This is a genomic window from Paraburkholderia sp. BL17N1, assembly GCF_003634175.1.
Classification (GTDB): domain Bacteria; phylum Pseudomonadota; class Gammaproteobacteria; order Burkholderiales; family Burkholderiaceae; genus Paraburkholderia.
This window is the reverse complement of the sequence record NZ_RBIW01000001.1, coordinates 285219-515904: the sequence shown is the minus strand read 5'-3', so window position 1 is coordinate 515904 and position 230686 is coordinate 285219. Positions and strand designations below refer to the sequence as shown.

At 62.1% G+C, this 230686-nt stretch carries 185 protein-coding genes, 1 tRNA gene, 1 other RNA gene, 2 pseudogenes and 1 riboswitch (2 of these 190 only partly in view); of the genes and pseudogenes, 90 read left to right on the top strand and 99 right to left on the bottom strand.

Annotation, left to right across the window (positions count from 1 at the left end; genetic code table 11):
* The 3 genes in view from B0G82_RS02265 to B0G82_RS02255 are tightly spaced (at most 7 nt apart) and all read left to right on the top strand, a layout consistent with a single transcriptional unit that may run on beyond the window.
* Positions 1 to 414, top strand: partial view of an SDR family oxidoreductase gene (locus B0G82_RS02265; protein WP_116142699.1) — the end only. 543 nt of this gene lie to the left of the window's left edge; only the last 414 of its 957 coding nucleotides appear in the window; its start codon lies beyond the left edge, outside the window; the stop codon is at positions 412 to 414.
* A 7-nt stretch (positions 415 to 421) separates the two neighbouring features.
* Positions 422 to 1453, top strand: a complete 1032-nt coding sequence (locus tag B0G82_RS02260; RefSeq protein ID WP_116142698.1) for a glycosyltransferase family 4 protein — start codon at positions 422 to 424, stop codon at positions 1451 to 1453.
* Between the two features lie 5 nt (positions 1454 to 1458).
* Positions 1459 to 3336, top strand: a complete 1878-nt coding sequence (locus B0G82_RS02255; protein WP_106286169.1) for a nucleoside-diphosphate sugar epimerase/dehydratase — start codon at positions 1459 to 1461, stop codon at positions 3334 to 3336.
* A gap of 102 nt (positions 3337 to 3438) precedes the next feature.
* Here B0G82_RS02255 and B0G82_RS02250 read toward each other — a convergent pair whose 3' ends face one another.
* A complete protein-coding gene (locus tag B0G82_RS02250) occupies positions 3439 to 4539 on the bottom strand; it encodes a glycosyltransferase (RefSeq protein ID WP_116142697.1) in 1101 nt (366 codons plus the stop codon).
* 270 nt (positions 4540 to 4809) lie between these two features.
* Between B0G82_RS02250 and B0G82_RS02245 the strand changes: the two genes are divergently transcribed.
* From B0G82_RS02245 to B0G82_RS02200, 10 genes are all read left to right on the top strand, one after another.
* Positions 4810 to 6357, top strand: a complete 1548-nt coding sequence (locus B0G82_RS02245) for a methyl-accepting chemotaxis protein (protein ID WP_121306525.1) — start codon at positions 4810 to 4812, stop codon at positions 6355 to 6357.
* Between the two features lie 477 nt (positions 6358 to 6834).
* The gene (locus tag B0G82_RS02240) at positions 6835 to 8232 is read left to right on the top strand and encodes a malate:quinone oxidoreductase (protein ID WP_241974445.1); all 1398 of its coding nucleotides are present in this window, start codon (positions 6835 to 6837) and stop codon (positions 8230 to 8232) included.
* A gap of 473 nt (positions 8233 to 8705) precedes the next feature.
* Positions 8706 to 9440: a Crp/Fnr family transcriptional regulator gene (locus tag B0G82_RS02235; RefSeq protein WP_121308590.1), complete on the top strand. Its 735-nt coding sequence runs from the start codon at positions 8706 to 8708 to the stop codon at positions 9438 to 9440.
* Positions 9441 to 10833: 1393 nt separating this feature from the next.
* The gene (rfbB, locus tag B0G82_RS02230) at positions 10834 to 11895 is read left to right on the top strand and encodes a dTDP-glucose 4,6-dehydratase (RefSeq protein ID WP_121308589.1); all 1062 of its coding nucleotides are present in this window, start codon (positions 10834 to 10836) and stop codon (positions 11893 to 11895) included.
* A gap of 10 nt (positions 11896 to 11905) precedes the next feature.
* Positions 11906 to 12799, top strand: coding sequence for a glucose-1-phosphate thymidylyltransferase RfbA (gene rfbA / locus B0G82_RS02225; protein WP_116142694.1), 894 nt, complete (start codon positions 11906 to 11908; stop codon positions 12797 to 12799).
* 491 nt (positions 12800 to 13290) lie between these two features.
* Positions 13291 to 14781 (top strand): oligosaccharide flippase family protein, encoded by a 1491-nt coding sequence (locus B0G82_RS02220; RefSeq protein ID WP_121306524.1) that lies wholly within the window; start codon positions 13291 to 13293, stop codon positions 14779 to 14781.
* Positions 14782 to 14790: 9 nt separating this feature from the next.
* The gene (locus tag B0G82_RS02215; RefSeq protein WP_121306523.1) at positions 14791 to 15792 is read left to right on the top strand and encodes a glycosyltransferase family 2 protein; all 1002 of its coding nucleotides are present in this window, start codon (positions 14791 to 14793) and stop codon (positions 15790 to 15792) included.
* Positions 15789 to 16439 carry an acyltransferase gene (locus B0G82_RS02210; RefSeq protein WP_121306522.1) on the top strand — a complete coding sequence of 217 codons (651 nt, stop codon included), beginning with the start codon at positions 15789 to 15791 and terminating at the stop codon, positions 16437 to 16439. Before B0G82_RS02215 ends, B0G82_RS02210 begins: the two co-directional genes overlap by 4 nt.
* The gene (locus B0G82_RS02205; protein ID WP_121306521.1) at positions 16436 to 17590 is read left to right on the top strand and encodes an NAD-dependent epimerase/dehydratase family protein; all 1155 of its coding nucleotides are present in this window, start codon (positions 16436 to 16438) and stop codon (positions 17588 to 17590) included. Before B0G82_RS02210 ends, B0G82_RS02205 begins: the two co-directional genes overlap by 4 nt.
* A gap of 75 nt (positions 17591 to 17665) precedes the next feature.
* A complete protein-coding gene (locus B0G82_RS02200) occupies positions 17666 to 18574 on the top strand; it encodes a glycosyltransferase family 2 protein (RefSeq protein ID WP_116142689.1) in 909 nt (302 codons plus the stop codon).
* 242 nt (positions 18575 to 18816) lie between these two features.
* Here the strand turns inward: B0G82_RS02200 and rffA are convergent, their stop codons facing one another.
* The gene (gene rffA, locus B0G82_RS02195) at positions 18817 to 19989 is read right to left on the bottom strand and encodes a dTDP-4-amino-4,6-dideoxygalactose transaminase (RefSeq protein WP_121306520.1); all 1173 of its coding nucleotides are present in this window, start codon (positions 19987 to 19989) and stop codon (positions 18817 to 18819) included.
* A gap of 1599 nt (positions 19990 to 21588) precedes the next feature.
* Here rffA and B0G82_RS02190 point away from each other — a divergent pair.
* Positions 21589 to 22737 carry a glycosyltransferase family 9 protein gene (locus B0G82_RS02190; RefSeq protein ID WP_121306519.1) on the top strand — a complete coding sequence of 383 codons (1149 nt, stop codon included), beginning with the start codon at positions 21589 to 21591 and terminating at the stop codon, positions 22735 to 22737.
* Positions 22700 to 23761, top strand: coding sequence for a D-glycero-beta-D-manno-heptose-7-phosphate kinase (gene rfaE1, locus B0G82_RS02185; protein ID WP_121306518.1), 1062 nt, complete (start codon positions 22700 to 22702; stop codon positions 23759 to 23761). Before B0G82_RS02190 ends, rfaE1 begins: the two co-directional genes overlap by 38 nt.
* A gap of 163 nt (positions 23762 to 23924) precedes the next feature.
* Here the strand turns inward: rfaE1 and B0G82_RS02180 are convergent, their stop codons facing one another.
* The 11 genes from B0G82_RS02180 to B0G82_RS02130 form a co-directional block, all read right to left on the bottom strand.
* Positions 23925 to 25061: an AGE family epimerase/isomerase gene (locus B0G82_RS02180; RefSeq protein ID WP_116142684.1), complete on the bottom strand. Its 1137-nt coding sequence runs from the start codon at positions 25059 to 25061 to the stop codon at positions 23925 to 23927.
* A 110-nt stretch (positions 25062 to 25171) separates the two neighbouring features.
* Positions 25172 to 26407, bottom strand: a complete 1236-nt coding sequence (locus B0G82_RS02175; RefSeq protein ID WP_121308588.1) for a glycosyltransferase family 1 protein — start codon at positions 26405 to 26407, stop codon at positions 25172 to 25174.
* Positions 26408 to 26716: 309 nt separating this feature from the next.
* Positions 26717 to 27580: a sugar transferase gene (locus tag B0G82_RS02170; protein WP_116148635.1), complete on the bottom strand. Its 864-nt coding sequence runs from the start codon at positions 27578 to 27580 to the stop codon at positions 26717 to 26719.
* Positions 27581 to 28542: 962 nt separating this feature from the next.
* Positions 28543 to 29277 (bottom strand): ABC transporter ATP-binding protein, encoded by a 735-nt coding sequence (locus tag B0G82_RS02165; RefSeq protein ID WP_116142683.1) that lies wholly within the window; start codon positions 29275 to 29277, stop codon positions 28543 to 28545.
* 29 nt (positions 29278 to 29306) lie between these two features.
* Positions 29307 to 31247 carry a branched-chain amino acid ABC transporter ATP-binding protein/permease gene (locus B0G82_RS02160; protein WP_121306517.1) on the bottom strand — a complete coding sequence of 647 codons (1941 nt, stop codon included), beginning with the start codon at positions 31245 to 31247 and terminating at the stop codon, positions 29307 to 29309.
* 8 nt (positions 31248 to 31255) lie between these two features.
* Entirely contained in the window at positions 31256 to 32131 is an 876-nt protein-coding gene (locus B0G82_RS02155) for a branched-chain amino acid ABC transporter permease (protein ID WP_121306516.1), read from the bottom strand.
* 96 nt (positions 32132 to 32227) lie between these two features.
* The gene (locus B0G82_RS02150; protein ID WP_121306515.1) at positions 32228 to 33445 is read right to left on the bottom strand and encodes an ABC transporter substrate-binding protein; all 1218 of its coding nucleotides are present in this window, start codon (positions 33443 to 33445) and stop codon (positions 32228 to 32230) included.
* Positions 33446 to 33669: 224 nt separating this feature from the next.
* Complete coding sequence (gene galE / locus B0G82_RS02145; RefSeq protein ID WP_121306514.1) at positions 33670 to 34692, bottom strand: UDP-glucose 4-epimerase GalE; 1023 nt, start codon at positions 34690 to 34692, stop codon at positions 33670 to 33672.
* A 12-nt stretch (positions 34693 to 34704) separates the two neighbouring features.
* Positions 34705 to 35853: a glycosyltransferase family 4 protein gene (locus tag B0G82_RS02140; protein WP_121306513.1), complete on the bottom strand. Its 1149-nt coding sequence runs from the start codon at positions 35851 to 35853 to the stop codon at positions 34705 to 34707.
* 39 nt (positions 35854 to 35892) lie between these two features.
* Positions 35893 to 36723 (bottom strand): glycosyltransferase, encoded by an 831-nt coding sequence (locus tag B0G82_RS02135; protein WP_121306512.1) that lies wholly within the window; start codon positions 36721 to 36723, stop codon positions 35893 to 35895.
* A complete protein-coding gene (locus B0G82_RS02130) occupies positions 36720 to 37982 on the bottom strand; it encodes an oligosaccharide flippase family protein (RefSeq protein WP_121308587.1) in 1263 nt (420 codons plus the stop codon). The genes B0G82_RS02135 and B0G82_RS02130 overlap by 4 nt, the downstream gene beginning before the upstream one ends.
* A gap of 301 nt (positions 37983 to 38283) precedes the next feature.
* Between B0G82_RS02130 and B0G82_RS02125 the strand changes: the two genes are divergently transcribed.
* The 5 genes from B0G82_RS02125 (at position 38284) to B0G82_RS02105 (ending at position 44076) form a co-directional block, all read left to right on the top strand.
* Positions 38284 to 39678: a phosphomannomutase/phosphoglucomutase gene (locus tag B0G82_RS02125; RefSeq protein WP_106285874.1), complete on the top strand. Its 1395-nt coding sequence runs from the start codon at positions 38284 to 38286 to the stop codon at positions 39676 to 39678.
* A 212-nt stretch (positions 39679 to 39890) separates the two neighbouring features.
* Positions 39891 to 40892, top strand: coding sequence for a lipopolysaccharide heptosyltransferase I (waaC, locus tag B0G82_RS02120; RefSeq protein ID WP_116142679.1), 1002 nt, complete (start codon positions 39891 to 39893; stop codon positions 40890 to 40892).
* A 49-nt stretch (positions 40893 to 40941) separates the two neighbouring features.
* Positions 40942 to 41826 carry a Kdo hydroxylase family protein gene (locus B0G82_RS02115; protein WP_116142678.1) on the top strand — a complete coding sequence of 295 codons (885 nt, stop codon included), beginning with the start codon at positions 40942 to 40944 and terminating at the stop codon, positions 41824 to 41826.
* A gap of 67 nt (positions 41827 to 41893) precedes the next feature.
* Positions 41894 to 43207, top strand: a complete 1314-nt coding sequence (gene waaA / locus B0G82_RS02110) for a lipid IV(A) 3-deoxy-D-manno-octulosonic acid transferase (protein WP_121306511.1) — start codon at positions 41894 to 41896, stop codon at positions 43205 to 43207.
* A gap of 119 nt (positions 43208 to 43326) precedes the next feature.
* Complete coding sequence (locus tag B0G82_RS02105; RefSeq protein ID WP_121306510.1) at positions 43327 to 44076, top strand: cell filamentation protein Fic; 750 nt, start codon at positions 43327 to 43329, stop codon at positions 44074 to 44076.
* A 4-nt stretch (positions 44077 to 44080) separates the two neighbouring features.
* Here B0G82_RS02105 and ureG read toward each other — a convergent pair whose 3' ends face one another.
* The 15 genes and pseudogenes from ureG to tssH all read right to left on the bottom strand — a co-directional run bounded on the left by ureG (position 44081) and on the right by tssH (position 58258).
* A complete protein-coding gene (gene ureG / locus B0G82_RS02100) occupies positions 44081 to 44734 on the bottom strand; it encodes an urease accessory protein UreG (RefSeq protein ID WP_121306509.1) in 654 nt (217 codons plus the stop codon).
* 11 nt (positions 44735 to 44745) lie between these two features.
* Positions 44746 to 45426 (bottom strand): urease accessory UreF family protein, encoded by a 681-nt coding sequence (locus B0G82_RS02095; RefSeq protein WP_116119791.1) that lies wholly within the window; start codon positions 45424 to 45426, stop codon positions 44746 to 44748.
* Complete coding sequence (ureE, locus tag B0G82_RS02090; RefSeq protein WP_121306508.1) at positions 45413 to 46102, bottom strand: urease accessory protein UreE; 690 nt, start codon at positions 46100 to 46102, stop codon at positions 45413 to 45415. Before ureE ends, B0G82_RS02095 begins: the two co-directional genes overlap by 14 nt.
* A gap of 3 nt (positions 46103 to 46105) precedes the next feature.
* On the bottom strand, positions 46106 to 47812 hold the full coding sequence (gene ureC / locus B0G82_RS02085) for an urease subunit alpha (RefSeq protein ID WP_106285880.1): 1707 nt from the start codon (positions 47810 to 47812) through the stop codon (positions 46106 to 46108).
* Positions 47813 to 47870: 58 nt separating this feature from the next.
* Positions 47871 to 48176: an urease subunit beta gene (locus B0G82_RS02080; RefSeq protein ID WP_116142675.1), complete on the bottom strand. Its 306-nt coding sequence runs from the start codon at positions 48174 to 48176 to the stop codon at positions 47871 to 47873.
* A gap of 27 nt (positions 48177 to 48203) precedes the next feature.
* A complete protein-coding gene (gene ureA, locus B0G82_RS02075; RefSeq protein WP_011487082.1) occupies positions 48204 to 48506 on the bottom strand; it encodes an urease subunit gamma in 303 nt (100 codons plus the stop codon).
* A 175-nt stretch (positions 48507 to 48681) separates the two neighbouring features.
* Positions 48682 to 49485 (bottom strand): transporter substrate-binding domain-containing protein, encoded by an 804-nt coding sequence (locus tag B0G82_RS02070; RefSeq protein ID WP_116119167.1) that lies wholly within the window; start codon positions 49483 to 49485, stop codon positions 48682 to 48684.
* Between the two features lie 378 nt (positions 49486 to 49863).
* A pseudogene (locus B0G82_RS02065) lies at positions 49864 to 51234 on the bottom strand (type VI secretion IcmF C-terminal domain-containing protein); the annotation flags it as partial.
* 48 nt (positions 51235 to 51282) lie between these two features.
* A pseudogene (gene tssJ / locus B0G82_RS39955) lies at positions 51283 to 51591 on the bottom strand (type VI secretion system lipoprotein TssJ); the annotation flags it as partial.
* A gap of 71 nt (positions 51592 to 51662) precedes the next feature.
* Positions 51663 to 52145, bottom strand: coding sequence for a type VI secretion system tube protein Hcp (locus B0G82_RS02060; RefSeq protein ID WP_012431989.1), 483 nt, complete (start codon positions 52143 to 52145; stop codon positions 51663 to 51665).
* Between the two features lie 221 nt (positions 52146 to 52366).
* Positions 52367 to 52840, bottom strand: coding sequence for a hypothetical protein (locus B0G82_RS02055; RefSeq protein WP_241974443.1), 474 nt, complete (start codon positions 52838 to 52840; stop codon positions 52367 to 52369).
* Positions 52821 to 53333, bottom strand: coding sequence for a L,D-transpeptidase (locus B0G82_RS39290; protein ID WP_206751606.1), 513 nt, complete (start codon positions 53331 to 53333; stop codon positions 52821 to 52823). Before B0G82_RS39290 ends, B0G82_RS02055 begins: the two co-directional genes overlap by 20 nt.
* A 52-nt stretch (positions 53334 to 53385) precedes the next feature.
* Positions 53386 to 54885: a type VI secretion system contractile sheath large subunit gene (gene tssC / locus B0G82_RS02050; protein WP_121306505.1), complete on the bottom strand. Its 1500-nt coding sequence runs from the start codon at positions 54883 to 54885 to the stop codon at positions 53386 to 53388.
* Between the two features lie 70 nt (positions 54886 to 54955).
* Positions 54956 to 55501 (bottom strand): type VI secretion system contractile sheath small subunit, encoded by a 546-nt coding sequence (tssB, locus tag B0G82_RS02045; protein WP_116142669.1) that lies wholly within the window; start codon positions 55499 to 55501, stop codon positions 54956 to 54958.
* Positions 55502 to 55537: 36 nt separating this feature from the next.
* Positions 55538 to 58258 carry a type VI secretion system ATPase TssH gene (gene tssH, locus B0G82_RS02040; protein ID WP_121306504.1) on the bottom strand — a complete coding sequence of 907 codons (2721 nt, stop codon included), beginning with the start codon at positions 58256 to 58258 and terminating at the stop codon, positions 55538 to 55540.
* Between the two features lie 595 nt (positions 58259 to 58853).
* On the opposite strand from tssH, the gene B0G82_RS02035 reads away from it, so the two are divergent.
* The 6 genes from B0G82_RS02035 to B0G82_RS02010 are packed head-to-tail and all read left to right on the top strand — an operon-like array spanning position 58854 to position 65076.
* Entirely contained in the window at positions 58854 to 59558 is a 705-nt protein-coding gene (locus B0G82_RS02035; protein WP_121306503.1) for a TagK domain-containing protein, read from the top strand.
* Positions 59555 to 60427, top strand: a complete 873-nt coding sequence (locus B0G82_RS02030) for a type VI secretion system accessory protein TagJ (RefSeq protein ID WP_116142666.1) — start codon at positions 59555 to 59557, stop codon at positions 60425 to 60427. Before B0G82_RS02035 ends, B0G82_RS02030 begins: the two co-directional genes overlap by 4 nt.
* Positions 60424 to 60960, top strand: a complete 537-nt coding sequence (tssE, locus tag B0G82_RS02025; protein WP_116142665.1) for a type VI secretion system baseplate subunit TssE — start codon at positions 60424 to 60426, stop codon at positions 60958 to 60960. The genes B0G82_RS02030 and tssE overlap by 4 nt, the downstream gene beginning before the upstream one ends.
* Positions 60961 to 60975: 15 nt before the next feature.
* Positions 60976 to 62865, top strand: a complete 1890-nt coding sequence (gene tssF, locus B0G82_RS02020; protein ID WP_121306502.1) for a type VI secretion system baseplate subunit TssF — start codon at positions 60976 to 60978, stop codon at positions 62863 to 62865.
* Positions 62865 to 63977, top strand: coding sequence for a type VI secretion system baseplate subunit TssG (gene tssG / locus B0G82_RS02015; RefSeq protein WP_121306501.1), 1113 nt, complete (start codon positions 62865 to 62867; stop codon positions 63975 to 63977). The genes tssF (B0G82_RS02020) and tssG overlap by 1 nt, the downstream gene beginning before the upstream one ends.
* Positions 63970 to 65076, top strand: coding sequence for a type VI secretion system ImpA family N-terminal domain-containing protein (locus tag B0G82_RS02010; RefSeq protein ID WP_121306500.1), 1107 nt, complete (start codon positions 63970 to 63972; stop codon positions 65074 to 65076). The genes tssG and B0G82_RS02010 overlap by 8 nt, the downstream gene beginning before the upstream one ends.
* Positions 65077 to 65353: 277 nt before the next feature.
* On the opposite strand, the gene B0G82_RS02005 is transcribed toward B0G82_RS02010, so the two are convergent.
* The 10 genes from B0G82_RS02005 to B0G82_RS01960 form a co-directional block, all read right to left on the bottom strand.
* Positions 65354 to 66235 (bottom strand): urease accessory protein UreD, encoded by an 882-nt coding sequence (locus B0G82_RS02005; protein ID WP_121308586.1) that lies wholly within the window; start codon positions 66233 to 66235, stop codon positions 65354 to 65356.
* A 116-nt stretch (positions 66236 to 66351) separates the two neighbouring features.
* On the bottom strand, positions 66352 to 67044 hold the full coding sequence (gene urtE / locus B0G82_RS02000; RefSeq protein ID WP_116119192.1) for an urea ABC transporter ATP-binding subunit UrtE: 693 nt from the start codon (positions 67042 to 67044) through the stop codon (positions 66352 to 66354).
* 32 nt (positions 67045 to 67076) lie between these two features.
* Complete coding sequence (gene urtD / locus B0G82_RS01995) at positions 67077 to 67940, bottom strand: urea ABC transporter ATP-binding protein UrtD (RefSeq protein ID WP_106285901.1); 864 nt, start codon at positions 67938 to 67940, stop codon at positions 67077 to 67079.
* Positions 67937 to 69121 carry an urea ABC transporter permease subunit UrtC gene (urtC, locus tag B0G82_RS01990; RefSeq protein WP_116119193.1) on the bottom strand — a complete coding sequence of 395 codons (1185 nt, stop codon included), beginning with the start codon at positions 69119 to 69121 and terminating at the stop codon, positions 67937 to 67939. The genes urtD and urtC overlap by 4 nt, the downstream gene beginning before the upstream one ends.
* A 1-nt stretch (position 69122) precedes the next feature.
* The gene (gene urtB / locus B0G82_RS01985; RefSeq protein WP_121306499.1) at positions 69123 to 70784 is read right to left on the bottom strand and encodes an urea ABC transporter permease subunit UrtB; all 1662 of its coding nucleotides are present in this window, start codon (positions 70782 to 70784) and stop codon (positions 69123 to 69125) included.
* 210 nt (positions 70785 to 70994) lie between these two features.
* Positions 70995 to 72290: an urea ABC transporter substrate-binding protein gene (gene urtA / locus B0G82_RS01980; protein ID WP_121306498.1), complete on the bottom strand. Its 1296-nt coding sequence runs from the start codon at positions 72288 to 72290 to the stop codon at positions 70995 to 70997.
* A gap of 455 nt (positions 72291 to 72745) precedes the next feature.
* Entirely contained in the window at positions 72746 to 74077 is a 1332-nt protein-coding gene (locus B0G82_RS01975) for a DUF3443 domain-containing protein (RefSeq protein ID WP_241974441.1), read from the bottom strand.
* A gap of 30 nt (positions 74078 to 74107) precedes the next feature.
* Positions 74108 to 74569 carry a DUF2844 domain-containing protein gene (locus B0G82_RS01970; RefSeq protein ID WP_116142659.1) on the bottom strand — a complete coding sequence of 154 codons (462 nt, stop codon included), beginning with the start codon at positions 74567 to 74569 and terminating at the stop codon, positions 74108 to 74110.
* 196 nt (positions 74570 to 74765) lie between these two features.
* The gene (locus B0G82_RS01965; RefSeq protein ID WP_091796474.1) at positions 74766 to 75089 is read right to left on the bottom strand and encodes a rhodanese-like domain-containing protein; all 324 of its coding nucleotides are present in this window, start codon (positions 75087 to 75089) and stop codon (positions 74766 to 74768) included.
* 58 nt (positions 75090 to 75147) lie between these two features.
* Entirely contained in the window at positions 75148 to 75801 is a 654-nt protein-coding gene (locus B0G82_RS01960; protein WP_106279814.1) for a protein-L-isoaspartate O-methyltransferase, read from the bottom strand.
* A 301-nt stretch (positions 75802 to 76102) separates the two neighbouring features.
* On the opposite strand from B0G82_RS01960, the gene B0G82_RS01955 reads away from it, so the two are divergent.
* The 6 genes from B0G82_RS01955 (at position 76103) to B0G82_RS01930 (ending at position 83035) form a co-directional block, all read left to right on the top strand.
* Positions 76103 to 77182, top strand: a complete 1080-nt coding sequence (locus tag B0G82_RS01955) for a LacI family DNA-binding transcriptional regulator (RefSeq protein ID WP_121306496.1) — start codon at positions 76103 to 76105, stop codon at positions 77180 to 77182.
* 3 nt (positions 77183 to 77185) lie between these two features.
* The gene (locus B0G82_RS01950; protein ID WP_121306495.1) at positions 77186 to 78673 is read left to right on the top strand and encodes a sugar ABC transporter ATP-binding protein; all 1488 of its coding nucleotides are present in this window, start codon (positions 77186 to 77188) and stop codon (positions 78671 to 78673) included.
* Positions 78654 to 79667 carry an ABC transporter permease gene (locus B0G82_RS01945; RefSeq protein ID WP_121306494.1) on the top strand — a complete coding sequence of 338 codons (1014 nt, stop codon included), beginning with the start codon at positions 78654 to 78656 and terminating at the stop codon, positions 79665 to 79667. The genes B0G82_RS01950 and B0G82_RS01945 overlap by 20 nt, the downstream gene beginning before the upstream one ends.
* A gap of 90 nt (positions 79668 to 79757) precedes the next feature.
* Entirely contained in the window at positions 79758 to 80720 is a 963-nt protein-coding gene (locus B0G82_RS01940; protein ID WP_116119201.1) for a substrate-binding domain-containing protein, read from the top strand.
* Between the two features lie 82 nt (positions 80721 to 80802).
* On the top strand, positions 80803 to 81852 hold the full coding sequence (locus tag B0G82_RS01935; protein WP_116142655.1) for a sugar phosphate isomerase/epimerase: 1050 nt from the start codon (positions 80803 to 80805) through the stop codon (positions 81850 to 81852).
* A gap of 31 nt (positions 81853 to 81883) precedes the next feature.
* A complete protein-coding gene (locus B0G82_RS01930; protein ID WP_121306493.1) occupies positions 81884 to 83035 on the top strand; it encodes a Gfo/Idh/MocA family oxidoreductase in 1152 nt (383 codons plus the stop codon).
* A 38-nt stretch (positions 83036 to 83073) separates the two neighbouring features.
* Here the strand turns inward: B0G82_RS01930 and B0G82_RS01925 are convergent, their stop codons facing one another.
* Complete coding sequence (locus B0G82_RS01925) at positions 83074 to 83334, bottom strand: hypothetical protein (RefSeq protein WP_106279827.1); 261 nt, start codon at positions 83332 to 83334, stop codon at positions 83074 to 83076.
* A gap of 174 nt (positions 83335 to 83508) precedes the next feature.
* Between B0G82_RS01925 and B0G82_RS01920 the strand changes: the two genes are divergently transcribed.
* Both B0G82_RS01920 and B0G82_RS01915 read left to right on the top strand, forming a co-directional pair.
* Entirely contained in the window at positions 83509 to 84573 is a 1065-nt protein-coding gene (locus tag B0G82_RS01920) for a type IV toxin-antitoxin system AbiEi family antitoxin (protein ID WP_121306492.1), read from the top strand.
* Positions 84548 to 85444, top strand: a complete 897-nt coding sequence (locus B0G82_RS01915; protein ID WP_121306491.1) for a nucleotidyl transferase AbiEii/AbiGii toxin family protein — start codon at positions 84548 to 84550, stop codon at positions 85442 to 85444. The genes B0G82_RS01920 and B0G82_RS01915 overlap by 26 nt, the downstream gene beginning before the upstream one ends.
* A 28-nt stretch (positions 85445 to 85472) precedes the next feature.
* On the opposite strand, the gene B0G82_RS01910 is transcribed toward B0G82_RS01915, so the two are convergent.
* Together B0G82_RS01910 and B0G82_RS01905 are read right to left on the bottom strand one after the other, a co-directional pair.
* Positions 85473 to 86642 (bottom strand): ABC transporter substrate-binding protein, encoded by a 1170-nt coding sequence (locus B0G82_RS01910; protein ID WP_121306490.1) that lies wholly within the window; start codon positions 86640 to 86642, stop codon positions 85473 to 85475.
* Positions 86643 to 86676: 34 nt separating this feature from the next.
* Positions 86677 to 87618, bottom strand: coding sequence for a CysB family HTH-type transcriptional regulator (locus B0G82_RS01905; protein WP_121306489.1), 942 nt, complete (start codon positions 87616 to 87618; stop codon positions 86677 to 86679).
* A 220-nt stretch (positions 87619 to 87838) separates the two neighbouring features.
* Between B0G82_RS01905 and B0G82_RS01900 the strand changes: the two genes are divergently transcribed.
* The 6 genes from B0G82_RS01900 (at position 87839) to cobA (ending at position 94059) form a co-directional block, all read left to right on the top strand.
* Positions 87839 to 89518 (top strand): nitrite/sulfite reductase, encoded by a 1680-nt coding sequence (locus B0G82_RS01900; RefSeq protein ID WP_106279836.1) that lies wholly within the window; start codon positions 87839 to 87841, stop codon positions 89516 to 89518.
* Between the two features lie 22 nt (positions 89519 to 89540).
* Complete coding sequence (locus tag B0G82_RS01895; protein WP_121306488.1) at positions 89541 to 90080, top strand: DUF934 domain-containing protein; 540 nt, start codon at positions 89541 to 89543, stop codon at positions 90078 to 90080.
* Entirely contained in the window at positions 90077 to 90823 is a 747-nt protein-coding gene (locus B0G82_RS01890; protein ID WP_121306487.1) for a phosphoadenylyl-sulfate reductase, read from the top strand. Before B0G82_RS01895 ends, B0G82_RS01890 begins: the two co-directional genes overlap by 4 nt.
* 110 nt (positions 90824 to 90933) lie before the next feature.
* Complete coding sequence (gene cysD, locus B0G82_RS01885; RefSeq protein WP_106279842.1) at positions 90934 to 91896, top strand: sulfate adenylyltransferase subunit CysD; 963 nt, start codon at positions 90934 to 90936, stop codon at positions 91894 to 91896.
* Positions 91897 to 91921: 25 nt separating this feature from the next.
* Entirely contained in the window at positions 91922 to 93238 is a 1317-nt protein-coding gene (locus B0G82_RS01880; protein ID WP_121306486.1) for a GTP-binding protein, read from the top strand.
* Between the two features lie 65 nt (positions 93239 to 93303).
* Positions 93304 to 94059 (top strand): uroporphyrinogen-III C-methyltransferase, encoded by a 756-nt coding sequence (cobA, locus tag B0G82_RS01875; protein WP_121306485.1) that lies wholly within the window; start codon positions 93304 to 93306, stop codon positions 94057 to 94059.
* Positions 94060 to 94216: 157 nt separating this feature from the next.
* Here cobA and B0G82_RS01870 read toward each other — a convergent pair whose 3' ends face one another.
* The 11 genes from B0G82_RS01870 to lptF form a co-directional block, all read right to left on the bottom strand.
* Positions 94217 to 94477 (bottom strand): PAAR domain-containing protein, encoded by a 261-nt coding sequence (locus B0G82_RS01870; protein ID WP_121306484.1) that lies wholly within the window; start codon positions 94475 to 94477, stop codon positions 94217 to 94219.
* Between the two features lie 16 nt (positions 94478 to 94493).
* Entirely contained in the window at positions 94494 to 96158 is a 1665-nt protein-coding gene (locus B0G82_RS01865; protein ID WP_121306483.1) for a tetratricopeptide repeat protein, read from the bottom strand.
* A 122-nt stretch (positions 96159 to 96280) separates the two neighbouring features.
* The gene (locus B0G82_RS01860; RefSeq protein WP_241974440.1) at positions 96281 to 97933 is read right to left on the bottom strand and encodes a DUF6396 domain-containing protein; all 1653 of its coding nucleotides are present in this window, start codon (positions 97931 to 97933) and stop codon (positions 96281 to 96283) included.
* Positions 97934 to 97944: 11 nt separating this feature from the next.
* A complete protein-coding gene (locus B0G82_RS01855; protein ID WP_121306482.1) occupies positions 97945 to 99942 on the bottom strand; it encodes a phospholipase D-like domain-containing protein in 1998 nt (665 codons plus the stop codon).
* Between the two features lie 101 nt (positions 99943 to 100043).
* Positions 100044 to 101705 (bottom strand): tetratricopeptide repeat protein, encoded by a 1662-nt coding sequence (locus B0G82_RS01850; protein WP_241974438.1) that lies wholly within the window; start codon positions 101703 to 101705, stop codon positions 100044 to 100046.
* An 11-nt stretch (positions 101706 to 101716) separates the two neighbouring features.
* Positions 101717 to 103642: a phospholipase D-like domain-containing protein gene (locus tag B0G82_RS01845; protein ID WP_121306481.1), complete on the bottom strand. Its 1926-nt coding sequence runs from the start codon at positions 103640 to 103642 to the stop codon at positions 101717 to 101719.
* 48 nt (positions 103643 to 103690) lie between these two features.
* Positions 103691 to 106459: a type VI secretion system tip protein TssI/VgrG gene (gene tssI, locus B0G82_RS01840; protein WP_121306480.1), complete on the bottom strand. Its 2769-nt coding sequence runs from the start codon at positions 106457 to 106459 to the stop codon at positions 103691 to 103693.
* A gap of 40 nt (positions 106460 to 106499) precedes the next feature.
* Positions 106500 to 108386, bottom strand: a complete 1887-nt coding sequence (gene tssF / locus B0G82_RS01835; RefSeq protein WP_121306479.1) for a type VI secretion system baseplate subunit TssF — start codon at positions 108384 to 108386, stop codon at positions 106500 to 106502.
* Positions 108387 to 109138: 752 nt separating this feature from the next.
* Complete coding sequence (locus B0G82_RS01825) at positions 109139 to 109510, bottom strand: CbiX/SirB N-terminal domain-containing protein (protein ID WP_116142639.1); 372 nt, start codon at positions 109508 to 109510, stop codon at positions 109139 to 109141.
* An 11-nt stretch (positions 109511 to 109521) separates the two neighbouring features.
* Positions 109522 to 110670, bottom strand: a complete 1149-nt coding sequence (gene lptG, locus B0G82_RS01820; protein ID WP_116142638.1) for an LPS export ABC transporter permease LptG — start codon at positions 110668 to 110670, stop codon at positions 109522 to 109524.
* Positions 110671 to 110673: 3 nt separating this feature from the next.
* Positions 110674 to 111771, bottom strand: coding sequence for an LPS export ABC transporter permease LptF (gene lptF, locus B0G82_RS01815; RefSeq protein WP_106279860.1), 1098 nt, complete (start codon positions 111769 to 111771; stop codon positions 110674 to 110676).
* A 137-nt stretch (positions 111772 to 111908) separates the two neighbouring features.
* Here lptF and B0G82_RS01810 point away from each other — a divergent pair, with 137 nt between their 5' ends.
* The 3 genes from B0G82_RS01810 to B0G82_RS01800 all read left to right on the top strand — a co-directional run bounded on the left by B0G82_RS01810 (position 111909) and on the right by B0G82_RS01800 (position 114713).
* Positions 111909 to 113435, top strand: coding sequence for a leucyl aminopeptidase (locus B0G82_RS01810; RefSeq protein WP_121306477.1), 1527 nt, complete (start codon positions 111909 to 111911; stop codon positions 113433 to 113435).
* Between the two features lie 58 nt (positions 113436 to 113493).
* Positions 113494 to 113910 carry a DNA polymerase III subunit chi gene (locus tag B0G82_RS01805; protein ID WP_121306476.1) on the top strand — a complete coding sequence of 139 codons (417 nt, stop codon included), beginning with the start codon at positions 113494 to 113496 and terminating at the stop codon, positions 113908 to 113910.
* A gap of 92 nt (positions 113911 to 114002) precedes the next feature.
* A complete protein-coding gene (locus tag B0G82_RS01800) occupies positions 114003 to 114713 on the top strand; it encodes a DUF2486 family protein (RefSeq protein ID WP_116142635.1) in 711 nt (236 codons plus the stop codon).
* Between the two features lie 65 nt (positions 114714 to 114778).
* Here B0G82_RS01800 and B0G82_RS01795 read toward each other — a convergent pair whose 3' ends face one another.
* Together B0G82_RS01795 and ilvD are read right to left on the bottom strand one after the other, a co-directional pair.
* Entirely contained in the window at positions 114779 to 115117 is a 339-nt protein-coding gene (locus tag B0G82_RS01795) for a c-type cytochrome (RefSeq protein WP_116142634.1), read from the bottom strand.
* A 184-nt stretch (positions 115118 to 115301) separates the two neighbouring features.
* On the bottom strand, positions 115302 to 116975 hold the full coding sequence (ilvD, locus tag B0G82_RS01790) for a dihydroxy-acid dehydratase (RefSeq protein WP_121306475.1): 1674 nt from the start codon (positions 116973 to 116975) through the stop codon (positions 115302 to 115304).
* 178 nt (positions 116976 to 117153) lie between these two features.
* Between ilvD and B0G82_RS01785 the strand changes: the two genes are divergently transcribed.
* Both B0G82_RS01785 and lgt read left to right on the top strand, forming a co-directional pair.
* Positions 117154 to 118140, top strand: coding sequence for a LysR family transcriptional regulator (locus tag B0G82_RS01785; protein ID WP_121306474.1), 987 nt, complete (start codon positions 117154 to 117156; stop codon positions 118138 to 118140).
* A 119-nt stretch (positions 118141 to 118259) separates the two neighbouring features.
* Positions 118260 to 119165 carry a prolipoprotein diacylglyceryl transferase gene (gene lgt, locus B0G82_RS01780; RefSeq protein ID WP_121306473.1) on the top strand — a complete coding sequence of 302 codons (906 nt, stop codon included), beginning with the start codon at positions 118260 to 118262 and terminating at the stop codon, positions 119163 to 119165.
* 97 nt (positions 119166 to 119262) lie between these two features.
* On the opposite strand, the gene B0G82_RS01775 is transcribed toward lgt, so the two are convergent.
* From B0G82_RS01775 to B0G82_RS01755, 5 genes are all read right to left on the bottom strand, one after another.
* Positions 119263 to 119994, bottom strand: a complete 732-nt coding sequence (locus tag B0G82_RS01775; protein ID WP_116142630.1) for an SIMPL domain-containing protein — start codon at positions 119992 to 119994, stop codon at positions 119263 to 119265.
* A gap of 174 nt (positions 119995 to 120168) precedes the next feature.
* A complete protein-coding gene (locus B0G82_RS01770; protein ID WP_116142629.1) occupies positions 120169 to 120627 on the bottom strand; it encodes an EVE domain-containing protein in 459 nt (152 codons plus the stop codon).
* Positions 120628 to 120734: 107 nt separating this feature from the next.
* A non-coding RNA gene (gene ssrS, locus B0G82_RS01765) (6S RNA) lies at positions 120735 to 120916 on the bottom strand.
* Between the two features lie 133 nt (positions 120917 to 121049).
* A complete protein-coding gene (locus B0G82_RS01760; protein ID WP_121306472.1) occupies positions 121050 to 121364 on the bottom strand; it encodes a cell division protein ZapA in 315 nt (104 codons plus the stop codon).
* The gene (locus B0G82_RS01755) at positions 121361 to 121717 is read right to left on the bottom strand and encodes an ATPase (protein ID WP_106279879.1); all 357 of its coding nucleotides are present in this window, start codon (positions 121715 to 121717) and stop codon (positions 121361 to 121363) included. Before B0G82_RS01755 ends, B0G82_RS01760 begins: the two co-directional genes overlap by 4 nt.
* 208 nt (positions 121718 to 121925) lie before the next feature.
* A riboswitch (cobalamin riboswitch) is annotated at positions 121926 to 122197 on the top strand.
* 90 nt (positions 122198 to 122287) lie between these two features.
* Between B0G82_RS01755 and B0G82_RS01750 the strand changes: the two genes are divergently transcribed.
* From B0G82_RS01750 to cobC, 6 genes are read left to right on the top strand one after another with little or no spacing between them, the layout of a single operon-like run.
* Positions 122288 to 124189, top strand: coding sequence for a TonB-dependent receptor (locus tag B0G82_RS01750; RefSeq protein ID WP_121306471.1), 1902 nt, complete (start codon positions 122288 to 122290; stop codon positions 124187 to 124189).
* Positions 124190 to 124219: 30 nt separating this feature from the next.
* Positions 124220 to 125272, top strand: coding sequence for an iron ABC transporter permease (locus B0G82_RS01745; protein ID WP_121306470.1), 1053 nt, complete (start codon positions 124220 to 124222; stop codon positions 125270 to 125272).
* Positions 125272 to 126114 carry an ABC transporter ATP-binding protein gene (locus tag B0G82_RS01740; protein ID WP_121306469.1) on the top strand — a complete coding sequence of 281 codons (843 nt, stop codon included), beginning with the start codon at positions 125272 to 125274 and terminating at the stop codon, positions 126112 to 126114. The genes B0G82_RS01745 and B0G82_RS01740 overlap by 1 nt, the downstream gene beginning before the upstream one ends.
* Positions 126115 to 126149: 35 nt before the next feature.
* The gene (cobT, locus tag B0G82_RS01735) at positions 126150 to 127211 is read left to right on the top strand and encodes a nicotinate-nucleotide--dimethylbenzimidazole phosphoribosyltransferase (RefSeq protein WP_121308583.1); all 1062 of its coding nucleotides are present in this window, start codon (positions 126150 to 126152) and stop codon (positions 127209 to 127211) included.
* A 42-nt stretch (positions 127212 to 127253) separates the two neighbouring features.
* Positions 127254 to 128030 carry an adenosylcobinamide-GDP ribazoletransferase gene (locus B0G82_RS01730; protein ID WP_121306468.1) on the top strand — a complete coding sequence of 259 codons (777 nt, stop codon included), beginning with the start codon at positions 127254 to 127256 and terminating at the stop codon, positions 128028 to 128030.
* Entirely contained in the window at positions 128015 to 128605 is a 591-nt protein-coding gene (gene cobC / locus B0G82_RS01725; protein ID WP_106279891.1) for an alpha-ribazole phosphatase, read from the top strand. The genes B0G82_RS01730 and cobC overlap by 16 nt, the downstream gene beginning before the upstream one ends.
* A 27-nt stretch (positions 128606 to 128632) precedes the next feature.
* Here cobC and B0G82_RS01720 read toward each other — a convergent pair whose 3' ends face one another.
* From B0G82_RS01720 to cobU, 4 genes are read right to left on the bottom strand one after another with little or no spacing between them, the layout of a single operon-like run.
* Positions 128633 to 129535 carry a cobalamin-binding protein gene (locus B0G82_RS01720; RefSeq protein WP_121306467.1) on the bottom strand — a complete coding sequence of 301 codons (903 nt, stop codon included), beginning with the start codon at positions 129533 to 129535 and terminating at the stop codon, positions 128633 to 128635.
* A 55-nt stretch (positions 129536 to 129590) separates the two neighbouring features.
* Positions 129591 to 130655, bottom strand: a complete 1065-nt coding sequence (gene cobD, locus B0G82_RS01715; protein WP_121306466.1) for a threonine-phosphate decarboxylase CobD — start codon at positions 130653 to 130655, stop codon at positions 129591 to 129593.
* Entirely contained in the window at positions 130648 to 131583 is a 936-nt protein-coding gene (gene cbiB, locus B0G82_RS01710; RefSeq protein WP_121306465.1) for an adenosylcobinamide-phosphate synthase CbiB, read from the bottom strand. Before cbiB ends, cobD begins: the two co-directional genes overlap by 8 nt.
* A complete protein-coding gene (cobU, locus tag B0G82_RS01705) occupies positions 131583 to 132137 on the bottom strand; it encodes a bifunctional adenosylcobinamide kinase/adenosylcobinamide-phosphate guanylyltransferase (protein WP_121308582.1) in 555 nt (184 codons plus the stop codon). Before cobU ends, cbiB begins: the two co-directional genes overlap by 1 nt.
* Before the next feature lie 264 nt (positions 132138 to 132401).
* Between cobU and B0G82_RS01700 the strand changes: the two genes are divergently transcribed.
* A complete protein-coding gene (locus B0G82_RS01700) occupies positions 132402 to 133862 on the top strand; it encodes a cobyric acid synthase (protein WP_199730113.1) in 1461 nt (486 codons plus the stop codon).
* Between the two features lie 152 nt (positions 133863 to 134014).
* A complete protein-coding gene (locus tag B0G82_RS01695; protein WP_121306463.1) occupies positions 134015 to 134431 on the top strand; it encodes a DoxX family protein in 417 nt (138 codons plus the stop codon).
* Positions 134432 to 134535: 104 nt separating this feature from the next.
* Here B0G82_RS01695 and B0G82_RS01690 read toward each other — a convergent pair whose 3' ends face one another.
* Entirely contained in the window at positions 134536 to 134955 is a 420-nt protein-coding gene (locus B0G82_RS01690; protein WP_106279901.1) for a PaaI family thioesterase, read from the bottom strand.
* 209 nt (positions 134956 to 135164) lie between these two features.
* Between B0G82_RS01690 and B0G82_RS01685 the strand changes: the two genes are divergently transcribed.
* Positions 135165 to 135803, top strand: a complete 639-nt coding sequence (locus tag B0G82_RS01685) for a ParA family protein (RefSeq protein WP_116119237.1) — start codon at positions 135165 to 135167, stop codon at positions 135801 to 135803.
* Positions 135804 to 136004: 201 nt separating this feature from the next.
* Here the strand turns inward: B0G82_RS01685 and panD are convergent, their stop codons facing one another.
* The 4 genes from panD to B0G82_RS01665 all read right to left on the bottom strand — a co-directional run bounded on the left by panD (position 136005) and on the right by B0G82_RS01665 (position 138542).
* A complete protein-coding gene (gene panD, locus B0G82_RS01680; protein WP_012432059.1) occupies positions 136005 to 136391 on the bottom strand; it encodes an aspartate 1-decarboxylase in 387 nt (128 codons plus the stop codon).
* Between the two features lie 49 nt (positions 136392 to 136440).
* On the bottom strand, positions 136441 to 137274 hold the full coding sequence (gene panC, locus B0G82_RS01675) for a pantoate--beta-alanine ligase (RefSeq protein WP_116119238.1): 834 nt from the start codon (positions 137272 to 137274) through the stop codon (positions 136441 to 136443).
* Between the two features lie 202 nt (positions 137275 to 137476).
* Entirely contained in the window at positions 137477 to 138352 is an 876-nt protein-coding gene (locus B0G82_RS01670; RefSeq protein WP_116119239.1) for a ScpA family protein, read from the bottom strand.
* 4 nt (positions 138353 to 138356) lie between these two features.
* Entirely contained in the window at positions 138357 to 138542 is a 186-nt protein-coding gene (locus B0G82_RS01665; protein ID WP_007175923.1) for a DUF3460 family protein, read from the bottom strand.
* Positions 138543 to 138884: 342 nt separating this feature from the next.
* Between B0G82_RS01665 and B0G82_RS01660 the strand changes: the two genes are divergently transcribed.
* Together B0G82_RS01660 and B0G82_RS01655 are read left to right on the top strand one after the other, a co-directional pair.
* On the top strand, positions 138885 to 140720 hold the full coding sequence (locus B0G82_RS01660; RefSeq protein ID WP_121306462.1) for an autotransporter assembly complex family protein: 1836 nt from the start codon (positions 138885 to 138887) through the stop codon (positions 140718 to 140720).
* A gap of 28 nt (positions 140721 to 140748) precedes the next feature.
* A complete protein-coding gene (locus tag B0G82_RS01655) occupies positions 140749 to 145254 on the top strand; it encodes a translocation/assembly module TamB domain-containing protein (RefSeq protein WP_121306461.1) in 4506 nt (1501 codons plus the stop codon).
* Between the two features lie 114 nt (positions 145255 to 145368).
* Here the strand turns inward: B0G82_RS01655 and metG are convergent, their stop codons facing one another.
* Both metG and B0G82_RS01640 read right to left on the bottom strand, forming a co-directional pair.
* Complete coding sequence (gene metG / locus B0G82_RS01650) at positions 145369 to 147504, bottom strand: methionine--tRNA ligase (RefSeq protein ID WP_121306460.1); 2136 nt, start codon at positions 147502 to 147504, stop codon at positions 145369 to 145371.
* Between the two features lie 362 nt (positions 147505 to 147866).
* Positions 147867 to 148520: an OmpA family protein gene (locus B0G82_RS01640; protein WP_106279916.1), complete on the bottom strand. Its 654-nt coding sequence runs from the start codon at positions 148518 to 148520 to the stop codon at positions 147867 to 147869.
* Positions 148521 to 148866: 346 nt separating this feature from the next.
* On the opposite strand from B0G82_RS01640, the gene apbC reads away from it, so the two are divergent.
* The 5 genes from apbC to B0G82_RS01615 all read left to right on the top strand — a co-directional run bounded on the left by apbC (position 148867) and on the right by B0G82_RS01615 (position 154743).
* Positions 148867 to 149955, top strand: a complete 1089-nt coding sequence (gene apbC / locus B0G82_RS01635; RefSeq protein WP_121306459.1) for an iron-sulfur cluster carrier protein ApbC — start codon at positions 148867 to 148869, stop codon at positions 149953 to 149955.
* Between the two features lie 222 nt (positions 149956 to 150177).
* On the top strand, positions 150178 to 150711 hold the full coding sequence (locus tag B0G82_RS01630) for a superoxide dismutase family protein (protein ID WP_106279920.1): 534 nt from the start codon (positions 150178 to 150180) through the stop codon (positions 150709 to 150711).
* A 343-nt stretch (positions 150712 to 151054) separates the two neighbouring features.
* Positions 151055 to 151624, top strand: coding sequence for a dCTP deaminase (dcd, locus tag B0G82_RS01625; protein WP_012432068.1), 570 nt, complete (start codon positions 151055 to 151057; stop codon positions 151622 to 151624).
* An 87-nt stretch (positions 151625 to 151711) separates the two neighbouring features.
* On the top strand, positions 151712 to 153997 hold the full coding sequence (locus B0G82_RS01620; RefSeq protein ID WP_106279922.1) for an arginine/lysine/ornithine decarboxylase: 2286 nt from the start codon (positions 151712 to 151714) through the stop codon (positions 153995 to 153997).
* A 2-nt stretch (positions 153998 to 153999) separates the two neighbouring features.
* Positions 154000 to 154743 carry a lysozyme inhibitor LprI family protein gene (locus B0G82_RS01615; protein ID WP_241974648.1) on the top strand — a complete coding sequence of 248 codons (744 nt, stop codon included), beginning with the start codon at positions 154000 to 154002 and terminating at the stop codon, positions 154741 to 154743.
* 40 nt (positions 154744 to 154783) lie between these two features.
* Here the strand turns inward: B0G82_RS01615 and B0G82_RS01610 are convergent, their stop codons facing one another.
* Positions 154784 to 155710 (bottom strand): bestrophin family ion channel, encoded by a 927-nt coding sequence (locus B0G82_RS01610; RefSeq protein WP_121306458.1) that lies wholly within the window; start codon positions 155708 to 155710, stop codon positions 154784 to 154786.
* Positions 155711 to 156207: 497 nt separating this feature from the next.
* Here B0G82_RS01610 and B0G82_RS01600 point away from each other — a divergent pair, with 497 nt between their 5' ends.
* Complete coding sequence (locus tag B0G82_RS01600; protein WP_241974436.1) at positions 156208 to 157476, top strand: IS256 family transposase; 1269 nt, start codon at positions 156208 to 156210, stop codon at positions 157474 to 157476.
* 5 nt (positions 157477 to 157481) lie between these two features.
* Here the strand turns inward: B0G82_RS01600 and B0G82_RS01595 are convergent, their stop codons facing one another.
* A complete protein-coding gene (locus B0G82_RS01595; RefSeq protein ID WP_277872788.1) occupies positions 157482 to 158435 on the bottom strand; it encodes an IS4 family transposase in 954 nt (317 codons plus the stop codon).
* Between the two features lie 257 nt (positions 158436 to 158692).
* On the opposite strand from B0G82_RS01595, the gene B0G82_RS01590 reads away from it, so the two are divergent.
* Positions 158693 to 159832 carry an IS481 family transposase gene (locus B0G82_RS01590; RefSeq protein WP_121306457.1) on the top strand — a complete coding sequence of 380 codons (1140 nt, stop codon included), beginning with the start codon at positions 158693 to 158695 and terminating at the stop codon, positions 159830 to 159832.
* A gap of 627 nt (positions 159833 to 160459) precedes the next feature.
* On the top strand, positions 160460 to 160912 hold the full coding sequence (locus tag B0G82_RS01585; RefSeq protein ID WP_121306456.1) for a hypothetical protein: 453 nt from the start codon (positions 160460 to 160462) through the stop codon (positions 160910 to 160912).
* A gap of 780 nt (positions 160913 to 161692) precedes the next feature.
* On the opposite strand, the gene B0G82_RS01580 is transcribed toward B0G82_RS01585, so the two are convergent.
* The 3 genes from B0G82_RS01580 to zwf all read right to left on the bottom strand — a co-directional run bounded on the left by B0G82_RS01580 (position 161693) and on the right by zwf (position 165938).
* Complete coding sequence (locus B0G82_RS01580; RefSeq protein ID WP_121306455.1) at positions 161693 to 163609, bottom strand: bifunctional transcriptional regulator/glucokinase; 1917 nt, start codon at positions 163607 to 163609, stop codon at positions 161693 to 161695.
* Complete coding sequence (pgl, locus tag B0G82_RS01575; protein ID WP_116119252.1) at positions 163587 to 164294, bottom strand: 6-phosphogluconolactonase; 708 nt, start codon at positions 164292 to 164294, stop codon at positions 163587 to 163589. The genes B0G82_RS01580 and pgl overlap by 23 nt, the downstream gene beginning before the upstream one ends.
* Positions 164295 to 164474: 180 nt before the next feature.
* Positions 164475 to 165938, bottom strand: a complete 1464-nt coding sequence (gene zwf, locus B0G82_RS01570) for a glucose-6-phosphate dehydrogenase (protein ID WP_106279932.1) — start codon at positions 165936 to 165938, stop codon at positions 164475 to 164477.
* Positions 165939 to 166482: 544 nt separating this feature from the next.
* Here zwf and B0G82_RS01565 point away from each other — a divergent pair.
* The 4 genes from B0G82_RS01565 to ugpC all read left to right on the top strand — a co-directional run bounded on the left by B0G82_RS01565 (position 166483) and on the right by ugpC (position 170931).
* Entirely contained in the window at positions 166483 to 167730 is a 1248-nt protein-coding gene (locus B0G82_RS01565) for an ABC transporter substrate-binding protein (RefSeq protein WP_116142609.1), read from the top strand.
* Between the two features lie 196 nt (positions 167731 to 167926).
* Positions 167927 to 168865, top strand: a complete 939-nt coding sequence (locus tag B0G82_RS01560) for a sugar ABC transporter permease (protein WP_116142608.1) — start codon at positions 167927 to 167929, stop codon at positions 168863 to 168865.
* Entirely contained in the window at positions 168855 to 169712 is an 858-nt protein-coding gene (locus tag B0G82_RS01555) for a carbohydrate ABC transporter permease (RefSeq protein ID WP_106279938.1), read from the top strand. The genes B0G82_RS01560 and B0G82_RS01555 overlap by 11 nt, the downstream gene beginning before the upstream one ends.
* 103 nt (positions 169713 to 169815) lie before the next feature.
* Positions 169816 to 170931, top strand: coding sequence for a sn-glycerol-3-phosphate ABC transporter ATP-binding protein UgpC (ugpC, locus tag B0G82_RS01550; protein ID WP_116142607.1), 1116 nt, complete (start codon positions 169816 to 169818; stop codon positions 170929 to 170931).
* 89 nt (positions 170932 to 171020) lie between these two features.
* Here the strand turns inward: ugpC and B0G82_RS01545 are convergent, their stop codons facing one another.
* Entirely contained in the window at positions 171021 to 171938 is a 918-nt protein-coding gene (locus tag B0G82_RS01545) for a LysR family transcriptional regulator (RefSeq protein ID WP_121306454.1), read from the bottom strand.
* A 136-nt stretch (positions 171939 to 172074) separates the two neighbouring features.
* Positions 172075 to 172734, bottom strand: a complete 660-nt coding sequence (locus B0G82_RS01540; RefSeq protein ID WP_121306453.1) for a glutathione S-transferase family protein — start codon at positions 172732 to 172734, stop codon at positions 172075 to 172077.
* A gap of 280 nt (positions 172735 to 173014) precedes the next feature.
* Here B0G82_RS01540 and fliD point away from each other — a divergent pair, with 280 nt between their 5' ends.
* Positions 173015 to 174523 (top strand): flagellar filament capping protein FliD, encoded by a 1509-nt coding sequence (gene fliD, locus B0G82_RS01535; protein WP_121306452.1) that lies wholly within the window; start codon positions 173015 to 173017, stop codon positions 174521 to 174523.
* Positions 174524 to 174591: 68 nt separating this feature from the next.
* Here fliD and B0G82_RS01530 read toward each other — a convergent pair whose 3' ends face one another.
* The 3 genes from B0G82_RS01530 to trxB all read right to left on the bottom strand — a co-directional run bounded on the left by B0G82_RS01530 (position 174592) and on the right by trxB (position 177185).
* Positions 174592 to 175212: a trimeric intracellular cation channel family protein gene (locus B0G82_RS01530; RefSeq protein WP_106280433.1), complete on the bottom strand. Its 621-nt coding sequence runs from the start codon at positions 175210 to 175212 to the stop codon at positions 174592 to 174594.
* Between the two features lie 13 nt (positions 175213 to 175225).
* Positions 175226 to 175984 (bottom strand): Smr/MutS family protein, encoded by a 759-nt coding sequence (locus tag B0G82_RS01525; RefSeq protein ID WP_121306451.1) that lies wholly within the window; start codon positions 175982 to 175984, stop codon positions 175226 to 175228.
* Positions 175985 to 176183: 199 nt separating this feature from the next.
* Entirely contained in the window at positions 176184 to 177185 is a 1002-nt protein-coding gene (gene trxB, locus B0G82_RS01520) for a thioredoxin-disulfide reductase (protein WP_121306450.1), read from the bottom strand.
* Positions 177186 to 177540: 355 nt separating this feature from the next.
* On the opposite strand from trxB, the gene B0G82_RS01515 reads away from it, so the two are divergent.
* The gene (locus tag B0G82_RS01515; protein ID WP_116142601.1) at positions 177541 to 179853 is read left to right on the top strand and encodes a DNA translocase FtsK; all 2313 of its coding nucleotides are present in this window, start codon (positions 177541 to 177543) and stop codon (positions 179851 to 179853) included.
* Positions 179854 to 180202: 349 nt separating this feature from the next.
* Entirely contained in the window at positions 180203 to 180937 is a 735-nt protein-coding gene (gene lolA, locus B0G82_RS01510; protein WP_121306449.1) for an outer membrane lipoprotein chaperone LolA, read from the top strand.
* Between the two features lie 80 nt (positions 180938 to 181017).
* Here lolA and B0G82_RS01505 read toward each other — a convergent pair whose 3' ends face one another.
* Positions 181018 to 181938, bottom strand: coding sequence for a LysR family transcriptional regulator (locus B0G82_RS01505; protein WP_121306448.1), 921 nt, complete (start codon positions 181936 to 181938; stop codon positions 181018 to 181020).
* A gap of 171 nt (positions 181939 to 182109) precedes the next feature.
* Here B0G82_RS01505 and speB point away from each other — a divergent pair, with 171 nt between their 5' ends.
* On the top strand, positions 182110 to 183099 hold the full coding sequence (speB, locus tag B0G82_RS01500) for an agmatinase (RefSeq protein WP_012432090.1): 990 nt from the start codon (positions 182110 to 182112) through the stop codon (positions 183097 to 183099).
* An 82-nt stretch (positions 183100 to 183181) separates the two neighbouring features.
* On the opposite strand, the gene cytX is transcribed toward speB, so the two are convergent.
* Positions 183182 to 184498, bottom strand: coding sequence for a putative hydroxymethylpyrimidine transporter CytX (gene cytX, locus B0G82_RS01495; protein WP_121306447.1), 1317 nt, complete (start codon positions 184496 to 184498; stop codon positions 183182 to 183184).
* A 381-nt stretch (positions 184499 to 184879) separates the two neighbouring features.
* Here cytX and B0G82_RS01490 point away from each other — a divergent pair, with 381 nt between their 5' ends.
* The 3 genes from B0G82_RS01490 to B0G82_RS01480 all read left to right on the top strand — a co-directional run bounded on the left by B0G82_RS01490 (position 184880) and on the right by B0G82_RS01480 (position 188020).
* Positions 184880 to 186193 (top strand): replication-associated recombination protein A, encoded by a 1314-nt coding sequence (locus tag B0G82_RS01490; RefSeq protein ID WP_116142596.1) that lies wholly within the window; start codon positions 184880 to 184882, stop codon positions 186191 to 186193.
* A gap of 234 nt (positions 186194 to 186427) precedes the next feature.
* Complete coding sequence (gene serS / locus B0G82_RS01485; protein WP_121306446.1) at positions 186428 to 187723, top strand: serine--tRNA ligase; 1296 nt, start codon at positions 186428 to 186430, stop codon at positions 187721 to 187723.
* A gap of 206 nt (positions 187724 to 187929) precedes the next feature.
* Positions 187930 to 188020: transfer RNA gene (locus tag B0G82_RS01480), tRNA-Ser, on the top strand.
* A 279-nt stretch (positions 188021 to 188299) separates the two neighbouring features.
* Here the strand turns inward: B0G82_RS01480 and B0G82_RS01475 are convergent.
* The 7 genes from B0G82_RS01475 to B0G82_RS41040 form a co-directional block, all read right to left on the bottom strand.
* Positions 188300 to 190054 carry a ShlB/FhaC/HecB family hemolysin secretion/activation protein gene (locus tag B0G82_RS01475; protein ID WP_116142593.1) on the bottom strand — a complete coding sequence of 585 codons (1755 nt, stop codon included), beginning with the start codon at positions 190052 to 190054 and terminating at the stop codon, positions 188300 to 188302.
* Between the two features lie 48 nt (positions 190055 to 190102).
* A complete protein-coding gene (locus B0G82_RS01470; protein WP_116142592.1) occupies positions 190103 to 190732 on the bottom strand; it encodes a hypothetical protein in 630 nt (209 codons plus the stop codon).
* Positions 190729 to 191010, bottom strand: a complete 282-nt coding sequence (locus tag B0G82_RS01465; protein ID WP_121306445.1) for a hypothetical protein — start codon at positions 191008 to 191010, stop codon at positions 190729 to 190731. The genes B0G82_RS01470 and B0G82_RS01465 overlap by 4 nt, the downstream gene beginning before the upstream one ends.
* An 80-nt stretch (positions 191011 to 191090) precedes the next feature.
* The gene (locus tag B0G82_RS01460) at positions 191091 to 191978 is read right to left on the bottom strand and encodes a hypothetical protein (RefSeq protein WP_121306444.1); all 888 of its coding nucleotides are present in this window, start codon (positions 191976 to 191978) and stop codon (positions 191091 to 191093) included.
* A gap of 431 nt (positions 191979 to 192409) precedes the next feature.
* Positions 192410 to 195199, bottom strand: a complete 2790-nt coding sequence (locus tag B0G82_RS41185) for a hemagglutinin repeat-containing protein (protein WP_347237467.1) — start codon at positions 195197 to 195199, stop codon at positions 192410 to 192412.
* 529 nt (positions 195200 to 195728) lie between these two features.
* On the bottom strand, positions 195729 to 201251 hold the full coding sequence (locus B0G82_RS01445) for a filamentous hemagglutinin N-terminal domain-containing protein (protein WP_347236567.1): 5523 nt from the start codon (positions 201249 to 201251) through the stop codon (positions 195729 to 195731).
* 301 nt (positions 201252 to 201552) lie between these two features.
* Positions 201553 to 201675, bottom strand: a complete 123-nt coding sequence (locus tag B0G82_RS41040) for a hypothetical protein (protein ID WP_258875607.1) — start codon at positions 201673 to 201675, stop codon at positions 201553 to 201555.
* Positions 201676 to 201776: 101 nt separating this feature from the next.
* Here B0G82_RS41040 and B0G82_RS01440 point away from each other — a divergent pair, with 101 nt between their 5' ends.
* From B0G82_RS01440 to B0G82_RS01425, 4 genes are read left to right on the top strand one after another with little or no spacing between them, the layout of a single operon-like run.
* Positions 201777 to 203078 (top strand): FAD-dependent oxidoreductase, encoded by a 1302-nt coding sequence (locus B0G82_RS01440; RefSeq protein WP_121306443.1) that lies wholly within the window; start codon positions 201777 to 201779, stop codon positions 203076 to 203078.
* On the top strand, positions 203075 to 203926 hold the full coding sequence (locus B0G82_RS01435; RefSeq protein WP_121308579.1) for a DUF1365 domain-containing protein: 852 nt from the start codon (positions 203075 to 203077) through the stop codon (positions 203924 to 203926). The genes B0G82_RS01440 and B0G82_RS01435 overlap by 4 nt, the downstream gene beginning before the upstream one ends.
* Before the next feature lie 12 nt (positions 203927 to 203938).
* Positions 203939 to 205150, top strand: a complete 1212-nt coding sequence (locus B0G82_RS01430) for a cyclopropane-fatty-acyl-phospholipid synthase family protein (protein ID WP_121306442.1) — start codon at positions 203939 to 203941, stop codon at positions 205148 to 205150.
* 1 nt (position 205151) lies between these two features.
* On the top strand, positions 205152 to 205664 hold the full coding sequence (locus B0G82_RS01425) for a chalcone isomerase family protein (protein ID WP_121306441.1): 513 nt from the start codon (positions 205152 to 205154) through the stop codon (positions 205662 to 205664).
* Positions 205665 to 205779: 115 nt separating this feature from the next.
* On the opposite strand, the gene B0G82_RS01420 is transcribed toward B0G82_RS01425, so the two are convergent.
* From B0G82_RS01420 to B0G82_RS01410, 3 genes are all read right to left on the bottom strand, one after another.
* Positions 205780 to 206862: an alpha/beta hydrolase gene (locus B0G82_RS01420; protein WP_121306440.1), complete on the bottom strand. Its 1083-nt coding sequence runs from the start codon at positions 206860 to 206862 to the stop codon at positions 205780 to 205782.
* A gap of 91 nt (positions 206863 to 206953) precedes the next feature.
* The gene (locus tag B0G82_RS01415; RefSeq protein WP_121306439.1) at positions 206954 to 208279 is read right to left on the bottom strand and encodes an Nramp family divalent metal transporter; all 1326 of its coding nucleotides are present in this window, start codon (positions 208277 to 208279) and stop codon (positions 206954 to 206956) included.
* Between the two features lie 125 nt (positions 208280 to 208404).
* Positions 208405 to 209385 carry a ferritin-like domain-containing protein gene (locus B0G82_RS01410; protein ID WP_121306438.1) on the bottom strand — a complete coding sequence of 327 codons (981 nt, stop codon included), beginning with the start codon at positions 209383 to 209385 and terminating at the stop codon, positions 208405 to 208407.
* A gap of 402 nt (positions 209386 to 209787) precedes the next feature.
* On the opposite strand from B0G82_RS01410, the gene map reads away from it, so the two are divergent.
* The 6 genes from map (at position 209788) to B0G82_RS01380 (ending at position 214178) form a co-directional block, all read left to right on the top strand.
* Positions 209788 to 210573: a type I methionyl aminopeptidase gene (gene map, locus B0G82_RS01405; protein WP_106279976.1), complete on the top strand. Its 786-nt coding sequence runs from the start codon at positions 209788 to 209790 to the stop codon at positions 210571 to 210573.
* A gap of 199 nt (positions 210574 to 210772) precedes the next feature.
* Complete coding sequence (locus B0G82_RS01400; protein ID WP_121306437.1) at positions 210773 to 211306, top strand: GNAT family N-acetyltransferase; 534 nt, start codon at positions 210773 to 210775, stop codon at positions 211304 to 211306.
* A 222-nt stretch (positions 211307 to 211528) separates the two neighbouring features.
* Positions 211529 to 212377, top strand: coding sequence for a septum site-determining protein MinC (gene minC / locus B0G82_RS01395; protein WP_121306436.1), 849 nt, complete (start codon positions 211529 to 211531; stop codon positions 212375 to 212377).
* 104 nt (positions 212378 to 212481) lie between these two features.
* Complete coding sequence (gene minD, locus B0G82_RS01390; RefSeq protein WP_006048490.1) at positions 212482 to 213297, top strand: septum site-determining protein MinD; 816 nt, start codon at positions 212482 to 212484, stop codon at positions 213295 to 213297.
* 14 nt (positions 213298 to 213311) lie between these two features.
* Positions 213312 to 213566, top strand: coding sequence for a cell division topological specificity factor MinE (minE, locus tag B0G82_RS01385; RefSeq protein WP_012432104.1), 255 nt, complete (start codon positions 213312 to 213314; stop codon positions 213564 to 213566).
* 300 nt (positions 213567 to 213866) lie between these two features.
* Positions 213867 to 214178, top strand: a complete 312-nt coding sequence (locus tag B0G82_RS01380) for a YXWGXW repeat-containing protein (RefSeq protein WP_121308578.1) — start codon at positions 213867 to 213869, stop codon at positions 214176 to 214178.
* A gap of 243 nt (positions 214179 to 214421) precedes the next feature.
* Here B0G82_RS01380 and B0G82_RS01375 read toward each other — a convergent pair whose 3' ends face one another.
* The gene (locus tag B0G82_RS01375) at positions 214422 to 215843 is read right to left on the bottom strand and encodes a chloride channel protein (protein WP_121306435.1); all 1422 of its coding nucleotides are present in this window, start codon (positions 215841 to 215843) and stop codon (positions 214422 to 214424) included.
* Positions 215844 to 216054: 211 nt separating this feature from the next.
* Here B0G82_RS01375 and waaC (B0G82_RS01370) point away from each other — a divergent pair, with 211 nt between their 5' ends.
* Entirely contained in the window at positions 216055 to 217059 is a 1005-nt protein-coding gene (waaC, locus tag B0G82_RS01370) for a lipopolysaccharide heptosyltransferase I (protein ID WP_121306434.1), read from the top strand.
* A gap of 709 nt (positions 217060 to 217768) precedes the next feature.
* Positions 217769 to 217903: a hypothetical protein gene (locus tag B0G82_RS41035; RefSeq protein WP_012432108.1), complete on the top strand. Its 135-nt coding sequence runs from the start codon at positions 217769 to 217771 to the stop codon at positions 217901 to 217903.
* Between the two features lie 53 nt (positions 217904 to 217956).
* On the opposite strand, the gene B0G82_RS01365 is transcribed toward B0G82_RS41035, so the two are convergent.
* From B0G82_RS01365 to B0G82_RS01345, 5 genes are all read right to left on the bottom strand, one after another.
* Positions 217957 to 218136, bottom strand: a complete 180-nt coding sequence (locus B0G82_RS01365) for a hypothetical protein (RefSeq protein WP_121306433.1) — start codon at positions 218134 to 218136, stop codon at positions 217957 to 217959.
* Positions 218137 to 218252: 116 nt separating this feature from the next.
* Entirely contained in the window at positions 218253 to 219560 is a 1308-nt protein-coding gene (locus B0G82_RS01360; protein ID WP_121306432.1) for an MFS transporter, read from the bottom strand.
* A 499-nt stretch (positions 219561 to 220059) separates the two neighbouring features.
* Positions 220060 to 220512 (bottom strand): TonB family protein, encoded by a 453-nt coding sequence (locus B0G82_RS01355; protein ID WP_241974646.1) that lies wholly within the window; start codon positions 220510 to 220512, stop codon positions 220060 to 220062.
* Between the two features lie 483 nt (positions 220513 to 220995).
* On the bottom strand, positions 220996 to 222402 hold the full coding sequence (gene argH, locus B0G82_RS01350; RefSeq protein WP_121306430.1) for an argininosuccinate lyase: 1407 nt from the start codon (positions 222400 to 222402) through the stop codon (positions 220996 to 220998).
* 159 nt (positions 222403 to 222561) lie between these two features.
* Entirely contained in the window at positions 222562 to 223374 is an 813-nt protein-coding gene (locus B0G82_RS01345) for a helix-turn-helix transcriptional regulator (protein WP_116142575.1), read from the bottom strand.
* A 154-nt stretch (positions 223375 to 223528) separates the two neighbouring features.
* Here B0G82_RS01345 and B0G82_RS01340 point away from each other — a divergent pair, with 154 nt between their 5' ends.
* Complete coding sequence (locus B0G82_RS01340) at positions 223529 to 224281, top strand: class I SAM-dependent methyltransferase (RefSeq protein WP_121306429.1); 753 nt, start codon at positions 223529 to 223531, stop codon at positions 224279 to 224281.
* Positions 224282 to 224353: 72 nt separating this feature from the next.
* Here B0G82_RS01340 and ppc read toward each other — a convergent pair whose 3' ends face one another.
* Positions 224354 to 227569, bottom strand: a complete 3216-nt coding sequence (ppc, locus tag B0G82_RS01335; RefSeq protein WP_121306428.1) for a phosphoenolpyruvate carboxylase — start codon at positions 227567 to 227569, stop codon at positions 224354 to 224356.
* 413 nt (positions 227570 to 227982) lie between these two features.
* Between ppc and hemC the strand changes: the two genes are divergently transcribed.
* Both hemC and hemDX read left to right on the top strand, forming a co-directional pair.
* Positions 227983 to 229011 (top strand): hydroxymethylbilane synthase, encoded by a 1029-nt coding sequence (gene hemC / locus B0G82_RS01330; RefSeq protein ID WP_121306427.1) that lies wholly within the window; start codon positions 227983 to 227985, stop codon positions 229009 to 229011.
* On the top strand, positions 229011 to 230686 hold the 5' portion of the coding sequence (gene hemDX / locus B0G82_RS01325) for a fused uroporphyrinogen-III synthase HemD/membrane protein HemX (protein WP_121306426.1). The gene runs 343 nt beyond the window's last position; 1676 of the gene's 2019 nt are visible here — the first part of the coding sequence; its start codon is at positions 229011 to 229013; its stop codon lies beyond the right edge, outside the window. The genes hemC and hemDX overlap by 1 nt, the downstream gene beginning before the upstream one ends.

Genomic DNA, 230686 nt, shown 5'->3' with positions numbered 1-230686 from the left:
CTGAGCCTGATGAGCGCCGTATGGAAGGGCGTACCGCTGCCGCTCGGCGCGCTTCGCGCAAGACGCAGCCTCATCTATGTCGACAATCTCGCGGACGCTTTAGTGCATTGCGCGACCGACGCGCGCGCGGCCCAGCAGTGCTTCCACGTTGCGGACAACGACGCGTTGGCGATCGCCGAACTGGCGCGCGCGCTTGGCCGCCACCTTGGCCGGCCCGCGCGTTTACTGCCCGTGCCTGAGAGCTGGCTACGTCTCGCCGGCCGCCTGACGGGGCGCACGGCGCAAGTAGACCGGCTGGTCGGCTCATTGCAGCTCGACACCAGCCGGATTAGCACGGTGCTGGGCTGGCAGGCGCCGCATTCCACCGAAGAAGGGCTGGCCGCGACAGCCCACTGGTACCGATCCACGCATTGAGGCACGCATGCTGATGTCCCATTCCACGATGCCGGGCTGGACGACCGTGATCCTGATCGCGCTCGGCTCCGCTTGTGCCTGCGCGGCGATCCTGTGGACGCTGCTCAGGACCGGCCTCGCGTGGCGCCTGGCCACCGACATTCCCAATGACCGCTCGTTGCACACACGGCCCACGCCGCGGGTGGGCGGTTGGGGCATCGTTCCGGTGGCGGTCGTGGCGACGCTTGTCGTCGCGCCACACCTCTGGCTTGCCGCGCTGTGCGCCGCGGTGCTGGCGGCGGTCTCGCAGATCGACGACCGGCGCGGACTGCCCGCGCGGGTCAGGTTTGCGGCGCACCTGGCCGCAGTGGCGATTTTCGTCTGGGCGCACCCCGCGCCGGCGCCGCTCTGGCTGCTGGCGGCCTTGTCGTTTTTACTGCTCTGGCTGATCAATCTTTACAATTTTATGGACGGTGCGGACGGCCTGGCCGGCGGCATGACGCTGTTCGGCTTCGCGGGCTACGCTGCCGGGGCCGCGCTCACCGCGCATCCGTCGCCGGAACTCATGTGGGCCTCGGCCGCCGTGGCGGGCGCGGCCGCGGGCTTTCTGATCTTCAACTTCCACCCGGCAAAAATCTTCCTCGGCGACGCCGGGTCGATTCCGCTCGGCTTCCTGGCGGGCGCTTTCGGCTATTGGGGCTGGAGCGACGGCGTCTGGCCGATCTGGTTTCCGGCGCTGGTGTTTTCGCCGTTCATCGGCGACGCGTCGGTCACGCTGCTGCGGCGGCTCCTGCGCGGCGAGAAAATCTGGCAGGCGCACCGCGAGCACTACTACCAACGCATGGTTCAGTACGGGCTCGGGCATTCGAAGACGGCCATCCTATGGTATGCAGTAATGGCGGCTGGTATAGTACTTGCTGTCGTGTCGCTTGGCTGGCCTTCAGCGCTTCAATGGTGTAGCGTGGGTGCATGGGTGATCGTACTGGTATTGATGGGTATCGGAGTCGATTCACGCTGGCGTCGATTCCGGATAGCAGTTTCCGAACAACCTGAGGTGTGACGCCGATGCTTCGACACAAAGCCTCATGGCTATCATTTAGCGCTTTCGCCTTCGACCTTTGCGCAGTCGCGGGCACCTGGCTCGCGGCATATCTGATCCGCTTCAATGGCTACGTTCCGGTCGAGTTCTGGTCCGGCGCCGTCCGAACCCTCATTTGGGTGCTCCCCGTCTACGGTGTGATGTTCCGCATCTTCGGCCTCTATCGGGGCATGTGGGTGTTTGCGAGCCTGCCGGACCTGATGCGCATCGCCAAGGCCGTGCTGGCCGGCGCATTCGTAATGATGATGGTGGCCGTCATGGCCCAACCGCATCCCATCATTCCGCGCTCCGTACTCGCTGTTTCCCCGCTTCTGTTGTTCCTCGCCATGGGCGGCTCGCGCGCGCTCTATCGCGCTTCCAAGGAGTTCTATCTGTACGGCGGCCTCGTTGGACAGGGCAAGCCGGTAGTGGTGCTCGGCGCGGGCAACGCGGGCGCGAGCCTGGCGCGCGAACTGTCGCGTTCGAGCGAATGGCGGCTGGTGGGCCTGCTCGACGACGACCCCGCCAAGCAGGGCCGCGAAATCTACGGCTACAAGGTGTGGGGGCCGATCAGCGATCTGCAGCACTGGGCTTCGGACATGAAGGTCGAGCACGCGATCATCGCGATTCCGTCGGCGTCGGTGGATGCGCAACGCCGCGTGGCAACGCTGTGCGTGCGCGCCGGCGTGCGGGCCATGGTGCTGCCCGCGTTGACCACGCTCACGCAAGGCGAAGCGTTCCTGTCGCGCGTGCGTCAGATCGATCTCGAAGACCTGCTCGGGCGCGAACCGGTACGTATCGACATGCCGCACGTCGAAGCGCTGTTGAGCGGCCGCGTGGTGATGGTGACGGGCGCGGGCGGCTCGATCGGCTCGGAGCTGTGCCGCCAGATTCTGCGCTTCGAACCCGCGCAATTGATCGCGTTCGATCTGTCCGAATACGCGATGTACCGTCTCGCGGAAGAACTGCATGAGCGCTTTCCGAAGCTCTCCGTGGTGCCGGTGATCGGCGACGCCAAAGATTCCTTGCTGCTCGATCAGGTGCTCTCGCGCTACACGCCGCACATTCTCTTTCACGCCGCGGCCTACAAGCACGTGCCGTTGATGGAGGAGCTGAATGCATGGCAGGCGGTGCGCAACAACGTGCTGGGCACATATCGTGTCGCACGCGCGGCGATTCGTCACGACGTGAAGCATTTCGTGCTGATCTCCACCGACAAGGCCGTGAACCCAACCAACGTGATGGGCGCGAGCAAGCGCCTCGCGGAGATGGCCTGCCAGGCACTGCAGCAGACCAGCACGCGCACGCAGTTCGAAACGGTGCGGTTCGGCAATGTGCTCGGCAGCGCGGGCAGTGTGATTCCCAAATTTCAGCAACAGATCGCGAAGGGCGGGCCGGTCACGGTCACGCATCCGGAGATCACGCGCTTTTTCATGACGATCCCCGAGGCGTCGCAACTCGTGCTGCAAGCGTCGAGCATGGGGCACGGCGGCGAGATCTTCATTCTCGATATGGGCGAGCCGGTGAAGATCGTCGATCTGGCGCGCGACCTGATCCGCCTGTACGGCTTCAGCGAGGAGCACATCCGTATTGTCTTCACGGGCCTGCGTCCCGGCGAGAAGCTCTACGAGGAACTGCTGGCCGACGACGAAGCGACCACGCGCACGCCGCATCCCAAGCTGCGCATCGCGCAGGCGCGTGAGGCGCCCGACAATCTCCTCGACGAACTGCTGCCCTGGCTGATGCAGCATCGTGTGCCAAGCGACCAGGAGGTGCGCCGCGATCTGCGGCGCTGGGTGCCGGAGTATCAGCCGGCTGCCGCGCCGGCGTTGCATAGCGTAGCCTCGGCGACGCGCGCTTCGTGACCATGAACCGGTGAAGGCTGCCTTTCACTGCGACCTTGAATCGCAAGCCCGCCGTGAAGAAACGCACAGTGCAAAAGGCGCTTATTCGAGCGCCTTTTTTCGTTACCGCCGGGTCTTTCGCACCACCATCCACCGCGGCGACTTGAAGCGCACGATACTCACGTAGAGCCAGACATACGTCCCGGCGAACACCACCACGAAGCAGAACAGATGCAGCGTGTGCCGCCAGAACAACGTGGCCGGCACGACCGCGATCAGACACAGCAGCCACAAGTACGGCGACGTCAGCGAGTTACGCCGCGTCAATTCGCGCGCGGTACGCGTGCCGACCGCCCAGCGCATGAGCCGCTTATACACCAGCATATGCAGATGCACGCCGTCGGGAATTCCCGGCGACATGCCGCGAATGAATTTCTTCCGGTAGATCGAGAAGCAGGTTTCGAAGATCGGATACATGAACAGCAGCACCGGATACCACGCCGATACGTCGCGGTTGCGCATCACCAGCATGATCGACAGCTCGGCAAGCATGAAGCCGATGAAATACGCGCCGCCGTCGCCGAGAAAGATCAGCCCCGCTGGAAAATTCCAGATGAAGAAGCCGAGCACCGCGCCCATCATCATGAACGAGGCGGACAACACGATCGGATCGGACACCTGGAACGCCACGTAGGCGAGCGAGGCGAACATCATGAACGCGACCATCGACGCCAGTCCGTTGAAGCCGTCGATGATATTGATCGCGTTGGCGAGCGCGGCCACCGCCAGCACCGTGACCGCGCAGGAGATCACCGCGTACGAGAGCAAGAAGTCGAGCGGCGGCACGCTGATGCGCGTCACGGCGATGTTCAGCAGGAAATAGGCGAGCGCGGCCGCCGCCATTGTGCAGACGAGCCTTGCAAGCGGCGACACGCGCTTGGTCAGGTCCTCGACCAGTCCTGAGCCGAAGGCCGGCATGCCGCATGCAATCAGCCCGAGAATGCCGCCCGACACGGCGGGATACTGGTGATGCAACTGCACGGCGGAGACGATCAGCCCAAGCAGAATGCCGGTCCCGCCGATGCGCGGCACCGGGCGCACATGGAATTTCTGCACGCCGGCCAGATCGGTGTCGGTGGAGAATTTTTCATGCAGATGCGCGTAGCGCACGATCAACAGCGTGATCAGCAGTGAAACGAGAAAGCCGAGCGCAAAACTAAGCATGAAAGTGGGCCTGAGCGAAGACGCCGAATTATACAAACGAAACGCGCCACGCCCGGAAAAGCAGCGGCGTCGCGTGGTTGCCCGCGGATCCCAGATAGTGAGGTCAAAGCCGCTCGCAAACGCCCGCCAGTCATGGATTCCACCTATTTAGCAGTGGCCGTGCGAGGTCGTTAACCTGGATGCGGCGAAGAGTAAGTCGCGCGCAAAAAGATGGCGCGCGCGCCTGCCAACCTGTTTCGCCGCCGATCGGCAAGACGTTCCGGAGACCCAATGCTAAATAACATCACAATTCGTGGCGGCCTGACGCTGGTGATCAGCGTATTCGTCGCTTTCCTGCTGACAGTGATCGGTGTCGGCTATGGCGCGCTCAAGCTCGCCAACAGCAGTCTCGACGACACGCAACGCAGCGCCGCCGCGTTGTCGCATCTGAAGGCGAGCTCCGAGAAGCTGCTGCAAGTGCAACTCGCACTGGGTTCGTATCAGACGCTTTTTAGCGTCGGCAAGCAGACCGACGACCTGTTGCCTGCCGCGCACAAGGTGCTGGTCGAATCGAACAAAGACTTCCGCAATTACATGGCCGGCCCTTTTGCGGACGATAACGAGCAGAAGCTCGCGCAGTCCGTGGAACAGGCGCGCAGCGCGCTGGTCGATAAGGCGATCGAGCCGGAATTCAAGGCGCTTGCGGATTTTGACTTCAATACCTTCCGCAATATTCAGGGCGAGACGGCGAACAGTTTTTACGCCACGTATTCGAAAGCGATCGACGCGCTGGAACGCTCGCGTATCGACAGCCAGCATCAGCAAGCGCAAACGGCCGCGCAGCGCTTCCAGATCGCGACGCTGCTGTTCGCCGCGATCGGCGCCATCGCGCTCGTGATCGGGGTGGCTGCGCGGATCGGTTTGTCAGTCGCGTTGATCAAGCCGGTCAACGCAACCGTCAAGCATTTCGAGCGCATCGCCGCGGGTGATTTGACGGTCGCTATCAAAGTCAAGTCGCGCAACGAGATGGGCCAGTTGCTGGGCGCCTTGACGAAGATGCGCGACGGCCTCGTCGAGACCGTGTCGAAAGTACGCGGCAGCACGACGGCGATCACTCAGGGGGCCAACGAGATTGCATCGGGCAATGCGGATCTGTCCTCGCGCACCGAGCAGCAGGCTGCGGCGCTTCAGCAGACCGCGGCGAGCATGGAACAGTTGTCGGCCACGGTGAAACAGAACGCTGACAACGCGAAGCAGGCGAACCGGCTCGCCCATGGCGCGCTCGACACAGTCACGCGTGGCGGCAAAGTGGTGTCGCGTGTCACTGAAACGATGGATGGGATCAGCGAGTCGTCGCGCAAGGTGACGGAAATCATCGGCATGATCGAAGGGATTGCGTTTCAGACCAACATTCTGGCGCTGAACGCGGCGGTGGAGGCAGCGCGCGCGGGCGAGCAGGGGCGGGGGTTCGCGGTGGTGGCGTCGGAAGTGCGCAGCCTCGCTCAGCGCTCAGGCGCGGCGGCGAAAGAGATCAAGGAGTTGATCGGTGAGTCGGCCGCCAAGGTCCAGGAGGGCGCGTCCCTCGTGTCCGACGCGCAGAAGACGATTCATGAAGCGATGAGCGCCGTCGAGCGCGTGACCGGCGTGATGAATGAGATCGAGGCGTCCGCACTCGAGCAGAGCGACGGTATCGAACAGGTCAACAAGGCCGTCTCGCAGATCGACGAAGTCACGCAACACAACGCGGCGCTCGTGGAAGAAGCCGCTGCGGCGGCGAAATCGCTGGAAGAGCAGGCGACCATATTGCGCGACGCCGTGTCGGTATTCCAGATGGCGTAATGGCAGAGGGGCCGCGCTCGCGTTGTTCGCGAGTGCCGGTTTTAACAGGGCACTAACAGCAATTTAATTAAGAAATCCTAATTGTTATATTTTGTAAAATGTGCTCACATGTGTGGCATTTTATGTTTTGGTGGGACGTCGATTGCTTACTCAAAGAACAATTTCCCGACGCAACGCATGGCAGGAAATTTATTCCGTACAGCAAAATGTTGGGCTATAGATACCTTGCAGTAAGGTTTCGAAATTTTGTCCGTGCGCGAGCGCACAGAGCGATCTGTCTCGTTAAGGGATATTGTGTGTTGAATCCGATCCGAGGAATGTCCTCGACTCCGGCGACGCGCATGGGGCGCATCAATTCACAGCGGACAACTATCGAACCCAAAAGTCATGCAGAGGTCCTCAGCAGCAGATCTGGATAGTTCCGGGAGCGTACCGAGCGATTACTCGTGTGTGTTGTGCGGCGCCGGCCCAGCAGGAATGGGCTTCCTGTTCTACACGTTCAAGAGCGGCAAGCTGGCAGAGGTGGCCAGAAACGGGCTGCTGATCATCGACAAACGCGCGAGCCTCGGAGCAGGCAAGCTCGGCGACTATGTAAACGTTACAGGCAACTCGGTCGCAAAATCCTTCCTCGCGTGCCTCGAGCACGAACGCTTCGACGAGGTGTTCGGCGACATCCGCGAGTACAACGAGTTGCATAGGAAACTGGCCGCGGATCCCGACGGCGCACCGCTGCTCTCCGAGGTCGGCGAACTCCTCACGCTGGCTGCCGAACGACTCATCGCGCACCTCGTCGAACATTTCGGCGTCGATGTACTGCGCGGACACGAAATCGATGCGATTCGTCACAACCGGGACGGCCGCTTCGAAATCGCTTATCACGACACGCGCAGACCCGCGGCACGCCGCATGGTGATTAGCGACACCGTCGTGATGAATCTCGGCGGAACGCAGCGCGTCGAAGAGGTCGATGATCTGTGCCGCACGCTGGACATACCATCGCCGGGCAACGGCGTCATCACCTGCACGTCGGATGAACTGCTTCGCTTCACGACCACGCAACTGGTCGACACCTTCGCGCCCGTGTTCGCCCCTGCCGCGGCCCGGCGTACGAACCGGATCACGATCCTCGGCGGCTCGCATAGTGCGTTCACGATGACCGAGCGTCTTGCGACTGATCTCGGCGGCGCCGGACTCGATGAAATCGCCATCATTCATCGCTCGCCGATCCGGCTGTTTTTCGAAACCGAGGAGGAAGCGCGCGCATGGGGTTATACGGTCGATCCAGTCAACGATATTTGCCCGATCACGCGGCGCGTTAATCGCTCGAGCGGTCTGCGCTACCGCGCGTTCGAGATTGCATGTTCGGTGATGTCGCAAGGTCGCGTCGCGGGAACGAAGCCGCGTGTCGAATTGATCGATGCCGCCTCCGGGGAAGGCGAGCGCGCCCGTGCCGCCACCTGTCTCACGCAGTCATGTGGCGTGGTTCATAGCGCCGGCTATGGGCCCAACATGTCCGTACTGGTCGACCATCGAGGGGCGGAGATTCCTCTGCTGTTCCGCCAGGGCGGCATCGAGGTCGACAAATTCGGCCGTCCGCTCGACATGGACGGCAAAGTGGTACGCGGACTCTTCACGTTTGGGCTGGGTTCCGGCTTTCGGCCCGACCCGGAGATCGGGAGCGAGGCCGCATTCACCGGACGAATCCATGGTGTCTGGATCTTTCATCATGAAATCGGCAGGCGGATTCTGACCGGCGTTCTGAAAGCGCTGGCCGAGAAGACTGTTGCACAGGAAGCGGAAATGATCGCGACGGCGGATGACGACACACATGCCGGGGGCCGGCCCCGTCGCGGTCGAGCGGACCAACGCCGCTGACTGACGGGTGAGCATGACCGCCCAACACCACTCAGGCTCACCGACTCGAGTCGCTGAGATAGGGCGAGTTCGGCTGCTTTATGTCGTCCCATAGACCTCCTTAATAAACTGGACATGTTGTGAATCCACACTACGACCTATTGACACTTCAGCTAGCATCGGGGTCCTTTCGGTCGGCAGCAAAGTGACATTGGCGTCCAGCGTTTCAACGAACGTTCAACGCAAATAAGTCCTCTTATATCCGCCGATCGTGCGGGCTATTCCGCCAGTATTATTGGCGCGACCTTCTTTGACGGCTATGCTGCACTGCGACATCGAATGCAACGCGATGACCAATGCGAAGCTTTGATCGTCTCCATTACCGCTTCTGTTTGCCGACCGCGCGAATGAGGGCAATGCATCGTCATTGGTTCCTCGATTCGAGCGAGGCCTGCCGTACCAAGGCAGGCTGCGATACTTACGTGAGGGAAATGATGACGACATTCCAGTCATACCGCCGTGGCAACCGTCTGTTCGAGGCGCTCCCAACGCATGAATGGGATGCAATACTTCCTCATCTTGAACTCGTCGAATTGAGTCCGGGGCAACTGCTGTCGAAATCCGGTGAACTCATACGAACCGTCTATTTTCCGGCCACAGCGATCGTGTCTCTGCTGCAAACCATGGAAAACGGCAGTTCGGTGGAAATTGCCGCGATCGGCAGGGATGGCACGACAGGCGTGCCGATCCTGACGGGCGGAGACACCATGCCAGCCAGCGTTCAGGCTCAATGCCGGGGTTTCGCTTATCGAATCAGCGCTACAGCACTGCGCGAAGCGTTGCGCAATTGCGCTTCGCTGCGCTCACTGATGCTGCTATACATGCAGGCCCTGCTCACGCAGGTCGCACAGACTGCGGCGTGCAACAGGCTGCATCGACTGGACGAGCAACTGTGCCGGTGGCTGCTGGTCGATATCGATCGTTCGGGCACAAGCGATTTGCAAGTCACGCAGCAACTCATTGCCGACATGCTCGGCGTGCGTCGTGAAGGCGTAACGGAGGCCTCCGGCAAGCTTTGCGAAGCCGATCTCATCCATCACAGCCGTGGCCGTGTGCGGATCCTCGATCGGACCGGACTTGAGGCGCGCTCATGCGAATGTTATGAGATCGTGAAACGCGAATTCGATCGGCTATTGCCGCGTATCAACGCGATGGAAGTCACGCGCTGAGGGTTTTGCCGTATTCACAAATCGAATTGAAGTCTGGGACGGCCAGCAATATGTTGTGTGTTCGCACAGATTGCTGGCCTTGCGGAACTATAAAATGTGGCGAGCACCTGGCTTCAGGGAGCCTGATGCCGGTATCGGAAAGAGTAGGCTTGCCGGTCACGTGTAGTGATATCGGTAAGCTCGCGATTGATCGGCCGCGGTGCTTGTAGCGCAAGAAGAAAGAAGGCCTGGAGACAAATGGTCAGGCACTGGCCAACGAAATGCCGTGCCGTGGTCCGTGTGCTCGGGATCGTGCGCGGCAGTTTCCCGCTCCTGCGGAGAGCTATTCGCGCGTGTCAGCAATCACTCTCGCGCGGAGCGCTCGCCCACGACTCGTCGGCCTACTGCCCTTGCATAGGCCGCGCGATCTGATCGGAAGTTGCCGTTCGTCGTCTGCTTTGTCTGTCAAACTGTCATTACGCGGCGGCCTGCAGTTCTTGCCTCGGGTCGCACTACATCCGCGCTTTCGCCGACTTTGCCATGCTCGTATGCGCGGCTGGCTTCACGCTGTGTCCTCCAATGGGCGCGATCATCCGCATCCGGCTGGTGCCTGATGTCGCATCCACTGCCACGCCATACGCGTACTGCTTCAGTTGTGCCGTTTTCCGACCCGGTCGCGATTCTAGTAAAGTATGATGATTGGCGCGCTAACCGCCGCGTCATACCATTGCTGCTGCCTGTGTGTCTTTGACGTTCTACCGGCTGCGCGCGGTGACTTCCGGTGATTCGCGAAGGAGGTGAATCGTTATAAATTCAATCTCGCCTCAATTGAAAGGACCAGGTAAATGTCGAGCGTTTTGACACATTTCTTATGCTTCATATTCGGCGTGGTGATTGGCGTTTTCGTATGCGCATTATGTGTCGCACGTTCCAGAACGTCACGAGACGATAACTAACTCTTTCTTTGAGACGCGCAGGCAGCCTGCGTCCCGATGCGCATCGGCAGGGGCATCTGCCGCAAACCATGAAGGCCGCGCCGATCATCGCGACGACGCAGACGCGGCTCTCAGCAAAAGAAATGGCCGGCAATCGGCGATAAGGCCGAACCCGGGCAACGCCATGTGGTGGAGACACGGGCAACGCGAACACTGCAAGCGTTGCCCGACCGCCGAAGCTCTCCTCCTTACCCCCGTTAGTGCGGGAGAAAGCGTGTATGTTGCTTTCCGCACTGAAACAAGATTTCTAGAACCCTACACTAAGCTGGTTGCATCTGTTCGCGGCGCTGGAAGTCGCGATGGAAAGCTATATCAAAGCTGCTTACCGACGTCCCGTGGACGCATCGTTCAACGGATGTCAGCCAGACTCCAATCGACCTTCCGCGCAACTGCATGAAGGCGGCTTCCAAAGGGCTTCCATGATCTTGGTGACAGGCAGCGCCGGTTTTATCGGCGCCAACTTCGTGCTCGACTGGCTGCAAATCTTCGATGAACCCGTCGTGAATGTCGACAAGCTCACCTATGCAGGCAATCTACGCACGCTGAAATCTCTGCAGCACAATCCATTGCATATTTTCGTATGCGCCGACATATGCGATCGCGCTGCAATGGACGAGTTGCTCGCCGAATACAAGCCGCGCGCGATCATCCATCTGGCGGCCGAGACTCACGTCGACCGGTCCATTCACGGGCCGGAGAACTTCCTGCTGACCAATGTCGTAGGTACCTTTACGCTACTGGAAGCGGCTCGCTCGTATTGGAGCAGGTTGAACGACGCCGGCAAAGCGGAATTCCGCTTCCTGCACGTGTCGACCGACGAAGTGTTCGGCTCGCTCTCCGCTACGAGTGCGCAATTCTCCGAAACTACGCCGTACGCGCCGAATAGCCCTTACTCGGCCACCAAGGCGGGTTCCGACCATCTGGTGCGCGCCTACCATCATACGTATGGCCTGCCGGTGCTCACCACGAACTGCTCGAACAACTACGGCCCGTACCAGTTCCCCGAGAAGCTGATTCCGCTGATGATCGCCAACGCGCTCGGCGGCAAGCCGCTGCCGGTGTATGGCGACGGTCAGAACGTGCGCGACTGGCTATACGTCGGCGACCATTGCAGCGCGATCCGTGAAGTACTCGCGCGCGGCACGCCCGGCGAGACGTACAACATCGGCGGCTGGAACGAGAAGAAGAACCTCGACGTGGTCCACACGCTGTGCGACCTGCTCGATCAGTTGCGTCCGAAGGCAGGCGCGTCGTACCGGGACCAGATCACGTATGTGAAGGATCGTCCGGGCCACGACCGCCGTTATGCAATCGACGCGCGCAAGCTCGAACGCGAACTCGGCTGGAAGCCGGCGGAGACGTTCGAAACGGGTCTCGCGAAAACGGTCCAGTGGTATCTGGACAATCAGGAATGGTCGGACGAGGTTGCCTCCGGCGACTATCGCAAGTGGGTTGAGACCAACTACGCGCAGCGCGCGTAAGGGCACGGCAATGGCGCGCAAAGGCATTATTCTCGCGGGCGGTTCGGGCACCCGCCTGTATCCGATCACGCACGTGGTTTCCAAGCAGTTGCTGCCCGTGTACGACAAGCCGATGATCTACTACCCGCTGTCCACGCTGATGGTGGCGGGCATTCGCGACGTGCTGATCATCTCCACGCCGCAGGACACGCCGCGCTTCGAAGCGATGCTGGGTGACGGCAGCCAGTGGGGCATGAATATCCAGTACGCGGTTCAGCCTTCGCCGGATGGGCTCGCGCAGGCGTTCATCATCGGGCGGGATTTTGTGGGTAACGATCCGTCGGCGCTGATTCTTGGCGACAACATTTTCTATGGTCACGATCTCGCCGCGCAGCTCGAGCGCGCAAATGCGCGTGACAGCGGCGCGACCGTGTTCGCGTATCACGTGCATGACCCGGAACGTTACGGCGTAGTCGAGTTCGATAAGAGTTTTCACGCGCTCTCCATCGAGGAGAAGCCCGAAAAGCCGCGTTCGAACTATGCGGTCACAGGCCTCTATTTCTACGACAACCAGGTCTGCCACATCGCTGCGGACATCAGACCGTCGCCACGTGGCGAACTCGAGATCACGGACGTCAACTCGTGCTATCTGCGGCGCAATGCGCTCGAAGTGGAAATCATGGGCCGTGGCTACGCGTGGCTCGACACAGGTACGCATGATTCACTGATCCAGGCGGCTACGTTTATCGAAACGCTGCAAAAGCGTCAGGGTTTGGTAGTGGCGTGTCCGGAAGAGATTGCATTCCGCCGACATTGGATCGACGAGGAGAAATTGCTCCAACTCGCCAAACCGCTCGCCAAGAATGCGTATGGCCAGTATCTGCTCAATCTTCCGAAGGATCAGGTGGCGTGGCCAAGCCGCTGACCCCGTCATGTTCGAATGGAGCGAAGCTGCTTCCGACTTCCATGGGATAGCTCATACGCACCTTGCTGAACGTGCGCCGCCGCACATTTAAATTGAAGCTACACAGGTACGCTTCAAGGCGTAGACCGCAGTGATGATGCGCATCGTAAGTTGGCTTGCGCATAAGTGTTCATATGCGCGTCTGTTCACGCAGTCGAGGGGCGTTTGCCGATAGTCAAAATACGCCGTGAGACCGCATCAAATACTTTCGTAATACATCAAGTTTCACAAGTAGTCATTTTTCCCTATTGTCGAAACGCGTTGTGGTCAGCGCGAATTGTCATTCCGGCATCGACCGGCCGGAATGGAGGTGGCATCTTTCGGTCGTTTGGCAGATCAAGCGCTCGCCCAAAGACACGTTCGCGATGAGTTGATATTAACGATGTCGATTCAGAATTCGCGGCGACTCTGGCGGTACCTTCAGCCCTTACCTAATTTACTGGCAGACCGCGATGTTGAGACGAACCCTGCTCGCAAATTTCGTTGGACAGATGGTGACCGCGTTGCTCGGCATCGTCATGGTCCCGATATACGTGCGTCATCTCGGGGTCGAAGCTTATGGATTGATTGCGATCAACGCGGTGGTTCTCGCATGGGTACTCGTTCTCGACTTCGGGCTTTCGCCCACGTTGTGCCGGGAGCTCGGCAGCCTGCGGGCCGGTACCGGTTCGAAAGCTGAAGTCGGGTTGTTGCTGGAATCACTGGAAAAGCTGATTCTCGGCACCAGCGCCATCCTGTTCGTCTTGTCGATCTTCATCGCGCCTTATTTCGCCGAACGATGGTTGAACGCGTCCACACTGCCTCCGAGTGTGATTCGTACGGCATTTGTGCTGATGATGCTGACTGCCATCGGGAGGTGGCTCGGTGCGCTATACCGTGGGGGTGTGGTCGGCATCGATCGACAGGTTGCACTGAACGGAATTGTCATCACCTTTGCCGTGATACGCACGGTGCTCGTTGTGCCGATCATCATGATCTGGCCGCGTATCGAGTTCTTCTTTGTTTGGCAACTTTTGGCGATTGTCGTAGAAGCGGCCGCGATGCGGACACTGCTCGGCCGTACGATCGACATACCGTTTCTGTCGACGCGTTTTTCATGGAAGGTACTGTTGTCGCGCGCGAAGCTGTCGCTGTCGATTGCATTGGCGACGGTGATCTGGGCCTGCACCACACAGATCGACAAGATCGCCCTTTCGAAAATTTTGCCGCTCGCGGATTTTGCGGTGTTCAGCCTGGCGACTCTGTTGGCGAGCGGTATCTTGTTGCTGGCCAACCCGATTCAACAGGCGTTCATTCCACGGCTGACTACCGAAAGCTTCGGCGGCGGGGAACGAATTCGCCAGATGTATGCACTGGCCACTGAACTGACGTCATTGGCGGTGATCCCGGTTGCGGCAGTGTTCATCTGTGCGCCCGAGGCCGTGCTTCGATTCTGGTCCGCAAGCGCACCGTTGAGTCCCGACGCCTTGCGAACGATGCAATGCTATGCGGCAGGAAACGCATTTTCAGCGATCGCTTCGCTGGCGTTTATCGTGCAGTACGCGAAAGGGGACCTGTCTCTGCATCTGAAAGGCAATATTGGCTTTCTTGTCCTCTATGCGCCCGCGGTCCTATTTGGCGGCATTCATCTCGGTGCGGTCGGCGCTGCCTATGCGTGGGCGGGAATGAACTCTCTGCTCCTGTTCGGCTGGGTTGCGATCGTACATCGAAAGTTTATCCCCGGTATCAACGCCAGTTGGTATCGCGGCCTCGCTGCGCGTATCGCTGCGCTCACCCCCGTCGGACTGTTGTTGAGTTTCGCGGATCTCACAAGCTGTTCGCGTATTGGTCTGTTCTTTGTTCTATCAGGAGCGTGGCTCGCTATGGCCGCATTGACCATCGCGGTCTCGCCGATTATTCAACGAAAGGCTCGCCACCTGGCCGGGCGGCTGGTCCTCAACTGAGACAACAGCATGGATACTAACCTTTACCCTCCGGTCCAGGAGCAAGCCACGCCCGTACTATCGGTCATCGTGCTCTGCTACCGGCAAGGCGAGTATGTCGGTCCGTGCCTCCAAAGCGTACTCGACCAGAAGCTCGATGTGCCATTCGAGGTGATCATAGGCGATGATAATTCGCCAGACAACTCCCTCGACGTCATCGAGTCGTTTCGATCGCGCTATCCGGATGTGATCAAGGTCATTTCGCACGACGTCAACGTCGGCTTCGCGGCGAACTTCGCCGATACCGTCGCGATGGCGAAGGGCGAATACATCGCGAACATCGACGGCGACGATGTCATGCTTCCTGGCAAGCTGCAGCGCCAACTCGATTTCTTAAGAGTGCATCCTGAATGCGGTCTCGTGGTCCATAGGATGCGCACGGTGGATCAGGATACGTTGGAGTCTGTGCCGTATCCACTACCCCAAAATAAGCCCGCAACGTTCGATGCCGAATTCCTCATCAAGAATGGACCGTACTTTTTTCATAGCTCGGAGATGTATCGGGCCCATCTGCGTCATCGCAGCCCCGTTGACGTAGGTCTGAAATCAGTCTGTGATGTGGCCCACCTGCTCCAGGTGGTGTTCGGCTGGCAAGGCTGCTACCTGGACGAAGAGTGGGGCCTTTACCGTGTCAACCGGACGGGCATGACCTCGACACGAATCAACAATCCCGAGCGTCATAGGGAATACATGGCCGACATGATCCAGACCTGCCAGATCGCGGCCGATCTCGGCATGGCGAGCGACACAGTCAACCGGGGGCGCGCAAAGTTCTATCTGACCTCGGCCATCTTCTATCTGGAGCATGGACACGAGGATAACTTCGAGGACTGCATCGAGTCGAGCTGGCGCGCGGCAAGAATCAGCACGAAACAGCTGGTTTTGTACTCGACGCGCCGGTGGCCACGTCTGTCACGCGCTGTCTATACGCGGCTCAAGCAAGTGACCGGACGACAGCGGGCCAACGCATGAGTACCACCGTACAGGAGAACGAGCGTCCTGCCACTAAAAGATTGAGGCTTCTCGATCTGTGTAACCGCGCGCTTCTCGCTTGGTACCGACTCAAGACACGCCTGTGGTACGCGCATGTGTTCAAGTCGGTCGGCGCGAAAACGACGATCTTTCGTCCCATGCTACTCGTCAACGTGCATTACGCGTCGATTGGGAAGCGTGTACTGATTCGGCCTGGTGCGCGCATCGAACTTGTCGTGACGGATTCGGCTGCGCCGCCGCGGCTCACGATCGGAAGCCGGGTCAATATCGAGCAGAACGTTCACATCGTATGCGGCTCTTCAATCGAGATCGGCGACGGCGCGACCATTACCGGCAACGTTGCCATTGTCGATGTCGAGCATCCGTATGAGAACGTCAACGACACCACTCGCATTGGCGAGCGTATTCGCACGCGAGGTAATTATGTGGTGATCGGGCAGGGCGCTTTTATTGGATTTAGCGCAGTCATTCTGCCCAACGTGAAAATTGGCCGCCACGTCGTGGTCGGCGCGCATTCGGTAGTGACCCGCGACGTTCCCGACTATTGCGTGGTCGCAGGTAATCCGGCGCAAATCATCAAGCGCTACAACTTCGAAACCAGACGTTGGGAGAGGGAGAAACAATGAAAGTCCTGATTACGGGTGGCGCCGGCTTTATCGGCTCGAGTCTGGCGCGCAAGCTCTGCGCCAACAATGCGGAAGTCACGGTCCTCGATAACCTCTCCCCGCAGATTCACGGAGAGAATCCCAGCGTCACGTCTGCGATCTTCGCATCGTTGCCGGAAAGCGTGCACTTCGTGAAGGGGTCGGTGACTGATCGAGCCATGCTCGAACGTGTCATGCAGGGGCAGGACGCGATCGTTCATCTTGCGGCCGAGACGGGTACGGGCCAATCGATGTACGAGGTCGATCGCTATGTCGACGTGAACGTGCATGGCACAGCGCTGATTCTCGACATACTGGTGAAAAATAGCCGCAATTCCGTGCGCAAATTGGTCGTTGCTTCGTCTCGCGCGATTTACGGCGAAGGCAAGTATCGTTCCCCGGCCGCCGGCATTCTGTATCCTGGTCCGCGGAAGGAAAAAGACATGCTTGAGGGCCAGTTCGAGCATCTCTGTCCGGTAAGCGGCGAAGCGATGGAATGCGTGCCCACCGGCGAGGAATCGAAAATCCATCCGACCTCGCTTTATGGCATTACCAAGCAGACTCAGGAACAGATGGTGATGACGACTTGCCGTTCTATCGGCATCGATGCATCGGCGTTGCGTTATCAGAATGTCTACGGACCAGGGCAGTCGTTATCGAACCCTTACACGGGCATTCTCTCGATCTTTTCGACGCGCATCAAAAACGGCAATCCGATCAATATTTTCGAAGATGGTCTGGAAAGCCGTGACTTCGTCTACATCGATGACGTGGTGGATGCGACCTACGCAGCGCTCACGAACGCGAACGCGGCGGACAACGTGTTCGGCATCGGTTCGGGCGTGCGCACTTCGGTCATGGACGTCGCCAAGACTTTGTGCGAGGTGTACGCCAGCGATGTCAGCGTCACCGTGACGGGCGCATTCCGCCTGGGCGATGTACGCCATGTCTACGCCGATTTGACCAAGGCAAGGGACATGCTCGGATTCGAGCCCAAGGTGTCGTTCAGCGAAGGCATCGCACGGTTTGCCCGGTGGGTCGACCAGCAGGAGGTGATGGCCGATACCTACGAGAAGAGCATCGCCGAGATGCGGGAGAAGGGTCTATACAAGGGCTGTGAACGCGCCGCATGACACATCGGTGACGCCCTCACGCTACGACGGAGGCGCAGCGACGGCCGCCTCCGCAACTCATTTGAAGGACGCGATATGTCAACGAGATATGGTTCGCCGCTGATCGGGATTGTCACCGTGCTGTATCGCTCCGATTCCGTGCTTCCTGATTTTTTCAAGAGTCTCGCGGCCCAGCGCGATGCGAACTTCAAACTGTACGTGATCGACAACAGCGAGAAGGATACGGGGTGTGCGATATCGCGCGAGCTTGCGGCTCTCAACAATATTCACGCGGATATCGTGTTCAATAACGACAATGTCGGCGTCGCTCGCGGCAACAATCAGGGTATAGAGATGGCGCTTGCAGACGGATGCGAATACGTTCTGCTGGCCAATAACGACACCGACTTCCCGGATCCCGACGTGATCGCGGGACTTGTGCGGCACACCGAGGAGGCGGGTGCGTTGGCCTCGGTGCCCAAGATCACCTATCACGGCACCAATCGGATATGGTGTGCGGGCGGAAGATTCTCGCCGCTTACCGCCACCACGCCGCACGTGGGCGATCGGAAGGAAGATCGCGGCCAGTTCGACGAAGAAATGTTTACAGAATACGCGCCGACCTGCTTTATGTTGCTGCACAAAAGCGTCTTTCAGACAGTCGGAATGATGGACGAAAAGTACTTCGTCTATTACGACGACAGCGACTTCGTCTGGCGCATGAAGAGTGCCAATATCCGCCTGCTATACGTGCCGACATCGAGCGTCGGTCACAAGGTAGCGGTGTCTACCGGCGGCAATGAAAGTCCCTTCAGCCTGTTCTATACGGCGCGCAATCGCGTTTATTTCAGCCGCAAGCACCTCGCACCTGCACACCGTGCAATTGCGATTGCCTATGCGGTCGTCACGTTGACGGTCAAATGTGTGAAGTTTTCGCCGGCGGCCAGGTCGAGCGTGTTCAAAGGACTTAGAGCCGGCTTCTCATTGTCAGTCGCCGATCATTGACTGAGAGACTGCGTGGCAGCGCTTCGTTACTCCAGCGTGCTGCCAATTTCCCGGCGTGCACCCCGGCATAAGCGATGGCGACGAAAGTCTACCGCGCGAGATAAGAGAACTCCGGGACGGAAGTCGACAACATCATCACCCCCCCGCACCTTCCGGTGCGTGAGCACATCCGGACCGCTGCCGACGACCATTCGTCAACGCCCGGATGCGATTCGCACAAGCACGTCCAGCGTGGGTCAGCCCTATTTCACTAGCGCGCTGAAAATGTCGACCACGCGCATTTGTTGCGTTTCGGTCAAGCCGGCCCAGAGGGGAAGGCGAATCAGGCGTTTTGACTGGTCGATGGTAACGTCCAATGGGCCGCCAGCTTTGCCGTACCGTTGCCCGCCAGGCGATGAATGAAGCGGAACATAGTGAAATACCGAACCTATTTCCTGCCTTCTATATTCATCGAGTAGACGCTGGCGCACGTGTTCGTCTTCAACCAGAACGTAATACATATGCCCATTGTGCTGGCACTCTTTCGGCACGATCGGACGACGGAGCGCGCCTCGGCGCTCGAACGGCTCGAGAAGCGCATGATATCGCTCCCAGTGCGCGAGGCGCGCCTGAGTAATCTTTTCAGCACTTTCCAGTTGAGCCCATAGATAGGCAGCGATCAACTCACTTGGCAAGAATGAAGAGCCGACTTCCTGCCAGGTGTATTTGTCGACTTCTCCGCGGAGATAGCGGCTTCGATCAGTGCCCTTCTCACGGATTATTTCCGCGCGCTTCGTGAGGGCGGGATCGTTCACGAGCAACGCGCCACCTTCGCCCGAGATGATATTTTTCGTTTCGTGAAAACTGTAAGCTCCGAGGTGGCCAATGGAGCCGAGGCCACGGCCCTTATAGGTTGCCATGACGGCCTGCGCCGCGTCTTCGACGACTTTGAGTCCGTGGCGTTGAGCGATGGATACGATCGTGTCCATTTCGCAAGCCACGCCGGCGTAATGCACCGGGACGATCGCTCGAGTTCGTGGCGTGATCGCCGCTTCGATCAATCGCTCGTCGAGATTCATAGTGTCTTCGCGGACATCCACGAAGACAGGCACGCCACCGCGCAGGACGAATGCGTTCGCCGTCGAGACGAACGTGTACGACGGCATGATGATTTCGTCGCCGGGTTGGATGTCCAGCAACAGAACCGCCATCTCAAGCGCGGCTGTGCAGGAGTGAGTCAGCAATGCCCTGCCGGCACCGCTTCTTTCCTGCAGCCACTCGTTGCAACGTCCTGTGAAGGAGCCGTCGCCAGCGAGCTTTTTACTGAAGTGAGCTTCTGCGACGTACTTCAGTTCATTACCCGTCATAGCGGGCGTATTGAAGGGAATACGATTCTCGTTTACCTCGATTCCAATTTGCGGCGTAGATCGGCTCATGAATAGTTCACCCCAACATGATCGAGAATCAATAGTTCTCGCTGCGACACATATTTGGATCTCGAAGCTGCCCGGCTTCAAGGCCCCGCGTTCCGGCGAACTCGCCAGGTGTTTCAATGAGCAAGTTGCGTGAAGTCCCTTGCTGTGGATCTCAACTGGAGATTGTTCTGTAGCGTGACACTTCGTCTGTCTAACAGATGGTGCGTGTGGACTGCGCGGCCTGCTTGTAGATCAGGCAAGGCGGAGCGTCGACTGGTACGAGATCGAACTGCTCGGTCAGTTGAGCAGCGACTTTCCCGAGGTCGTGCATGACCAAAAGCTCTGACGGCCGGATAGGCGCCGTAAGAAAATAGGAGAAGCTGCGAACGTCGCAACGGCGATAAATGCCAGCAGTGTCCAGACAGGGTCTCGCAATAGATGAAGCATGTCGCGCAACGAAAAGTTACCCGCTTCGTTGTCTGCGCGAGACGATCCAAAATTGAGAATATGCGTGTTCAAAGGCGCCATCTCCAAGATTCGGGTAGCAAGCTTCTCGATGGAGCGACAAGCTTCGCCGCGTCCATCGCGACTTTGCGCAAATGTGATAGGAATACCTCCTTTGCCACGTCGGAGTCTGTGGTTTAGCGCACGTTGCGCGGCGCCGATTCAGTTTAGGTAGGTGGATAGCCGACAGGCGGGAAAAACTATTTGTTTCGCAAATAGTGGTGTGGCAGGATTGATTACAGTTGCATTAATAGATGGTATGAAGTTTCGCCCGATATGAACCACGAAAGCCTGCATAAATTACTGAAGTGGCAGTTTCCCGACCAGGCGGCGCCGCTGCACGATGCCGGGTTCAAGTCGCGTCGCCATGCCTGAATCCTCATGAGGCGGTGTCGTTGTGATTCGCATAAGCGCGGAGAAACAGATAGGAGGCTTCGCGCAGACCGAGTGTCCGTGGCGGAACAATTCTACGGACTGGATATAGAAGTAGTACTTAGTATATCGATCGACCTTCCTGTGCCGGTCGTTCTGCGGCAAAAGCTTTCCGCAATGGGTGCCCCACATGCACTCGGGCATTCGAACGTTCGGCGCCGCACAGACAGCGCGCGTTCCAGCACGGATCATGCAGTTGCATCATCGGCCATTGCAGACTTTCGGCGCTCGATGCCGCCGACTGCTGTGAACTTCTGCTTCGGAGTGTGAGCCCTCAAAGGTATCGTCGGACCCGGTGATGGCCTGACGCGGGGCGGTCGAATGGCAGCGGCGGTAAGCCGAGCACGGTGCCTGTCGAGAGTCACGATCAGCTAACAGGAATCCACCGTCAAGGCACAAATTGACGGGATCAGCGAACAACGGTACAGCGGCGACGTTGGGTAGCCTGGATGACCTGACCCAGCGCGTTGCCTGTCAGATCATCCCCCCAGACGACCGAGGCGGAATTGGCGACATTGCTCGAACAGTACGACAACGTGAAGACCTGTGGTGACAAGCGCACGGGGGCATGCCAAGACCATTCGCCCGGGCGCACGGTCGTCACGCCTATCGCACCCGGCCGGCGAAGGTATGCAGCCGCTCGGGTTCTAGCTCGACGTTCAACTCGATGTTGCTGGACCTGAAATGAAAAATGAGCGCGGACAGAACCTTCTCAAGCGCGTCGACCTTATTGTCGGCGGCGCTTTCTTGTACATATTAGGGGCGCTTCGCAAAAAACGACGCCTGCCGGCTGAGTGCACGACAGCAGGGATTTTTGCCTTCGCTGCGATTGGCGACTCGATCTTGTCGTCGATAATTATTTCTGAGTTGAGGAAAGTCAAAAAGATTTCCAGAATAGTGGTATTTGCATCACGAAGCAACGCGCGTATCTATGATCTGTTCGACGGGCTCGACGAAGTTGTCATAGTCCCTTTGACCAGCCCGTTGAACGCGCTCAAGGAAATAAAGAAATACGAGGTCGATGTCTTAATCGACACTTCGCAATGGCCAAGGATTTCGGCCATATTGGCAGCTTTCACGAAGACGAAGTTTACGATTGGTTTTAAGACCAGGAATCAATTCCGCCATTATGCTTATGATGCCAGCGTCGAGCATTGCGAAGGCCTTCATGAGCTCGATAATTTCAGAAGGCTATTGCGCCCCCTAGGCATCGAGTCGACGGAACATCCGAAAATCACCAAGGCTATTCGTCCTTCCAATTTGCCGTTCGTCATTGACGATAAATATGTTGTTTTTCACCCGTGGGCCTCTGGAACAAATTTCGCCATGCGCGAATGGCCCATGGAGTGCTGGCGGGATCTTGCGCATGTATTGATTGATAACGGGCACGCTATTGTCATCACGGGCGGTCCTGAAGATGCCACACGGGCTCAACAATTGGTTGAGCTGATCGGCAGCCAGAAGGTCGTAAGCGTGGCAGCCAAGGTGAGCCTGACTGAAGTGGTCGGAATAGTAAGGCGGGCGGAATGCATAGTTTGTGTGAACACCGGAATCATGCATTTGTCCGCAATGCTGGATACGCCGATGATTAGTCTGCATGGTCCTACCAATCCGTTTCGATGGGGCCCTGTCGGCAAAGAACGTGGAGTCCTTGCTGTGTCTAAGCGAGAAGGCGGAATGTTCCTGAGCCTCGGATTTGAATATCCGAGAAATGCGAAGTACGTGATGGAAAAAATAAGCGTCGCTTCTGTCGCCGACGTTCTGAGTGAAGTTTATTCGATCAATTTAGGCCGCCATGACAAGAAACCCGCCGGTGAAGCTTTCGCCTCCTGATTTCGACTGCGCTCAATTAATGGTTGTAGGCGACGTCATGCTCGATTGGTATTGGCACGGTTCGACCTCGCGGATCTCGCCGGAGGCGCCCGTTCCCGTCGTCCATGTGCAAGCTGAAGAGACGCGTGTCGGTGGGGCGGGAAACGTCGCGCTGAACGCGGCAGCACTTGGAGCTCGTGTTCGCCTTCTCGGCTTGGCCGGGCAGGATGCGCACGCCGATCGGATCGAAGAGTTGCTGCGCGAAGGCGGGGTTGATTGCGTTCTCCAACGCGTCGCGGGCAGCAAGACGATCACCAAGCTTCGGATTCTTTCCCGCCATCAGCAGATGATCAGGGCGGACTTTGAGGACCATTTTCCCGAACGCAATGGAGATGAGCTGATTTTCAGCTTTGAGCGGCAGTTGCACGAAGTCGATGCGGTGGTCTTATCCGACTACGCGAAAGGGTCACTGCACGATTCGAAGAACCTCATCTCCGCCGCTCGCCGTGTAGGAAAACCCGTCATCGTCGATCCTAAAGGAACGGATTTCGAGCGTTATCGCGGCGCCACCGTCATTACGCCCAACCTGTCCGAATTCGAGGCTGTCGTTGGGCGGTGCGAGAGTGATGCCACGATCGAGCAGAAGGGTGCCGCCCTTTGCGATGCGTTTGAATTCGAAGCGGCGCTCGTCACACGCAGCGAGAAAGGCATGACGTTAATTTCTCGCGGCCACGCCCCTTTGCATTTGCCAACGCGCGCGCGCGAGGTGTTCGATGTGACGGGGGCCGGGGACACTGTCGTTGCCACGCTTAGTGCCGCGCTCGGCGCGGGCATGCCGCTGGACGAAGCAGTCGTGCTTTCCAATGTCGCGGCAGGCATCGTCGTGGCTAAATTGGGAACCGCGACGGTCCGTCGCCCCGAACTCCAGCAGGCACTGCAGCTTGACTTGCATTCCGCACGTCGAGGCAATATTCTCGCGCGAATTTCCCTACTACCTTGGCGAGCGAAACCCCGCTCTGAAAAGCCGAGTAACGTGAGCACCTGAAGCGCAGACGTGAGCGGGACGTCGACAGCCGACACGGTGTGGACTCGTTGTGTCGGCTGATGACCCGCTCCTTCGATGCCCACATCGATTGGCATGCCGAAATGAACGAGTTCAGTCCCGCGAACCGAACGATCGCGCGGACCTTATCCTTCTCAGGCTGCAATCACGCCGCAGCAATGCTGCGAGGAGCGTCGCGAACTTCAGCCGGTAGCGCCGCGTAAGCGGTGGCGAGATGATAGGGCGTAGTCGACGGCATGTCGGCGCGCGACACGTCGCCCGCGGCCGTCTTGCATTCGAACCAGCCTTGCGCGTGCAGAAACCGCTCGCGGAAGCGCTCGATCTGCCCGGGCAACACCGCACGGGCCGCGTCATCGTTGCGGGTGGCGAGTGCGCGCAGATATTCGCTTTGCGCCCAGATCCGCTGCGTGGCGTCCTTTACTCGACCGGCTTCATCGAGCGACGCGCACACGCCGCCCGTGACCGGGTCCACGCCATGTTGCTGCGCAAACTCAAACGCGCGCGAGAGCGAGTCGTCGAGTCCCGATCCGCCCAATAGCGTGCCCGCTTGCCTGATCAGCCAGAACCATTCGAACTGATGGCCGGGCTCCAGACGGTTGTCGTCGACACCCAACGGCAGTTCCGCGATGCAACCGGTCGGCGCATGCACGAAGGTGCGTTCGATGGCGTCGGCCAGCTTGCGCAACGCGGAATCGAACGCACTGTCCTGGGTCACCTCGCGCGCGGTGAGCCAGGCTTCGGTGAGATGCATCAACGGATTTTGCGCCGGCGTGCCGGTCACCGTCGAAAAATCTGCGTCGAGCGCTGCATTGAACAACCCATGTTGCGCGGCGAAACGCGTTTCGATTAGCGCCGAGGTGCTATGGACGAGGTCAAGTGCATAGCGATTGTCGAAGCTTGCGGCATATTCAGCGCACGCGAAGACCAGAAACGCGTGCGTATAGAGATCTTTCGTCGTATCTAGCGGCGCACCTTGTGCATCAACGCTGTAGAACCAGCCGCCGCGGTGCTTGTCCTGAAAGTAGTGCAGCAGGGCTTCGAACAGCACATGGGCATGGGCTGCTTCGCCGGCTTGCGAGAAGACGAACAACTGCCGCGCGCACGCCATCGCGCGATAGCGTTCAACCGGCATCGGAACGTGGCCCGCGTCGGCGCTGATGGCCTCGTAAGGCAGATGCATCGCGGTATTGAAGCCGGGCCCGCGCCAGATCGGCAGGACGACGCGTGCGAAGTGATCTCGTAGCGTGGCGGCAAGATCGATCGTGGAGGCGGGCGTATTCATGCTGCGAAGCTCCTTCGATTAGGTCGTAAAAAAGGTCTTGCCGCAGTGACGCGCGACGAGCTTGCAGGTCTTTGGACCGGCGCATCGCGATAGGTGTTGCGCGATCCGCGCTAAACGCGAGAAGGCGCGGATCGCGCGTGAACCGGGCGAGTCACTCCGCCCGCGAGCTCACGCTCGAGAACGTCGAGCAATTGATGTGCAGACCGCTCCCACCGGAAGCCACGGGCATGCTTCCTTCCGCGTTCGCGCCAGGTTTCGCGCACCGCGGCGTCCTCCATCATCTGCGTCACTTTGTCGACGATGTCGTCGACCGAATGCGCGTCACAATACATCGCAGCATTGCCGCATACCTCAGGAAGCGAAGCTTCACGTGACACGATGACAGGACATCCACAAGACATCGCTTCAAGCGGCGGCAATCCGAAGCCCTCATATAAGGACGGAAACAGAAAGCAGCCTGCGTTTTCGTACAGCGCTCTCAATTCGCCGTCCGATACGAATCCTGCGGGGATGATGTTTTTCGACAAGTCGTACCCTACCTTCGCCTGTGAACTGAAGACCCGCAAATCGCATCCGCCAACGACAACAAACTTCAAGTCATGGCGATCACTCAGGCGCTCCATCGCGGCAACTATGCGTGGAAGGTTCTTTCCTACCGAGAGATTTCCGACAGCGAGCACGTAACCATCGTTCTGCAGGTTCAACCGCGACAGAATCGCCGTGTCCGGTGCGATCTTTTCAAAGTGGTCCACGCCATTCAGGACCACCGAAATGCGTGACGCGTCGATGCCAAGGCGCTCCATGATTCGTGTCTTCGAGAATTCCGACACCGTCACGATGTGACTAGCGTTGCGCTTCAGCAGAGAAAACGCAACGCGATACCAGAGCCTGTACTTCCACGAGTAATTTTCCGGTAGATCGTAGATCGCAACGTCGTGCATCATCACGACCTGCCGGCGAGCGAATAAGGGGCCCATATTGCAAAGGCTGAGAAGCGTTCGGCCGCCAATCGCGAATGGCAGTGCCAGTTGCTCCCATAGAGAACCCTTCAGCCACCGCCCGATCGTTTTTGCTTTCGGCAAGGCAACGTCAGTTCGTGCGTTCGAGGGAATCAACAAAGGCAGGTCGGCTTCCTCAGGAAACAGACGCTGGAACGCCATCGCCAGTTCATAACCGACACGTTGCACTCCTGTTATGCGTTGAGACGCAAACTTGCCATTGATTGCAAACCCAGCAGACGGACCCCGCCAATGAGAGTCTCGCGCCGAGCTAGCGTCGGCTGGCAACGCAGTCTGAACGGGGGCCTCTTCCCGGTGCACGTTGGACCGCTCCGCTAACTGTTTCATCATATATCGCTCCGGTATGCCAGTCGATAGGAGCATCGAGAAGGCGCTGTCAGCCAGCACAAACGTTCACCGCTCGGCCTTCATATGAAATTGCCGCGACAGAACGTTCGAGGGGGGAGAGAAGGTAAGTTGTCGGGTGTTTCGCTACGCCGTGCTAATTCAACGTAGTCTTCGTGACTTTCACTGGCGAGACGATTCGAGATCATGCACGCCACGGAGAGCGTGCCTGTAGAAGCCGATTCGACGACGTGAACAATTTGCATGGGCACTCCATACGGATTACTTTGCTGTGCCGGGCGTACACGATGTTCAATATGCCCCGCTTCCGTCGAAGACCACTTTGAATGTTCTCAGCAGAATGCTGATGTCGAGCAGGGTCGATCGTTCCTTCACGTACGAGACGTCCAGTGCGACTCTCGTTGCGTAGTCAACGTTATTTCGTCCGCTGACTTGCCACAATCCTGTCACGCCGGGCCTGACCGACAGGTAATAGTGGGCGTCGGAACCATAGCGTTCCAGTTCCTTGGTGATGATGGGGCGAGGACCGACGAGACTCATGTCGCCCCGAAGAACATTCCAAAGTTGTGGCAGTTCATCCAGGCTTGTCTTGCGCAGAAACCGGCCGACGGTAGTGATGCGTACATCGTTCTTCAGTTTGAAATCGCGATTCCATTCCTCGCGCGCATTGGCGTCGGTGGCAAGGAGCTCGGCAAGAACGACGTCGGCCCTCGGCACCATGGAGCGGAATTTCAGACAGCGAAACGATCGTCCGCCTCTTCCAACGCGCGGATGGCCAAAGAAAGCCGACCCGCCGTCGCTCAGCACGACGCAAGCTATGACGAGAAAAATCGGCAGTAGCACAAGGAGCAAGGCGGATGCGCCGAGAATGTCGAAAGTGCGTTTCGTGAAGTCACCTTTTCTCGACGGGATGTCAGAGTCATTAGCCGCCGACAACGTACGGCGAGCCACGGGGCCTGCGGCGGCATCCGCGGACACGTCCGCAGAAAAGGACTCGTCGGCGCGGTTCAATTCCGAGGTGCTATCCACATGTGAAGCTGAAAAGCCGCGGCCGCCCAATTCAGGATGATCGGCGTGTGCACGACTTTCGTAGCGGGCATCGAAAGGATTGACGCCCTTTGACACTGATTCCGATACCTTGCCGACTAAAGCCATTGCTGCCCCCGGTGCGAAGTTCGTTGACGAGTACATCAGTGTTTCGGCATTGCAAGTCGTGCCGGTTATTTCAACCGTTGAGGCAAAGCGTTTGCAGCAGCAGACAAAAACGGGCCATCGGACAATTGCGGCGGACAACGCAAGATGGGAAATTATGGGTATAGCAATATTTTATTGCTATAAAAACTACTTAAGATATTGAGAAGAAAAGCTCAAGAAAAATTAATAAGAAACTTCTCCTACGAAGCAGGGGAGCACGCTAGAAGCATGCGAAGCATCGCATTCCCCGGCAACATAAATCCTAATTATTTCAGTAGAAAGCATAGCTTGGCAATTCGGCGTCCGTTTGCGGACAAGTCGTAAAATGCCGATGTCTTGGCCGACTCAGAAAGATATGCCAATGAGTGTCGCGATACATTTGACGGCCACCGTTGGCACTACGAAAATGTTGATCGTTATCAAAATTCCATTTGTCACGATCGAAGCCGGATGCGATAGGTAAACCGGTTTCTCTTGGCAGGCCGCGTCTGGCCATTCCCGCATTGACCCACGATGGCGATCAATTCAATAAATACGCGCCCGCTCCGTGTTTGGTCGAGCATGTGTAGACGTAGAGTATCTGTACGAATGTCGCTACTCCGTTCGGTACAGCACACAAAGCTCAGTTAGGGCATGCGTCAATCGCCGCGTCCATGTGTATGATGAAAGCGGCTCGCCGCGCAGATGCCGGGCTCCGACGAGATGAGTGTGGATGGCCGTCGCAACGTATTGCGCGTTCGTGTTCCGGATTCCAGCCACGCCTATGGCGAGAATTCCGTTGGCTTAAGTGTGCTGGCTAGGCCGCCAGAAGAGTGTTCGATCTCGCACGGAATATGCTAAATCTTTCATCTGGCGTGTCGAGTTTAAAGATAAGGTTGCGCGCGCAACCTGCACGGTTCGTGCCACGCACTAGCCGATGTACCTCAGTGAGTGGCCCCCAGGTACGCCGCCTTCACCGAGGGATCGTTGCGCAACTCCGCCGCGGGCCCATGCGCCGCAATTCTGCCGTTCTCCAGTACATAGCCATAATCGGCCACATTGAGTGCCGCGGCGGCGAACTGTTCGACCAGCAACATGGTGACGCCCTGACTCTTCAGATTACCGATGATTCGAAACACCTCTTCGACCAGAATGGGCGCGAGTCCCATCGACGGTTCATCGAGCAAGACCAGCTCCGGATTCATCATGATTGCGCGCGCCATCGCCAGCATCTGTTGCTCGCCGCCGGAGAGCGTGCCGGCCAGTTGATGGCGTCGTTCCTTGAGCCGCGGAAACATCTCGATAGCGCGCTCCAGATCGGCCTTTACATCTCCGCGCGGCCGCGCCGAAGTCAGGCGCGGGAACGCGCCGAGTATCAGGTTGTCGGTCACGCTCATGGTCGCGAACACGCGCCGGCCTTCCGGCGAATGCGCGAGCCCGAGCCGCGCGATGCGATGTGAGTCCAGCGCGTCAATGCGCTTTGCGTCGGTGCCGACGCCCATCGTAATCTCACCGGCACTCGGCCGGATCATGCCGGAGATCGCGCGCATGGTCGTTGTTTTGCCCGCGCCGTTGGAGCCGATCAGCGTGACCACAGACGCCTTCGGCACATCGATTGAAATGCCGTGCAGCACTTTCACTTTGCCGTAGCCCGCATGCAGATTTCTGATCGATAACATGTCTGTTCCTGTAAGCGCGCTGGCTCGCTTCACGCCGCTTGACCGGCAGGCTGGCCGCCGAGATAGGCTTCGATGACTTTTTCGTTAGACTGAATATCGGCAGGCTTGCCCTCAGCGATCTTCTGCCCGAAGTCCAGCACCGAAACGCGGTCGCACACGCTCATCACCACGTCCATGTGATGCTCGATGAGCACGACGGTAATGCCGTGATCGCGCACTTTGCGAATGATCGCGACCAGTTCCTTGATATCCGGTGCGGTGAGCCCCGCGGCGGGTTCGTCGAGCAACAGCAATTGCGGATCGAGCGCGAGTGCCCGCGCGATTTCGAGCAGACGCTGTTTGCCGTACGGCAGGTTGCGTGCTTCCTCGGCGGCGACATTGTCGAGGCCGACGAACCGCAGCATGCCGAACGCGCGCTCACGCGCGGCGCGTTCCTCGCGCCGATAGCGCGACGACATCAGACCGACATCCGCGAGATTCGCGTTGAATGTGTGATGCAGGCCGACCAGTACATTCTCGAGCGCGGTCATCTCGCCGAACAGCTGCACGTTCTGGAAAGTGCGCGCGATTCCAGACAGCGCGATCTGTGCGGAGGTCTTGCCCGCGAGCGACGCGCCCCGATACTCGAGCGTGCCCGCGGTCGGCACATAGATGCCGGTGAGCACATTCATCATCGTGCTTTTTCCGGATCCGTTCGGGCCGATCAGTCCGTGAATCGTGCCGCGCTGCACGGTCAGATCGACGTCGTTGAGCGCCTTCAGTCCGCTGAACTGCATCAGGATGCCGCGCAACTGCAGGATGTCTTCCGTGCCGCCCGCGTGCACCGCCTGAACCGCATCGCCACCGATCGTGGCCGGTTGCGTGGCGTCGACGGTAACCGTGCGGACCCGCCCATGCATCACGATCTTGCGCACAAAGCCGACCACGCCGTCCTGCAGGTAATACACCACCAGCAGAATCATCAGCCCGAAGATCGTCAAACGCCAGTCGGCGAGCGTGTCGATCCGGTAGGAAAACGCGGCGAGACCTGCCGTGCCCAAAACCGGAATCGCGACCTTGCGCGGCGTGGACACCTTGCGCGCCAGCGCGACGCCCGCGCCGATCACGACGACCGCTGCCAGCACCGAGGCGACGGTGCGGAACATGTCGATATCGTCGAGCAGTTTGGGCAGCAGCACGATGATCGCCGAGCCGAGCAATGCGCCAGTGCGGGTCTTGCGGCCGCCCATGATGATCGCGAGCAGGAACAGGATGGTGAGTTCGAAGTTATAGGTATTCGGCGAGATGTACTGCTCCGAATACGAATAGAGGCAGCCGGCCAGGCCGGCAAACCCGGCGCTGATCACGAACGCATAGACCTTGTAGCGGTACACCGAGACACCCATGCAGTCCGATGCGATCGGACTGTCGCGCAGCGCCTCGAATGCGCGGCCCAGATGCGATCGGAGCACGCGGTGCACGACGATCAGCGAGGCGACCAGCAGCGCCGCGACGAGCCAGTAGTACTCGACTTCGTTCATCGGCCGGCCGGCGATCGAAGGTTTCGGGATCTTCACGCCCATCGGTCCGTTGGTCAGAAAATCCATCTCGTTGATGAGAATCTGCAGGATCGTGCCGAACGCCAGCGTCACCATCGCGAGGTAAGGACCGGACACGCGCAACGCAGGCAGCGCGAGAATCGCGCCGAAGGCGGCGGTGATGAGAATCGCCAGCGGCGCCGTGACGACGAACGGCATGCCGAGCTTGAAGAACAACACGCCGGCCGTATAAGCGCCGACGCCGAACAGCCCGGCGTGCCCGAGCGACACCTGCCCGGTATAACCGACCACGATGTCGAGACCGAAAAGCAGGATCGCGTAGATCATGATCGTTTCGAGCAGGTGGATGTAGTACGGGTTGCCCGACAACACGGGAAACACCGCGAGCGCGATCAGCGCCAGTGCGGACGCAACGAGCTTCTTCGGATTCACGGCGGCCCTCACACTTTCTTGATCGACGTCTTGCCGAACAGGCCGGCAGGTTTCAATGCGAGCACGATCAGCAGCAGTACGAGCCCGGGCACGTCCTTATAGCCGGTGGAAATGTAGAAGCCGGTCGTGGTCTCGGCGATGCCGAGAATCACGCCGCCCACCACGATGCCCAGCCCGCTCGACAGCCCGCCGATGATCGCCACCGCGAACGCCTTGAGTCCGAGCACGGCGCCCATCGTGGCGCCGGTGAGCGTGAGCGGCGCGATCAGCACGCCGGCGAAAGCCGCGGTCAGAGACGACAATGCGTAAGAAAACGTGATGACGAGACCGGTATTGATGCCCATCAACGCCGCGGCGTCGCGGTCGTTCGCGGTGGCGACCACGGCCTTGCCGAAGATCGTCTTGCGATTGAAGAACTCGACCGCCAGCATCATCACCAATGCGCCGCCGACCACCAGCAATTCCATCGGCAGCACATTGGCGCCGAATACTTTTAGCGGAGCTTCCGGAAGCGGGGAGGGGAAGCGCAGATCGTCGCGGCCCCAGAGGTTCTCCGCGACGTTCTTGAAGATGATGCCGAGCGCGATCGTCGACATGATCCAGCCGAATTCGGATTTGATCCTGATCGCGGGCCGCACGCCGATCCGTTCGACAAACGCGCCTTGCAGCAGACCGAATGCGCAGACGAGCGGAATCATCAGCCAGTAGTTGACGCCGAGCGTGACGAGCGTGAGGCCGACCAGCGCGCCGAGCATCAGCGCATCGCCCTGACCGAAGTTGAGCGTGCCCGACGTGGCGAACGTGAGCTGATAGCCGAATGCGATCACGGCGTAGATCATGCCGAGCGCAATGCCGCTATAGATGAGCTGCAGAAGAATGGCCATCGTCGACCGCCTTGGAGTTCACCGGATATGAAGCAAAGCCGCGCCCGCCGCGAGGCGGGTACGGCTTCGTAGCATGCTGCCGCGCTTACTTCACGCTCAGTTCGCCGAGCTCGCCTGCTTGCTGCGCAACTGGCTGCCGCCTTTCTTGTCGGTTTCGTACGCGTAGACCACGCGGCCGCCCTTGACCTCGCCGACCACCGGCACGTTCGGGCTGATGGCTTCGTGGTCGTCGTGCGTGAAAGGTTTGTCGTAGACCATCACGACGCCTTCCACCTTGGTGTTGAGGTTTTCGAGCGCGGCGCGCACTTTCGGGCCGTCGGTCGAGCCGGCCTGGGTGATCGCGGCGGCCAGCAGATAGACCGAGTCGTAACCTTGCGCGGCGGACACCGGCGAGTCGATGCGGTTGTTCTTCGGCTTGAATTCCTTCAGGTACGCGTCGATAAAGGCTTTGCGTTTGGGCGTGTTGGCTTCCTGAATGAAGGTCTGCGGCATGCGCGCGCCTTCGCCGTTGGTGCTGGCGTTGTCGATATAGTTCGCCATCGACAGGGTCCAACTGCCGATCAGCGGTACTTTCCAGCCGAGCTTGGCCATGCCGTTGGCGATCTGCGCGAGTTCCGGTCCGATCCCATACGTCAGCACCGCTTCCGCGCCGGCCTCTTTGGCCTTGAGCAACTGCGCGGTCATGTCGACGTCCTTGATATTGAATTTCTCGACGGCGACGGGTTTCACACCTTTGGTTGCGAGCGCTTTCTCGAGGTCTTCGCGGCCGAGCTGACCGTAGTTGGTCGAGTCGGCGAGAATCGCAACCTTCTTGAAGCCACGTTTGGTCACGGCTTCTTCGACTATCATCGGCGCCTGGATGCGATCCGCGGCGGCATTGCGGAACACGTAGTTATCCGGCTGATCGGTGAACTGCTTCGTCACGATGCTGCCTGTGGCCACGTTGTTAAATACGGGAATCTTCGCTTCCTGGAAGAAGCGTTGCGAAGCGAGTGCGACGCCAGTGTTGATGTAGCCGACCACCGCGACGACCTTTTCCTTGTTGATCAGCTCTTGCGCGATCTGCACGCCGCGTTCGTTTTTCGCTTCGTCGTCGCGTTCCACCAGCACGATCTGGCGGCCCAGCACGCCGCCGGCTTTATTGATCTCGGCGGTCGCGAGGCGCACGCCATCGCGCATGCTGACGCCCATCGAAGATGAGCCACCGGTGAACGGTCCGTCGACGCCGATCTTGATCGGATCCGCCGCGTAGCTGACATTGGCGAGGGCACAAAGGGCGAGCGCACCCACAACGCTTTTCAAGCGAATTCCCATAGCTGTCTCCGTAGCATATCTTTTCTTGCATGAAGCCGCGATGCGGGCTCATGCGCGCCGATTCACACGTTCTTAGGAAGCCTGACCGTCAATCGGTAAGTCAGTATAGAAATCGTAAAGTATTAGTAATATGCGGAATTACCCGTGTGGTGCAATCCCGCAGTCGACGGCGGCGGAACCCCTGCCTGGCGGCTCCTTCGCGCCGCCGTCGACTTTCAGTCAGCTCACGCGAACCCTTGCGGATTCGTCGATTGCCAGCGCCAGTGATCCGCGCACATGCGCTCGATGCCGAACTGCGCGCGCCAGCCAATGATCTTCTCAGCCGCCGCCGGATCGGCGAAACACGAGGCGACGTCGCCGGGGCGGCGCGCCACGATTTCATATGGCACCGGCCGGCCGGTGGCCTTCTCGAACGCCTTGACCACGTCGATCACGCTATAGCCCTGGCCTGTGCCGAGGTTCACGACGAAACTCGCATCGCGCTTGACTAGCGCATCGAGCGCGGCCAGATGTCCGCGCGCCAGATCGACGACGTGGATATAGTCGCGCACGCCGGTGCCGTCAGGCGTCTCGTAGTCGCCGCCGAACACGCGCAGCTTCTCGAGCTTGCCGACCGCCACCTGCGCGACATACGGCATCAGGTTGTTCGGAATGCCGGCGGGATCTTCGCCGATCAGACCGCTCTCGTGCGCGCCGACCGGATTGAAGTAACGCAGCGTGGCAATGCGCCACGATGGATCGGCCAGTTCCAGGTCGCGCAGCACCTGCTCGGCGATCAGCTTCGACTGGCCGTAGGGATTGGTCGCCGACAGCGGGAACGACTCGACGATCGGCGAGCTCTTCGGCACGCCGTACACCGTCGCCGACGAACTGAAAACGAACTGCTTGACGTTACGGTCACGCATCACGCCGAGCAAGGTCAGCAGGCTGCCGACGTTATTGCTGTAGTACTCGATTGGCTTGGCCACGGACTCGCCCACGGCCTTCAGCGCGGCAAAGTGAATTGCGCCCGTGATCGGATGCGCGTCGAAAATACGGTTGAGCGCCGCTTCGTCGCGTGCATCGGCTTCGTAGAAGGTCACCGGCTTGCCGGCGATTTTTTCCACGCGCCGCAGCGATTCGCGGTTGCTGTTCACGAGATTGTCGATTACCACGACGTCGTAACCGCCATTCAACAGTTCGACACAGGTGTGCGAGCCGATAAAACCCGCGCCGCCCGTTACCAGAATCGTGCCCTTCGTGGTCATGCTGTTGCTCCGTTAAAGTAAAACGCCCGTCATTTTCTGCACCAGGTCCTTATACGTTTCGACGACCACCCGTTCGTCGAATTCTTCCGCGACTTTCTTCCGGCCGCGTTCCGCCATGGCCCGCCGCTCCGCGCTGCTCATGTCGAGCATGCGTGCCAGCGCGGCCGCAAGGCTTTCTGCATTGCGCACTTCGCACAGCAATCCGTTGACGCCGTCCGCCACCACCTCGCGGCAGCCGGGCACGTCGGTGGCGACGATCGGCCGGCCTATCGCCGAGGCTTCCATTAGCGTGCGCGGCACGCCTTCGCGATACGACGGCAGGACCACGCAATCCGCCTCGGCGATCAAAGGCCGCACGTCGTGCGCCTCGCCGAGATACTCGATGATGCCTTCCCGCTCCCACGCCGCCACTTCCTCGCGCGTGATCGCGCTGGGATTGTCGACGCCGACCGGGCCGAGCAACTGGAACCGCGCGTGCGGGTAACGTTCATGCAAGCGCCGCGCGGCTTCGACATATTCGCCTACGCCCTTGTCCCACAGCAGCCGCCCGATCAGCACGAAGCGGTAATCGGTGCGCTCGGGCAGCGGCGTGAAGGCGAACTGCACGAGGTCGACGCCTTCGCCATGCAACAGCCGCGCACGCTCAGGATGCACCAACAAATTCTGTTCGACAAACGCCGCTTGATCGTCGCGATTCAAAAACCATATTTCGCGCGGGAAACGGAACGCAAAACGATACAGCTTTTTGGCCACCTGAGCGGCGCGGCTATGCTGGATGAACACGTAGCCCAGTCCCGTTGTGACTGCAACCGACTGCACGCCCGCCAGCTTCGCGGCGATCGAACCGTAGATATTCGGCTTGATCGTGTAGTGGAACACCACGTGCGGACGGATCGACCGGTAGTGCCGGTAGAGCGCGTACAGCGTGCGCAGGTCGTCGCGTGGACTGGTGCTTTTCGAGGCGACCGGCAAGTCGATGCAGCGGCAGCCCATGGCGGTGAGCAGTTCGAACGTGCGGTCGCGCGGCGCGACGATCGTCACGTCGACGCCGCGTCCGACCAGCATACGGATCAGCCCTTGCCGATAGGTATAGATTGCCCAGGCGGTGTTACAGACGAGTGTAATGCGCAACGCGGGCGTCGACTTCAAGGCAGGCTTCATGCGGGAACGAGCTCGGCGGTGAATGGGATGGTGAATGATTTAATGGCTCGCGCGCGGCGTGAGCAGGCTGCGCTTGATCCGCTGCAGTGCGCTGTAGGGCGTCACCAGATGCAGCAGATTTTTGGCGAGGCCCAGCCAGTCGTACAGATTGGCGGCGTTGAAGTAGCGCAATTGCAGGCGCAGCGTCGAACTCACCTGGCGGCGCCGCCGGGTCGCGCTGATGCCGCCTTCGTTCAGTTCGTAGTAGAGCCCGAGTTCCGGCAGGTTCGCGCAGTCGTAGCGCTCCATCAGACGTACGAACAGATCGAGATCTTCGGCGGAACGGTACTCGGCGCGGTAGTTGCCGACCGCGCGCACGGCGTCGAGGCGCAGCATCATCGAAGGATGCGCAAGGCATGAGCGGAAGAAGCGCAGGCGGCGGATCGCGTTCGGTTCGGCGGGCGGCGTCAGCATGAAGAGCGGCTTGCCTTCGCGCGTGACGACTTGCGTCCACATGCCGAGCCCTGCCACGCGCGGATGCGATTCCATGAACCTGCGTTGTTTGGCGAGCCGCTGCGGCACGCTGCGGTCGCCCGCGTCAATGCGCGCCGCGTAGCGAAAGCCGCGTTGCGCAAGCGCGTCGATGCCGGTTTGCAACGCCCGTTCGATCCCGCCGTTCTGCGCCATGCGCAACACTTCGATCGTCATATTGGCGATGGCCGGCGCGACGATCGGCGGCGTGCTGCCGTCGTCGACGATCAGCACGTGCACCGGCGCGCTTTCACTGAACGACGCCAGCGTGAGGTCGACATCGGCCTGGCCGTTATAGGCGGGAATCAGCACCGCGACATCGTCGAGGGTCATTTGCGCGTTGGCGGGTGAGTTCGTCATGGGCGCAATTTGAAACGAATGTAATAAAGATTAACCGAGGCGGCAGCCAGGTATCCGGCGGCGAGGCCCATGAGCGCGCCATAGGCGCCAAAGCGCGGAATCGCCAGCAGATTGACCACGAACGCAACGGCCAGCGCCAGCAGCCACTTGGCGAGCAGGACGAACTTGGCCTGATATTTCAACACAATGAGATTGCCGATCGCCTCGATGCCGGCGGGTACCGACAGCCACACGGCCCAGCGGAAGATATCGATCGCGCCTTCGAACTGCGGCCCGAACACGCGGCGGATGATCAGCCCAGCCAGCAGATCCAGTACGATCGCGCCACTCACCATCAGCACGGCGGTCATGGCCGTGAGCCGCCACATATTGCGGCGCAATTGGGCGGCATCCTGCACGCGGTAGACGAAGGCGGGCGCAATGGTCTGCGCGAGCATCAGCGCGAGTGTGATCCAGTTTTCGTTCAACTGCTGGGCGGCGGAATAGCGTCCGAGGTCGGCGAAGGAAATCGTCCGTTCGAGCATCAGCCGGTCCAGTTTCAGGAACAGGTACATACCGATCAGGCCGAGCCAGAACACCGTGCCGGCACTCGCGAAGTGCCTGAAGAGCGAACGGTCGAGATGCCAGCCGAGCTTGCCGCCGTGCCGGCGCACGTAATAGACCAGCAGGGCCGCGCCGATGGCGGCCGATTCGAGCGCCCACAGCCAGCCGAAGCGCGCGGGCGCGGCTGCAGCGCGCACCAGCAGATAGACCAGCGCGGCCTTTAGCACCGCGGTGCTCATGCTGGTGAGCAATTGCGGCTTGCTATAGGTCATGCTCTGCAGCCACGCGTTCACCACGCCGACGAACGGTTCGCGAAACAGCATGGTGACGGCAAGGCCGGCGAGCATGGCGCCGACCAGCGGCTCGAAGAAATGCAAGGCGATGCCGAGCCAGGTCAGCAGCAAAGCGGCCACCGACACGGAAATGCGCAGCGCGAAAGCGCTGCCGAGCACCGTGCCGAGTTGCGCCGGCGGGCGGTTGACGATGGTAGGCACCAGAATCTCCGCGCCGCACACCCAGGTAATGGGCGAGAGCACCAGCAGCAGCGTGTTCGCGTATTGCCATTTGCCGAACGTGTCCGGCCCGAAGTAGCGCGCCAGCATGCCGCTGATCACGATCGCCACGCCGATCTGCGTGAGCCGCTCCAGCCCGAGCCAGACGATATTCGTGAAGGCGCGCGTGACGTCCGGATTGGCGAAGCGCTTGAGCGTCAGCATCCGCTGGCCGCTCGCCAGTCCACTTGCGCTGGGCGTGCCGACCATGCCCGCGGCACCGCAAGCATGAGCGGCACGCATGACCCGTGCGGCACAGTGCGCGCGTTTGCCCAACCCGCCGACGGTCGCGGCAACTTTACATTTGGAGGGCGTCTAAGCATTAGAATGGTGCTATAAGGCTGGTCCGAAAGGCGCAATTATAAGTTGGAACCGGATCGCTTCCGGCAAGGGCGCATCGCTGCGTTTTACCGATTCATCGGCGGTGCGCCGGTCAAATTTCTCCATTGCACGCAAGTGAGCCAACATGATCTCCAAATCTATTTTCAAGGCGTATGACATTCGCGGTGTAATCGGCAAGACGCTCGACGCCGATGCAGCGCGTTCGATCGGCCGCGCGTTCGGCAGCGAAGTGCGGGCCCAGGGCGGCGACGCCGTCGTGGTTGCGCGTGACGGGCGCCTGTCGGGTCCCGAGTTGGTCCAGGCTTTGTCGGACGGCCTGCGTGAAGCCGGCGTCGACGTGGTCAACGTGGGCATGGTGCCCACGCCGGTCGGCTACTTCGCGGCCAGCGTGCCGTTGCAGCTCGACGGCGGCGAGCGCCGCGTCGATTCGTGCATCGTCGTGACAGGTAGCCATAATCCGCCGGACTACAACGGCTTCAAGATGGTCCTGCGCGGCGCGGCGATTTACGGCGAGCAGATTCTCGCGCTGCATCAGCGCATTGTCGACGAGAACTTCTCCGCAGGCAGCGGCACGTACACCGAGTACGACATCGCCGACGCCTATCTGGATCGCATCACGAGCGACATCAAGCTCGCGCGTCCCATGAAGATCGTGGTCGATACCGGCAACGGCGTGGCCGGCGGCCTTGCGCCCAAGTTGTTCAAGAAGCTCGGCTGTGAACTGGTCGAACTGTTCACCGAGATCGACGGCAACTTCCCGAACCATCATCCGGACCCGGCTCACCCGGAAAACCTGCAGGACGTGATCCGCGCGCTGAAGGAAACGGACGCCGAAATCGGCTTCGCGTTCGACGGCGACGGCGACCGCCTCGGCGTGGTCACCAAAGACGGCCAGATCATCTATCCGGACCGTCAGCTCATGCTGTTCGCCGAAGAAGTGCTGTCGCGCAACAAGGGCGCGCAAATCATTTACGACGTGAAGTGCACGCGCAATCTCGCCAAGTGGGTGAAGGACAAGGGCGGCGAGCCGCTCATGTGGAAGACCGGCCACTCGCTGGTCAAAGCGAAGCTGCGCGAAACCGGCGCCCCGCTGGCCGGCGAAATGAGCGGCCACGTGTTCTTCAAGGACCGCTGGTACGGTTTCGACGACGGCCTGTACACGGGAGCGCGTCTGCTCGAAATCCTCACGCGGGTGGAAGACCCGAGCAAGCTGCTGAACTCGCTGCCGAACTCGAACTCCACGCCGGAACTGCAACTGAAGCTCGAAGAAGGCGAAAACTTCGAACTCATTGCGCGTCTGCAGAAAAACGCACAATTCACCGGCGCGGACGACGTCGTGAAGATCGACGGCCTGCGCGTCGAGTATCCGGACGGTTTCGGTCTCGCGCGCTCGTCGAATACCACGCCGGTCGTGGTGATGCGCTTCGAAGCCGATAACGACGCGGCGCTCAGGCGCATCCAGGAAGACTTCCGCCGGGTGATCATGGCGGAGAAGCCGGACGCGAAGCTGCCGTTCTAAACGCATGAGCGGCACCGCGGTTCGGTTCGAACCGCGGTGGCCGTCGAACGCGGCGCGGGTTTCTCTTACCGCGCCGCGTTTTTTCATGCGGTGCGCATGCAACGCGCTAGAATTGCCGTCCTCATGAGAAACGGCGGTGTGTTTCAGGTTTTCTCATGCCCCTTGGGGCTCTCTCAACGCATCTTCGGGCCGGACAGCCGGTTTTCCCACTCTTGAGCGTGCAAAAGATACTGATCGTGAGGGTGTCGTCGCTGGGCGACGTCGTTCACAACATGCCGGTGATCGCCGATATCCGACGCCGCCATCCCGAGGCCCAGATCGACTGGCTCGTCGAAGAAAGCTTCGTCGGGCTCGTGCAACTCGTGAGCGGCGTACACCGGGCGATTCCCGTGTCGCTGCGGCGCTGGCGCAAGCGCATTCTGTCGGTCGACAACTGGCGCGAGATCGGCGCATTTCGCCGCGCGCTCGCCGCCGAACACTACGACCTCGTGATCGACTGCCAGGGGCTCATCAAGACCGCGTGGGTTGCGAGCATGGCGCGCGGCACGCTGGTCGGTCTTGCGAACCGCACGGACGGCGCGGGCTTCGAATGGCCGGTGCGCTTCTTCTACGACAAGCGCGTGCCGATCGAGCCGCGCACCCATGTGGTCGAGCGCACGCGCCAACTGGTGGCCGCGGCGCTGAACGACCCGCCGCCGCAGCCCTCCGACGACATCGACTTCGGCATCGACACCGGGCGCGCTGCGCTGGCTTTGTCGGAGGCGAATCTGAACTTGCCAGTGCCGTACGTCGTGTTCGTGCACGCTACCTCGCGCGCCGACAAGCAGTGGCCCGACACGGCATGGATCGAGTTGGGGCAGTCTCTCGTGCGGCGCGGTGCGTCGATCGTGCTGCCGTGGGGCAGCGAAGAGGAGCGCGCGACCAGCGAGCGTCTGGCGAAAGAGTTCGGCGCCGCGGCCATCGTGCCGCCCCGGCTCTCGTTGCCTGCGGTGGTCGGCCTGATCGAAGGCGCGGCCGCCACCGTCGGTGTTGACACAGGTCTGGTTCACATCGCCGCGGCGCTGAAGCGACCGACGGTCGAGTTGTACAATTTCGCCACTGCGTGGCGCACTGGCGGCTACTGGTCGCCGAACGTCGTCAATCTCGGCACGGCCGGACAGCCACCCACGCTGCAACAGGTGAAGTCGGCACTCGCGGGCTTCGGCCTGCTATGACACGTCCGGGGCGCTCCGCCTTGCGCTCCAACCGTTTTCAAGGGCGACCATGAACGAAACCCAGATCATCGAAGTAGCGAACGCCGACTGGCACGGGCGCAACCTGTCCGTGCCGCGCGAGATGCTGCTTGCCGGCGTCGAACGCGGCAAAGTGCTGTATTTCCCGAATCTGCGCTTCGCGATCGAAGGCGGCGAACAGGCGCTGCTCGACCCCGCGCTCGCCGATCCGAACCGCAAGAACATCAGCCTCGAACCGAATGGCGGCGCGCTGCACGGTGTGGCCGGCGACGCCGTCACGCAATCCGCCGTGCGTGCGTTGATCGCGCGTTATCAGACCAATGCGCGCACGCTGGTCGACGGACTCTTTCCAGAATACAACGGCAGGTTGCGCGTAGCGCCGACCAGCCTGCGGCTGCATCAGGTGGAAACGCGCGAGACGTCATGGCGCAAAGACGATAGCCGTCTGCATGTGGACGCTTTTCCTTCCCGGCCGAACTACGGCGAACGTATTCTGCGCGTGTTCACCAACGTCAATCCGCACGGCGCGCCGCGCGTATGGCGCGTCGGCGAACCGTTCGAGGACATGGCCAAACGTTTCCTGCCGCGCATCAAGCCGCAAATGCCGGGCGCCGCATGGCTGCTGAACCTGCTGCACGTGACCAAATCGCCGCGCAGCGAGTACGACCATTTGATGCTGCATCTGCACGACGGCATGAAGGCCGACCTCGATTATCAGAAGTCGAGCCCGCAGGAGACCATGCCGTTTCCGCCCGGCAGCGTCTGGGTGTGTTTTTCGGATCAGACTTCGCACGCGGTGATGTCCGGCCAGTTCATGCTGGAGCAGACCTTCTTCCTGCCGGTCAAGGCGATGGCGCAGCCGGAATGCGCGCCACTCGGAATTCTCGAGCGCCTGAAGGGCAGGGCGCTGGTTTGAGCGCCGCGTTCCATTTGCCGGTTTCACTCGATGGATTGGCTCGTCGCTTCAGGCAGGCGGAGTGCCGATGCTGAGGGCGATCTATCGCGCGCTCTGGTGGATCATCGCGCCGCTGGCTGTGTTGCGCCTGTTGATCCGCTCGCGCAAGGAACGCGGCTATCGCGAGCATATCGGTGAGCGCTTCGGTTATTCGCGCGGCCGGTTGCCCGAAGACAATGCGCCGCTAATCTGGGTGCACGCGGTGTCGGTGGGCGAGACGCGCGCCGCGCAACCGCTGATCGATGCGCTGATCAAGGCGCGTCCCGACGCGCGCATTCTGTTGACGCACATGACGCCCAGCGGGCGCGCCACCGGCGAGGAGATTTTCGGCGACCGGGTCTTGCGCAGCTATCTGCCGTACGATATGCCGCACGCCGTGCAGCGGTTTTTGCGGGCATGGCGGCCTTCGCTCGGTCTGGTGATGGAAACCGAAGTGTGGCCCACGCTGATCGACGAGTGCCGTCGCGCGGACGTGCCGCTGGTGTTGACTAATGCGCGGATGTCGGCGCGCTCGTATAAGCGCGCGGCGAAGTTCGGCAGCGCGACCAAGGACGTGTTCGGCGGCTTTGCGCGTGTGCTGGCCCAGAGTCCATCGGATGCCGAGCGGCTGACCGCGCTCGGCGCGCGCAACGTGGCCGTGCTCGGCAATCTGAAATTCGACATGAGCACGCCGCCGGAACTGGCGGCGCGCGGGCATGCGTGGCGCGCGGCGATCGGCGCGCGTCCGGTGTGGGTCGCGGCGAGCACCCGCGAGGGTGAAGAGGAGCTGGTGCTGCAGGCGTTCGCGGCGCTAGGCATTGATAACGCACTGCTGATTCTGGTGCCGCGTCATCCGCAACGTTTCAACGAAGTGGCCGGGCTGGTCGAGAAGGCTGGGCTGCGGATCGCCCGACGGTCGGTGTGGGCGCCGGATGCCAAGGTGGCGTCGGCGGCAACGAGTGGTGCAGTGCCGCCGTTGCCTGCGGGCGTGAACGTGCTGCTGGGCGATTCGATGGGTGAGTTGGGTGCTTATTATGCCGCGTCGGATCTGGCGTTCATCGGCGGTAGTTTGTTGCCGTTGGGTGGGCAGAATCTGATCGAGGCGTGCGCGGTCGGTGTGCCGGTGCTGATCGGACCGCATGTGTTCAACTTCACGCAGGCCACCGCGGATGCGGTCGCGGCGGGCGCCGCGGTGCAGGTTAAGGATCCTGCGGATCTGGGACGGGCGTTGCGCGAGTTGTTTGGCGATAAGGCCAGAAGGCTGGCCATGGGCGGCGCCGCGTCGGCATTCGCCGCGCGCCATCGCGGCGCGACGGCGCGTACCGTGGATGTGTTGATGGCGTTGTTGCCGGAGGGAGAATGAGGGAGCAGCGAGATGCGGCTTTTCGCTCATCGCTTTGTGCGCCGATAATTAATATATCCTGCGAAGATCGGCCTTGTTCATGTACGGCCCTGTGACTTAAACCGCTCTCACCACTTGCGATGACGCTTTTCACCGACCTCGGCTTTCAATGGGACCGCGCTGCGATTCCGCAAGACATCCCGACTCATTCGATCAAACGGGTGTGCTTCCGTTTTCATCGAATGTTGCCGGAATTCGTGTGGGACGCGAGTGTGCTCGAAGGGAATCCGTTTACGTTCCCTGAGGTCAAAACCTTGCTTGACGGCGTCACGGTTGGGGGCCGGAAAATTTCCGACCAGGAGCAGGTCCTGAATCTGGCGGACAGTTCGAAGCGTTTGCTGGCGATCGTGCAGAACGGACGATTTGCACTCGACAAGACAACGTTTTGCGACTTGCATCGGCTTGTTGCCCGGAACGAGGCTCTGGAGTGGGGTGTGTTTCGAGGCGAGGGCGAAGAGACGCGATATACCCCCGACGTCGCATTGGGTGAAGCAGGCCGCCACACGCCGCTACCAACCCTGCCGGGCGCCCCGGAACTCAACCGCGTCTTTGCCGCAGGCACTCGTGCGCTGACTGATCAGGTCTCCAACGCCTTCGAACGCGGTTGTGCTTTTTTCCTCTTCGGCGCACTGCAGCAGTTCTTCTTCGACGGCAACAAACGCACGTCACGTTTCATGATGAATGGCGTGCTGATGGCGAACGGTATCGACGCGATCAGCGTCCCCGCTCAGCGTGCGGCCGACTTCAACGAAAAGATGGTGCGCTTTTACCTTTCGAAAGACGGCACCGAAATGATGGCATTCCTGCTGGAATGCCATCCGGGCGAGTGAAGCCTCAAACCTTCAACAACCCCTTCTCCTCAATAAACCTCACCACCACCTCCAACCCGTCGAGCGCCTTCAGATTGCACATCACGAAGGGCCGCTCGCCGCGCATCTTCTTGGCGTCCGACGCCATTACATCGAGGTTCGCGCCGACCATCGGCGCGAGGTCCGTCTTGTTGATCACCAGCAGATCGGACTTCGTAATGCCGGGGCCGCCCTTACGCGGAATCTTTTCGCCGCCCGCCACATCGATCACGTAGATCGTCAAATCCGACAGTTCCGGACTGAACGTCGCGGCGAGGTTGTCGCCGCCCGATTCGATGAACACGATATCCGCATCGGGAAAACGCGTCAGCATGCGGTCGACCGCTTCCAGATTGATCGAGGCATCCTCGCGAATCGCCGTATGCGGACAGCCGCCCGTTTCGACGCCCATGATCCGTTCGGCCGGCAACGCGCCCGCCACGGTCAATAGACGCTGATCTTCTTTCGTATAGATGTCGTTGGTGATGGCGACGAGGTCATACTGTTCGCGCATCGCCTTGCAGAGCATTTCGAGCAGCGTCGTTTTGCCCGAGCCGACCGGGCCACCGACGCCCACGCGCAGCGGCGGCAGTTTTTTCGTGCGGACGGACGAGTGGGCAGGCTGATGAAGTGCGTTCATGATGGATCGTTTTATGAGCGAAAGAGCCGCGAATACTGCGACTCGTGACGCGCCGAAAGAATGCCGAGTTGCGGCGCGAAAGTGTTGATGTTCTCGGGCGACGTGGCCATGGCGCGCGTGACGGCCGCATCGATCGGCTCGCGCAGGGCGACGATGATGCGTTGACCGGCGAGCTGTCCCAACGGCACGGCCTTCAACGCGGCGGCGGCCTGGTTTTCCACCCAGCTGAAGGCGTAGGCGGCGAGCGCGGCGTCGACGGCTGCGTCGTGCGCGTAGGCGGCGAAGGCGAACGCGGTGGGTTGAGCGAGCGGCGTCAGCGAGGCGAGGGTCGTGCGCCGCTCGGCGTCGCCCCATTCGAGCGATACGCACAACTGCCGCAACGACCAGCCCATCTGCTCAGTTTCGCGGCGCAGTTCCGCGGATTCGCGGCTCGCCAGGAATTCGCTGTTGGCCTGCGCGAGGGCCGAGGCGTCATGCGTGCGCCAGCGTTCCATCTGATGCGCGAGGAACGGCAGTTCGCCGTGCGCGAGCACGTCGGTCAAACCGCTGGCGATCCAGTCGCGGGCGGAGTCGGCGTCGGTGATCAATTGCGCTTCGATGGCGGCTTCCAGACCCTGCGAGTAGCTGAATGCGCCGATCGGCAGCGCCGGCGACGCAAGATGCAGCAGCGCCGTCAGTTCAGCGATGCGCATGATGGTGGTGATGCCCGTGGCCGCACGATTCGTCGTGGACGTGATCGCCGTGATCGTGATCGTGGTCATGCGCATGCTCGTGGCCGTGATCATGATCGTGCGAATGCGAATGACCATGCGCCGCGTGGCTATGTTCATGGTCGTGACCATGCTCATGTCCATGATGCTCGCCGAACACCTGTTGCGCGAGCGCATAGTCTTCGGCGAAGGTTTCGTCATGACCGTGCTTATGGCCGCCGCCATACGCGCCGGACTCCGGCTGGAACGGCATCGAAACCTGATCGACGCTCGCGCCGATGCGCTTGAGCATGTCGGCCAGCACCGGATCGTATTCGAGCTTCAGGTAATCGGCGCCGACCTCCACTGGCGTATGGCGGTTGCCGAGGTGATAAGCGGCGCGAGTCAAAGTCAACGCGTCTTTCGCGCGCACGTAGAGCACTGTTTCCGGTGCGGCGACGACGCGTACGAGGCCGCCGTCGTCGGCGACCAGGACGTCGCCGTCGCGCAGCACGGTGCCGCGCGGCAACAGCAGCGCGACTTCTTCGCCGCTATCGAGCGTGGCCGCGAGCCGGCTCTTGCGGCGATCGTCGAACGCCAGTGTCAGCGTCGGCGCGCGCTTGACCAGCACGGGCGCGAGCTTCAGATGCGGCGCGATGAGTTTGTCGATGGTGCGCATGGGCTAGAACAGGAAGTAGCGTTGCGCCATTGGCAGCACGGTGGCCGGTTCGCAGGTCAGCAACTGACCGTCGGCAATCACCTGATAGGTTTCCGGATCGACACTGATCGCCGGACGCCACGCATTGTGGATCATGTCTGCCTTCGAAATGTTGCGGCAGTTCCTGACCGCAACGATACGCTTGTTCAGGCCGTAGCGTTCGCCGACGCCCGCATCGGCGGCCATCTGCGAGACGAAGGTCAGCGACGTGCGTCCCAGGGCGCCGCCGCGTGTCGCGAACATCTCGCGATAGTGCACCGGCTGCGGCGTCGGAATCGACGCGTTCGGGTCGCCCATTTGCGCCATGGCGATCATGCCGCCCTTGAGGATCAGCGACGGCTTGATGCCGAAAAACGCCGGCTCCCAGAACACCAGGTCGGCCCACTTGCCCGGCTCGATCGAGCCGACTTCGTGCGCGATGCCGTGCGTGATCGCCGGGTTGATCGTGTACTTGGCGACGTAGCGCTTCGCACGGAAGTTGTCGTGGCGCGCGTTGTCCTCAGGCAGCGCGCCGCGTTGCACCTTCATCTTGTGCGCGGTCTGCCAGGTGCGGATGATCACTTCGCCCACACGCCCCATCGCCTGCGAATCCGACGACAGCATCGACAGCGCGCCGAGGTCGTGCAGGATGTCTTCGGCGGCAATGGTCTCGCGGCGAATGCGCGATTCGGCGAACGCGATGTCTTCCGCAATCGACGGGTCCAGGTGGTGGCACACCATCAGCATGTCGAGATGCTCTTCGAGCGTGTTGACGGTGTACGGGCGCGTCGGATTTGTCGAGGAGGGCAGCACGTTCGCTTCGCCGCAAACCTTGATGATGTCCGGTGCGTGGCCGCCGCCCGCGCCTTCCGTGTGATACGTGTGAATCGTGCGGCCCTTGAACGCGGCCACGGTCGCTTCGACGAAACCGGCTTCGTTCAGCGTGTCCGTGTGAATCGCGACCTGCGTGTCGGTATCGTCGGCGACTGAGAGGCAGTTGTCGATCGCGGCCGGCGTCGTGCCCCAGTCCTCGTGCAGCTTCAAACCGATCGCACCCGCGGCGATCTGCTCCAGTGCCGGCTGCGGCAGACTCACATTGCCCTTGCCGAGAAAGCCGAGATTCATCGGATAACCGTCCGCCGCTTGCAGCATGCGTTCGAGATGCCACGGACCCGGCGTGCAAGTAGTCGCGTTGGTGCCCGTGGCCGGACCGGTGCCGCCACCGAGCATCGTGGTCACGCCGCTCGCGAGCGCCTCTTCGATCTGCTGCGGGCTGATGAAGTGAATATGCGTGTCGATGCCGCCGGCCGTCACGATCAGGCCTTCGCCCGCGATCACTTCGGTGGACGCGCCGATCGCGATCGTCACGTTCGGCTGGATGTCGGGATTGCCCGCTTTGCCGATTGCGGCGATGCGGCCGTCCTTGATGCCGATGTCGGCTTTGACGATGCCCCAGTGATCGAGAATCACGGCATTCGTCACGACGGTATCGACCACCTCGGCATGCACGCGCTGCGACTGGCCCATGCCGTCGCGAATCACCTTGCCGCCGCCGAATTTCACTTCTTCGCCGTAGGTGGTGAAGTCGCGCTCGACTTCGATCAGCAATTCGGTGTCGGCAAGGCGCACGCGGTCGCCGGCGGTGGGGCCGAACATTTCCGCGTATGCGCGGCGGCCAATGCGTAAGGTCATGGTGTGGGTCCGGAAATGAACAGGGCGATCTGGGCGTGTGCAAAGAGGCAGAGGGGCCTCACAGCTTGCCCATCACCTTGCCGTTGAAGCCGTAGACGACGCGATCGCCCGCCAGTTCGACCAGCTCGACGGTGCGCTCCTGGCCGGGCTCGAAGCGCACGGCGGTGCCCGCCGCGATGTTCAGCCGGAAGCCGCGCGCGACGTCGCGATCGAACGAGAGCGCCTCGTTCACTTCATAGAAGTGATAGTGCGAGCCGATCTGCACCGGACGGTCGCCGGTATTCGACACGACCACCGTGACGGTGGCGCGGCCCGCGTTCAGTTCGTGTTCGCCGTCGTCGATGAAGAGTTCGCCGGGAATCATCTAGCCTGCCTTATGTGATTGTAATGATCAGGGGATCGGGTGATGAACGGTGACGAGCTTGGTGCCGTCGGGGAACGTGGCTTCGACCTGAATGTCGGGGATCATTTCCGGCACGCCTTCCATGACGTCGTCGCGGGTGAGCAGCGTGGTGCCGTAGTGCATCACTTCGGCGACGGTCTTGCCATCGCGGGCTGCTTCCATCAGTGCGGCGGTGATGAAGGCGATCGCTTCCGGATAGTTCAGTTTGAGGCCGCGCGCGCGGCGGCGTTCGGCAAGCAGCGCGGCGGTGAAGATCAGCAGCTTGTCCTTCTCGCGAGGTGTCAGCTTCATCGAATGAGTGCGTAGGGTTGTGACGTTCGTTGCGACGGTCCGGGGCGGGACCGGCCACGACAATGATTGGCGCTGCGTGTCATGGCCGGGATCGCGTGCGCCGCACGGGATGCGTCCATGACGAGTGCAATGCCGGATAAGCCGGTCACGGTATCAAGTTCGGCTAACGGCGCGCTTACAGATCGGCCGGCAGCGGCGCGCTGAACCACTTCTTCGACATCGTGTTGAGCGTGCCGTCCTGCTTCGCCTGCGCGATGGCGGCGTTCACTTTCTGCTGCAGGCGTGGCTCGTTCTTGTTCATACCGACGAAGCACGGCGAATTCTTGATGACGAACTTCGGCTCCGGGCGGCGGGGCGGGTTCTTCGCGAGGATCGCGGCCGCGACGATGTTGCCCGCGGCGATCAACTGCACCTGGCCCGACAGAAACGCGGCGATAGTCGCGTTGTTGTCCTCGAAGCGCTTGATGGTCGCGTTCGGCGCCATTTGCGTAAGACCGATTTCCTCGAGCGCGCCGCGGGTTGCGCCGACCGTCTTGCCGGTCAGATCGGCGGGGCCGCTGACCTTGATGTCGGCGGGACCGAACACGCCCTGGTAGTACGGCGCGTAGGCGGTCGAGAAATCGATCACCTTCTCGCGATCCGGCGTCTTGCCGAGCGACGAGATCACCAGGTCGACTTTGCCCGTTTGCAGATACGGAATGCGGTTGGCGCTGTTGACCGGCACGAGTTCGAGCTTCACGTTCATCGACTTCGCGAGCAGGGCGGCAGTGTCGATGTCGTAGCCCTGCGGCTTCATGTCCGCGCCGACCGAGCCAAACGGCGGATAGTCTTCCGGCACGGCGACTTTGAGCACACCGGCCTTGGCGATGTTATCGAGCGTATCCGCGTGAGCGGCGGGCGCGGTGACGGCGAGGACGGGCGAGAGCAACAGTGCGGCGAGCCAGGCGCGACGCGCGGGGCGAAGAGTCGATCGGGTCATGTTGTGTGAGCGGTGGTGGCGACGAGCGGTCGGCTGCCGTCGGGACGCGGCAGTATCGTGGAGAAGATCAGAGCAAGGTGCATGCCAAAGCGTTCGGGCTTGGGCTGGCAAGGCGTGCGCAATCGCGACGCACAGACTTGATGCATTGCAATGCGCCGAATTGGTGCGTTGCTGGTTTTGCGCGGGTGACTGACTCCGCCGCGAGACACATGAAACGCACCAGATCGTTCTTCTCGTTCAGCTGCGCCGGGCGACTGGATGAATGACGTGAATGCGTTGCATGCGACCTGCGCGTTTTGAGTGGCGTTCGACTTTGCTTTGCGAATATGCATGACTGGCCGGGCGTATTCCTGGGTGTGCCGACGGCTCGCGTAGATATCAACGAGGAATGCGACCGCCCTCCGCCGCAGCGGAAACCGGCGTCGCCGAGGGCAAGCCAGGCGGCGGACCGCTGTCGGGCAGGTTGAACATCGACATTGAATTGGGGCAACGGAAAGCGGTGAGCACATCGCTGGTCAGCGGGTTGGCGACGCTGCCCGTACCGGTGATATCTAGCACCGCCTTGCGTCCGTCGAAATCGAATTCGACGCGCGTGCGCCCGGGCGTAGCCGTCTGGACGATCTGCCCCTTGCGCAACAGACGCATGAGTGCCCAGGGGCCGTCCGCCGCGACCGCCGAGGTTTCAGGGCGAATGCGCGGACTCGCGGTCATTTCGGCGTGCACCCCGCCGCGCGGCCCGGGCCAGCTCACCGCAAATGGTGCGACGGGTCCATGTTGATACAACATACTTTGACCATCTATGTCGATCGCCAGTGTCGTCACAGTCGGATCGAGTTCGGGCACGCGGATTTCGGTTTTCCAAAGAAGTTGCTTGCCCTGGTCGCCGAAGAACACGTCGCGGATTTGCCTCGCATGCCGGAATGGTTCGAGGTCGGGGCCCTGTACGGGCTCCGTGGCGCCCGGCAGCGTTCTGTAGCGCCACGGCTTCGCCGAGGTATCGACGAACGGTGCGAGGTTCTTCGTGAAGAAGTCGTCGATCACGCCGCCTTGTGCAAATACGCGTGTGAAGTCGTCGACACTCACGTCGCGCGGACTGTCTGGCGCAAAAGGATAGTTGCCCTCCACGGTCAGTCGGCAGGTATCGCTGACCACGGCCTGCATCTGCCGCGAAAGCAGTTGGCCGATGCCCTGATTGACTTCGCGCGAGCCCTGCACCGAGAGGCCGAGCAACACCTCGCGAAATGGCGCCGGCATGGTGTTGGCCGCCATTTTCAGTTTCGCCGCGGCATCGCTGGCGGGTGGCATGCTGTTGTTTGCGATCGCGTTATCCGCGACCGTCAGTGTGGTGTAGTAATCGTTGAGCAGGCTCGTCACGCCGTCGAGCCCCGTCTTGCCGGCCTGGGTATTGGCCGGCGCGTCGGCGGCCGAGGTGTCGGCGCTGCCTGTGACCATCTCGCGCAGCGCGGCGAAATGACCGTCCACCAGTTCGCGCTCGACGCGTTCTTCCGCCCGGATGCCCAGCGCCTTATCCGCTTTCTGACTGAACTGGTCGGTCGTTTTCTGCAGCAGAGAACCATTGGTGGCCGCGATCGACTGGGTAAGCGTCGTTTCATGCACGGACGCGCGAGCAAGGCGCGCCAGCGGCGAATCGGGTGCCGCGAACTGGCGCAGCACCTGCAGATTGAAGGCGAGGCTCGTACCGGCGACCGTGCGGATATCGCCGAGGAAAGCGTCCCACTGCTGCGCGTAGGCCGCGACGACACCTAGTGCGGTCGTGGCCTGATCGGCGTTGCGTTGGATAGTCCTGTTTTCTCCCGGGCGAAGCTGAAACTGCTCGCGCACGACGAGGTCGTCGGCGAGCACGGTCTTGTCCTTGTCCTGCAGCGAGAAAAAGTCGGCGGCAGTGAACGCGTCGGCGTTTTTCAATTCGTAAATGCGCACCACGATCGGCGCGGCGCGTTTCTGGTCATCGGGATTGACGCTCGATGAGGCGGTTATCGACAGCTCGAGCTTCACGGGTTCATGAACGGCTTTGGGATCGTTGCTCGCGCATGCGGTGAGTCCGAGCGCGCAGATAAGTGCGACGACGTGAGTGGACGGGCGCATCGGCAGTGAACAGGGGAAGTGGGGCGTTATAAGGTCCGGCGCGCACGCCGGACCTCGCAAGACAGGAGCGCTTACGCTTCCTTGTTGAGTTTGATGTCGTAGCCTGCCGTCACGGCGCCACCACTGCCGCCCTGGGCGTTCTGCACGACGTATTCCTGCTTGACCTTCGCGAACGACAGGCGCACCTGTTCACGGATGCCGTTGTCAGCATTGCTGCCCGACGGATGAACCTGCGTAACGATGACGTCGTTCATCGTGATCTTCAGGTATTCGAGCGGATTGCCGCCTGCCTTGCGCACGGTCAGCACGGCTTGGTCGATGTGCTTGCCGGTCAGGCAATACTTCATCAGGTTCGGGCTTGCACGATCGACCAGGTGTTCGAACGCCAGATCTTCGACAGTTGCCTTACCCGCGCCGCCGCCCGAACCCATGTGCATGTTCGACTGCTGCAGGATTTGCCAGCCCCAGCTCGCCACTTCGATTTCATTCTTATGCGCCGAATCCTGCGATTCGCCGTCGATGCCGTTGATCTTGATAAAAATGTCCTGTGCCATTTAAAGACTCCGTGAGTGAAAAAACAGACTGCTCTTTGTTGCGGGACTGCCGCGTCGTATGAGCGATGCTCTTTGCCAGTGAATGTCGCCGCGTATTGGCGGCGTTTCGGCTACCCACCGTTTTTTTACGCAGACGAGGCGCGTACCGCGTGCGGACGTACGCGTGCGCGCGCGCACCGCGATGGCTGTGGCGTTGGCTACGGTGCGGCGGGCGCATTACTTCATTTCGCTGGCCGTTCGGTCTGCAAGACGGCGTGGGTCAGCGCCTTGCAGAACGTTTCCATGCCCGACGGACAGGATGACGTGGAAAGCCCTTTGATTTTGTCGAGGTCGGCCGTATCCAGCGTGCTGTCGATATGACGCAGCACGAAGCCTTTGAGCGATGGATTGCGCTTGATCAATTGACCAAGTCGCGGCAATGTATTCCACCGATCCACCAGTAGTCGCGCAATCGCCTCCGAGTACCCCTCGGCGATGTCGCCGTCATCGCACTGTCCGTACTTCGTGAACGCGACGCTCGCCGCGTCCCAGGTGGTGATGCTGTCGACCATCGCGTCCGCACCCACAGCGTCATGCTCGGTGCAAGCCTTACCGTAGGCCAATGACATTGACAGGAAACCGAGCACCGCAACGAGACATGCGATCGGCCAAGACACAGCGCCACGAATTGGAAGCCTAGCCATGACTACGCCCATGAAGGCTGGCGTGACGGTTGCGCCGGGACGCGGCGTGCGCGCCCATGCTGTCGTTGCCGACAACTTCGACGGTGGTCAGCGCGTCAGTTCTCATCAGATTGCCGATAGCGTTCATTGCGTCGTCTGTCGTTCGGATGCAACCCATGGTCGGATGTAGCGGACCCGCCAAATGAGTCGCGTTGGCCCGTTCCGAATGGACGCCGATGCCGGGATGACCGGGCACGCTGAAGCGAACAATGCCGTGTAGTCCATAGGCGCCGTTGGCGGACGCAGCGTGAGGGTGAGGTATCACCCTGTCCTGGACTGTGTAGACGCCGTTCTGAATATGATGAATCGTGGCATGACTGTCGACGTTGTTGTACGCAGCCCAGGTGCCAGTCGTATTACCACCAGAATCAACCAGCGCAATCTGGTGTGTACGCCCATCAAACCGTAGCGAAGACATCTGAGAGACTCCCTTTTTGTTTATGGCCGATGCATTGGGAATGACCACCGGGACCCCGACCGGATTACGCGGCGGCCGGCGGCGTTCTGGCTGCGATCGATCAGGCCGCTTCCTTCACGGTAGGCAGCCGGGCAACGAGACGCAGCGACACCGTGAGTCCCTCGAGCTGGAAGTGCGGGCGCAGGAAGAACTTCGCCTGGTAGTAGCCGGGATTGCCTTCGACATCCTCGACGACCACTTCGGCCGCCGCCAGTGGGCGACGCGCTTTGGTTTCCTGCGATGAATTCGCCGGGTCCGCGTCGACGTAGTTCATGATCCATTCGTTGAGCCAGCGCTGCATATCCTCACGCTCGCGGAACGTCCCGATCTTGTCGCGCACAATGCACTTCAGGTAGTGCGCGAATCGAGAGCAGGCAAACAGATACGGTAGACGCGCCGACAGGTTGGCGTTGGCAGTCGCATCCGGATCGTGGTATTCGGCCGGCTTCTGCACCGACTGGGCGCCGATGAAGGTCGCGTGGTCGGTGTTTTTACGGTGCACGAGTGGAATAAAACCGTTCTTTGACAGTTCGGCTTCGCGACGGTCCGAGATTGCAATTTCCGTTGGGCACTTCATGTCGATGCCGCCGTCGTCGGTCGGGAACGTGTGGCACGGCAAGCTCTCGACCGTGCCGCCGGATTCGACACCGCGAATCAGCGAGCACCAGCCATACAGCTTGAACGACCGGTTGATGTTCACGCCCATGGCGTACGCCGCGTTGGCCCACGCATAGTTGCGGTGATCGGGACCGTTGGTGTCTTCCTCGAAGTCGAATTCATCGACCGGGTTCGTCTGCGCGCCGTACGGCAGACGCGACAGGAAGCGCGGCATTGCGAGCCCGATATAACGCGCATCTTCCGTATTGCGCAGAGAATTCCACGGGGCGTATTCGAGATTTTGCGCGAAGATTTTCGTCAGATCGCGCGGGTTGGCGAGTTCCTGCCACGATTCCATCTGCAGCACCGAGGGCGAGGCCCCCGAGATGAACGGCGTATGCGCGGCTGCGGAGATTTTTGCAATCGAGCCGAGCAGGTCGACGTCGGGCGGTGTGTGGTCGAAGTAGTAGTCAGCAACGAGGCAGCCGTACGGTTCGCCGCCGAGCTGGCCATATTCTTCTTCGTAAATCTGCTTGAAAAGCGGACTCTGATCCCATGCGAGACCCTTGTATCGCTTCATCGTGCGACGCAGTTCTTCTTTCGAAACGTCCATGAAGCGGATCTTCAGCCGCTCGTCCGTTTCGGTGTTCGACACCAGATGGTGCAGACCGCGCCACGCCGATTCCAGCTTCTGGAAATCGTTGTGGTGGAGAATCAGGTTGATCTGCTCCGACAGCTTGTGATCGATTTGCGCGATGATCGCTTCGATGCTCTTGTACGCGTCGTCGCTGATGATGATCGACTGCTGCAGCGCCTGCTCGGCGAGCGTTTGAACCGCATATTCGACGGCGTCGCGAGCCGCGGCGGTCTTGGGGCGAAACTCCTGCGCGAGCAACTGCGAAAAGTCGGTCTGTGAGTGCGCGGCAGTTGCGGTTGCCGTCGCCTTTACCTGCTGTGTTGTCATGGTGTGTCTCTGTGGTTCTCGGGTCGTTCTTGAGTCGTTTTTGCCGGTGCGCCTTCGCCAGCAGTGGCGGTCAGTTCGACGGTTTGTCGGTATGGCTGTGTTCTGTCTCGTCGATAACCGTCGGCTTCGGCACGGCGGCGAGCGCTTTCAGCAGGGCCGGATCAGCCAGCAGCTTGTTGACGAGCGCTTCGGCGCCGGATTTGCCGTCCATATAGGTTTGCAAATTGGCCAGTTGCGTGCGCGCGTCGAGCAGGCGATGCAAGGGTTCGACCTTGCTGGCGACGGCGGCCGGCGAGAAGTCCTCCATGCTTTCGAATGTCATGTCGACCATTAATTGGCCCTCGCCCGTGAGCGTATTGGGCACTGCGAATGCGACGCGTGGCTTGAGCGCTTTCATGCGCTCGTCGAAGTTGTCGATATCGATATCGAGGAAACGGCGATCGGCGACAGCCGGCAGCGGTTCGACCGGCTTGCCGGACAGATCGGCGAGCACACCCATCACGAATGGCAGTTCCACCTTTTTCTCGGAACCGTAGATCTCGACGTCGTACTCGATCTGGACGCGCGGCGCACGATTGCGCGCGATGAACTTCTGCGAACTGTTTGAAACGGACATGCATGACTCCGTAAGCGTGGGAAATGGCCGGCAGGTTTAATGAGTCTCGCCGACAGAAACCGGGGATATGCTCTCGGCGACCGCCGTCTTGTTGGCTGATGCAAAGACGAATGCGGCAGCGGGCGCGGCGTTGCTGTCGCCGACGTGGATTTCGATGCTCGAGAGGACTCGCTTCGACGAGAATGCGTCGAGCCAGAGAGCGGACAGTCTCGGTAGAACGTGTTGTTCGATAAACCCGATCAACACCCGAGCGCCGGTCTCCTGCACGAGGCAGCGGCTGATGATGTAGTCGATCACCTGCTCGTTGTAATGCAAAGCAATGCCATGACTGTCGGCCATACGCCGCACGACACGGTTCATATGCAGACGCACGATGCTGGCGAGCGACGCGTGGACCAGCGGGCGATACGGCACGACGGTCACGCGTCCGAGGAAGGCTGCGGGAAATACTTTCAGCAACTCCGGGACTAACGCTTCACGCAGGGCGTCCTGATCGGGCGCGAGTGTGGCGTCCGCGCATAGGCTCGCCGTCAACTCGGAACCGGCATTACTGGTCAAAAGAATCGTGGTATTGCAGAAGTCGATGTAGCGTCCGTCGCCGTCTTCCATGTAGCCCTTGTCGAACACCTGGAAGAACATTTCATGTACGTCGTGATGCGCTTTTTCGATCTCGTCGAGCAGAACAACCGCATACGGGCGCCGGCGGACGGCTTCTGTCAGCACGCCGCCTTCACCGTAGCCGACGTATCCGGGCGGTGCGCCCTTGAGTCCGGAGACCGTGTGCGCCTCCTGATACTCGCTCATGTTGATCGTGATCAGGTTCTGCTCGCCGCCATACAGGGCTTCGGCCAGTGCGAGCGCCGTTTCCGTCTTGCCGACGCCGGACGGCCCCGCCAGCAGAAACACGCCGAGTGGCTTGCGTGGGTCGGTAAGACCCGCACGCGCCGTCTGCACTCGCTCACCGATCTGGCGCAAGGCATCGCTTTGCCCGATCACGCGGGAGGCGAGTGTTTCGGGCAAGGCGCGCACAGCCGCAACTTCATTCGTTACCATGCGGCCGACGGGAATGCCGGTCCAGTCCGAGACGATTTCCGCGATGATCGTTTCGTCTACTTCCGGGAAGACTAGTGGCGTCTCACCCTGAAGGTCACGGAGGCGGTGCTTCAACTGCCCGAGTGTCGCGAGGGACGGCACAACATCGGCGTGATCTGGATCGGGCTGGGTAAGGATGGCGTCGCGCGCGCTGGCTAATGCCTGTGCGGCTGCGAGCTGGGCCCGCCAATGTGCGTCGATTGCGCTTTCCTCCGTTGAGAGCGTACCGATGCGCGCCCTCGCGGCACTCAGCGCCTCCTCCGCATGGAGTCCGATACGCGCCTCCTGTTCGAGCAGGCGACACTCGACGCGCGCCGCCTGAAGTCGTTGACGCACGCTTTGCAGTTCGCGCGGCGGCGCATGCTGTGAGAGCGCAACGCGTGCGCATGCGGTGTCGAGCAGACCGATTGCCTTGTCGGGCAACTGCCGCGAAGGAATATAACGATGGGACAACGTAACGGCGGCGCGGATCGCTTCGTCTCGGATAATCACGCCGTGGTGCTTCGAAAACGTGTCGGCCAGTCCCCGCACCATGTCGATGGCTGCGGCTTCTTGCGGCTCGGCGACCTGCAGTAACTGAAAGCGCCGAGTGAGAGCGGGATCTTTTTCGATGTGCCGCTTGTACTCCGACCAGGTTGTCGCCCCGATCATGCGCACCGCGCCTCGCGCGAGGGCCGGCTTGAGAAGATTGGCGGCGTCGCCGGTGCCGGCCTGACCGCCCGCGCCGACGAGCGTGTGGATTTCGTCGACGAACAGAATGATGGGTGTCGTGGACCGTAAGGCGGCTTCGAGCACACCTTTGAGCCGCGACTCGAATTCCCCTTTCATACTCGCACCAGCCAGCAATGCACCGACGTCGAGCGTCATCAGCCGCACGTCGGCCAGCGCGGGCGGTACGTCGCCATTGGCGATGGCAAGTGCGAGCCCTTCTACGACAGCAGTCTTGCCGACGCCGGCCTCGCCAGTCAGAAGCGGGTTGTTTTGACGGCGGCGCAGCAGGATATCGATGATCGTGCGAATCTCCTGCTCGCGTCCTGTCACGATGTCGATTTCACCTGCGCCGGCTCGCGCGCTCAGGTCGCTGCAGTACTGCTCGATTGACGAGCGCTTCGAACCTGCGGGCAATGCCTGCGAAGCCTCGCCCGGCATCGCGGCGGAGAAGTCCGTGTTGTCGTACGGCGCGTCGGAAGACTCGGGCGAGCCGTCGATCCAGGCAATCAGTTCGTCGCGTGGCGTATCGGCCGGGATGCGTGCGAATGCGGGCGAAGCCGAAAGCAGTACCCGACGCAGTTCCGGCGTGCCAAGCAATGCCGCGAGCAACCACGCGCCACGTATCCGGCGGTCGCCGAAATCGAGCGTGGCAAGCACCCATGCTCGCTCGACAGCCAGTTCAATATGGTGCGAGATGTCGCTGATCGAACTGGCGCCCGCGGGCAAGGCAGCGAGCGCCCATGCGAGATCGCGTTCCAGTGTTTCACGTTCGATTCCCGCATGCCGCGCAATGCGGTGCATGTCGCTGTCCGGCAATTGCAGCAATTGATGCAGCCAGTGGACAAGCTCCACATACGGGTTGCCGCGCAGCTTGCAAAACGCGGTAGCGGATTCGATGCTGCGGAAAAGTGTGGCCCCGAGCTTGCCAAAGAGTGCCTGGCGGGAAATCGTCATGAACTGGTCGCGTGTGGTTTATTAGGATGACTGATTGGAATCGAGCCTGAACAAGTTGAAATGGAAGCTATTTAAGCGAATTGCCTTATGCGGTCAAACGCTTCGCTTTCGTTATGTAATTCGGCACTTTTCGAACCTGTCTCCGCTTAATGGTGTTTTCTGAATTATCGGACTTCAAGTTTGGATCAGTCAATGTGTGAAGGCGATTTTTATTTTTCGGTAATGCGTGAATTTTTTGATCGGCGACAAATGTGGAGTTAGCCTGTTCTGTGAGTTGTTGAGATAAAAATATAGGTTAAATCATTGAAAATAATCGTGTTTGGTGTGGAAATTTGATTTGTTTTGGCATTGGGAGATTTCCGCGCATTGAGTTGAAGATTCCCTCTGCGTAGGAAAAATCCGGCTTGTTGTTGCTGGATATATGTCGGAGTATTTGTATTTCGGAATGTCGTTTAATTTATCTCGAATTAAATCTCTATTTTTTAAACATTGCTGCGTAAATTTACGGTAGACATCAATTGTGTTGTCATGCGTTAATTCCGTTTTGTTGGGCATAACGGATGCAGGATCGGCATAGACTGCTTGGCGTCACGCAATGATATTTCATACTTATTTCCGCAAAGTTCTTGGCAAGCCGTCGCGCGCAACCGCCGATCGGAGTGCTCTGCATCGTGACCCGTCCTGGATGCACATGGGTTCACGCGGGCAGGTTCGTGAGCAATCACGTATGGAAGGCCAGCGGCTGGCTGCGTCGGAGCGCAGCGACTGCTCACCGGAGTCGAGCGAGGCTATCTTCGAGTTGCTGGGTTCGTCGGCGAACGCCGCGTATGACACGTCGGCATACGAGCGGCCGGGCGCGTCGGCACATACCGATCGGGACGATCTTCTCGCCACGCTCAATGAACAGTATTACCAGGCGCTCAAATCGCCGTACTTCCTGCCCAACTCGGAATGGATCGGGTCGTCTGCAAACGGGATACCCGGATTGGGCAAAGAGGCGATGGGTGAACGAGCCCGCGCTGAGGATGATTTAAGTTCAATCCACAGTCTGCTATCCGACATCGACGTGCTCGAGGAAGCCTTCGATGCGTTGCACGAGGGCGGCGTGACGGATTTGGCCGGACACGACGCGGTGCCGGAAATCCTTCGCCTGTTCGCACCAGCCGAATATCACGCGTCGGCGGCGCGCCGCGTGGGAATGGCGCCGCCGCACGTCGCGCGGCGAGATCATCACACGCTCGCGATCGACAGCCCGCTAGCGGCTCTGAACACTCACATTCACCACGAGACCAACGAATGACCGCCCAACCGCTACAGGATGTCTTCGCGAGCCAGGAACGCCAGTGGTCGCCGGCAGCACAGATCGAAATGGTCGAAGCGAACATTCGTAGTCAGCCGACGTTGGCCGCGCATCGCTGGACGCTGTTCCAGTGGCTATGTATCACGTACCAGTGGACGCGGGCCATCCAGCAACTCCAGGTTTTTGCCCAACTGGAGCCGTCCCAGGCGTCCGTCGCGCAAGCATGTCGAGACCTGGTTCGCGCGGAACACTGGCGCGCAAAAGTCATGGCCGGGCAGCAGGAGCCGGGGTGGGTATTCGGCGACGCGCCCGCGTGGATACACGGCATGCTCAGTGCGCTCAAACTGTCCGCGCAGGGACAACAGGACGCGTCGGATGACGCCCGGGAGCGCGCGTTGGATCTCGCTCCGCTGGTCGCCGGGCACACCTCGAATCAGCGCTTTGAATGGATCGGTGACAGCGATTCGCGGCTAGGCCCGGTCTGTGAGCTAATTTCCGCCGGGCGCTATCGCTGGCTTTCGCTGGCGGATATCGCCAGTTGGCGGATCGAAAGGCCGTCGACGCTACTCGACCTCGTGTGGGCGCCGTGCACGCTGTCGCTGATCGACGGCGCGGTGGTGCGCGGCTTCATGCCGGCACGTTATCCGCTCGCCGCCCACGGGTTACCTGTCCTGCGCGAGACGCTGCAACTCGGGCATGAGACCGTTTGGCATGAGTCGGGGCGCACGGCCGTCATTGCGTCCGGGCGTAAGACCTGGACGACAAGCGCGGCTGATTTCGATCTGTTCGAATTGGCTGACTGTTCGTTTGGTCCCGCCGCAGTGGACGGCGCCGCGCACTCCGGTCCGGCGGCAGGAGTGCAGCGATGAGCCGCAAACGTCATGAGCCGGACCGAACGGCATCCGCGCCGCGCCAGGCCGATGCACAGCTGCTGCCCACCTTGTTCGATCGGCTGCGCGACGACGCACCGCACCGGCAGACCGAGGCGCCCGGCGACTATGCGGTCAGCCGGGCGCAGATGCGCGACATCATCCAGCGCGATCTTGCGTTTCTGCTCAACGCGACCAGCATGGAAGACCTGATCGATCGGAAGCGGCATTCATACGCGGCCGCATCGACCATCAACTTTGGCGTGCCGCCGCTCGCAGGGGCGTTCATGGCGTCGCAAAAATGGGCAAAGATCGAGGAGGTGATACGGGGCGCCATACGGGACTTCGAGCCGCGGCTGATTGCACATACGGTGCAGGTCGTGCCCCTCACGGATGTCGATAGCCAGAGTCGCTACAACCACCTCGCGTTCGAGATCCGCGGAATGATCCGCATGGACCCCTATCCGCTCGAGTTCATGGTGCAAAGCTCGCTCGACCTTGAAACGAGCCGGCTGCACGCAGCGGCTCGTTGACCACAGGACATTGTTATGGATCCGCGACTGCTCGATTACTACAGCCAGGAACTGATGTATGTACGCGAACTGGCTGGCGAGTTCGCGCAACTGCATCCGAAGATCGCACGCCGGCTCGGCATGCAGGCCGGCGAGATGACCGATCCGTACGTCGAACGGCTGATCGAATCGTTCAGCTTCATGGCGGCGCGTATGCAGCTCAAGCTCGACGCGGAATTCCCGCGCTTCACGGGACGTCTGCTCGAGGTGATCTACCCGAACTATGTGGCGCCCACGCCGTCCATGTCGGTCGCGCGTTTCTATCCGAGTCCGAGCGAAGGCAACCTTGTCGAAGGCTTCTGCGTGCCGCGCGGCAGCATGCTCACGGGCAAGAAGTCGCCGGGGGAGGACACTGTGTGCGAATTCCGCACGGGCCAGGACGTCGCGCTCTATCCCCTTGAGATTACCCATGCACAACTGACGGGGATTCCGCCGGACATTCCCATGCTCGACCGCTATGTGCCGCCCCACACGCAAGTGCGTGGCGCATTGCGGCTGCGGTTGCGTGCCACGGGCGAGGCCAAAATCGCCGAGCTGCGCGGACTCGACCGCCTGCCGGTCTATCTGGCCGGAGACGAGCAGGTTGCGTCGCATCTGTTCGAACTGCTTCACGCGGCAGGCATTGCCTCGATCACGGGCGAGCCTGGGTGTTTCGGCGACGCGGCGCGTCCCTTCTGTGCGGTCACACATGGCGCGGTCGCACAGGAGGGGCTTGGCATCGATCAGGGGTTGCTGCCGCTTACCTGGTCGAAATTCCATGGTCACAATCTTCTGCACGAATATTTCGCATGTCCGAGCCGCTTTTATTTTTTCACGCTGACCGGACTGCGCGAAGGGCTAAGCAAGGCAAAAGGCCGTGAAGTCGAGATCGTCGTGCTGCTCGATCAGTCGCCGGACCGGCTGATCGGCCTTGTCGACGCCTCGCGTTTCGCGCTGTTCTGCACGCCCGTGATCAATCTGTTTCCGCGCAAAGCGCAGCGCATCGAATTGAATGCGGCCAGCACGGAATTCCATCTGGTTCCGAAGCGCAACGCGCCGCTCGACTACGAAGTCTATTCGGTCGAAGCGCTCACGGCGCAGGTCGGCAAGAAGTCGACGGAATTCGCCTTCCGGCCGTTGTATCAAACGCTGAACAATGACGAGGGCAACCACGGGCGCTATTTTTCGCTGCGCCGCGAACGCCGGTTGTTATCTGACTCGGCCCGCCGCTACGGCACGCGCACGCCGTACATTGGAACTGAAGTGTTCGTGTCGCTGGTCGACCAGCAGGAAGCGCCGTATCACGAAGGAATGCGCTATCTGTCGATCGACGCCTGGCTGACCAATCGCGACTTGCCGAATCTGTTGCCGCGCAACGGCGTGAACGATCTGGACGCCGTTGATTCGGTGCCCGCGATCGGCGTCGGCTTGATTCGTGCGCCGAGCGCGCCTCGCGCGCCGTTTGCCGAGCGCGAAACAGCATGGCGGCTTATCCGGCAACTGAATTTCAACTATTTGCCGCTGGAAGATATGGATCACCGCCCTGGCGGGCAGGGTGTGCGCGACATGCTGCGCCTGTTCCTCACCGGCGACGACGTGGGACCGCGGCGTCAGGTGGAAAGCCTCGTCGGCGTGAAGACGCGGCCGGTCGCAAGGAAACTGCCCGGTGGCGGCCCACTGGTGTTCGGTCGCGGCATCGAATGTCAGTTGACGGTCGATGAAACCGGCTTTTCCGGTTTGAGCCCCTACCTGTTCGGGCTGATTCTCGAGCACTATCTGGCACGGCACGTATCCATCAATTCGTTCACGCAGACCGAGCTTCGCTCAATGCAGCGCGGCCAATTGATGCGCTGGCCCGTGCGCATGGGCACACGCGGAGTGGCTTGATGGAGCGGGCCTTATTCACGTCAACGCTGCGCGACACGGCGCTATCGGCGGGTGCAGTCGAGCGGCTGCAGACGCAGCCATGGCATTTCGGATTTTTTTCGCTGATGCGCCGCATCGGTGCCGATGTGCGTATCGATGCGATCGGCAAGGCGCGGCGTCCGCGTGCCGAACCATTCCGGTTAGGCCAGAAGCCGAGCCTTGCATTCGCGCCGCGTGAGATCGCCAGTGTGGGTGAACTCGGCGGGCGCCTGCATATTCGTCTGTTCGCGCTCGGCATGCTTGGACCGAATGGGCCGTTGCCCATCCACATGACGGAGATTGCCAGGGAGCGTGAAGAAAGCCGGCGCGATCCTACGCTCGTCCATTTCCTCGATATTTTTCACCATCGCTACCTCACGCTGTTGTACCGCGCGTGGGCCGACGCACAGGCGACCGCTGGACTCGACCGTGCCGGGCCCGATAGCGAACGATTCTCCTTTTATGTCGCGAGCCTGACCGGCCAGGATACGCGCGAGATTGGGCAGCGCGCTTTGCCCGCACACGCGCAACTTGCCGCGTCTGCGAACCTCGTGCGCGAAGCCCGCAACCCGGATGGCTTGCGCATGACGCTCGAGCGGTATTTCGGCGTTCCCGTCGCGATCGAGGAGTTCGTTTTTAACTGGATCGACGTTGCTGCCGACGATCACAGCTATATCGGCAAGCCCGGCGGTGCGGCGACGATGGGCGACGGCGCGATGCTCGGTGAGCAGGTGCCGGATCGTCAGCACCGTTTCCGGATCATCATCGGCCCGGTCGATATCGACGAATACCTGCGCTTCACGCCTCGTGGCGCGGATCTGCCGCAACTGGCCGATTGGGTGCGGAGTTTCATCGGTCGCGAATTCGAATGGGAGCTGGAGTTGCGCATCCGCGCACAAAGCGCGCCGCCTGCCGTGATGGGCGGCCCGCAGCAATTGGGCTGGTCAGGATGGCTCGGTCGCTCGCCCAGCGGCGAGCCGATTACCGGCATGCGCTTCGAGCCTGAACGCTACGCCGGCACGTTCGCGAAACAAAGTATCGACGCGGCGGGCAAGCGCCGGGTCACGCCGCAAGTGAAGGGACAAGATGAGTAGCAGCAAGAGACAACCGACGGCGAAGGTGTCGGCAGCCAAGGCCGTCACACCCCTGCCTCACGACTGGATGTCACCGGTCGAGGCCGCCGCGCCGTGCGGGACCGACCTCGAATACGACCCGGAATTCGTCGTGCTGGCCGCGCAGATGGCCGTGAAAGTGGACGCGCAGTACGGCGACTTCGTGGGGATACCGGAACCGGTGAACTGGAGCGAGGTCGAGCGCGATTGCCGACGCCTGATGATGCGCAGCAAGGACATGCGTCTCGCGGTGTTGTTCACGCGTTGCCGCACGAGGCTCGCGTCAGCGGCGGGACTGGCGGAAGGGCTGGGGCTGTTGGCCGCATGGCTCGCCGCGTTTCCCAGCGCGCTCCATCCCCAACCCGGTGTCGACGACGATCAGGAAGCGGCGCTCGAAATCCGCATGAACGCTTTGCAGGCGTTGACAGATTCGGATGGGTTGCTGTCCGACCTGCGGGAGATCGCGTTGACTCGTTCCACCGCCACGCGCCTTCAGATGCGCGACGTCGAGCGCGCGTTTGCTCATCCACGGCCGAGCGATGCGCTCGCGCCCGAATCCGTTTCGCGGCAACTCGAGGATCTTCGCATCCAGCAGCCGGACATGCTTCGCGGCTTCGATGGCGCGCTCGCGAGCCTGGAGTGCATCGATACCTGGTGCAAGGCGCATCTGGGCGTCTACCTGCCGGACCTCGCTGCGCTCACGCGGTTGTTGCGGCGCGTAGTGGGAGATCGATCGCGCGTGACGGTGGCGCCAGATGACGGATCGGTGGAGGCGATGCCGCTCGACGATGCTTGTGCGGCGGCATCGTCGAACGAGGAGACGTGCGTCGAGCATGACGACATCCTGCCGCCGGCCGGCCGCGCTGCGCCGGTTAGCCCGGGCGTCAACGTGGCTGCGGCGGGTCGTGAGGGCGCTTTGGAGCGTATTCGGGAAGCTCGATACTGGTTCGAGCAACACGAGCCGAGCAGCCCAATCCCCGTGTTGCTGAAGCGCGCGGAACGGCTTGTGGGGAAACGGTACGTGGATGTCGTCAAGGCCATTCCCACGGAGTTGCTTGAACAATGGAATAGCGAAGAGTAGTCGTGGTGCGCGATGTTTAGAGCCTTCACTGTGATTGCCATCGGAATAGCGCTTCTCGTCGCGGCGTGTTGTTGTCCACACGCCAGTTCTTGCAGGAGTCGATTGTTGTGCCAGGAAAGGTCGAGGCCTTGAACGCGGGAGGAAGCCATCCTCAAATCACCTTCGTGCAAAAAAAGGCGAAGTCATTTCGTACCCGCAAGGGGACGTGCTCTCCGGCGCTGCCGATAGCAGTCGATTTGAGCCAAGTCGGTCGCAATTTTCCAAAAAAAATGCCCCCTCAAGTCGCCCAAATCCGCAACGGCACCCCCTCAATCCCATGCACCACCGGCCGCAACTCAATCCAGCATTTCACAAACGCCCGCTGCAGCATCTCCATCGACCTCGAAACCCCCCGCACGACGAGCACTCCAGAAGTCACGCAAGAAGCCGCCATCCGCACCGAATCATCGAACGGCAATTGAGCCGTCAACGCCTCAGCAAGCGCATCATCGCAAGCATCCCCAACAGCCCAAAGCGTCCCATACGCAGGAAACCCCGCCAGCCCTTGAGCAGCATCGCGTAGCGAATCATTCGCCTCAAAAATCGCGCGCTCGAACCACAGCAACTCGCCGTCAGCCCCAACAATCCGCGAAACCGCACGCAAACGCCCATCCGACCACCGCTCACCCGCGGCCTGGCGCCCGAGCTGCGTCGCATCCCAGCCGATCGCAGTGGCGTCGCGAGCCAGCGTCAACGCAAAATCCAGCTCCGCGTCCGCACGATCAAAAACGATATTATTCTGCGGCAGCCAATCGAGCTTAGCCCGCTCACCGACACGCACCGCGATCTGCTGCTGCGCTTCACGCCCATTGGACTTGTACCACTTGGTCGCCCCCGGCGTGGTGATTACAGCATGCGCATCTGCGCCAACATCAACATCAATAGCAAGCCGATCACCACCCGCAATCCCACCCGGCGGATGCACGATCACCGCATGACAAACGCCATGTCCTTCAGGATAAAGCGGCCGCTGAACCCGCAACGGCCCGTCATGCAGCCGATGCTTGAGCGTCGTCCGCTCCCCATCCTTGACGAACCCAAGTTCCAGACGCGCGCGCCATTGCGATTGCGCGCCGTCTTGCGCGGTAGCGAGTGTGACGTGATTTTCGTGAAGCGACATGCGAATGGAGTGCGACCAGACGAAGAAAAGCAAAGCGTGCCTGCGCACGTCAGACAGCGCTCAACAGCGCTGACACAGGATGCATCGAGAATAGCATGCACGATGTCCAACGCCGTTCACACGGCGATCAACCCCCGCACGCCATCCGCATCCATATTGGCGCCTTCGCCGCCCGCGATGATCTCGCCACGGCTCATCACCCAATACCGGTCGGCGATGTCCTTGGCGAAGTCGTAATACTGCTCGACGAGCAGTACCGTCATGCCCATTTCTTCGACCAGTTGACGCAGCGTGCGGCCGATATCCTGAATGATCGAAGGCTGAATGCCTTCGGTGGGTTCGTCGAGAATCAGCAATTGCGGATCGCTCATCAACGCGCGGCCAATCGCGAGCTGCTGCTGCTGACCACCCGACAGATCGCCGCCCCGACGGCTGCGCATATCCTTCAGCACCGGAAAGAGTTCATAGATACGATCCGGGATTTTCTTGGGCGCCTTCTTGCTGGCGGCTCCCACCAGCAGATTCTCTTCGACGGTCAAGCGCGGAAAGATATCGCGCCCCTGCGGCACATAAGCGAGGCCTTTCTCCACGCGCGAGTAAGTCGGCAGTTTGGTGATCGGCGCACCGCGCCAGGCGATCGAGCCGCTCTTCGTTTGCACGACGCCCATCAGACAACGCAGCAGCGTAGTCTTGCCCACACCGTTACGGCCGAGCAGAACAGTGAGTTTGCCGTCGGGCACGGTGAGCTTCACATCGCGCAGAATGTGGCTGCCGCCGTAGTACTGGTTCAGGTTCTCTACTTCTAGCATGTTGGTTCAACCTTTTATTACGGCAGTCCGTTTCACCGGCCCAGATAAGACTCGATGACCGTCTCGTCGCGTTTCACTTCGTCGAGTGTGCCGTGAGCGAGCACGCGCCCTTCGGCCATCACCGTGACCTTGCCGGCCGCGCCCGACAGCGCCGCCACGAACTCCATGTCGTGCTCGACGACCATCATCGAACAGGTGCCGCGCAAATGGTTGAGCAGTTCGGCGAGTTGCATGGTTTCGTCGTCGGTCATGCCGGCGGCCGGTTCGTCGAGCAACAGGAGCGCCGGTTGCTGCATCAGCAACATGCCGATTTCGAGCCGTTGCTTCTGGCCGTGCGAGAGTTCGCCGGCGAGCCGCCGCGCTTCGCTCTCCAGACCGATCAGCGCGAGTGTCTCCTCAATGCGCGCTTGCGCCTCGCGATCCAGCCGCGCGCGCAACGAAGCCCACCAGCCCTTGTCGGCCTTCATCGCCAGTTCGAGGTTTTCCCACACGGGATGCTGCTCGAACACAGTCGGCTTCTGAAACTTGCGGCCGATGCCCGCGCGCGCGATGGACGGCTCGTTCATCCGCGTCAGATCGATCGACTGGCCGAGGTAGACCTTGCCGGAATCCGGCTCGGTCTTGCCGGTGATGACGTCCATCATCGTCGTCTTGCCGGCGCCGTTTGGACCGATGATGCAGCGCAATTCCCCGGCGTCGATGGTCAGCGTCAGCGCATTCAGCGCGCGAAAACCGTCGAAGCTCACGGTCACGTCTTCGAGGTACAGGATCGTGCCGTGCGACACGTCGATCTCGCCGGGCACGACCGCGCGGCCCAAGCTCGCGACGCCGCTCAACGAGGTTTCAGCCGGTTCTTCCGGTAAAGCCAGGTCAGGAACCATCGGGTTTTCGTTCATGAGCGGTTCCTCTTGCGCGTCACCATTTCGATCAGTCCCATGATGCCGTTAGGCAACAGCAACGGAACCAGCACGAAAATCAGACCAAGAAAGAACAGCCAGTATTCAGGGAAGTTCGCCGTGAAGAAGCTCTTCGCGCCATTCACCGCGAAGGCACCGATGATCGGACCGATCAGCGTGCCGCGTCCGCCCACGGCGACCCAGATCGCCATTTCGATCGAGTTGCCCGGCGACATTTCGCCTGGATTGATAATGCCGACCTGCGGCACATACAAGGCGCCGGCGATGCCGCACAACACGGCGGACACGGTCCAGACGAACAGCTTGTACGCAAGCGGGCTATAGCCGAGGAACATCAAACGCGTTTCGCCGTCGCGCACCGCGGTCACCACGCGGCCGAGCTTCGAGGTGACGATGGCTCGCGCGCCGATGAACGCGAGAATCAGCACGGCGAACGTAATCAGCAGCAGGGCAGTGCGCGTGCCGGGATGCGTGATCGGAAAGCCGCCTATGCGCTTGAAGTCGGTAAAGCCGTTATTGCCGCCGAAGCCCGTTTCGTTGCGATAGAACAGCAGCATCGCGGCGAAGGTCATGGCTTGCGTGATGATCGACAGATACACGCCTTTCACCCGCGAGCGGAACGTGAAGAAGCCGAATACCCACGCGACCACCGCCGGCACCAGCACCACCAGCAGCAGCGCGTAGCCGAGATGCTGCGTGCCTTGCCAGTACCACGGCAGTTGATGCCAGTCGAGAAACACCATGAAGTCGGGCAGGTCGCTGCCGTATTTGCCTTCGTGGCCGATCGAGCGCATCAGGTACATGCCGATCGCGTAGCCGCCGAGCGCGAAGAACAGCGCGTGGCCAAGGCTCAGAATGCCGCAGTAACCCCACACGAGATCGAGTGCGAGCGCGGCGATCGCGTAGCACATGAACTTGCCGGTGATCGTCATCGCGTAGGCGGACAGATGCAGCGCGCTCGTCTCCGGCACGACCAGCGTGGCGAACGGCACGCCCAGACCGAAGACGATAATCAACGCGACCAGCGCGAGCCACGCGCGCCGCGACAACAGCGCGGGGCGCGGCGGCAGGCCGAGCGCGAAGCCGGATTGAGGCTCGCGCCCGGCGCTGGCGCCACCGCTCGCTGCGCCGACATGAGCCGATGAAGTTGCCGATGTCATCTCATGCCTCCGCGCTGCGGCCCTTGAGGGCGAACATGCCCTGCGGACGCTTCTGGATGAACAACACGATCAGCACGAGCACCGCGATTTTCGCGAGCACCGCGCCCCAGAACGGTTCGATTGCCTTGCTGATGAGCCCGAGGCCGAAGCCGCCGATCACCGTGCCGGCGAGTTGTCCGACACCGCCAAGCACCACGGCCATGAACGAATCGATGATGTAGCTCTGGCCGAGATCCGGACCGACATTGCCGATCTGCGAGAGCGCGCAGCCGCCCAGACCCGCAATGCCCGCGCCGAAGGCGAACGCATACGAATCGACCCGCGCGGTCTTTACGCCGACGCAGGCCGCCATACGGCGGTTTTGCGTGACGGCGCGCACGAAGAGGCCGAGACGCGTCTTCGTGAGCACGGCCCACGCGATGCCGACCACGATCAGCGAGAACGCGAGAATCGCGAGACGGTTGTACGGCAGGATCAGATTGGGCAAGACGGTGACGCCGCCGCTCATCCACGCCGGGTTGACCACTTGCACGTTCTGCGCGCCGAATAGCATGCGCGTCGCCTGAATCAGGATCAGGCTCACGCCGAAGGTGGTCAGCAACGTCTCGAGCGGACGGCCATAAAGATGCTTCAGTACCAGCCGCTCGAGCACGATGCCCACCAGTCCCGCGGCGACGAACGAAGCCGGAATGGCGAGCAGCGGATACCAGTCGAACGCGCCGGGCGCGAAGCGCTGAAAGAGGTTCTGCACGACGTAGGTGGCATACGCGCCGATCATCAGGAATTCGCCGTGCGCCATGTTGATCACGCCGATCAGCCCGTAGGTGATGGCGAGCCCCAGCGCGGCGAGCAGCAGCACGCTGCCGAGCGACAGGCCCGCGAACAGCGTGCCGGCGATCTGGCTGCGACGCTGGATCGCATCGAGTTCGTCGATGCCGCTTTGCGCGGCGGCGCGCACGCGATCGTCGGCTTCCACGAAGGTGCCGTCGGGCTTCTTCGCGACGAGCGGCCGCAGCAGTTCGTTCATGTCGAGGTCGTGCCGCGCGGCGACCAGTTGCACGGCTTCGAGGCGCCTGGCCGGATCGGCGTCATGCAGGGCCGTCATTGCCCATAACGTATCGAGGCGCTTCTTCAACGCGGGATCGGTTTCCTTCGCGCGTGCCGCGTCGACGAGCGGTTTAATCGACGGATCGGGGTTTTGCAGCAGCGCGGTAACGGCGGCATCGCGTGCGGCCACATCCGGCGAATCCAGTTGCAGGCCGGACAGCGCGCCCGCTACTTTGGAGCGCAGCAGATTGTTCAGCGTGACCGGTTGCGCATCGCCCGCGGCGACGGTCTTGCCGGTGACCGCGTCTTTCGCCGTATCGCCGTCCTGAAGCAGCACGGCGCCCGCGTCGGTGGCGAGCGCGCTATCTTCGGAGAGCGCTTTGAGCACCGCCATCGATTCTTTGTCGTGATTGGCGATCAGCTTGTCGATGGCCGCGGACTTCGCGTCGAAGTCGTCGCCTGCGAGCGGCGCAACATCGGCTTGGGTCAGCGCGAAGGCGGCCAGCGGTGCGCCGGCGAGCAGCACGAGTGCCGCGCCAGCGACGCCGCGTCGTGCGACCTTTCCTGCGACTTTTCGTGCGACCTTTCGTGCGGATGTCAGGAATGAAAACGCCATGGTGGCCTTTGAAGAAAATCCGGCAGGGCGGCGCGGCATGTGGGCAAGCGCCGTTGCCGCGCCGTCGGGTTGCTGCGCGCGAGGGTCGTGCCTTTCGGACGTCCGATCAAGGCACGAACGCGGGTGCGGTGGGCGCGCCCGTCGCGGGATTGCAATCGGCAAATCGAGGTGCCGCGTCGGCGAGTTTCACCGTCGCGGCACGCTTTGCCGTCAGGCGACGCGCGAGCCCTTCAGGAACGCCGGAATCGAACTGACCACGTCCGGCTTGCTCGAATTGCCGGCGATGAACGGGCTCCACGGTTGCGCGCGAATCGCGGTCTTGGTACGCCACACCACATTGAACTGGCCATCGGCACGTACTTCGCCGATCATCACCGGCTTGTGCAGGTGGTGATTGCCGTCCATTTCCAGCGTAAAGCCAGACGGCGCCGCGAAGGTCTGGCCGACCATCGCCACGCGTACCTTGTCCACTTCCGTGCTCTTGGCCTTCTCGACTGCCTGCTTCCACATATGGATGCCGACGAAGGTCGCTTCCATCGGGTCGTTGGTCACGCGCTTGGTGCCGCCCGGCAGGTTGTTCTGCGCGACCCATGCGGCCCATTGTTTCTTGAACTTTTCATTGGCCGGGTTGCGCAGCGACATGAAGTAGTTCCACGCGGCCAGGTTGCCGACCAGCGGTTTCGTATCGATGCCGCGCAGTTCTTCCTCGCCGACCGAGAACGCAACAACCGGCACGTCCGACGCCTTCAGCCCCTGGTTGCCCAGTTCCTTGTAGAACGGCACGTTCGAGTCGCCGTTCACGGTCGAGATCACCGCGGTCTTGCCGCCTTGCGAGAAGGTCTTGATGTTCGCGACGATGGTCTGATAGTCGCTGTGGCCGAACGGCGTGTAGACCTCCTGGATGTCGGCTTCCTGCACGCCCTTCGACTTGAGGAACGCGCGCAGGATCTTGTTGGTCGTGCGGGGGTACACATAGTCGGTGCCCAACAGGAAGAAGCGCTTGGCGCCGCCGCCTTCCGCGCTCATCAGGTATTCGGTCGCCGGAATCGCCTGCTGGTTCGGCGCTGCGCCCGTGTAGAACACGTTGCGCGACATTTCCTCGCCTTCGTATTGCACGGGGTAGAACAGCAGGCCGTTCAGTTCCTCGAACACCGGTAGCACCGATTTGCGCGACACGGAAGTCCAGCAGCCGAACACCACGGCGCACTTGTCCTGCGTGATCAGCTGACGCGCTTTTTCAGCGAACAGCGGCCAGTTCGACGCCGGGTCGACCACCACCGGCTCCAGTTGACGACCCATCACGCCGCCATTCTTGTTGATGTCCGCAATGGTCATCAACGCGGTGTCCTTGAGCGATGTCTCCGAGATCGCCATCGTGCCCGACAGCGAATGCAGGATACCTACCTTGATCGGACCACTGGACTGCGCCTGCGCAAACGGAACCTGGCCTGCAAGCGCCAACGCGCCCGACATGGAGCCGAACTTCAACAGACTGCGACGTTTCATTTATATCCCCTTGCCATTGATGGTGACTGTTTATGGGCGTCGATTTCAGCCAGCAGGGCTTATCCCGCATGACTTGCCGCTTATGTACTGCAAGGCACATGCCATGCAGTAAATTCGACTTGTATGGCGTGGGGCGCATGCTGTAGCGCGACTGCGGGAGGGCGGCGTGTGCCTGATAGGCGCGGGATTGGTGCAGCATCGCGCGACGCGCATCGTTCGGGTGCGTGTCGCGCCGCAACGAAGCGCATGTATCCGCCAGGGGGCGTCGGCGGTGCATGGCCGCTGCGCGGTTGTGCATGCAGTGCGGTGCCTATGCTGAGGCGCAGCCCGACAAGCGCGTGGTGAGGAAGTGGCGCGGGCGGGGCTCGGTCGGTCACGGAGCGGCCGGCGTGGTGCGGCGCCGGCCGTTTACTATTTTTAGTCCCGGTTGCGGGACTTGCATCGATTGCCTTCGATCAGAACGCGACGAACGGCCCAGTCTGCTTGCCGACCTTGGCATTGCCGATCACGTTATAGATATCGCGGCCATAGAAGAACGGCAACCCCCACAGGAACATGTTGTTCTGGCTATTCGAGAAGGACTGGCCGAGGTTATTGAACGCGGTGTTGCCACTGGCCATCAGGCTAATGACGTTGGCCAGCGGAAATGGCATTTGCAGCGGCGGGCTCGTTCCGTTAGTCGCTTCGATTGTCGCGATCGGATTCAGCGGGCTGGCCGGCGTGTATAAACCTTCGACGGAAGAGGGAATGGTGCGGTCCGGAAACGCGTAAGCCAGGGTGCCGCTATCGATCGCGCTCTGGTTGAACACATGCCCCTGATACTGCGTCGTGAACATGCCGTATTTGTCGAGCGCGACGACGGTGGCGGTGGTCGGCAACGTATTGTTCGACTGCGTGCTGACGCCGAACACCAACTGGCCCGTCACGTTTGCCTGACCTGTAGCCGGCACGGCGGGCAGACGGATGACTGTGCCGTTGTTGTCGGTCGCGAACGCGGGGACGGGATTGGCGACCTCCTTGCTCGCCAGCATGCGCGTGCTGACACAGTTGGTCTGCGAAGCGCAATAGTAGTAGAGACCGGGCACCGCGGTGGTCAGGGCATCGAGCGAGTCGCTCGTGAAATTGTCGATGCCGAGAATGCCGTTCGCTCCCAGGGTGTCGAAGCGCGTGCTCATGTCTCCGCCGTTGTGCGCGATGCAATCGGCCGGAGTGGAGAACTCGCCGTCGGCAATCACCTGGATCGGCAGATTGCTCGCCGTCTTGCTGCCGATCGTGATGTCGGCGCGTTTGACGGAACCCCACGTAAAACCCGAGGCAAACGGCGCGCATTCGGCAATCGGCGCCGAGCCGACCTTGTCGTCTACCGCGCCGGCTTGGGTGAGCAGCAGCGGGGCCAGCGTCGGTATCGCGTTTGCTGCAATGCGTACGCCGGTCGACCCGGTGTCCACCAGCATGTTGTCGACGGTGACGCAGCGGCTCGCGTCCGAGGTTCCCGGCACACAAACCTTGATCGACACCAGCAGCCGGTTGAGCCCGTTGGCGTCGCCCGTCGAGGTGCCGACGCGAACCGGCACGGTGTTGTCGCCGGTGGCCGGAGTGGATGAATTGTTCGAGCTACCGGAACCGCCAGAGCTGCCGGAGCCGTTCGGCGCTGGGGTCCAGGCCGGCGTAGCGTTCCAGCCGATGGAGTTGCTCTGGTTGCCGCTCGAACTTCCGCCGCCGCAGGCGCAAAGGGCGATCGCCGCCAGGGCCGCCGCGAGCCCGAGCGTGTTCTTCAATGTGTTCATGTTGCGTTTTTTCATAGCTCGACGCGGGTCCTATTGCAGATCGCCAGGACGCACACCGGCGGGCATCAGGCGCGGCAACCAGGCCATGCCGCTGAAGCGCCCCAAACGGCCGGCGGATTCGATGCGAAAGTCGTCGTTGCCGTCGATAAGCGGCCCCGTGCCGGCCGCGCGGCTTTGGCCGGCATTCACGAAGTTGGGGAAGTAGCTGCCGAGCAGCGCCGTCATGTCCGGACGGATCGGCCCGTTCCATGTGACTGCGAACACGACGTTCTGCGGCAGCACATATTCATGGATGGTGACGCCGTTGGCGTCGACCGACTGGCGCATGGAGTAGGGCGCTGAGCCCGCCGGTTGAGCCGCCGCGCCGGATTGCGGCGTGGCACGCAGCAGCGCCGTGGACGATGCGCCCGTGGATGGCGCCCCGCCCAGCCTTGCATACGACGAGAGCGGCAACAAGGTTGCGGCTAGCATCGCGATCTTCAAAAATCTCATCACATGACTCCCCAAAATATCGGGAGCATGTTGCCTGTGCGATGCTCAGGAAACCGTATGAAATTTCGGAAGCGAATGCACGAAGCGGCGCAACGGAAGCTGGCCGCAGTGTCGTGGCGAAGGATGTGACGTCAACGCGGCGTCAATTGAAGCCAGGCTGCGTCGAGGTTGACGGCGGCCTGATCTGGGCGGCTGATCAGTACGTGGGAACGGACGGATCGACCTGACGCGACCACGCGTCGATCCCGCCTTGCAGATTGAAGACGTTGGTGTGGCCGCGCGATTCGAGGAACATCGCGACCTGGGCGCTGCGCGCGCCGTGATGGCAAACGCAGACGATCTGCGCGTCGTCGTCGAGTTCTTCGCTGCGGGCGGGGATTTCACGCATCGGAATCGATACGGCACCGGCGATCGACGCCGTTTGAATTTCCCACGGCTCGCGCACGTCGAGCAGCACGGGCGCGGGACGCGAAGTATCGGCAAGCCATTCGGCGAGCGCCGGAGCGGTCAGATTTTGCATCAGCGGAACATCCGGTTCAGAGGACGGCGGGCGTGGCCGCCGTCCGGGATCGTGCGAGTTAGAACTTGAAACGCGACGGCTGCACGGCGTTGATGAGCGGCTCGACATACGTTTCGAACACGTCGGCAATGCGGTATTGCTTCTCGTCGATACGCGTGATGATCTGCGCCTTCATGACCGGCGCGGTGCCGACGAACGCCGCCAGACGGCCGCCGATCTTCAGATGGTCGAGCATTTCCTGCGGCAGCACCGGCAGGCCGCCCGACACGCAGATCACGTCGTACGGCGCAGCGCCGGCCCAGCCGCGCGCGGCGTCGCCGGTGGCGACTTCGGCGTTCAGCACACCGTTGGCGGTCAGGTTGCTCTTCGCCAGTTCCGCCAGTTCCGGTTCGATGTCCACCGTCAGCACGTGCTGCCCGCGGTGCGCGAGCAACGCGGCCATGTAGCCCGAGCCCGCGCCGATTTCGAGCACGCTTTCGTGTTTCTTCACCGCCAGTTCCTGCAGCACGCGCGCTTCGATGCGCGGCGCCAGCATGTGCTGGCCGGCCGGCAGCGGCACTTCGAAGTCGACGAAGGCCAGTTCGCGATACACGGCGGGGACGAAGTTTTCACGCTTGACGATCGAAAGCAGATTCAGCACGTCCTGGTCGAGCACTTCCCAGGGGCGGATCTGCTGTTCGATCATGTTGAAACGCGCTTGCTCGATGTTCATGGTGGGTTCGGCTGTATGGTTTGGCGAGTCTTGCGGGGTTTGCTAGGTTTGCTATCAGCCACTGACCGCCGGCCTTGCCCGCGCAACTCGGCACGCAAAGCCTGTCAGGGTAACTGCGGGATTGTACCAAATGACGGTGACGATCCGCGCCTTGGCGGGCAACCGGCGGCGCCATCGCAAGACGAAAGTTCGCGATGCCGGGCAGTGCACGCCCCCGTGTTAATCCCTAGCGATCTTTCCTTGCGCTTCCCGCATTCATCGCTCAAGAATGTAATCGATTACATTTTCAAGGCGAGTTCACTTGTCCAGATCGTCATCCAGGACGGCTCCCGCGGCGGTGTCCGCGGCGCGTTCCCAGCCCGGCGTTGCGCCATTGCGCGGCGCGGCCGAAGGCATGTCGATTGCCGGCGTGGCCGAGCAGGCGGGCGTCTCCGTGGCGACGGTGTCGCGCGTGCTGAACGGCCACGAGAACGTGCGGCCCGCCACGCGCGACAAGGTGCTGGCCGCCATCGACGCGAGCGGCTACCGCGTGAACGAACTCGCGCGCAACCTGCGCACTGCCGAGAGCCGGCTGCTGCTGACCATGGTCCCGGACGTGGGCAACCCCTTTTATGCGGAGATCGTGCGCGGCATCGACAGCGTGGCGCGTCAGCACGGCTACTTCATGCTGCTGTGCGACACCGGCGCCGATCCGGGCCGCGAGCGCAGCTACTTCGATCTGCTGCGGCGGCGCCGCGCGGACGGCGCGATCTGTCTCGATCCGGCCACCATCCAGCAGGCGTTGGGCGAGGCCTCCAGCGCGCTGCCGTGGGTCGCGTGCTGCGAGTTCGACCCGGCGATGGGTGTGCCGTACGTCGGCATCGACAACTACCGCGCCGCAGGCGACGCCGTCCGCCATCTGCTCGCGCGCGGCCACCATCGCATCGGCCTCATCAATTCCGATGTCGACTACCTGTACGCACGGCAGCGTCAACAGGGCTATCTGGACGCGTTGAGCGCAGCGGGCATCGCGCCGGACGAACGCTGGCGCATGAACCTGAATAGCCTCGACTATGAAGCCGGCGCGTCGGCCGCAGCCACCCTGATGAATCAGCCGCAGGCGCCGAGCGCGATCTTCGCGGTCTCCGATACGCTCGCGATCGGCGTGATCCACGGCTTGCGCAGCGTCGGCAAGCGCGTGCCGGACGACATCGCCGTGGTCGGCTTTGACGATATCTCGCTCGCCGCGCAAATCGATCCGCCGCTCACCACCATCGCGCAACCCATGCGCGAGCTGGGCGAAACCGCCGCGCGCCTGTTGCTGCAACGGCTCGCCAATCCGTTGGCGAACGTGCCGGGCGTGCTGCTGCCGCATCGGCTCGTAATTCGCGTGAGCGCCTGAATCATGAGTCTCGCGATCCGTTTCGACGACATCCGCAAAGACTTCGGGCCCGTGCGCGTGCTGCACGGCGTGAGCTTCGAACTGGCACCGGGGCGCATCTACGGTCTGCTCGGCGAGAACGGCGCCGGCAAATCCACGCTGATGAAAATCCTCGCCGGCTACGAGACCGCGACCTCGGGCACTTTGCTCGTCGATGGGCAAGCGCACCAATTCATCGGGTCGCGCGACGCCGAAGCGCAAGGCATCGTGCTGATCCACCAGGAGTTCAATCTTGCCGAGCATCTGACGATCGCGCAGAACATGTATCTCGGTCATGAAAAAAAGCGCGGCTGGTTCGTCGACGATGCCGCGATGAACACCGAAGCCGCGCGCTTTCTCGCGCAGGTCGGGCTGGAAAAAACGCCTGATACGAAAGTGCGCGAATTGATCGTCGCGGAAAAGCAGATGGTGGAGATCGCCAAGGCGCTGTCGCGCCGCGCGCGGCTGCTCATCATGGACGAACCGACCGCGACGCTCACGCCGTCCGAGACCGAGCGCCTCTTTACGCTGATGGCCAAGCTCAAGGCCGGCGGCGTGACCATCATCTACATCTCGCACAAGCTGGACGAAGTGGAGCGCATCACCGACGAAGTGATCGTGATGCGCGACGGCCGCTTCGTCGCGCGCGGGGAAACTTCCGGACTCGCGCGCCAGCAGATGGCGAACCTGATGGTTGGCCGCGAGCTATCGGACATGTTTCCCGACAAGATCACCGTATCCGTCGACGCGCCGCTCGCGTTGAAGGTGGAAGGCCTGGCCGTGCCGGATTGGGTGGAAGACCTCAGCTTCGACGTGCGCGCCGGCGAAGTGCTCGGTTTCGCGGGTCTGGTGGGCGCGGGCCGCACCGAAGCGTTCGAAGCGATCATCGGTCTGCGCAAGCGCACAGCGGGCCGCATCGAAGTCGCCGGCCGTCCCGCCGATCTGAACAGCCCGCGCGACGCAATGCGCCACGGCATCACGTATCTCAGCGAGGATCGCAAGGGCAAAGGTCTGCACGTGAACCTGAGCCTGCAGGACAACGTCACGCTGATGACCCTCGAACGCTATGCGCATCCATTGCTCGACATGAAAGCGGGACGCGCCGCATTGACCAAAGCCGTGAGCGAATTCGGCATCCGCACGGGCGACCTGTCGAGCCGCGCGCGCATGCTGTCCGGCGGCAATCAGCAGAAGCTCGCGCTCGCCAAATTCCTGCAGCCCGACCCGAACGTGATCGTGCTCGACGAGCCGACGCGCGGCGTCGATGTAGGCGCGAAACGCGACATCTATTTTCTGATTCACCGTCTCGCCGCGCAGGGCCGCGCGGTAATCGTCATTTCATCCGAACTGATCGAGCTGATCGGGCTGTGCCACCGCGTCGCCGTGATGCGCGCGGGACGCCTGCAAGCCACGCTTACGCTCGAACATCTGACCGAAGAGGAGTTGATCGCCCATGCGACCGGCACCCACTGAAGCCGTGCAATCCGGCCGCGCGTTGCGCTTCGCGCATCGACTGTATGCGCTCGGGCCGCTCGTCGGACTGATCGCGCTGTGCATTGTCGGCACGTTGCTCAATCGCGATTTCGCGACCCTCGACAACATGATGAACGTGCTCACGCGCACTTCGTTCATCGGCATCATCGCGGTGGGCATGACCTTCGTGATCATTTCCGGCGGCATCGATCTGTCGGTCGGCTCGATGGCCGCGTTGATCGCGGGCAGCATGATCTGGCTGATGAACGGACTCGCCGCGGGCGTCGGCGGACACACGTTTCCGCCGCTGATGATTCTTACGCTCGGCATCGTGGGCGCGCTGATGCTCGGCGGCCTGTTCGGTTGCGCGCACGGCTTGCTGATCACCAAAGGGCGCATCGAGCCGTTCATCGTCACGCTCGGCACGTTGGGCATCTTTCGCGCGGTACTGACCTGGCTGGCGGACGGCGGCGCGCTGACTTTGGATAACTCGCTGTCCGACTTGTATGGCCCGGTGTATTACGCGAGCCTGTTCGGCGTGCCGGTGCCGATCTGGGTGTTTCTTGTGGTCGCGGACGGCGGCGCGCTGATTCTCAACCGCACGGCATTCGGCCGTCACGTGCAGGCGATCGGCTCGAACGAACAGGTCGCGCGTTATGCGGCGATTCGGGTCGACACTGTGAAGATCGTCACCTACATGCTGCTAGGCATTTGCGTGGGCGTGGCCACGGTGCTGTACGTGCCGCGGCTCGGCTCGGCCACGCCCACGACCGGTTTGCTATGGGAGCTCGAAGCGATCGCCTCGGTGGTGGTCGGCGGCACCGCGCTCAAGGGCGGCGAAGGGCGTGTGATCGGTACGGTGATCGGCGCGATCCTGCTCTCGGTAATCGCCAACATTCTGAATCTGACCAGCATCATCAGCGTGTACCTGAACGCGGCGGTGCAGGGCGTAGTGATTATCTTCGTCGCGTTCGTACAACGTGGACGGCGGTAGCGATGGCGCTTCATATTGCGCCTTGAATTTTGCAATCACGGCGAGTTGAGAATCGGGGCGCACGAACGCCTCACAAACGGAGACACAACCATGAAGCAGGTCATTCGAGCGGTCGGCGCCGGCATGCTGGCGTTGGGAATACTGGGCACGGCGAACGTCGCGCGTGCCGATGAAAAAGTCACGTTGGGCGTCGCGATTCCGACGGCCGATCACGGCTTCACGGGCGGCATCGTCTGGTGGGCGAACAAGGCCAAGACCGATCTGGAGAAGGCGCATCCCGATCTGAAGGTGATCGTCAAGACCGCGGCCGGCGCGCCCGAACAGGCGAACCAGTTGCAGGATCTCGTGACGGTCAACAAGATCAATGCACTCGTGATCTTCCCGTTCGAATCGGCTTCGCTGACGCAACCGGTCGCGCAGGTGAAGAAGAAAGGCGTGTACGTGACGGTGGTGGATCGCGGCCTGACCGACACCAGCGCGCAGGACGCGTATGTGGCGGGTGACAACACGGCGTTCGGCAAGATTCCCGCCGAGTTTCTGGCGAAGGAGCTGGGCGGCAAAGGCGATATCGTCGCGCTGCGAGGCATTCCGACGACGCTCGACAACGAACGCTGGACCGCGTTTACCGGCGTGCTGAAGGCGTATCCGAACATCAAGATTCTCGATGCCAAGTACGCGAACTGGAATCGCGACGACGCCTTCAAGGTCATGCAGGATTACCTGACGCGCTTCAAGCATATCGACGCCGTCTGGGCCGCCGACGACGACATGGCCGTCGGCGTGATCAAGGCGATCGAACAGGCCAAACGCACCGACATCAAGATCGTGTTCGGCGGCGCGGGCTCGAAGGGCATGGTGAAGAACGTGATGGACGGCGCGCCGATGATCAAGGCCGACGTGTCGTACTCGCCTAAGTTCATCTACGACGCTATCAAGCTCACTGCCGAAGCGCGCCTGAAGGGCGACAAACTGCCGGCCACCACGATCATTCCGTCGGTGCTGATCACGAAGGAGAACGCGCAGCAGTTCTATTTCCCGGACTCGCCGTTCTGACCTGGGCATCCGGGGCGCGCCGCTGGGCTTTTTTGGCGCAGTGGCACGGCGAGCGCGCCCTCCCCGTTCAAGGAGCCGTACGATGAAAACCATCCAAGGGCCGGCGATCTTTCTCGCCCAGTTCATGGGCGACGAGGTGCCGTTCGACAACCTCGCGCATCTTGCCGAGTGGGCCGCGGGTCTCGGCTTCAAGGGGATACAGGTGCCGTGCGACAGCCGCCTGATCGATCTCGAACAGGCGGCGGCGAGCCAGACGTATTGCGACGAGTTGCGCCAGATCGTGGACGACGCGGGCGTGACGATCACCGAACTGTCGACGCATCTGCAAGGGCAGCTCGTTGCCGTGCATCCGGCTTATGACGCATTGTTCGACGGCTTTGCCGCTGCCCACGTGCGCGGCGATCCGGCGGCGCGCACGCAGTGGGCGATCGAGCAGATGAAGCTTGCGGCGAAGGCTTCGCAGCGTTTGGGATTGAACACGCACGTGTCGTTTTCAGGGGCGCTGGCGTGGCCGTATCTGTACCCGTGGCCGCAGCGTCCCGCAGGTTTGGTCGAAGCCGCGTTCGACGAACTCGCGCGCCGCTGGACGCCGATTCTCGATGCGTTCGACGCGGCGGGCGTCGACGTGTGCTACGAATTGCATCCCGGTGAAGACCTGCACGACGGCGTGACCTTCGAGCGTTTTCTCGACGCGGTGAAGCAGCATACGCGCGCGAACATTCTGTACGACCCAAGTCATTTCGTTTTGCAGCAGCTCGATTACCTTGCGTTTGTCGACATCTATCACGAGCGCATCAAAGCGTTCCATGTGAAGGACGCGGAGTTTCGTCCGAACGGCAAGCAGGGCGTGTATGGCGGCTATAGCGGCTGGGTCGAGCGGGCGGGGCGCTTCAGATCGCTCGGCGACGGCCAGATCGATTTCGGCGCGATCTTCTCGAAGATGGCGCAATACGATTTTCCCGGCTGGGCCGTGCTCGAATGGGAGTGCGCGCTGAAGCATCCGCACGACGGCGCGCGCGAAGGTGCGCAGTTTATTCAGCGGCACATCATCCGCGTGGCCGAGCATGCATTCGATGATTTCGCCGGCAGCGGTGTCGACGCCGCGCAGTTAAAGCGCGTGCTCGGCATCTAAAGAGCGCGGCCAAACCGAAGGAGTAACGACGATGCCACAACGAAGGCTCAGACTGGGGATGGTCGGCGGCGGGCAGGGCGCGTTCATCGGCGCCGTGCATCGGATGGCGGCGCGGCTCGACGATCGTTTCGAACTGGTGGCGGGCGCGTTGTCGTCCGATCCGCAGCGTGCGCAGGCGAGCGCCGATGAGGCGGGAATCGCGCGCAGCTACGCGGACTGGCGCGAAATGGCGCGCGCCGAAGCCGCGCGCGACGACGGCATGGACGCGGTAGCGATCGTCACGCCGAATCATCTGCACGCGCCGGTCGCGACGGCGTTTCTCGAAGCGGGTATTCACATCGTGTGCGATAAACCGCTGGCGATTTCGCTGGCGGAAGGCGAGGCGCTGGCGAAACTGGCTCGCGAGAAGAACAAGCTGTTTGCATTGACGCATACGTACTCCGGCTATCCGCTGGTGCGTCATGCGCGCGAGTTGATCGAAAGCGGTGAGTTGGGTGAGATACGCGTGGTGCAGGTCGAATATGCGCAGGACTGGCTGGCGGAGCCGATCGAAACGAGCGGCACGAACAAGCAGGCGGGTTGGCGCACGGACCCGGCGTTGGCGGGGCCGGCCGGATGTCTCGGCGATATCGGCACCCATGCTTATCATCTCGCTGCGTTCGTCACGGGTATGACGCCGCACGCACTTGCGGCGGAAGTGCATACGTTCGTGCCGGGCCGCCGGATCGACGACCACGTGCAGGCGATGCTGCGTTATCCGAACGGCGCGCGCGGCATGCTATGGGCGAGTCAGGTGGCGAGCGGCGCGGAAAATGCCTTGCGTTTGCGGGTGTATGGAACGAAAGCCGGTCTTGCGTTTGATCAGGAGCATCCGAATGAATTGTGGTTCACGCCATTGGGCGGCGCGGCCGAACGTCTGACACGAGGGCGCGTGAAGAGCACGATTGCGGCTCACGCGACGCGTGTTCCGTCGGGACATCCTGAAGGTTATCTGGAAGCGTTCGCGCAGTTGTACAAAGATGCGGCGTTGCAGATCGAAGCCTTGGACGCAGGCCGCGCTTTGCCCACCGAGAGCCTGTTGCTGACGACGGTGGAAGACGGTGTGGCGGGGCTACGTTTTATTGACGCGATGCTCGCGAGTAGCGCGGCGGATGGGCAGTGGCGGGAGATACAGTCAGCTTGAGCGCGGACACGTGGCGGACGGGCCCGGGCAGGCGCCGACTAGCTGCCTTTGCTCTTCTTGATCTGCTCTTCGAACGCGATATCCAGCTTGCTCGCCTTGCGCGGCTTCGGCGGCCCGAAAGCGTCGACGAATTTGACGAAGTCGTCGAGCGTCAGCGGGTCGGAGACTTTCTTGTCCGTGCCGCTCGATTTGTCGACCAGATAAAACAGGCCGCCGGACAGGCTGATCGCGGCGAACTGCGGATTGCCGCTGCGGGTTTTCAACCGCTCGACGGCGTGGATGGCTCGGGTAGTGCGCATGATGGGAAGGCATCTAACTGAAGGTACGCACTTTAACAGTAATCGAGCGCGTGCCTGACTCCAGCAAGGAACGGGCGGACCACGATGACTTCAGTCGCCGCCCGATCTTGTACGATTTTTTCGTTGTGTACGATTTTATGATACATTAACAAAAAATCGTACACATGCAAATTTATGCCGCGTGCCACCCATTCCTTTCTTGAAGCCCAGGTTCTCGCCGAAGCATGCGACGCCTTTGAGCGCTCTACCGGCATTTACAGGGCAGCGCCTGCTCGCAAGCATGTTTCGTATAGCGACGCCTCGATCTCTTTCGACCTTGCCGGACGGAAATTCGAAATGCCTACGCTCGTCACGACCCGGCTGGGCCTGGCGGAGATGGCAAACACTCTTCTCGCGGAAAGCCGGTCTTCTGCGATGGAGCCTCATCCGCTCTACCGCCGGCTCATGCTGGTCGCTCCTTACATCGAACCGCAACTCGCCGACCGCCTGATCAAGCAAAACGTGCCATTTCTGGACGCAGCGGGCAACGTCTTTCTGAGCGAGCCCGAAGGTATGGTCATGATCAGTGGCCGGCCCAAACCCCAGCAATTGCAAAAACCGCAGACAGGCCGCGCCACGACGCGAAAAGGTTTGCAAGTGATGTTCGCTATTGCGACACAACCGGGCCTCGTGTCGGAACCGTACAGAACTATCGCGCAGGCCGCTGGCGTCGCGTTGAGTACAGTCAACCAGGTGATCGACGATCTGCAGTTCCGTGGGCTGCTCGCCCAGAAGACCAGTGGCGAGCGCATCTTTCCGGACTGGCAGAAATTCGTTTTCGAGTGGAGCAGCCTCTATCAGACGCGCCTGCGACTGAAACTAGGGGCACGGCGCTTCGCCAGCACGGCGCCCGACTGGTGGCGCGAGTTCGACTTCGCAAGTGTTGACGCTCGCCTGGGTGGCGAGTCGGCGGCCGACATCCTGACGAATGAACTGAAGGCCGCGAACGTCACCCTCTACAGCCGCGCACCGCTGGGCAATCAGTTCATGCTGAACGCCAGGCTGCGCCCTGATCCACGCGGGGATGTCGAGATTCTTGAATCGTTCTGGCCGCAGTCGCTGGAGCTTAACTGGGTGGAATCGGGCCGCCAGCCGCTAGTCCACCCGTTCCTCATCTACGCGGACCTCGTTGCCTCGGGCGACAGCCGTGATCTTTCCGTCGCCGGGCAAATCTATGAGCAGTACCTTCCCCAGCCTTAAAGTAGCCGACGAGCGGCCCGTCCACCCCGTTACCGCTGCGCTGCTTGCCCGCGTCCAGGAGACCGCGGATCAGCTAGGCACGAAGTTTGTTGTCGCCGGCGCAACCGCGCGAGATCTGGTGCTATGGCATGTGCACGGCGTTCGTGCTGAACGTGCCACGCGTGATGTCGACGTTGCCGTTTGCGCGATCAGTTGGGAAGCGTACGGCGCCCTGATTACCGGGCTCGAACGGACAGGCCTTTTCAGGGCGAGTACCCGGGCACAGCACACTCTGGTGTTCGACGATCCGAGCGTCGGTTATTCGATACCGTTGGACCTGGTTCCGTTCGGCGAAATTGAAACTCCCGAGGGCGCGGTCGCGTGGCCGCCCAAGGGCGAAGTCGTAATGAATGTGCTGGGGTTTCGGGAGGCCGTCGACGAATCCGTCGAAATCGATCTGGGTGACGGTCTCATGGTTCCGGTTGTAACTCTGCCGGCGCTTGCGCTTCTAAAAATTCTCGCGTGGCAAGACCGGCGAGTGTCGAAGAATACCGACGCATCTGACCTGCTTCTGATCCTTCGCAACTACGGCGACGCGGGCAACGCGGCCCGCGTCTGGGACGACGGCGCAGACCTTCTCGAGCAACACGGCTTCGATGTCGATCTTGCCGCGTCCGCACTACTTGGCCGCGAATCGCGGCAGATCGCGTCTCCCGCAACAGTTAATGCAGTTTCGGCAATCCTCTCGGACGAAGCCGTGTACAACACGCTGAGACGCGACATGCAGGCGCGTGCCGTCGCGCAGATGCTGGACGACTTCGCCGATGGCTCCGACCGGACGTTGTCAGCCTTCCGGAACGCATTTCTGGGCATACCGGCCGCCGGCGCTTGATTGGGTCAAGAGCCGGCCATGGGCCGCCTCACTGACTCAAATAGACAAACTTGCCGTTCTTGATCGTCCCCATCACGCTAGCGCGCTGGTCCAGGCCCACGTGATCCTTCGGGCTCGTGTTGACCACGCCGTTCGGCACGACCAGCTCATGCGCATGCTCCAGCTCGTCACGCAGCGCCGTGCGGAACGCCGGCGTGCCCGGTTGCGCCGTCTTCAGCGCGCGGGCCACCGCGTCCTGCAAACGAGGATACACGCCGGCCGCGTCGCCCGCGAACTGCGTCACGCTGCCCGGGCCGTACTTCGCTTCATATTCGTTCGTGAAAGCGAGCGCCGCCTTTTTCGCCGGATGATCGGCCGGCAGCGTGCGCGCCACCACGACCGGCTGGGTCGGGAACAGCGTGCCTTCCACGTCCTTGCCGCCCAGCTTGATGAACTCCGGCGTGGCGATGCCGTGCGTCTGGTAGATCGGCCCTTTGAAGCCGCGCTCGATCAGCGTGCGTTGCGGCAGCACGGTCGGCGTGCCGGCGCCGGCGATCAGGATCGCGTCCGGCTTGGCGGCCATCAGCTTCAGAATCTGGCCGGTGACGCTCGCGTCGGTGCGGTTATAGCGCTCGGTGGCCACCAGCTGGATATGGCGCAGCGTCGCGAATTTGCTGAACTCGTTGAGCCAACTCTCGCCGTAGCCGTCAGCGAAACCGATGAAACCCACCGTCTTCACGTTGTGGTTCGACATGTAGCGCGTCATCACGTCGGCCATCGCGCTGTCGGTTTGCGCCATCTTGTAGGCCCACACCTTCTTGCCTTCCTGCGGCTCGACCACGCTTGCTGAGCCGATCAGCGTAATCATCGGCGTCTGGCTCTCGGCGACCGGATCGAGCGCGGCCATCGCGGCCGGCGTAATGTTCGGCCCGACGATCACGTCCACGTGGTCTTCGTTGATCAGTTTGCGGATGTTGCGCACGGCGGCGCCGGGGTCGGAAGCGTCGTCGAGGAAGATGTAGTCGGCTTTCTGGCCGGCGATCGTGGCGGGCCACATCAGCATCGCGTTCTTGCTGGTGATGCCGATCACGGCCGCCGGCCCGGTGCTCGACAGATCGATGCCGACCTTGATGTCGGCGTGTGCAGCGGTGGCGAGCAGGAGCGCGCCAAAACCGAAAGCGGCGGTGAGGCCGCTGAATTTTTTCTTATACGACGTCATCGAAGGGTCTCCGTAGCGAGAAGCGGTGGTGTTATCAAAGTTCGTAGGTTTCGTGTTCGCCCTTGAGCGCCTGCTCGATCAGCTTGCGGTTCATGCTCGGCGACAACAGCTCGACGAGCGTATACACATAGCTGCGCAGATAGGCGCCCTGTTTCAGCGCGACCCGCGTCACATTGCTGCCGAACAGGTGGCCAACCGGCATCGCGCGCAAATGGCGGTCGCGCTCGGCGTTGAACGCGATATCCGCCATGATGCCGACGCCAAGGCCCAGTTCCACGTAGGTCTTGATTACGTCGGCGTCGATTGCTTCGAGCACGATATCCGGATGCAGCCCGCGCAGCCGGAACGCCTCGTTGATCTTGGTGCGCCCGGCGAACGCGTTGTCGTAGGTGATCAGCGGATACTGGGTCAGATCATCCAGCGACAAAAGTTTGCGGTCGAGCAGCGGATGATCCGGTTGCATCACCGCGACGTGGTGCCACTGGAAGCACGGCAGCGACACCAGTTCCTTATAGTTGGCGATCGCTTCGGTGGCGATGCAGAGGTCGGCCTGGTCGTGGAGCACCATTTCGGCGACCTGCGTCGGGCTGCCTTGCAGAATCGAAAGGTGGACCTTGGGAAAGCGTTTCTTGAAGTCGGCGATGGCGGCCGGCAGCGAGTAGCGCGCCTGCGTGTGGGTGGCGGCGATCACCAGATTGCCCTGATCCTGCGCCGCGTAATCTTTACCGACCCGTTTGAGGCTCTCCACCTCCTGCAGAATCTTCTCGACCGACTGCAAAATGATGCGCCCCGGCTCGGTCAGCGAGCGCACGCGCTTGCCGTGGCGCGTGAAGATTTCCACGCCCAGCTCGTCTTCCAGCTCGATGATTGCCTTGGAAACGCCCGGCTGGCTTGTGAACAGCGCCTTGGCCGCTTCCGTCAGGTTGAAGTTCTGCCGCACAGCCTCGCGGACGAAGCGGAATTGGTGCAGGTTCATATATAACCTCTCCGCATATCAAAAGAATTTTTTAGTCGTTTGAAATATAAGGGCAGTTTATTACGATCTGTCCATCTTTTTCAATATGGATATCTGTATTTGTCATAAGCAAATGAGCGATGGGTCTAAACGTTCATGAGCCGAGGGTGACAAAGGGATGTATCCAGGGCGCGGCGAAACCGGATCGCCGTGTATCACTGCAAAAAATTGGGGTCCCCGAATGTACCAATACGATCAGTACGACCAGACCATCGTCGATGAACGGGTCGCGCAGTACGCCGATCAGGTTCGCCGCCGCTTGTCGGGCGAATTGAGCGAAGAGGAGTTTCGTCCGCTGCGCCTGCAGAACGGCCTGTACATGCAGCGTCACGCGTACATGCACCGCATCGCGATTCCGTACGGCAACCTGCGCAGCGACCAGATGCGCGTGCTCGCGCAGATCGCGCGCGAACACGACCGCGGTTACGGCCATTTCTCGACGCGCTCGAACATCCAGTACAACTGGATCAAGCTCGAAGAAACGCCGGAAATCCTGCGCAAGCTGGCGGCGGTGCAAATGCACGGCATTCAGACCTCGGGCAACTGCATCCGCAACATCACTGCCGACCAGTTCGCCGGCGTGGCGCCGGATGAAGTGGTCGATCCGCGTCCGTGGGCCGAAATTTTGCGTCAATGGTCCACGTTCCACCCGGAATTCGCGTGGCTGCCGCGCAAGTTCAAGATTGCCGTGTCGGGTTCCAGGGAAGACCGCGCTGCCGTGCAGATTCACGACATGGGGGTGTATCTGCGCAAGAACGAGCAGGGCGAACTGGTGGCCGATATCCTGGCCGGCGGCGGCATGGGCCGTACGCCGATCATCGGCGCGATCATCCGCAAAGATCTGCCCTGGCAACATCTGTTGACGTACTGCGAAGCGGTGCTGCGCGTATACAACCGTTACGGCCGCCGCGACAACATGTACAAGGCGCGCATCAAGATTCTCGTGAAGGCGTTGAGCCCGGAGAAATTCTCGGCGCAAGTCGAAGAAGAATGGCAACACCTGAAGGACGGTCCTTCGACGCTCACGCAAGCCGAAGTGGATCGCGTGTCGCAGTACTTCCAGCCGCCGGTGTACGAAAAGCTCGCGGATACCGACGCTTCGTTCGAAAAGCATCTGCTGGAAAACCGTGCGTTTGCCCGTTGGGTCGAGCGTAATGTGCGTCCGCATAAGGTGTCGGGCTATTCGTCGGTCACCTTGTCTTTGAAGCCGACCACGATCGCCCCCGGCGACGCCACGGACGCACAGATGGAAGCCGTCGCCGATTGGGCCGACGAGTACTCGCTCGGCGAAATCCGCGTGTCGCACGAACAGAACCTGATTCTCGCGAACGTGAAGAAGCGCGACCTGTTCGCGCTGTGGGAAAAGGCTAAGGCACAAGGTTTCGCGACGCCGAATATCGGCTTGCTGACCGACATCATCGCGTGCCCGGGCGGCGACTTCTGCTCGCTCGCGAATGCGAAGTCGATTCCGATCGCGCTGGCCATTCAGGAACGCTTCAACGATCTGGACTATGTGTACGACCTCGGCGATGTGTCGCTGAACATCTCGGGCTGCATTAACGCTTGCGGTCATCACCACGTCGGCAACATCGGCATTCTGGGCGTCGATAAGGACGGCTCGGAGTGGTATCAGGTGACGCTCGGCGGCGAGCAGGGCACGGGCGCTACCGGCGCACACCTTGGCCGCGTGATCGGCCCGTCGTTCTCGGCGGAAGAAATGCCGGACGTGATGAGCAAAGTGATCGATACGTTCGTGGAAAACCGCCACGAAGGCGAGCGCTTCATCGAAACGTACAACCGCATCGGCATCACCCCGTTCAAGGAACGTGTGTACGCCTCGCGTCAACCGGCTCACGCGTAACCGCGAAAAGGATACAGAACAGATGGCTTCTATCATCAAGAATCGCGCAATCGTCAACGATGACTGGACGGTCGTGCGCCCGGCAGAAGATGGCTCGCTGCCCGCGGTGAACGCATTGCCCGCAGGCAAGGTGCTGGTGCCGCTCGCGCTGTGGCAGGCTGAACGTGATGCGTTGACCGCTTCGCGTAGCGCCGCTGAGATCGGCGTGTGGCTCGCGCCGGACAGCGAACCGGCGGATATCGTCGCCGACTTCGACAAGATCGCGCTGATCGGCGTGGACTTCCCGGTGTTCCGCGACGGCCGCGGCTATAGCATCGGCCGCCTGCTGCGCGAGCGCTATGGTTACAAGGGCGAACTGCGCGCAATTGGCGACGTGCTGCGCGATCAACTGGCGTTCATGTTCCGTTGCGGCTTCGACGCGTACGCGTTGCGCGCGGACAAAGACTTCGACGACGCACTGAAAGCGTTCGACGAATTCAGCTTCAACTATCAGGGCGCGGTGAACTCGTCGCCGCTGTTCCGCCGCCGTGAAGCGGGCGAACTGGCAAAGGCATCGGCATGAGCGAAGTTCAAACCCTCACGCCGGAACTCGCCGCAAAGGTCGAGCGCCTCGATGCGCTGCTCGACTCGATCGCCGCGCGTCACGAGAACGTGAAGCTCGCCAGCAGCCTCGCAGCGGAAGACATGCTGCTCACGCATGCGATTCTGTCGCGCGGCGTGAAGATCGACATCTTCTCCCTGAACACCGGCCGCTTGCATGCGGAAACGCTCGGCATGCTCGACCGTGTGAAAGAGCGCTATGGCTACGACATCGAACAGTTTCATCCGCAAGCCGCGGCGGTCGAGGAATACATCGGCTCGCACGGCCTGAACGCGTTCTACGAAAGCGTCGATCTGCGCAAGCGCTGCTGCGAAATTCGCAAGGTCGAGCCATTGAACCGCGCGCTGTCTGACGTGAGCGCATGGGTCACGGGCCAACGTCGCGAGCAGTCGGTGACGCGCGCCGAGTTGCATGCGGAAGAGCACGACGCCGCGCGCAACATCGCCAAGTTCAATCCGCTGACCGACTGGACCGAGGCCGAAGTGTGGGCCTATCTGAAAGCGTTCGACGTGCCCGTCAATCCGCTGCATGCACGCGGTTACCCGAGCATCGGCTGCGAACCGTGTACGCGCGCCGTGCGTCCCGGTGAAGATAGCCGGGCAGGGCGCTGGTGGTGGGAGTCGCGCGATACGAAGGAATGCGGACTGCACATCACGACGATTACGCCGATCGCGGTCGATCGCAGCGCAAACGCCTCGGCCTGAAGTTTGAGCGAACGGGCCTTGGTTTTCGGCCCGAACACCGCACATACCGATTTGAATACTTCCGCGACGCGAGCAACCGCTTGCGACGCGAACCAACGAAGGACCCAGATATGAGCACCACGCTCGATTCCACTGTGAACGCACCGCTCGCCAACACGGCAAACCGTATGGATCACCTCGACTGGCTCGAAGCCGAGTCGATTCACATCCTGCGCGAACTGGTCGCTGAATGCAGCAAGCCCGCGCTACTGTTTTCGGGTGGCAAGGATTCGGTCGTGGTGCTGCACCTCGCGCTGAAGGCCTTCGGCATCGGCGCGAATCGCAAGACCGTGCTGCCGTTCCCGCTCGTGCATATCGACACCGGCCACAACTACGAGGAAGTGATCGATTTCCGCGATCGTCGCGCGAAAGAGATCGGCGCTGAACTCGTGGTGGGTCATGTCGAAGATTCGATCAAGCGCGGCACGGTTCGTCTGCGTCGTGAACTGGATTCGCGCAACGCGGCGCAAGCCGTGACGCTGCTCGAAACCATCGAACAGTACGGCTACACCGCGCTGATCGGTGGCGCGCGCCGCGACGAAGAAAAGGCCCGTGCGAAAGAACGGATTTTCTCGTTCCGCGACGAATTCGGCCAATGGGATCCGAAGGCACAGCGCCCGGAACTGTGGAGCCTGTATAACGCGCGTCTGCATAACGGAGAACATCTGCGCGTGTTCCCGATTTCGAACTGGACCGAACTCGACGTGTGGCAGTACATCGCTCGCGAACAGCTCGAACTGCCGTCGATCTACTACGCGCATCAACGCGAGATCGTGCGCCGCAATGGCCTGCTGGTGCCGGTTACGCCGCTCACGCCGATGCGTGAAGGCGAAGTCAGTGAAACCGCGCTGGTGCGCTTCCGTACCGTCGGCGACATTAGCTGCACCTGCCCGGTGGAAAGCGACGCGGACGATCTCGAGAAGATCATCGCCGAAACGGCCGTGACCGAAATCACGGAACGCGGCGCGACGCGGATGGACGATCAGGTCTCCGAAGCCGCGATGGAACAGCGTAAGAAGCAAGGTTATTTCTAAGCACACGAACGAGGGTAAAGCAATCATGAGCGGTATTCACCAACCAGAAGACCTCGGCGTGCTGCGTTTCATTACCGCGGGTAGCGTCGACGATGGCAAGAGCACGTTGATCGGCCGCCTGCTGTACGACAGCAAGGCTGTGCTTTCAGACCAGCTTTCGGCACTGTCGCGCGCGAAGAATAAGCGTACCGTCGGCGACGAAATCGATCTGTCGCTGCTGACGGACGGCCTCGAAGCCGAACGCGAGCAAGGCATCACGATCGACGTCGCGTACCGTTACTTCGCGACTGCGAAGCGCAAGTTCATCATCGCCGATACGCCGGGCCACGAGCAGTACACGCGCAACATGGTGACGGGCGCGTCGACGGCACATGCGGCGATTATTCTCGTCGACGCAACGCGCGTGACGTTTGTGGATGGCGTGGCGCAACTGCTGCCGCAAACCAAGCGTCACAGCGCGATCGTCAAGTTGCTGGGGTTGCAGCACGCGATCGTCGCGATCAACAAGATGGACCTGGTCGATTACAGCGAGCAGCGCTTCAACGAGATCCGCGACGCGTATGTCGAACTCGCGCGTCAACTGGGTTTGAGCGACGTGCGTTTCGTGCCGGTGTCGGCGCTCAAGGGCGACAACATCGTGACGGCGAGCGAAAGCATGCCTTGGTACGCGGGCGAGCCGTTGCTGGACCTGCTCGAAGCGTTGCCGGTCGAAGTGCCGACGGGCCAGGCGCTGCGTTTCCCGGTGCAATGGGTGGCGCGTCAGGACGGCAGCCAGGCCGACGATTTCCGCGGCTACATGGGCCGTGTCGAAGCCGGCGAAGTGAAGCTCGGCGATACGATTGTTGTGTTGCCGGCCAATCGCGAAGCGACGGTTGCGGAAATCATCGCGCCGGTGCCGGGCGGCACGGCTGCGGTGGACCGCGCGTTCGCCGGGCAAACGGTGACGATTCGTCTCGCGGAAGACGTCGACGTATCGCGCGGCGACACCTTCGTGTTGCGTGAAGCGGCGCCGGAGCCGGCGAAAAAGCTGGAAGCCGATCTGTGCTGGTTCGACGACGCGCCGCTGTCCACGCAACGCAAGTATCTGTTGAAGCAGACCACCAATACGGTGTTCGCGCGAATCGGTGCGATCAAGGAAGTGCTGGACGTGCATACGCTGTCGCAGGCGACCGATCGCAAGGATCTGACGATGAACGACATCGGCCGGGTGGCGCTGACGTTGCAGAAGCCGCTGGTGTGCGATGTGTATGACTCGCATCAGGGCACGGGTGCGTTCGTGCTGATCGACGAAGCGACGCATCATACCGTTGCGGCTGGGATGATTCGGGCGTTTTCTGCGTAAGCGGGCGAGGGCGCATGGCGACGCAATACTGCGTGGCTCGCGCCCCAACCAACAGGTTGATTCAAATGGGTAAGGTTTATCTGATCGGCGCGGGGCCCGGCGCTGCGGACCTGATTACGGTACGCGGCGCGCGCCTGCTCGGCACGGCCGACGTGGTATTGCACGACGCGCTGGTCGAACCGGCCATGCTCGATTACGCGCCTGCGCATGCGCGGCGGATTGCGGTGGGCAAGCGCTGCGGGCAATTGTCGACAGCCCAGCAGTTCATCAACAAGCAGATCGTCGACGCCGCTTTGGAGCACGACGTGGTGGTGCGCCTGAAGGGCGGCGACCCGATGCTGTTCGGCCGCGCCGACGAAGAAATGCGGGCGCTGGAAGCGGCCGGCATCGACTATGAAGTGGTGCCTGGAATCACCGCTGCGCTGGCGAGCGCGGCCTCGTTGAAGCGCTCGTTGACGCTGCGGGGTGTATCGCGCAGTGTTGCACTGGCCACGTTCAGCCGTGCGCCGGGCTCCGACGAGATTCGTGAACAGGTGAACGCGGACTCGCTCGTGTTTTACATGGGCCGCGATAGCGGCGTCGAGATCGCGCAGCAGTTGATCGATGCCGGCAAGCCTGTTGCCACGCCGGTGGCGATTGTCGAAGCTTGCAGCACCGAGCGCGAGCGCATGCTGACGCTCACACTCGAAGAACTCGCAGCCGGCGACGCGCAGCGCTGGGTCGATGCATCGCAGCCGAGCCTGCTGATGATCGGGGAGGCGTTTGCTGCGCGGCAGGTCGAGGTTGTTCGCTCCGTGGATGGGTTGTTAGTCGCTGCTTGAGGTTTTTGGTTGGTGCTGTGTAGGTTGTTTGTTGTGCGCTTTGGAATGTTCGCCTTTCCTTTAGTCACGTGAGAGCGCACGTGACCATGTCCCGCCGCGCGCCCGCGCGATTGCCTGTGTCTTCGACATCGTCAGCATGCGCCACTGCCGCCCGCGCTCAGGGCACCGACAGGGTATGACACACACTGATGAGAGCACATCCGCATGCTGCGTGATGTCCCTCGAGCGCAACGGGCTTGTCGTCGACCATCAATGATTCGTCACCTTCGACGATCGGATTGACGCCATGCTCCGGGCACGCCACCAGGTCACCCTTGCGCGCGATCGCCTTGCCGTCAACGACGTCGACCTGTGATCCTGTGATCACTTTTCCACCGTGGGTCGTGGTGTCGCCCACTACGATTACCTGTCTTGCCATTGCGTTTTCCTCTTCTCTAGCCGTTCGAGCACAGTGCGATATTCGTCACGCCGGGGACCGCGCCGTCAACGTTCGGACTACCGAGGTAGGTCCACGTGACATCATGACGATCAATTGCCAGAGCCCGCTCGCGTGGATCGGGGAAAGGCTGTCCTTGATCAACAAACGCCTGCTGGGTCCACGTGTTATAGAGAAACGCCTGCGGATGCGCAACGGCAACGCGGCCTTCCCAGATGCCCTGCTGCGGGCATCGCTGGTGTCCGGCGCATTGACTTATTGGCGTACTGGCGGATATTTCCCGAAGCCAGCCAGCACTGACCATATGCGCGAGGATCATTTCGCGCGATGGTGGAAGCTGACGGGCTTCGCCCAGGTAATGCCATTGCATGATCTCGTGCGACAGGCTGGTCATCGTCGCGGGTTCGAACCGCTCGCCGGCCTGGTAGTGTTCCGGCCGTCCGCTACGGGCAGGTGTGAGCTGCGCCCTGGGCGTTCCTGGGGCATCGAACAGCGCCAGCCAGTAGCCGGTTTCGGGGACGCCCCGGCCTTCCCTGACTGCATAAGGACTCTCGGCGAGCGACGGGACATCGTAGCCATCCGGGATATGTTCGCGTCCCTGCAACATTGCGTTTGACGTTGTTCTGAGCTTTGCAGACGGAATGACAGCCTTGGCCGCATCGATCAGCGTCTGCTTGTTACCGTCCCACTTAGGCAGTGGTGCGGGAGGGAGCGGCAGCACCTTGTCCAAATTCGGCAGTCTGAGGCGGGTTCCATAATGCTCAAGTGCATCTCCGAGTACACGATATCGTTGCGAACGAGCCTGATCAACGTGTCCAACGAGGCTCTTTTCGTTCGACAAATTAAACCCGTCGAATTCGACGGACAAATTTTTGGCGCTTTTGGCGCTCCCCAATTTCACTCCTTCGTGAAATGTCTTCAACGCCAGCGCTTTTGCTTCCGGCGTGTAGCCACTTAGCTGCAAGTACCCAAGTTCATAGGCTGCATCCCCGTAACCCTGCGCCATCGCACACTTCAGCATCTCAATTGCAATTGACCTGTTTCCCCAGAAGTCCCCGTCGGGGTCATCATAGGTTCCCCCCAGTTTGTCCCCCAGAAACGTCATTGCAGACGGGCTGCCCATGTCCGCCGCGCGCTGGAAAAACGCATAGGCGCTGGTTGCATCACCGCCCCTGATCATACCGTTCTGATGGTATGTACCCATCATGTCGTAGGCATCCGGCACGCCGAGTTGCATCGCCTTCTCAACCCAGCGGATCGCAACCTCCGGATTGTGTTCCGGTACCGCGTAATCCGACAGGATCAGCGAGGCGAGATTGAGCATGGACTTCCAATGATTGCGTTGCGCGGCCTGCTGGTAGAGCTGGTAAATCTTCGGATAGTCGCGATCCTTGTAATAGATGTCTGGGTTGTCCAGCACGAGTGCCTGCTGGAACCACAGTTCCGCCTGCGGATCAACAGGCGGCACGTGCTGGCCCTGATGAAGGCAGGTGAACAGCTTGCGATGCGGATTAAACAGTGGCAGTTTTTCGTAACGCGGCAGGTCGGACATGGCGGTAGTCAGCTTGCTGGTCAAGGAAGTCAGTCTCCCGGCCTGCACAGAAGAGGTGGTCAGGAACAGGACGACGAAGACAATGCGGCAAAGGATGGTTGTGCACTTCATAGATGTCTCGTTCAAGCTAGCTCAGGAACCCTCGGTTTGACGCCATACTCCGGGCACGCCGCCAGGTCACCCTTGCGCGCGATTGCCTTGCCATTGCTTTCTTCTCTTCTCCAGCTGTTCGATCACAGAGCGATATTCGTCACGCCCGGCACCGCGCCGTCAACGTTCGGACTACCGAGGTAGGTCCACGTGACATCATGGCGATCGACGTCGAGAGACCTGTCGCGCGGATCGGGGAAAATTTGGCCGGGCTGGACAAACGCCTGCTGGGTCCACGTGTTATAGAGAAACGCCAGGGGATGCGCACCGGCAACGCGGCCTTCCCAGATGCCCTGCTGCGGGCATCGCTGGTGTCCGGCGCATTGACGTATTGCCGTACTGGCGGATATTTCCCGCAGCCAGCCAGCACTGACCATATGCGCGAGGATCATTTCGCGCGACGGTGGAAGCTGGCGGGCTTCGCCCAGGTAATGCCATCGCATCGTCTCGTGCGACAGGCTGGTCATCGTCGCGGGTTCGAACCGCTCGCCGGCCTGGTAGTGTTCTGGCCGTCCGCTACGGGCCGGTGTGAACTGCGCCCTGGGCGTTCTCGGGGTACCGAACAGCGCCAGCCAGTAGCCGGTTTCGGTTACCCGCTGGTCGCCGTGAACGGTGTAGGGGCTTTCGGCAAGCGGCATTACGCTATGCCCCTCCGGCACCTGTTCGCGGCCCTGCAGCGCTGCATGTGATGCGGATTTGGGCTTTGCGGGCGGAATGACGGTCTTGGCGGCATCGATCAGCGTCTGCTTGTTGCCGTCCCACTTCGGCAGCGGTGCGGGCGGCAGTGGCAATACCTTGTCAAGGTTAGGTAGCTTGAGGCGGCCTTGGTAATGTTCCAGCGCATTGCCGATCTGGCTATAGCGCTCGGCGCGGGCTTTGTCGATATGGCCGGGCAAGTTACGCCCGTTGGTCAAGTTGAACCCGTCAAACTCGATAAACAGCTTATTCGCGCATTCAGCGCTACCTAGTTTTACTCCTTCATGGAGAACTTTGAGAGCCCGTAACTTGTCTTCGCTTGTTCCTGGACGAGCATAGATGAAGCCCAGCTTTTCCGCAGCATCACCGGAGCCTTGAGAAAGGGCACACTCCAGCATTCGAGTGCCGATAGGCAGGTTGCCCCAGAATTCGCCCTCCGGATCGTCGTAAGTACCAGCTATTTTGTAGCCGAGGAAGGTCATTGCAGACGGACTGCCCATGTCCGCCGCGCGCTGGAAAAACGCATAGGCGCTGGTTGCATCACCGCCCCTGATCATACCGTTCTGATGGTATGTACCCATCATGTCGTAGGCATCCGGCACGCCGAGCTGCATCGCCTTCTCGACCCAGCGGATCGCAACCTCCGGATCGTGTTCCGGTATCGCGTAGTCCGACAGGATCAGCGAGGCGAGATTGAGCATGGACTTCCAGTGATTGCGCTGCGCGGCCTGCTGGTAGAGCTGGTAAATCTTCGGATAGTCGCGATCCTTATAGTAGATGTCCGGGTTGTCCAGCACGAGTGCCTGCTGAAACCACAGTTCGGCCTGCGGATCAACAGGCGGCACGTGCTTGTCCTGATAAAGGCAGGTGAACAGCTTGCGATGCGGATTAAACAGTGGCAGCTTTTCGTAACGTGGCAGATCGGACATGGCGGTAGTCAGTTTGCTGGTCGAGGAAGTCAGTCTCCCGGCCTGCACAGAAGAGGTGGTCAGGAACAGGACGACGAAGACAATGCGGCAAAGGATGGTCATGCACTTCATAGATATCTCGGTCATGCGAGGGCCGTGCTGTCAGATGAGGGTATCGTCACCGACGCATGCATGGTAGAAGTTGCGCGATGATCCTCAAATGGCAGCAGGAAGCCGAGCAAACTCGCCTTCCCCGCCAATTTGATGTCGTGGTTATCATCCATACGGCCTTTCCATTTTTCGAATTCAATTGGTACTTTTGATCTGTCTCCGCTACCGTGAATGTCGCCACCTGAATGCAGTTCAAAAACCCGTCCGCGCAGATCCGCGGCCCAGACCTGCCCGGTCGCCGCAATGTTGATCTCACTGTCCACCGACATACTGCGCTGGTTCAGATTCGCGCTGCCGAGCGTCACGAACACATCGTCGATGAGCATCAGCTTCGAGTGGATATAGATCTCGCGATAAGCCATCTGGTTACCGATCACCCCACTAGTGCGCAGCCGGGCGACGCTCACTTTCAGGCCCAGCGTGTCCTGCAACTGCTTCAGGCTCGGACGGTCCAGCACCTTGTTGCCTTTCTTGCCCTTGTGCGCATCCGTGTAATCCTGGTCGAGCTTGCCCTTGTCGACGTGTGTTGCCTGTTCCGGCATTGACGTGCTTGCACCCAGTTCGGTCAGCATGTCGAATGTACGCGGCACCATACCGTCGTCTTCGGGGTGTGGAATCACGATAAACAGATGCAGCACCGGCACATCCGTCATAGGTTTGTCCGGCAGTCTCGCCCAGGCGTCGCAGAACTTTCCGCGTTCCCTTTTCAGGTGACGGGCAAACTCCGGATAGAAAAAATACTGGTTCTCGATGTAGATATAGTTGCGGGCAAAGCTGGTTGCCTGGAAGTAGAGTTCCTTGATGCTCTTGTCCAGTTCGTGCGGCTGAGTGCGTACGATCTGCACCCCATGTGCGGGATTCTTTGGCAAGACAGGAACCTTGGGCGGCAATTCCGTCAGTTCTCTCGTTTGCAGCGCGGCGGGAGCGAACAGGTTCCAGCCCCGCTCGAAATTCTCGTGCAGTCGTTTCAGCGCTGGTCCGACGACGCGACAGGCGTAATCCTGATATGGCTTGGTGTGCCCGTAGGCTGTCTTTCTGAGTGGTCCTTTCGGATCCTGCGTAGTTCGCTCATGGGTGAGTTCTACATCGACGTTACCGGCTGACCACGTTTCTCGCAGCGGATCGTCGATCTCGTGTGCTGTCCGGTCCCAGAAATCCGTCACGGAATTTAGTCCCATGACGTAACCCACCGCCTTGCTGCCACCGTCATGTGCATAGTCGATCAGGACCGGTTTCTGGTGATGGGTAGGATAATTTTCGAGCAGGCCGGTTTCATCGATCGGGTTGCCCGATTCGTAGGCAGGCTGATCCTCCTCTTTCGGCGCCGCTGCCAGCATCGCCTTGACATCGCCGGCAGCGATGCCGCGCAGAACAACCTGAAGGCGCGGATTCGAGCCTGCACCGCTTCGGCCACCAGGCAGGTGGCGCGCCCACCAATCAGCGCAGTACTTGTGGCGTTCGGGGTTGGCATACGGCGGCGATTGCCGGACGTGATTCGCAACGGCACTCCAACTTTGGTCCACGTCGCTGTAACCAGGCATGTTGTTCTGCCTGGCTGAGCCTCGCGCGTCGTACCAGATCAGTAGTCGCACCGTTACCGGATTGTCCTTTCGTGTCGTGACGGCCTCCAGCAGGCGGCCGTACCTCACGCCCCGTGGCCAGGCATTACCTTTTTTTATTTCATTGCCGAGGTCTGGGTCGAATCTTCGGCACATTGGACCACGCGTCAACTCCATGCCCGGATCGAAACCCCAGCAGACAATATCGACGGTGGATCTTGCATCCCAGATGTCCTTCGCAATCTCCGCAAAACCTTCCTCGCCGCAGACCATGAAATGCAGCCTGTTTCCGTAAGTGATGGGCATCTCCTTGCGGTTCTCGAGAAGCCATTGCACCGATCCGTTTGCCTTGCGACCCGCTTCATCGATCGCCACATCGATGGGGTTCTGCGTCTTGAGGTGGTTAGTCATGCGGTTATCCTTATCGATCAGTCGTACCGTAGCCTGAGCGGATCATCAGGCCACGCGTTCGCACCGGTTCGAATGCGTGGCCCTCTTGTCCAGCCATTCGATCACAGTGCGATATTCGTCACGCCGGGGACCGCGCCGTCAATGTTCGGACTACCGAGGTAGGTCCACGTGACATCATGACGATCAATTGCCAGAGCCCGCTCGCGTGGATCAGGGAAAGGCTGTCCTTGATCAACAAAGGCCTGCTGGGTCCACGTGTTATAGAGAAACGCCTGCGGATGCGCACCGGCAATGCGGCCTTCCCAGATGCCCTGCTGCGGGCATCGCTGGTGTCCGGCGCATTGACGTATTGGCGTACTGGCGGATATTTCCCGCAGCCAGCCAGCACTGACCATGTGCGCGAGGATCATTTCGCGAGATGGTGGAAGCCGATGGGCTTCGCCCAGGTAATGCCACTGCATCACCTCGTGCGACAGGCTGGTCATCGTCGCGGGTTCGAACCGCTCGCCGGCCTGGTAGTGTTCCGGCCGTCCGCTACGGGCAGGTGTGAGCTGCGCCCTGGGCGTTCCTGGGGCATCGAACAGCGCCAGCCAGTAGCCGGTTTCGGGTACCCGCTGGTCGCCGTGAACCGTGTAGAGGCTTTCGGCAAGCGGCATTACGCTATGACCGTCCGGCATCTGCTCGCGGCCCTGCAGCGCTGTATGTGATGCGGATGTGGGCTTTGCAGGCGGTGCGACGGCCTTGGCGGCATCAATCAGCGTCTGCTTGTTGCCGTCCCACTTCGGCAGCGGTGCGGGCGGCAGTGGCAATACCTTGTCCAAATTGGGCAGCTTGAGGCGGCCGTCATAGTGTTCAAGCGCATTCCCAAAAACTGTATAACGCTCCGCGCGCTGTATATCCACCTTTCCGGAGAGATTTCGCCCTGTCGATAGATTGAATCCTCGGAACTCTGAATCAAGCGCCTTTGCGCAGTTCGCACTACCTAGCTTGACTCCTTCGTGGAGAACTTTGAGTGCACGAAGCTTCGCTTCGTAGGTTTCCGGCCGCGAATAGATAAAGCCAAGCTTTTCGGCTGCATTCCCGTATCCTTGTGTCAAGGCGCACTCAAGCATGCGTGTTCCGACGTCCGAATTACCCCAGAATTCGCCATCTGGATCATCATATGTACCCGCCATTTTGTATCCGAGATAAGTCAGCGCCGACGGATTGCCCATGTCCGCGGCGCGCTGGAAGAAAGCGTAAGCAGTGGTGGCATCTCCACCCCGAATCAGCCCATTCTGATGATAGGTTCCCATGCGGTCCCATGCATCCGGCACGCCGAGTTGCATCGCTTTCTCCACCCAGCGTATGGCTAGTTCCGGATCGTGAACCGGCACCGCGTAGTCACTCAGAATCAACGAGGCGAGATTAAGCATGGCCTTCCAGTTGTTTCGCTCTGCAGCATTTGTGTAAAGCTGATAGACCCTCGTCCAGTCGATATCCTCGAACCAGATGTCCGGGTTATCGAGCGCCAGTGCCTGCTGGAACCACAATTCGGCCTGGGGGTCGACGGAAGGCAGGTGCTGGTCCTGATAGACGCATGCGAAGGTCTTTCTGTGCGGGTTAAACAGCGGCAGTTTGGTGTAGCGCGGCAGATCGGACATATTCGCAACGAATCGGTTGGTTACTGGCGTCATAAGGCCGCCCCATACGGAAGCGGCAAACAGACAAGGGGCGACGAGAGCAATCAGGAATAGCTTCAGGCGTCTGGCAATACGCTTCATATGCGCGCCGCTCAGACCGTGACGTCGGCAGGAACAGTAGTGGAGGCAACCATGGTGGCGGTTGAGCGGTGGTCTTCGAATTTCAGCAGAAAGCCCTGCATGGCTTGATGCCTCATTCTCAGCTCGCCGTTATCCTGCATTCGTCTATTCCAGTCCTGGAACACAGCGGGAACCCTTTCCGGATCACCTGTGCCGTGAATACTCTTGTCGGAGTGCAGTTCAAAAATCTTCTGCCGCAGTTTGCCTACCATCTCCTGGCCAGACGCGGCAATGTTGATCTCGCTGTCTACGGCCATACTGCGCTGGTTGATGTTTGCACTACCGACAGTCACAAACACGTCGTCAATCAGCATCAGCTTCGAGTGGATGTAAATTTCGCGGTATGCCATCCTGCGCGCGGCGTCGAGACCGCTTGTGCGTAACCGCGCAATGCTCACCTCCAGTCCGTATGTACGTTCCAGTTGCTGAACACTGATCCGGTCCAGAACCTTATGCTGCTGGGGCACCGTCACGGCTCCGCCCATTCCGTCGTCTAACGTGACATCGTAGGGCGCAGTCTTCGCGTCTGGATAGTTCTGGCTGAGCGAGCCATTCTTGACAAGACCGCCCTGCGCCTCCATCGCGTCACTGTGTCCGAGTTCGCTCAACATGTCGTGAGTACGTGGCACCATGCCGTCCTGCTCCGGGTGCGGGATGACGATGAACAGATGCAGCTTTGGGATGTCCGCGAGAGGCTTGCCGTACTTGCTGCACCACCATCGACAGTATTGGAGGCGTGCGTCCTTCAGGTTGCGTGCCAGTTCTGGATAGAAGAAGTATTGGTTCTCGATATAAATATAGTTACGCGCCCAGGTCGTTGCCTGCATATAGAGCGCCTTGATTGTCTTTTCTCTTTCATGCGCCTGTGTGCGTACTATCTGGACGATCTGGTTGGGGTCTGTTGGGAGAGTGAAGATTTTCGGCGGCAACGGCTGCTCTGCGATTTTCCATGCGGATGGCGCGTCCTCGTTCCACGCCGCCACAAAATTCAGGTGCAGCCGCTCCAGCGCGGGACCAACCAGACGACAGGCATAGTCCTGGTACGGTTTGGCGTGTTTGTACGACGCGGCGCTGGCCTTGTTCTCAGTCGCTGCTTCGTGCCCGATCTCTTTCTGGACGCTGCCGCTTGACCAGGATTCTCGGAACGGATCGTCGACTTCGTGAGCAGTGCGGTCCCAGAAATCGGTTACGGAATTCAGTCCCATGACGTAGCCGACTGCCTTACTCCCACCGTCGTAAGCGTAGTCAATCAGGATGGGCTTTTGATGGTGCGTGCCGAATCCATCCAGCAGTGCCAGCTCGCTCGCCGACGGCTGATCCTTTTCGTCCTGCAACCCGTGATTGGCATCGAGGAGACTGACATCACGCAAGACGATCTGCAGGTTCGTCGTTTTGCTGGGGTGTCCGTTGGCCATATAGCCGAGATTTCGGAACCACCATCCTCGACAGTAGTCTTGACGCGACTGTTCCGGATAGGGCGAAGTGAATGGACCTATCTGAGCGGTGTCGGTGTAGCCAGGCATGTTGTTCTGCACCGCCGATGCGACTGAATTGAACCAGATCAACAGCCGCACCTTGACGCCCTGGTCTGCAAGCTGTTCGAGCAAAGAGCCATATGTATGGCCGCGTGGCCACTTGTCGTTTCTCGTGCGCTCCAGTTCCATGCCAGGATCGAAACCCCAGCAGATGATGTCCGCCGATTCTTTCGCGTCGTTAAGATCTTTCGCGATGGACCTGAAGCCTTCCTCGCCACAAATCTTGAAGTCCAACTGGTTGCCGTAGTACTTCTTTACCCTTGGGTCCGTCTCCAGGAAGAACTGTGCCGAACTCTGGGCCTTTCGTCCCTGCTCATCGATGGCCACCGTTGCCGCATTCTGCGTATCGAGGTGATCTGCCATGTCGTTATTCCTTGTTCAGATAGTCAGATTGGCTGGACTGGGACGGACCTACGCGAGGCGCTCGCCGCGGTTCGAACGCTGATCGGCATGCGCGGGATCGGCATGAAGCGCATCCTTGACCTTCAGCTCGAACTGCCCACCATTGCTCAGCTTCACGCGATAAGCCGATGTACCAGGCTGGTGATTCTTCACGACCACCCGGCCGGACTCGTCGGTCGCGCCTTCCGCAATCTTTGCGTCGCCCTTGTACAGCTCGTATGGCTCGTATGCGTAGTGGTGCGCTTCATCCGGCAATGCGCGCAGCGCAAAGTGCAGGTCCTGCTGCATATCCTGCGATTCAGGCAGCTTCGGTTTGCCGACGTTGTCCGGTCCGGTAAAGACCCGGCCCGCCGAATGGACTTCAAACTGACCGGATGTACCGCTGCGGATCTGGCCCGCTGTCCAGCGCGTATAGCTTCCGCCACCGCCAATTTCCACTTCCTGATCGGCGCTGATGCGAATCGTGGTAGCCGACACTGTCACGTTGAGTTTCGCGAGCAGGTTGATACTGTCCTTCAGCGCCTTGAGATCGATGTCGCCCGACATCGCCACCAGCCGCCAGCCGCATGCCTGCACCACGGTGCGGATGCCGTTCGCCACGCTGACCAGCAGTCTCCGGCCCACGGACAGTGCCGTATGGCCGCCCGAAGTCATCGCCACATGTTCGCCGGCGGCCAGATGCATCGAGCACGGCGTATTGCCGGCCAGCCCGGCTTCGCCGTTGAGCACGAGGTGCGCCTTGGACAGTTCGGGGAAATGACTCTTCTGCTGATTGGCCTTGCCGCTGCCGCGAATGTCGTCGTGCTGTGTCCGCAGGGCGCTGGCCACAGCGTCCTGATCACCGCGCTCCTGCGCCTGCTGCGCGCGCGCGAGCGTGGCGAAGGCATCATGCTGGTCACGCGCGGTTGCCAGTTGACCAGCCGTCTCGGTCATATCCTTCATGGGCGCAGACGCACCACTGCGAGGCGCCGTCGTGATCAGCATGCCCTGATTGGCGCGCAGCACGCCATGTGCGTCAGTGCCCAACTCGAACCCTTCACCGCGTTCCCTGTCCCGTCCCGCGTGTCCGTCGATGCGCGTGTTGTACCCCAGCACCAGCCGCGACTGCGCGTGGTCGCTCGCCACCTGAACCTGAAGTTTCCCGGGTGTATCGTCGGTGACCACGCTATTAGCCGACTGGCCTTTGAGATCCTGGCTCCGCCAGCCCGACAGCGCATCGTTCTTCGGCAGTTGCCACGGCGCCTGGTGGAACTCCGTCGTATGTCCGGAGATGATGTATGGCCGGTCAGGATCACTGTCGTAATAGCCCACCAGCACATGATGGCCGACGCGCGGCAGCCACATCGCGCCGTGCTCGACTCCGTGCCACGGCGATGCCACGCGCAGCCAGCAGCTCGCGTTTTCATCTTTCTCGCCGATACGGTCCCAGATGAAGTGCGCCTTCACGCGTCCGTATTCGTCGCAATAGACGGGCTCATCACCGTATCCGGTGATGAGCGCCGTTTCCGCATAGGCACGCGGCCTCTTCGCCCTCTGCGGCGTGCGATAAAACGTGTTGGCGGGCACTGCGGAAAACTTGGTCGTGCAACTGTATTGCAGCTCGATCCCGCCGCTCTGCGTAACCGTGTCATTGTTGACGAGATCGATATCAGTGGATACGACGAGGTATTCGCCATCGCCCGGTTTAAGCGGATAGCCTTCGAGCGTGAACGTATGCCCCGTCATCAGCCCACGCAGATTGCCTTTGCCGTTCGCTCGCAGGCTCTTGGCGCGATGCGCTTCGACCTTCACGCGCGCCAGATGCTCGCCTTCGAACTGCGGGTCGCCGCGCAGCCCGGCCGTGCCCATCGGCCCTTCGAACGGCTGCGAATAGTCACCCCACGCGTACTCCTCGGCGTTGTCGAAGGCGCGTTTGCTGTAGTCCTCCTGGCTGACGGCCAGATTGCCCAGCGACTGCGTATAGTCGTAGTCGGTCAGCGCAACCTTGCCCGTCGTGATCTGCCGTGCGACGTGGAATTCGTGAACATGTTCTTCATCGATGCGCTGCCCGTTGCGGTCCACATAGCGCAGCGTCTGATACGCCGGGCCATGCTTCTTGTACGCACCGGGCGAGTCGCACAGCACCAGCGTGCTGCCGGTGAAGAAGAATGTAATACCCCATTCTTGCCACAGACGATTCAGAAATGCGAAGTCGGACTCCCACCACTGCCGCTGGTACTCGCGCTTAGGATAGGGACGGCGCTGCACGCCCGGACCGGCCAGCCGCAGTTCGTACGGAAATGAATAGCGCTGAAGGGTGTCTTCCGTGATCTGAATGACTGAGCGCTCCTGCCAAAGCCTGCTGTCGCGGTTCAACGTGGCGAGCCAGAGCCAGGGACGAATCCTGAGGCGGTAATGCGCGCGCCGGTCATCTGCGCCAATGCACTTTGCCGCCACGATCAGGCCCGTGAGCTTGCGGATATCCGCGCCGATATTGGCCGTCCCAGTCGCACCTGTCGCTCTCGCCATCCAGGTGCCGTTTCCTTCAATGGCAATATGAACCGTCACTTCCTTGCCGATCAGTGCGTCCACATCCACCAGCGCTTGCGCCTCGCTGGCCGTCAGCGTTGCGTCGTCGACCGTACTAAGTTCGACCTCATAGTCATACAGATGTCCGAGTTTTTCTTTGCCGCGCAGGCGCGAAACGGCAAACAGCGGTTCGCCGCTCCATTGCGGCAACGCCTTGCCGGTAATCTCCAGCGTGCGCGGCTGTTTGAGCCACGAGTTGATCCATGACATTCGCCTGCTCTCCCTGACTGCGTTGAATACCTGACCCGGTTCAGGCCGTGCCGCGCGTACCCATGCGCGGTGGCCAGTGTGCGATCGGTCCGCGCTGCGTGGAGCGCAGCACGGTCGTTGTAAACGAGTGCGTCGATACGTGCCGCGCGACGTAACGTTCAAGCACAAGGCCCAGCGTGTAGGGACTCACGCCGCCGAATCCGCTTTCGTCAAAGGTGAATTCGCACTCGATGCCGCGTCCGAAGCCAATCGGGCTGTTACCGGGCAACCTTCTGTTGACGGGCGTAGCCTGCGCACGCACGAGGCTCTCGATCTGCCGCCCCAGCATCCCCGCATCCGGCATCACGAACAGACGCAGACGACGACGCACACCTTCGCCCGGATGGGCTTCGTCGTAGTGGTCGTCAAACATCCGGTAGTCGAGCTTCAACTGGGCCATCAGCTGCCAGGCCCGATCGCCGAAAGCCAGTGGCGGCTGCGGCGCGGTGGGCGCACGCACCAGGCCGATGCGATCAGCCGGAATCGACCTGTCCAGGAACAGGTCATTGCTGCCGTCGCACGTCAGCACGCAGGGCAGGTCGCGGTTGGTCAGCCACGCCTGCAACGAGAGGTAGCGGATGCCTTCCGTATTCGGCTGCTCGTCGTGGTCGACCAGCGAAATAAATGTGCGTGTCTCGGTAAAGGAGCGGCGCGTACCGTAGTGACGGTCGTCTATCTCAGTCCGGTTCAGTTCGCGGCGGATCGTGAAGTAACGCGAATTGCGACCAGCGTACCGGTCTACTGGCATATGCAGCGGATCGAAACGGAATGTCTCCGATTCTTCGGAAACCTGTCCCCATGCCGTCTCCACCGAGTGCACATCGTAGTCATGCGGTGCGGACGGCACGGGCACGAGCCGATGCGATTGCGCCGCGGGAGCCAGGTCGAGCCGTCCGGTCCGTCGGGGAAACAGGTTGATGACAGGTGTACAGAACAGCGCGAAATGCGCTGCGTCGACGGTTTCCGCAAGCTTGTCCACGGGCCGCTCCAGCAGGATCACGACCTCGGCCTCGCTGCGGTCGATGCTGGCGAGCCCCGTCCTGAGGCCGGTCAGCGTGAAGAACCAGAAGCGCGCCGGACAGGCGAAATACTCCTGCAGCAGGTTGTGACCGTGAAACCTGTCAGGCACAGCAGGCAGCAGGCTCTGTTGTGGTTCGAGCGCGTCATGGACGACTGCCTTGCGCGTGACGGCATGCAGCGATCCGGTTGCGAACTGACCGGGAACGCCGGTGACGCTCGCCACGACGGCGGCGTGAACCAGCTCGAACAGGTGCGAAGCGTTCGCTTCGTCGCCACAGAGATACACGGGCAACCGGTCCAGCCCGTCGAGACTCGCGATGGGCGCGCCGTTCGTGGTACGCAGCCGCAGGCGCAAAGCCCCTTGCACGGCTCGACCGGCTGGAACAAAACGGTCCAGTGCGGGGATGTCGGGCGGAATCCCGGTCAGGCGCGCCTGCACGATTTCCAGCGGGTACAGCGCGACATCCTGGCTGCTGCGGAACTCACAGGCTGTGCGCTCGCCATCGGGAACGCGCGAGGTGAAGATCGTGCCGCGCGGCACGACTGTTCCGTTTGCAGCGTGCTTGCCTCGCGCGCGCGGGAAGAGGCGGGCGACGGCCATCGAGGGCGTCGGACAGGTGTAGTTCGCGTAGACGGTTTGCAGCAGCGGCAGGATGAACCCGGGAAAGGCATCGTCCAGACGCATCTGCATATGCGCGGTGACGAAGGCCGAGGACTGAAGCAGGCGTTCGACGTAGGGGTCGCCGATTTCGCCTGCGTGCAGGTTCATGCGCCGTGCAATCTTTGGATGCTGTTCAGCAAACTCCAGCGCGAGTTCGTGCATGTAGAGCAACTCATGGCTGTAATAGTCCAGCAGGCGTGGGTCCATCCGGTCAGCTTTCGAAAGGTCGATCGAACATGATATTTAGCGGACGATTTGCCCGATTCATGAGAAAAACATGACAGCTTTCATCTCTTCGATTCATATGGAATCCTGAAAAAACATCATGAAAGTGTTGCCGCAGAAGAATGAGTAAACCGTATTTCGTTGTGACGCGCTATCAGATGCCGCGGAAAGCTCTGTGAGATTTTTCTGGTAACGTTGAATTTCGACTTCAAATAAAAAAGCCCGCTCGCGGCGGGCTGGAAGCGGTCTTATCCCAGAGGATGACTCTAGGCAGGGCGGAAAATGTTGGGGCGCTCTATCATCAGCGTTGGCGAGTCGGCGTGTCCAGATAAGGACACGCGACCGGGACGGCGAAAGTCCGATCGAGGCAAAAGATTCAAGCTTGGTCGCTTGGGGGACCGCACGTCGGCGAGCAGGCCAGCCGTCCTGACCGGGTGTACGCGATGGGCGCACTCAAGCCCGTCCTCGGTGGGTGCCTTCCGCGTGTCCGGCGCTGCCTGGACAATCTCACCACGGTTCTTGCGGTGATCGCCAGACTCGCTGCCGCACGCAGCGGTCACGCTTCTTTCCTCGACCACCCAGAAAAAGCCAAGCCCCATGTCCATCTCGCGTACAGGTTCGCTTGATGGAATGGGGCTTAAGTTGAGAGCGTTGCCCCGCACAGGGACAACGCTAATAGACCACTAACAAAGCAAGGAAAGGCCAAAGGCCCACGCGCTAAGCCAAAACCGCAATCAAACTTGCCGCAGACAATATTCCGCGACGGCATCGAGAACCGCTTCATCCTCGCCCACAGCAACAGCGCATTTAATGAGAACAGAAGGATGCAACGCCTGGCACTGTTCGATCACCAGAGGCAGATCTTTCCTGACATGCCCCCCTTGCCCAAAAAACACCGGCACGACGGTGACCACTTCACAGCCTTGAGCAACAAGCTCCCCCACGGCTGTAGGCAAATCCGGCTCCATCAACTCAAGAAACGCCAGCGCCACAGGTCCGGAGTCCGGAGAAGCGTCCCGCAACTTAACAGCCAAGCGCTCAAAAGGCTGGCGCCACCGCACATCCCTGGCGCCATGGCCAAACAGAACGATACCGTGCATCGCCATGAAAACCGCTCCTAATGCCGATCAACCCACTTCAACCCAACCAACCCAAGCACCAGATAAACCAATCCAGGCGTAGCCGCAGTCAAAGGAGCAGGCCAGGTATTCAACGTGCCGATATGGGAGAACAAAGTATTGAACAACTGAAAACTCATCCCCAGCATGATCCCGCCGAAAACCTTCATCCCAACAACCCCAGCCCGCGTATGCAAATACGCAAACGGCAACGACAAAACCAGCATCACGAACACAGCAAACGGATACAGCAACTTGCGCCACAACGCAATTTCATACCGCTGTGTATCCTGATGATTCTCAGTCAAATGCTGGATATACCGGAACAGATTGAACATCGACATCCGATCCGGCGACACCAGCAGCACCGACAGAATCTGCGGCGTCAATTCCGAGCGCAGCGAATATTCCGGCACGGTCACTTCCTTCGCCCGATACACCGGATTCAGCGCATCGGCGGGCGTACCCGGAGGAGGCGGCACATCGATCAATTGCGTATCGGTCACGCCAGTCAACTGCCAATGACCCGGCGGCTGATACTTGCCACTCTTCGCGGTCCGCACGTTGGAGAGCCGGAACTTCGAATCGAATTCATAAATGCGCACATTGCTGATCGTCGCATCCGGCTTCAATTCGCCGACGTTCACGAAGCGCGTCACCTGCTCGCCGTCCGCGCGCGCCGTGAGCGTATCTTTCACCCACACACCGGACTCGAAGTTACTCGACACGGAAGACCCCAGCGCCTCGAGCCGCACACGCTCCGACAACTGATCCGTATAAGGCCCGACCACCTCGCCAATCAGATAGGTCAGCAAAACCAGCGGAATGCCGATCTTCAACAGCGAACGCAAAGCCTGATTCGTAGCGAGCCCGGACACGCGGAAAATCGTGTACTCGGAGTTCGCCGCCATCTGCGCGAACACATAAATCGCACTGATCAACGCCGCGACCGGAATAATTTCGTAGAAGCGCGACGGTGTTTGCAACGCAACCCGCAACACCGCGTACTGGAATTTGTAGTTGCCGTGCCCGACCGAATTCAATTCGTTGATCAGGTCAAAGAAGAAAAACAGGCCTGAAAAAGCAAACAGAATGAAGATGAACGTGAGATAGATCTGACGCGCGAAGTACCTTTCATAGATGCGCATCGGTCAGGCTCCCTGCGAACGGCTGAACATCGCTCGCGTGAAGAGCGGCCGGTTGCGTACGCGCAGCCAGAAAATAAACGTGACGATCGCCGCGACGATCACGTGCAGACCCACCAGTCCGACCGGGAACGACATCTTGCCCTGCTCGATCCACGACTGCACCACGTTCAACAGATTCGAATACGTTAGATAGATCAGCACGGCCATCACGAGATTGATGGTGCGGCTGCGCCGCGGATTCTGGTGCGCGAGCGGAATGGCCAGCAGCATCAGATTGATCGCGATGAGCGGTAGCCCCGCACGCCACGCGAATTCGGCGAGATTGTCGTTGGTGGGGTTGCGCAGCAGCGTGAGCGTGGGCGTGCCGGTCGTGCTGGGCGTATTGACGACCGGCTGGCTCTGGATCTTCACGCCATAGCGTTCGAACTCCATGATGCGGAAATCGGGCTGTCCCGGCTGGCCGTCGTAACGTCGGCCGTTTTCCAGCACCACGAAGCGATCGCCGTTCTTACGCGTTTCCGTATGGCCGGTCTTTGAGACGACCACGTTGACCTTGCCGTTCTCCGTGCTGGTCACGAACACGTTTTCCACGCGCGCCTGGTCGGGCGACATCTTCTCGATGAAGAACACGCGGTGGCTGGTGGCCGATTCGCGGAACTGCCCCGGCGCGAGCAGCGAGACCTCGTCGCGTTGCTGAAAGCGCGCGCGGATCAGCTTGCTCTGCTGGTTCGACCACGGCCAGCCGACGAACACGAAGAACATGATGAGGATGATGATCGGCGTGGCAAAAATGCCGATCGGCTTGATGAAGCGCGTCAGACTGACACCCGAAGAGAGCCACACGACCATCTCGGAGTCTTTGTACCAACGGGTCAGGACGAACAGGATCGACACGAACAGGGTCGCGACGAGCATGATCGCCAGGTAGCCGATCACGGTCAGGCCGATCAGGACCAGCACGTCGCGCGGGTCGATCTCGCCCGAGGCTGCGAAGCCGACGATGCGGATCATCATCGTCGTCAGCACGAGCGTGAGGAGAACCATGAACACGGCACCAGCCGTATACGCGAGTTCGCGCTGGAGGGAGCGTTCGAAGATCATTATTGATGATGAGAGGGGGCGCTCTCAGTGGCGCACGGGTTGCTTCCCGTCACACCTCCGGTGCAGCCGCCGCAGGAAAAATAGCGGATAATTGCGGCTTTCATCCTAAGCCCAGATTTTATCCGAGGACAAGCGCGATGGACTTTAGCATAAAAGCCTGTGATTGGACCAAAGGCTCGTCAAACGGTTTCCTGACTGGGAAATCCGATTGCATCGTAATCGGCGTGTTCGAGTCGCAAACCCTGTCGGGTGCGGCTCTCGAGATCGACGAGGCCACCCGCGGCCTGCTGACCCGCATCATCAAGGCCGGCGACATGGACGGCAAGGCCGGCACCACGCTGTTCCTGCATGAAGTGTCGGGCATCGGCGCGTCCCGCGTGCTGCTGGTCGGCCTCGGCAAGCAGGACGCTTTCAACCAGAAAGCCTACGGCGACGCCGTGCGGGCCGCCTGGCGCGCGCTGCTCGGCACCAAGATCGTCCAGGTCACCTTCACGCTGGCGCAACTGCCGATCCTCGAACGCACGGCCGATTGGGGCGTGCGCGCAGCGATCCTCGCGCTGCGCGAGCTGACCTACAAGTTCACGCAGATGAAGAGCAAGCCGGATAATTCGGTGCGCGCCTTGAAGCGCATCGTCTTCAGCGTCAACACCGGCGACGAGAAGACCGCCAAGCTGGCCGCGAAGCAGGGCGCCGCGCTCGCCAACGGCATGGACCTGACGCGCGACCTCGGCAATCTGCCGAGCAATGTCTGCACCCCCACCTACCTCGCCAACACCGCCAAGAAGCTCGCCAAAGACTGGAAGCTGAAGGTCGAAGTGCTGGGCGAAAAGCAGTGCGAAGCGCTCAAGATGGGCTCGTTCCTGTCGGTCACGGCCGGCTCGGTCGAACCGGCGCAGTTCATCGTGCTGCAGTACCAGGGCGGCGCCGCGAAAGCCGCGCCGGTGGTGCTGGTCGGCAAGGGCGTGACGTTCGACACGGGCGGCATCTCGCTGAAACCCGGCGAAGGCATGGACGAGATGAAGTACGACATGTGCGGCGCCGGTTCGGTGCTGGGCACATTGCGCGCCGTCGCCGAAATGGGCCTGAAAATCAATGTCGTCGGCATCATTCCGGCGGTTGAGAACATGCCGTCGGCCACGGCCACCAAGCCGGGCGACATCGTCACCAGCATGAAGGGCTTGACGATCGAAGTGCTCAACACGGACGCTGAAGGCCGCCTGATCCTGTGCGACGCGCTCACCTACGCTGAGCGCTTCAAGCCGGCCGCGGTGATCGACATCGCCACGCTCACGGGCGCCTGCATCATCGCGCTGGGCCATCACAACAGCGGCCTGTTCTCGAAAGACGACGCGCTGGCGGGCGAGCTGCTCGACGCATCGCGTGAAGCGTCCGACCCGGCCTGGCGCCTGCCGCTCGACGACGAGTATCAGGATCAGCTCAAGTCGAACTTCGCGGATCTGGCCAACATCGGCGGCCGTCCGGCGGGCAGCGTGACGGCGGCGTGCTTCCTGTCGCGCTTCACCGAAGCCTATCCGTGGGCGCATCTGGATATCGCGGGCACGGCGTGGAAGAGCGGTGCGGCGAAGGGTGCAACCGGCCGTCCGGTGCCATTGCTCGCGCAGTTCCTGATCGATAGGGCCGCTGACGGTCGCGCCTCACAATGACGCAATGCAGTAAAGGTGCGGGCGCGGCTGCGAATGCAGCCGCCAGGCGGAGCCGCCGATGACGAGAATCGACTTTCACTCGAACGTCGGCGATTCGCTGCTGTATGCATGCCGCCTGATCCGCAAGGCGTATCAGGCGGGCCAGCCGACCATCGTGCTGGCCGAGCCCGCGCGCCTGAAGGCCCTCGACGAACAGTTGTGGACCTTCGCGCCGCTCGAGTTCGTGCCGCACTGCATGGCGGGCACGCCGCTCGCCGCGCAAACGCCGATCGTGCTCACTTCCAGCCTCGACGATGTGCCGCATCATCAGGTGCTGCTCAATCTGGGCGCCACGGTGCCGGCGCAATTCGCGCGCTTCGAAAGATTGCTGGAAGTGGTCGGTAACGCACACGAGGAACTCGCGGCGGGCCGCGAACGCTATCGCTTCTATCGCGATCGCGGCTATGCTCTGAACAACTACAAGCAAGGCAGCTAGGTCCCATTCGGTCCGCGTCGCGTGTGTCGGGGTTCAGTCATTCGGCATGCGCGCGGGCTGCTTCAGCTTCGACTCAAACACGGAGAGTGCACGTGTCCGATCCCAACGACGATTCGATCCCGGTTCTGCACGAGGTTCTCGTGCAGGGTCATCCTGTGCAACCGCAGCAAACGTCGACCGATGCGGCCAAACTGGACGGCCCGCGCGAACCCAGTTTCAAGGCGGAGCCCGTGCTCGCGCCGCAGCCGGTGCTGACGCCGGAGCAGGTGAGGTCGGCGGAACCGGTGCTCGCGGCGCAGCCGTTGCACGCACAGGAACCGACTTTCGCAGCGCAGCCGGCGGTGGCGCCGCAACCGGCCGAGCCGCGGCAAGCGGCCGATCATCACCATCCAAAGAAGCGTTCGCGCTCGCATCAGGCCGCCGAAACGCGGCATGCGCATGACGACGCATTCGCGACGTCGGCGGGCGTGTTCGATCGGGCCGAGCCGATTACGCCGCTCGAGGCGGGCTCGACTGTACCGCCGGATATCGCGCGCGAAGGCGCGGCCGAGCCGCCTGTGGATCTCGATCTGGATGCCGACGTCATCGCCGAACGTCTGCGCCGACGCATCGCGGGTTTCCTGGCGGGCGACGGGCGCAGCGTGATCGAGGAACGTTGCCGCGAAACCTTGCACGCGCACACGGGGTGGCTCATCGACCAGATCACGCGCGAAGTGGCGCTCACGCTGGAGAATGAGATGACAAGCTGGGTGCGGGAAGCGGTGGTGGAAGAGATCGCGCGGCGCGCCTCAGGCAGCGCGTGATCTGTGAGGTGAAGCGCGGGCGCGCCAAGCGGCGCTCGCGCGCAGTGCTCCTCGCCTGAACAGGCTTATTTGAGCGTGAGCACCCAGCTTGCGAGCGTAGCTGCCTGATCGGGCGTGAGTTGCGTATTCGCGGGCATCGGCACCTCACCCCACACGCCCGTGCTGCCATCCAGAATCTTGTGCTTCAGATAAGTGGCGGCGTCTTCGCGGCCGGCATATTTCGCCGCGACATCATGCAGCGCCGGTCCCATGAAGGAACGCGTGACCGAGTGGCAACTCATGCAGTTCTGCTGCTGGGCCAGCGCGAGGCCAGCGGCCTCGGCGTGCGCCGCCGGACTGCCGGCATTCAACGCGGCGCCCAGCACGACGGCCGCTGCAAGCGCTGTGTGCGACTTTGATTTCATTCTGGTCTCCGTCGGTGCAAGCGCCCGACTTGTGGTGCCAGCATTATAAAAGGAAAGGGGCGCACGGTTTCCCATGTGCCCCTTTCGCTTTTACGTAGCTTTAGGCCTTCTCAGAGGCCGGTCGCCGCGATTCCAGGCGACTTGCGTTCACCACTCCAACCATAGCCATAGCCATAGCCGTCGCTCAGCCCGTTATCGCCCCCTTGTTGGCCGGCTGTGCCAACGCGAAGTACTTCGCCATCACGCCACGCGTGTAACGCGGCTTCGGCTGCTGCCATGCGGCGCGGCGCCGCTCCAGTTCGGCGTCGTCGATATTCAGTTGCAGCAGCAGCTTGTGCGCGTCGATCGTGATCGAGTCGCCTTCCTGCACGAACGCGATCGTGCCGCCCACGAAGGCCTCCGGCGCGACGTGACCGACCACCATGCCCCACGTGCCGCCCGAGAAGCGGCCGTCGGTGATCAGCCCGACGCTTTCGCCAAGACCCTTGCCGATGATCGCCGAGGTCGGCGCAAGCATCTCCGGCATGCCGGGGCCGCCCTTGGGGCCGAGGTAGCGCAGCACCACGACGTCGCCGGCCACGATCTTGTCGGCCAGAATCGCTTCGAGCGCGCTTTGCTCGTCGTCGAACACGCGCGCCGGGCCGGTGATAACCGGGTTCTTCAGGCCGGTGATCTTGGCGACCGCGCCATCGACGGCCAGGTTGCCCTTCAGGATCGCGAGGTGGCCTTCCTTGTAGAGCGCCTTGTCGATCGGGAAAATCACCTGCTGATCGGCGCGCGGCTTGCCCGGCACATCCTTCAACTCTTCGGCGATGGTCCGCCCGGTGATCGTGATGCAATCGCCGTGCAGCATGCCCGCGTCGAGCAGGATCTTCATGACTTGCGGAATGCCGCCCGCCTTATGCAGGTCGGTGGCCACGAACTGGCCCGACGGCTTTAGATTGCAGATCACCGGCACCTTCTTGCGCATGCGCTCGAAGTCGTCGATGCTCCACTCTACTTCGGCCGCGTGCGCGATCGCCAGGAAGTGCAGCACGGCGTTGGTCGAGCCGCCGGTGGCCATGATCACGGCCACGGCGTTTTCGATCGACTTCTTCGTGACGATGTCGCGCGGCTTCAGATCCTTCTTGACCGCTTCGACCAGCACGCGGGCCGATTCGGCCGCCGAGTCGACCTTTTCCTGATCCGGATTGGCCATCGTCGACGAATACAGCAGCGACATGCCGAGCGCCTCAAACGACGAGCTCATCGTATTGGCGGTGTACATGCCGCCGCACGAACCCGTGGACGGGCACGCGTTCTGTTCGATCCCGTCGAAATCTTCCTGCGACATCCGGCCGGCCGTGAACTCGCCCACGGCTTCGAACGACGACACGATGGTCAGGTCGGTGCCCTTCCAGTTGCCCGGCCGGATCGTGCCGCCGTACACGTAGATGCTCGGCACATTCGTGCGCAGCATGCCGATCATGCCGCCGGGCATGTTCTTGTCGCAGCCGCCGATCACGACCACGCCGTCCATCCACTGACCTTGCACGCAGGTCTCGATGCAGTCGGAGATGACTTCGCGCGACACGAGCGAGTACTTCATGCCTTCGGTGCCCATCGACATGCCGTCGGAAATGGTCGGCGTGCCGAAGATCTGCGGATTGGCGTCGGCGCCCTTGATCGCGGCGACGGCGGCATCGGCGAGACGCTGCAAGCCGGCGTTGCACGGCGTGATGGTCGAATGGCCGTTGGCGATGCCGATCATCGGCTTGTCGAAGTCGGCCTTCTCGTAGCCGAGCGCGTAGTACATCGAGCGATTCGGCGAGCGCGCCACGCCCTGCGTGATGTTCTTCGAACGACGGTTGTATGCCATGGGGAGCTCCTGTCCTTTTGTTTTGATCCGCACCGCGCCGCGGGTTTCAGTCGCGCCGGCGTGGGCTGCCGGCGGCATCCGTTCAGTGTAGACCGGCGTGCCGCGCAACGACGCAGTTTTGCGATGCGCGCGTCCAATGTATTATTCGTGGCTCATTAGGTCGTAAAATGTATCACTCATGCTGCCAGCCATTCCTGACCTGCGTCAGTTGCGCTATTTCGTGACCGTCGCCGAAGAGAAGCACTTCGGGCGCGCGGCCGTGCGCCTCTCGATGACGCAGCCGCCCTTGTCGCAAGCGATTCGCGCGCTTGAAGAGACGCTCGGCGTCGAACTGTTCGCGCGCACCAAGCGTTCCGTCGAACTGACGTCAGTGGGCGCAGATTTGCTGCCCGAGGTGCAGCGCCTGCTGGCGAGCGCCGAGGGCCTGCGACCGCTCGCGCAGAGCCTTGCGCGCGGCGAGGCGGGCGTGTTGTCGCTGGCTTTCGTGTCCACGGCTGACTACGGGCTTCTTCCGCTGTTGCTGCGCGATTTCGGCGCGCGTCATCCGCGCGTGCGGCTGGAATTGACCGAAGCCACCAGCGACATACAGGTCGACGAACTGGTGGCCGGGCGTATCGACGCGGGTCTCGTGATCGCGCCGCTGCCGTCGCGCCACGCCACCCAGCTCTCGTGGCTGCCGATCGCGCGCGAGCCGCTAGTGATCGCCATGTCGACGGAGATGGCGGCGCGCGTGGCCAGCGCCAGTGGCGACCGTGCCGACCCTCGCGCCGAATGGCTGGATACGCCGATCAGCCTGCGCGATGTCGCCGACGCGCCGCTCGTGATCTTCCCAAGACGTCTGGCGCCGGGCTTTTATGACATCATTATGGATTGCTACGGCGTGGCGGGCCTTGCGCCCCGGGTCGGCCAGGAAGCGATCCAGATGCAAACGATCGTGAGCCTCGTGTCGGCCGGCATGGGTGTCGCACTGGTGCCGCAATCGTTACGTAATCTGCGCCGCACCGGCGTGGTGTACCGGCCGCTTTCCGAGTCGGTGCCCGCGATCGAGACGGGCCTCGTCTGGCGGACCGCGGAGGTGAGCCCGGTGCTGGCGGGTTTCATCGACATCGTGCGGGCGCATGCGGCGACCGTCGAAGCGCAACAATCCGCCACGCCGCGCCTATAGACGCGTCCGCGCGAACGCATTGCCGGCCGGACCGTCCAATGCATGCACCGCAAGCTGCGGGCAGCGCCGCCCGTTACTAGACATTTCGCTTCTGAACCTGAACTGCCCATAACAACACGATGCTTATTCACCCCAATTTCGACCCCATTGCCATTCATCTGGGGCCGCTCGCCGTGCGCTGGTATGGACTGATGTACCTCGTCGCGTTCATCGCGGCGATCGTGGTCGGCCGGTTGCGGCTGCGTTTGCCGTATGTCGCCGCGCAAGGCTGGACCGCCAAGGATATCGACGACATGCTGTTTTACGGCGTGTTGGGCACGATTCTCGGCGGCCGCCTCGGCTACGTGCTGTTCTATAAGGCGAGCTTTTATTTCGCGCATCCGCTCGACATCTTCAAGGTCTGGGAAGGCGGCATGTCGTTTCACGGCGGCTTTCTCGGCGTGACGCTGGCCATGGTGCTGTTCGCGTATCAGCGCAAACGCTCGTGGCTGCAGGTCACCGACTTCGTCGCGCCGATGGTGCCGACCGGGCTCGCGGCAGGGCGTCTCGGCAATTTCATCAACGGCGAGTTGTGGGGCCGCGTGACCGATCCGTCGGCGCCGTGGGCCATGCTGTTTCCGGGCGCCGCGCCCGACGACGCCGCGTGGCTCAGCGCGCATCCGCAACTGGCCGCGCAATGGCACCTGAACGAAGTATTCGCGCAATATCACATGCTGCCGCGCCATCCGTCGGAGCTGTATGAAATCGCCCTGGAAGGCGTCGCGCTGTTCTTCGTGCTGTTCTTCTTCTCACGCAAGCCAAAGCCAATGGGCGCGATTTCCGCCGTGTTTCTGATCGGCTACGGCCTCGCGCGCTTCACGGTCGAATTCGCGCGCGAGCCGGACGACTTCCTCGGCCTGCTGGCTATGGGCTTGTCCATGGGCCAATGGCTGTCGCTGCCGATGATCGTCGTCGGTATCGGCATGCTGGTGTGGTCTTATCGCCGCGCGCGCCACGAACCGGCGCAGGCGGTCAGCGCGAACTGACCGCTACGGTTTATCGTGGCGAGTGGTCAATGAGAAAAGCCGCGCGAGCGGCTTTTCTTTTACTGCGTCGAAGCAGTGCTTCTACCACCAGGAAGCGTTATTTCATCTGCACCGAGCCGGACACATTGACGGTTACCGTCGACGTTCCGCCTTCGATCGGCACCGGTGCCGCGGCCTTTGCGTCGGCGCCCATGGCGCGCGCGCTCATCATCATCACCGGACGCGGCATCACGCCGTTGTGGCCGACGTTGACCTCGCGAATCGAATAACCGCTGTAGCCGAACGCCTGCGCGGACGAAGCGGCCTGCTCGCGGAACGACTTGATCGCTTCGCCGGTGAGCTTCTGCTCCGCCGCGCGCTGCGCTTCAGGCGAGAGCGAGAACTGCACATTGCCGACCTGCATGATCGATGCCATCTGACCCGCGAGCTTGGACACCGCGGCGAAGTCGTGCGATTCGAGTACGATCTCCGTGCGGCCGCGCCATGCGGAAATGCGCCCGTCACGGTCGGTGGACGGATAGATCGAGAACGAGCCCGTGCGCGCCGTCACGCCGCTCACACCCTTGGCTCTTTGCAGCGCCGAATCGGCGCGCTGGTTCAGCGTTGACGTGAGCGCCGACGGATCGCTCGCTTCCTGCTCGTAGAACAGCGTGATATCGACGACGTCTTGCGGCACTTCAGCGCTGGCCTGCGCGTTCAACGACAGCACGCCGGCCGGCTGATATTGGCCGGTGCTTTGCGCGCGTGCCATGGCCGGCGTCAGTGCGAGCGCGGCGGGCGCGGCGCAGACGAGGGCGAAAGCGAGTGCACGTGCGGTGTTTTTCGTCATTGTTGGACTCCTTGCTTGAACAGGTTGTGCACGATTGGTGCAACCGCCGCGCCGTGGCATGGCGTTTGCGAGATCGTTAGGCGCTTGTAACCTGAGCTTGGTTCCCGGGTTTGACGTTGCTTTAACGTTTGCGTGCGCACAAATACACGCCACGCATTCATCAGGCATGCACGATCAGGCGAGCCGCTTGGTGATGAATCGCCATTCGGCCTCGGTCACCGGTGTAATCGACAGGCGGTTGCCTTTGGCGAGCACGCGCATGTCCGCGAGTTCGTCGTGCTCGCGTAACGCGGCGAGCGGGATAAGCGGAATCTTCTTCTTGAACACCACATCGACGAGCACCCAGCGGGGCGTTTCCTGCGACGACTTCGCGTCGTAGTAGGGACTCTTCTTGTCGAACTGCGTCGGGTCGGGATACGCAGTGGACGATACCTCCGCAATGCCCGCGATGCCAGGCTCCGGACAGCTCGAGTGATAGAACAGCACACCGTCGCCGACCTGCATCATGTCGCGCATGAAATTGCGCGCCTGATAGTTGCGCACGCCGGTCCACGGCAATGTGCGATGCGGTGCCTTGGCGAGATGGTCGATGCTTGCTTCGTCCGGTTCGGACTTCATTAGCCAGTAGCGCATGAATCGAATTGAACGTTAAGGGGTTGAAGATGCGGAAGAAATCGGCCAACAAAAAACAGCGCCCAAAGAAAAACGGCACCGAACCGAAGTCCGATGCCGTTCTAAATAAGGTCCCCGCCTTAGCCGCTAGGCCGGCATCCTGAACCGGGGGTTCAGAATTGGTCGCAGTTAGCAACACTTCGGGTACATCAGACAGAGTGACGCGCACACCCGTGCTACAAATTTCCGCAACCGTGCACATGGCATTGGTTCAAGGAATATATGACCTTGGCGAACCAGGCAGGGAAGCTAAACCGATGAAGCTGAAAAACGAACTACCGATTGAACTCAAACGTTTGCTGAATCTTGCACACCTTGTGCTCACACATTCCGTTTGAATCCGCCGCCGATCTCAGGACCGGCAGCACGATAACACATGTACCTTATTGCACGCTGTACTGCTCAATCACAGTACCTAGTTGTTCGTTCATTTGATGCATTGTACGCCGGATTTCTTCAGCGGGAAATGCTTCTCCGTGTCTCACGCTCGATTGCAGTCTAAGCAGTTCCGATGCCAGCGACAGCGCAGCCATGACGGCAATGCGATCCGTGCCGCGCACGTTGCTGTTATTGCGGATCTTCGACATTTCGGCGTCGACGCGTGCAACCGCTTCGAGCAGCGCCGCTTCCGTTTGCGGCGAGCAGGCGAGGCGATAGGGCACGCCGAGAATCGATACTTCGATCTGCTTGGTGGTCATGCATTTTCTCCGTGGCGGGTCACGTCGCTCCCGGCTTCGGCTACTTGCTGAGCCGGCTCGAGCAGATCGAGCTGGTTGTCCGGCTCACTGTGCGCGCGCGCACGCGGCAGCTTCTCGAGGATCGCGTTCAGGCGCACTTGTGCGTCGTCGATCTTCGCCGAAAGCGCGTCGCGTTCCGCCTGCAGCGCGTTACGTTCCTCGCGCAGCATTGCAAGTTCCGTGCGCGTGGCTTCGGCGTCGGCGCGCGATTGCGCGAGTTGCTCTTCGAGCGCGAGTCGCGCCTCATTGTGGCGCTGGCTGATCGCGATCAGCTTGCCGATATTTTGTGAAAGTGTTTCGAGTTCGGTGAGCATCTGCTGCGTCCTCTAAAGACATCGCATTTTAGCGCGGAATGTCGCAGGTTCCGACAATTGTCTCGTTTCGAGACGTAACAACATCGCTTTGTGCAGGCTTTTTATCGACCATATGATGAAAAAGTACTCACGCGTCGGACAAGAGCCTGCACTTAACAGAACACATGGCCTGCGATCTCACCATTCTTGACGGACTCCGAGGCCGCTCCTAAACTGCCCGCACTCTGGTGCCCGCGTGCGGCTTTTTTTCAACGGCCCACGCAGTTAAACGGGAAGCAGGGCGCGCGGTTCATCTGGATTCAGCTAAACGCGCCAACCTGCGCTGCCCCCGCAACGGTAAGCGACCGCATTCGTCATGCAAGTCGATCCCGCTCGCGAGCTGGAAGTTCAACTCGCGAGTGTGCCACTGCGCGTCTCGCGTGGGAAGGCGGGATCGATGCGTCGCCAGCCCGGATACCGGCCAGAGGGAGAGGCACGTCCCGCGCGAAAATGTTAAATACGCGGGCGCCTCGTTACGCATCGGCCTGCGGGGAAGCGGGCCGCGCACGCTATCCACAGGACGTTCACCCCATGCTGTCCCCCTTCGCCCGCGCGGTGCTGCTCGCCTTTGCGAGCCTGCCGATCGTCGTGCACGCGCAAGTCGCGTCTTCATCTTCTGCTTCATCTGCTTCGTCTCCGTCGGCGGATTCTTCGAGTTCGGTGTCCTCTTCGGCGGTGCTGTCGCCCGTGGTGGTGACCGCGGATCGCGCGCCGCAAGCGCTCGCCGACACGATCCCGCAGACCTCGCTGTTCGATCAGCAGGATATCGCCGACACCACCGCGACCGATTTGCCCGGCCTCCTGCAACTCGCGCCCGGCGCGCAAATCTCGCGCACAGGTGGCCCCGGTTCGACGACGAGCCTCTTTTTGCGCGGCGCGTCGTCGACGCAATCGCTGCTGCTGATCGACGGCGTGCGCGTCGATTCGGTGAGTCTGGGTGCGTCGCAACTCGCGCAGATCCCACTCGACCAGATCGATCACGTGGAGGTGGTGAACGGCAACGTGTCGGCGTTGTACGGCTCGGGCGCGATCGGCGGTGTGGTGCAGGTGTTCACGAAAAACGGCGGCGATCACCCGCCGCGTTTCAATTTTTCGCTCGGCTACGGCAGCTATCACACGCAGACGCAGCAGGCGGGCGTGAACGGTGCATTGGACAAGGACGGCAACACGACCTTCAGCATTTCGCTCGCGCGTTCGAAGGACGACGGCTTCTCGTCGCTGAATACGAAGGAGGCGCCCAGCGCCAATCCGAACGCGAACGGCTATCTGAACGAGAGTATCTCGGCTTCGCTGCGCCACAAGTTCAACGACAAATGGGACGCCGGCGCCAGCTACTTGCAGTCGAATGGCAACAACAGCTACGACAACGCGTACGGCGTGCCGACCGATCTGAACAACCTGTATAGCAAGGTGCGCCAGGTCTCGGTGTTCGCGAACGGCAAGCTGACCGACTGGTGGACCACGCACTTCATCGTCGCAGAAGGCGACGACCGCAGCGTGTCGAACACCAACGGGGTGTACAACGGCCGCTTCGATACAGACAATCGCCAGTACACATGGCAGAACGATTTCGCGCTGGCCGCGCAGCAGAAACTGCAGGTCGGCTATGAGCATCTCGATCAAAGCCTCGATTCGGACACGTTCGCGGCGCCGGACCGTCATGTGGATTCGGGCTTCGTCGGCTATACGGGACGCTTCGGGCGCAACCAGTTTCAGGCCAACGTGCGGCGCGACCAGTATTCCGATTTCGGCGGAGCGAACAGTTACTATCTCGGCTACGGTTTCGACATCACCGGCCATTGGAAGGTGACCGCAAGCTATTCGGATTCGTTTCGCGCGCCGAGCTTTGACGATCTGTACTATCCGATCAGCGGCAATCCGGCGATCCAGCCGGAGCGCAGCCATTCGATCGAAGCCGCGCTGCAGTACGCATCGAATGCGCTCGGCGTGATGCGCCTTTCCGCATTCCAGACGCGCTATTCGAATCTGATTAACTACGAGCAGGTGACGCCCGGCATCTATCTGGCCGAGAACGTCGGCCATGCGAAGGTGCAGGGCATCGAAGGATCGTGGAGCGGCCATGTCGGCAAGACGGACGTGCGCGCGTCGCTGACGCTGCAAAATCCCGTCGACCTCGACAACGATGCCGACCTCGTGCGGCGCGCCCGGCGCTTCGGGGCGCTGACGGTGAACCGCAGCATCGCCGGGTGGCGGGTGGGCGGCGAATGGATCGTGAGCGGCCCGAGCAACGACAGCAGCGGCAAGCTGGGCGGCTATGGCGTGGTGAATCTGTCGGCGCGCTACAACATCACGAAAGCATGGTACGTGGCCGCGCAAATCCAGAATCTGTTGGACAAGGACTATGAAACGGCCTACTCGTATAACTCGCCACGGCGTGGTGCGTATCTCACGGTTGGTTGGCAGCAGCAGTGACGCTTGCGCCCTGTCGTTGAGTTCGCGCAGATGAATCGCCATTCGAGTTCGATGCCCGCGACACTGCGCGTGATGAGCGCGAAGCGCGCGGCCGCGATCTGGCTGGCGCTCGCCCTGATTGCGCTGGCGGTGCTGATGGCGTCGCTCGCGCTCGGCAGCGTATCGCTCGCGCCGATGCGCGTGCTGGCGGCGCTGATGCCGTCGCATGCGCCGTCTGTCGGCGCCGCCGACCTGACTGCGGAAATCGTCCGCACGTTGCGATTGCCGCGCGCGGTGGCCGGCTTTGCCTGCGGCGCGTTGCTCGCGTTGGCCGGCGCGTTGCTGCAGGTGCTGTTGCGCAATCCGCTGGCCGAGCCTTACGTATTGGGCGTATCGGGCGGTGCGGCGAGCTTCGCGTTGGTCGCGATGATCGCCGGTTGCGCATGGTGGATTGTCGACGCAAGCGCATTCGCCGGAGCGTTCGTGTCGATCCTGCTGGTGCTCGGCCTCGCGCGCCGCGAGTTGTGGCGCGGCGAACCGCAGGACACGTCGCCGCGTTTGCTGCTGACCGGCGCGGTGATCGCGGCGGGCTGGGGCGCGCTGATTACTTTGCTGCTCAACCTCGCGCCCGATAACCGCTTGCGCGGCATGCTGTTCTGGCTGACCGGCGACCTCAACGGCGGCGCGATGCCGTGGACGGCGCTCGTCGCGCTCGTCATCGTGCTGGTTGCGATCGTGCCCGCCGCGCCGCGTCTGAATGTGCTGCTGCGTGGCGACGCCGCCGCGCAGGCGTTAGGCGTTGCGGTGATGCCGCTGCGTCTGCGGGTGTATCTGGTGGCCTCGCTCGCGGCGGCCGCGGCGGTGACGACGGCGGGCACCATCGGCTTTGTCGGACTGGTCGTGCCGCACATGCTGCGGCTCGCGTTCGGCAACGATCAGCGCATGCTGTTGCCGGCCGCCGCACTCGGCGGCGGCGTCGCGGTGATGGGCGCGGACCTGATCGCGCGCACCGTGATCGCGCCGGCGCAGTTGCCGGTCGGCGTGATCACGTCGATCATCGGTGTGCCGGTGTTTCTGTGGATGCTGCTGCACAGGCGCCGATGATGCAAACCCGTCACGCTCCTTCTCATGAAGCGACCCTCAGCGCGCAACGTCTGACCTTGCGCGTCGGCGCGCGCACTTTGCTCGATGCCTTCACGCATACCTTCTACGCCGGCGAAATCTGGTGCATCGCCGGCCCGAACGGCGCGGGCAAGACGACTTTGCTCTCCACGCTCGCGGGTTTGCTGCAACCGTCGGCGGGACATGTCGAACTCGATTGCGTGCGCCTCGCCGACTGGCCGCCAATGCCGCTCGCGCAACGGCGCGCGCTGATGCCGCAAAGCGCGCCCGACGCATTCAGCGCGAGCGTGCTCGATATCGTGATGCTGAACCGCTTCCCGCATCTCAGCGGCTGGGGCTGGGAGCGCGAAGCCGATCGCGAAGCGGCGCACGCGGCGCTGGATCTGTTGGGACTCGCCGCATTCGCCGCGCGCGATGTGCTGTCGCTCTCGGGCGGCGAGCGGCAACGTGTGGCGCTGGCGGCGGTGCTGTGCCAAGACGCGCCGTTGCTGTTGCTCGACGAACCGTTGTCGCATCTCGATCTGCATCATCAGATCGACTGCCTCGAAGCGCTGGCCACGTGGACGCGCGAGCCTCGGCGTACAGTGATGTTTTCGTGCCACGACCTGAACCTCGCGCGCCGTTTCGCGACGCATGCGCTGCTGCTCGACGGCGCGGGCGGCGTGTATGCGGGACCGGTGCGCGACGTGCTGACGCAGACGCTGGCGAGCCGTGCATTCGGCTACCCGTTGATTCTGATTCGCGACGGCGAACACGAGGCGCTGATTCCCGCACCGCGCACGCGTCACGAATCGCCTGCCGGCCATGACACGCCGGCAAGCTGATCGCTTCATTCCAACATTCTCTTTCAGACATGCTCATGACTTCATTGCCACGCTTGCCCGGATTGCCCGAAGTCGAACCGCTCGATCAAACGCTGCGTGACGAGTTGCAGCACATTATCGATACCAAGACGAAGCCGCCCGGCAGTCTCGGCCGGCTCGAAACGCTCGCGCGTCAGATGGGCCTGATCCAGCGCACCACGCATCCCACCGTGAGGCGCCCAGCGATGATCGTGTTCGCCGGCGACCACGGCGTTGCCGAGGAGGGCGTGAGCCCTTATCCGCAAGCGGTGACCGCGCAGATGGTCGCCAACTTTCTCGCAGGCGGCGCGGCGATCAATGCGTTGAGTCGCGTCTCGGGCATCGAACTCGAAGTCGTCAACGCGGGCATTGCGACGCCGTTGCCATCCACCGCGGGTCTTATCGACATTCCGGTTATGGCCGGCACCCGCAACTTCGCGCGTGAACCGGCCATGAGCCGCGACCAGGCAATCGCCGGGATGCAGGCGGGCGCGGTGCGCGTGCGGCATCACGCGGCGCTCGGCACCAATGTGATCGGCTTCGGCGAGATGGGCATTGCAAACACCTCGGCGGCCGCGTGTCTGATGAGCCGCTTGTGCGGCGTGCCGATCGACGAATGCGTCGGCCGCGGCACGGGGCTCGACAACGCGGGGCTCGCCAGGAAGCGCAACGTGCTGGCGTCGGCGCTCGCGCGTCACCCTGTGTCCAGCGATCCGCTCGACGTGCTCGCCACTTTCGGCGGCTTCGAGATCGCGATGATGGCAGGCGCGTATCTCGCGGCCGCCGAGGCGCGCATGACGATTCTGGTCGACGGCTTCATCGGCACCTCGGCCTTGCTGATCGCCGACGCCTTCGCGCCGAGCGCGCGCGAGTACTGTGTGTTCGCGCATGCGTCGAACGAAGCGGGGCATCGGCGCATGCTCGATCATTTCGGCGCGCTGCCGTTGCTGTCGCTCGACATGCGGCTCGGCGAAGGCACCGGCGCGGCGCTCGCGGTGCCGTTATTGCGCGCGGCAACGGCGTTCGTCAACGAAATGGCGAGCTTCGAATCGGCCGGCGTCGCGAATCGCGATGCGTGAGCCGTTCGATCTTTCAGACAGAAACGCACGCCTCGCACGATCATGAATCCGCTCGCTGAACTGCGGTACTTCTTCACAGCGCTCGGCTACTTCACGCGCGTGCCCGTGCCGCGCTGGGTCGGCTATGAGCCGCACTATCTGAACGCGGCGGCGCGTTATTTTCCTCTCGTCGGCGTATTGATCGGCGTATTGAGCGCGCTGGTCTATCTCGCCGCGCTGCGTGTATTTCCCGCGGGCGTGGCGGTGCTGTTGTCGATGGCCGCGTCACTGCTCGTGACCGGCGCGTTTCACGAAGACGGCCTCGCCGATTGCGTCGATGCGTTCGGTGGCGCCTATACGCGCGAAGACGTATTGCGAATCATGCATGATTCACGCATCGGTGCTTTCGGTGCTGTCGCGCTCGTCGTCGCACTTGCGTTGAAGTGGCAAACGCTCGCCGCATTGCCGCCGATGCGCGCCGCAAGTCTGATGATTGCCGCGCACGCGGCGAGCCGCACCTGTGCGATCAGCTACCTGGCCACACTCGATTACGTGCGCGCCGAAGGCAAGGCCAAACCGGTCGCGCAGCGCCTGAGTGCCGGGGCGTTCGTGTGCGCCGCGATGTTCGGTTTGCCGTGGTTGCTGTGGCCGAATGGGCTCGCCGCGCCGGACTGGCGCTTCGCGGGTTCGGTGGTTGTGGTTCTGGTCGTGCTTCGTATCGCGATGGGACGTTATTTCGTCAGACGCATTGGCGGGTATACCGGCGACTGCCTCGGTTTCGCGCAGCAAGTTTTTGAATTGAGCATCTACCTGGTGGGGCTCGCATGGATATCGTCCTGATTCGTCATCCCGCGGTCGCGCTCGACGCGGGCGTGTGTTACGGCCACAGCGACGTGGCGCTCGCCGAAGATGCCGAGGTGTCGTCGACGACGCTTGCCCTGAAGCTCGCGACCTTGCAGGTGCCCGCGCCACGCGTGCTGATGTCGAGTCCGCTGAAGCGCTGCTCGGCGCTCGCCGCCGAGTTGGCGAACGACTTCGGCAGCGTGGTCAGTCACGACGACCGGCTGATGGAAATGGATTTCGGCAACTGGGAAGCGCAGCGCTGGGATGCCATCGATCGCGAATTGCTCGACGACTGGGCGGTCAACTTCGAACACGCGCGGGCGCATGGCGGCGAAAGCGTCGCTCAGTTCGTCGCGCGGGTACGGGCATGGCTCGACGCGTTTGCGCTCACGCGAGAGTTGTCGCCGGCTTATGTGGTCACGCATGCGGGCGTGATGCGGGCGATTGCGTCGATCGTGCTGGACGTGCCGCTGGAGCGGTGTTTGCGATGGTCGCTCGATACGACCGGGATCGTCTGGTTGCGTAGAAACGATGAAACGCAGCAGTGGGTGCTGGTGCGGTGGAATGCGTGAGGCGCGTTGCGCTTGATCGTCCTCGCGTTACTGCGCGCCAGGTTTCCTGCGTGAACGCGCCACTTCGAGGTCCTCGCACATTTGCTTCGCGCCTTGCGCAATGCGAGGCGCGGGGCGGTTGATCAGATCGCCGTCGATCGCGAAGAGGTTGTTGTTTGCCACGGCGGTCAGACTCGGCCATGCGCGCCATGTGCCGAGTTGCGGCAAGGTGGTGTCCGGTTTGGTCGCGCCCGGCGCTGCGGTGACGATTGCTTCCGGATTCGCGGCGAGCACCGCTTCCGTCGACACCGTCGGCACCAGCGGCTCGAGTCCGGCGAACACGTTGCGGCCGCCGCACAGCGCGATGACGTCGTTGACCATATGCTTGCCGTTGAGCGTCATCAACGGTTGATCCCACACCTGATAGAACACGCTGACGGGCGTCCGGCTCGCGTACTGGTTGCGCAGTTTCGCGATGTCCTGACGATAGGCGGCCGCCGCCGCATCCGCGGTCGATGACGTGCCCAACAATTGTCCGAGTTTCGTCAGCGACACGGCGACGTCATCGAGATGATGCGGCTCGCTGAAGAACAACGGAATGTGCATCTCGCGCAGGCGATCGAGCTGACGCTGCGCATTACCATGCCGCCACACCACGATCAGATCGGGTTTGAGCGCGACGATGCGTTCGAGATCGAGTGCTTTGTTATCGCCGACGCGCGGCAACTGTTTCGCCTCGGGCGGATAGTCGCTGTACGAGACGGCGCCGACCACTTTCGCGCCGCCGCCCGCGGCATACAGCAATTCGGTGACGTGCGGCGCGAGGCTGATGACGCGTTGCGCGGGAGCGGGCAGCGTGACGGTTGCGCCGGTGTCGTCGGTCACGGAGATGGCGGCGTGAGCGTGATGTGCGGTGATGAAGAGTGCGAAGGCGAGGGCGAGTCGGTTCATCGGTGAGGCTGCGGGGTACGGAATGATTGGGGGAGCGAGTTCGACTTTTTCTGAATCAACCCGCTCGTGTGGGATCGATTTCTCGTACGGCTTCGCGCATGCTTTCTTCGAAGCGTGCCCATTCAGCTTCGCTCGCGGGCAAGCCGAATCGCACGCTGCCCGACGATGTGAATAAACGCGTCCACACGCCACGTCGTGCGAGGGCTGCATGCAGAGCGGCGGCGCGTGGGTCGTCGGTCCACGCGAAAAGCGGCGTGCTGCGGGCGTTGAAACCTTGCGCATGCAACAGACCGGTCAGCCGCGCGCTTTCTGCATCGAGCCGTGTGCGCATATCACGTTGCCAGGCTTCATCGGCGAATGCGGCTTTGACGGCGTGCCGGGCTGGACCACTGACCGTCCAAGCGCCTAGCGTGACGCGCAAACTGTGGAGCAAAGCAGGCACACCGAGTACGAACCCGGCGCGTACGCCGGCGAGGCCGAAGAATTTTCCCGGCGAGCGCAACACGATCAAGCCGTCGCGATGCGTGCTCGCCGCGAGTGAGGCAGACGGCAGCGTATCGGCGAAGGCTTCATCGACCAGCAGCGTGCCGCCGCGCGCGCTCAGCTGTGCATGCCAGTGCCGCAGCCTGGCGGCGCTCAGATGCGCGCCGGTGGGATTGTTCGGATTCACGACGACTACATGCACGAGTGCTTCGGGCAACGTTTCCCGCGCGACGTCGAGCGGCATCACTTCATGGCCGCTGCGCTCGAATGCGGGCGCGTATTCGCTATACGTAAGCGGCGCAATGCCGACGCATGCGCGCGGCAGCAGCGCGGGCAGCGCGCGAATCGCCGCCTGGCTGCCCGCGACCGGCAGCACATGTGCCGCGTCGGGCGCGCCGTAATAGCGCGCGGCGCACGCGGCGAAATCGTCGCCTTCGTCGGGCAGACGGCGCCAGGCATCGGCGGGGACCGGCGGGACCGGATAGCCGTGCGGATTGATACCCGTCGACAGATCGAGCCACTGTGCGTACGGAATGTCGTAGCGCCGCGCCGCTTCGTGCAGATTGCCGCCGTGCACGACCGCATCTATCGCGGCGAATGCTTCGCCGCCCACGTGGACATTCACTGAATCAACCATGAAACGGTACGCTTAACAACGCCAGCACGATCAACACCGCAAGCCACAGAATCACCGTGCGCTCGACCAGCATCAACGCGGCGCTCACGTGACTGGCTTTCGCGGTATGCCCGAAGCCGAGCGTCGGCCGGTGTTCCAGCGCGCCGTGATACACCGCCGGCCCTCCGATCAGCACGTTCAGGCTGCCCGCGCCGGAAGCCATCACCGGCCCGGCGTTCGGGCTGTCCCACCTTGGCGCCTGCTCGCGCCAGCAGCGCCACGCGGTGCGTGTGTCGCCGAGCAACGCGTAGCTCGCGGCGGTCAGGCGCGCGGGAATCCAGTTGAGCACGTCGTCGATACGCGCGGCGGCCCAGCCGTAGCGCAAATAGCGCGGCGTGCGATAACCCCACATCGCGTCGAGCGTATTGGCGAGGCGGAACGCGAGCGCGCCCGGACCGCCCGCAATGGCGAACCAGAATAGCGCGCCGAAGATCGCGTCGTTGCCGTTTTCGAGCGCCGATTCGACGGCGGCGCGCGATAACGCACCTTCGTCGGCGTCCGCGGTTTCGCGCGAGACGATGCGCGCGGTCAGCAAACGCGCTTGCGGGAGATCACGCTGCACCAACGCCTGCGCGATCGGCGCGATGTGCTCGTGCAGACTGCGCGCGCCGAGCGCGAACCACAGCAGCAGCACATGCACCACGCAGGCCGCGTAGAACGGCAGCACGGCGACCAGGCACCATGCGATCAGCACCGGCGGCATGACCGCCAGCGACCACGCCAGCAGACCTTTAAGACGTAGGCGCCGCCCAGTGTTGTAGCGTTTTTCCAGGCGCTTCGCCCAGTTGCCGAAGCCCACCAGCGGATGCGCCGCGCGCGGCTCGCCGAACCAGCGGTCGACGGCGACGCCCGCGGTGGCCAGCGTCACGAGAAGCGGGAGCGAGAGCATTACGCGTGGCTCGCGGTTTTCAGCGCGAGCGGCAAACCGGCGACCATCATCGTGGCCTGAGTGCTCAACGCGGCGATGCGCTGGTTGAGCCGGCCGAGTTCATCGACGTAAAGACGCGTGGCCGCACCGAGCGGCACCACGCCCAGGCCGATTTCATTGCTGACCACGATGAGCTTGCCTTTGGCGTTGATGAGGGCCGCTTCGAGCGCGGCGAAGTGCGCGTGATAGCGCTCGAGCGGCAGAGCGTCGCTATCTGGCGGACACAACAGATTGGCGAGCCACAACGTGAGGCAATCGATCAGGATGCAGTGGCCGGACGCGTCGTTTTGCGTCACGGCGCCAGCGAGATCGACGCCCGCTTCGAACAGTTGCCAATGCCCCGGCCGCCGTTCGCGATGATGCGCGATGCGCGCGCGAAATTCGGCGTCGTCCGTCACGCGCGCGGTGGCGATGTAGGTGACGGGGAGAGCGCTGTCGGCGGCAAGCTGTTCGGCGTGCATGCTCTTGCCTGAGCGGGCGCCGCCGAGTACGAAGGTGAGGTCGCGGGGAGTCATCGCGTGATTGTACCGGCGTGCAGCGCGGGCCGGCGCGATGGGATAATGCCGCGTTCGACGGGTTTGGTGCGAACGACGCGAACTACGCGACGCGAGTGGCATGCATGCGTTTAGCCGCGTTCCACACCCCGCGCGCAGTGTCGCCGCGTCGCCGCTTGCTTCACTGCTTAACCCAATCGACTCACTGTTCACCGCCAAGCCCGAGATTCCGTGACCACCACTTCGACCCCGCCTGTCGCCCTACCTGTGCCGCGCGGCACGCTGATGATTCAGGGCACCACGTCCGATGCCGGCAAGAGCACGCTAGTCGCCGGGCTGTGCCGCCTCGCGCGCCGCGCCGGAGTGCGGGTCGCGCCGTTCAAGCCGCAGAATATGGCGCTCAACAGCGCGGTGACGGTGGACGGCGGCGAGATCGGTCGCGCCCAGGCTTTGCAGGCGATCGCCGCGGGGATTGCCGCGCACACGGATCTGAACCCGGTGCTGCTCAAGCCGACCAGCGACCGCGGCGCGCAAGTGATCATCCATGGCAAGGCGCGCATGAATCTCGACGCGCGCGCGTATCACGACTACAAACCCGTCGCGTTCGAAGCGGTGCTGCAATCGTATGCGCGTCTGCAGGCGGCGTACGAGACGATATTCGTCGAAGGCGCGGGCAGTCCGGCGGAAATCAATTTGCGTGATCGCGATATCGCCAACATGGGTTTCGCGGAAGCGGTCGATTGTCCGGTCGTGCTGGTCGCCGATATCGACCGCGGCGGTGTGTTCGCCCATCTCACGGGCACGCTCGCGTGCCTGTCGGAGAGCGAGCAGGCGCGGGTGCGCGGATTCATCATCAACCGTTTTCGCGGCGACGTCAGTTTGCTGAAGCCCGGCCTGGATTGGCTCGAAGCGAAGACCGGCAAGCCGGTGCTCGGCGTCGTGCCGTACCTGCACGGCCTCACGCTCGACGCCGAAGACATGCTGCCGCCCGAGTTGCGCGCGGCGCATAGCGGCGGCGCGGCACGCATGCTGAGAGTGGTCGTGCCGGTGCTGCCGCACATCAGCAATCACACGGATTTCGACGCGCTGCGCGCGCATCCGCAGGTTGATTTTCACTACGTGCGTAGCGGCACGCCACCGCCGCCGGCTGATCTGATCATTCTGCCGGGCTCGAAGAACGTGCCCGGCGATCTGGCGTTTTTGCGCGCGCAAGGTTGGGACGCGGTGCTGCAAAAGCATTTGCGTTACGGCGGCCGTGTGATCGGCATTTGCGGCGGCATGCAGATGCTTGGGCGTGAAGTGGCCGATCCGCATGGTGTCGAGAGCGCGCCGGGGACGTCGGCCGGACTCGGCTGGCTCGACTACTCGACGGTGCTCACGCGCGACAAGACGCTCAAGAACGTCACCGGGCACCTCGCGTTGCCTGGCTCGCCCGAAGTGGCCGGCTACGAGATCCATATGGGCGAAACGCGCGGCCCCGCGCTCGACACGCCCGCACTGCGCTTGGGCGATGTGCACGCCGCGCATCCCGACGGCGCGATTTCCGCCGACGGCCAGATTCTCGCGACATACGTCCACGGGGTGTTCGACACGCCGGCCGCCTGCGCCGCGTTGCTCGCATGGGCGGGATTGCGCGATGCTGAGGAAATCGACTATCCGGCGTTGCGCGAAGCGTCGCTGGAACGTCTTGCGGATACGCTTGCGGTGCATCTCGATCTGCCGAAATTGTTTGCGGCGATTGGGTGACCTGGCGTCCGGCGCGGCGGGATGGGTGGGCCGATTAAATCCTATCGAGAAATAATCAAAGCTCATAAGACGGTTTTTTGCCTCATATGGTTCGAATAGAGTTCCGATATTGACGGCCGGTTCCAGGCTGTCCCTCTCTCAAGGATCTCGTCATGAACTCGAATCGCTCCGCCGATCTGGCCGCTCTACTTCTTCGCGTCGCCTTGGGCGTGCTGTATCTCGCTCACAGTCTGCAGAAGATTTTCGTCTTCACGCTGCCCGGCACGGCACAGTTCTTCGTTTCGCTCGGCTTGCCGGGTTGGCTCGGCTATGTGACGGCGTTCGTCGAACTGTTCGGCGGCATCGCGCTGCTGCTCGGCGTGCAGGTCCGTTGGGTCGCGCTGGTGCTGCTGCCGTTCATGCTCGGCGCGATGTCGCAACATCTGCATAACGGCTGGGGCTTCGCGTCGCCGCATGGCGGCTGGGAGTATCCGGCGTTCTGGGCGGTGACGTTGGCGGTGCAGTCGCTGCTCGGCGCCGGGGCGCTGGCGTTCAGTGGGGCGAGGGCGCCGCGGGCGGTGGCTGCCTGACCGGCCAGGCCCAGTAGGGCCAAACCCAGTCAAAAAAAGCACGCGCCCGGAAGGCCGCGTGCTTTTTTCATGGCGCGGCGCTCCATTGCGCCGGCTTCATGCATTCAATACAACACCATCTGCGTACAGCGAAACAGCGCCATGGTCTTGCCGTTCGGATCGGTGACGGTGGCGTCCCACACCTGCGTGCTGCGCCCAAGATGCACGCCCGTGGCGACCGCGCGGATCGTTCCCTCCGTCGCCGTGCCGAGAAAATTGCTTTTCAGCTCGATGGTCGTGAAATTGCGTGCCGTCTCCGGCAAGTGGGCGAGGCAGGCGTAACCGCAGGCGGTATCGGCGAGACCGATCACGGTGGCGGCGTGCAAAAAGCCATTCGGCGCGAGCAATTCCGTGCGCACGGCCAATTCCGCGGTCAGGACGCCTTCTTCCAGCGACAGCACATGAACGCCCAGCAAGCCGGGCAGCGAGCCTTTCTGGCGTTCGTGGAGACGTTCGACGGTGTATTCCGGGCGCAGTTTGCTCATGAGATTCGGGTCCTCGATGGAAAAATCGGCGGGCACGCCGGCCGATTAGCCGTTTGGGGGCTTCGGCCAACGTGCATTTCTCGATATTATCAACGGCTGGATCAGCAGGTGGCACTGAACCCGGCACGAATCCGGGCACACTTGCGCATGTCAACGCAACTGCGCGGCAAACCGGCTGGCGGCGCCCAGCCTTCTTTCCGGGAGAATTCATGACGGTGATCGTGGTGGCGAATCCGAAGGGCGGCGTGGGCAAAAGCACGCTGTCGACCAATCTGGCCGGCTATTTCGCCGCAGCCGGCGAATGGGTCGCACTGGCGGACCTGGACAAACAGCAGTCCGCGCACGCGTGGCTGTCGTTGCGGCCCGACACGCTGCCGGCCATCGAAACCTGGGAAGTCAATCAGGACGCGCCGGCCAAACCGCCCAAAGGGCTGGAGCACGCGGTGATCGACACGCCGGCCGGGCTGCACGGCAATCGTCTGGGTATCGCGCTGGATCTGGCGGACAAGGTGATCGTGCCGCTCCAGCCGTCCATGTTCGATATTCTCGCCACCCAGGAATTCCTCGAACGGCTGGCCAAGGAGAAGGCCGTCAGGAAAGGCGCGATCGAAATCGGCGTGGTCGGCATGCGCGTCGATGCGCGCACCCGCTCGGCGGAACAACTGCATCGTTTCGTCGAGGGTTTGAAGTTGCCGGTGCTGGGTTTTTTGCGCGACACGCAGAACTACGTGCAATTGGCGGCCCACGGGCTGACCCTGTGGGACGTCGCGAAAAGCCGTGTGGAGAAGGATCTGGAGCAGTGGCAGCCGATCCTCGAATGGACTAACGGGAGCGGCAAGAAAGGATGAAGCGGGCAGGCGGGCCGAGCGGCCCGCTACACGGTGATGCAGCCCACGTTGTAAGTCTTTGGACGCTTAACGAAGGGCGCACGCCAGTGGTCTACGAGGGCTGAAAGTCCAGACTGACATTTCACGCCCACGCCTTGACCCGGCCAAAAAGAAGCGTTCAGCGCCGCGACCAGACGAGGGCTCAAGCGAACTACAGGGCGTTCAGGTCCAGTTCTGCGTCGGCACGTGATCGCGGCTGCCCTTGATCTTGTTGTTGTCGTCTACGAAAACCAGGTCCGGCTTCCAGCCGGCCTTCAGTTCCGCTTCATCCACCACCGCGAACGCCGCGATGATCACCAGATCGCCCAACTGCGCGCGCCGCGCGGCGGAACCGTTCAGCGAAATCATGCCGCTGCCGCGCTCGCCCTTGATCGCGTAGGTCGAGAAACGCTCGCCGTTGTTGATATTCCAGATGTCGATCCGCTCGTTCTCGACGATATTCGCCGCTTCCAGCAAGTCTTCGTCGATCGCGCACGAGCCTTCGTAGTGCAGCTCGCAGTGCGTGACCGCGACGCGGTGGATCTTCGACTTCAGCATATTGCGTTGCATGACCAATCCTGTGTGATTCTTATGCGTGTCTACGTTATCTGAGACGGCTTCAGATTTCGAGGTTGTCGATAAGACGAGTGGCGCCGAGCTTGGCGGCCGCCAGCACGACCAGTTCCGCGTTCGCGTCTTGCGGACCCGGCGGCAGCAGATTCGAGCGCTTGCGCACCGCGATGTAATCCGGCTGCCAGCCGCGCGCGGCCAAGGCCGCCATCGCCGCCTGTTCGACCTTCGCGAAGTCGCGCTCGCCGGAAAGCACGGCGTCGCGCACGCGATTCAATTCAGCGGCCAGCTTCGGCGCTTCGGCGCGCTCGGCGGCCTGCAGATAGCGATTGCGTGAGCTGAGCGCGAGCCCGTCGGTGTCACGCACGGTTTCGGCGGCGATGATGTCCGTAGGCAGCGCGAACTGGTTGCACATGCGGCGCACGATCATCAACTGCTGGTAATCCTTCTTGCCGAATACGGCGACGCGCGGCTGCACGCACGACATCAGCTTCATCACCACCGTGCACACGCCCTGGAAGAAACCAGGCCGGAATTCGCCTTCGAGGATATCGCCCAGATCGTGTGGCGGATGCACGCGGTACTCCTGCGGCTCCGGATACAGATCCTTTTCCGTCGGCGCGAACAGCACGTAGACGTTTTCCTTCTGGAGCTTTTCGATATCCGCTTCCATGGTGCGCGGGTATTTGTCGAAATCCTCGTTCGGACCGAACTGCAGCCGATTGACGAAAATACTCGCCACCACCGGATCGCCGTGCTGGCGGGCGAGACGCATCAGCGACAGATGGCCCTCGTGCAGATTGCCCATGGTCGGCACAAAGGCCGTGCGATTCTGGCCGCGCAACTGGTCGCGCAATTCATGGATCGAGCTGATGACTTTCATGATCGGACAGGGATTTCCTCGCGCGGCGCGAGACTGGCTGGACGCAAATCCCTACGGAATCGCGCGGGCCGCCGCCTCACTGGTAATGACAGGTTCGGAGCGCGGGATTGTAGTGGATTTGCGTGGCCGCCGCACCGAAAAGAGGCGGCTTTCCCCATCGGGTTAAATCCTGATATGCGGGATTTCGCCCCGTTCGAGGCCGTCAGGCGGGCAGATAGGCGAGGCGCACATAAATCGGCGCGAAGGGTTCTGCCTGGGTGATTTCGACGAGCGTTTCGCGGCACAGCTCGAGCACGGCGATGAAATTCACCACCACCACCGGCACGCCCTTGCTTGTGTCGAACAGGTCGGAGAACTCAATGAAGCGCGCGTTCTGCAGCTGCCGCAGGATCGAGCTCATATGCTCGCGCACCGACAGTTCTTCGCGCGAAATCTTGTGATGCTGGACCAGCTTGGCGCGTTTGATCACGTCGGCCCACGCGGCGCGCAGGTCTTCGCTGTTCACGTCGGGAAAACGCGGCGTGATGCTTTGCTCGATGTAGACCTCGGCGCGCAGGAAATCGCGCCCGAGTTGCGGCAACTGGTCGATACGCTGCGCAGCGAGTTTCATCTGCTCGTATTCGAGCAGGCGCCGCACCAGTTCGGCGCGCGGATCTTCGGCTTCCTCGCCGCTGTCGGCTTTCTTGACCGGCAGCAGCATGCGCGACTTGATCTCGATCAGCATCGCGGCCATGAGCAGATACTCGGACGCGAGTTCGAGATTGGTCTGGCGCAACTGGTCGACATAGCCGAGGTATTGCACCGTGACGTCCGCCATCGGGATGTCGAGTACGTTGAAGTTCTGCTTGCGGATCAGGTACAGCAACAGATCCAGCGGTCCTTCGAACGTTTCGAGAAAGACTTCGAGCGCGTCCGGCGGAATGTACAGGTCCGTCGGCAGCTTGAAGAGCGGCTCGCCGTACAGGCGTGCGAACGCAATGCCGTCGACGGTGTCCGGTGTCGAATCGGTGGCGGGCGCGGCGAGCGCGGCGTCGGCGGGGGCCGGCGGTGCGCCGTGAGCCTCGTCGGCGTGACTCACGCGCTTAGAAGTTTTGATAGTACGAGTAAGGCGTCTGTTCCACGCGCGAGGCTTTCTGCTCGGCGCGTTCTTCCAGGTCGATCGGCTGTTTGTCCCACAGCAGCGCGCGGCCGCGGCGTTGTTCGGCTTCCAGATTGGGTTTCTGTTGCTTGAGCTGGTTCAGGAACTGGGTGATGTCCGATTGATACATGGCTCGACGTCCGTGGTATGGGAATTGGCGGCTGCCCGGCGCGCATTTGCGTAGCTCGCATCTGGGTTGTTTCGTCGCACGGTGCCGCTGCTATTCCATAATTTTACCGCATGCGCGGCGCGGGGTCGAAAAACCGCGGCATAGCCGGGCGGGCGGTGTATGAAAATAGCTGGAACCCGCGTGGCGCGGCGTGCGTCCAAGGCGGGCGCGTTGGCGGCTGGCGTGCCGCGGACGTTGTTTTAGAGATCTGGCGGCGTCGCGCCAATGTGGTCAAATAGCGTGCTTCGGCCGCCGCGGCGCGCCTGAGCGACAAAATTCATCAACCACGGCCGGAGGTCCTGTTTGGCGGGGTGCGCGATCGACAAGCCGCGGCTGCGGCGCGGCAAGGCCGGTTCCGGGTCTGGGCATCGCACGCCCATGCGGCACTGGCCGCGCACGTGGCTGGCATTTGGCCTCGTCATGCTGGCGCTGGCAACCGGCAACGCTCATGCAGCGAAAGCGGCAGCCAGCTACAAGGTCGACATCGAAGCCACGCCGCGCTCGCTGCGCAAGCTGTTGGAAGCGCATCTGGATATCGCGCGTTTCGCCAAACGCCCCGACATCAGCGACGACCAGTTCGAGTTTCTGATCACCGCCACGCCCCAGCAGGTGCGAGATCTGGCCTCCACACAGGGCTATTTCACGCCGGTCGTGCGCACGGATGTGCGTACCGTCGATGATGCGAAGCGCGTCACGGTGAGCGTCGATCCCGGTCCGCAGACCGTCGTCTCTTCGGTTTCGCTGTCGTTTCGCGGGCCGGTGCTGACCGAAGATCCTGAGCAGGAAAACACCGCGCGCTTCGCATTTTCACTGCACGAAGGCGATCCGTTCTCGCAGGGCGGTTGGGACGATGCGAAAAACGCGTCGCTCAAGGCCTTGCAGGCGCGTCGCTATCTGGGCGCGAAGGTCTACCACTCGGAGGCACGAGTCGATCCGCGCACGCACGAGGCCAAACTGTCGGTCACGTACGACAGCGGGCCGACCTTCACGATGGGCAAGCTCGACGTATCGGGCACGCGCCGCTATCCGGAACAGATCGTCGAGAACGTGAATCCGATTTCGGTGGGCGATATCTACGACATTCAGCGCATCACCGAATTGCAGCGGCAGTTGCAGAACACGCCTTACTACGCGAGCGTTGCGATCGACGTGAACAGCGACCCCGCCAAGCCGGTCGAGACGCCGGTGCACGTGAAGGTGTCGGAATATCCGTACAACAGCATTCGAGGCGGCGTCGGCTATTCGACGGACAACGGTCCGCTGGTCCAGGGTTCCTATTCGTATCTCGACACGTTCGGCAAAGCGTGGCCGTTCACCATTCAGGGTCGCGTCGACCAGATCCAGCAATACGGGCAAATCCAGCTCGCCATGCCGCCGGGGCCGCGTGGGTGGACCAATAGCACGCTGGCGTCCTACACCACCACCGACGTATCCGACACGCGTATTTACAGTATCCGCGGCGGCGTGCAGCGAGCCCGGACCTCGCAATTTATCGACTACAACTACTCGCTCCTGTACTACCAGGACCGGCTCGATCAGAATGCGGCGGAGCCGACCACGAGCCGCGCGCTGGTACCGTCCTGGTCGTGGACCCGGCGCCATACCGACGACCCGTTGTTTCCGCGCAGCGGCAACCTGATTCACGTCGAGGCGGGTTTCGCGGTCAAAGGCGTGCTGACCGACCAGACCTTCATTCGCGGCTACGCGCGCGGTCAGCAGTATCTGCCGATCGGCAAGCAAGACCTCGTGCTGATTCGCGCCGAACTCGGCGGCGTGTTCACGAGCGGCCCTTCGAGCGGCATTCCGGCGTCGCTGCTGTTTCGCGCGGGCGGATCGAATTCGGTGCGCGGCTATGGCTATCAGAGCATCGGTAACAGCGTCGATGGTTCGGTGCTGCCCACCAAGTATCTCGTCACGGGCTCGGCCGAGTACCAGCACTGGTTCAATCACGACTGGGGCGCAGCCGCGTTCTTCGACGTCGGCACCGCCACGGACACATGGGGCGAAAAAGTCTTTTATCCCGGTGTCGGCGTCGGGGCGCGCTGGCGCAGCCCGGTTGGACCGGTCAACGTCGATCTCGCCTACGGCATTCGCAACAGGAGCGTGCGGCCGTATCTGACGCTGGGCATTGCCTTCTGATGAAAACCTGCTTCCACATGATCCACGCATGACCACCGACGTTTCCACTCAACCTCCCGTGCAGCCTCCCGGCGCTAATCCGCCAGGAGAGCCGCCGGGACAGCAGCCGCCGCCCGGGGCGCCGCCGCCCAGGCGCCGCCTCGGCCGGTTGCTGCTGAAAACGTTCGCGTGGATGGTGGCCGTGCTGGTGTTGTTGCTCGCGTTGGGAGTGGGTTTGCTGTACGGCGCGTTGACCACCGAGCGCGGCACCGCCTATGCCTGGCAGGCGGCGGTGAAGCTGCTGGGCGGCAAGCTGAGCGGCACGCTGGAGCGAGGGACGCTCGCCAATGGCGTGCAATTGCGGCAAGTACGCTGGCGCAGCCTCGACGGCAGCGGCACCGATATTCAGATCGACCGCGTGGCGGGCCGCTGGGCGCTCGCGCGTGAGCCGTGGCGATTCACGATCGACTATCTGCATATCGGCACGGTGGACGCGCGCATCGGTTCTTCGTCGTCGAGCAGCAGCGGGCCGGTGAAACTGCCGCAGGATTTGCGCTTGCCGATGCAGCTCGACGTCCGCGACGTCCAGGTCGACAAGCTGCTGCTGCATCAGGGCGCGTCGACAACCGAATTCTCGCGCTTCGTCTTTCATGGTCGCAGCGACGGGCGCCATCACGAAGCCGCGATCGAGCGGCTGGATACGCCGTTCGGCGCGGTGACGGCGGCCGCCAAACTCGACGGTGTGCGGCCGTTTCCGTTGAGCGGGGAGATCGGCTATTCGGGGAAGGTGAACGACGAAGCGGTGCAGGTGGGCGGCCATCTGAGCGGCTCGTTGGAGAATCTCATCGCGGAACTCGACGCTAGCGGCATGAAGCTCGCCGGTCATGCGCGGGTCGAGGCTACGCCCTTCGGCGACGTGCCGCTGCAGCGCGCCACGCTGACTTTCGATCACATCAATCCGCAGGCTTTCGCGCCCGGGGCACCGCTGGCCGATCTGGCCGTGCGGGCCGAGTTGCAGCCGGTGGGGCAGGGTGCAGCGGGGGAGGTCGTGCTGGGGGCGAGTGCTGAGAGTGCCGCGAGTGCAACAGGCGCTGCGTCCGGGACAGGCGCGGCAGATGGGGCGAAGGCAGTGAGAAAGCCCGCAAGTTCGGCGAGTGCCGGTAATGCCGCGAACACCGCGAACACCGCGAACACCGCGAACACCGCCAGCGCAGCCGACACCCGCAGCCGCGCCGCCAGCCAAAGTGCCCTCACAAGCGCAAGCCAGGCCGCGAGCGCAGCGCCACCGCCCGTGGCGAAAAACGGAAAAAGCAACCTCCAATCCGCCGCGACATTCGCCGTCGCCGGCCACGTTTCGATCGTCAACGCCAAACCCGGCGCGATCGACCAGAACCTGCTGCCGCTAATCGACGCCAACGCGGACGTGCGGCTCGACGCCCAGGCGCAGCGCATCTCGAACCTCGCCGTGCGGATCGTGAAGAACGCTACGCTCACCGGCGGCGGTACGCTATCCGGCAAGCGCGGACAGTTCGATCTGCGCGTCGCCAATCTCGACCTGAACGCGCTGCAAGCGACGGTGCGCCCCACGCAGCTGTCCGGCCCCATCGGCGTGCGCCTGAACGACGATGTGCAGAGCCTCACGCTCGATCTCGCCGACCCGAAAGCGGCGTTGCGCGCCCAGGGCAAGGTTACATTCGATCCCGCCCGCATGAGCTTCAACGACGTGCGCATCACATCGGGTAAAGGCCGCATCGACCTGTCCGGGGCACTCAAGCACGACGCGAATTCCACCTACAACCTGAAAGCGCAACTGACCGATTTCGATCCGTTGACGCTGACTTCGCAGATGCCGTCGCGTAAGCCGGTAGCCGAAGCGGCGCCGGCAGCGAACCAGGCCAGAAACACCAAACCCGCACAGGCTGCCGCCGCGCAAGCGGGCAGCACGGCCGGCGCAAAATCCGCGGCGCCCGCCGATAAAGCCGCCGCCGCCGTGAAAAACACCGCCAAGGCTGCGGTCAAAACCGAGGTAGTCGAGCGTAAAACGCCGCCGCCAAAGAAACGCGGCGCTCCGCCCGCCCGCAAGATCGAAGCGCGCGTGACCGGCACGCTCACCGCCGCCGGCATGCTCGGTCCAGTCTTCACAACCAGGGCCGAATTCAAGCTCGGTCCAAGCGTCTACGACGGCCTGCCGCTGACCGGCGGCGGAACGATCCAGTTGGCGGGTTCGCGGATTTTGCCGAGCCGCGCGAACCTCTCGGTGGCGGGCAATCAGGTGGATCTGCAGGGCAGCTTCGGCGCACGCGGCGACCGGCTGAAGTTCCACGTCGACGCCCCGGCGCTGGAACGACTCGGCTTCGGTCTCGCGGGACTTATCGCGGCCGATGGCGACGTCACCGGCTCGTTCGCGCATCCGAACGTCGTGCTGAACTACAAGGCGGACAGCGTGGTTTTCAGCAGCAACCACATCGGCCATGCGGAAGGGCACGCCGAATTGCGCGACGGCGCGAACGGCGCGCTCGTCTTCACCACCGACGCGCGCAATGTCAGCGCGGGCGGCGTCGATCTGAGCACGCTCACGGCACGTCTGTCCGGCACGCGCGCCAATCACACGCTCGAGGCCGCGGCCACCGGCAAGCTGCAGGAGCGTCCGCTCGATCTCACGCTCGCCGCCAACGGCAAGCTGACCGAAGCGCGCGACGGCACGCGCTGGGACGGCACCGTCACGCGCTTGCAGAACCGCGGCACGCCGGCGTTGAATCTCGAGTCGCCGCTCGCCGTCAGCGCCGGGCCGGACCGCCTGACGCTCGGCACGACCCGGCTCACGCTCGAAGGCGCGGTGTTGAGCCTGAAAACCTTTGTCTTCGACCACGGCAAGGTACAGTCGGCCGGCAGTCTGACCGGCATCTCGGTCGCGCGGTTGCAAGACCTGCGGCGCGAGATCACGGGCGAGCCGCCGCACGTCAAAACCGATCTCGTGTTCGATGGCGACTGGGACTTCGCGCTCGGCAGCACGGCGACCGGCCACATCCAGTTGCAGCGCCGCAGCGGCGACGTCACGGTTGAAATCGGCCGGGGGCTCGCGTCTCTCGGTATTTCGAGCCTCGCCGCGCGCGCTGAGTTCAGCGGCGGCAACCGGCTCAATGCCACCTTGCACGCGCAGGCGAGCCGCATCGGCGTGATCGACGCCGACGCGCACACCACGCTGGTGATGCGCGACGGCTTCCTGACCCTCAACGAAGACGGCGCGCTCACCGGCAATGTGAACGCCAACGTGCCGTCGCTGAAAACGACCGGCGGCCTGTTCGGCCCGAGCTATCTGCTCGACGGCCACCTCGCGCTCAAGCTCGTGCTCGGCGGCACCGTCGCCAAGCCGAACCTGACCGGCTCGCTGCTCGGCGACGGCTTGTCCGCGACCATGGTCGATCAGGGCGTGCAGTTGAAGGAAGGCGTGGTGCGCATCGCGCTTTCGCACAATCTGGTCGACTTCCAGCAGGTTGAATTTCACGGCGCAAGCGGCACCCTGCGTGCCACCGGGCGTGTGCGTCTGGACGGCGCGGAGCCTGATCTGACCGCGAGCATCGTCGCGGACAAGCTCGAACTGTTTGCGGCGCCGGATCGTAACTTGTCGCTGTCGGGCAGCGCGAGCGTCGCGAACGCGGGCGCGCAGGGCGGCATGGCGATCAACGGCAAATTCGTGGTCGATCATGCGTTGTTCGACATGCCGGAGCAGTCCGCGCCGAAGCTCGGCGACGACGTCGTGGTGGTGCGCCCGGACGGTTCGGTGGCGGGCGAGCGGCCGCGGCCCGTGCCTGGCACCAACAAGCCGATCGGTCCGTTTGCGCCGCGCGCCAATATCGACATCAGCCTTGGCAACAACTTCCGTTTTCGCGGCCAGGGCGCCGACCTGGGCCTGACCGGCACGATCACGGCGATGAGCGCGCCGGATCTTCCGCTGCGCGCGGTGGGGAACGTGCGCGTCACGCAGGGCTCGACCTACACGGCGTTCGGCCGCAAGCTCAACATCGAGAACGGCTTCTTCACGTTCAACGGGCCGGTGGCCAATCCAGGCATCAATATCCTGGCCATGCGCCGCAACCAGCAGGTCGAGGCGGGCGTACAGGTCACGGGCACGGTTCAATTCCCGACGGCGAAGCTGGTGTCCGAGCCGAACGTGCCGGACAACGAAAAGCTCTCGTGGCTGCTGTTCGGCCACGGCACGGATCAGGGTAACAACCTCGGTCAGCAAAGCACCATGACGACGGCGCTCGCGCTGCTCGGCAGCGCGAGCGGCAAGCGGATCGCGCAGACGTTCGGGCTTGACGAATTTTCGGTCGGGCAAAGCGAAGTCGGCTTGACCGATCCGCAAGTGGTGATGGTGTCGAAGGCGATCAACGAGTGGCTCGTGATCGGCTACGAACAGGGGCTGCAGTCGGCGAGCAATGCGATCAAGGCGACGGTCAACCTGACGCGGTACTGGTCGGTCGGGGCTTACGGCGGCACGTTCACCGGCGTCGAACTGTTTTACACGCGGCGCTTCGACCGGATTCGCTGGTGATGGGTCGATTGGCTGCGCTTGAATCTTCGCGCTTGGGGTCAAAAAAACGGCACGCCTTTTTAGGGCGTGCCGTTTTTTTCATGCTTGCTTGCTGTGTGAGACGCCGCGCGCTTCTTACTTCACGCGCATGCCCGGCTTCGCGCCGCTGTGCGGCTCCAGGATGTACAGGCCCGGTTCCGCTTTCTCGTCGGTGGCGGAGGCGGCCAGCACCATGCCTTCGGACAGGCCGAATTTCATCTTGCGCGGCGCGAGGTTCGCGACCATCACCGTCAGCTTGCCGACGAGTTGCTCCGGCTGATACGCCGACTTGATGCCCGAAAACACGTTGCGGGTTTTCTCTTCGCCGATGTCGAGCGTAAGCTGCAGCAGCTTGTCCGATCCCTCCACCGCCTTGCACTCGACGATCTTCGCAATGCGCAAATCGATTTTCGCGAAGTCGTCGATCGAGATGATGCCGGACGTTTCGTCCTTGTCGGCGGCGGCTGCTTTCGCTGTCTTCGACTTGCCTTTGGCATCGGCCGGCGCGGTTGCTTCCGGCGTGGCTTGCAGCGAGTCGCGATTGGCGGCGATCAGCGCGTCGATCTGCTTCGAATCGACGCGCGTCATCAGATGCTTGTACGCATTGATCGGGCGCGTGAAGCTAAGCGGCACGTTGGCATCGGCCCATACCAGCGGTTCGATGCCGAGGAAGCCTTCGACCGCTTCGGCGAGCTTCGGCAGCACCGGCTTGAGCGCCAGCGACAGCAGACGGAACGCTTCGATGCTCACGCTGCAGGTTTCATGCAGCGCGACGCCGTTCGCCGGATCTTTGGCCTGATCCCACGGCTTGGCGGTATCGACGTATGCGTTCACGGCGTCGGCCAGTTCCATGGTCTGACGCAGCGCGCGGTTGTACTCGCGCGCTTCGTAGTTCGCGGCGATTTGCGGCACGGCGGCACGCAGCGAGGCGAGCAGCGGATGCTGCATCGCACTGTCCTGCACGCGGCCGTCGAAGCGCTTGATCAGGAAGCCGGCGGCGCGGCTCGCGATGTTCACGTACTTGCCGACCAGATCGCTGTTCACGCGCGCCTGGAAGTCGTCGAGGTTCAGGTCGAGGTCTTCCATCGTGCTGTTCAGCTTGGCCGCGAAGTAGTAGCGCAGCCATTCCGGATTCAGGCCCGTGTCGATCACGCTCTGCGCGGTGATGAAGGTGCCGCGCGACTTCGACATCTTCGCGCCGTCCACGGTCAGGAAACCGTGCGCGAACACGTTGGTCGGCGTGCGGTGGCCCGAAAACTCGAGCATGGCCGGCCAGAACAGCGTGTGGAAATACAGAATGTCTTTGCCGATAAAGTGATACTGCTCGGCGGTTGAACCCTTGCGAACCCACGCGTCGAAGTCGAGGCCGCGTTTTTCGGCGAGATTCTTGAAGCTCGCGTAATAGCCGACCGGTGCGTCCAGCCACACGTAGAAATACTTGCCCGGCGCGCCCGGAATCTCGAAGCCGAAATACGGCGCGTCGCGCGAGATGTCCCAGTCGGCGAGCTTGGCTTCGCCAGCGTCGCCGAGCCACTCGCGCATCTTGTTGGTCGCTTCCGGCTGCGCAAGGCCGCCCACCCATGCGCGCAGGAAATTCTCGCAACGCGGATCGGAGAGGCGGAAGAAATAGTGCGTTGACGTCTTGCGAATCGGCGTGGCGCCGGAGACGACCGAGTAGGGATTGATCAGCTCGGTGGGCAGGTAAGTCGAGCCGCATACTTCGCAGCTGTCGCCGTACTGGTCTTTGGCGCCGCATTTCGGGCATTCGCCCTTGATGAAGCGATCCGGCAGGAACATTTCCTTGACCGGGTCATACGCCTGTTCGATATCGCGCGCGTCGATCAGGCCCGCTTCCTTCAGAGCCAGATAGACGTTTTCGCTGAGAACGCGGTTCTCTTCGGAGTCGGTCGAGTAGTAATTGTCGAACGAAATCCCGAAGCTGTCGAAGTCGCGCTTGTGTTCCTGCCAGACGCGGTCGATCAGCTGCTTCGGCGTGAGACCTTCCTTCTCCGCGCGCAACATGACGGGCGTGCCGTGCGTGTCGTCGGCGCCCACGTAATAGACCTCGTGTCCGTGCATTCGCAACGTCCGGACCCAGATGTCCGTCTGGATATATTCGACCAGGTGGCCGATATGGATTTGCCCGTTCGCATACGGAAGGGCCGACGTGACGAGAATCTGGCGACGGCCTGACGGCGCGCCTGCGGAGAGATCGGTTACGGGTGCTGACATAAGGATGGCGGGAGCCTGCGGTGGGACGAAAGGTTGATTCTAGCAGGGCAGGCGCCCGGCGCGGGGCGGGCCGCCTGGGCGCGGCGTGAGTCGCTGCGGGCCGGACGGTGTGTAAACCGAGCGCCCAAAAAAAACCGGGGCTATTAACCCCGGAGCAACAACGACAAGAGGAGAATGGTGACGCGGCGGCTTCGCCAGCCACGTACCGTAAAGACAGACAGCGGATTTTCGGCAGAGTTCGAAATTTTTTTCGTTCCCCTGCGAGTTTCTTTTCCGCCGCCTTTCACGGCTTTCCAAAGCATAACGGTCGCCGAAGGTCCAACCCCGGCGACCGGCTTTCTCAATCTCCCTCGGTCTCGTCCTTATTGCGTGGTGTGCTGAGCCGTAGCGCGCAGATAGATTTCCACGCGGCGGTTCGCGGCACGGCCGGCTTCAGTGTTGTTGTCGGCGATCGGCTGGTTCTGGCCCATGCCTTGTGCCGACAGGCGTTGCGGCGCGACGCCACGTTGGCCCAGGTAACCCGTCACGCTTTCCGCACGGTTCACCGACAGCGTCTGGTTGTAGGCCGGCTGGCCCGTGCTGTCCGTATAGCCGATCACTTGTGCGATCAGTTCCGGATTCTGCTGCATGGTTTGCGTCAGTTGATCCAGCACCGGCGCGAACGACGGCTTGACTGCGTAGCTGTTGGTGTCGAACGTGACCGAACTCGGAATGTTCAGCTTGAGCGAACCGTCCGGCTGTTCGGTGATTTGCGTGCCGGTGCCCTTGGTGGCGCCCGACAGCTTGTTGTGAATGGCTTGCCAGTTGTAGCCGGTGATGCCGCCCACCGCCGCGCCGACGCCCGCGCCGATCGCCGCGCCCTTGCCGCCGCCGAAGATCGCGCCCAGCGCCGCGCCAGTGCCGGCGCCCACACCAGTACCGACAGCCGTGTTCGTGCCCTGCTGGCTGGCGCAGCCGGCCAGCAATGAACCGGCAACCGCGAAGACTGCTAGGCGAGTCATGATTTTTGCATTCATTTTTGATTCCTGTTGAGTGAAGCGAGTCAGGCGAGCAAGGCGCGATCAAATAAATATATCTGGCGAAGATGACGGCAATGAAGCCGTCGGTTCACCAATACGAAAAGTCTTACGCCCTGTTCAGCCTCGGTCCGACAGTAAAAAAGGGTCTTCCGGCACGCCGTGGCGTCAGCCACTACAATAATGACTGAAGCACGCAGCGATGCGGCCCCATGGCGTTCCGCCTGCCCGAAGGGTGCCCGGCACGCCTGGTTTTCGCAATGCTGTCTAACAATTTCTTTCAAATTCCGGCGCGTGGCCGAGACTTCGATTCCGCTGCGCCGCAGGTGTTCCCCACGGAGTGTCAATGAGTATCGATCGGGCATTGGTCGACGCTGCCCTCGCAGCCGTCGCTGACCCCAACACCGGCAGGCCGTACGCAGCCGCCAAGAACATCAGGAACGTCGCCGTGCAGGGTGACACGGTCAGCGTCGAGGTGGTACTCGGCTATCCGGCCATGCGCCAATTCGACGCGATCCGCGCGCAATTTTCCGATGCGCTGCGCGCCGTGCCGGGCGTGGCGGACGTGCGTGTCCAGCTGTCGCAGCAGATCGCGGCGCATACCGTGCAGCGTGGTGTGAAACTGTTGCCGAACGTTAAGAATATCGTCGCGGTGGCGTCGGGCAAGGGCGGCGTCGGCAAAAGCACGACTGCCGTGAATCTTGCGTTGGCGCTGGCGAGCGAAGGCGCGTCGGTCGGTATTCTCGACGCGGACATCTACGGCCCGTCGCTGCCGATGATGCTCGGCATCGTCGGCCGCCCCGAGTCGCCGGACGAGAAGTCGATGAACCCGATGACCGGCCACGGCTTGCAGGCCAATTCGATCGGCTTTCTGATCGAGCAGGACAATCCGATGGTGTGGCGCGGTCCGATGGCCACTTCCGCGCTCGAACAACTGCTGCGACAGACGAACTGGCACGATCTGGACTACCTGATCGTGGACATGCCGCCAGGCACCGGCGACATTCAGCTCACGCTCTCGCAACGCGTCCCGGTGACGGGCGCGGTGATCGTCACCACGCCGCAGGACATCGCGCTGCTCGACGCGAAGAAGGGCCTCAAGATGTTCGAGAAGGTGGGCATTCCGATTCTCGGCATCGTCGAGAACATGGGTATGCATATCTGCTCGAATTGCGGGCACGAAGAGCATATCTTCGGCGCCGGCGGCGGCGAGCGCATGGGCAAGGAGTACGGCGTCGATGTGCTCGGCAGCCTGCCGCTCGACATCGCGATCCGCGAGCAGGCCGACTCGGGCAAACCGACCGTGGTGGCCGACCCGCAGGGACGTATCGCGGAGATCTATCGGTCGATCGCGCGCAAGGTGGCGGTCCATATCGCCGAACGCGCTCGCGACATGACGTCCAAGTTTCCCAATATCGTGGTCCAGAACACCTGAGGAAACGCGCGCTGCACTAAGTTTTTTGCCGCGCGGGAAGGCTCCTCGAGGATCACGCCCTCCGGCTGGCGTGACGCGCCGGGTTCGAGAGGCCGCGCTTGATCAGCCGTTCGGACAAGGGGCCAAGGCGTCTGTTTTGGCCTGGTCTCGCGGTATCATGTCGACTTCACAAGTTCGGCTCGGCGGCCGCAGGGGCGGCCACCAGGCCGGCAAGAGGATCGCATGGGAAAACGAATCGACGGGCAGGCGGTGCATGCGTTCATCGTCCTGGCTGCCAGCAGTGTGCTGTTATGCGGCTGTAGCGCGTTCCTGAGACCACAGGAAAAACGTGCGGACGCGCAGTTGCTGCCCACCGTGGGCAATCAGGCGCGCGGTCTCGTCACGTTCATCGAGCGCTCGGACGGCGTGCAGGTCACCTACAATCTCGCGGGCATGCAGCCCAATAGCGACCACGCGTTGCAAGTGCACGAGCGCGGCGACTGCAATGCCGCCGACGGTTCCAGCGCCGGTCAGGTGTTTTCGCCGGCCGCCGAGCGTCTGAAATCGGGCGCGCGCGTCGAGGGCGACCTCGGCAATATTCACGCGGACGCGAACGGCGTGGCCACGGGCTTCATCGTTGCACCGGACGTCTCGCTCGACGGCATCCGCTCAGTGTTGCAGCGCGCGGTTCTGCTGCACCACGACGCGACCGATCCCTACGCCTATCCGCAACATGGCGCGGGTCCCGCGCTCGCCTGCGGACTGATTCGCCAGTGAGCGTTGGGGAAGCTGCGTGATCAAGGCCCGGGTACGGGCCGCCAGCGTCCGGTCGGGCGGTCTTGGGGCAGGCATCGGAGCGCTCTTCAAGCCAAGCTGCGGCACCATTCTCACGATCGCGTAAAATGAGCGCCTTTCGTTCGGCGGGCTCGCCGGAAGGCCTGTTCTGCCGCATGGGCGGGACGCGCCGAAGGGCAAGCGTAGGGCGCCTGAACCGCACGCCGCCCGGGCCGCTTCCGCGGAGTCAGCGCAAAGCAGGCGCGCAGCAAGCCGAAAGTGACCCGGCAGTTACCGGGTTGTTATCCGTCACATCTCTGTCATTCACGTCGAGCAGCGTTCACCTATGACTATCAAATCCGACAAGTGGATCCGGCGCATGGCCGCGTCGCACAACATGATCGAGCCGTTCGCGCCCGATCAGGTTCGCGTCTCCGAAGACGGCCGGAAGATTGTCAGCTACGGCACGTCGAGCTACGGCTACGACATCCGCTGCGCCGACGAATTCAAGATCTTCACGAACATCAACTCGACTATCGTCGATCCGAAGAATTTCGACGAGAAGTCGTTTGTCGACTTCAAGGGCGACGTCTGCATCATCCCGCCGAATTCGTTCGCGCTCGCGCGCACGGTGGAGTATTTCCGCATTCCGCGCAGCGTCCTGACCGTGTGTCTGGGCAAGTCCACGTATGCGCGTTGCGGGATCATCGTCAACGTGACGCCGTTCGAGCCGGAATGGGAAGGGCACGTCACGCTCGAATTCTCGAATACGACACCTTTGCCTGCGAAAATCTACGCGAACGAAGGCGTCGCTCAAGTGCTGTTTTTCGAGAGCGACGAAATTTGTGAAACGTCGTACGCGGATCGCGGCGGCAAATATCAAGGTCAGCACGGCGTCACGTTGCCGAAAACGTGACGCCGGCAGCGCACTGACCCACCAGCTATACCGGGTGACCGCTGCCATTGACAGAATGCAGCGGTCGTTCTTTTTGGAGAATCGCCCATGAAGTTTCGTTTTCCCGTCGTCATCATCGACGAAGATTTCCGCTCCGAGAATATCTCGGGTTCCGGCATCCGCGCTCTGGCCGAAGCCATCGAGAAAGAAGGCGCGGAAGTGCTCGGGTTGACGAGCTACGGCGATCTGACGTCGTTCGCGCAGCAGTCGAGCCGCGCCTCGTGCTTCATCCTCTCGATCGACGACGACGAGTTGCTGCCGTACGTCGATAACGTGGTGGTGGAAGGCGAAACGCCGGAGCTGGCCGCGGCGATCGTCGCGCTGCGGGCGTTCGTGACCGAAGTGCGCCGCCGCAACGCCGACATTCCGATCTTCCTGTACGGCGAAACGCGCACCTCGCGCCACTTGCCGAACGACATCCTGCGCGAACTGCACGGCTTCATCCACATGTTCGAGGACACGCCGGAGTTCGTGGCGCGCCATATCATCCGCGAGACCAAGGTGTATCTGGATTCGCTCGCGCCGCCGTTCTTCAAGGAACTGGTGCAGTACGCGGACGAAGGCTCGTACTCGTGGCACTGCCCGGGACACTCGGGCGGTGTCGCGTTCCTGAAGAGTCCGCTCGGCCAGATGTTCCACCAGTTCTTCGGTGAGAACATGCTGCGCGCGGACGTGTGCAATGCCGTGGACGAACTTGGCCAGTTGCTCGATCACACCGGACCGGTCGCGGCTTCGGAACGCAACGCGGCGCGCATCTTCAGCGCGGATCACGTGTTCTTCGTGACCAACGGCACGTCGACCTCGAACAAGATCGTCTGGCACGGCACGGTCGCGCCGGGCGATATCGTGCTGGTGGACCGCAACTGCCACAAATCGATCCTGCACGCGATCACGATGACCGGTGCGATTCCGGTGTTCCTCACGCCTACGCGCAACAACTTCGGCATCATCGGGCCGATTCCGCGTAGCGAGTTCGAGCCGGAAAACATCAAGAAGAAGATCCTCGCGAATCCGTTCGCCCGCGAAGCGCTCGCGAAGAATCCGGATCTCAAGCCGCGCATTCTGACGATTACGCAAAGCACCTACGACGGCGTGATCTACAACGTCGAGATGATCAAGGAGATGCTCGGCGACTGGCTCGACACGTTGCACTTCGACGAAGCCTGGCTGCCGCACGCGGAATTCCACGAGTTCTATCAGGATATGCACGCGATCGGCGCGGGGCGTCCGCGGATCGGCGCGATGGTGTTCGCCACGCACTCCACGCACAAGCTGCTGGCCGGCATTTCGCAGGCTTCGCAGATCGTCGTGCAGGATTCGAAGAACAGCCGCTTCGACAAGCATCGCTTCAATGAAGCGTATCTGATGCACACATCCACCAGCCCGCAGTACGCGATCATCGCCTCGTGCGATGTGGCCGCGGCCATGATGGAAGCGCCGGGCGGCCCCGCGCTCGTGGAAGAATCGATTGCCGAAGCGCTCGATTTCCGCCGCGCCATGATCAAGGTCGACGCCGAATACGGCGACGACTGGTTCTTCAAGGTGTGGGGCCCGGACCAGTTCGCCGAAGAAGGCATCGGTTCGCGCGAAGACTGGATGCTGCGCCCGAACGACGCGTGGCACGGCTTCGGGCCGCTTGCCGAAAACTTCAACATGCTCGACCCGATCAAGGCGACCATTGTCACGCCGGGCCTGGACATGGGCGGCGGCTTCGGCGAGACGGGCATTCCGGCTGCGATCGTCACGAAGTACCTGGCGGAACACGGCATCATCGTCGAGAAGACCGGGCTGTATTCGTTCTTCATCATGTTCACGATCGGCATTACGAAGGGCCGCTGGAATTCGATGGTCACCGAACTCCAGCAATTCAAGGACGACTACGACAACAACCAGCCGTTGTGGCGCGTGCTGCCCGAGTTCGTCTCGCATCATCCGATGTACGAGCGCATCGGCCTGCGCGATCTGTGCCAGCAGATTCATAGCGTCTACCGCGCGAACGACATCGCCCGATTGACGACCGAGATGTACCTGTCGAGCATGGAACCGGCCATGAAGCCGTCGGACGCCTTCGCCAAGCTCGCGCACCGCGAGATCGACCGCGTGCCTATAGACGAGCTCGAAGGCCGCGTCACGTCGATCCTGTTGACGCCGTATCCGCCGGGTATTCCGCTGCTGATTCCGGGCGAGCGCTTCAACAAGACCATCGTCAACTATTTGCGTTTCGCGCGGGAATTCAACGAGCGCTTTCCGGGGTTCCATACGGATATCCATGGACTTGTCGGCGAAACGATCAATGGGCGGATCGAATACTTCGTCGATTGCGTTCGCGGCTGATGATGTTGCGGGTGACGTCCCTGTTGGCAACCGGCACTGGCGTTCGCGGCGCGCGGCGCGCGTTCGGTGCGCTGGCGCTGGCTTCGGCGGCGGTGTTCGGCGCGGCGTCGTTGCCGGCGCATGCCGAGGTTGCCGCCGCCGATCCGATCGATGCGTCGATGCGTACGTGCCTTGCGCGCGGCGACATGTCGTCGACAACGGGGCAAGTGCAGTGCATGGACAACGCGCGGATCGGTTGGAAGACCGCGCTCGATAACGCGTGGCAGCAGCTTCAACAGAAGTTGCCGCCCGCGCGGCGCAAGCAGTGGGAAAAGAGCCAGGCGAGCTGGCAGGCTTCACGCGATGCCGAGAAGCAGCTGCTCGCAGCCGTGTTTGCCACGACGCACGGCTCGATGTACGTGCTTGCCGAAGCTGACATGCAATTGCAGCCGGTGCGTGACCGCTCGCTCGCGCTGCGCAGCGCGCTGGCGAAGGCGAGCGCCGGCGGCGATCCGCCGCGCCGTGTGCGCGCGTGCCGCGCGGACGCACAGTGCGAGCATGCGATGTTCGATCTGAACCGCTATTACCGGCGTTTGCAGTCGAAGATGCCGGTGCGTACGCGTCCGACGCTGACACGCGCGCAGAAGGCGTGGACCGCATATCTGAATGCTACGACGCCGGTGGTCGATGAGCGTGGTCGTATCGATATCATCGGCGCGCGGGTGGCGACGCTCAAGCGATTGTCGGAGACGGTCGGCAATAGCTGAGCGTTGAGCGACCGACGATCTGCTTTGGCCGAAGCGATGCTCAATCGAGCATATAGCCTTCTGCTTCTAGGCTTGGCAACTTGATGGCTGGTTCGCCGAGCAGGTCGCGCATTGAGTCCTCGATCACTACGGACATCATGTTGAGCGCGAGGTCGTTGTCGTCGGTGCCGAAAGGCTCTTCGATTTGCGATGCAATGGCTTCGTGCGCCATGAACGTGTACGCCACGAAGACCGCGAAGACGGGCGTGAATATGCCGATACTGTCCACCAGTCCGAACGGCAGGGACGCGCAGAAGAAATACACCGTGCGGTGAATCATCACCGAATAGGCGAACGGCAGCGGCGTTGAAACGATGCGCTCGCATCCGCCGATTACATCCGAGATTCCATTCAGATTTCGATCGAAGGCGATGACGGCCATCGGGTCGATCGCGCCCGTTTTGGCCTGGCGTTGCACCCATTCGCCGAGGCAAAGCAGCAAGGCGGCCGGTTTGTAGCGCGATGCTGCGACGCGGGCGAATAGGGCTGGCGGCAGGCGTTCGGCGAGGTCTTCGGTTGGGTCGCTTTTGCGGAGTTGGTGACGCAGCGCGTGCGGGAGGGCGCTGAGTGCTGCCGTAAATTCTTTGAGGTCTTCTTTTTGCAGCTGTTTTGTCGGCAGGGTGAGCGCCTGGCGGATGAGTGAGCGCGATTCGTTCAGCAGTTGACCCCACAGTTTGCGGGCTTCCCACCAGCGGTCGTAGCTGGCGTTGTTTCTGAAGCCTAGAAATACCGCTAACGCTATGCCTATTAGCGAGAAGGGCGCTGTGGTGTTGAGGTTTAGCGAGATCGGGAGCAGGTGGTCGTGGGCTGCTACTGCGACTATCGAAATGCAGAAGATCAGCGCGAGGCGCGGTAGCAATTGCGGGAGGACGGAGCCTCGCCAGGCTAGCAGCATGCGGAACCAATGGACGTGGGGGCGGATGATCATCTGGTTTTTTTGCCTGCGGCGCTTCGGGGTTTCTATTATCGCTTTTTTGGGTGTTGGGGGATGTTTGTGCTTTGGCCTTTCCTTGATTTGTTAGTGGTCCATTAGTGTTGCCCCTGTGCGGGGCAATGCTCTCAACTTAAGCTCCGCTGCATCAAGCAAGTTTGTACGCGAGATGGAAGTGGGGCTTGGCTTTTCGGGGTGGTCTTGGATAGGAGCGTGACGGCTGTATCCGGCATCGGGTCTGGCGGATCAGTTCCAGCACACCGGCGAGGCCGTCCAGACATCGCTGGATGCGCAGAAGACACGCGCCGAGGATGGGCTTGAGTGCGCCCAGTGCATACACCCGGTTGGGACGGCTGGCATGTCTGTCGTCGTGCGGCGCATCGAGATCGCTGAGCAGGGTGAACAGGTTGTCGGCGAGGATTTTTGCGCCGAAGTCGAGCCTGTCAGATTTTTAGTGTGTCGAGGTCATGAGACGATAACGGAAATAACGTCCAATGACCGAAACAACAGTGACCAAGAAGAGCAAGAACCCGAAGGCGCCGAAGCTGTTCCCCGATGAGCTGATCGATCAACTGCTGGCGCAGGTGCAGAACAGGAACGCCGAGTCGGTTCTCGGGGAATCGGGCCTGGCCGGGCGACTGAAGAAGCAACTGGCTGAGCGCATGTTGGCCGCGGAGCTGACGCATCACCTGGAGAGCGAGGCGGAGCAAGGCAGCGCCGGCAACCACCGCAACGGTACGAGCCGCAAGACAGTGCTCACACCCAACGGCGAACTGACGCTGGATATCCCGCGAGACCGGCAGGCGACGTTCGAGCCGCAACTGGTCAGCAAGTACCAGCGCCGGCTGCCGGGATTCGACGACCACGTCATCAGCATGTACGCGCGCGGCATGAGCGTACGCGAGATCCAGGCTCACCTGCTGGAGCTGTACGGCCTGGAAGTGTCGCCCGATCTGATTTCCACGGTCACCGACGAGGTGCTGGCTGAGGTCGAGCAGTGGCAACAACGCCCGCTCGAGGCGATGTATCCGATTGTGTATTTCGACGCACTTCGACTGAAGATCCGCGACGAGGGCACGGTCAGGAACAAGGCAGTGTACCTGGCGCTGGGCATTCGGGCTGACGGCCGCAAGGAAGTGCTGGGCTTGTGGATCGAACAAACCGAAGGCGCCAAGTTCTGGCTGAAGGTTTTCAACGAGTTGAAGAACCGCGGTTTGCACGACATCCTGATTGCGGTGGTCGACGGCCTGCGTGGGTTCCCGGAGGCCATCGAGGCGGTGTTTCCGGCCGCGCAGATCCAGACCTGCATCGTGCATCTGATCCGTAATTCGCTGAATCTGGCGAGCTGGAAGGACCGGAAGCCGCTGGCTACCGCGCTCAGGCCGATCTATCAGGCCGCCTCGGCTGAAGCGGCGGCCGCGGCGCTCGAGGCCTTTGCGCAAAGCGAATGGGGCCGCAAATTCCCTACCGTCCCGGCCATGTGGCAACGCCAATGGGAGCAGGTGATTCCCTTCTTTGCCTATCCCCACGAGGTGCGTCGAATCGTTTATACGACCAACGCCATCGAGAGCATGCACATGCAGTTGCGCAAGATCGTCAAGAATCGTGGCCACTTCCCGAGCGACGAAGCCGCCAGCAAACTGCTGTATCTGGCCTTGCGCAACATTGAAAAGGATTGGAAGATGCCGCCTATCACCTGGCGGCAAGCTGTCAATCAGTTCGCCATTCTGTTCGGTGAGCGATTCACCGCCGCCATCAGCTGAGATTTTTAACCGGCCTCAGCACACGAAATTTCTGACACCTCCCCGAAGTCCTGCTGTAACGCCAGGTAATCGAGGCCTGTGACGGCTTCCAGCCGCAGCCGGTGCTTGAGTCGTTTGAACGCTTCCTCGACCCGCCAGCGCTGATGATAGAGCGCGCCGAACGATGCCGCCGGATAACGCCCGCCATCGAGCAGCGAGGTCATCAGCACCCGCACGCGACCGCCCGGCGTGACGTCGCGGATCAGGCGCACAGTGGTGGGCGTACGCGCCAGTTCATAGTCGCGGGCATCCAGTTCGCTGGGCGCGTCCAGTGTCACCACACGCTCGGCTTTACCGCTGCGGGCAAAGGCGCTGACGCATTTCCAGTTACGCGCATCGACGCGCATGCAGAACGGGATTTCGCGCTGTGCGAGTGCGGCCACCATCGCGTTGCCGATATAGCCGCGATCGAGCAGCAGCAGGTCGGTATGCGGTTGCAGCACATCGAGGGCTTCGAACAGCATCTGCCGCTCGCCGCCGTCGGCGGGATGAAGTGCAGCGTGCAGGGTCAGTTCGGAACCCGGCAGGAATAGCGCAAACGCGTAGTGATCGGCGCGCAGTTCATGGCCGCGACGCGTGCCCACACGCAGGCGGCTGCCATCAGCGGCGACCAGCCTCAGGCCGTGCCAGCGCATCGAATCGATATGGGGTTGGGCCAGCGAGATCAGGCGGGCGCGGGCCAGCTCGAACAGTTCGGCAGACACGCCCCGTCGCGCCTTGCTGAAGGCCTGTGCGCTGACAGCGCGGGTGCGCCCGCCGCGGCTTCCCAGTGCGCCGAATAGCGCGTCAAGTTCGGCCTGCACACTGGCGCACATGCCCGACATCATCAGCGCGGCCATGCGCGGCAAGGTCAGTGTGCGATTGCGGGTAAAGGCGGTGGGAGAACGACGCACGCGATCGGCGAGCGCCGGATCGAACAGGAATTCGGAGAACTCAGCCAGAAGCCTTGAGGACGCTGGTATTTGAGTTCATATCGTTGATTTATCAGTGAGTTATGCGATGAAGTTTACAGGGCTAACGCCCTGTATACAAGCCCTTCGAGGCTTAAGTTGAGAGCATTGCTGTGCGGGGCGGCACCTACTTTTCTTTGCCGGCCGTGTATGGACCGGAGACATGGGTAACAGGTGTGCGGAGACATGGGTAACACTCTGGGCGAGCGAATCGCCTGGAGCCGGTTATGCCCTGGAACCCGAGAGACACCATGAATCTGCGTCTGGAATTCGTTCAGCTGGCCTCGCAGGAAGGCGCCAACCGTCGTGAACTGTGCCGGCGCTTTGGCATCAGCCCGAAGACCGGCTACAAGTGGCTCGATCGCCACGCGCAGGGCGGAGCCACCGCGCTGACGGATCATTCGCGACGGCCCCGGCAGAGTCCGGCACGCGCGACACCGTCGGTCGAGCAGCGCGTGGTCGAACTGCGGCGGGCGCATCCGGCCTGGGGTGGACGCAAGATCAGCCGACGTCTGTGCGATCTGGGTCACACGGACGTGCCCGCTCCCAGCACTGTGACCGATATCCTGCATCGCCACGGGTTGATCGACCCGGCCGCTTCCGACGCCGCCACGGCCTGGCGGCGCTTCGAGCATGCGCAGCCCAACGATCTCTGGCAGATGGATTTCAAGGGCTGGTTCGACCTGCAGGACGGACGGCACTGTTCACCACTGACCATGCTGGACGATCATTCGCGCTACAACGTGACACTCGATGCCTGCATCTGCACCGACACCCGCATCGTCCAGCATCATCTGGAGCGCACGTTCCGCCGCTACGGGCTGCCGCTGCGCATCAACGTGGACAACGGTTCGCCGTGGGGCAGCCCCAGCCAGCCGGGCCAGCTGACCGAACTGGCCATCTGGCTCATCCGGCTGGGCGTGCGACTGTCGCACAGCCGCGTGGCGCATCTGCAGACCAACGGCAAGGAGGAGCGGTTTCACCGCACGCTGAAGGCCGAGGTGATCGCCGGGCGCCATTTCAGGGACCTGCCCAGCGCCCAGCAGGCGTTCGATGAGTGGCGCCCGGTCTACAACCATCAACGCCCGCATCAGGCGCTGGACATGGCGACCCCGGGCACGCGCTATCAACCGAGTCCACGCGCCTACCCCGAAATCCTGCCGCCGATCGAGTACGGCGCAAACGACCACGTGCAGTGCGTGAAGTGGAACGGTGAACTACGCTTCAGGAACCGGCGATTCAAGGTATCGAACGCATTGCAGAACCTGCCCGTGGCCATCCGCGAGCGCGTCGATGAAGAGAGCTGCTACGACCTGTTTTTTGCGCATCACCGTTTCGGAACCATCAACCTGAACCAGCAGGAATGAGCGGATCATGTGTTACCCATGTCTCCGCACACCTGTTACCCATGTCTCCGGTCCATACACCGGCCGCAAAGAAAAGTAGGCAAAAGAAAGCGGCTCACACCGCTAGTTCTTAAGCGGGTCCCCCGCGCAGTCGCGGTAGTGGTGCATCTGGAATCTGTGTTCTCGCACATTCCGCGTGAGTGACAAGGCGCTCATTCTTCCGGCGGCGCTGCGCGCACCGTCGCGGTCGTTCATTTGCCCCGTTCGCTTCGTTTTCGCTCGGCGTTTCCCTACCGCTGTAGTCCTCGTATTCGGGTGATCGTTGGGAAATTTCAGAAATCTTGCTGGCGAGCGGCTTTTAGCTCGTGCGGGTGATCACTCGTGAACCAAGACGTTTAAACTCAATTCGCCGTCAGAACAACGACGGTCAGGCTTGGCGGCCTGTGTGTAGAGTAGAACCCGTGCGCCTGCGCAGTCAGGCGTGCGTTAGCCTTCGCACGCTATTTTGTTATGGGCGGGCCGTGGCAAGGAGACCTTCGAGTCTGCCGGTTCTGGTTCTACGCCGGCCGCCAACCTTGTCACTGTGCCCGCTCACCACCTTGCAAGCGCGTGTCGGGCGATCCAGGTAAGTTTCAGGGAGATCGCGCCATGAGTAGATCCGTCAAGAATTCACGCACCACGTCGCGCCCACCCGTTGATGCACTTCAATACGAAAAACTGGCCTTGTCCGCCTTTGGGCTGCTTGAGCGGCAGCTAGGTCAACTGGACAAGCTGGTCACGTTTGTGGCATCGATAGTTAGGAGTCCGGCGGTGACAAGAGAGGAGAGGCACCGCCAGCGTAAACTGCTGGAACTGCTGTTGGACACCGTCGAGGACTACCACCGCGAAGTCGAGATTGACCGCGAGTTATACCAGGTCATCGCACTCGACGCGAAGGGCATTCCGGAAAGCCGGATCACGGCGCGCCGCGCAGCCGACCTCCTGGCAAAGGCTACGCGGACAGCGGCGGGTGGCCGTGAGCGTATCGGCGCAACGAGGCGGACGGAGAACAAACAGATGCAATTCAAAACGGTCTCGCGTCGCACGGCGACAGCACACTGACGGCGAGCCACAAGCCACAAGCCACAAGCCACAAGCCACAAGCCACAAGCCACAAGCCACAAGCGACAAGCCACAAGCGACAAGCGACAAGCGACAAGCGACAAGCCACGAGCCGTGCGCCACGAGTCACGAGTCACGAGCGATGAGCCAGGAGCCACGAGCCACGAGCCGTGACCCGTGACCCGTGACCCGTGAGCTAGGAGCCAGGAGCCGCGAGTCACGAGCGATGAGCGACGACCCGCGCCCGCGAGTGGTGACCTGCGGCGTCGCACTGCGGCCATGAAGAAAGAGGCATGCGTCTTTCGCATTCCGAGGGTGCTGCGGTACGACGCGAAGCGCGTGTTGTGGTGATCGCAAATGTGCTGGGTCAACGCTGACATTTTCCCGGGCAACCCAGCTTAAAGATCCGAAGGCCTTCAACAGCAGATCGCCGAGGCGAAGCCGACGGCCCGCGCTGCGCACCGCGAAACCCACGGACTTCAAGCGGACCCTTCCGGCGAGCGCGTTGCGCGAGGCGGGAAGAATGAGCGCCTTGTCACTCACGCGGAATGTGCGAGAGCACAGATTCCAGATGAACCACTACCGCGACTGCGCGGGGGACCCGCTTAAGAATTAGCGGTGTGAGCCGCTTTCTTTTGCCTACTTTTCTTTGCGGCTGGCAAAGAAAAGTAGGTGCCGCCCCGCACAGGGGCAACACTAATGGACCACTAACAAATCAAGGAAAGGCCAACACCACAAAAAAACACCCAAACCCGCGGCGCAGACCAAAAACCTCAATCCTCAATCCCTAGCCGAAGAAGCCGCCCCATGACTCAACCAATCGAGCACAGCACTAGCATCATCATCAGCCCCTTGCCTGGCCTTAGCCACAGTCTCAGCCACATCAGCGCTGGGCACAGCGCGCCGAATAGCCACCCCCACAGCAAGAATATCAATCATAACGAGATGCAAAATCCGCGAAATCATGGACAACTGTGACTCACGAATTTCAATATGATCAGTCTCAAGCGCGACAGTAGCCCGCTTAGCCAAAGACGTATTACTCGAAGTAATAGCAATCACCTTAGCGCCGGCCTGCATAGCCACATCAAGGACGCGCAACAACTCAGGCGCGCGCCCTGACTTGGAAACAGCAACGATCACATCCCCCTTCCCAAGCAAAGCAGCCGACGCCGCCTGCATATACAAATCGCCGTAGGCGATAGTAGGAATGCCAAACCGGAAGAACTTGTAATGCGCATCCTGAGCGACGATATTCGAATTCCCGAGCCCATAAAACTCGATGCGCCGCGCGCCGTTCAGCAGATCAATAGCCCGCTCAACCTGATCGAAGTTCAAATGCTCGCGCAACTGCAAAATCGCCGACACGGTGTTATCGAGCACCTTCGCACCGAAGTCCGTCGCCGTATCGCCGAGATGCACCTGACTATGGCTAACAGGAATAGTGCCCGTCAAGCCGGTAGCCAGCTTCAGCTTGAAATCCGACAGCCCCTGGCAACCCAACGACCGGCAAAACCGGATCACAGTCGGCTGACTCACATCCGCCTTCCGCGCGATATCCACAATCGGATCATTGATAATCGACCGCGGATGATTCAGCGCAAGATCAGCCACACGTCGCTCGGCCGGCGTCAACGCATCGCGCATCTGCCGGATCCGCTCGAACACGGCCGATGAACTGCCCCCCGCACGATTCGACAGCTGCTCGGCAAGAATCGCGGAAACACCGAGAAACGCCGGATATTCAGCGGTAATCACATATGTCGGCACGTTCTGCAGATAAGCCTCGAACCGGCCTTTAGCCTCGAAGCGCTTACGAAACGACGACCGCGAAAAGAACTCGCCGAGCCGCGGCACGACACCACCGCCGATATAAATCCCGCCCAACGCCCCGAGCGTCACTGCAATATTGCCCGCGAAGGTGCCGAGAATGCCGCAGAACACATCGACGGATTCCGCTGCCAGCGGTTCGCCTTCCAGCGCACGCTTGACGATCTCGATCGTGTCGACATTCGCCGCCACGCGTTTCTTGTCGCGGCCCGCGAGCGCGCGATAAATCACTTCGATACCAGGCCCCGCCGCCACACGCTCGAACGACACGTGCGACCACTTCTTGCGCGCGTACTGCAACACGATATCTTCGCGTTCGTCAGCCGGCGCAAAAGTCGCATGACCACCTTCACTGCCAAGCGCGATCCAGCGATCATCAGCGGGAATCAAACCGGACACACCCATGCCGGTGCCAGGCCCAAGCAAACCAATCACGCTATTCGGCCGACGCGCACCACCGCCCACCTGCACGCGCTGCGCGTCAGTGAGGCCAGGCAGCGCCATCGCCAGCGCGGTAAAGTCGTTCACCACCAGCAGCGTGTCGAAACCAAGCGCGCGCCGCGTCGCCTCGATCGAAAAGCTCCAGTCGTGATTCGTCATGCTCACCTGATCGCCATCGACCGGATTTGCAATCGCAATCGCCGCATGATTCACGCGGCCGATCTTGGTGTCCTTCAGATACTTTTTGATGACTTCGGCAACGCCCGGATAGTCCGCGCACGGATAGACCTTCACCGAGCCGATTTCGCCTGGGCTCGTCTCCAGCGCGAAGCGCGCATTCGTGCCGCCGATGTCGGCCAGCAGCCTCGGTCCATCGGCGTGCTGGCCCGCGCCCGGAACAGCCTTAGTTTGCACACCAGTAGACATCGAGTCTCACTCCCTTGTCGTTTGCCAACTGCGAGATGGCATTTTTTTGTAGCGAAGCGGACGCGGCATTCAGCACGTCCATCTTGCGCGGTCCTGCAATCAGCAAAAACAGATGCTTCACTTCCTTCAACGCGGACATCGACCAGCTGACGCGCGCGTGCGGCGCGCTGCCAGGATGCACGGCAACGAAGCGATCGGTGGTGGTGATCGCATGATCCCATTCGGGCGAGTCGGCGAAGATCGACGCGGTGTGGCCGTCTTCACCCATGCCGAGAATCGCGACGTCGGGCGCGCTGCTAAAACGCGCGTCGGCGTTCAGCGCGGCGACGTGCGCATTGAGATCCTGCGTGGTGTCCACGAGCGGCCAGAACGTGGTGTCCTTCGCGGCGTTCTGCAACAGCGTGGCGTGCACCAGCTGCGAGTTGCTCGCACTGTCCGTTTCCGGCACCCAGCGGTCGTCGACCAGCGTCACGGCAATGCGCGCCCAGTCGAAGCTTTGCGTCGACAACGTCTGCAGGAACGGGCGCGGACTGCTGCCGCCGGACACTGCAAGCATTGCGGGGCGCGCGCCAGTGGTGGAACCGGCGGCCTGCGCGGCGAGCGACGCATGTAACGCGTCGCCGACCGCTTTCGCCAACGCGTCGGATTGGGCGCGTTGGTCGTCGAAAGTGTGAAGCTGGATCACTTCTCCTCCGTGCTGCTTTTTTGTGTGATCTGCGGAATGTGCCGTACTGCTCTCACGCGATGCCTGCACAGTGGATGACTTGCAGGCGCCCTCGTGATACCGGCGCCATTCCGTTCAGTTCGTCGGTGGGTCTTACGGGCGGCGCGTCGTATTCCATTCAATACGACGTGCCGCCGTGATTCAATTCTCTTCTTCGAGCCAGCAGGTGCCGTGCTGCGCCAGCATCGCGCTCGAAGCAGCCGGTCCCCATGTGCCCGAAGCATACGGCTTGGGCGGCTTGTTCGACGCCTTCCATTCGTTCAGGATCGGTTCGACCCAACGCCACGCGGCTTCCTGCTCGTCGCGCCGCACAAACAGCGCGAGGCGGCCGTTGATCACGTCGAGCAGAAGGCGCTGATACGCCTCCATCTGTCCTTCGCGGAAGAACTGGTCGAACGCGAGGTCGAGGTGAACGCTGGCCAGGTTCATGCCCTCGCCGGGCTGCTTTGCGAGACAGTACAGGCGAATGGTTTCGTTCGGCTGCAGACGGATCACCAGGCGGTTCGCGCCGGCACGCAAAGCGGAAGCCCCGAGCGCCGAATGCGGCACCGCACGAAAGTTCACGACGATCTCGGCGACGCGATCCGCCAGGCGCTTACCGGTGCGCAGGAAAAACGGCACGCCGGCCCAACGCCAGTTTTCGATCTCGACCTTCAGCGCGACGAAAGTCTCGGTCGTGCTGTCCGGCCGCACGCCGGGCTCGGTCGCGTACGCGGGCACCGCGGTGCCGCGGATCACGCCGGAATGATATTGGCCGCGCACGGCGACCTTGCCGATATCGCGCGGATCGATGGGCTTCAAAGCGCGCAGCACGCGCAGCTTTTCGTCACGTACCGAATCCGAATCCATGGAGTGCGGCGGTTCCATCGCGACGATGGAAAGCAGTTGCAGCAAATGGTTCTGCACCATGTCGCGCAACGCGCCGGTGTTGTCGTAGAAGTCGCCGCGCGCTTCCACGCCGAGTTCTTCGGCAATCGTGATCTGAATGCTCTCGACCCACTCGCGACGCCACAGCGGTTCGAACAGCGCATTGCCGAAGCGCAGCGCCAACAGGTTCTGCACCGGTTCTTTACCGAGGTAGTGGTCGATCCGGTAGATCTGTTCTTCAGCGAAGATTTCGCCGACTGCATCATTGATGGCATTGGACGACTTGAGGTCGTAGCCAAGCGGCTTTTCCAGCACGATGCGCGAATTCTCGTTCAGCCCAACCGATGCCAGCGCATGGCATATCGGCACGAACAGCGACGGGCCGGTGGCCAGATAGAACACGCGAATGCCAGGCAAGTTCTGAATGGCGTCGCGCAAGTGCACGAAGTCTTCCGCTTTGCCGAGGTCGATGTTCACGAACTCGATGCGCTCCAGAAAGCTCGACCATGCCGCTTCGTCCACACCGTTCTTCGACACGTGCGGTTTGACGTGCTCGTTCACCCAGTGGATGTACTCGCCGCGATCCGTTGCATGCCGCGCCACCGCGACGATCTTGCCGCTGTCGGCCAGCATGCCGCCTGCACGGTGCGCTTCAAACAGTGCGGGGAGGATCTTGCGCATCGACAGATCGCCGGTTCCGCCGAAGAGAACGAAGGTGAAGCTTGAATCGGTTTGCATGAGTCTCCGTCGATGTCCTGGGGCCGCGGAAGATGAGCGAAAGCGCGACCGTAGTCCGATAAAATATTTTTTGACACTGAATTGTAGTTTAACTACAATCCAAATCAAGAGGTAGCGCTAATTCGATGAAAAAAGCGTGCGCTGTGAGTCAAGATGCGCGTTTTCCCGAATCGGCAGGCGCCCCCTGCATGTTAACGGACATTGCGTGTCGGCACGCGCCAGCATGCCCCGGCGGCCTTACGGAAAGCCGGGGAGTTGAGCGGCTTTCCGTAATGGTCGGCACCAGGTTGACATGTAAGGCACCTCGAGTCTGCCGCGCGAAACGCGGGCAGGCAAAAATCAAAAGAGGAGACAGTCAGTTGCATCCCGAACCACTCATCTCTTGAGCTTCCAGCGGCCGGACATTGGTCCGCCGGCACATGCCTCGCGCATGCGCCCGACCGTGCTCGATCGCCCAGTGTTTTGCCTGTTTGAACCAACCACAGCACCCTGGCGACATCAGGGGCCATTTGTTTTTTGTTCAGGTGTCTGGAGGAGATAAGCAATGAAATTTCGCGCGATCATGGGCGCTTTGTGCGCCGCAGGTCTGATGTGTGGCGTCTCGGCCGTGCAAGCCGCCGAGTCGATCGAAGTGTTGCACTGGTGGACTTCGGGCGGTGAATCGAAAGCCGTCGGCGTCCTCAAGGACGACATGACGAAGCAGGGTTACACGTGGAAGGACTTCGCGGTTGCGGGTGGCGCCGGCGCGGCTGCCATGACGGCACTCAAGACGCAGGTCATCTCGGGCAACGCACCGAGCGCTGCGCAGATCAAGGGTCCGCTGATCCAGGACTGGGCGTCGCAAGGCGTGCTGGTGCCAATCGACTCCGTCGCGGGCGACTGGAAGAAGAATCTGCCGCCGGAAATCGACAAGATCATGCACGCGGACGGTCACTACGTGGCAGCGCCGTTCTCGGTGCACCGCGTGAACTGGCTGTACATCAACAAGGCAGCGCTGGACAAGGCAGGCGGCAAGGCGCCGACCACGTGGCCTGAATTCTTCGCGGTGGCCGACAAGATGAAAGCCGCGGGCATCCAGCCGATCGCGATGGGCGGCCAGCCGTGGCAAGACCTGACGCTGTGGGAAGACGTCGTGCTGTCGCAAGGCGCGGGCTTCTACAAGAAGGCGCTGGTCGACCTCGACGAGAAGACGCTGACGTCGGATCAGATGGTCGGCGTGTTCGACACGGTCCGCAAGATCCAGGGTTACTTCGACGCGGGCCGCACGGGCCGTGACTGGAACCTGGCAACGGCCATGGTCATCAACGGCAAGGCCGGCATGCAGTTCATGGGCGACTGGGCGAAGGGCGAATTCGCCAACGCCGGCAAGAAGTCGGGCTCGGACTACATCTGCGCCGCAGTGCCGGGCACGGAAAAGTCCTACACGTTCAACGTAGACTCGTTCGTGTTCTTCCAGCAGAAGGGCGCAAAGGCGGCCACGCCGGGTCAACTCGCACTGGCCAAGACGATCATGTCGCCGGACTTCCAGGAGCAGTTCAGCCTGAACAAGGGTTCCATCCCGGTTCGCCTGGGCGTGTCGATGGCCAAGTTCGACGACTGCGCGAAGAAGTCGTACGCGGATGAACAAGTGGCGATCAAGTCGGGCGGCTATGTGCCTTCGCTGGCACACGGCATGGCGCAACCGGATGCAGCAGCCGGCGCGATCTCGGATGTGGTCACGAAGTTCATGAACTCGCAGCAGGATTCGAAGAGCGCGGTTGCCGCGCTCGCGAAGGCAGCGAAGACCAAGTAAGTGAAGTAAGCGAAGCGGCGCGCCCGGCGGTTCAGCAACGGGCGCCGGGCGCGCCCTTCACGTCGCTGATTGCACTGGTTGCACTGGTCACAAGCGGCTTCACCCCTGGTTTCATAGAGTCACACCTATGCCGTTGCGGCCTCGCGTCTGTCAGGCGTGAATCTCCCGGCGGTACAGTTTCAGCAGGAGTCGAGTAGTGACTGCTTCTATCAGCGGAAACGGGAAAACGGCTAGCGCCGCCCGCCGCGCGTCGCCCATGGCGGCCCTTGCCGATCGCTGGATTCCGAAGCTGGTGCTCGCACCCAGCGTCGTGATCAGCCTGATCTTCGTCTATGGCTTCATTGCAGTTACCGGCTATCTGTCGCTGTCCAATTCGCGACTGATGCCCCGTTATGAATTCGTCGGTCTCGATCGTTATCGCGAACTGTTCGATAACGATGTGTTCTGGACCTCGGCTGCGAACCTCGGCTGGTTCGGCATCCCGTTCATCGGTATCTGTATCGGTCTTGGTCTGTTTCTCGCGATCCTGCTCGATCAGCAGATCCGCAACGAAGGCGCGCTGCGCGCCGTGTTCCTGTACCCAATGGCGCTGTCGTTCATCGTGACGGGTACGGCGTGGCAATGGATCATGACGCCCAGCGTCGGCCTCGAAAAAGTGTTCCACGACTGGGGCTGGACGAGCTTTTCGTTCAGCTGGCTGGGCGATCCGGACAAGGCGATTTTCTGCGTCGTAATCGCGGCCGTGTGGCAGTCCACCGGCTTCGTGATGGCGCTGTTCCTTGCGGGCTTGCGTGGTGTCGACGGTGAAATCTTCAAGGCCGCGCAGATGGACGGCGCGGGCTTGCCCACCATCTACCGCAAGATCGTGATTCCGAGCATGCGCCCGGTGTTCTTCTCCGTGCTGCTGATTCTCTGTCATATCACGATCAAGACCTTCGACCTGGTGGTTGCGTTGACCGCGGGCGGTCCGGGCACGTCGTCGTCGCTGCCGGCTATTTTCATGTACACGTTTTCGTTCAATCGCGGGCAACTGGGCGTCGGCGCGGCATCGTCGATGATGATGCTCGCCACTGTCGTAGCCGTGCTCGTGCCGCTCATGTATCTGGAATCGAGGAGCACCCGCAATGCAGCCTAAGATGACGATCAGCCGTGCCGTCATTTATGCGGCCCTGTTCCTGTTCGCCCTGTATTTCCTGTTCCCGCTGTACGTGATGCTGTCCACGTCGTTCAAGGACATCGATCAACTGCGCACGGGCAATCTGCTCACGCCGCCCACGCACTGGACCGTCGATCCGTGGATCAAGGCCTGGAGCGGCGCCTGCACGGGTGTGCGTTGCGACGGCATGCAGCCGTTCTTCATGAACTCGGTGCGCATGGTGATTCCCGCCGTGCTGATCTCGTCGATCATCGGCGCGTTCAACGGTTATGTGCTCACGCACTGGCGTTTCCGTGGCGCGGATCCGATCTTCACGATGATCCTGGTCGGCTGCTTCATTCCGTTCCAGGCGATCCTGCTGCCGATGGCGCGTTTCGAAGGCTTTCTCGGCCTGTCGAACACGACCACCGGTCTGGTGGTGGTGCACGTGATCTACGGTATCGCCTTCACCACGATGTTCTTCCGCAACTTCTACGTCAGCATTCCGGCTGAACTCGTCAAAGCGGCGCGTATCGACGGCGCGGGTTTCTTCACGATCTTCACGAAGATTCTGCTGCCGGTTTCGCTGCCGATTTTCATGGTGTGCCTGATCTGGCAATTCACGCAGATCTGGAACGACTTCCTGTTCGGTATCGTGTTCTCCGGCGTCGATTCGATGCCGATCACGGTGGCGCTGAACAACCTCGTGAACACCTCGACCGGCGTGAAGGAATACAACGTGGACATGGCCGGCGCGATCATCGCCGCGTTGCCCACGCTGCTGGTCTATATCATCGCCGGACGCTATTTCGTGCGCGGCCTGACGGCCGGCGCGGTGAAGGGCTAAAGGCGAGGCTAGTTCATCCGAGCGCGGCGGCTTCTGTTCGATTCGAAGCCGCCGTCACCCGACAAAGTTTTCAAGCAGTACCAGAGACAAGAGGATTCACAGCATGGCAAGCCTTTCCATCCGTGACGTGTATAAGACTTACCCGAACGGGGTGCCGGTTCTGAAGGGTGTCAATATCGACATCGAAGACGGCCAGTTCCTGATTCTGGTCGGCGGTTCGGGCTGCGGGAAGTCGACGCTGCTCAACATGATTGCCGGCCTCGAGACCGTGACCAAGGGCGAGATCCAGATCGACGGCAAGACGGTGAACAACCTGTCGCCGAAAGATCGCGACATTGCGATGGTGTTCCAGTCGTACGCGCTGTACCCGTCCATGACGGTGCGCGAGAACATCTCGTTCGGTCTGAACATCCGCAAGGTGCCGAAGAACGAGCAGACGCAGATCGTCGACCGCGTGTCGAACACGCTGCAGATCACGCACCTGCTGGACCGCAAGCCGGGTCAACTGTCCGGCGGCCAGCGTCAGCGCGTGGCCATGGGCCGTGCCTTGGCGCGCGATCCGGTCATGTTCCTGTTCGACGAGCCGCTGTCGAACCTCGACGCGAAGCTGCGTATCGAGATGCGCTCGGAAATCAAGCTGCTGCATCAACGCCTCGGCACGACGATCGTCTACGTGACGCACGATCAGATCGAAGCGATGACGCTCGGCGACCGCATCGCGGTGATGAAAGACGGCGTTGTGCAGCAGTTCGGCGCACCGCAGGACATCTACGACTCGCCGTCGAACCTGTTCGTGGCCGGCTTCATCGGTGCGCCGCCGATGAACTTCATTCAGGGCAAGCTGGTGGAGCAGGGTGCGGGCGTGGCGCTCGAACTGGATACGGGTGTTGCGCGCACGCCGCTGAACCTGCCGTTCGACTCGGCGAAGGTGAAGTCGCACGTGGGCCGTGAGGTGATTCTCGGCCTGCGTCCGGAGCGCATCACCGACGCGCGCGGCGCGCACGGTGACAACGCGAAGCTGCAGCCGATCGAAGTGAAGGTCGACGTGATCGAGCCGACCGGTCCGGACACACTGGTGTTCGCACAGGTCAACGGCAAGCGTATCGTGAGCCGCGTGCACCCGGCGTCGAACCCGCAGCCGCTGGCGAATACGACGCTGCTGTTCGATACGTCTAAGGCGGTGCTGTTCGATCCGTCGAACGAAGAGCGGATTGCCTGATCGCGAAGTTTTACTGCTTTCAGTGCAATTGAAACAAAAACCCCATGCGTTCCACAACGCATGGGGTTTTTAGTTTTGCGCGCCTGGTTTCACTGCTCCGGAATACGCAGATCCGGATTGTTGCGTGCCAGTTCGGTCACCCATTCGATGAAAGCACGCAGCCGCGAACTCAGATTGCGGCGATGCGCATACAGCACCGAAAGCGGCGTGCTGGGGCTCGTATAGCCGGTGAGTATTTCCTTCAGCGCGCCTTGCGCAATCAGATCGGCGACCATGAAGCGTGACGGCTGGATGATGCCGTGACCGAGCGCCGCCGCGCCGATATAGACGCTGCCGTCGTTGACAGCGAGCACGCTCTTTAACGACACCTTGGCAATATCGCCGTCCACCTCGTATTCGAACGGGAACGTCCTGCCGGTGCGCGCGGACACGTAGTTGACCGCGCGGTGCTCGCTCAATTCTTCGAGCGTGGTCGGCTCGCCATGTTTCTCCAGATATGCCGGCGATGCGCACGTGACAATGCGCGCCTGGCCGATGCGCCGCGCGACGAGACTCGACTCTTCCGGCGTGCCCATGCGGATCACGCAATCCACGCCGTCCTGAATCAGATCGATGTTGCGGTCGGCGAGGCCGAGCCGCACGTCGATCTCGGGGTATTGCCGGTAGAAATCGTCGAGCGCGGGCAGCAGCAGTGCGCGCGCCAGCGTGCCGGACGTATCCACGCGGATCGTGCCGGCCGGATTTTCGCGCTTGTTCGACAGCGACGACTCGGCGTCGGTGACTTCGGCGAGGATGCGCACGCAGCGCTCGTAGAACAGCGCGCCGTCTTCGGTCACGCTGACCTGGCGCGTCGAACGATTCAACAGACGCACGCCCACGTGTTCCTCCAGCGCCTGGATGGTGCGGCTGACTTTGGCGCGGGGCAGGTCGAGCGACTCGGATACTTTGGTGAAGCTGTTCGCCTCGACCACACGCGTGAATATCTCCATGGCTTCGAAACGGTCCATGTTTTGCCTTAAGGTTGATTGGCGGAAGTAGGTTTCGAAGTGAAGTGTATAGGTTGGGAAATTTGTTGTCGCAAACCGTTAGGGTCGACGTGGCGCAGACGCTCGTCTTTTGCGCGACACGGCCACGCCGTAGCCCTCAATCCCGGTCCGGCGCGCCGAGCGGGAAATACGAACGATAGGGCCGCGCTTCGTCCACCGCGCGAGCGAACGACGGCCGCGCCAGCAGGCGCTTGCGGTAGGCGAGCACGTGCGGAAACGCCGGGCCGATCGCGTGCGTCCAGTCGGCGTAAAACAGGAACGGCGCGGCGCCGCAATCGGCGAGGCTGAACGTATCGCCGGCCGCCCATTCGCGCTCCGCCATCACCTTGTTCAGCCAGCCGTACGCGGTATCGAGCATGGCGCGCGCCTCGGCGACGGCTTGCCGGTCGCGCTCCGGCTCAGGGCGCATGCTGTCGTAGACGATCTTTTGCTGCGGCGTCGAGATGTAGTTGTCGAAGAAGCGATCCATGCTGCGCACTTCCAGCGCCGCGCGGGCGTCGGCCGGCAGGAGTTGAACCGGCCCGGCGTGGTAAAGGCCCAGATACTCGATGATGATGCTCGCCTCCATCACCGTCCGGTTGCCGTCCACCAGCACCGGAAAGCGCTTGATCGGCCAGAGCGCGGCGAATTCGGCCATGACTTGCGGGTCGTCGTGCGCCAGCAGGCGCAGCTCGAACGGCGTGCCGTTTTCGTAGAGCGCGGTCAGGACCTTCTGGCAGTACGAGGAGAAGGGATGGGCGTAGAGCTTCAGGGTCATCGTGGTCACCTTGGACGGTTGGTGAGTTGCTGTGGCACGAAAACGGCCGGAGCGACCGTTTTATCTCACGACGAGTGAGCGCCACGCAAATCGACAGCCACGACCCTTGGCATCACCAACATTCGCTACGTTAAAACGTCACAAAGCCGTGAAGAAGGATGGTGTAACATTTGAAAAATTTGTAAGGGACCGCGATGTGACCGGCCAGACGGCGCAGCAGCAACAAGCCCGGGGCGTCACTCAATCAAAAACGAATAATTCGACGCACGGGGAACTTCACATGTCCAGCATCACGTCCTCGGTGAACAGCGCGACGGCCAACGCGCAGAGCCAGGTTCAGCAGGCAGCGCAATCAATCATCAGCGGTTCGACCGGCAATTCGTCGATGGATGTCTCGACCCTGGTCTCGGCACTCGTCAACGCCAAAACGGCGGGGCAGGCGGCGGCGTTACAAGCCAGGCAGACCAGCGACAACACCACCTTATCCGCCTACGGCGCGCTCAGTTCGGCGTTGTCCGCCTTGCAGGCGGCGATCAAGAACCTGTCGGACGGAACGACGTTGTCCACCTTCGCGGCCACCGCGAGCGCCAAGGGCCTCGACCCGAAAGCGGGCCCCGGCGCGGTGGCCGGCAGCTATGCGATCGACGTGACGCAGATCGCTTCGTCGCAAAGCCTGTCTTCGGCGGCGTTCGGCGCGACCACGCAACTCGGCACAGGCACGTTGAGCATCTCGGCCGGCGGCAAGTCGATGGATGTGTCCATCGACAACACCAACAACACGCTGAGCGGCATCGCCGCCGCAATCAACAAAGCGTCCAACAACCCCGGCGTCACGGCCACGATCGTGACCGGCACCGGCGGCGCTCACCTCGTGCTGCGCTCGGCGGCCACCGGTTCGGGCAATACGATCAACGTGACCACTAGCAACGTCCAGAACGACGCAGGCCTGTCGAGCCTCGGCGTGACGTCGACGCCCGGCGCGAACGGCGGGGCGTCCACGATCGTGTCGTCGGATGCCGGCAATGCGTGGCATCAGAGCGAAGTGGCGCAGGACGCGCTGCTCACCATCGGCGGAATCGCGGCGCGCAGCGCCAACAACGCCGTCACCGATGCCATTGCCGGCGTCACGCTGAATCTGTCGAGCGCTTCGGTCAACAATCCGCAGACGCTGACCATCGCGCCGGACACCACCGCGCAGAACACGGCCATCACGAATTTCGCCAACCTGTACAACACCGTCGTCACCACGATCAGCAAGCTGTCCTCATACGACAAATCGTCGAAGCAGGCCGGCGCGTTGCTCGGCGATTCCACGCTGTTGACGGTCAAGAACGCGCTGGCGTCGATCGTGAGCGGCGGGGTGGGTACGGGCACGTCGGTGGTGAGCCTCGGGCACATCGGCATCACGCTGAAAGGCGATCCGGCGGACGGCACGCTGGTGGTCGACAACGCGAAACTCACTACCGCGCTCAATACCAGCCCGGCGCAGGTCGCCGCGTTATTCAACTCGACCGATGGTCTCGGCGCGAAGTTGAACAAGAGCATTAACGAGTTCACGCGGACGGGCGGCATCATCGACACGCGCAATACCGCGTTGAATGCCGACCTGAAGAGTGTCACCGCGCAACAGACCAGACTCAGCGATTACTCCACGCAATTGACGAAGCAGTATCAGAGTCAGTTCACCGCGTTGAACACCTTGATGGCGACCATGAACAACAATTCGGCCTATCTGACGGCGCTGTTCGGCGGCTCGAAGAGCGCGGGGGCATTGGCGACCAACAAGTGAGTTTGAAGCGCGGCGCGTCGCAGTTTACGGGCAATGCGCCGTGCGTCCTTGCGAGCCACGCCGCGTTGTCAATGCGGCAAACGCACATTGAACCTGAAGGTCACCAACCTCGCGAGCAGGATAAAAGCGGTGGCAATCAACACGCTATACACCGTGTCGAAATCGATGTAATCCAGCAGCACGTACAGCCAGCAGCCCACGAACGCACACGTGGCATACGGCCGCGAATCGCGCAGGATCAGCGGCACTTCGTTGCACAGCACGTCGCGTATCACGCCGCCGAAAACGCCCGTCAGCACGCCCATCATCACCGAGGTGAACCACGGCATCTGCGCGTCGTGCGCGATCGATGTGCCGCCTATGCTGAACAGTCCCAGCCCGATCGCATCGGCTACCAGCAGAACCCGCTCTGAAAACAGCCGCGAGGTCATCTTCAACAGCGTCGGCGCGAATAGCGACATAACGAAGATCGCGATCAGATAGCCTTGATGTTCGACCCAGTAAAAGGGCCGCCTCTCGAGCAGCACATCGCGCAACGTACCGCCGCCGAAAGCCGTGGCGATCGCCACCAGAAATGTCCCGACGGCATCGAGCCGGCGGGTTTTGGCTTCGATGAAACCGGAAATGGCGTACGCGAAAATCGCCAGCGCCTCCATGATGGTCAGCGCGAGCGTCAGCCTTGGATGGATCACCGTGGCTCCGTCAGGCTTTGGCGTGAGCCGGCGCGGCGCCCGGCTGCAACAGCACGACCACCGCGCCGGCGCCGCCGTCATGCGGACGCGCCTGGCAGAATGCGATCACTTCTGACTTCTGCACGAGCCACGCGCGCACTTTGCCTTTCAACACAGGCTCCTTGCCGATCGACCCCAAGCCCTTGCCGTGAATCACGCGCAAACACCGTAAGCCGCGCTTCACCGATTCGCGGATGAACTCGGCCAGCGCCTCGCGCGCTTCCTCGCGCCGCATGCCGTGCAGATCGATTTGCGCCTGCACGATCCAGTCGCCGCGCCGCAGTTTGCGCACGACTTCCTGGCTCACGCCGGGGCGGCAGTAGTACAGCGTTTCATCCGTTTCGAGCAGAATCTCGGGATCGAATTCGTCCGAGATTGCTTCGTGCAGCACGGCTTCTTCGTCGAGTTTGGTCTGTATCGGCAGCGGCGGCGGGGGATTGCGCGGCAGCGTGGCGCGCGGCGGCACGGCGAGCGGCGCGACGGAGCCGATCTCGCGGCGGAACAGGTCGGCGTCCGCCGAGGCTTCACGCTGCGCGGCAGCAGCGGCTACCCTTTCGCGCTCGCGCCGTTGCGTGTCGACTTTGAGCGCGTCGCGCAATGCGCCGAGGCCGGCGAGACCGGCCGCCGGATCGAGCTTCGGTTTGACGGCAGGCGCAGCCGGTTCGGGCGCGGGCGGCGCGACGGCTCGCGCGCGCTTCGGTTCGCTCGGGTGAGGCTGATTCTTCGGCATATCGCTAGTAACAGGCAGAGAAAGTAGATCGGTCGTGCGACGTTTACTGGCGACCGGAGGACCTGAATGCGAAAAGGCCGCCGGCTTTGCAGCCGCGGCCTTCTTTCAAGCGGGCGGCCGGGCGATGCCCAGCCGCCATTTTACCGTTGCGCTCAGTCTGCCGACGCGGTTCGCAGACTGGCGCGGCCGCCGCCGTGAATTAACGCTCGGCTTCCTGGCTCATCGCGTGCTCGCCGACCATCTCGTCGATGGTTTCCAGGTAGCGCTGCGCGTCGAGCGCAGCCATACAACCCGTGCCGGCGCTGGTGATCGCCTGACGGTACACGTGGTCCTGCACGTCGCCCGCGGCGAATACGCCCGGCACGCTGGTGGCGGTCGCGAACCCGTTCAGGCCGCCCTTGGTGATGATGTAGCCGTTCTTCATCTCCAGTTGGCCGGCGAAAATGTCCGTGTTCGGCTTGTGGCCAATCGCGACGAACAGACCTTGCAGCGCGATGTCTTCGGTGGCACCCGTTTTCGTGTTCTTGATACGCAGACCGGTTACGCCGGACTGGTCGCCGGTGACTTCGTCGAGCGTGCTGTCCCACTTGATCTCGACCAGGCCTTCCTTTTCCTTTGCCAGCAAACGGTCGATCAGGATCGGCTCGGCGCGGAACTTGTCGCGGCGATGGATCACCGTCACCTTCTTGGCGATGCCGGACAGATAGAGCGCTTCCTCGACAGCGGTATTGCCGCCGCCGATCACGGCCACATGTTGTTGCTTGTAGAAGAAGCCGTCGCAGGTGGCGCAAGCCGACACGCCTTTGCCCATGAACGCTTCTTCCGACGGCAGGCCGAGATACTGCGCCGAGGCGCCGGTCGAGATGATCAGCGAGTCGCAGGTGTATTCGCCCGAGTCGCCGATCAGGCGGATCGGCTTTTCATCCAGCTTGGCCGTATGAATGTGGTCGAAAATGATTTCGGTGTTGAAGCGCTCGGCGTGCTCCAGAAAGCGCCCCATCAGTTCCGGGCCTTGCACGCCGTTGGGGTCCGCAGGCCAGTTTTCGACGTCGGTCGTGGTCATGAGCTGGCCGCCTTGAGCCAGACCCGTGACAAGCACCGGCGCGAGGTTGGCGCGCGCCGCGTAGACCGCCGCCGTGTAGCCGGCGGGACCGGAACCGAGAATCAGAACCTTGGCGTGTTTCGTGGAAGTTGCAGGCATGATCGAATCCTTTTACGGCGCCCGGCTCGCCCATGCGAGGCCGCGCGACTTGAGCTGAAACTATAGATGGGTATCAGCGCGACATTATAAAGGGCGGGGCGCCGGCCTGCTCCATGAAGCTTTCCGATCACGCCGATAGCGTCGGCGGCGGGCCTCGCCACGCCTTTCTGTGGCCAAACGGCCAAGTTACCGTCATTTACAGCCTCGCGCGGGACACTGCGTTTACAATAGGCCGGATCGAAGTTCCCGGACGCCGGGATCGGGCCCGAAGCCGCGCTGGGCGAGGCTTAACCACGACTCAGGCCGGGGTCGGGCGCACACCGGGCACACACCGGGCACACACGCAACAGGATCAATGGCAAAAGCTCCCTATTCCGCGAGCGCGCAGGCATTGCCGCACCGCATGTCGCGCCTTTTCACCGAAATCCGCTGGATCCTGCAGGTGGCGCTCGGCGTCTTCCTGCTCATGGCGCTCGTCAGCTATAGCCGGCGCGATCCGAGCTGGACCCACGCCGCGCAGGTCGACCATATCGCCAACTGGGCGGGCCGCGTCGGCGCGTGGACGTCGGACATCCTGCTGCTGCTGTTCGGCCTGTCCGCCTACTGGTGGATCGTGCTGCTCGGCCGCCATATCTCCGCGAACTACAAGCGCATCACCCATCACGAGGAAGAGCAGGAAGACGTGCCGCGCGAGAGCTGGCTCGCCGACGCGTTCGCTTTCATGCTGGTCCTGCTGGCCTGCGACGGCATCGAGGCGCTGCGCATGTGGTCGCTGAAAGTGCAGTTGCCACGCGCGCCGGGTGGCGTGATCGGCGAGGCCGTCGCGCGTGGCGTGTCGCATGCGTTGGGCTTTACGGGCGGCACGCTGGCGCTCCTGATCGTGCTCGGCATCGGTTTGTCGCTGTATTTCCGTTTTTCGTGGCTGTCCGTGTCGGAGAAGGTCGGCGAATCGATCATTTCCGCGGTGACTTTCGCCAAGCTGCGCCGCGAGGCCGGCCGCGACCGCAAGCTGGGCGAAGCGGCTGCGGTTAAGCGCGAGGGCAAGGTCGAGAAGGGCCGCGTGCGGATCGAGGAGCACGAGCCGGTCATGATCGTGCCGCCGGTCGTCACGCCGGCCAAGTCGGAGCGTGTCGAGAAAGAACGGCAAGTGCCGCTCTTCACCGACCTGCCGGGCGATTCCACCTTGCCGCCCATTTCGCTGCTCGATGCCGCGCCCGTCGCGCAGGAAACTATCTCGGCGGATACGCTGGAGTTCACCTCGCGCCTGATCGAGAAAAAGCTCAAGGACTTCGGCGTCGAAGTGAGCGTGGTCGCGGCGTATCCCGGCCCGGTGGTCACGCGTTATGAGATCGAGCCGGCCACCGGTGTGAAGGGCAGCCAGATCGTCGGTCTTGCCAAGGACCTCGCGCGTTCGCTGTCGCTCGTGTCGATTCGCGTGGTCGAAACCATTCCGGGCAAGAATTTCATGGCGCTGGAGTTGCCGAACCAGCGTCGTCAGACCGTGAGTCTCTCGGAGATTCTCGGCTCGGCGGTCTATGCGGATGCCGCGTCGCCGCTGACCATGGGGCTCGGTAAAGACATCGGCGGCAAGCCGGTGTGCGCCGACCTCGCGAAGATGCCGCACTTGCTGGTGGCGGGTACGACGGGTTCGGGCAAGTCGGTCGGTATCAACGCGATGATCCTGTCGCTGCTCTACAAGGCGAGCGCCGAGCAGGTCCGCATGATCCTGATCGATCCGAAGATGCTCGAAATGAGCGTATATGAAGGCATTCCGCATCTGCTGTGTCCGGTCGTAACGGACATGCGTCAGGCCGGTCACGCGCTCAACTGGGCAGTGGCTGAGATGGAGCGCCGCTATAAGTTGATGAGCAAGCTCGGCGTGCGTAACCTCGCCGGCTACAACAACAAGATCGACGAAGCCGCCAAACGCGAAGAAAAACTGCCAAATCCGTTCAGCCTCACGCCGGACGATCCGGAACCGCTCACGCGTCTGCCGAACATCGTCGTGGTGATCGACGAACTGGCCGACCTGATGATGGTGGTCGGCAAAAAGGTCGAAGAACTGATCGCGCGGATCGCGCAGAAGGCGCGCGCGGCCGGTATTCACCTGATTCTGGCTACTCAGCGTCCTTCGGTGGATGTGATCACCGGCCTCATCAAGGCTAACGTGCCGACGCGCATGGCTTTCCAGGTGTCGTCCAAGATCGACTCGCGCACGATTCTCGACCAGCAGGGCGCGGAATCGCTGCTCGGCATGGGCGACATGCTGTATCTGCCGCCGGGCAGCGGTTTGCCGGTGCGCGTGCACGGCGCGTTCGTGTCGGACGAGGAAGTGCATCGCGTGGTCGACAAACTCAAGGAGCAGGGCGAGCCGAACTACATCGAGGGCATTCTCGAGGGCGGCGTGACGGGCGAGGGCGACGAAGGCTCCGCGGGCGCCGGAGGAACCGGATCGGGCGACGGCGAGTCGGACCCGTTATACGACCAGGCGGTCGACGTCGTGCTGAAGAACCGCCGTGCGTCGATCTCGCTGGTGCAGCGGCATTTGCGCATCGGCTATAACCGTGCGGCCCGGCTGCTCGAGCAGATGGAAAACTCGGGCGTGGTGTCGGCGATGTCGTCGAACGGGAATCGCGAGATTCTCGCGCCGGCGCGGGAAGCGGAGTAAACCGCGGGCAGCGAGGCGGCAAATGCGCCTTCGGCCGCGAAACGCGGCGCCTGTTTAGCGCAACCGAAAGCAAGGCAAGCCACGCCCTGCGGCGTAGAGGCGTCGCCACCGCGTCGAAGGCTCGTTTGGCGAGCCGAGCTTTGCGGCATCAAAGGGCCGGTCGCTACCCTAAGGCTCGTTTAAGGCGGGGTGGCTAAGCTGCCCATGACCCGTCAGTACGGCGCCGATGGGAAACAGGCTCGCTGGCATCGCGGCAGCCCCACGCGAAATACGGGCACCCAAGGCATTGCCCAATGCGCAAGCAAGCGGTCACGACCGCTCAACGAATTCAATCAAGGGAGAAAACCACATGCAGCTATTCGCGCAGCAGCACGCTCGAGAGAATGCTCAATCCAACCGATTTGGCCAGTTCGCCCGCAGCTTTGTGCGCGGCGTCGGCAGCGTGGCGATCGGCGCGTCGGTGCTGTTCGCGTCGCAGGCGTTCGCGAGCGGGACCGAGCAACTGAAGGCGTTCGTCGCGCAAGTGCATTCGGCGCGCGGCACTTTCGTCCAGCAGGAAGTGCGGGCGCCGAGCAAAGCGCAAGGCGCAAGCGGCACGTTGTCGACCCAGGGGGCGGGCAAAACCGGCACGTCGAGCGGCACCTTCACGTTCGCGCGCCCCGGCAAGTTCATCTGGCAATACGAGAAGCCCTATGCGCAGCTGTTGCAGGCAGACGGCGACAAGCTCTACGTCTACGACAAGGACCTGAATCAGGTGACGGTGCGCAGCCTCGGCGGTGCGCTCGGCGCGAGCCCGGCGGCGATCCTGTTCGGCAGCAATGATCTCGACAAGAACTTCACGCTGCGCGATGCGGGCGTGAAGGCCGGCATCGACTGGCTCGAACTCACGCCGAAAGCGAAAGACACGCAGTTTCAGCGCGTCGGCATCGGCTTCAAGGACGGCAATCTCGAAGCGATGGAATTGCACGACGTGTTCGGCAACGTGACGCTGCTGACCTTCTCGAACATTCAGAAGAATCCGCCGCTGCCGGCCGACGCGTTCAAGTTCACGGTGCCGAAGGGCGCGGACGTGATCAACGGATAAGCCATTACGCAGTTGGTGTGCGATTGGCACAAAAGCCGCGCCGTGAGCGCGGCTTTTTCATTGCGCGCGTGAGTTGTCCACTATTCGCCCACTTCCAGAACCTGCACCGGATGCGCGGCCTTCATATCGTCGATAAACGCTTCGACGATATCCGTACGATGCTGCCGCGCCCGCGTGACCATGTGAAACGCGACGCGATAACGCATCTGCGCCGGGTTCAGCGCGGCGAGCAGCCCTTGCTTGACGAACGGCGCGGCGAAATGCCCCGGCAGATAGCCGAGATGATGCCCGGAGAGCACCAGCATCGCGACCGCTTCCATGTTGTCCGCGACTGCGGTGACGTTCTGCGGCGTGGTCGAACTCTCGGCTTCGGGCAGCGGATAGCTGCGCCACGCCCATTCATGCTGCGCGGCCTCCGCGGGCGGCACGTCACCGGCCTGAGCGAACAACGGATGCCCTTTCGCGCAGTAGGCGAACTGATCTTCCGCGAACACCTCGCTGTATTCGAGCGACGGCACGCGATGCCAGAAATAGCCGATGCCGATCTGAATGCGCCCATTGAGCAGCAGTTCTTCGAGTTCGCCCGGCGAGCGCACCAGAATCGAAAATCGCACGGACTGATCGCGCGCCCGGAACCGGCCGATCGCGTCGCTGATGCGCGCGCTCGCCGACACCGGCGTGTGGCCTATCATGCCTATATCGAGCGTGCCGACCAGCTTGCGGCCGACATTGCGCGCCTGCATGCCGAAGGTATCGACGGCTGACAGCAGGGCGCGCGCCGCGTCGATGAATTGCTCGCCGCGCGCGGTCAGGCTGAAGCCGCCGCGACCGCGCTCGCACAGCCGGTAGCCAAGGCGGGTTTCCAGCGTGGCGAGTTGCGTGCTGATGGTCGACTGGCCGACGTTGAGCGTCGCCTGGGCCGGGGAGACGCCGCCCGCATCGACAATGGCGAGAAATACGCGGATCAGCCGCAGGTCGAGATCGGTGAGTTGGGAGAACATACGTCAGGATACATCGCTGAAGATCAATGTGAAGTTTATTCCGTCGGTATTTTAACTTCTGGGAAACTGCTCAAGAATCGAGATTCGCCCGGCAAGGTGCGCTTCTGATGCTTCCCCTCGGCCGGTCTGCACGATTTTGCTTGCTGCCCCTCTTTTCATTGCCGAGACACGATGAATACCTCTTCCTTCATTTCCCCAGAAGCCGGCGAACGGCCGCAACCGCTGTCCGGCAACGCGATGCCCCGCTGCGGCGGCATCGCGACGATGATGCGGCTGCCGAACGTCGGCTCGGCCGAAGGCTTCGACGCCTGCTTCGTCGGCGTGCCGTTCGATCTCGGTACCTCGAACCGGACCGGCGCGCGCTTCGGACCGCGCCAGATCCGCAGTGAATCCGTGCTGCTGCGTCCGTACAACATGGCGACGCGCGCCGCGCCGTTCGATTCGCTGCGCGTTGCCGACCTCGGTGACGTCGCGATCAATCCGTATAACCTGCACGATTCGATCAAGCGCATCGAAACCGCCTACGACGAAATTCTTCAGCACGATTGCAAGCCGATCACGCTGGGCGGCGATCACACCATCGCGTTGCCGATCCTGCGCGCGATTCATCGCAAGCACGGCAAGGTCGGTCTGATTCACGTCGACGCGCACGCCGACGTCAACGACACCATGATGGGCGAGAAGATCGCGCACGGCACGCCGTTCCGCCGCGCGGTGGAAGAGGGCTTGCTCGATTGCGACCGTGTCGTGCAGATCGGCCTGCGCGGCACGGGTTACGCAGCGGAAGACTTCGACTGGTGCCGCGATCAGGGTTTTGAAGTCGTGCAGGCCGAGGCATGCTGGAACCAGTCGCTCGTGCCGCTGATGGCGCGCATTCGCGAGCGCATGGGCGACGGTCCGGTGTACATCACGTTCGACATCGACGGGATCGATCCGGCTTTTGCGCCGGGCACGGGCACGCCGGAAATCGCCGGGTTGACGGTGCCGCAGGCGCTGGAAATCATTCGCGGCTCGCGTGGGCTGAATATCGTCGGCTGCGATCTGGTCGAGGTCGCGCCGCCTTACGATCCGTTCGGCACGACCGCGCTGCTCGGCGCGAACCTCGCGTTCGAATTGCTGTGCGTGCTGCCGGGCGTCGAGTATCGGGCGTCCACGCGCTAAAACGATTCGAGCGATAAGAAAAGGCCTGCATTTGCAGGCCTTTTTGCGTTTTATCTGACGCCGACGCTAGCTCATATGAGCCTCACGCATACGCCGTCTTACGCGCTGACACGAACACCAGATAGCACACCGCGCCGATCACCAGCGCGGGCAAGGTCGCGCCGAGATTCGGCAGCCATTGATTGATCACCTGATACGCGACGATGCCGATGGCCCAAGCGAGGAACGCGCTCAGATGCCAGCCGCCCGAGAAGCCATAGCGGCCGCGCACGTCGGCGAGCGCGGCAACTTCGATACGGCGCTTGCGCACGATGAAGTGATCCACCAGCACCACGCCGAACAGCGGCGCGAACACCGAGCCGATCAGCAGCAGGAAGTTCTGATACTTCGCCATTGGCACGGCAAGGGCGATCAGCGTGCACAGCGCGCCGAACGCTGCCGACAACATGGGCACGCTGCCGCGCGTCCAGAACGTGCCGGTCGACACCGCCGCCGAGTGGATGTCAGCGAAGGCGTTGTCGACTTCGTCGATCAGGATCAGCAGCAGCGCGAGGCCGCCGCCCGCCTGCGCCAGCGCGCCGGTCAACAGCGTGTCGCCGCCGCCCGCCGCGAGCCCGTAGATCGCACCGAGCGCGTAAAACCAGATGTTGGCGATGCCGTAACCAACCAGCGTGCCGCGGAAGGTTTCGCCGGGCTTCCGGCCGAAACGCGTGTAGTCCGCGATCAGCGGCAGCCATGAGAGCGGCATGGCCACCACCAGGTCGATCGCGCCGCCGAACGACATCTCACCGGTGCCCGGACGGCGCATCAGCGCGGCCAGATCGTGCTTGGCGAGCAGATTCCAGGTGAGCCACGCCGCGCCCGCGAGCAGCAACCAGATGCCCCACGTACGCAGAAAGCGCCGCACGAACGAGAGCGGGCCGCTGATCGCGAGCAGCGTCGCGAGTAAGCCGAAGATCACCGTCCAGATGAGCGGCATGGAGAGGCCGAAGGCCTGCCTGGCGAGCGCGTCGGCGGAATCGCGCATCACGATCACCTCGAACGAGCCCCAGCCGACCAGTTGCACCGCGTTCAGCACGGCCGGCACCGACGCGCCGCGCACGCCGAGCGTCGGCCGCAGCGACGACATGGCCGCGAGCCCCGTATCCGTGCCGATCACGCCGGCCAGCGCCAGCAGCACCACGCCGATCACGCTGCCGATCACGATAGCCAGCAACGCATGCGGCAGCGACAATCCCGGCACTAGCAGCGCGCCCGCCTGCGCGACCAGCAGGCCGATGCCGAGCGAGAACCAGAGCGCGAAGGCGTCGCCGGTGCGGAACGCGCGGCGCGCGTCGGGCACCGGCGTGAGCGGTGCGTAGGTGGAACCGGCGTCGCCGGCGAGTGGATCTTGTGCCATCTGGTCTTGTCCCTGTTGATAGTGCTTGCCGACTTATTTGCAAACCCGTTTGCCGACTCAGTTGCCAACTCAGTTGCCAATCTAGCTGCGAAGTTGTGTCGACGCTTGTGTCTGCTGTTCTGTCCGCGGTCAGGTCATGCGTTGCCTGCCCTGTCCGCTCGATCTTCCAATTGCTTCAACCGTTGCCGGATTGCGACCGCGCGAGTCGTTCCCGGCGCGCCGCGTGTGTTCGTTCGGGAGCCGGGCGATTCTTGCCCGGGCGCTGTCACTGTCATAATGCAGGACGTTGCCCGCACCTTCACGTGCTGGCGTGGCTCACCGGCAGTACGCCGCCTTCACACGGACCGCGTCCGGAAAAGCCGAGATTATCCCCAAAACGTCATGTTTGAAGAAACCCGTGCCAATGTTCCGCTCGCCGAACGCCTGCGGCCCCGCAACATCGACGAAGTGATCGGCCAGAAGCATCTGCTTGGCCCGAACAAGCCGCTGCGGGTCGCGTTCGAATCCGGCGAAGCCCATTCGATGATCCTCTGGGGCCCGCCCGGCGTCGGCAAAACCACGCTCGCCCGGCTGATGGCCGATGCGTTTCACGCGGAGTTTATCGCGCTGTCCGCCGTGCTCTCGGGTGTGAAGGATATCCGCGAGGCGGTCGAGACCGCGCAGATTCATCGCGCGAACGGGCATCAGACGCTCGTGTTCGTCGACGAAGTGCATCGCTTCAACAAGAGCCAGCAAGACGCGTTCTTGCCGCACGTCGAGTCGGGGTTGTTCGTGTTCGTCGGCGCGACGACCGAGAATCCGTCGTTCGAGGTGAATAGCGCATTGCTTTCGCGTGCCGCCGTCTACGTGCTGAAAAGCCTGACCGACGATGAGCAGCGCGAGTTGCTCGAACGCGCGCAGCTGGAGCTCGGCGGCCTCACGTTCACCGACGAAGCCCGCGACGCGCTGATCGGCTCCGCCGACGGCGACGGCCGCAAGCTCTTGAACAACCTCGAAATCGTCGCGCGGGCGGCCGCGCAGCAAAAGACCACCGAAATCGACGGCGCGTTGCTCGGCAGTGCGCTCGCCGAAAATCTGCGCCGCTTCGACAAAGGCGGCGACGCATTTTACGACCAGATCAGCGCGCTGCATAAATCGGTGCGCGGAAGCAGCCCGGACGGCGCGTTGTACTGGTTCTGCCGCATGCTCGACGGCGGCGCGGACCCGCGTTATCTGGCGCGCCGCATCGTGCGCATGGCGTGGGAAGACATTGGCCTCGCCGATCCGCGCGCTGCGCGCATCGCGCTCGACGCCGCTGAAACCTATGAGCGCCTGGGCACACCCGAGGGTGAACTGGCGCTTGCGCAGGCAATTATCTATCTGGCGGTCGCGCCGAAGTCGAACGCCGGATACAACGCGTATAACGAGGCGCGGCGCTTCGTGAGCAAGGACCAGTCGCGCGGCGTGCCGGTGCATCTGCGCAACGCGCCGACCAAGCTGATGAAGGAACTCGGCTACGGTCACGAGTACCGCTACGCGCACGATGAACCCGATGCCTACGCGGCCGGTGAAACCTACCTGCCGGACAACATGCGCGATCCACACTGGTACGAGCCGACGCCGCGCGGTCTCGAAGGCAAAATCGGCGACAAGATGGCGCGTCTGGCCGAGCTCGATGCGCAGTGGCGCAGCGAGAACAAGCCAAAGAAGGGCTGACGTTTTCGAGCGCCTCTTGTGCTCCGGCTCGCTTTGCGCGCGGTTTCGCGCCTCGCTTTGTGCTTCGATGTACGCGTTGTTTCATGCCTCGCCGTGCGCCTCGACCCGCTCCTCGTTCTGCTCCTTAGCGCGCGCCGTGTCGGCATTCCGCACACGCCGGCCATCTAACGCACCGGCCGCCCGCGCCGGTGCGCTAAAATCCCACCTTCATACAACGAACACCCGCCCCATCCCATGCTCGACACTCAGCTGCTGCGCAAAGACCTCGACGGCGTCGCCAAGCGCCTCGCCGACCGCGGCTATACCCTCGACGTGGCGGCCTTCGCCGCGCTCGAAGCGGAACGCCGCGATACCCAGACCCGTACCGAAGAGATGCAGGCGCGCCGCAACAGCCTGTCGAAGCAGATCGGCGCGATGAAAGGCAAGGGCGAGGACACCTCGGCGGTGATGGCCGAAGTGGGCGGTATCGGCGACGAGATGAAGGCGTCGGCGGCGAAGCTCGACGACATCCAGAAGCGTCTGTCGGAACTGCTCCAGGGCGTGCCGAATCTGCCGCATGAAAGCGTGCCGGTGGGCCAGGACGAAACCGGCAACGTCGAAGTGCGGCGCTGGGGCACGCCGCGCCAGTTCGATTTCGAGGTGAAGGATCACGTCGATGTCGGCACACCGCTCGGGCTCGACTTCGAGACCGGCGCGAAGCTCTCGGGCGCGCGCTTTACGATGTTGCGCGGCCAGATTGCGCGGCTGCATCGCGCGCTCGCGCAGTTCATGATCGACACGCACACGCAGCAGCACGGCTATACGGAGGTCTACACGCCGTACATCGTGAATCCGGAAATTCTGTACGGCACCGGCCAGTTGCCCAAATTTGCCGACGACATGTTCCGCGTCGAAAAGGGCGGCGACGAAAACACGGTCACGCAGTATCTGATCTCCACGTCGGAGATTTCGCTGACGAACACGGTGCGTGACAGCATCCTCGAAGCGGACGCGCTGCCGGTCAAGCTGACGGCGCATTCGCCGTGCTTCCGCTCGGAAGCGGGCTCGTATGGCCGCGACACGCGCGGTCTGATTCGCCAGCATCAATTCGACAAGGTCGAGATGGTGCAGATCGTCGCGCCGGAAACGTCGTATGCCGCGCTGGAAGAGATGGTCGGCCACGCTGAGACGATCCTGCAGAAGCTGGAATTGCCATATCGCGTGATCACGCTGTGCACGGGCGACATGGGCTTCTCGGCTGCCAAGACGTACGACCTGGAAGTGTGGGTGCCGGCACAGAATACGTATCGCGAAATATCGAGCTGCTCGAACACGGAGTCGTTCCAGGCGCGTCGCATGCACGCGCGTTATCGCAATGCGCAGGGCAAGCCTGAGCTGGTGCACACGCTGAACGGCTCGGGCCTGGCCGTGGGCCGTACGCTCGTGGCGGTGCTCGAGAACTTCCAGAACGCCGATGGTTCGGTCACCGTGCCGGTCGCGTTGCGTCCGTATCTGGGCGGCATTGAAAGGCTGGAAGTCGCGGCTGGATGAGCGGCGTCATCAACGACGGGATCGTAATTGCCTCGATACCGGGCTGATGTTGCATCAAGACGTGTGCGGCGTGCCAGGCGCTTCTGAAGTTTTTTTGGGTCGAGGGGCTTGGCAAACCGAAATAGGCTGTTTTATAATCTTTTTCTCCCAAGCAATCGACCCGCTTGGTACTGATGAGGCGGTAGTCAACGCGATTCAGTAGACCCGGAAAGGTGGCAGAGTGGTCGAATGTACCTGACTCGAAATCAGGCGTACGGTTTTCCCGTACCGTGGGTTCGAATCCCACCCTTTCCGCCAAAATTGTTCAAAGAACCCCGTAAAGTCAATGGCTTGCGGGGTTTTTTGTTTTTCGGTTCACGAATCGACTATCAAAACGGTTTCGCGCATCTTGGGTCGTCGACTGCAGCACGTTAGCCGTTCGTGCATCACTCCGGTTCCTGCTTGGGTCAAGCGTGACGTGATTGCGCATCTTGTTGGCAATCGACTTCCGTGGTTCTTCTCCTGGATGAGAACAGGCATGCGCCCACCCAAAAAAATACGTCGTCGTCGAGTCACCTCCTCCGACCATTCGTACAGTTAGAACTGCCCCATCAGTTGAAAACCTACCGAGACCCGAGCCGTTTGAAATCCCGTCGGTTTGTAAATCGGCGTGCCGGCAAAGAGGTCGTACGCGAACCCTCCTACGCGAACCGGCAGATTCCCACGCACTCCGATCACTGCTCCGGCGAGTTGCGTGCCGGCAAGAAAAACCGTGTTGGGACCGAACACGCGCCCGTAGTCGATGCCAGCGTACACAGACTGTCCCGTCTGGCCGAGCGGCAACTGTAATTCATTTCTCCAGTAGAACCCGCGCTCTGCCGCGAGAAGGTTTTCACCATCAAAGCCCCGCACCGTATAGCGACTGCCGATCGTCAGGTCGTCGATGTAGTTGAGGGTGTTGTTGGTGAACTGTCCGTGCAGGGTGGTAACGTACTTCAACGGCTGTGTCGCGATCGCAAACGGCACGGAGAGGTTTGCATCGAGCACTGCCATGTGAAAGCGGTAGGTCGGACCGTTTGCAGTATCGGGAGTCGCGCCGAGCCAGCCGATTCCCTGCCGGTAGGCGAGCGTGCCATCGAACTGCGCAGCGCCGAAATAGTGGCGGTCGGTGAATCCCGCCTCGATGAACGTGTTGTCTCGACGCTGCTGAGGAATCTCAGTGTCTTCAATGAAGCTTGCGCCCCAGCGCTTTGTCAGTTGCGCCTCAACACCAAAGATATCGTCCTGACTACGCCGCAGCACGCGTTGCAGTTTGAGTCCCGCAATCTGCGAGTTGCCGCTAGAAACAAATGTCTGGTTCACTCCGGCGATCTGCTGATAGTACGTGTTGGTGTTGCCGAATAGCGTCGCTGTCCAGTAACCCCAAGGCACCGAATACGAACCGTTCCAGCCGTGCGAGCCCAGGCGCTTGTCGCCGAATTCGAGGTCCTGACTCGCACCGACGTTGAATATGTCGTTCAGCCCTAACGGGTTGTCGATGCCTAGCGCCAGATTCCCCTGCAGTTTTCCCGTCGCGCGTTGGCCGGAGTTGTCGACCGATGCGACGACCGTCCACGGCTTCGTGCGCTTCACAGTAATCACGACATCGCTTTCGCCAGGGGTTTCGGTCGGTACGACCTGCATATCAACGTCCTGACTCGCGACGCGCTTCATCTGCTCAAGCCCCTGTTCAAGATCGCGCAGGTTGAGCAGATCACCGCCGCGTGCCGGAAATGCTGACTTCCAGGTGCCATGCGTTGCGGTATCGGCAAAGCGTAATTTTCGAATGACACCGGGCGCGAGCGAGAGACGTAACGTTCCTTTCGACAAGTCCTGCTCCGGGACAAGGACGCGCGTGGTGATGTAACCCCTGCTGAGGATTACCTGCGACAGGCCCTTGACGATCAGTTCTACCCCCTGTTTGCCGACACATTGTCCGCTGTAATGCTCAAGCCACTCGCGGCCAAATGCAAAGCGGTCCTGCGGAAGCGCCGAGGCGCCTTGCGCACGAACGACATCGGGCAACGTCGCCGGTACATCCAGGACGAATGACCGGATGCGAAAGCATGGCGTCTCAGTTGGGAGATCAGGCCAGCCTTTAACATTGGGTGTGCCTGATCGGACAGCGGGCGCATTGACGGTCTGAGCGCGTTCTTGGGCCTGACGCTGCTGCTCGATGAGTTGCTGTTGCTGTGCCGCGCTGCGTGCGGCGTTTGCGAAATCGGGCGAAGGCGGCGACGTTTGCGCCGAAGCGCCGAAAGCTGCCAGCGTCAGTCCCGCCGACAGTGCTATCGCGACGCGTGAGTGTTGCATTGGTCTTTTTCTCTACGGGTTATTGTTGGTCTGACTGCGTGGTGCTTTTTACGGACCCCGTCTCGTCGCGGTCTCTGCTTCTGACGACGGACATTTAGGTGCGTATTGCGTTTGCACAGGTTCGTCCAGTCCGGTGGCGTTGATGTGGCGAACCTCGATCGAACAGCGATGTGACTTGCGCCCTTCTTCCTGCAAGGCCAAGTACACGTCGTAATCCTGCCCAGCAATCGGCGTGAAGGTCATCGCGTGCGGTTTGCAGGACCAGGAATAGCCGCCGTACTTGCTGCTGCCTACGTCATTGGCTGTGCTCAGCGACAACGTGATCGGCTGCCCGGTCGGAATGACGTATTCCCGGATCATGTCCTTGAAACGCAGCCCCTCGACGCGCATCCATGGTCGGGGACTCTGAGGCATGCCAATCACGACGCTGCGTGACGAGTATTTGTAGCGCGCCCAGAAGCCGTCATCGACGCTGACCCGCTGCGAATCGCTCTCCCACGCATTTGAGTAGCACGCTCCCACCCTGAACGAAGCGGCTTGCAGGTCATTGCCCGATTGGATACGCATGCGAGCTGAAATTCGCGGATCGTAGTCTGGAGTCGCAGTTGTTACGTGATGCGTTGGTGCGCATCCGGCGGTGAGGGCGAAGATGCCGACTAACATCAATGCGCGCATCATCGTGCTTCCTCAATTTTCATCAGGTCTCCCGATAGCACAGAAAAAGTAAAGTTGAAATCCACCCCCTTAAACGGCGCGAAAACGACTGTTACTTCTTGGTCGTTCATGCCGTTCACCCAGAGGAAACGTCCGCTTACGAGCGATTCCTCGGTCTGGTCCCTATGCCAAAGTCTCTGCCATTCAGGAACTGACGGCGCTCGCGCCGTCCATTTGCGGCCTGAAAGTGCATCGACCCAATTAATTGATGCGCCATCATCAGCGATGTTCAAAGTGCTCATTTCTCACCGAGAATATGTGTTGTTTATCCGGGTTCATTTTGGTAAAGGCTCCTGTGGATGCAATTGCCAGTTGTACATGACTACTGGCTTCGGCATATTTTTATGGTGTCTCCACCATATGTCATCGCGAATCCGTAGACTTCACGCGATTGCCCGCGAGAGCTATCTACTTCAGAGACGAGACTAATTCTTGCGCGGACGCCGTTCTTGCAAAGGGAGAGGTCGCCGTCTGTCGAAGTTCGTTGCGCCCACCCACGATTCAACAGCACAAGGCGATACCTTTCCGCGAGATCGCGACTCCATGAGCTTGCATTCACATTTACAAAGTCGACGGCTGTTTGTCCCCCAACGGAACGGTTTAATCCTCCACACACTCCGAACAGACATGTGTTTCCACCCAATGATTGGCCCTTGATAAGATTGTCGGTGGCCTCCGCTTTCTGATCGTCGGTTTTTCCAACGTTATCTGGAATCATGCCGACCACCACCCCTGCTCCTTTCTCACGAGAAGCAGAAACCGAACCACCTGCATAGACATTGCCATCGTGCATATTGATGGTAACGCTGCCACCAAGACCTGCGCCGGCCTGTAGGGTCACGTAGTCAATGGAAGCGGGACGCTGTGCCGCCATCGCGGCCTGTGCCGCATTCTGATCTGCATGCGTATCGTCAGCGCTGTAGTGGGACAAGCTGCTTGCCGATGTCTGCCGGACCATTCCTCCATATGACGCCGCCGAGAATGAACTTCCGTTATAGCTGAGCAATTGTTTCTGTTCGTAGATATAACTGGCACCTTCATTTTGCAGCGGGGAGTACTTCGTATAGTCAGCGGTTCCCGGCGCAAATTCGGCTGCGCACTGTACAAGCGCACATCCCGCCGCCTCTAGACGACGTTCCTTGTCCGCGTCGCCATTCGCCAGATTTATGATGATCTGCTTCTCTTCCGGATGCAGCTGTCGGTTGTACATGTCTAGGTCTTAGGTACGGCTCCCTATGCTCTCTATTCGCTCGGATAGTGCCTCGGCAAGGCGATCAAGACTTTCGACATTACCCCACAAGACAACGCGGGTACCGTCCAGATCGACTGTCAACTTGCCACTATGCGCATGTATGTCGTCCGGCAATCGAACGTCTTTGTAGGAGTATGACCGTGCAGCCATGAAGCACACTACAAGGTGTTGCTCGTATGCGCTAAATCTATAAAATGCTCCTCCCGAGCGGAAAGCCGAGTCGCCGAACGATGCGACCGCTCGCGCTTGCGCGATCAATCGGCCGGCGTTTCTATCAACTGCTCGAGAGGCTGCTGGTAGCAGGACAAAGATCAAGAGTACGAGGGCAATCAGCAGTCCGATCACAGCCACCCCTTCTAAGGGGCTAAGAGTTGTCTGGAAGTATGGTTTCATTGTTTCGTCGGGGATTGATACGTTGGATCGACAGAAGCGTTGATGGGCGTACTAAAGCCCGCGCCGATACCAATGGAAACGCCATTGATGTAGCGTGTAGCGTCGTACCACGATTTTTCCTGCCACGCAGTTACATTGCTAGGCGTTACCTGCACGCCAAAGTACTTGCCAATACCTACCCCGATCGACGTCGGACCTGAAAATCGGGGATCGCCCGAAAAGCTGATGTTCGCGCCGAGGTCGCCCAAGCTGCCGAGCGCAATGTCTGGTTTCAGCGAGGCCAAGCCGTCGCTCGGGCTATATGAAAAATTCGGTCCCACTGCGATACCCGGAGAGAGGGGTAGGTGAAAGCCAGCCTGCACGCTAACATCCGGATTGTTACGTGGGTCTGAATTGGATAGTCCGGCCGCGCATTCAGCGGTGATGCACCCATTTACCGCCGGAGTGAACGGCCCCGCCGCGTCGATTCTTGGACCTGTCGCTGTTTGAGAGGACGCGGGATTCCAGCTGTACGGCGAGCTCGCGCCACCTGTGTTTTGCAGAATCAGATTTTGCAGCGTTTGCGACGGCGCATCCAGCAAGGACGGGGTCTGCACCAAATAATTGCCCGTGCTGTCCATCGCCAGCTTCATGCCCGTCGTGTCATAAACCGCATTCGCTGGCGTATTCGCATTCAGCGGCACGACTACGCCCGTCGCCACAAATTCTCCAAGCTGGCTGTTGTTTGCCGCACGCATCGCGTTCTCAACCTGGCTTGCCGTGACCGGCGATCCGTCCGCGTTCGTGATCCCCTGCGCCGCCGCATTCGCCGCTATTTTCTGTGCGAGCGTCTTTTCCTGCGGATGCAACTGCCGGTTGTACATATCGGAATTCGACGCAGCAAACGCACCTGCATTACCTCCCACTGCCGCGCCCGCTGCGCCTGCCAGCCCGTTCGAAACAATCTGCCCGATCATTCTGTCAACGGTAGCATTGCCAGTCGGACCGGCATTTGCAATCGAGCTGCTCAGGTCGTTCAACCTCGGCGCTAGCCCAGCCGACACACCCGCACCCGCGGCGCCGCCTAACGCACCGCCAAAACTGCCGCCACCAAGCCCGCCAAGCACGGCGCCCGCCGCAATATGCATACCGACGCGATCGGCGCCGCCTTCCGCCCAGTCCGCGGCATCCTGCTCGTACTGCGCCGCTGTATCAGTGTCGCCAAGCGCGTTCGCCGCCTTTGCACCGTCGAGCGCGGCGTGGTGCTTATAGTCGGCGTACGTACCGATGTCCTTCGCGACCGCTTGCCCTGCCGCAGTGGCCGCGTTCATCACGTCCACCTGATTGCCAAGCACCGTGTTCACGTCGGGCAGTTTTGACACGGTTCCATTGAGGTTCGACGTGTCGCGATTCAGGCCCGCGACGTCCTGCTTCTGACTCGTGGAATCAGTCAGGGCAATCGTGCCCGCGCTCACGCCGCTCTTCGTCGTCGCACTGGAACTGCCGCTCGCCGACTGGCCCAGCATCGGCATCACACCCGACGTGCCCGCGCTGAAGCCGCTTGTCGATGAGCTGTAATCCGAATGATTCTGGATGTCAGAGTACGTCAGCGTACCCGTGGTGAGCGTGTTCTTCGACGGATCGGCATCGCTAGCGATGTACGCGCCCTTCAGGTCCGTATTGCCCTTCACCTTGACGTCGAACCCGCCGGAACCCGCCTGAATCCCGGCCTGCTCGCTCACCGCCGCATAGTTGCCGTTCGCGCTGCCGTGCTGACTGCTGAAGCTTGCGCTGCCACCGCCCTGGCTGATGCTGAAACCGCCACTCGTGCTTTCCTGATGCGCGCTGCTCACGGTGGTGTCCTGCACGCTCGCGATGTTCAGATTGCCACCAACGTTGGCCGATACATGGTTGCCGCTCACATCCGAGCCGACGATGTTCGTATCGCCGCCCGAAACGATCGACACACCGTTCACAGCGGTGACGTGCGTATTGTTCTGCGTCGCGGCATCTGAATTCGCATCGCCATGCGCCTTGCTCATCGACGCCGACACGCCGAAGCCTTTAGTGCCGTAAGAAACGCCCACGCTCGCACTGCTCGATTCGTTCGTGCTGCGCGTCGTATCGGTATTCGTCGTGTTGACCAGGTTGACCTGGTTCTTTGCGTTGAGCACTACGTTGTTCGCAGTCACGTCGGAACCGGCAATCGTCACGTTGCCGTTGCCGGCCTGGCCGCTCTGATCACCGCCGCCCGTCGCAATGAACGTCGCCGTGCCGCCAGCCTTCACTGTCGAACCGGTTTGAGTCGTCTGGTCTTCCGTGAAGGTATTCTTCGTCTGGCTCGTGCCATAGCTCAACTGCACGCTGACGTCCGGTGCGCCGCCGCCGGCGAGCGACCCAACCGCGCTGCCGGCGTTACCGACGGCGGCAATCGTCTGCAGGGCCTTCGCGCGTCCATCCTGGCTGTTGCTCGCCGCCTGGCTCTGCTGAATCGTGCTGTTGATCGCATCACCTACACTGCCGCCGAGCCCCAGCGTAAACCCGCTCGTCTTCGTCTCCTGCGTATCGTCGTGGTGGCTGGGCGCATCGCCCGCCACGCTGACGTGATACTTCGACAGCAGGGCAGCCGCGGCTGCCGTCTGGCCCGCTCCGAGCGTCAGATTGTCCGCCGCGTTCAGGTTGCTGCCCTGTGCGGTCTCGTCGTAGCTCGAGCCCGTGTGCTTCGCGCCAGGACCGCCGAGCGACTGTTCGGCATGGGTTTTCGTGTCAATTGCCGCCGTCGCCGTCAGGTCGTTCGCGGCAATCATCGCCGCGCTGCCGCTGCCGTTCAACCCCGCCTTGACGGTTGCATCGGTGAGTGTTGTGTTGCCGCCCGACACCGTAGTAAGGCTGCCGCCCGTCGCGATCGTGCTGCCGACATTCTGTGTCGTGCTCGTATGCCCGCCGTTCAGCCCGTCGGTCGTGCCTGCATCCTGTGTCGCGGTCAGTGTCGTCGTGCCCACGTTCAGGTTGCGGCCCGCCCCAACAAATGCACTGTTACCCGACTGGATGGCAGCGCCCGAGAGGTTCACATCGCGCTGCGCCAGCACCACCGCATTGTCTGTTGCCGAAATCGTCCCGGTGGCCAGCGCGCTCTGCGAGCTTGCGCTTGCCGCAAAGCCACTTTGCTGGAGCGTTTTCGACACACTCGCAGTCGCGGTTTCGTTGATCACATCGCGCCCGGCCTGCACCACGGTGTCCACCCCACCGATGCGCCCGCTCGTGTTACGCACGTCCTGCACGGCAGCCACTGCTGTCGTGCCGCCGCTGCCGATCACGCCGCTATTGACAATGTTATTACCCAGCACCGTCGTCGCCACATCCCCCACAATGTGGCCGCTGTTGTTCACGTCGCCAGTCGCGCTCATGCTCACCGAGTTGCCGGCAACCAGCGCACCGCTGTCCTGCAGATCGACCGTGTTGGCCTGGGCCAGATAGAGCGTCGGCACGAGCACCGACTGCTGCGTGCCGTCGGGCAGCGTGACGGTCTGCGACACGAGCCACACCATATCGGTCGTCATACGTGTCGGTCAGAGGTTGCGTAAAGGAGAGCGACTGCGCGTTCGGGTCCAGATTCGTGACCTGCGACTTCGGAACCGTCACCGTGATTGGATGCATCAGCGCACCGATGGTCGCCGTGCCAATCGCGCCGCCGCTCCAGTTCCATTCCGGATAGACCGAACTCTGGTAAAAACCGAGGTCGTCGCCTGAGACGCCTGCGGTCCAGAGCGTGAGCGTTGTGGCACCCGTACCCTGAGGCGTGCCGGCCTGCGTCTGCACGCCCGTGCGCAGGTTGTTGACGGTGCGAGCCGCGATATCCACGTCGCCCACTGCCTCGATCGATGCTGCGCTGTTCGTCAGCGTCCCGGTCTGGTCCGCGAGCATGCCGGCGCTGTCGCGCGTACCGTCCTTCGCGATCGCGAGATTGCCGGCGGAGTAGAGGAGTGCGCCGTCGGAGTTCGTGACCGAGTTCGACGCATAGATGTTCAGACTCTGCGCAGCGGCAATGGCGGCGCTCGCGCCTGTGTTCTGCACATCGGTCGCGTTGACCTGCACCGTATTGCCGATCAGCGTGCCTGTGTTCGTTAGGATCGCGCTGTTCGTCGTGACTGAATCGCCCTCGATTCTGCCAACGTTGGTGAGCGTGGCTGCCGCATTGACCGTGGTCGACGTCGAATCGATATCCGCACCGGCGGCATTGACCACATTCGCGCCGGTCACGGTCAATGCGCCACCTGCTGCGAGTGTGCCGGTGTTCGTCAGCGTGCCGGTGGCCGACACCGACATGTCGCCGTCCGCGTGCAGCCTGTTCGACGCGCCGTTGGTATAGTCGCCCGTAACGGAAAGCCCAAGGTTGCGCCCGGCAGTCATCGCGCCGGCGCCGCTCACCACACCCCTGGCCACAATGTCACGATTGGCGCTGATCGCACCACCGGAATTCGAGAGCGAGGCGACCTGCACCGACACGTCCCGGCCGCCCTCCAACTGGCCACCGTCGTTGACTACACGCGCGCCGGACTGGTTCAGGTTCAGTACCGTGCCGCCGTATATCGTGCCCCCCGCGTTGTTCACGCTGTTCGTAACGTTGAGGTTTGCCGCGCCTGTGGCGACGAGCTTTGCGTTGGCCGTATTCGTGAGCGTCTGCGCGTTGACGCTCACGTCGCCATTGCCGCCCATCGTGCCGCCGGAATTTGTGATGTCTGCCGCGGCAGTAATGCTAGTCGCACCACTGCCACTATTCGTGAGCTTGCCGGTGGAGTTGTCGATGGAGAAAGCCGACACTATGGCCGTGCCGGGATTGCCCGTTCCGCTGTTTGCGGAAATCGTACCGTTTGCGTTCGAGAGCGCACCGCCTGCGCTCACCGACAGATTGCCGCCAGTCTGCGCGGAGCCATGTATGTTGTCCAACGCGCCGTGGGTGGTCGCCGTCAAGGCAGCTTTGCCGTACAGCGTGCCGCCGCGGTTGGTCAGGCTCGTATCGGCTTTGATCTGCGCAGTGCCCTGAGCTGAGAGCGTACCGTTCGAATTGTCGAGATTGGCCGATTGCGTAGTGAGCGCACCATTGGTCGCAATCTGCCCGCCCACATCAGAGAGAGCGCCCGGCGTTGTCACGTTCAGCGTGCCCGTGCCGGCGTGCTGGATGGACCCGGCATCGTTCGTAATCGATCGGCCGGAGACGGTAAGGTTGGTCGCATTGGTCGAAACCGAACCGCCCGTATTGTCCAGCGTGCCTCCGGCAGAAAGTGTCTGATCCGCAGTGCCGTACTGCGTGATGTGGCCGCCATGGTTGACGAGGTTGCCGGTACTGGACAGCGCCAGCGTATTACCGTCGATCGTGCCGTTCGAATTGTCGACCGTCGTGCCGCTCACGGTCGTCGCCGTACCCGAGAGCGTGCCGTTCTGGTTGTTGAGCGCACCGACGCTGGTCGCGTTCAGATTGCCGCTCGCCGTCATGCTCCCCGCGTGATTGTCGAACGTCTGCGCGCGGACCGTCGCATCGCCTTTCGCGCTCAGGTTCCCCTGGTTCGATACGGTCGTGCCGGATACGTTGAGTGCGCCATTGGTGACGACGTTGCCGCCGCTATTGGACACCGAACCCGACGCCCCGGTTGCTGTCAGCGCAAGCGTGCCGGTTCCCGCGTGTTGTATCGAGCCCGAGTCGTTCGTGACCGTCTGGGCTGAAACAGTGAGGTTCGTCGCATTGGTCGCAATGGAGCCCCCGGTGTTGTCCAGCGTGCCACCCGCGGAGACCGCCTCGTCGGCATTGCCGTACTGCGTGATGTGGCCGCCGCGATTGACCAGGTTGCCGCCGCTGGACAACGCGAGCGTATTGCCCTCGATCGTGCCGTTTGAATTGTCGACGGACGATCCGCTCACCGTCGTGGCTGACGCCGAGAGTGTGCCATTCTGGTTGTTGACGACACCGATGCCTGTTGCGACCAGATTGCTGCCGGCGACGAGGCTGCCCGCATGATTGTCGAGCGTCTGCGCCTGGACAGTCGCGGCGCTTTTCGCGCTTATATGCCCCTGGTTCGACACGGTCGTACCGGACACGGTCAGCGCGCCATTGGTCACGATGTTGCCACCGCTATTGGACACCAAGCCCGATGCCCCGGTCGCTGTCAGGTCAAGCGTGCCCCCGCCGGCGTGCTGGATCGAACCGGCGTCGTTCGTGATGGACTGGCCTGATACCGTGAGGTTCGTCGCGTTCGATGCGATCGAACCCCCGGTGTCATCGATCGATCCGCCCGCGGAAATCGACTGGTCCGCGCTGCCATACTGCGTGATGTGGCCACCGCGATTAACAAGATTCCCGCTGCTCGAGAGCGCGAGCGTATTGCCTTCGACCGTACCGTTCGAATTGTCGACCGACGATCCGCTCACGCTCGTGACTGCACCCGAGAGCGTGCCATTCTGGTTGTTGATGACACCGATGCCCGTCGCAACCAGATTGCCACCGGCGACGAGGCTCCCCGCGTGATTGTCGAGCGTCTGAGCCTGTATCCGGGCGTCGCTCTTCGCGCTCATATTCCCCTGGTTCGACACGGTTGTACCCGACACGGCGAGGGCACCGTTGGTCACCACCTTGCCCGCCGTATTCGACAGATTCCCGGCGAGGGTGAGCGTGCCGGTTCCCGCATGCTGGATCGAACCGGCGTCGTTCGTGACCGATTGGCCGGAGATCGCGAGGTCCGTCGCATTCGATGCGACCGAACCTCCCGTATCATCGATCGTGCCGCCTGCGGAGATGCGCTGGTCGGCCGTGCCGGACTGCGTGATGTGGCCACCCCGGTTAACCAGGTTGCCGCTGCTGGACAACGCGAGCGTATTGCCCTCGATCGTGCCGTTCGAATTGTCGACCGACGCACCGCTCACGATCGTGGCCGCACCGGACAGCACGCCGTTCTGGTTATTGAACGCGCCGGTGCTGCTCGCGTTCAGAGTGCCGCCTGCCGTGATACTGCCCGCGTGATTATCGAGCGTCTGCGCGTGCACCGTCGCATCGCCCAGCGCATTGAACTGCCCCTGGTTCGAGATTGAGCCCGCCGACACATTCTGCGCGCCGTTGCTGCCGACCACGCCACCTGCCGCGCCTGTTGCCGTCGTACCCGTGGCGTTGACGAGCGCACCGCTTGTGGTGACGCGCTGCGTGCCATTGCCAAGCATTGCCACACGGCCTGCGGTGTTGTCTAGCGACACGGCGTTCACGGTTTCGTTTCCGGCAGACTGGATAATGCCTTGCCGGTTGTTCACGGCACCGGCAACGCTGACGTTCTGCGTCGACTGCGAGACGATCTGGCCGCCCTGATTCGACAGCGCGCCCGCCGTAACCGTTTGCGCGCCCGTGGAAGAAAGCACACCGGTGTCGTTCGTGAGCGTGCCCCGTGCGGTGGCCGACAGTGCGCCTCCGGCAATAACACTCGCGCCGAGGAGACCCATGTCGCCATTGCTGGCCAGCAATGTGAGGTTGCCATTTGCTGAGGTCTGGCTGCCGCCCAGGTTCAGTGCTGCCCCGGACAGACTCGCGTTGCCACCTGCCGCCGTGTGCCCGATCGCGGCGAGCGCGCCCGAAGTCGCGACCGTCAGGTCAGCCGCGTTCGCGATCGTGCCGTCGCTATTGATGCCCGCGCCGAGCGTGCCTGTGGAGTTCACGCTACCCGCGCTGACGTTCATGTTCTGCTGCGCGGCGAGGGTGCCGGTATTGGAAAGCGCACCCGACGTGTTGACGGACACCGACTGCTGGGCGTACGTCGTGCCACTGTTCTGGATACTGTTCGCGGTGGCTGCAAGATTGGCGCTCGCCGTGGTCTTGCCGGCAAGCACAAGCTGGCCGTTGGACTGCAGCGTCAGGTCGCCCGCCTGCGCGGCGAGCACTCCCGCATTCGATACGCCTACCCCGAATTCGTTGCTCGCCAGAAATATCCGGTTGGCGTACATACCTCCCAACTGACTGACATCGATGGCAAGCGCCGGAGCGGCTCCATTACCGGCGATGGGTGAGGCGGCCAGCGTGTCGTGATCGACGTGATTCGCGCCGGCCACCACGTTCAGCGTATTGGCATACAGTGCAGCGTTCGCCGCGACGGCTCTGGCGATCAGGTCCACCTGATCCACATTGGTCGCGTTCATGCCCGCGCCCTGAACGGTAATCTGGCCACCCTTCACATCAAAACCAGTCAGACTCCCGTTCGCGCCATAGGTCGGATTGCCGGTGGTGAGAATGGCCCGTGAAGTGTTGATAAAGCCGCCACCATCCAGAATCAGGCCCGCGGAATTCGCTATCACTACTTCTGCGCGACGGCCGGCTACTTCCACATATCCGCGTAACTGGGAGGGATTATTGCTGTTGACCTGATTAACAATAATCGAAGCCGACTGACCCGGCAGGTAATTCGGATTGCCGTTGATATAACCCGCCTGCTGTGTGTTCACAACTGTCGGCGAATTATTAAGTACGATTCCAGGCTTCTGAACGTCGAACTGGCCGTACGTATTAACTGACACGCCAGCGCCGGAAGGCCGGTTCACATTGACCTGCGGGATGCCGCTTTGCGTCTGGATCACAGACGGCGCGTGCGCGCCACCCGGCACGATCTGCGCGTGAGCGGGTGGCGTCGAAATCACGAACGCACCCGCGAGCAGCAGCGAGCCGAATGCGGCGTGGCGCAGCGCGAAGCATGACACTGCCCGGGGCGGTACCTTACCGCCCGACTGCGATTCTCCCAGGTTCGTTTTGCCTTCAGCAGTGGCGGTTTCCGATACCGCCACCAGCATTCCCCGAAGCCGGCTGTATATCAGCCTGTAGGTCTTTTTATTCATTCTGAATAATTGATATTGCGAAACTGTAACAGGATGTAATTTACATCAGAACTTCACTAGAATGCGAACCTGGAATTGTTAAATTGCATCGGGTTCGTTGGAATATTGAAAGATTATTCTTCTTGGACGGGCGAGTGCCGTGGCGAAAGTAACCCAGTCCGTGCCGCTCAGAAAAGCCCGTGGGCTGAGGCGTCCAATTGGTGGAGGGATGCGAAAAGCTGGCTGGCGGCACGGATTCGCTACTCACGACAGCATGTCTCGGAGGCAAGCGTAAGCAACCACGTGCAGCCCGTGACAGCCATCAGAGCGAACGTTCTGTGGGGTTTTTGTTTTGACGCAACGCGACTTCGGACTGTTCGTCGAACAAGGCAGTCACCTCAAACCAGTCACCTGCCAGCCTCAGCGCAATTCCCGCTTGCTGCATCCAAAGAGATCCTCGCTGCGTAAATCCCCTCAAGGACCGCAACCCCCCCCCCGCACACCTCTTAAATTCACCGCGTGTCCCCAGCTCGAGGAGACGCGTCCATGCCCCATTCCGCCCCGACCTCACCACTACCGCGCGGCTCGCGGGTCGCGGTCATCGGCGCCGGCATCTCGGGTTTGGCCAGCGCGTATCTGCTGGCGCGCAATCATCGGGTCACGCTGTTCGAATCGGCCGGCTACCTGGGCGGCCACACCAACACAGTGGATGTCACGCTCGACGGCCACACGCATCCCGTCGACACCGGCTTCCTCGTGTTCAACGATCGCACCTATCCGAACCTGATCGCGCTGTTCGCCGAACTCGGCGTGCAGTCGCATCCGAGCGACATGACCTTCTCGGTCTCGCTCGACGAAGGCCGTCTGGAATGGGCCGGCACCAGTCTGAACACGGTGTTCGCGCAGCGCCGCAACCTGTTTTCACCGACCTTCATCGGCATGCTGCGCGACATCATGCGATTTAACGGCAGCGCGCAACGCAACCTCGAACTGGCGATTGAAACGCGCGCGTCGATGGGCGAGCTGCTGACGGAAGGCGGCTACGGCGGCGCGTTCCAGCGACACTATTTGCTGCCGATGGCCGCCGCGATCTGGTCGAGTGCTACCGCCGACATCCTCGCGTTCCCGGCCACGACTTTCCTGCGCTTCTGCCTGAACCACGCACTGCTGCAAGTGAATCGCCGGCCGCAGTGGCGGACCGTGGTCGGCGGCGGCCGCGAGTATGTGAAGCGCCTAACCAGCACGCTCGACGACGTCCGCATCGGCAAGGCAGTGCGCGGCGTGCGGCGCGACGCCGACGGCGTCGACGTGTTCACTGACCACGGCACCGAGCGCTTCGACGCGCTGGTGCTCGCCACCCACGCGCCGACCACGCTGCGCCTGCTGGAAGACGCCGATCATGACGAGCGCGGCGTGCTCGCCGCCGTGCGCTACCAACCGAACGTCGCGGTGCTGCATACGGATACGAATCTGCTGCCGCGTCGTCAGCGCGTGTGGTCGGCGTGGAATTATCTGGGCAGCCGCGGTGTCGACGGCACGCATCCAGTGTGTGTCAGTTATCTGGTCAATCAGTTGCAGCCGTTGCCGTTCAGGACGCCGCTCGTCGTCACGCTCAACCCGGTCGCCCAGCCGGCGCCGGGCACCGAACTACGCCGCTTCGTCTACGACCATCCGCTGTTCGATCTGGCCGCGATCGACGCGCAGCACCGTCTGCCTTCACTGCAAGGCAAGCGACGCACGTGGTTCGCGGGCGCGTGGACGGGCTATGGTTTTCACGAGGATGGTCTGAAATCGGCGCTACGCGTCGCCGCCGATTTCGACGCATCGCCGGCATGGGCCAGGCTATGAACCCGTCAAGCGACAATGCCGGCGCTGATCCAGCAGGCTGGCTGCTGACCGGCAAGGTGATGCACGAACGTCTGCGCCCGAACCATCATCGCTTCACGTATCCCGTGTTTTACGTGCGATGCGACCTGGATCGGCTGGCCTCGCTCGATAGCGGCTGGTTCGGCATCGACCGCTGGCGGCCGCTCAGTCTGTATCGACGCGACCACGGTCCGCGCGACGGCAGCGACCTCGCCACATGGATGCGCGAACAACTACGTGTCGCAGGCATCGAGCAAGCCGACGGCCGTATCTGGCTGCAGGCTTTTCCGCGTGTGTTCGGCTACGCGTTCAACCCGATCAGTTTCTGGTACTGCCACGACCGCGACGGCCGGTTGCGCGCGCTACTGGCCGAAGTGCGCAATACATTCGGCGAGCGCCACAGCTATCTGCTCAGCGCAAACGGCAACGCGCCGATCACCACGAGCACGCGGCTCATGTGCCGCAAAGTGCTGCACGTGTCGCCGTTTTGCCGCGTGGAAGGCGGCTACACCTTTCGCGTCAAGGAAGCGCCCGGTAGCGCGTCGGTCTCCATCGACTATCACGGCGCCGACGGTCTGCTGATCCGCACCGCACTCGGCGGCCGCCTGACGCCGCTCACGCGCGCGGCCGCGTTCGCCGCGCTGCTGCGTCAGCCGCTCCTGACCGTGGGCGTCGTCGCGAGAATTCACTGGCAGGCTTTGCGCCTTGCCCTCAAGAAAACGCCGTTCCACGGCAGAAACCCCGCGCCGGCCCGCACCGACCACGCGTCCACCCACCACGCCGCAGCCGCCAAACCATCCGCCGCCGCGCGCCCCATTTCGTCCGATTGAGGAGATTCAGTCATGGCGCTTTCAAGAACCCTGAGCGGGCACCAAACCGCCCCCGCGTCAGGCCGTCTGTTTCTGTCCTTGCTCGAGCGGATCCAGGTGGGGCATCTGATCCTCATCACGCCCGATGGTCAGCAGCGCGTGTTCGGCGATCCGCACGCGGCGCCCGGCGCGCGTCTGGAGATGCGTGACTGGCGCGCGTGCGGCGCGATTCTGCGCAAAGGCGATATCGGTTTTGCGGACGCATGGCGCTCTTTCTGGGTCGATACGCCCGATCTGGCCGCGCTGCTGCGCGTCGCGATCCGCAACGAGCGCGCGCTGCAACGCACGGTGTACGGCGGCTGGCTCGCGCAGCTCTGGTACGGACTGCGTCATAAGCTGAGGTCGAACACACGTTCAGGCAGCCGGCGCAACATTCACGCGCACTACGACATCGGCAACGCGTTTTACGCGCAGTGGCTCGACGCGACGTTCACCTATTCGAGTGCGGTGTTCGACGGCAATTTCCATCGCTCACTCGAAGACGCGCAGCACGCGAAGTATCAACGCATCATCGATACGCTTGGTTTGCGCGACGGTATGCACATTCTGGAAATCGGCTGCGGGTGGGGCGCTTTTGCGCTGCACGCGGCGCGTCTGGGCATTCAGGTGCATGGCGTGACGATCTCGCCGGCGCAACTAGAATTCGCCCGGCAGCGTGTGAACGAAGCAGGCCTGAGCGAGCGCGTGCAACTCGAACTGCGCGACTATCGCAGCTTGACCGGTCAGTACGATGCCGTCGTATCGATTGAAATGTTCGAGGCCGTCGGCGAAAAATTCTGGCCGACGTACTTTCGGATTCTGCGCGAACGTCTGCGACCGGGTGCTCGCGCGCTAGTGCAAACCATCACGATCGACGACTCGCATTTTGCCGCTTATCGCGCGACGAGCGACTTCATTCGCGAGTTCATTTTTCCTGGTGGCATGTTGCCGAGCCCGCAGCGTTTCACGCAAGCCGCGCGGCGCGGCAAGCTCACGGCGCGCACCTCGCTGGCGTTCGGCCGTGATTACGCGGAGACCTTGCGCCGCTGGCGCGGCGCATTCGAAGCGCAACTCGATACGATCCGCGTGCAGGGTTTCGATGAGATTTTCGTGCGCACGTGGCGGCTGTATCTGGCGTATTGCGAAGCCGGCTTCGACGAAGGACGCACGGACGTGATGCAGTTCGTGCTCTCGAAGGCGGACTGACGTGCGCGCGCTCGTCGCTCTCGCGCTGATCTTCTGGGCGAGCGCCGCTTGCGCGGACTGGCGCGGCGACGTCCAGTCCGCGCAACTCGTCGGCGAAGGCGATTTCAGTGTGCTGGGCTTCCGGCTCTATCGCGCGCAGATGTGGAGCGAACGCGTGCCGGTCGATTACGACGCCCGCTTCGCGCTGCACATCGTGTACGCCCGCGGCATCAAACGCGAGCGCCTTGCGGACACCGGTATCAGCGAGATCAAGCGTCTGGCGGCCGCGCCGATTCCGGCCGACACGCTGGAACGCTGGCGCGCGGACATGCTGCAGGCCTTCGTGGACGTCAGCCCGGGCGACCAGTTGAGCGCGGTGTATCTGCCGGACAAAGGCGTGCGTTTTTATGCGGGCGAGCGCATGACCGGCGAGTTCGACGATCCCGCCTTCGCGCGCGCATTCTTCGGCATCTGGCTCGATCCTTCGACGCGCGCGCCTACTTTGCGCAAGCAGTTGCTTGGGATGGCGCGGTAGTTCGTTCGCGACGCGTTGCCAACGTTTGCCGGTGGGCATCGGGTCGAGCGCCTGAAGCAGGTGAGTACAAAGCGCTGGCGGCGTCGCCGCAGACGCGCGACGCGCTTTGCGGCGCTTATTCGCTACGGCCCAAATTGCCTTGTTGTTTCTGGCAATCGGTATCAGGAATGGGCGCTGATGCGGATGACGAGCCATCGCACGACGCAACCGCTGCTTTCGCCCATTGCCCGCGCATCTGATAGACGTTGCCTTGCGCGCCGGGAGATTCGGGCAGTAATGGCGCGCCACCGTTTGCAGCGCTCTTGCGCGAACGCCGCGCTTCATTGTTCGCCTGCGCGTCGATAAACGCACTCGCATCGTCGAGCACCGGCGCAAAGCTGCGCAACGGCCCGGCAAACGCGCCCACCAGCAGCGCATGCCCGACGCGCGGATAGTGCTTCACTTCGACATCCGCGTCGCCCGACGCACGCAGTTTTGCCGCGAGTCGGTCGGTGTTGCCCGGATCGACGGTCGTATCGCGCTGGCCGGCGGCGAGGAACATCGGCGGTTCGTCGCCGGTGACAAAGTTGATCGGCTGACTTGCGGCACGCAATGGCCGCGGGAAAATTTCCTCGAGCGTCGCGTCGTGCAAGGGCAGAAAATCATACGGGCCAGCCAGGCCGATCACGCCGCTGATATCGCTTTTGCTCATCTGCTGCGCGGCGAGATAGCGGCCGTCGGTGGCGAGCAGCATCACGATATGCGCGCCCGCCGAGTGTCCCATCAAAAAGATTCGCGACGGGTCGCCGCCGAACTCGGCCGCGTGGTCGCGTGCCCAGCGCACGGCCGCGGCCGCGTCGTCGACGAAACCGGGGAACGCGGTGTCGGGCCACGTCCGATAGTCCGGCAGCACGGCAACGAAGCCGCGCGAGGCCAACGCCGCGCCGACGAACAGATAGTTGCCGCGCGAGCCGTTCTGCCAACTGCCGCCATAGAAGAACACCACCATCGGACGGCCATGCGAAGAACGGGTTGGCGGCGCGTCGGCGGTGGGTACGTAGACGTCGAGTTTCTGGCGCGGCGCGTTGCCGTAAGCCACGCCGTTTTCGGCGCGGAACTGCTTGTGCGATACGGCGGCATTCAGTACGCCGGCCGCGCTGCAGCCGCCGAGAGCGGCGAGGGCCAGCGTGGCGGTCAGGGTGAGAAGGCGTCGAGGCAAGAGAGAGTCGAGTCAGTCCGAAGAGATGCGTTCGAACAATGTACGCGCCAACCCCACGAGCGGATGCAGGCCTTGCCATGATGCCGCTGGCTCACGCGGCATGAAACGGCGGCCACGGCGAAATGCCGGCCGCTTGCAGCAGCAGAATGAGATTGAGCGCCAGCACGACGACCGTGCCGAGAGTTGCCGCGAAGGTCGTCTCACGACGATTCCGGTAGCGGCCCATCAGGTCGCCGCGCGAGGTGAACCACACGAGCGCGATCATCGGCACGGGCAGGGCGATGCTGAGCACCACCTGGCTCAGCACCAGGGCGCGCGTCGCGTCGACGCCGCAGGCCACTACCGCGAAAGCCGGCGCCATCGTGATCAAGCGCCGGGCCCACACGGGAATATGAAAGCCGACGAAGCCCTGCATGATCATTTGCCCGGCCATCGTGCCGACCACTGAACTCGACACGCCCGATGCGATCAACGCGGCCAGGAAGAGTCCCGCCGCGGCGCCGCCGAGCAGTGGCGTGAGCGTGCGCCACGCGGTCTCGATGCTGGCGATCTCCGGGTGCCCCGCATGAAACGCGCTCGAGGCCATGATCACCATCGCCATGTTGATGAACCCGGCCACGCCGAGCGCGACCACCACTTCGATATTGGAAAAGCGCAGCAGCCTCGCGCGCTCGCCGTCGTTGCGCGGTTTGACGCGATTCTGCGTGAGCCCCGAATGCAGGAACAGCACATGCGGCATTACCGTGGCGCCGATAATGCCCACCGATATCGTCAACGCATTGCTATCCGGCACCCGCGGCGTGAACGTGTGCGCGATCACCGATGGCCAACGCACGGGTGCGATCAGCAACTCGGCGAGATACGACAGTCCGATTACGCCGATCAGCGCCGCGATCGCCAGTTCGAGCGGGCGGAAGCCGCGCTTCTCGAATTGCAGCAAACCGTACGTGACGGCTGCGGTGATCAGCATGCTCGGTATCATCGGCAGATGCGTGAACAACGACACACCGATCGCACCGCCGACGAACTCGGCCAGATCGGTCGCCATCGCCGCGATTTCGCTGATGCCCCACATCGCGAGCACGGATCGGCGCGGCAGCGCTTCGCGGCATAGCTCGGCGAGATTGCGCCCGGTGACGAGACCGAGCTTGGCCGACAGCGACTGGAACAGCATCGCGACGACATTCGCGACCGCCACGACCCATAGCAGCGTATAGCCGTATCCCGCGCCCGCCTGGATGTTGGTGGCGAAGTTGCCCGGGTCCATGTACGCGATCGACGCCACCACTGCCGGCCCGACGAACGGCAGCATCGCGCGCACGCCACGGCGCCGTCCCGCCAGGGTTTCGCGAATGTCGAAACAGGTCTGCTCGGTGAGAGTCTGCGGCACGGTGCCCTGGCTTATCGCTTCGTTCATAGCGGCTCCTGTACGTCGTCAAGCGTTCAACGCAATAGGCACATGACGGCCGGCCAACGGGTCCAGCGCGATCAGCGTCGCGGCGCCCCGTTGCCGGTGCAACTGACACAATCGATAAACTCAGCTCACGCGCTCATGTTCAGCGAACCGTTGACGCCGTTCGGGAAGAAGCCGCCTTTGGTCGCCGCTGAACTCGTCAGATAGACGATGTTGAGGACGTTGCTGTAGTTGCGGCTGAATGCGAGCCCATTGCTGTCCAGCGGCACGATGTTGGACGTGCCGGCGGTCGCGCCGGTGATGCCCTGATCGTCGTGGCCGTTGTGATCGAGGCTGTTGCGTGCAGCCGAAATCGCGTTGGCGGCGGTGACGAGACTCGTCATGTCAATGCCTTTCGAGTACAGTACCGTGCGGACCAACCCGGCGTGATACGCCTCGGCCGCGAGAATGGCGGCCGCCGCTTCGAGGAACGTCTTGTTGGTGATGAGCGGCGAGGCGCCTTTATAAGCCGTTACGCCGACGTCCTCGAAGATGTAGGCGCCGAGCAGGAAGTTGTTGTCGTTCGCATACGGATTGAACGGGGTGCCGGCAGGCACGAGGCCGGCAGCGCGCGCCGCGTTCGAAAACGCGCCGTTCGGATCCGTGCCGCCGATGTCGATTGCCGGCATGGCAACCGCAGCCGAACCCAACGCGCTGCGCAGGAACGTGACGTGCTCGCGCTCGTCGTTGGCGATCTCGTTGGCGTACGCTTTCACCACCGGATCCTGAAAGGGCACTTGCTGCCCCGGAATCACCGTGCCCATTGTGCCGACGCCGGCCGTCATGCTCGCGGCGAGCCCGGCTCCGGTCGTCGCGTACGTATAGAACTGCGATTCGAGGTACTCCAGATTCAGCGCGAAATTCAGGATTTCCGCGTCGGTCGGCGCACTCTGGGCCGACACGCTCGAAACCGAGCCGCCCCCGCCGCACGCGCTGATCAGCGTGCCGCCGACAAGTCCCAGACTCAGGCCGCCGGCGTTGCGAAAGAACTGTCTGCGTTGCAGGCGGCGCGTGGCGCGTCGATCGAATGCATCAATAAGGGATGCTGATTTAGTGCTGGACTCCGACATGGCGATGCTCCTCAAATGGTTCACTGCCGATACCGCGGACTCGCGGCGCACACGCGGGGACAGCCGTTGCTCTCGCGCTGCAAAGACGCAAAATCGCGGACGCAAAGAGGCCTCCGTTCTTCTGAGAAGAACTAAATGATCAAGGGCGAAGAGCGAGTCCTCATTCGCCTTTACGGGGCGAATACTCGGCTAGATGCAAACCTCGAAAAAGATTTCTGTTCGCGTGTGCAGCATGAAGTGCGCGGCATGTGAGGAGCCGGTCGAGCATGCCGCCCGACATCGCCGCGGATCGTTTCGTCCGGCAAGTTTGGCGCGGCTCGCGGAGGATCGGCTGCGATCCTCTGTACAATTGGCCGATCGATTGAACATCGACCTTCCATTCGACCCATATCGACCGAATTCATGGCTATTACCTACAAGACTCCCGACGACATCGCCAGGCTGCGCATTTCCGGCCGCCTCGCGGCCGATGTGCTGGCGATGATCGGCGAGCACGTCAAGGCCGGCGTCTCCACCGACGAGCTGGACGCACTGTGCAACGACTACATTGTCAATACGCAAAAGTCGATTCCGGCAAATGTCGGCTATCTGGGTTTTCCGAAAACGGTGTGTACCTCGGTCAACTCGGTGGTGTGCCACGGCATCCCGAATCGCGCCGAGATCCTGAAAGACGGCGACATCATCAATATCGACGTCGCGATCATCAAGGACGGCTACTTCGGCGATACGAGCCGCATGTATTGCGTCGGCCAGCCGAGCACGGTGGCGCGCCAGCTGGTCGACACGACCTATGAAGCGATGCTCGCGGGCATTCGCGAGGTGAAGCCGGGCGCCACGCTCGGCGACGTGGGCCATGCGATTCAGAAGGTGGCGCAGCGCGACGGCTTCTCGATCGTGCGCGACTATTGCGGGCACGGCATCGGCAAGGTCTACCACGAAGATCCTCAAGTGCTGCACTACGGCCAGCCGGGGCAGGGCGTGCGTCTGAAGCCGGGCATGGTCTTCACGATCGAGCCGATGATCAACGCCGGTCGCGCGGGCACCGCGGTGCAGCGCGACGGCTGGACCGTGGTCACCAAGGACCGTTCGCTGTCGGCGCAATGGGAACACATGATCGCCGTCACCGACGACGGCTATGAACTCCTGACACCGTGGCCGGACGGCACCGGTAGCTACGAAGCGCCATGACCCTGCGTGGCGCGTACCGCGTCCGGGCACTTGCGCCGGAACTGGGCGCGCAACGTGCTGCTGAGTCGGGATACGCTCCGTATGTCGCTTCCCGAGGGGAGTTCCTGCGGCGCATACCCTGTTCCGGTAAAGAATGATTTGACTCTCGCGCCGGTTCGGTTAAAGCTACGCCTTAGGGTTTCAAGGGGTTTTCGTCTGCATGAGTCCGTCATTGACCGTTCGCCGTATCGCCGCTGATCAGGGCGCTGTTTTCCGCGAACTCCGTACTGCGTCGCTGCGGGAGGCACCGTATGCCTTCGGCGCCACGCTTGAGGACGCGTTGTCGGCCGACGCCGCGAGTTTCGACGCCACCGCCGCGGATCATGCGGTTTCCTTCACCTTCACCACCTTCATTCTCTACACCGAGGGCCATCCGGCGGGACTGATCGAAGCGTACTTCGACGATACCGCGGCGCGCCGCGCATTCGTTTGCGAACTGTGGGTGGCGCCGGCCGTGCGTCATCTGCGTGGGGGCGAGCTGCTGGTCGACTCGGCCGCCGCCTGGCTCGCGAACGAGGGCGCCACGGAAATCTACGCGTGGGTCGCCGACGCCAACCGCAATGCCATGCGCTTTTACGAGGCGCTCGGCTTCGGCCCGACTGGCGAGCACCGTCGCGTCACGCGAGCGCCGGACCAGGCGGAAAGCCTGCTGGTGCGCCATGTGCCGACCACGTCCCAGGTGTTTCAGCAGTGATCTCGCGAGCGGCGCAACAGTCTGCCGCTCGATTCCCTTCCGCGTCTCTTCAGCGTCGATCGCCAGCTTATCGGCGCGATGCGCGGCCTGAACGTCCGCTGCAAGGCCGTCGCGTTGCCGGTGCGGGAGCGCGTCGTGATGGCGGCGGCCCGTTCTCCCGGCGAAAAAGCTGGCCGCGCGCGTCGACGCCTGTAAAATACGCAAAATTTTTTGCCGAACGCTATGTCGCCCAAGAAATCGCCCTTTTTCGAACTTCGCAGCGGCTCTGTCGACACGCTCCTGTTCGTGGTCAAGACAACCGACCTCGACGCCATGCGTGCCGAACTGACCCGGCGCTTCGAGGCGACCCCCGAATTTTTCGCTAACGACGTCGTCGCGATCGACGTGCGCCGTCTCGCCGAGAACGAACGTGTGCCGCTCGCCGACATCGCGCAACTGCTCGACAGCGTACGCATGCGCCCCGTTGGCGTGGTCGCCAACGCGCAGCAGGCGTGGGCGGCGGAGTCGCAGTTGCCGCTGCTCGAAGCGCGTGACCGCCGCGGCGCCGCTAACGCTCCCAAATCCGCAGACGAAGACAGCACCGCCGCAGCCGCGCCGGCTGTCACCGCCGCGACGGCCACGCCGCCTTCCGATCTGTTCGAACTCGCCGCCGCCGCGCCGGAGAACGGCACGCCGGCCACGGCCGCTGCCGTCGAACCGGCTCCCGCCGCGGAGCCGGTGCGTCTGGCCACATCGTCGCAAACCATGGTGGTCGACAAGCCGCTGCGCTCCGGTCAGCGCATTTACGCCAAGGGCGACCTGGTCGTGCTCGGTCTCGTGAGCTACGGCGCGGAAGTGATCGCGGAAGGCAACATCCATATTTACGCGCCGCTGCGCGGCCGGGCTTTGGCCGGCGTGCAGGGCAATCACGACGCGCGCATTTTCTGCACGTGTCTCGAGCCGGAACTCATCTCGATCGCAGGCATCTATCGAACGACTGAGAACCCTTTGCCGGCTGACGTGCTCGGCAAGCCGGTACAGATCTGGCTCGAAGAAGAAAAGTTGATGATCGAACCGCTGCGGCTCACCTAAGCGACGTGAAGCGCGCTGCGTCGATCAAGCGTGATGCACGCGGCGTTTCACGGCAAATATGGCCGCACATAATTGACGAATTTGACGAACACAAGGTAAGGGTAATGGCAAAAATCATTGTGGTGACTTCGGGCAAGGGTGGCGTGGGCAAGACGACCACGAGCGCGAGTTTTGCATCAGCCCTCGCTCTGCGTGGCAGCAAAACCGCCGTGATCGACTTCGACGTCGGCCTGCGTAACCTCGACCTCATCATGGGTTGTGAACGCCGCGTGGTGTACGACCTGATCAACGTGATCCAGGGCGAAGCCAATCTGAACCAGGCGCTCATCAAGGACAAGAAGTGCGAGAACCTGTTCATCCTGCCGGCCTCGCAAACGCGTGACAAAGACGCGCTGACCATGGAAGGCGTCGAGAAGGTCATCAACGACCTGATCGCGATGGACTTCGAATTCATCGTGTGCGATTCGCCGGCCGGTATCGAATCGGGCGCGCTGCTCGCCATGCATTTCGCCGACGAAGCACTGATCGTGACGAATCCGGAAGTCTCGTCGGTGCGCGACTCGGACCGCATTCTCGGCATTCTGTCGTCGAAGACCAAGCGCGCGATCGAAGGCAAGGAGCCGATCAAGGAACATCTGCTGATCACCCGCTACAACCCGAAGCGCGTCAGCGAAGGCGAGATGCTGTCGCTGACCGATATCCAGGAAATTCTGCGCATCGACCTGATCGGCGTGATTCCGGAATCGGAAGCGGTGCTGCACGCATCGAACCAGGGCTTGCCGGCAGTGCACCTTGACGGTACGGATGTGGCCGAAGCCTATAAAGATGTCGTGTCGCGTTTCCTCGGCGAGCAGAAGTCGCTTCGCTTTACCGATTACCAGAAGCCCGGGCTGCTGCAGCGCCTCTTCGGCACCAAGTAAGGGGAGCGCACGTAATGTCGATTCTTTCGTTTTTGCTGGGCGAGAAGAAGAAGTCCGCGTCGGTAGCGAAGGAACGCCTGCAGTTGATCATCGCGCATGAGCGCGCCGGCGGCCATGCGCCTGCCGATTACCTGCCTGCGTTGCAACGCGAACTGGTGGCCGTGATCTCGAAGTACGTGAAGATTTCCCATGACGATATTCGCGTGAGCCTCGAACGTCAGGACGATCTCGAAGTGCTCGAGGTCAAAATCGAAATACCGCAGGCCTGATCGTTCAAAGGTCTGTTCCGTCTCGCGGCCGGTTTCTTATGACGTGCTGCGCGCTGACGTGATGCAGGGCGGCGCGCGAGTGCGCCGCTCTGTTGTGCCTCTTCGTTTTTTCGTTGCTCCCACTTCCTTCTGTGTTCGTGCACATGGGCCTGCATGGGCTTTCTCGCGCGCGTCAGCGGTGCGTCGAAATAATCTGTTGCACTTCGGCGTGTGGCGTTACACGCCCACGGTCAGCCGTTGCGTCCCCTCGCGCATTAAATGGATAACGCCGCCTTCGGCGCCTATCTACAGAGGGATAACATGAGAAAGACCTTTCGTTTGCTGCTTGCCAACACCGTATTGATCGCCGCCGGCGCAGCCGCCGTGGCATCGGCTTCGGCCGCGGAAGTCGTCGTGATCGCACCGTCCGCGCCGCCGCCGGTGCGCTACGAAGCGGTGCCCGCGTCGCGCGTCGGCTACGTGTGGGATCACGGTCATTGGCGCTGGGATCACGGCCGCTATGTGTGGATCGGCGGTCACTGGCAAGCCGAGCGTGTCGGCTATCACTGGGTGCCGGGACACTGGGTCGCGCACGGCCCGAATTATCACTGGGTTGAAGGCCACTGGGCCTAACGCCATGTGCTTCGGCATGCACGGCGCGGCGAGTGCCGCGCATGCCATTCCTTCCGTTTCGACAAGCACGGACAAATGCATGCACCGCGCCGCGCGTTCGGCGTAGCGCTCGCCCGCGCGCGCTTCAGGAAACCCTGCGATGAAAAAGACCTTGCTTCTGATCGCCGTGCTGACGGTCATGCTGGCCGGCTGCGTCGTCGTGCCGGCGCGGCCGATGTATCTGCGCGCCCCGGCCGTCGTCGTCTACTGACGCGGAGCGCCGCCGTTGGCGTCGTCGATGGGCGGCTCACCGTCGACTTGCGCAACGGGCCGGCCGGGCGCTTCGACCTCGGGCACTTCCGGTGTCGGTGCGGGCGCGGGTTGCGGCAACGGCGTCATATAACGCGCGGCCAGCGACTCATACAGAGGCGGTGTAAAGAGACGCGACACGCGGCTCGAAATCAACGCGGTGGCCATCAGCGAGATCACCAGGGCGTGGCCGTTGATCATCTCCATCACAATCACGAACGACGTAATCGGCGACTGCGTGACGGCGGCGAGGTAGCCGACCATGCCGAGCGCGATCAGCATCGGCAGATCCATCGAGTCGAACACCCGGTGCAGCAGATCGCCGAAGCCCGCGCCGATCGACAGCGACGGCGCGAAGATGCCGCCTGGAATGCCCGGCAAATAGGAGCCGACCATCGAAATCATCTTCATGAACGGATAAAACACCGACAACTGCGCGTGGCCGTCGAGCAAACCGCGCGCTTCGGCGTAGCCGCTGCCAAAGGTCGTGCCGCCCGAGATCAGGCCGACCACCGCGATCACGAAACCGCACACCGCGGCGAACGCGACCGGCCGCTCACTGTGCAACTGTCGCAGCGGCGCCGGAATCCAGCGCGCGGTATTCAGCAGGAGCCAGCCGAACAAACCGCCCGCAAGGCCCGTGACGATCGCCGTCAGCAATACCGCGAGCGCCAGCACATTGGGAAAGTGCGCGCCGATCTGGATGGTGCCGAAATAGGTGTAGTTGCCATTCAAGCCGAGCGCGATCACGCCGGCGATGATGATCGCGGTAATCAGCACGCCGCTTGCGCGCGCCTCGAAACTGCGCGTCAATTCCTCGATCGCGAACACGATACCGGCGAGCGGCGTGTTGAACGCCGCGGACAAGCCCGCCGCCGCGCCGGCCAGCACGAGTTGCCGTTCGATCAGCGCATTCGAGCGGGGATACAGCCGCCGCAGATTGAACATCAAGGCGGCGCCGACCTGCACGGTCGGCCCCTCGCGGCCGATCGTGAGGCCGCCGAGAATCGCCAGAAACGACACGACGATCTTGCCGAACAGAATCCGGAAAGTCAGCAGCCGTGAACCGTATTCGCTCGTTCTGGAGTGAAGGGTGGCGATGACCTGCGGGATGCCGCTGCCTTCGGCTCCGCGGAAGAACTTGCGCGTGAGCCAGACGGCGAACGCCGCGACCGCGGGGGTGATGATCAGCGGCGCCCACACATGCCGTTGCTGCACGGAGCGAAACTCGTTGTAGCCCCAGTCGATCAGTCTTGCGTACAGTACCGCAGTCAGCCCGACTGCGATCGCACCGAGCCAGAAGATGCCGTATTGGCGCCACAGTCGTCTCGCGCGTCGAACGATGGCGGAAGATCGGATCGGGATGGGCCGGGACATGAGCGTGTGTGGTGCAAAAGGGTGCAGTATAAGTCGCGCCGCGCCCATCACCTGTGTGAAAGTATTCTGAAATCGTGTAAAAGGGCAGCGTGTAAGCCGCCGAACGTAACCCGCAGTAGTAGTGACCGAAAGGCGCGATGTCCGATTCGGCAAAGGTTATCGGATTGGTCGGCTAAAATGTCTTGATGTTCGAACAACTCACAGGTCCTCAATGAAGCGCGTTCTTATCGTCAAGGTCACTTCGCTCGGCGATATCGTGCAAGCCTTGCCCGTGGTCGCGGATATCAAGCGCGCGTTTCCCGGCGTTCAGGTGGATTGGGCCGCGGACGAAGCATTCGCCGAAGTCGTGCACTGGAGCGAGAATGTAGACCGCGTGTTGTGCGCGCCCTTGCGCCGCTTCAAGAAAGCGCGCCGCTGGGCCGATTTCAAATCGATCTGGGCGTCCATCGCCGAGTTGCGCGCCTATCGCTACGATTTCATCCTCGACATTCAGGGCGTGTACAAGAGCGCGATCATTGCGTTTCTGGCGCGCTCGTCGCGACGCATCGGCTACCGGGCGCCGGATCTCGGCGAGCAGGGCGCGGCGTTCGCTTATACCGGCCGATTCGGCCCGCGTCCGAAATGCAATGCGTGGCACGGCATGCGCATCAGCGCGGGCGAGGCACTGGGCTACGAGATAGAAGGCCCGGCGGTCTTCAATCTGCGCTTGCCGGAACCGGCCACGCTTCCGTTCGAGGTGAACGGCGCGCCGGTCGCGGCGTTCTTTCACGCCACCTCGAAAGACGACAAAAAATGGCCCGTGAGCCATTGGGTGGCGATCGGCCGCGAACTCGCGCAGCGCGGTTTTCAACTGGTGCTGCCGTGGGGCTCGGAAGGCGAGCGGCTCGAAGCGGAGCAGATCGCATCGCAACTGCCGGGCGCGACCGTCCTGCCGAAAATGAGCGTGACGGAAATCGCGCAGATGATCGACGCGTGCTCGCTCGTGATCGGCACCGACACGGGCTTCGTCCACCTTGCGCACGCGCTGCAGAAGCGCACGGTGATGATCTTCGTGGCGACACCGCCGTCGCATTACGGCATCGAATCGCCATATCGCTCCGTCTCCATCGGCGACGGCCAGTCGGTGCCGCCCATCAGCGCCGCGCTCGAGGCGATCGACTACGTTCACACCGAGGCGCACGACGTGACGGCGCAGCACGGGTCCGCAGCCGTCTGAACGCGGCGTCCCGACGTCTCGCGCAATCGTTTGCTCGAAAAGAAAAGAGGCGCGACGCGCAGTCCGCTCAAACAGCCGAGCGCCGCCTCGTAACGCCTCCGAAAACGCCCGTGTCGGGGAACAGCGGGCGGAGAGGAATCGCTGCAATCAAATACATTCGGCTACGCATTGAGCGGGGACACCGCGTACACGCTCGGTGTCGACGCGACGACCGCCGCCTGGCGACCGGCCGGGGTGCATCTCCGGTTCATCTGCGGTATAGGGTGCGAATGTCCACACGGTTTCGTGCAGCACCTCGACTTCCCCGCAGCCGCGAATTCAAAAGGCGCCGCTCATTACACGCCTGTTAAATCTGTCGCTTTTCGTTGAGCGCCGACTTGGCCATTCACGCGTTACTCGCGTCACCAAAGGCGACGGCGCGCTGCATGCCTTCGTAGGCAACATGTCTGGCGGATTCACCTTGCACCGCGTATGCGCCGCCAGCAAGGCACGCGCCGGACCGGCACATTCAAACCAGTATAGGCGGTGATTTCCTCCGATGTGAATTCGGCGTGATCGCGCCTCGAGCGCAGTGCGTTACGTGCGTCGGTCATGTAACACCTTGGTGATTTTCCCTTACAAATCGCAACGCTCGCGCAGCGCGCCGTCGTGTTCAATCGAGTCATTCGGGGTTTCGGCTCGAATGACTCTGACACGATGGAGAACAACAATGAAACGCTTGATCCTCAGCCTGATCGCAGGCACGTTGCTCGCAACGGCACTTGGTGGTTGCATCGTCGCGCCCGCGCCGGGCTACTACGGCGGCGGTGGCTACTATCATCACGGCGGCTATTACTACCGGTGATCCAACTGGCCGAGGCCGCGGCGCCTGCGACGGCGCTGCGGCACCCGTCCGCGTCAGGCCAACAGCATTTCGAACGCGATGACCGCTCCGATGGCCGCCGCATTCGCCGCCAGAGCTTCCACCACGATGCCTTTCCATGTCGCCGGACGAAAGCGCAATGCAAGCAATAGCGAACAGAGCAACGCCAGTGCAATGATCATCACGACGTCCGCGTTGTGAAGGTGAACGTTCATCCCTGCCTCCCTGCTGCCCGAAGGGTTATTTGAGTCGAGTATAGGCATGTCAAAAAGACGCGCAAGGCAGGGAATTTACTCAGCAAATGCTCGGCTAGCGGAGGGCGCCGCTCGCGTTACATCAGCCTTGTGTCGCGTGTTTCGCGCATGCACAGCACGCCGATCATGCTGACGGCCGCGGCGATCGACACATACGCGCCCACCCATGGCAACCCGCCGCGCGCGGCGAGCATCTGCGCGATATACGGCGCGACCGACGCGCCGAGAATCCCACCGAGGTTGTACGACACACCGGCGCCGGTATAGCGCACATTGGTGGGAAACAACTCCGGCAGGAGCGCACCCATCGGCGCGAACGTCACGCCCATCAAAAACAGTTCGATCACAAGAAACAGCAGCACCAGCGACGTCTGTCCGCTGCCAAGCAACGGCGCCATCGTGAAGCCAGACAGAATCGCCGCGATGATGCCGACGATCAGCACCGGCTTGCGTCCATAGCGGTCGGCGGCCCAGGCCGACAGCGGCGTGGCGAGTGCCATGAATACCACCGCGATACACAGCAGACCGAGGAACGTCGGCCGCGGAATATGCAACACGGAGACGCCGTACGACAGCGAAAACGTGGTGGCGTTGTAGAAGAGCGTGTAGCAGACCACCATCGCGAGCGCGCCGAGCAGGGTCGGCACCCAGTGTTGGGACAGCAGCGTGGCGATCGGCACCTTCACGCGTTCCTGACGTTCGATCGCCGCCTGGAACGCCGGCGTCTCGGCGATTTTCAGGCGCACGTATAAACCGAGCGCGACCAGCACCGCGCTCACGAGGAACGGCACGCGCCAGCCCCAACTGCGGAATTGCTCGTCGCTCAACGAGAGCGCCAGCGCGAAGAACAGGCCGTTGGACGCAAGAAAGCCGATCGACGGCCCGAGTTGCGGGAACATGCCGAACCAGCCGCGTTTGCCGGGCGGCGCATTCTCGGTGGCGAGCAGCGCGGCGCCGCCCCATTCGCCGCCGAGGCCGATGCCCTGGCCGAAGCGCAAGATGCACAACAGGATCGGCGCGAGGCTGCCGATCGAGTCGTAGCCGGGGACGAAACCGATCAGCGTGGTGGACAGGCCCATCACCAGTAGCGACGCCACCAGCGTCGATTTACGGCCGATCCGGTCACCGAAGTGGCCGAACAGGAACGAGCCGATCGGCCGCGCCACGAAGGCGATGCCGAACGTGACGAAGGCCGACAGGGCCTGCGCCGTCGCCGAGCCGTGCGGGAAAAACACCGGTCCGATGACGAGCGCCGCGGCGGTCGCATAGACGTAGAAATCGTAGAACTCGATCGCGGTGCCGATAAAGCTCGCGAAGATGATCCGCGAACTCTTGTTCTGCCCGGTCGCATTGGGCTGGGCCGCGGAAATCGGCGAAGTGGACATGCAGGGTCTCCCTAATCGTGATGCCGCCGGACGCCCGGTTCGTGAGCCGGTGGTGCGTGTGAAGACGGCATCTTTGTTCAAATTCGTGGGCCTCGCTTTGTCCGCGGGCCGGCGGGCGGCTCGTGTGACGCAGGCGACGCGAACAACGAAGCAACAGCTTACAACGGCAGCCGGCGAAGTTCGCCCGCGAAAGCGGCCATACCAGGGCAATAACCAGGCGGGAGGCGGGCGAGGTAAGGCGGGGCGGCCGGTGCGGCGCGAAGCCGGGATGCTTTCCGATCCGGGCAACGGCGGGTCGCACCATGCATCAAGCAGGCGGCGCTGGCGGATGGCGCGGCGGCGCTGCAATCGGGCTCATGCCGCGCCGGCGGATGAGCGGGCGGGGTGAGCCATGCCGGAAGGCTCCGGCGCGGGGAATCGGAAAATTATAGCGAGCGCGGCCGCGCCGCAGCAAGGCAGCGCCGGTTTTGCCGCGCGCCTGGCACGACACGAACCGTGTTCAATCGATGGTCTGCGCTTGCGGCGAGGCGAGCTCGCGGAGCTGGAATTTGCCGTTGTCGTTGAACAGCCAGTCTTCGAATAGCTCGAGCTGGCCTCGACCGTTCAGCAATTTGCCGGGCGGTTGCGGCAGCGGCGCGGCGCGCCGCAAGCTGGCGAGCGCGGTGCTCTCGGCTTCGTCGTCGCCGTTGGTGCGATACACCGCCGACTCCAGCACATGGCCATTGCCATCCACCGTGAACGACACGACCACGAGCGAGCGCAGCATCGCTTGCGGCGTGCCGCGCAGCACGTAAGACGGATTGCGTTCGATGATGCGTCTCGCCACGGCCTCACGGTACTGGTCGAGCGTCGCGCTGTTGATGGCGGCCGCGGGCGTCGGCACGCTGGCGCGCGGCGGTGGTGTGATGGTGCAGCCCGCCATGCCGATAACCAGGCCGGCGACGAGGAGCATGCCGCGCACATGCGCGGGCCGTACGCCGACGCTGCAAACGCAGCGTCCGTTGTAATGGCGAAGGTGACGCGTGCGAGTGAACATGATGAGGGAAACCACGAAGACAGAGCCTGATTTGATGGTAGTCAAAATCCGCCAGGAAGCAATTGGCGTTCGCCCGCTCCATGTGGCCCAACCGACTGTAATAGGCGGAAATATGAGCGAATTGGATGGCGGCGAAAACACGCCTACACTTCGATGGCCTCTTTCGAGAGGCATCGGTGGAAGTCTTTCATTTAGCCCGCTTCGCGCGGGCTTTTTCTTTTGCGGTGCGGTTCACTTGGGCACGTGCGGCGCGCAAAACAAAAGGCGAACCCGATAGCGAGTTCGCCTTTCTATCCGCAAGCTGCGTGCAGGAGCCAAATAGGAACCAAGCAGGACCCAAGCAGGACCCAAGCACGAGACGAGCGCAGAATGCACGCTCACCGCATGTCGCGCGTCCGCTTACTTCAACGCTTCACGTGCCGCCTTCACCGCCGCGAGCACCTGCTCGGGCGCCGTGCCGCCCGGATGATTGCGGCTCGCCACCGAGCCTTCCAGCGTCAGATACGAGAACACGTCTTCGCCGATCAGATGCGCGACGTTCGGCAGTTCCTTGCGCATTTCCTCGAGCGTCAGATCCGCCAGATCGCAGCCGCGATCCGCGCAGACGCGCACAGCCAGCGCCACCGCTTCGTGCGCGTCGCGGAACGGCAGGCCACGCTTGACCAGATAGTCGGCCAGATCGGTGGCCGTGGAGAAGCCTTGCAGCGCGGCGTCGCGCATGGCTTGCGGCTTCACCGAAATACCGGCGACCATTTCAGCGAAGATGCGCAGCGTATCGGCAACCGTATCGACGGTGTCGAACAGCGGTTCCTTGTCTTCCTGATTGTCCTTGTTGTATGCAAGCGGCTGGCCTTTCATCAGCGTGAGCAGCGCGATCAGATGGCCGTTCACGCGGCCAGTCTTGCCGCGCGCGAGTTCGGGCACGTCCGGGTTCTTCTTCTGCGGCATGATCGACGAGCCGGTGCAGAAGCGGTCCGCCAGATCGATAAAGCCGACGCGCGGGCTCATCCACAGCACGAGTTCTTCGGAGAAGCGCGACACGTGCGTCATGACGAGCGCCGAGGCCGCCGTGAATTCGATCGCGAAGTCGCGGTCGGACACCGCGTCCAGCGAGTTCGCGCAGATGCCGTCGAAGCCCAAAGTCTTCGCCACCGCGTGACGATCGATCGGGTAGCTAGTGCCGGCGAGCGCGGCCGCGCCCAGCGGCAGGCGGTTCACACGCTTGCGGCAGTCGATCATGCGTTCGGCGTCGCGCGAAAACATTTCGACGTAGGCGAGCAGGTGATGGCCGAACGTGACCGGCTGCGCTACCTGCAAGTGCGTGAAGCCCGGCATGATGGTCGAGGCGTTCTTCTCCGCCATGTCGAGCAGGGCCGTGCGCAATTCCGTCAGCAAAGCGCCGATCCGGTCGATCTCGCCGCGCAGCCACAAGCGGATATCCGTCGCCACCTGGTCGTTACGCGAGCGGCCGGTGTGCAGGCGCTTGCCGGCGTCGCCGATCAGCGCGGTCAGGCGCGCCTCGATATTCAGGTGGACGTCTTCCAGATCGAGTTGCCACTCGAACTCGCCGCGCTCGATTTCGCCCTTGATCTGCGCCATGCCGCGTTGGATCGCGGCGAGGTCGTCGGCGGCGATGATCTTCTGCGCGGCCAGCATCGAGGCGTGCGCGAGCGACCCTTCGATGTCGACGAGCGCCAGACGCTTGTCGAAGAAAACCGACGACGTGTAGCGTTTGACAAGCTCCGACATCGGCTCCGAGAAGCGAGCCGACCAGGCTTCGCCTTTTTTGTGCAGTTGGGACGTCATGGTGTTGGGCAGTTAAGCGGCAGTTGAGCGAGCGGTGAAGAGGCTGGCGACGCGAATGCACATGCCGTGCAAAAGTGACGCCGAAGCGAGGAAAGACAGGGATTTTAACACTGGCCGGGAGGCTTAAAGACGCCGTGCGCCGCGGCTGTGTCCCGTCGCCTACTCGCGCATCAGCACCACCAGTTTCAGATCTTCGCGATGCGCGGGTTTGAACGTGATCTGGTCGTACACGATGCGGCCGTCGCGCGGATGGTTGAACTCGCGCCGTCCGCCTTCGCGGCCGCCCACATCCTGCGAGGCCCAGAAGCGCGCGAACGCGTCGCTCGCGGCGGTGAGCGAGTCGATCAGCGCACGGGTGGGCGCGTCGTTCAGATGGCGGATCGAATCGGCGCGGAATTCGGCGGCGAGCCGCCGCGCGCGCGTTTCCCAATCGACGATCAACTCACGCGCGGCCGCTTCCGTGAAGGTATAGCGCAGCAGATTGCGGTCGTGCGCGCCGTCCAGCCAGCCGACGAACAGGTCCGTGGCGCGCTCGTTCCACGCGAGCGCATTCCACTGGCGGTCGAGCACATAGGCCGGCGCACTGACAAGCTGCACGGTTTGCAGCAAGGTGGCTGGCGCATCGGCGGCGGCCGGATCGGGCTCAGCCGGGTCGCGCTGGGCGGCCAGTTCGAACAGATACGCCCGTTCGGCCCGCGACAGTTGCAACGCGACGGCGATGCGCGCGAGCGCGTCGGCGGACGCGGAGACCGGGCGCCCCTGTTCGATCCATGTGTACCAGGTCGGACTCACGCCGCACAGTTGCGCGACTTCCTCGCGCCGCAATCCCGGTGTGCGGCGGCGTGGACCCGGCGGCAAGCCGACCGCTTGCGGCGAGAGCCGCTCACGGTGAGCGCGGATGAAGTCGCCGAGCGCGCGGGCCGGGGTGGCGTCGAGCGGCGGCGGGTTGTCGGCGGAAGACGGCGTGGTCATGCTGAGCGGGCGATAGGTCGACGAAGGCAGGGAGGTAATGGCGATACCAGAATAATCGCTTAACTTGTACCGGTACACAGCGGGCCCTATTGTAACGGCTGGAATCGCACAACGCGCTTCCAGCGCTGCCCCAAATACATAACCGGAGCCTTCCATGAAGCATCACGATCAGGTCGCCGACGCCTTTGGCTCGACCGCCGCCGCCTATTTGACGAGCCCGACCCATGCCACCGGCGCCGATCTGCGGACGCTGGCCGAATCGATCGCGGCGACGCCGGATGCGACGGTGCTCGACATGGGTTGTGGCGCCGGCCACGCGAGTTTCGCGGTCGCGCCGCACGCGCAAGCCGTGGTCGCCTACGACATCGCGCCGCAAATGCTGGCGACCGTGGAAGGCGCCGCGAAGGAGCGCGGTCTTGCCAATATCAGCACGCAGCAAGGCGCGGCCGAAGTGCTGTCGTTCGCCGATCATTCGTTCGACTGGGTGATCAGCCGGATGAGCGCGCATCACTGGCACGACGTGCCGCTCGCACTCGCCGAAGTACGGCGCGTGTTGAAGCCGGGCGGCAAGGTGCTGTTCATCGATATCGCCGGCAGCGATCATCCGCTGCTCGACACGCATATTCAGGCGATCGAGTTGCTGCGCGACGGCTCGCATATTCGCGATTACCGCGCCGACGAGTGGATCGCATTGTTTGCGGCAGCAGGCTTTACAACATCGATTCGCGAGCGCTGGCGTATCGATATCGAGTTCAGCTCGTGGGTGGCGCGCATGCGCACGCCGGAAGCGCGTGTGGTGGCGATTCGTTCGATGTGGGCGCATTCGCCGGACGAAGTCCGTCAATATTTCGACGTGCAGGAAGACGGCTCTTTCAAGCTCGACGCGTTGATGATCGAAGCACAATAAAAAGCCGGGCGCGACGAACAACGTCGCGCCCGGCTTGTGTGCTCAAAGGCGTGCAATCAAGCGCTTGCGTGCTTAGCCCGTATTGCGCAAGCCCGCTGCAATCCCGTTGATGCTCAAATGAATCCCGCGCCGCACGCGCGCGTTGGTGTCGCCGGCGCGGTGACGCTTGAGCAACTCCACCTGCAGGTGATTCAGCGGGTCGAGATACGGGAAGCGATTCTTGATGGAGCGCGCGAGGAGCGGGTTCTCCGCGAGCCGTTCGCTCTTGCCCGTGATCTCCGACAACACCTTCGACGTGCGCTCCCATTCCGCGACGATCCGCTCGAACACGTGCTTGCGCAGCTTCTTGTCGGACACCAAGGCGGCGTAGCGCGAGGCGACAGCGAGGTCGGTCTTTGCCAGCACCATGTCCATGTTCGACAGCAGGTTGGCGAAGAACGGCCACGTCTTGTGCATTTTCTTCAGCAGCGCGAGACGGTTCTTGCGTTCGGCGTCGGTCGGCGCGCTGTCCAGATGCGCGGCCACCGCGCTGCCGAAACCGTACCAGCCGGTCAGCAGCAACCGGCATTGGCCCCATGAGAAACCCCACGGAATCGCGCGCAGATCTTCGATCTTGCGTTGCTTCGGATCTTGCAGTTTGCGCGAGGCCGGCCGGCTGCCGATGTTCAACTCGGCGATCTCCGCGATCGGCGTGGACTCGAAGAAATACTCCTTGAAGCCCGGCGTTTCGTAGACCAGCGCGCGGTAGGACGCCATCGCCGCGTCGGACAACTGCTGCATCGTTTCCTCGAACGCGGGCAGTTGCGCCGGTGCAATGCCGTGCGGCAGCAACGACGCTTCGAGCGTGGCGGCGACCACCGTTTCCAGATTGCGCCGGCCGATTTCCGGATTGCCGAACTTGCTGGCGATCACTTCACCTTGCTCGGTCAAACGGATCTGGCCGTCGACGGTGCCCGGCGGCTGCGACAGAATCGCCTGATAGGTCGGACCACCGCCACGACCCACGGTGCCTCCGCGTCCATGGAACAGACGCAGCGTCACGCCGCGTTCGTTGAAGAGCGACACCAGCGCGAGTTCGGCGCGGTACAACTCCCAGTTCGACGTGAGGAAGCCGCCGTCCTTGTTGCTATCCGAATAGCCGAGCATCACTTCCTGCTCGTTGCCCTGATGTTCGATCAGCGCGTCGACGCCCGGCAGCGCGATCAGGTCGCGCATGATGTGCGGCGCGTTGCGCAAGTCGGGGATCGTCTCGAACAACGGGATCACCATCAGGCCCGCTTGCGCCGGATCGTTCGCGTCGCCCAGACGGCCGTGCAGCAGGCCGGTTTCCTTTTGCAGCAACATCACTTCCACCAGATCGCTCACGGTTTCCGTGTGCGAGATGATGTAGTTGCGCACCGCGCGCGCGCCGAATTTCTCGCGTGTGATGCGCGCTTCCTCGAGCACGCCGAGCTCGCTCTTCACGAGGTCGGAGTAGTCCGCGTACGGCAGGCGCAACGGACGCGGCTGCGCCAGTTCGGCGAGCAGCACCTTGAGCTTGTCTTCTTCCGTAAGCGCCGCGTAGTCGTCCTCGACGCCGGCGCGCTTGAGCAGTTCGGCGATCACCGCTTCGTGAATGTCGGAGCTCTGGCGCAAGTCGATGCTCGCCAGATGGAAGCCGAACACTTCGGCGGCGCGCGCGAGCGGCGACAGGCGCGGTGCGGCGAGCGGCGCGCCATGATGCTCGGCGAGCGAATCGATCAGCACGTGCAGGTCGCGCACGAATTCGGCCGAGTCGCCGTACGGCGTGGCGCGGATCGGCGCTGCGCCGCGGCCCGCGCTGCGCACCGGCACGCTGCCTTCGCCGAGGCGCACGCGCGCGCTCGCGGCGAGCCGCGTGTACATGCCGATCAACGCCCGGCGATACGGCTCGTCGGTACGATGCGGCGACTGGTCGGGCGAGGCGGCGGCGAGTTCCTTCAGGGCGTCGCTGGCGCCGGCCAGCAGGTTGGACACCGACAACTCCGCGCCGAGTTTGTGCACCTGCTCCATGTAGTGCTCGAAGATCACCGCGGCCTGGCGGGTAATCGCGTTTTCGAGCGTTTCGGCCGTGACGTTCGGATTACCGTCTCGATCGCCGCCGATCCAGCTGCCCATCTGGAAGAACGGCGGCAGGCGCGCATCGATGCCGTGCTCGACGAGCGCTTCCTCGATATCGGCGTAGAGCGCCGGGATCTCGGAGAGGAAAGTGGCGCGGTAATACGACAGCGCGTTCTCGATTTCGTCGGCCACGGAGAGGCGCGAATCGCGCAACATGCGCGTTTGCCATAGCGACGTGACGCGGGCGCGCAGCATCGCTTCGTTGTGCGCGCGCTCGCGGTCGGTCAACTGCTGATCGCGTTCGGCGAGCAGGCGCGCCACGTCGTGCTGCGCGTCGAGAATGCTCTTGCGTTGCACTTCGGTCGGATGCGCGGTGAGCACCGGCACGATCAACGCGTCGTTGAAGAACTGTTGCAGGACCGGCGTGGCGGCCGCGTTGGCTTCGACGAGCCGTTCGAGCGCATGGGCAATCGTGCCCGGTTGCGAAGTCGAACCGGCCAGTTCGTGAATCCGGTGACGGCGATTGCGGTGGCGGTCTTCAGCAATGTTCGCGAGATGCGAAAAGTAGCTGAACGCGCGCACCACGCTGACCGTTTGCTCCGGGCTCAGCGAGCGCAGTTTCTTGTCGAGCGTTTGCGCGGCGGCGCTGTCGTCTTCGCGGCGAAAGCGCACGGCGGTCTGGCGGATCGTTTCGACGACGTCGAACACCGCGTCGCCTTCCTGTTCGCGCAGCACGTCGCCGAGCAGGCGTCCGAGATAGCGGATGTCCTGGAACAGCGGATGGTCTTTGTCTTCGCGCGTGCGGCCATTGTTCTTCGGCGCGGAAGCGGAAGCCGGCGAAGACGATTCCTCCGGCACGGCCTGCAGCGCGGGCGCTTGCGACGTGTCGGCAACCACCTTGATCTTCACGGAGCCGCCCTTGGCGGCTTTCTGCGCCTTGGCGGCGGACGCGGCCTGCGTCGTCTTATCCGTTTTGACTGCCTTCACGGGCTTGTCCGTCTTGACGGGCGCGGAGGTCTTGGCGGCCTTGCCGGCTTTGGCGGCGTGAGCAGCCTGAGCGGGTTTGCCGGCGCGTTTGACCGATGTGGACTCAGCAGCGCTTGTGGCCGAGGCGGCGGCAGAAGCGGCGGGCTGGGCGGCGTCGGCCGCGCGAGCGTTGGGCGATGCAGTGTTGCGGCGGGCAGGGCGCGCCGATCCGGAAGACGTCACGATGGGTTTCCTCAGGGAAGCCAGGGTCTGTTGAGTGATGAACTGCTACTGCGGAACTGCACTATGAACTGCAACGTGAACTGCAAAGGGAACTGCGCGAAACGGTATGCGCCGATGGCGATACGCCTGAGAGGAGACTGTGCGCCAGAACGGTGCCGCGCATTCGCACGACACTCGTTCGAGGCACCCGCGGCACCTGAGCCAGGTCAGACCGCATCGCATCATCCCGCATGCGGCGGCCCGGTGCGCGAACGACCGTGCGTGAACATGCCGGGATGGGGCAGGCGCGCACCGCGCGAAGCCCGTCTCCTCTATCGATACCGCTTCAGCACGGCGCCTGGCTGCGTCTTGAGACGCAAGGGCGCGTGCTAACATTGTTCGTTATTACATCCCGTCATTCGATCAGCAAGCTAATGAACACCGAGACGTTTTCAACGCCACCCCACACGCTTGTGATTGCGTCGCGAGAAAGCCGCCTGGCCATGTGGCAAGCGGAGCATGTGCGATGTGCGCTGCACAAATTATATCCATCTTGTGACGTAAAAATCCTCGGAATGACAACACGTGGCGATCAAATTCTCGATCGCACTTTGTCGAAGGTTGGTGGTAAGGGCCTCTTCGTGAAGGAACTCGAAGCCGCTCTCGCCGACGGCCGCGCGGACCTCGCCGTGCACTCGCTCAAAGACGTGCCGATGGAATTGCCCGCAGGCTTTGCGCTGTCCACCATCATGGAGCGCGAAGATCCGCGCGACGCGCTGGTCTCCAATGATTACGACTCGCTCGCGGCACTGCCGGCCGGCGCCGTGGTCGGCACGTCCAGCCTGCGCCGCGAGGCCATGCTGCGCATGCGTTACCCGCATCTCGAAGTGCGGCCATTGCGCGGCAATCTGGACACGCGTCTGTCGAAACTCGATCGCGGCGATTACGCGGCGATCATTCTGGCCGCAGCCGGCCTGAAGCGTCTGGGTCTGGGCGAGCGCATCCGCGCGCTGCTCGATCCTGAAGACAGCCTGCCCGCAGCGGGCCAGGGCGCGCTCGGCATCGAGATTCGCGCCGATCGCGCCGACCTTGCTGCATGGCTCGCACCATTGCATCACGACCACACGGCAGCCGCCGTCGAAGCGGAGCGCATGGTCTCGCGCGCGCTCGGCGGCAGTTGCGAAGTGCCGCTCGCCGCGTATGCCATGTGGCGCGACGGCGCGCTGCATCTGCGCGGCATTGTCGCCACGCCGGACGGGCAACGCGTGCTGAGCGCGCAGGCGTCGGCGCCGGGGCCCAGCGTCGAACGCGCGGTCGCGCTTGGCCAGGAAGTGGCGAACGCGTTAGAGCAGCAGGGCGCAATGGACATCGTGCGCGCGCTCAGCACCGCCAGCGGTCCCGCCGCGGCGAAGCAGGGCACGGCGGAGCACGGCGCGGCGGACAGCGCGGCGACCGGCGAGTGATGGCGGCCGATATCCCAGGCAACACTTCTTCATCCGTCGACAAGGCGGTGTTCACGGTCGTAATTACGCGACCGGCCGGTCAGTCGAACGAATTGATTGCGCTGCTGGCCGCCGCCGGCATCGCCACGCTCGACTTTCCGCTGATCGACATCGCCCCTGTCACCGACGACGCGCCCTTGCGCGCCGCCTTGGCCTCGCTCGAACGCTATGCGCTCGTCGTGTTCGTGTCTCCGAATGCCGTCGATCATGCGTTTGCCCATAGCGACTCGATCTGGCCGCATGCGCTGCCGATCGGCGTCGTCGGACCGGGCAGCGTGCAGGCGCTCGCGCGCCATGGCGTCGCGGCGCCGGCGTACAAGGTGATCAGCCCGCCGTCCGGTTCGGATGAAGACACCGCGCGTTTCGATTCAGAAGGTCTGTTCGCCGCGATCGATACGGCGCTTGGCGCAACCAGTCTCGAAGGCAAGCGCGTGCTGATCGTGCGCGGCGACGGCGGCCGAGAATGGCTCGCCGAGCGCCTGCGCGAAGCCGGCGCCGAAGTCGACACAGTCGCGGCATACCGGCGCCTCGTGCCGGAACCGTCGATCGGCGCCTGGGCGCGCGTGCACGAGTTGCTCGCGGGCGAGCCGCACGCGTGGCTGCTCACCAGCTCCGAAGGCGTGCGCAATCTGCACGAACTGGCGCAAGACCACCTCACCGCCGGCGAGATCGCGCAACTCAAACGCGCCGCGCTCGTCACGCCGCATCCCCGTATCGCGCAGACCGCGCGGGCATTGGGTTTTGATAGCATGACGGTGTCCGGCGCGGGAGATGACCGCATTGCCCGCGCCTTGATTGCCGCCGTCCCGCCCGTCGTCCAACCGGTATCGTCCAATCCGGCTCATTCACCGGCTAAATCACGCATGACTGAAACGAACGCATCCACGAACGCTTCACCCCAGCCGGCCGCGACCACTGCGTTGCCGCCGAATCAACCCTTCACGCCCTACGAAGCGCAAAAGCGCCATAGCGCGAGCGGACCGCTGCTGTGGTTTGTCGTCGTGATCATGGCTTGCGCCGCGGGCGTGGGCGGCTATGCGCTCAATCGCAAGGTCGAGCGCACGGAGCAGCAGATCGCGCAGCGCCAGCAAGCCAACGACACGCAGACCAACGAACTGCGCATCAAGACCGAGCAGGCGCTCGCCACGGTGCATCAGTCGGAGTCGCAGGTCGCGCAACTCGAAGGCAAGCTCGCCGATGCGCAAACCTCGCAGCAGGCGCTGCAACAGCAATACGCGGATCTCGCGCGCAATCGCGACGACTGGACGCTCGCCGAAGTCGGCCAGATGCTCTCCGCCGCCAGCCAGCAGTTGCAGCTCACCGGCAACACGCAGCTCGCGCTGTTCGCGCTGCAAAGCGCCGACACGCGTCTCGCCGCATCGGACAGCCCGCAAGCGGTCGCCGTGCGCAAGGCCATCGCGCAGGACATCGACAAGCTAAAGGCCGCGCCTTCCACCGATCTCACGGGCATGGCCATCAAGCTCGACAACGCGATCGACCAGGTCGACAACCTGCCGCTTTCGGGTGAAGCGCCGATCGCCCACGCCACGCCGCGAGCCGCGACATGGGCCGACACGGCCAAGGTGGCCGCGGCCACCGGCGAGCCGCGCTGGAAGGTGTGGTGGCGTGAAGTGAG

What these genes read in the sequence shown, in the direction of transcription:
- speB (WP_012432090.1), top strand. Translation starts at nt 182,110, where the DNA reads ATGAATACCTCTTCCTTCATTTCCCCAGAAGCCGGCGAACGGCCGCAA.
- minE (WP_012432104.1), top strand. Translation starts at nt 213,312, where the DNA reads ATGTCGATTCTTTCGTTTTTGCTGGGCGAGAAGAAGAAGTCCGCGTCG.
- waaA (WP_121306511.1), top strand. Translation starts at nt 41,894, where the DNA reads ATGCTGAGGGCGATCTATCGCGCGCTCTGGTGGATCATCGCGCCGCTG.
- B0G82_RS01775 (WP_116142630.1), bottom strand. Translation starts at nt 119,994, where the DNA reads ATGACGAAAAACACCGCACGTGCACTCGCTTTCGCCCTCGTCTGCGCC.
- B0G82_RS02135 (WP_121306512.1), bottom strand. Translation starts at nt 36,723, where the DNA reads ATGACGAACTCACCCGCCAACGCGCAAATGACCCTCGACGATGTCGCG.
- B0G82_RS01665 (WP_007175923.1), bottom strand. Translation starts at nt 138,542, where the DNA reads ATGTATCAATCGGACATCACCCAGTTCCTGAACCAGCTCAAGCAACAG.
- B0G82_RS01890 (WP_121306487.1), top strand. Translation starts at nt 90,077, where the DNA reads ATGAGCGAAGTTCAAACCCTCACGCCGGAACTCGCCGCAAAGGTCGAG.
- B0G82_RS02190 (WP_121306519.1), top strand. Translation starts at nt 21,589, where the DNA reads ATGAAAAATGAGCGCGGACAGAACCTTCTCAAGCGCGTCGACCTTATT.
- argH (WP_121306430.1), bottom strand. Translation starts at nt 222,402, where the DNA reads ATGACGTCCCAACTGCACAAAAAAGGCGAAGCCTGGTCGGCTCGCTTC.
- tssE (WP_116142665.1), top strand. Translation starts at nt 60,424, where the DNA reads ATGAGCCGCAAACGTCATGAGCCGGACCGAACGGCATCCGCGCCGCGC.
- B0G82_RS02095 (WP_116119791.1), bottom strand. Translation starts at nt 45,426, where the DNA reads ATGCGCATCGCTGAACTGACGGCGCTGCTGCATCTTGCGTCGCCGGCG.
- B0G82_RS01845 (WP_121306481.1), bottom strand. Translation starts at nt 103,642, where the DNA reads ATGGCAGATCACCTCGATACGCAGAATGCGGCAACGGTGGCCATCGAT.
- ugpC (WP_116142607.1), top strand. Translation starts at nt 169,816, where the DNA reads ATGGCAAGCCTTTCCATCCGTGACGTGTATAAGACTTACCCGAACGGG.
- B0G82_RS01760 (WP_121306472.1), bottom strand. Translation starts at nt 121,364, where the DNA reads ATGACCACCAAGCAGATCGAAGTATCGATTCTCGGCGTGCCCTATCGC.
- urtA (WP_121306498.1), bottom strand. Translation starts at nt 72,290, where the DNA reads ATGAAACGTCGCAGTCTGTTGAAGTTCGGCTCCATGTCGGGCGCGTTG.
- map (WP_106279976.1), top strand. Translation starts at nt 209,788, where the DNA reads ATGGCTATTACCTACAAGACTCCCGACGACATCGCCAGGCTGCGCATT.
- B0G82_RS41185 (WP_347237467.1), bottom strand. Translation starts at nt 195,199, where the DNA reads ATGATTGCCGCGAACGACCTGACGGCGACGGCGGCAATTGACACGAAA.
- rfaE1 (WP_121306518.1), top strand. Translation starts at nt 22,700, where the DNA reads ATGACAAGAAACCCGCCGGTGAAGCTTTCGCCTCCTGATTTCGACTGC.
- B0G82_RS01870 (WP_121306484.1), bottom strand. Translation starts at nt 94,477, where the DNA reads ATGGCAAGACAGGTAATCGTAGTGGGCGACACCACGACCCACGGTGGA.
- B0G82_RS01580 (WP_121306455.1), bottom strand. Translation starts at nt 163,609, where the DNA reads ATGTCTACTGGTGTGCAAACTAAGGCTGTTCCGGGCGCGGGCCAGCAC.
- cobC (WP_106279891.1), top strand. Translation starts at nt 128,015, where the DNA reads ATGGATATCGTCCTGATTCGTCATCCCGCGGTCGCGCTCGACGCGGGC.
- galE (WP_121306514.1), bottom strand. Translation starts at nt 34,692, where the DNA reads ATGACCACGAAGGGCACGATTCTGGTAACGGGCGGCGCGGGTTTTATC.
- fliD (WP_121306452.1), top strand. Translation starts at nt 173,015, where the DNA reads ATGTCCAGCATCACGTCCTCGGTGAACAGCGCGACGGCCAACGCGCAG.
- B0G82_RS41040 (WP_258875607.1), bottom strand. Translation starts at nt 201,675, where the DNA reads ATGCAGCAAGCGGGAATTGCGCTGAGGCTGGCAGGTGACTGGTTTGAG.
- B0G82_RS01355 (WP_241974646.1), bottom strand. Translation starts at nt 220,512, where the DNA reads ATGCTCCTCGTCGCCGGCCTGGTTATCGGCATGGCGGGCTGCACCATC.
- B0G82_RS01920 (WP_121306492.1), top strand. Translation starts at nt 83,509, where the DNA reads ATGCCGCGTGCCACCCATTCCTTTCTTGAAGCCCAGGTTCTCGCCGAA.
- ureC (WP_106285880.1), bottom strand. Translation starts at nt 47,812, where the DNA reads ATGACCTTACGCATTGGCCGCCGCGCATACGCGGAAATGTTCGGCCCC.
- lgt (WP_121306473.1), top strand. Translation starts at nt 118,260, where the DNA reads ATGCTTATTCACCCCAATTTCGACCCCATTGCCATTCATCTGGGGCCG.
- cobU (WP_121308582.1), bottom strand. Translation starts at nt 132,137, where the DNA reads ATGACTCCCCGCGACCTCACCTTCGTACTCGGCGGCGCCCGCTCAGGC.
- B0G82_RS02080 (WP_116142675.1), bottom strand. Translation starts at nt 48,176, where the DNA reads ATGATTCCCGGCGAACTCTTCATCGACGACGGCGAACACGAACTGAAC.
- B0G82_RS01930 (WP_121306493.1), top strand. Translation starts at nt 81,884, where the DNA reads ATGCCACAACGAAGGCTCAGACTGGGGATGGTCGGCGGCGGGCAGGGC.
- B0G82_RS01935 (WP_116142655.1), top strand. Translation starts at nt 80,803, where the DNA reads ATGAAAACCATCCAAGGGCCGGCGATCTTTCTCGCCCAGTTCATGGGC.
- B0G82_RS01805 (WP_121306476.1), top strand. Translation starts at nt 113,494, where the DNA reads ATGACGAGAATCGACTTTCACTCGAACGTCGGCGATTCGCTGCTGTAT.
- B0G82_RS01410 (WP_121306438.1), bottom strand. Translation starts at nt 209,385, where the DNA reads ATGTCGGAGTCCAGCACTAAATCAGCATCCCTTATTGATGCATTCGAT.
- B0G82_RS01440 (WP_121306443.1), top strand. Translation starts at nt 201,777, where the DNA reads ATGCCCCATTCCGCCCCGACCTCACCACTACCGCGCGGCTCGCGGGTC.
- B0G82_RS02215 (WP_121306523.1), top strand. Translation starts at nt 14,791, where the DNA reads ATGGATACTAACCTTTACCCTCCGGTCCAGGAGCAAGCCACGCCCGTA.
- B0G82_RS02155 (WP_121306516.1), bottom strand. Translation starts at nt 32,131, where the DNA reads ATGGCCATTCTTCTGCAGCTCATCTATAGCGGCATTGCGCTCGGCATG.
- waaC (WP_121306434.1), top strand. Translation starts at nt 216,055, where the DNA reads ATGAAGCGCGTTCTTATCGTCAAGGTCACTTCGCTCGGCGATATCGTG.
- B0G82_RS02260 (WP_116142698.1), top strand. Translation starts at nt 422, where the DNA reads ATGCTGATGTCCCATTCCACGATGCCGGGCTGGACGACCGTGATCCTG.
- B0G82_RS01895 (WP_121306488.1), top strand. Translation starts at nt 89,541, where the DNA reads ATGGCTTCTATCATCAAGAATCGCGCAATCGTCAACGATGACTGGACG.
- B0G82_RS01615 (WP_241974648.1), top strand. Translation starts at nt 154,000, where the DNA reads ATGTTGCGGGTGACGTCCCTGTTGGCAACCGGCACTGGCGTTCGCGGC.
- B0G82_RS02170 (WP_116148635.1), bottom strand. Translation starts at nt 27,580, where the DNA reads ATGGCTTTAGTCGGCAAGGTATCGGAATCAGTGTCAAAGGGCGTCAAT.
- minC (WP_121306436.1), top strand. Translation starts at nt 211,529, where the DNA reads ATGTCGCCCAAGAAATCGCCCTTTTTCGAACTTCGCAGCGGCTCTGTC.
- B0G82_RS01860 (WP_241974440.1), bottom strand. Translation starts at nt 97,933, where the DNA reads ATGAAGTGCATGACCATCCTTTGCCGCATTGTCTTCGTCGTCCTGTTC.
- B0G82_RS01400 (WP_121306437.1), top strand. Translation starts at nt 210,773, where the DNA reads ATGAGTCCGTCATTGACCGTTCGCCGTATCGCCGCTGATCAGGGCGCT.
- B0G82_RS02130 (WP_121308587.1), bottom strand. Translation starts at nt 37,982, where the DNA reads ATGCTGACGCTCAAGCGCTTCGCCAATCCGGACGTCACGCGCGCCTTC.
- B0G82_RS02175 (WP_121308588.1), bottom strand. Translation starts at nt 26,407, where the DNA reads ATGAAACAGTTAGCGGAGCGGTCCAACGTGCACCGGGAAGAGGCCCCC.
- serS (WP_121306446.1), top strand. Translation starts at nt 186,428, where the DNA reads ATGCTCGACACTCAGCTGCTGCGCAAAGACCTCGACGGCGTCGCCAAG.
- B0G82_RS01795 (WP_116142634.1), bottom strand. Translation starts at nt 115,117, where the DNA reads ATGAAATCAAAGTCGCACACAGCGCTTGCAGCGGCCGTCGTGCTGGGC.
- urtC (WP_116119193.1), bottom strand. Translation starts at nt 69,121, where the DNA reads ATGACATCGGCAACTTCATCGGCTCATGTCGGCGCAGCGAGCGGTGGC.
- B0G82_RS01720 (WP_121306467.1), bottom strand. Translation starts at nt 129,535, where the DNA reads ATGAACCGACTCGCCCTCGCCTTCGCACTCTTCATCACCGCACATCAC.
- B0G82_RS02210 (WP_121306522.1), top strand. Translation starts at nt 15,789, where the DNA reads ATGAGTACCACCGTACAGGAGAACGAGCGTCCTGCCACTAAAAGATTG.
- tssF (WP_121306502.1), top strand. Translation starts at nt 60,976, where the DNA reads ATGGATCCGCGACTGCTCGATTACTACAGCCAGGAACTGATGTATGTA.
- B0G82_RS01940 (WP_116119201.1), top strand. Translation starts at nt 79,758, where the DNA reads ATGAAGCAGGTCATTCGAGCGGTCGGCGCCGGCATGCTGGCGTTGGGA.
- B0G82_RS01415 (WP_121306439.1), bottom strand. Translation starts at nt 208,279, where the DNA reads ATGAACGAAGCGATAAGCCAGGGCACCGTGCCGCAGACTCTCACCGAG.
- B0G82_RS01590 (WP_121306457.1), top strand. Translation starts at nt 158,693, where the DNA reads ATGCCCTGGAACCCGAGAGACACCATGAATCTGCGTCTGGAATTCGTT.
- rfbA (WP_116142694.1), top strand. Translation starts at nt 11,906, where the DNA reads ATGGCGCGCAAAGGCATTATTCTCGCGGGCGGTTCGGGCACCCGCCTG.
- cytX (WP_121306447.1), bottom strand. Translation starts at nt 184,498, where the DNA reads ATGGCACAAGATCCACTCGCCGGCGACGCCGGTTCCACCTACGCACCG.
- rffA (WP_121306520.1), bottom strand. Translation starts at nt 19,989, where the DNA reads ATGAGCCGATCTACGCCGCAAATTGGAATCGAGGTAAACGAGAATCGT.
- cobA (WP_121306485.1), top strand. Translation starts at nt 93,304, where the DNA reads ATGGGTAAGGTTTATCTGATCGGCGCGGGGCCCGGCGCTGCGGACCTG.
- B0G82_RS01610 (WP_121306458.1), bottom strand. Translation starts at nt 155,710, where the DNA reads ATGATCATCCGCCCCCACGTCCATTGGTTCCGCATGCTGCTAGCCTGG.
- B0G82_RS01340 (WP_121306429.1), top strand. Translation starts at nt 223,529, where the DNA reads ATGAAGCATCACGATCAGGTCGCCGACGCCTTTGGCTCGACCGCCGCC.
- B0G82_RS01490 (WP_116142596.1), top strand. Translation starts at nt 184,880, where the DNA reads ATGTTTGAAGAAACCCGTGCCAATGTTCCGCTCGCCGAACGCCTGCGG.
- B0G82_RS01640 (WP_106279916.1), bottom strand. Translation starts at nt 148,520, where the DNA reads ATGAATGCAAAAATCATGACTCGCCTAGCAGTCTTCGCGGTTGCCGGT.
- B0G82_RS02255 (WP_106286169.1), top strand. Translation starts at nt 1,459, where the DNA reads ATGCTTCGACACAAAGCCTCATGGCTATCATTTAGCGCTTTCGCCTTC.
- B0G82_RS02005 (WP_121308586.1), bottom strand. Translation starts at nt 66,235, where the DNA reads ATGTCGCTTCACGAAAATCACGTCACACTCGCTACCGCGCAAGACGGC.
- tssI (WP_121306480.1), bottom strand. Translation starts at nt 106,459, where the DNA reads ATGTCATGGATCAACTCGTGGCTCAAACAGCCGCGCACGCTGGAGATT.
- B0G82_RS01810 (WP_121306477.1), top strand. Translation starts at nt 111,909, where the DNA reads ATGGACTTTAGCATAAAAGCCTGTGATTGGACCAAAGGCTCGTCAAAC.
- B0G82_RS01745 (WP_121306470.1), top strand. Translation starts at nt 124,220, where the DNA reads ATGAATCGCCATTCGAGTTCGATGCCCGCGACACTGCGCGTGATGAGC.
- metG (WP_121306460.1), bottom strand. Translation starts at nt 147,504, where the DNA reads ATGTCAGCACCCGTAACCGATCTCTCCGCAGGCGCGCCGTCAGGCCGT.
- B0G82_RS01785 (WP_121306474.1), top strand. Translation starts at nt 117,154, where the DNA reads ATGCTGCCAGCCATTCCTGACCTGCGTCAGTTGCGCTATTTCGTGACC.
- B0G82_RS01380 (WP_121308578.1), top strand. Translation starts at nt 213,867, where the DNA reads ATGAGAAAGACCTTTCGTTTGCTGCTTGCCAACACCGTATTGATCGCC.
- B0G82_RS02200 (WP_116142689.1), top strand. Translation starts at nt 17,666, where the DNA reads ATGTCAACGAGATATGGTTCGCCGCTGATCGGGATTGTCACCGTGCTG.
- urtE (WP_116119192.1), bottom strand. Translation starts at nt 67,044, where the DNA reads ATGCTAGAAGTAGAGAACCTGAACCAGTACTACGGCGGCAGCCACATT.
- ilvD (WP_121306475.1), bottom strand. Translation starts at nt 116,975, where the DNA reads ATGGCATACAACCGTCGTTCGAAGAACATCACGCAGGGCGTGGCGCGC.
- B0G82_RS01925 (WP_106279827.1), bottom strand. Translation starts at nt 83,334, where the DNA reads ATGCGCACTACCCGAGCCATCCACGCCGTCGAGCGGTTGAAAACCCGC.
- B0G82_RS01960 (WP_106279814.1), bottom strand. Translation starts at nt 75,801, where the DNA reads ATGAACATCGAGCAAGCGCGTTTCAACATGATCGAACAGCAGATCCGC.
- B0G82_RS02240 (WP_241974445.1), top strand. Translation starts at nt 6,835, where the DNA reads ATGGGCTTCCTGTTCTACACGTTCAAGAGCGGCAAGCTGGCAGAGGTG.
- ureE (WP_121306508.1), bottom strand. Translation starts at nt 46,102, where the DNA reads ATGCGCACCATCGACAAACTCATCGCGCCGCATCTGAAGCTCGCGCCC.
- B0G82_RS01360 (WP_121306432.1), bottom strand. Translation starts at nt 219,560, where the DNA reads ATGTCCACTTCGCCGATTTCCGCGGCCCAGCCCAATGCGACCGGGCAG.
- B0G82_RS02125 (WP_106285874.1), top strand. Translation starts at nt 38,284, where the DNA reads ATGATCTCCAAATCTATTTTCAAGGCGTATGACATTCGCGGTGTAATC.
- tssC (WP_121306505.1), bottom strand. Translation starts at nt 54,885, where the DNA reads ATGACAACACAGCAGGTAAAGGCGACGGCAACCGCAACTGCCGCGCAC.
- B0G82_RS01470 (WP_116142592.1), bottom strand. Translation starts at nt 190,732, where the DNA reads ATGATGCGCGCATTGATGTTAGTCGGCATCTTCGCCCTCACCGCCGGA.
- tssH (WP_121306504.1), bottom strand. Translation starts at nt 58,258, where the DNA reads ATGACGATTTCCCGCCAGGCACTCTTTGGCAAGCTCGGGGCCACACTT.
- urtD (WP_106285901.1), bottom strand. Translation starts at nt 67,940, where the DNA reads ATGAACGAAAACCCGATGGTTCCTGACCTGGCTTTACCGGAAGAACCG.
- B0G82_RS01950 (WP_121306495.1), top strand. Translation starts at nt 77,186, where the DNA reads ATGAGTCTCGCGATCCGTTTCGACGACATCCGCAAAGACTTCGGGCCC.
- B0G82_RS01825 (WP_116142639.1), bottom strand. Translation starts at nt 109,510, where the DNA reads ATGGCGATGCACGGTATCGTTCTGTTTGGCCATGGCGCCAGGGATGTG.
- ureG (WP_121306509.1), bottom strand. Translation starts at nt 44,734, where the DNA reads ATGAACGCACTTCATCAGCCTGCCCACTCGTCCGTCCGCACGAAAAAA.
- B0G82_RS01565 (WP_116142609.1), top strand. Translation starts at nt 166,483, where the DNA reads ATGAAATTTCGCGCGATCATGGGCGCTTTGTGCGCCGCAGGTCTGATG.
- B0G82_RS01685 (WP_116119237.1), top strand. Translation starts at nt 135,165, where the DNA reads ATGACGGTGATCGTGGTGGCGAATCCGAAGGGCGGCGTGGGCAAAAGC.
- B0G82_RS01750 (WP_121306471.1), top strand. Translation starts at nt 122,288, where the DNA reads ATGCTGTCCCCCTTCGCCCGCGCGGTGCTGCTCGCCTTTGCGAGCCTG.
- B0G82_RS01435 (WP_121308579.1), top strand. Translation starts at nt 203,075, where the DNA reads ATGAACCCGTCAAGCGACAATGCCGGCGCTGATCCAGCAGGCTGGCTG.
- B0G82_RS01880 (WP_121306486.1), top strand. Translation starts at nt 91,922, where the DNA reads ATGAGCGGTATTCACCAACCAGAAGACCTCGGCGTGCTGCGTTTCATT.
- B0G82_RS01555 (WP_106279938.1), top strand. Translation starts at nt 168,855, where the DNA reads ATGCAGCCTAAGATGACGATCAGCCGTGCCGTCATTTATGCGGCCCTG.
- B0G82_RS01585 (WP_121306456.1), top strand. Translation starts at nt 160,460, where the DNA reads ATGAGTAGATCCGTCAAGAATTCACGCACCACGTCGCGCCCACCCGTT.
- B0G82_RS01445 (WP_347236567.1), bottom strand. Translation starts at nt 201,251, where the DNA reads ATGAATAAAAAGACCTACAGGCTGATATACAGCCGGCTTCGGGGAATG.
- apbC (WP_121306459.1), top strand. Translation starts at nt 148,867, where the DNA reads ATGAGTATCGATCGGGCATTGGTCGACGCTGCCCTCGCAGCCGTCGCT.
- B0G82_RS01700 (WP_199730113.1), top strand. Translation starts at nt 132,402, where the DNA reads ATGATTCAGGGCACCACGTCCGATGCCGGCAAGAGCACGCTAGTCGCC.
- rfbB (WP_121308589.1), top strand. Translation starts at nt 10,834, where the DNA reads ATGATCTTGGTGACAGGCAGCGCCGGTTTTATCGGCGCCAACTTCGTG.
- lptF (WP_106279860.1), bottom strand. Translation starts at nt 111,771, where the DNA reads ATGATCTTCGAACGCTCCCTCCAGCGCGAACTCGCGTATACGGCTGGT.
- B0G82_RS01965 (WP_091796474.1), bottom strand. Translation starts at nt 75,089, where the DNA reads ATGCAAAATCTGACCGCTCCGGCGCTCGCCGAATGGCTTGCCGATACT.
- B0G82_RS02180 (WP_116142684.1), bottom strand. Translation starts at nt 25,061, where the DNA reads ATGAATACGCCCGCCTCCACGATCGATCTTGCCGCCACGCTACGAGAT.
- B0G82_RS01770 (WP_116142629.1), bottom strand. Translation starts at nt 120,627, where the DNA reads ATGCGCTACTGGCTAATGAAGTCCGAACCGGACGAAGCAAGCATCGAC.
- B0G82_RS01755 (WP_106279879.1), bottom strand. Translation starts at nt 121,717, where the DNA reads ATGCTCACCGAACTCGAAACACTTTCACAAAATATCGGCAAGCTGATC.
- B0G82_RS02220 (WP_121306524.1), top strand. Translation starts at nt 13,291, where the DNA reads ATGTTGAGACGAACCCTGCTCGCAAATTTCGTTGGACAGATGGTGACC.
- B0G82_RS01620 (WP_106279922.1), top strand. Translation starts at nt 151,712, where the DNA reads ATGAAGTTTCGTTTTCCCGTCGTCATCATCGACGAAGATTTCCGCTCC.
- B0G82_RS01850 (WP_241974438.1), bottom strand. Translation starts at nt 101,705, where the DNA reads ATGAAGCGTATTGCCAGACGCCTGAAGCTATTCCTGATTGCTCTCGTC.
- B0G82_RS01505 (WP_121306448.1), bottom strand. Translation starts at nt 181,938, where the DNA reads ATGTTCTCCCAACTCACCGATCTCGACCTGCGGCTGATCCGCGTATTT.
- B0G82_RS02245 (WP_121306525.1), top strand. Translation starts at nt 4,810, where the DNA reads ATGCTAAATAACATCACAATTCGTGGCGGCCTGACGCTGGTGATCAGC.
- B0G82_RS01515 (WP_116142601.1), top strand. Translation starts at nt 177,541, where the DNA reads ATGGCAAAAGCTCCCTATTCCGCGAGCGCGCAGGCATTGCCGCACCGC.
- tssB (WP_116142669.1), bottom strand. Translation starts at nt 55,501, where the DNA reads ATGTCCGTTTCAAACAGTTCGCAGAAGTTCATCGCGCGCAATCGTGCG.
- B0G82_RS01345 (WP_116142575.1), bottom strand. Translation starts at nt 223,374, where the DNA reads ATGACCACGCCGTCTTCCGCCGACAACCCGCCGCCGCTCGACGCCACC.
- B0G82_RS01695 (WP_121306463.1), top strand. Translation starts at nt 134,015, where the DNA reads ATGAACTCGAATCGCTCCGCCGATCTGGCCGCTCTACTTCTTCGCGTC.
- B0G82_RS01600 (WP_241974436.1), top strand. Translation starts at nt 156,208, where the DNA reads ATGACCGAAACAACAGTGACCAAGAAGAGCAAGAACCCGAAGGCGCCG.
- B0G82_RS01945 (WP_121306494.1), top strand. Translation starts at nt 78,654, where the DNA reads ATGCGACCGGCACCCACTGAAGCCGTGCAATCCGGCCGCGCGTTGCGC.
- hemC (WP_121306427.1), top strand. Translation starts at nt 227,983, where the DNA reads ATGAACACCGAGACGTTTTCAACGCCACCCCACACGCTTGTGATTGCG.
- B0G82_RS01905 (WP_121306489.1), bottom strand. Translation starts at nt 87,618, where the DNA reads ATGAACCTGCACCAATTCCGCTTCGTCCGCGAGGCTGTGCGGCAGAAC.
- B0G82_RS01730 (WP_121306468.1), top strand. Translation starts at nt 127,254, where the DNA reads ATGAATCCGCTCGCTGAACTGCGGTACTTCTTCACAGCGCTCGGCTAC.
- cobT (WP_121308583.1), top strand. Translation starts at nt 126,150, where the DNA reads ATGACTTCATTGCCACGCTTGCCCGGATTGCCCGAAGTCGAACCGCTC.
- B0G82_RS02105 (WP_121306510.1), top strand. Translation starts at nt 43,327, where the DNA reads ATGACGCTTTTCACCGACCTCGGCTTTCAATGGGACCGCGCTGCGATT.
- B0G82_RS01525 (WP_121306451.1), bottom strand. Translation starts at nt 175,984, where the DNA reads ATGCCGAAGAATCAGCCTCACCCGAGCGAACCGAAGCGCGCGCGAGCC.
- B0G82_RS02030 (WP_116142666.1), top strand. Translation starts at nt 59,555, where the DNA reads ATGACCGCCCAACCGCTACAGGATGTCTTCGCGAGCCAGGAACGCCAG.
- cysD (WP_106279842.1), top strand. Translation starts at nt 90,934, where the DNA reads ATGAGCACCACGCTCGATTCCACTGTGAACGCACCGCTCGCCAACACG.
- minD (WP_006048490.1), top strand. Translation starts at nt 212,482, where the DNA reads ATGGCAAAAATCATTGTGGTGACTTCGGGCAAGGGTGGCGTGGGCAAG.
- B0G82_RS02060 (WP_012431989.1), bottom strand. Translation starts at nt 52,145, where the DNA reads ATGGCACAGGACATTTTTATCAAGATCAACGGCATCGACGGCGAATCG.
- dcd (WP_012432068.1), top strand. Translation starts at nt 151,055, where the DNA reads ATGACTATCAAATCCGACAAGTGGATCCGGCGCATGGCCGCGTCGCAC.
- tssG (WP_121306501.1), top strand. Translation starts at nt 62,865, where the DNA reads ATGGAGCGGGCCTTATTCACGTCAACGCTGCGCGACACGGCGCTATCG.
- lptG (WP_116142638.1), bottom strand. Translation starts at nt 110,670, where the DNA reads ATGCGCATCTATGAAAGGTACTTCGCGCGTCAGATCTATCTCACGTTC.
- B0G82_RS02055 (WP_241974443.1), bottom strand. Translation starts at nt 52,840, where the DNA reads ATGGGCGTAGTCATGGCTAGGCTTCCAATTCGTGGCGCTGTGTCTTGG.
- B0G82_RS02140 (WP_121306513.1), bottom strand. Translation starts at nt 35,853, where the DNA reads ATGAAGCCTGCCTTGAAGTCGACGCCCGCGTTGCGCATTACACTCGTC.
- B0G82_RS02010 (WP_121306500.1), top strand. Translation starts at nt 63,970, where the DNA reads ATGAGTAGCAGCAAGAGACAACCGACGGCGAAGGTGTCGGCAGCCAAG.
- zwf (WP_106279932.1), bottom strand. Translation starts at nt 165,938, where the DNA reads ATGCAAACCGATTCAAGCTTCACCTTCGTTCTCTTCGGCGGAACCGGC.
- B0G82_RS01740 (WP_121306469.1), top strand. Translation starts at nt 125,272, where the DNA reads ATGCAAACCCGTCACGCTCCTTCTCATGAAGCGACCCTCAGCGCGCAA.
- B0G82_RS01910 (WP_121306490.1), bottom strand. Translation starts at nt 86,642, where the DNA reads ATGACGTCGTATAAGAAAAAATTCAGCGGCCTCACCGCCGCTTTCGGT.
- B0G82_RS02250 (WP_116142697.1), bottom strand. Translation starts at nt 4,539, where the DNA reads ATGCTTAGTTTTGCGCTCGGCTTTCTCGTTTCACTGCTGATCACGCTG.
- B0G82_RS01690 (WP_106279901.1), bottom strand. Translation starts at nt 134,955, where the DNA reads ATGAGCAAACTGCGCCCGGAATACACCGTCGAACGTCTCCACGAACGC.
- B0G82_RS02070 (WP_116119167.1), bottom strand. Translation starts at nt 49,485, where the DNA reads ATGACCCGATCGACTCTTCGCCCCGCGCGTCGCGCCTGGCTCGCCGCA.
- B0G82_RS02235 (WP_121308590.1), top strand. Translation starts at nt 8,706, where the DNA reads ATGACGACATTCCAGTCATACCGCCGTGGCAACCGTCTGTTCGAGGCG.
- B0G82_RS02165 (WP_116142683.1), bottom strand. Translation starts at nt 29,277, where the DNA reads ATGTTATCGATCAGAAATCTGCATGCGGGCTACGGCAAAGTGAAAGTG.
- B0G82_RS01365 (WP_121306433.1), bottom strand. Translation starts at nt 218,136, where the DNA reads ATGAACGTTCACCTTCACAACGCGGACGTCGTGATGATCATTGCACTG.
- panC (WP_116119238.1), bottom strand. Translation starts at nt 137,274, where the DNA reads ATGAAAGTCATCAGCTCGATCCATGAATTGCGCGACCAGTTGCGCGGC.
- B0G82_RS02035 (WP_121306503.1), top strand. Translation starts at nt 58,854, where the DNA reads ATGATATTTCATACTTATTTCCGCAAAGTTCTTGGCAAGCCGTCGCGC.
- B0G82_RS01855 (WP_121306482.1), bottom strand. Translation starts at nt 99,942, where the DNA reads ATGACTAACCACCTCAAGACGCAGAACCCCATCGATGTGGCGATCGAT.
- B0G82_RS01540 (WP_121306453.1), bottom strand. Translation starts at nt 172,734, where the DNA reads ATGACCCTGAAGCTCTACGCCCATCCCTTCTCCTCGTACTGCCAGAAG.
- urtB (WP_121306499.1), bottom strand. Translation starts at nt 70,784, where the DNA reads ATGGCGTTTTCATTCCTGACATCCGCACGAAAGGTCGCACGAAAAGTC.
- B0G82_RS01465 (WP_121306445.1), bottom strand. Translation starts at nt 191,010, where the DNA reads ATGAGCACTTTGAACATCGCTGATGATGGCGCATCAATTAATTGGGTC.
- trxB (WP_121306450.1), bottom strand. Translation starts at nt 177,185, where the DNA reads ATGCCTGCAACTTCCACGAAACACGCCAAGGTTCTGATTCTCGGTTCC.
- lolA (WP_121306449.1), top strand. Translation starts at nt 180,203, where the DNA reads ATGCAGCTATTCGCGCAGCAGCACGCTCGAGAGAATGCTCAATCCAAC.
- ureA (WP_011487082.1), bottom strand. Translation starts at nt 48,506, where the DNA reads ATGAAGCTGACACCTCGCGAGAAGGACAAGCTGCTGATCTTCACCGCC.
- B0G82_RS02150 (WP_121306515.1), bottom strand. Translation starts at nt 33,445, where the DNA reads ATGGGAATTCGCTTGAAAAGCGTTGTGGGTGCGCTCGCCCTTTGTGCC.
- cobD (WP_121306466.1), bottom strand. Translation starts at nt 130,655, where the DNA reads ATGGTTGATTCAGTGAATGTCCACGTGGGCGGCGAAGCATTCGCCGCG.
- B0G82_RS41035 (WP_012432108.1), top strand. Translation starts at nt 217,769, where the DNA reads ATGAAACGCTTGATCCTCAGCCTGATCGCAGGCACGTTGCTCGCAACG.
- tssF (WP_121306479.1), bottom strand. Translation starts at nt 108,386, where the DNA reads ATGGACCCACGCCTGCTGGACTATTACAGCCATGAGTTGCTCTACATG.
- cbiB (WP_121306465.1), bottom strand. Translation starts at nt 131,583, where the DNA reads ATGCTCTCGCTCCCGCTTCTCGTGACGCTGGCCACCGCGGGCGTCGCC.
- B0G82_RS01900 (WP_106279836.1), top strand. Translation starts at nt 87,839, where the DNA reads ATGTACCAATACGATCAGTACGACCAGACCATCGTCGATGAACGGGTC.
- B0G82_RS01915 (WP_121306491.1), top strand. Translation starts at nt 84,548, where the DNA reads ATGAGCAGTACCTTCCCCAGCCTTAAAGTAGCCGACGAGCGGCCCGTC.
- panD (WP_012432059.1), bottom strand. Translation starts at nt 136,391, where the DNA reads ATGCAACGCAATATGCTGAAGTCGAAGATCCACCGCGTCGCGGTCACG.
- B0G82_RS01630 (WP_106279920.1), top strand. Translation starts at nt 150,178, where the DNA reads ATGGGAAAACGAATCGACGGGCAGGCGGTGCATGCGTTCATCGTCCTG.
- B0G82_RS01865 (WP_121306483.1), bottom strand. Translation starts at nt 96,158, where the DNA reads ATGAAGTGCACAACCATCCTTTGCCGCATTGTCTTCGTCGTCCTGTTC.
- B0G82_RS01655 (WP_121306461.1), top strand. Translation starts at nt 140,749, where the DNA reads ATGACCACCGACGTTTCCACTCAACCTCCCGTGCAGCCTCCCGGCGCT.
- B0G82_RS01970 (WP_116142659.1), bottom strand. Translation starts at nt 74,569, where the DNA reads ATGAGATTTTTGAAGATCGCGATGCTAGCCGCAACCTTGTTGCCGCTC.
- B0G82_RS02205 (WP_121306521.1), top strand. Translation starts at nt 16,436, where the DNA reads ATGAAAGTCCTGATTACGGGTGGCGCCGGCTTTATCGGCTCGAGTCTG.
- B0G82_RS01460 (WP_121306444.1), bottom strand. Translation starts at nt 191,978, where the DNA reads ATGTACAACCGACAGCTGCATCCGGAAGAGAAGCAGATCATCATAAAT.
- B0G82_RS01430 (WP_121306442.1), top strand. Translation starts at nt 203,939, where the DNA reads ATGGCGCTTTCAAGAACCCTGAGCGGGCACCAAACCGCCCCCGCGTCA.
- B0G82_RS02115 (WP_116142678.1), top strand. Translation starts at nt 40,942, where the DNA reads ATGAACGAAACCCAGATCATCGAAGTAGCGAACGCCGACTGGCACGGG.
- B0G82_RS01475 (WP_116142593.1), bottom strand. Translation starts at nt 190,054, where the DNA reads ATGCAACACTCACGCGTCGCGATAGCACTGTCGGCGGGACTGACGCTG.
- B0G82_RS01375 (WP_121306435.1), bottom strand. Translation starts at nt 215,843, where the DNA reads ATGTCCCGGCCCATCCCGATCCGATCTTCCGCCATCGTTCGACGCGCG.
- B0G82_RS01975 (WP_241974441.1), bottom strand. Translation starts at nt 74,077, where the DNA reads ATGAACACATTGAAGAACACGCTCGGGCTCGCGGCGGCCCTGGCGGCG.
- B0G82_RS01545 (WP_121306454.1), bottom strand. Translation starts at nt 171,938, where the DNA reads ATGGACCGTTTCGAAGCCATGGAGATATTCACGCGTGTGGTCGAGGCG.